201 protein-coding genes, 10 tRNA genes, 3 rRNA genes, 1 pseudogene and 2 riboswitches (1 of these 217 cut by a window edge) are annotated in these 230686 nt (G+C 43.6%); of the genes and pseudogenes, 141 read left to right on the forward strand and 74 right to left on the reverse strand.

Features of this window, described 5'->3' with window-relative positions; translation table 11 throughout:
- The 5 genes from dnaA to OCU90_RS00025 all read left to right on the forward strand — a co-directional run bounded on the left by dnaA (position 1) and on the right by OCU90_RS00025 (position 7140).
- Positions 1–1422 (forward strand): chromosomal replication initiator protein DnaA, encoded by a 1422-nt coding sequence (dnaA, locus tag OCU90_RS00005; RefSeq protein WP_017087260.1) that lies wholly within the window; start codon positions 1–3, stop codon positions 1420–1422.
- Between the two features lie 81 nt (positions 1423–1503).
- A complete protein-coding gene (gene dnaN / locus OCU90_RS00010; protein WP_017073815.1) occupies positions 1504–2604 on the forward strand; it encodes a DNA polymerase III subunit beta in 1101 nt (366 codons plus the stop codon).
- 81 nt (positions 2605–2685) lie between these two features.
- On the forward strand, positions 2686–3765 hold the full coding sequence (gene recF / locus OCU90_RS00015) for a DNA replication/repair protein RecF (protein WP_017080844.1): 1080 nt from the start codon (positions 2686–2688) through the stop codon (positions 3763–3765).
- 17 nt (positions 3766–3782) lie between these two features.
- The gene (gene gyrB, locus OCU90_RS00020; protein WP_004736684.1) at positions 3783–6200 is read left to right on the forward strand and encodes a DNA topoisomerase (ATP-hydrolyzing) subunit B; all 2418 of its coding nucleotides are present in this window, start codon (positions 3783–3785) and stop codon (positions 6198–6200) included.
- Between the two features lie 505 nt (positions 6201–6705).
- Entirely contained in the window at positions 6706–7140 is a 435-nt protein-coding gene (locus tag OCU90_RS00025) for an Hsp20 family protein (RefSeq protein WP_004736683.1), read from the forward strand.
- A 118-nt stretch (positions 7141–7258) separates the two neighbouring features.
- Here OCU90_RS00025 and OCU90_RS00030 read toward each other — a convergent pair whose 3' ends face one another.
- The 4 genes from OCU90_RS00030 to glyQ all read right to left on the reverse strand — a co-directional run bounded on the left by OCU90_RS00030 (position 7259) and on the right by glyQ (position 14053).
- Positions 7259–8509, reverse strand: a complete 1251-nt coding sequence (locus OCU90_RS00030; protein ID WP_017087261.1) for a valine--pyruvate transaminase — start codon at positions 8507–8509, stop codon at positions 7259–7261.
- 255 nt (positions 8510–8764) lie between these two features.
- Positions 8765–10852, reverse strand: a complete 2088-nt coding sequence (locus OCU90_RS00035) for an alpha-amylase (protein WP_061025204.1) — start codon at positions 10850–10852, stop codon at positions 8765–8767.
- 202 nt (positions 10853–11054) lie between these two features.
- Positions 11055–13136 (reverse strand): glycine--tRNA ligase subunit beta, encoded by a 2082-nt coding sequence (gene glyS, locus OCU90_RS00040; RefSeq protein ID WP_017087263.1) that lies wholly within the window; start codon positions 13134–13136, stop codon positions 11055–11057.
- 2 nt (positions 13137–13138) lie between these two features.
- The gene (gene glyQ, locus OCU90_RS00045; protein WP_009848159.1) at positions 13139–14053 is read right to left on the reverse strand and encodes a glycine--tRNA ligase subunit alpha; all 915 of its coding nucleotides are present in this window, start codon (positions 14051–14053) and stop codon (positions 13139–13141) included.
- Between the two features lie 210 nt (positions 14054–14263).
- Positions 14264–14439: riboswitch (yybP-ykoY riboswitch) on the forward strand.
- A gap of 34 nt (positions 14440–14473) precedes the next feature.
- Between glyQ and OCU90_RS00050 the strand changes: the two genes are divergently transcribed.
- A complete protein-coding gene (locus OCU90_RS00050; RefSeq protein WP_017077289.1) occupies positions 14474–15028 on the forward strand; it encodes a TMEM165/GDT1 family protein in 555 nt (184 codons plus the stop codon).
- A 151-nt stretch (positions 15029–15179) separates the two neighbouring features.
- Positions 15180–15434, forward strand: a complete 255-nt coding sequence (locus tag OCU90_RS00055; RefSeq protein ID WP_004736676.1) for a hypothetical protein — start codon at positions 15180–15182, stop codon at positions 15432–15434.
- Between the two features lie 83 nt (positions 15435–15517).
- On the opposite strand, the gene tusA is transcribed toward OCU90_RS00055, so the two are convergent.
- Positions 15518–15769: a sulfurtransferase TusA gene (tusA, locus tag OCU90_RS00060; protein ID WP_004736675.1), complete on the reverse strand. Its 252-nt coding sequence runs from the start codon at positions 15767–15769 to the stop codon at positions 15518–15520.
- A 149-nt stretch (positions 15770–15918) separates the two neighbouring features.
- On the opposite strand from tusA, the gene OCU90_RS00065 reads away from it, so the two are divergent.
- Both OCU90_RS00065 and OCU90_RS00070 read left to right on the forward strand, forming a co-directional pair.
- Positions 15919–16104: a hypothetical protein gene (locus tag OCU90_RS00065; protein WP_004736674.1), complete on the forward strand. Its 186-nt coding sequence runs from the start codon at positions 15919–15921 to the stop codon at positions 16102–16104.
- 156 nt (positions 16105–16260) lie between these two features.
- On the forward strand, positions 16261–17202 hold the full coding sequence (locus tag OCU90_RS00070; protein ID WP_061025202.1) for a LysR family transcriptional regulator: 942 nt from the start codon (positions 16261–16263) through the stop codon (positions 17200–17202).
- Between the two features lie 136 nt (positions 17203–17338).
- Here the strand turns inward: OCU90_RS00070 and acuI are convergent, their stop codons facing one another.
- From acuI to fadB, 3 genes are all read right to left on the reverse strand, one after another.
- On the reverse strand, positions 17339–18319 hold the full coding sequence (gene acuI, locus OCU90_RS00075; RefSeq protein WP_061025200.1) for an acrylyl-CoA reductase (NADPH): 981 nt from the start codon (positions 18317–18319) through the stop codon (positions 17339–17341).
- Between the two features lie 243 nt (positions 18320–18562).
- Positions 18563–19726 (reverse strand): acetyl-CoA C-acyltransferase FadA, encoded by a 1164-nt coding sequence (fadA, locus tag OCU90_RS00080; protein ID WP_061025197.1) that lies wholly within the window; start codon positions 19724–19726, stop codon positions 18563–18565.
- A 26-nt stretch (positions 19727–19752) separates the two neighbouring features.
- Positions 19753–21924 (reverse strand): fatty acid oxidation complex subunit alpha FadB, encoded by a 2172-nt coding sequence (gene fadB / locus OCU90_RS00085; RefSeq protein ID WP_061025195.1) that lies wholly within the window; start codon positions 21922–21924, stop codon positions 19753–19755.
- A gap of 227 nt (positions 21925–22151) precedes the next feature.
- Between fadB and OCU90_RS00090 the strand changes: the two genes are divergently transcribed.
- The 11 genes from OCU90_RS00090 to OCU90_RS00140 all read left to right on the forward strand — a co-directional run bounded on the left by OCU90_RS00090 (position 22152) and on the right by OCU90_RS00140 (position 30956).
- Entirely contained in the window at positions 22152–22775 is a 624-nt protein-coding gene (locus OCU90_RS00090) for a YigZ family protein (RefSeq protein ID WP_004736669.1), read from the forward strand.
- A 34-nt stretch (positions 22776–22809) separates the two neighbouring features.
- Positions 22810–24267 (forward strand): TrkH family potassium uptake protein, encoded by a 1458-nt coding sequence (locus tag OCU90_RS00095; RefSeq protein ID WP_017077285.1) that lies wholly within the window; start codon positions 22810–22812, stop codon positions 24265–24267.
- Positions 24268–24277: 10 nt separating this feature from the next.
- Complete coding sequence (gene hemG / locus OCU90_RS00100; protein ID WP_004736667.1) at positions 24278–24805, forward strand: menaquinone-dependent protoporphyrinogen IX dehydrogenase; 528 nt, start codon at positions 24278–24280, stop codon at positions 24803–24805.
- 527 nt (positions 24806–25332) lie between these two features.
- Positions 25333–26887, forward strand: a 16S ribosomal RNA gene (locus tag OCU90_RS00105).
- Positions 26888–27011: 124 nt separating this feature from the next.
- Positions 27012–27087: transfer RNA gene (locus OCU90_RS00110), tRNA-Glu, on the forward strand.
- A 2-nt stretch (positions 27088–27089) separates the two neighbouring features.
- Positions 27090–27165 (forward strand) — tRNA-Lys (locus OCU90_RS00115).
- Positions 27166–27190: 25 nt separating this feature from the next.
- Positions 27191–27266, forward strand: a tRNA-Ala gene (locus OCU90_RS00120).
- Between the two features lie 32 nt (positions 27267–27298).
- Positions 27299–27374: transfer RNA gene (locus OCU90_RS00125), tRNA-Val, on the forward strand.
- 315 nt (positions 27375–27689) lie between these two features.
- Positions 27690–30583: ribosomal RNA gene (locus tag OCU90_RS00130) — 23S ribosomal RNA — on the forward strand.
- Between the two features lie 95 nt (positions 30584–30678).
- Positions 30679–30794, forward strand: a 5S ribosomal RNA gene (rrf, locus tag OCU90_RS00135).
- The 16S, 23S and 5S rRNA genes sit together here with 5 tRNA genes alongside, the layout of an rRNA operon.
- Positions 30795–30865: 71 nt before the next feature.
- Positions 30866–30956: transfer RNA gene (locus OCU90_RS00140), tRNA-Ser, on the forward strand.
- A gap of 125 nt (positions 30957–31081) precedes the next feature.
- On the opposite strand, the gene ilvY is transcribed toward OCU90_RS00140, so the two are convergent.
- Complete coding sequence (ilvY, locus tag OCU90_RS00145) at positions 31082–31972, reverse strand: HTH-type transcriptional activator IlvY (protein ID WP_061023635.1); 891 nt, start codon at positions 31970–31972, stop codon at positions 31082–31084.
- Between the two features lie 146 nt (positions 31973–32118).
- On the opposite strand from ilvY, the gene ilvC reads away from it, so the two are divergent.
- Entirely contained in the window at positions 32119–33603 is a 1485-nt protein-coding gene (gene ilvC / locus OCU90_RS00150) for a ketol-acid reductoisomerase (RefSeq protein WP_004735786.1), read from the forward strand.
- A 274-nt stretch (positions 33604–33877) separates the two neighbouring features.
- On the opposite strand, the gene ubiK is transcribed toward ilvC, so the two are convergent.
- The 4 genes from ubiK to OCU90_RS00170 all read right to left on the reverse strand — a co-directional run bounded on the left by ubiK (position 33878) and on the right by OCU90_RS00170 (position 39089).
- Positions 33878–34129 (reverse strand): ubiquinone biosynthesis accessory factor UbiK, encoded by a 252-nt coding sequence (ubiK, locus tag OCU90_RS00155; protein ID WP_004735787.1) that lies wholly within the window; start codon positions 34127–34129, stop codon positions 33878–33880.
- Between the two features lie 119 nt (positions 34130–34248).
- Positions 34249–37371 carry a multidrug efflux RND transporter permease subunit gene (locus tag OCU90_RS00160; protein WP_004735788.1) on the reverse strand — a complete coding sequence of 1041 codons (3123 nt, stop codon included), beginning with the start codon at positions 37369–37371 and terminating at the stop codon, positions 34249–34251.
- A gap of 11 nt (positions 37372–37382) precedes the next feature.
- Complete coding sequence (locus tag OCU90_RS00165) at positions 37383–38489, reverse strand: efflux RND transporter periplasmic adaptor subunit (protein ID WP_004735789.1); 1107 nt, start codon at positions 38487–38489, stop codon at positions 37383–37385.
- Between the two features lie 18 nt (positions 38490–38507).
- The gene (locus tag OCU90_RS00170) at positions 38508–39089 is read right to left on the reverse strand and encodes a TetR/AcrR family transcriptional regulator (RefSeq protein WP_198137852.1); all 582 of its coding nucleotides are present in this window, start codon (positions 39087–39089) and stop codon (positions 38508–38510) included.
- A 180-nt stretch (positions 39090–39269) separates the two neighbouring features.
- On the opposite strand from OCU90_RS00170, the gene rep reads away from it, so the two are divergent.
- Positions 39270–41288 carry a DNA helicase Rep gene (rep, locus tag OCU90_RS00175; RefSeq protein WP_017077816.1) on the forward strand — a complete coding sequence of 673 codons (2019 nt, stop codon included), beginning with the start codon at positions 39270–39272 and terminating at the stop codon, positions 41286–41288.
- Between the two features lie 95 nt (positions 41289–41383).
- On the opposite strand, the gene OCU90_RS00180 is transcribed toward rep, so the two are convergent.
- Complete coding sequence (locus OCU90_RS00180; protein WP_004735792.1) at positions 41384–41797, reverse strand: c-type cytochrome; 414 nt, start codon at positions 41795–41797, stop codon at positions 41384–41386.
- A gap of 296 nt (positions 41798–42093) precedes the next feature.
- On the opposite strand from OCU90_RS00180, the gene OCU90_RS00185 reads away from it, so the two are divergent.
- From OCU90_RS00185 to OCU90_RS00235, 11 genes are all read left to right on the forward strand, one after another.
- Positions 42094–42170, forward strand: a tRNA-Arg gene (locus tag OCU90_RS00185).
- A gap of 49 nt (positions 42171–42219) precedes the next feature.
- Positions 42220–42295, forward strand: a tRNA-His gene (locus tag OCU90_RS00190).
- 77 nt (positions 42296–42372) lie between these two features.
- Positions 42373–42449, forward strand: a tRNA-Pro gene (locus tag OCU90_RS00195).
- A gap of 44 nt (positions 42450–42493) precedes the next feature.
- Positions 42494–42569, forward strand: a tRNA-His gene (locus OCU90_RS00200).
- Positions 42570–42624: 55 nt separating this feature from the next.
- Positions 42625–42701 (forward strand) — tRNA-Pro (locus OCU90_RS00205).
- A 1140-nt stretch (positions 42702–43841) separates the two neighbouring features.
- On the forward strand, positions 43842–45569 hold the full coding sequence (locus tag OCU90_RS00210) for a dipeptide ABC transporter ATP-binding protein (RefSeq protein WP_004735537.1): 1728 nt from the start codon (positions 43842–43844) through the stop codon (positions 45567–45569).
- A gap of 94 nt (positions 45570–45663) precedes the next feature.
- Positions 45664–47217 carry an ABC transporter substrate-binding protein gene (locus tag OCU90_RS00215; protein ID WP_004735538.1) on the forward strand — a complete coding sequence of 518 codons (1554 nt, stop codon included), beginning with the start codon at positions 45664–45666 and terminating at the stop codon, positions 47215–47217.
- Between the two features lie 180 nt (positions 47218–47397).
- Positions 47398–48375, forward strand: coding sequence for an ABC transporter permease (locus OCU90_RS00220; protein WP_004735540.1), 978 nt, complete (start codon positions 47398–47400; stop codon positions 48373–48375).
- 2 nt (positions 48376–48377) lie between these two features.
- On the forward strand, positions 48378–49316 hold the full coding sequence (locus OCU90_RS00225; RefSeq protein ID WP_004735541.1) for an ABC transporter permease: 939 nt from the start codon (positions 48378–48380) through the stop codon (positions 49314–49316).
- A 187-nt stretch (positions 49317–49503) separates the two neighbouring features.
- A complete protein-coding gene (locus OCU90_RS00230; protein ID WP_061023639.1) occupies positions 49504–50460 on the forward strand; it encodes an SPOR domain-containing protein in 957 nt (318 codons plus the stop codon).
- Positions 50461–50667: 207 nt separating this feature from the next.
- The gene (locus OCU90_RS00235) at positions 50668–51909 is read left to right on the forward strand and encodes an NADH:ubiquinone reductase (Na(+)-transporting) subunit B (RefSeq protein ID WP_061023641.1); all 1242 of its coding nucleotides are present in this window, start codon (positions 50668–50670) and stop codon (positions 51907–51909) included.
- Positions 51910–52001: 92 nt separating this feature from the next.
- Here the strand turns inward: OCU90_RS00235 and OCU90_RS00240 are convergent, their stop codons facing one another.
- From OCU90_RS00240 to OCU90_RS00250, 3 genes are all read right to left on the reverse strand, one after another.
- On the reverse strand, positions 52002–52253 hold the full coding sequence (locus tag OCU90_RS00240) for a DUF6482 family protein (protein WP_017091425.1): 252 nt from the start codon (positions 52251–52253) through the stop codon (positions 52002–52004).
- 132 nt (positions 52254–52385) lie between these two features.
- Entirely contained in the window at positions 52386–53741 is a 1356-nt protein-coding gene (gorA, locus tag OCU90_RS00245) for a glutathione-disulfide reductase (RefSeq protein WP_061023643.1), read from the reverse strand.
- A 188-nt stretch (positions 53742–53929) separates the two neighbouring features.
- The gene (locus OCU90_RS00250; RefSeq protein WP_029224298.1) at positions 53930–54769 is read right to left on the reverse strand and encodes a 23S rRNA (adenine(2030)-N(6))-methyltransferase RlmJ; all 840 of its coding nucleotides are present in this window, start codon (positions 54767–54769) and stop codon (positions 53930–53932) included.
- A 279-nt stretch (positions 54770–55048) separates the two neighbouring features.
- Between OCU90_RS00250 and prlC the strand changes: the two genes are divergently transcribed.
- On the forward strand, positions 55049–57091 hold the full coding sequence (gene prlC, locus OCU90_RS00255) for an oligopeptidase A (protein WP_054542082.1): 2043 nt from the start codon (positions 55049–55051) through the stop codon (positions 57089–57091).
- 150 nt (positions 57092–57241) lie between these two features.
- On the opposite strand, the gene asnC is transcribed toward prlC, so the two are convergent.
- Positions 57242–57706, reverse strand: coding sequence for a transcriptional regulator AsnC (gene asnC / locus OCU90_RS00260; RefSeq protein ID WP_004735550.1), 465 nt, complete (start codon positions 57704–57706; stop codon positions 57242–57244).
- A gap of 126 nt (positions 57707–57832) precedes the next feature.
- Here asnC and OCU90_RS00265 point away from each other — a divergent pair, with 126 nt between their 5' ends.
- The 3 genes from OCU90_RS00265 to OCU90_RS00275 all read left to right on the forward strand — a co-directional run bounded on the left by OCU90_RS00265 (position 57833) and on the right by OCU90_RS00275 (position 62608).
- Positions 57833–60955 (forward strand): EAL domain-containing protein, encoded by a 3123-nt coding sequence (locus tag OCU90_RS00265; RefSeq protein WP_061023645.1) that lies wholly within the window; start codon positions 57833–57835, stop codon positions 60953–60955.
- Between the two features lie 156 nt (positions 60956–61111).
- On the forward strand, positions 61112–61891 hold the full coding sequence (locus OCU90_RS00270; RefSeq protein ID WP_017081709.1) for a class I SAM-dependent methyltransferase: 780 nt from the start codon (positions 61112–61114) through the stop codon (positions 61889–61891).
- 141 nt (positions 61892–62032) lie between these two features.
- Positions 62033–62608 (forward strand): hypothetical protein, encoded by a 576-nt coding sequence (locus OCU90_RS00275; protein WP_061023648.1) that lies wholly within the window; start codon positions 62033–62035, stop codon positions 62606–62608.
- Positions 62609–62755: 147 nt separating this feature from the next.
- Here the strand turns inward: OCU90_RS00275 and OCU90_RS00280 are convergent, their stop codons facing one another.
- Positions 62756–63634 carry a carboxylate/amino acid/amine transporter gene (locus OCU90_RS00280; RefSeq protein ID WP_004735554.1) on the reverse strand — a complete coding sequence of 293 codons (879 nt, stop codon included), beginning with the start codon at positions 63632–63634 and terminating at the stop codon, positions 62756–62758.
- A 52-nt stretch (positions 63635–63686) separates the two neighbouring features.
- Positions 63687–64121 carry a universal stress protein UspA gene (gene uspA / locus OCU90_RS00285; RefSeq protein WP_004735555.1) on the reverse strand — a complete coding sequence of 145 codons (435 nt, stop codon included), beginning with the start codon at positions 64119–64121 and terminating at the stop codon, positions 63687–63689.
- Between the two features lie 189 nt (positions 64122–64310).
- On the opposite strand from uspA, the gene ftnA reads away from it, so the two are divergent.
- From ftnA to OCU90_RS00300, 3 genes are all read left to right on the forward strand, one after another.
- Positions 64311–64838 (forward strand): non-heme ferritin, encoded by a 528-nt coding sequence (gene ftnA, locus OCU90_RS00290; RefSeq protein ID WP_004735556.1) that lies wholly within the window; start codon positions 64311–64313, stop codon positions 64836–64838.
- A gap of 68 nt (positions 64839–64906) precedes the next feature.
- Positions 64907–65230 (forward strand): universal stress protein UspB, encoded by a 324-nt coding sequence (gene uspB, locus OCU90_RS00295; RefSeq protein ID WP_004735557.1) that lies wholly within the window; start codon positions 64907–64909, stop codon positions 65228–65230.
- Between the two features lie 250 nt (positions 65231–65480).
- Positions 65481–66674, forward strand: a complete 1194-nt coding sequence (locus OCU90_RS00300; protein ID WP_054548006.1) for a BaiN/RdsA family NAD(P)/FAD-dependent oxidoreductase — start codon at positions 65481–65483, stop codon at positions 66672–66674.
- Positions 66675–66826: 152 nt separating this feature from the next.
- On the opposite strand, the gene OCU90_RS00305 is transcribed toward OCU90_RS00300, so the two are convergent.
- Complete coding sequence (locus OCU90_RS00305; RefSeq protein ID WP_017086337.1) at positions 66827–67720, reverse strand: DMT family transporter; 894 nt, start codon at positions 67718–67720, stop codon at positions 66827–66829.
- A 138-nt stretch (positions 67721–67858) separates the two neighbouring features.
- On the opposite strand from OCU90_RS00305, the gene rmuC reads away from it, so the two are divergent.
- From rmuC to tatC, 7 genes are all read left to right on the forward strand, one after another.
- Positions 67859–69391, forward strand: a complete 1533-nt coding sequence (gene rmuC, locus OCU90_RS00310) for a DNA recombination protein RmuC (RefSeq protein WP_004735561.1) — start codon at positions 67859–67861, stop codon at positions 69389–69391.
- A 65-nt stretch (positions 69392–69456) separates the two neighbouring features.
- On the forward strand, positions 69457–70236 hold the full coding sequence (ubiE, locus tag OCU90_RS00315; RefSeq protein WP_026012235.1) for a bifunctional demethylmenaquinone methyltransferase/2-methoxy-6-polyprenyl-1,4-benzoquinol methylase UbiE: 780 nt from the start codon (positions 69457–69459) through the stop codon (positions 70234–70236).
- 97 nt (positions 70237–70333) lie between these two features.
- A complete protein-coding gene (locus OCU90_RS00320) occupies positions 70334–70939 on the forward strand; it encodes a ubiquinone biosynthesis accessory factor UbiJ (protein WP_061023650.1) in 606 nt (201 codons plus the stop codon).
- The gene (ubiB, locus tag OCU90_RS00325) at positions 70936–72570 is read left to right on the forward strand and encodes a ubiquinone biosynthesis regulatory protein kinase UbiB (RefSeq protein WP_017079346.1); all 1635 of its coding nucleotides are present in this window, start codon (positions 70936–70938) and stop codon (positions 72568–72570) included. The genes OCU90_RS00320 and ubiB overlap by 4 nt, the downstream gene beginning before the upstream one ends.
- A 54-nt stretch (positions 72571–72624) precedes the next feature.
- A complete protein-coding gene (tatA, locus tag OCU90_RS00330) occupies positions 72625–72879 on the forward strand; it encodes a Sec-independent protein translocase subunit TatA (RefSeq protein ID WP_004735565.1) in 255 nt (84 codons plus the stop codon).
- Positions 72880–72882: 3 nt separating this feature from the next.
- Positions 72883–73290 carry a Sec-independent protein translocase protein TatB gene (gene tatB / locus OCU90_RS00335; protein ID WP_017091435.1) on the forward strand — a complete coding sequence of 136 codons (408 nt, stop codon included), beginning with the start codon at positions 72883–72885 and terminating at the stop codon, positions 73288–73290.
- 142 nt (positions 73291–73432) lie between these two features.
- Entirely contained in the window at positions 73433–74188 is a 756-nt protein-coding gene (gene tatC, locus OCU90_RS00340) for a twin-arginine translocase subunit TatC (protein ID WP_004735567.1), read from the forward strand.
- Positions 74189–74537: 349 nt separating this feature from the next.
- Here tatC and OCU90_RS00345 read toward each other — a convergent pair whose 3' ends face one another.
- Positions 74538–75299: a TatD family hydrolase gene (locus OCU90_RS00345; protein ID WP_061023651.1), complete on the reverse strand. Its 762-nt coding sequence runs from the start codon at positions 75297–75299 to the stop codon at positions 74538–74540.
- Between the two features lie 207 nt (positions 75300–75506).
- Between OCU90_RS00345 and hemB the strand changes: the two genes are divergently transcribed.
- The 4 genes from hemB to OCU90_RS26195 all read left to right on the forward strand — a co-directional run bounded on the left by hemB (position 75507) and on the right by OCU90_RS26195 (position 80796).
- A complete protein-coding gene (hemB, locus tag OCU90_RS00350) occupies positions 75507–76550 on the forward strand; it encodes a porphobilinogen synthase (RefSeq protein WP_017081703.1) in 1044 nt (347 codons plus the stop codon).
- A 78-nt stretch (positions 76551–76628) separates the two neighbouring features.
- Entirely contained in the window at positions 76629–77063 is a 435-nt protein-coding gene (locus tag OCU90_RS00355) for a GNAT family N-acetyltransferase (RefSeq protein WP_061023652.1), read from the forward strand.
- A 678-nt stretch (positions 77064–77741) separates the two neighbouring features.
- Complete coding sequence (polA, locus tag OCU90_RS00360; RefSeq protein ID WP_061023654.1) at positions 77742–80555, forward strand: DNA polymerase I; 2814 nt, start codon at positions 77742–77744, stop codon at positions 80553–80555.
- A 193-nt stretch (positions 80556–80748) separates the two neighbouring features.
- Positions 80749–80796, forward strand: a complete 48-nt coding sequence (locus OCU90_RS26195) for a hypothetical protein (RefSeq protein WP_438356636.1) — start codon at positions 80749–80751, stop codon at positions 80794–80796.
- Positions 80797–81062: 266 nt separating this feature from the next.
- Here OCU90_RS26195 and OCU90_RS00365 read toward each other — a convergent pair whose 3' ends face one another.
- Entirely contained in the window at positions 81063–81662 is a 600-nt protein-coding gene (locus tag OCU90_RS00365) for a hypothetical protein (RefSeq protein ID WP_017081700.1), read from the reverse strand.
- 218 nt (positions 81663–81880) lie between these two features.
- Positions 81881–82540 carry a ribosome biogenesis GTP-binding protein YihA/YsxC gene (gene yihA, locus OCU90_RS00370; RefSeq protein ID WP_004735573.1) on the reverse strand — a complete coding sequence of 220 codons (660 nt, stop codon included), beginning with the start codon at positions 82538–82540 and terminating at the stop codon, positions 81881–81883.
- 148 nt (positions 82541–82688) lie between these two features.
- Between yihA and OCU90_RS00375 the strand changes: the two genes are divergently transcribed.
- From OCU90_RS00375 to hemN, 5 genes are all read left to right on the forward strand, one after another.
- Positions 82689–83306 (forward strand): c-type cytochrome, encoded by a 618-nt coding sequence (locus tag OCU90_RS00375; RefSeq protein WP_004735574.1) that lies wholly within the window; start codon positions 82689–82691, stop codon positions 83304–83306.
- 557 nt (positions 83307–83863) lie between these two features.
- Positions 83864–84502: a class I SAM-dependent methyltransferase gene (locus OCU90_RS00380; protein ID WP_004735576.1), complete on the forward strand. Its 639-nt coding sequence runs from the start codon at positions 83864–83866 to the stop codon at positions 84500–84502.
- Positions 84502–85059 carry a Der GTPase-activating protein YihI gene (yihI, locus tag OCU90_RS00385; protein ID WP_004735577.1) on the forward strand — a complete coding sequence of 186 codons (558 nt, stop codon included), beginning with the start codon at positions 84502–84504 and terminating at the stop codon, positions 85057–85059. The genes OCU90_RS00380 and yihI overlap by 1 nt, the downstream gene beginning before the upstream one ends.
- 6 nt (positions 85060–85065) lie before the next feature.
- Entirely contained in the window at positions 85066–85554 is a 489-nt protein-coding gene (locus OCU90_RS00390) for a DUF2489 domain-containing protein (RefSeq protein WP_061023656.1), read from the forward strand.
- A 346-nt stretch (positions 85555–85900) separates the two neighbouring features.
- Positions 85901–87292, forward strand: a complete 1392-nt coding sequence (gene hemN / locus OCU90_RS00395; RefSeq protein ID WP_061023658.1) for an oxygen-independent coproporphyrinogen III oxidase — start codon at positions 85901–85903, stop codon at positions 87290–87292.
- Positions 87293–87383: 91 nt separating this feature from the next.
- On the opposite strand, the gene gepA is transcribed toward hemN, so the two are convergent.
- The 5 genes from gepA to glnA all read right to left on the reverse strand — a co-directional run bounded on the left by gepA (position 87384) and on the right by glnA (position 95249).
- On the reverse strand, positions 87384–90002 hold the full coding sequence (gene gepA, locus OCU90_RS00400) for a phosphodiesterase GepA (protein ID WP_061023659.1): 2619 nt from the start codon (positions 90000–90002) through the stop codon (positions 87384–87386).
- 107 nt (positions 90003–90109) lie between these two features.
- Positions 90110–91513: a nitrogen regulation protein NR(I) gene (gene glnG, locus OCU90_RS00405; RefSeq protein WP_017081697.1), complete on the reverse strand. Its 1404-nt coding sequence runs from the start codon at positions 91511–91513 to the stop codon at positions 90110–90112.
- A 122-nt stretch (positions 91514–91635) separates the two neighbouring features.
- Entirely contained in the window at positions 91636–92712 is a 1077-nt protein-coding gene (glnL, locus tag OCU90_RS00410) for a nitrogen regulation protein NR(II) (protein WP_061023661.1), read from the reverse strand.
- A gap of 168 nt (positions 92713–92880) precedes the next feature.
- Positions 92881–93450, reverse strand: a complete 570-nt coding sequence (locus OCU90_RS00415) for a DUF4124 domain-containing protein (protein WP_061023663.1) — start codon at positions 93448–93450, stop codon at positions 92881–92883.
- 389 nt (positions 93451–93839) lie between these two features.
- Positions 93840–95249, reverse strand: coding sequence for a glutamate--ammonia ligase (glnA, locus tag OCU90_RS00420; RefSeq protein WP_004735585.1), 1410 nt, complete (start codon positions 95247–95249; stop codon positions 93840–93842).
- A gap of 564 nt (positions 95250–95813) precedes the next feature.
- On the opposite strand from glnA, the gene typA reads away from it, so the two are divergent.
- Positions 95814–97646: a translational GTPase TypA gene (gene typA / locus OCU90_RS00425; RefSeq protein ID WP_004735586.1), complete on the forward strand. Its 1833-nt coding sequence runs from the start codon at positions 95814–95816 to the stop codon at positions 97644–97646.
- Between the two features lie 203 nt (positions 97647–97849).
- On the opposite strand, the gene OCU90_RS00430 is transcribed toward typA, so the two are convergent.
- Complete coding sequence (locus tag OCU90_RS00430; protein WP_061023665.1) at positions 97850–98380, reverse strand: AAA family ATPase; 531 nt, start codon at positions 98378–98380, stop codon at positions 97850–97852.
- A gap of 20 nt (positions 98381–98400) precedes the next feature.
- A complete protein-coding gene (locus OCU90_RS00435) occupies positions 98401–99042 on the reverse strand; it encodes a DUF2959 domain-containing protein (RefSeq protein ID WP_017079335.1) in 642 nt (213 codons plus the stop codon).
- A gap of 205 nt (positions 99043–99247) precedes the next feature.
- On the opposite strand from OCU90_RS00435, the gene OCU90_RS00440 reads away from it, so the two are divergent.
- The 3 genes from OCU90_RS00440 to OCU90_RS00450 are packed head-to-tail and all read left to right on the forward strand — an operon-like array spanning position 99248 to position 101547.
- Positions 99248–100189 carry a virulence factor BrkB family protein gene (locus tag OCU90_RS00440; RefSeq protein ID WP_017086963.1) on the forward strand — a complete coding sequence of 314 codons (942 nt, stop codon included), beginning with the start codon at positions 99248–99250 and terminating at the stop codon, positions 100187–100189.
- Positions 100161–100595, forward strand: coding sequence for a D-aminoacyl-tRNA deacylase (gene dtd, locus OCU90_RS00445; protein ID WP_061023667.1), 435 nt, complete (start codon positions 100161–100163; stop codon positions 100593–100595). The genes OCU90_RS00440 and dtd overlap by 29 nt, the downstream gene beginning before the upstream one ends.
- Before the next feature lie 16 nt (positions 100596–100611).
- On the forward strand, positions 100612–101547 hold the full coding sequence (locus OCU90_RS00450) for a bifunctional GNAT family N-acetyltransferase/hotdog fold thioesterase (RefSeq protein WP_061023670.1): 936 nt from the start codon (positions 100612–100614) through the stop codon (positions 101545–101547).
- Positions 101548–101617: 70 nt separating this feature from the next.
- Here OCU90_RS00450 and OCU90_RS00455 read toward each other — a convergent pair whose 3' ends face one another.
- The 4 genes from OCU90_RS00455 to hslR all read right to left on the reverse strand — a co-directional run bounded on the left by OCU90_RS00455 (position 101618) and on the right by hslR (position 107003).
- Entirely contained in the window at positions 101618–103588 is a 1971-nt protein-coding gene (locus OCU90_RS00455) for an AsmA family protein (protein WP_061023672.1), read from the reverse strand.
- 153 nt (positions 103589–103741) lie between these two features.
- Positions 103742–105367, reverse strand: coding sequence for a phosphoenolpyruvate carboxykinase (ATP) (pckA, locus tag OCU90_RS00460; RefSeq protein WP_061023676.1), 1626 nt, complete (start codon positions 105365–105367; stop codon positions 103742–103744).
- Positions 105368–105704: 337 nt separating this feature from the next.
- On the reverse strand, positions 105705–106598 hold the full coding sequence (gene hslO, locus OCU90_RS00465; RefSeq protein ID WP_017090219.1) for an Hsp33 family molecular chaperone HslO: 894 nt from the start codon (positions 106596–106598) through the stop codon (positions 105705–105707).
- An 18-nt stretch (positions 106599–106616) separates the two neighbouring features.
- Positions 106617–107003, reverse strand: coding sequence for a ribosome-associated heat shock protein Hsp15 (gene hslR, locus OCU90_RS00470; protein WP_004735595.1), 387 nt, complete (start codon positions 107001–107003; stop codon positions 106617–106619).
- Positions 107004–107320: 317 nt separating this feature from the next.
- On the opposite strand from hslR, the gene gspC reads away from it, so the two are divergent.
- The 12 genes from gspC (at position 107321) to OCU90_RS00530 (ending at position 118880) form a co-directional block, all read left to right on the forward strand.
- The gene (gene gspC, locus OCU90_RS00475; protein WP_054542067.1) at positions 107321–108217 is read left to right on the forward strand and encodes a type II secretion system protein GspC; all 897 of its coding nucleotides are present in this window, start codon (positions 107321–107323) and stop codon (positions 108215–108217) included.
- 41 nt (positions 108218–108258) lie between these two features.
- Positions 108259–110283, forward strand: a complete 2025-nt coding sequence (gene gspD / locus OCU90_RS00480) for a type II secretion system secretin GspD (RefSeq protein ID WP_061023678.1) — start codon at positions 108259–108261, stop codon at positions 110281–110283.
- Complete coding sequence (gene gspE / locus OCU90_RS00485) at positions 110283–111785, forward strand: type II secretion system ATPase GspE (RefSeq protein WP_017070112.1); 1503 nt, start codon at positions 110283–110285, stop codon at positions 111783–111785. The genes gspD and gspE overlap by 1 nt, the downstream gene beginning before the upstream one ends.
- A gap of 1 nt (position 111786) precedes the next feature.
- A complete protein-coding gene (gspF, locus tag OCU90_RS00490; protein WP_061023680.1) occupies positions 111787–113007 on the forward strand; it encodes a type II secretion system inner membrane protein GspF in 1221 nt (406 codons plus the stop codon).
- Between the two features lie 88 nt (positions 113008–113095).
- Positions 113096–113539: a type II secretion system major pseudopilin GspG gene (gene gspG / locus OCU90_RS00495; protein WP_004735601.1), complete on the forward strand. Its 444-nt coding sequence runs from the start codon at positions 113096–113098 to the stop codon at positions 113537–113539.
- A gap of 96 nt (positions 113540–113635) precedes the next feature.
- Positions 113636–114229 carry a type II secretion system minor pseudopilin GspH gene (gspH, locus tag OCU90_RS00500; RefSeq protein ID WP_061023683.1) on the forward strand — a complete coding sequence of 198 codons (594 nt, stop codon included), beginning with the start codon at positions 113636–113638 and terminating at the stop codon, positions 114227–114229.
- Entirely contained in the window at positions 114216–114605 is a 390-nt protein-coding gene (gene gspI, locus OCU90_RS00505; protein ID WP_017107888.1) for a type II secretion system minor pseudopilin GspI, read from the forward strand. Before gspH ends, gspI begins: the two co-directional genes overlap by 14 nt.
- Positions 114592–115359, forward strand: a complete 768-nt coding sequence (gspJ, locus tag OCU90_RS00510) for a type II secretion system minor pseudopilin GspJ (protein WP_061023684.1) — start codon at positions 114592–114594, stop codon at positions 115357–115359. Before gspI ends, gspJ begins: the two co-directional genes overlap by 14 nt.
- Positions 115343–116392 (forward strand): type II secretion system minor pseudopilin GspK, encoded by a 1050-nt coding sequence (gene gspK, locus OCU90_RS00515; RefSeq protein ID WP_061023687.1) that lies wholly within the window; start codon positions 115343–115345, stop codon positions 116390–116392. Before gspJ ends, gspK begins: the two co-directional genes overlap by 17 nt.
- Positions 116361–117590, forward strand: coding sequence for a type II secretion system protein GspL (gspL, locus tag OCU90_RS00520; RefSeq protein ID WP_061023689.1), 1230 nt, complete (start codon positions 116361–116363; stop codon positions 117588–117590). Before gspK ends, gspL begins: the two co-directional genes overlap by 32 nt.
- A gap of 20 nt (positions 117591–117610) precedes the next feature.
- A complete protein-coding gene (locus OCU90_RS00525; RefSeq protein WP_017086954.1) occupies positions 117611–118099 on the forward strand; it encodes a type II secretion system protein M in 489 nt (162 codons plus the stop codon).
- A gap of 1 nt (position 118100) precedes the next feature.
- Positions 118101–118880, forward strand: coding sequence for a type II secretion system protein N (locus OCU90_RS00530; RefSeq protein WP_061023691.1), 780 nt, complete (start codon positions 118101–118103; stop codon positions 118878–118880).
- 144 nt (positions 118881–119024) lie between these two features.
- Here OCU90_RS00530 and cysQ read toward each other — a convergent pair whose 3' ends face one another.
- The 4 genes from cysQ to OCU90_RS26075 form a co-directional block, all read right to left on the reverse strand.
- Positions 119025–119852 carry a 3'(2'),5'-bisphosphate nucleotidase CysQ gene (gene cysQ / locus OCU90_RS00535; RefSeq protein WP_017109205.1) on the reverse strand — a complete coding sequence of 276 codons (828 nt, stop codon included), beginning with the start codon at positions 119850–119852 and terminating at the stop codon, positions 119025–119027.
- A 36-nt stretch (positions 119853–119888) separates the two neighbouring features.
- Entirely contained in the window at positions 119889–120440 is a 552-nt protein-coding gene (gene nudE, locus OCU90_RS00540) for an ADP compounds hydrolase NudE (protein WP_017109204.1), read from the reverse strand.
- Between the two features lie 314 nt (positions 120441–120754).
- Positions 120755–121339, reverse strand: a complete 585-nt coding sequence (nfuA, locus tag OCU90_RS00545) for a Fe-S biogenesis protein NfuA (RefSeq protein WP_009848013.1) — start codon at positions 121337–121339, stop codon at positions 120755–120757.
- A 109-nt stretch (positions 121340–121448) separates the two neighbouring features.
- Positions 121449–122162: a ComF family protein gene (locus OCU90_RS26075; protein ID WP_169798675.1), complete on the reverse strand. Its 714-nt coding sequence runs from the start codon at positions 122160–122162 to the stop codon at positions 121449–121451.
- 93 nt (positions 122163–122255) lie between these two features.
- On the opposite strand from OCU90_RS26075, the gene bioH reads away from it, so the two are divergent.
- Together bioH and OCU90_RS00560 are read left to right on the forward strand one after the other, a co-directional pair.
- Positions 122256–123032 (forward strand): pimeloyl-ACP methyl ester esterase BioH, encoded by a 777-nt coding sequence (gene bioH / locus OCU90_RS00555; protein ID WP_061023693.1) that lies wholly within the window; start codon positions 122256–122258, stop codon positions 123030–123032.
- Positions 123033–123207: 175 nt separating this feature from the next.
- The gene (locus OCU90_RS00560) at positions 123208–123681 is read left to right on the forward strand and encodes a hypothetical protein (protein WP_017107878.1); all 474 of its coding nucleotides are present in this window, start codon (positions 123208–123210) and stop codon (positions 123679–123681) included.
- A gap of 262 nt (positions 123682–123943) precedes the next feature.
- Here the strand turns inward: OCU90_RS00560 and OCU90_RS00565 are convergent, their stop codons facing one another.
- The gene (locus tag OCU90_RS00565; RefSeq protein ID WP_061023695.1) at positions 123944–126274 is read right to left on the reverse strand and encodes a Tex family protein; all 2331 of its coding nucleotides are present in this window, start codon (positions 126272–126274) and stop codon (positions 123944–123946) included.
- Between the two features lie 690 nt (positions 126275–126964).
- The gene (gene greB / locus OCU90_RS00570; protein ID WP_017079316.1) at positions 126965–127447 is read right to left on the reverse strand and encodes a transcription elongation factor GreB; all 483 of its coding nucleotides are present in this window, start codon (positions 127445–127447) and stop codon (positions 126965–126967) included.
- 178 nt (positions 127448–127625) lie between these two features.
- Between greB and ompR the strand changes: the two genes are divergently transcribed.
- Together ompR and envZ are read left to right on the forward strand one after the other, a co-directional pair.
- On the forward strand, positions 127626–128345 hold the full coding sequence (gene ompR / locus OCU90_RS00575; RefSeq protein ID WP_004735642.1) for an osmolarity response regulator transcription factor OmpR: 720 nt from the start codon (positions 127626–127628) through the stop codon (positions 128343–128345).
- A gap of 153 nt (positions 128346–128498) precedes the next feature.
- Positions 128499–129794, forward strand: coding sequence for a two-component system sensor histidine kinase EnvZ (envZ, locus tag OCU90_RS00580; RefSeq protein ID WP_017080818.1), 1296 nt, complete (start codon positions 128499–128501; stop codon positions 129792–129794).
- A 275-nt stretch (positions 129795–130069) separates the two neighbouring features.
- On the opposite strand, the gene recG is transcribed toward envZ, so the two are convergent.
- From recG to gmk, 4 genes are all read right to left on the reverse strand, one after another.
- On the reverse strand, positions 130070–132148 hold the full coding sequence (gene recG / locus OCU90_RS00585) for an ATP-dependent DNA helicase RecG (protein ID WP_029405087.1): 2079 nt from the start codon (positions 132146–132148) through the stop codon (positions 130070–130072).
- 287 nt (positions 132149–132435) lie between these two features.
- Positions 132436–134562, reverse strand: coding sequence for a bifunctional GTP diphosphokinase/guanosine-3',5'-bis pyrophosphate 3'-pyrophosphohydrolase (gene spoT, locus OCU90_RS00590; RefSeq protein ID WP_004735646.1), 2127 nt, complete (start codon positions 134560–134562; stop codon positions 132436–132438).
- A 45-nt stretch (positions 134563–134607) separates the two neighbouring features.
- Positions 134608–134880 carry a DNA-directed RNA polymerase subunit omega gene (gene rpoZ, locus OCU90_RS00595; protein WP_004735648.1) on the reverse strand — a complete coding sequence of 91 codons (273 nt, stop codon included), beginning with the start codon at positions 134878–134880 and terminating at the stop codon, positions 134608–134610.
- Positions 134881–135172: 292 nt separating this feature from the next.
- A complete protein-coding gene (gmk, locus tag OCU90_RS00600) occupies positions 135173–135796 on the reverse strand; it encodes a guanylate kinase (RefSeq protein ID WP_004735650.1) in 624 nt (207 codons plus the stop codon).
- Between the two features lie 323 nt (positions 135797–136119).
- Positions 136120–136219: riboswitch (purine riboswitch) on the forward strand.
- Positions 136220–136277: 58 nt separating this feature from the next.
- Between gmk and OCU90_RS00605 the strand changes: the two genes are divergently transcribed.
- The 4 genes from OCU90_RS00605 (at position 136278) to cspE (ending at position 139837) form a co-directional block, all read left to right on the forward strand.
- A complete protein-coding gene (locus OCU90_RS00605) occupies positions 136278–137648 on the forward strand; it encodes an NCS2 family permease (protein WP_017086947.1) in 1371 nt (456 codons plus the stop codon).
- Positions 137649–137882: 234 nt separating this feature from the next.
- Positions 137883–138308 carry a phosphate-starvation-inducible protein PsiE gene (locus OCU90_RS00610; protein WP_017079068.1) on the forward strand — a complete coding sequence of 142 codons (426 nt, stop codon included), beginning with the start codon at positions 137883–137885 and terminating at the stop codon, positions 138306–138308.
- A 213-nt stretch (positions 138309–138521) separates the two neighbouring features.
- Positions 138522–139154, forward strand: coding sequence for an alternative oxidase (locus OCU90_RS00615; protein ID WP_061023696.1), 633 nt, complete (start codon positions 138522–138524; stop codon positions 139152–139154).
- Positions 139155–139624: 470 nt separating this feature from the next.
- A complete protein-coding gene (gene cspE / locus OCU90_RS00620) occupies positions 139625–139837 on the forward strand; it encodes a transcription antiterminator/RNA stability regulator CspE (RefSeq protein WP_004735656.1) in 213 nt (70 codons plus the stop codon).
- Between the two features lie 330 nt (positions 139838–140167).
- Here the strand turns inward: cspE and OCU90_RS00625 are convergent, their stop codons facing one another.
- A complete protein-coding gene (locus tag OCU90_RS00625; RefSeq protein WP_061023698.1) occupies positions 140168–141034 on the reverse strand; it encodes a YicC/YloC family endoribonuclease in 867 nt (288 codons plus the stop codon).
- A 283-nt stretch (positions 141035–141317) separates the two neighbouring features.
- Between OCU90_RS00625 and rph the strand changes: the two genes are divergently transcribed.
- Together rph and pyrE are read left to right on the forward strand one after the other, a co-directional pair.
- A complete protein-coding gene (gene rph, locus OCU90_RS00630; protein WP_004735726.1) occupies positions 141318–142034 on the forward strand; it encodes a ribonuclease PH in 717 nt (238 codons plus the stop codon).
- 215 nt (positions 142035–142249) lie between these two features.
- On the forward strand, positions 142250–142891 hold the full coding sequence (pyrE, locus tag OCU90_RS00635; protein ID WP_004735727.1) for an orotate phosphoribosyltransferase: 642 nt from the start codon (positions 142250–142252) through the stop codon (positions 142889–142891).
- Positions 142892–143021: 130 nt separating this feature from the next.
- Here the strand turns inward: pyrE and lpxL are convergent, their stop codons facing one another.
- The 3 genes from lpxL to coaBC form a co-directional block, all read right to left on the reverse strand.
- A complete protein-coding gene (gene lpxL / locus OCU90_RS00640) occupies positions 143022–144002 on the reverse strand; it encodes an LpxL/LpxP family Kdo(2)-lipid IV(A) lauroyl/palmitoleoyl acyltransferase (RefSeq protein ID WP_029405243.1) in 981 nt (326 codons plus the stop codon).
- A 39-nt stretch (positions 144003–144041) separates the two neighbouring features.
- Positions 144042–144632, reverse strand: a complete 591-nt coding sequence (gene slmA / locus OCU90_RS00645; RefSeq protein WP_016768952.1) for a nucleoid occlusion factor SlmA — start codon at positions 144630–144632, stop codon at positions 144042–144044.
- A gap of 139 nt (positions 144633–144771) precedes the next feature.
- A complete protein-coding gene (gene coaBC, locus OCU90_RS00650; protein ID WP_061023700.1) occupies positions 144772–146013 on the reverse strand; it encodes a bifunctional phosphopantothenoylcysteine decarboxylase/phosphopantothenate--cysteine ligase CoaBC in 1242 nt (413 codons plus the stop codon).
- 223 nt (positions 146014–146236) lie between these two features.
- Here coaBC and radC point away from each other — a divergent pair, with 223 nt between their 5' ends.
- The 6 genes from radC to OCU90_RS00680 all read left to right on the forward strand — a co-directional run bounded on the left by radC (position 146237) and on the right by OCU90_RS00680 (position 150425).
- On the forward strand, positions 146237–146911 hold the full coding sequence (gene radC, locus OCU90_RS00655; protein ID WP_026012282.1) for a RadC family protein: 675 nt from the start codon (positions 146237–146239) through the stop codon (positions 146909–146911).
- A 292-nt stretch (positions 146912–147203) separates the two neighbouring features.
- On the forward strand, positions 147204–147440 hold the full coding sequence (gene rpmB, locus OCU90_RS00660; RefSeq protein WP_004728407.1) for a 50S ribosomal protein L28: 237 nt from the start codon (positions 147204–147206) through the stop codon (positions 147438–147440).
- Positions 147441–147453: 13 nt separating this feature from the next.
- The gene (gene rpmG / locus OCU90_RS00665) at positions 147454–147621 is read left to right on the forward strand and encodes a 50S ribosomal protein L33 (protein ID WP_002535344.1); all 168 of its coding nucleotides are present in this window, start codon (positions 147454–147456) and stop codon (positions 147619–147621) included.
- Positions 147622–147968: 347 nt separating this feature from the next.
- Positions 147969–148517, forward strand: coding sequence for a hypothetical protein (locus OCU90_RS00670; protein ID WP_054542806.1), 549 nt, complete (start codon positions 147969–147971; stop codon positions 148515–148517).
- 2 nt (positions 148518–148519) lie between these two features.
- On the forward strand, positions 148520–149329 hold the full coding sequence (gene mutM, locus OCU90_RS00675) for a bifunctional DNA-formamidopyrimidine glycosylase/DNA-(apurinic or apyrimidinic site) lyase (protein ID WP_054542805.1): 810 nt from the start codon (positions 148520–148522) through the stop codon (positions 149327–149329).
- 91 nt (positions 149330–149420) lie between these two features.
- A complete protein-coding gene (locus OCU90_RS00680) occupies positions 149421–150425 on the forward strand; it encodes an NAD-dependent epimerase (RefSeq protein ID WP_017081673.1) in 1005 nt (334 codons plus the stop codon).
- Between the two features lie 77 nt (positions 150426–150502).
- On the opposite strand, the gene OCU90_RS00685 is transcribed toward OCU90_RS00680, so the two are convergent.
- The 3 genes from OCU90_RS00685 to OCU90_RS00695 form a co-directional block, all read right to left on the reverse strand.
- A complete protein-coding gene (locus OCU90_RS00685; RefSeq protein ID WP_061023701.1) occupies positions 150503–151261 on the reverse strand; it encodes a glycosyltransferase family 25 protein in 759 nt (252 codons plus the stop codon).
- 354 nt (positions 151262–151615) lie between these two features.
- Positions 151616–152098, reverse strand: coding sequence for a pantetheine-phosphate adenylyltransferase (coaD, locus tag OCU90_RS00690; RefSeq protein ID WP_017081671.1), 483 nt, complete (start codon positions 152096–152098; stop codon positions 151616–151618).
- Position 152099: 1 nt separating this feature from the next.
- Positions 152100–153164 (reverse strand): glycosyltransferase family 9 protein, encoded by a 1065-nt coding sequence (locus tag OCU90_RS00695; RefSeq protein ID WP_061023704.1) that lies wholly within the window; start codon positions 153162–153164, stop codon positions 152100–152102.
- A gap of 96 nt (positions 153165–153260) precedes the next feature.
- Between OCU90_RS00695 and OCU90_RS00700 the strand changes: the two genes are divergently transcribed.
- Positions 153261–153974, forward strand: a complete 714-nt coding sequence (locus OCU90_RS00700; protein ID WP_061023705.1) for a 3-deoxy-D-manno-octulosonic acid kinase — start codon at positions 153261–153263, stop codon at positions 153972–153974.
- Positions 153975–154014: 40 nt separating this feature from the next.
- Here OCU90_RS00700 and waaA read toward each other — a convergent pair whose 3' ends face one another.
- Entirely contained in the window at positions 154015–155277 is a 1263-nt protein-coding gene (gene waaA, locus OCU90_RS00705; protein WP_061023708.1) for a lipid IV(A) 3-deoxy-D-manno-octulosonic acid transferase, read from the reverse strand.
- 132 nt (positions 155278–155409) lie between these two features.
- On the opposite strand from waaA, the gene OCU90_RS00710 reads away from it, so the two are divergent.
- Genes OCU90_RS00710 through OCU90_RS00720 form a run of 3 tightly spaced genes read left to right on the forward strand, consistent with a single transcriptional unit; the run spans position 155410 to position 158332 of the window.
- On the forward strand, positions 155410–156441 hold the full coding sequence (locus tag OCU90_RS00710; protein WP_061023712.1) for a UDP-N-acetylglucosamine 2-epimerase: 1032 nt from the start codon (positions 155410–155412) through the stop codon (positions 156439–156441).
- A gap of 9 nt (positions 156442–156450) precedes the next feature.
- Positions 156451–157242, forward strand: a complete 792-nt coding sequence (locus OCU90_RS00715; protein WP_061023714.1) for a glycosyltransferase family 2 protein — start codon at positions 156451–156453, stop codon at positions 157240–157242.
- A gap of 10 nt (positions 157243–157252) precedes the next feature.
- A complete protein-coding gene (locus OCU90_RS00720; RefSeq protein ID WP_061023715.1) occupies positions 157253–158332 on the forward strand; it encodes a glycosyltransferase family 4 protein in 1080 nt (359 codons plus the stop codon).
- Positions 158333–158352: 20 nt separating this feature from the next.
- Here OCU90_RS00720 and OCU90_RS00725 read toward each other — a convergent pair whose 3' ends face one another.
- The 12 genes from OCU90_RS00725 to rfaD form a co-directional block, all read right to left on the reverse strand.
- The gene (locus tag OCU90_RS00725) at positions 158353–159045 is read right to left on the reverse strand and encodes an acylneuraminate cytidylyltransferase family protein (protein ID WP_016791483.1); all 693 of its coding nucleotides are present in this window, start codon (positions 159043–159045) and stop codon (positions 158353–158355) included.
- On the reverse strand, positions 159045–160106 hold the full coding sequence (locus OCU90_RS00730; protein ID WP_061023717.1) for a nucleotidyltransferase family protein: 1062 nt from the start codon (positions 160104–160106) through the stop codon (positions 159045–159047). Before OCU90_RS00730 ends, OCU90_RS00725 begins: the two co-directional genes overlap by 1 nt.
- Entirely contained in the window at positions 160099–160758 is a 660-nt protein-coding gene (locus tag OCU90_RS00735) for an acetyltransferase (protein ID WP_061023719.1), read from the reverse strand. Before OCU90_RS00735 ends, OCU90_RS00730 begins: the two co-directional genes overlap by 8 nt.
- Positions 160751–161824, reverse strand: coding sequence for an N-acetylneuraminate synthase (neuB, locus tag OCU90_RS00740; protein ID WP_061023720.1), 1074 nt, complete (start codon positions 161822–161824; stop codon positions 160751–160753). The genes OCU90_RS00735 and neuB overlap by 8 nt, the downstream gene beginning before the upstream one ends.
- Before the next feature lie 39 nt (positions 161825–161863).
- On the reverse strand, positions 161864–163036 hold the full coding sequence (neuC, locus tag OCU90_RS00745) for a UDP-N-acetylglucosamine 2-epimerase (protein ID WP_061023722.1): 1173 nt from the start codon (positions 163034–163036) through the stop codon (positions 161864–161866).
- A 16-nt stretch (positions 163037–163052) separates the two neighbouring features.
- Positions 163053–164204 (reverse strand): LegC family aminotransferase, encoded by a 1152-nt coding sequence (locus tag OCU90_RS00750; protein ID WP_061023724.1) that lies wholly within the window; start codon positions 164202–164204, stop codon positions 163053–163055.
- Between the two features lie 12 nt (positions 164205–164216).
- On the reverse strand, positions 164217–165407 hold the full coding sequence (locus OCU90_RS00755; RefSeq protein ID WP_061023726.1) for a UDP-N-acetylglucosamine 4,6-dehydratase: 1191 nt from the start codon (positions 165405–165407) through the stop codon (positions 164217–164219).
- 47 nt (positions 165408–165454) lie between these two features.
- Positions 165455–166555, reverse strand: a complete 1101-nt coding sequence (locus OCU90_RS00760) for a glycosyltransferase family 52 (protein WP_061023728.1) — start codon at positions 166553–166555, stop codon at positions 165455–165457.
- Between the two features lie 61 nt (positions 166556–166616).
- Positions 166617–167369 carry a glycosyltransferase family 25 protein gene (locus OCU90_RS00765; protein ID WP_061023730.1) on the reverse strand — a complete coding sequence of 251 codons (753 nt, stop codon included), beginning with the start codon at positions 167367–167369 and terminating at the stop codon, positions 166617–166619.
- Complete coding sequence (locus OCU90_RS00770) at positions 167362–168561, reverse strand: O-antigen ligase family protein (RefSeq protein ID WP_061023732.1); 1200 nt, start codon at positions 168559–168561, stop codon at positions 167362–167364. The genes OCU90_RS00765 and OCU90_RS00770 overlap by 8 nt, the downstream gene beginning before the upstream one ends.
- Position 168562: 1 nt before the next feature.
- Positions 168563–169516 carry a lauroyl-Kdo(2)-lipid IV(A) myristoyltransferase gene (gene lpxM / locus OCU90_RS00775; protein ID WP_061023734.1) on the reverse strand — a complete coding sequence of 318 codons (954 nt, stop codon included), beginning with the start codon at positions 169514–169516 and terminating at the stop codon, positions 168563–168565.
- A 140-nt stretch (positions 169517–169656) separates the two neighbouring features.
- Entirely contained in the window at positions 169657–170598 is a 942-nt protein-coding gene (gene rfaD, locus OCU90_RS00780; protein ID WP_061023736.1) for an ADP-glyceromanno-heptose 6-epimerase, read from the reverse strand.
- 151 nt (positions 170599–170749) lie between these two features.
- On the opposite strand from rfaD, the gene OCU90_RS00785 reads away from it, so the two are divergent.
- Positions 170750–171913, forward strand: a complete 1164-nt coding sequence (locus OCU90_RS00785; protein WP_061023738.1) for a nucleotide sugar dehydrogenase — start codon at positions 170750–170752, stop codon at positions 171911–171913.
- Positions 171914–172038: 125 nt separating this feature from the next.
- Positions 172039–172674, forward strand: a complete 636-nt coding sequence (locus tag OCU90_RS00790; protein ID WP_061023740.1) for a TetR/AcrR family transcriptional regulator — start codon at positions 172039–172041, stop codon at positions 172672–172674.
- Positions 172675–172989: 315 nt separating this feature from the next.
- Here OCU90_RS00790 and OCU90_RS00795 read toward each other — a convergent pair whose 3' ends face one another.
- The 5 genes from OCU90_RS00795 to OCU90_RS00815 all read right to left on the reverse strand — a co-directional run bounded on the left by OCU90_RS00795 (position 172990) and on the right by OCU90_RS00815 (position 177562).
- Positions 172990–174141 (reverse strand): murein hydrolase activator EnvC family protein, encoded by a 1152-nt coding sequence (locus tag OCU90_RS00795; RefSeq protein WP_061023742.1) that lies wholly within the window; start codon positions 174139–174141, stop codon positions 172990–172992.
- A 104-nt stretch (positions 174142–174245) separates the two neighbouring features.
- Entirely contained in the window at positions 174246–175067 is an 822-nt protein-coding gene (gene cysE / locus OCU90_RS00800; protein ID WP_009847961.1) for a serine O-acetyltransferase, read from the reverse strand.
- A gap of 198 nt (positions 175068–175265) precedes the next feature.
- Positions 175266–176312, reverse strand: coding sequence for an NAD(P)H-dependent glycerol-3-phosphate dehydrogenase (gene gpsA, locus OCU90_RS00805; RefSeq protein WP_061023744.1), 1047 nt, complete (start codon positions 176310–176312; stop codon positions 175266–175268).
- A 248-nt stretch (positions 176313–176560) separates the two neighbouring features.
- Positions 176561–177028 (reverse strand): protein-export chaperone SecB, encoded by a 468-nt coding sequence (gene secB, locus OCU90_RS00810; protein ID WP_061023745.1) that lies wholly within the window; start codon positions 177026–177028, stop codon positions 176561–176563.
- 99 nt (positions 177029–177127) lie between these two features.
- Positions 177128–177562 carry a rhodanese-like domain-containing protein gene (locus OCU90_RS00815; protein ID WP_012603060.1) on the reverse strand — a complete coding sequence of 145 codons (435 nt, stop codon included), beginning with the start codon at positions 177560–177562 and terminating at the stop codon, positions 177128–177130.
- Between the two features lie 283 nt (positions 177563–177845).
- Here OCU90_RS00815 and rfbB (OCU90_RS00820) point away from each other — a divergent pair, with 283 nt between their 5' ends.
- The 33 genes from rfbB (OCU90_RS00820) (at position 177846) to OCU90_RS00980 (ending at position 212271) form a co-directional block, all read left to right on the forward strand.
- Complete coding sequence (gene rfbB / locus OCU90_RS00820) at positions 177846–178943, forward strand: dTDP-glucose 4,6-dehydratase (RefSeq protein WP_061023747.1); 1098 nt, start codon at positions 177846–177848, stop codon at positions 178941–178943.
- Positions 178943–179830: a glucose-1-phosphate thymidylyltransferase RfbA gene (gene rfbA, locus OCU90_RS00825; RefSeq protein WP_061023749.1), complete on the forward strand. Its 888-nt coding sequence runs from the start codon at positions 178943–178945 to the stop codon at positions 179828–179830. Before rfbB (OCU90_RS00820) ends, rfbA (OCU90_RS00825) begins: the two co-directional genes overlap by 1 nt.
- Positions 179830–180711 carry a dTDP-4-dehydrorhamnose reductase gene (rfbD, locus tag OCU90_RS00830; protein ID WP_061023751.1) on the forward strand — a complete coding sequence of 294 codons (882 nt, stop codon included), beginning with the start codon at positions 179830–179832 and terminating at the stop codon, positions 180709–180711. Before rfbA (OCU90_RS00825) ends, rfbD (OCU90_RS00830) begins: the two co-directional genes overlap by 1 nt.
- A 4-nt stretch (positions 180712–180715) precedes the next feature.
- Positions 180716–181255, forward strand: a complete 540-nt coding sequence (rfbC, locus tag OCU90_RS00835; protein WP_061023752.1) for a dTDP-4-dehydrorhamnose 3,5-epimerase — start codon at positions 180716–180718, stop codon at positions 181253–181255.
- The gene (locus tag OCU90_RS00840) at positions 181252–182682 is read left to right on the forward strand and encodes a lipopolysaccharide biosynthesis protein (RefSeq protein WP_240513393.1); all 1431 of its coding nucleotides are present in this window, start codon (positions 181252–181254) and stop codon (positions 182680–182682) included. The genes rfbC and OCU90_RS00840 overlap by 4 nt, the downstream gene beginning before the upstream one ends.
- 36 nt (positions 182683–182718) lie before the next feature.
- Positions 182719–183798 (forward strand): DegT/DnrJ/EryC1/StrS aminotransferase family protein, encoded by a 1080-nt coding sequence (locus OCU90_RS00845; protein WP_061023754.1) that lies wholly within the window; start codon positions 182719–182721, stop codon positions 183796–183798.
- Entirely contained in the window at positions 183795–184427 is a 633-nt protein-coding gene (locus tag OCU90_RS00850) for an acetyltransferase (RefSeq protein ID WP_061023756.1), read from the forward strand. The genes OCU90_RS00845 and OCU90_RS00850 overlap by 4 nt, the downstream gene beginning before the upstream one ends.
- 150 nt (positions 184428–184577) lie before the next feature.
- Positions 184578–185558, forward strand: coding sequence for a glycosyltransferase (locus OCU90_RS00855; RefSeq protein ID WP_061023759.1), 981 nt, complete (start codon positions 184578–184580; stop codon positions 185556–185558).
- 122 nt (positions 185559–185680) lie between these two features.
- Positions 185681–186598: a glycosyltransferase gene (locus OCU90_RS00860; protein ID WP_061023761.1), complete on the forward strand. Its 918-nt coding sequence runs from the start codon at positions 185681–185683 to the stop codon at positions 186596–186598.
- Between the two features lie 611 nt (positions 186599–187209).
- Positions 187210–187965, forward strand: coding sequence for a hypothetical protein (locus OCU90_RS00865; RefSeq protein WP_143700559.1), 756 nt, complete (start codon positions 187210–187212; stop codon positions 187963–187965).
- Between the two features lie 100 nt (positions 187966–188065).
- Positions 188066–188830 carry a hypothetical protein gene (locus OCU90_RS00870; protein ID WP_061023765.1) on the forward strand — a complete coding sequence of 255 codons (765 nt, stop codon included), beginning with the start codon at positions 188066–188068 and terminating at the stop codon, positions 188828–188830.
- Complete coding sequence (locus tag OCU90_RS00875; protein ID WP_099426144.1) at positions 188824–189813, forward strand: glycosyltransferase; 990 nt, start codon at positions 188824–188826, stop codon at positions 189811–189813. Before OCU90_RS00870 ends, OCU90_RS00875 begins: the two co-directional genes overlap by 7 nt.
- Positions 189814–189845: 32 nt before the next feature.
- Positions 189846–190883 carry a polysaccharide biosynthesis protein gene (locus OCU90_RS00880; protein ID WP_061023883.1) on the forward strand — a complete coding sequence of 346 codons (1038 nt, stop codon included), beginning with the start codon at positions 189846–189848 and terminating at the stop codon, positions 190881–190883.
- A complete protein-coding gene (wbjC, locus tag OCU90_RS00885) occupies positions 190883–191986 on the forward strand; it encodes a UDP-2-acetamido-2,6-beta-L-arabino-hexul-4-ose reductase (RefSeq protein ID WP_061023769.1) in 1104 nt (367 codons plus the stop codon). Before OCU90_RS00880 ends, wbjC begins: the two co-directional genes overlap by 1 nt.
- 9 nt (positions 191987–191995) lie before the next feature.
- On the forward strand, positions 191996–193126 hold the full coding sequence (gene wecB / locus OCU90_RS00890; protein ID WP_061023771.1) for a non-hydrolyzing UDP-N-acetylglucosamine 2-epimerase: 1131 nt from the start codon (positions 191996–191998) through the stop codon (positions 193124–193126).
- A 49-nt stretch (positions 193127–193175) separates the two neighbouring features.
- Positions 193176–194384: a glycosyltransferase family 4 protein gene (locus tag OCU90_RS00895; RefSeq protein ID WP_061023774.1), complete on the forward strand. Its 1209-nt coding sequence runs from the start codon at positions 193176–193178 to the stop codon at positions 194382–194384.
- The gene (locus OCU90_RS00900; protein WP_061023775.1) at positions 194381–194980 is read left to right on the forward strand and encodes a sugar transferase; all 600 of its coding nucleotides are present in this window, start codon (positions 194381–194383) and stop codon (positions 194978–194980) included. The genes OCU90_RS00895 and OCU90_RS00900 overlap by 4 nt, the downstream gene beginning before the upstream one ends.
- Positions 194964–195605, forward strand: coding sequence for an acetyltransferase (locus tag OCU90_RS00905; RefSeq protein WP_061023778.1), 642 nt, complete (start codon positions 194964–194966; stop codon positions 195603–195605). The genes OCU90_RS00900 and OCU90_RS00905 overlap by 17 nt, the downstream gene beginning before the upstream one ends.
- Positions 195606–195607: 2 nt before the next feature.
- Positions 195608–196693 carry a 3-oxoacyl-[acyl-carrier-protein] synthase III C-terminal domain-containing protein gene (locus OCU90_RS00910; RefSeq protein ID WP_061023780.1) on the forward strand — a complete coding sequence of 362 codons (1086 nt, stop codon included), beginning with the start codon at positions 195608–195610 and terminating at the stop codon, positions 196691–196693.
- Entirely contained in the window at positions 196690–196920 is a 231-nt protein-coding gene (locus OCU90_RS00915) for a hypothetical protein (protein ID WP_061023782.1), read from the forward strand. Before OCU90_RS00910 ends, OCU90_RS00915 begins: the two co-directional genes overlap by 4 nt.
- A 5-nt stretch (positions 196921–196925) precedes the next feature.
- A complete protein-coding gene (locus OCU90_RS00920) occupies positions 196926–197678 on the forward strand; it encodes an SDR family NAD(P)-dependent oxidoreductase (RefSeq protein WP_061023784.1) in 753 nt (250 codons plus the stop codon).
- Complete coding sequence (locus tag OCU90_RS00925; RefSeq protein WP_061023786.1) at positions 197675–197968, forward strand: hypothetical protein; 294 nt, start codon at positions 197675–197677, stop codon at positions 197966–197968. Before OCU90_RS00920 ends, OCU90_RS00925 begins: the two co-directional genes overlap by 4 nt.
- 2 nt (positions 197969–197970) lie before the next feature.
- Complete coding sequence (locus OCU90_RS00930; RefSeq protein ID WP_061023788.1) at positions 197971–198675, forward strand: SDR family NAD(P)-dependent oxidoreductase; 705 nt, start codon at positions 197971–197973, stop codon at positions 198673–198675.
- A complete protein-coding gene (locus tag OCU90_RS00935) occupies positions 198675–200024 on the forward strand; it encodes an ANL family adenylate-forming protein (protein ID WP_061023790.1) in 1350 nt (449 codons plus the stop codon). The genes OCU90_RS00930 and OCU90_RS00935 overlap by 1 nt, the downstream gene beginning before the upstream one ends.
- Positions 200017–201192 (forward strand): DegT/DnrJ/EryC1/StrS family aminotransferase, encoded by a 1176-nt coding sequence (locus tag OCU90_RS00940; protein ID WP_061023794.1) that lies wholly within the window; start codon positions 200017–200019, stop codon positions 201190–201192. The genes OCU90_RS00935 and OCU90_RS00940 overlap by 8 nt, the downstream gene beginning before the upstream one ends.
- Positions 201193–201280: 88 nt before the next feature.
- Positions 201281–203188: a polysaccharide biosynthesis protein gene (locus OCU90_RS00945; RefSeq protein ID WP_061023796.1), complete on the forward strand. Its 1908-nt coding sequence runs from the start codon at positions 201281–201283 to the stop codon at positions 203186–203188.
- A gap of 156 nt (positions 203189–203344) precedes the next feature.
- Positions 203345–203584 (forward strand): hypothetical protein, encoded by a 240-nt coding sequence (locus OCU90_RS00950; protein ID WP_017629890.1) that lies wholly within the window; start codon positions 203345–203347, stop codon positions 203582–203584.
- A 139-nt stretch (positions 203585–203723) separates the two neighbouring features.
- Positions 203724–204428, forward strand: coding sequence for a YjbF family lipoprotein (locus OCU90_RS00955; RefSeq protein WP_061023799.1), 705 nt, complete (start codon positions 203724–203726; stop codon positions 204426–204428).
- Between the two features lie 21 nt (positions 204429–204449).
- Positions 204450–205409 carry a capsule biosynthesis GfcC family protein gene (locus OCU90_RS00960; RefSeq protein WP_061023801.1) on the forward strand — a complete coding sequence of 320 codons (960 nt, stop codon included), beginning with the start codon at positions 204450–204452 and terminating at the stop codon, positions 205407–205409.
- Positions 205409–207706 carry a YjbH domain-containing protein gene (locus OCU90_RS00965; RefSeq protein WP_061023803.1) on the forward strand — a complete coding sequence of 766 codons (2298 nt, stop codon included), beginning with the start codon at positions 205409–205411 and terminating at the stop codon, positions 207704–207706. The genes OCU90_RS00960 and OCU90_RS00965 overlap by 1 nt, the downstream gene beginning before the upstream one ends.
- Positions 207707–208215: 509 nt before the next feature.
- The gene (locus OCU90_RS00970; RefSeq protein WP_061023886.1) at positions 208216–209349 is read left to right on the forward strand and encodes a polysaccharide export protein; all 1134 of its coding nucleotides are present in this window, start codon (positions 208216–208218) and stop codon (positions 209347–209349) included.
- Positions 209350–209520: 171 nt separating this feature from the next.
- The gene (locus OCU90_RS00975) at positions 209521–209961 is read left to right on the forward strand and encodes a low molecular weight protein-tyrosine-phosphatase (RefSeq protein WP_061023805.1); all 441 of its coding nucleotides are present in this window, start codon (positions 209521–209523) and stop codon (positions 209959–209961) included.
- A 138-nt stretch (positions 209962–210099) separates the two neighbouring features.
- Positions 210100–212271 carry a polysaccharide biosynthesis tyrosine autokinase gene (locus tag OCU90_RS00980; protein ID WP_099426143.1) on the forward strand — a complete coding sequence of 724 codons (2172 nt, stop codon included), beginning with the start codon at positions 210100–210102 and terminating at the stop codon, positions 212269–212271.
- A gap of 115 nt (positions 212272–212386) precedes the next feature.
- On the opposite strand, the pseudogene OCU90_RS00985 reads toward OCU90_RS00980, so the two are convergent.
- The 4 genes and pseudogenes from OCU90_RS00985 to OCU90_RS01000 all read right to left on the reverse strand — a co-directional run bounded on the left by OCU90_RS00985 (position 212387) and on the right by OCU90_RS01000 (position 215457).
- A pseudogene (locus tag OCU90_RS00985) lies at positions 212387–213558 on the reverse strand (IS3 family transposase).
- Between the two features lie 404 nt (positions 213559–213962).
- Positions 213963–214298 carry a hypothetical protein gene (locus OCU90_RS00990; RefSeq protein ID WP_029224976.1) on the reverse strand — a complete coding sequence of 112 codons (336 nt, stop codon included), beginning with the start codon at positions 214296–214298 and terminating at the stop codon, positions 213963–213965.
- A gap of 161 nt (positions 214299–214459) precedes the next feature.
- Positions 214460–215032, reverse strand: coding sequence for an N-acetylmuramoyl-L-alanine amidase (locus tag OCU90_RS00995; RefSeq protein WP_061023809.1), 573 nt, complete (start codon positions 215030–215032; stop codon positions 214460–214462).
- On the reverse strand, positions 214984–215457 hold the full coding sequence (locus tag OCU90_RS01000; RefSeq protein ID WP_061023811.1) for a hypothetical protein: 474 nt from the start codon (positions 215455–215457) through the stop codon (positions 214984–214986). The genes OCU90_RS00995 and OCU90_RS01000 overlap by 49 nt, the downstream gene beginning before the upstream one ends.
- A 286-nt stretch (positions 215458–215743) precedes the next feature.
- Between OCU90_RS01000 and OCU90_RS01005 the strand changes: the two genes are divergently transcribed.
- The 14 genes from OCU90_RS01005 to OCU90_RS01070 form a co-directional block, all read left to right on the forward strand.
- The gene (locus OCU90_RS01005; protein ID WP_061023814.1) at positions 215744–216916 is read left to right on the forward strand and encodes a helix-turn-helix domain-containing protein; all 1173 of its coding nucleotides are present in this window, start codon (positions 215744–215746) and stop codon (positions 216914–216916) included.
- A gap of 150 nt (positions 216917–217066) precedes the next feature.
- On the forward strand, positions 217067–217387 hold the full coding sequence (locus tag OCU90_RS01010; RefSeq protein WP_061023816.1) for a hypothetical protein: 321 nt from the start codon (positions 217067–217069) through the stop codon (positions 217385–217387).
- Between the two features lie 374 nt (positions 217388–217761).
- A complete protein-coding gene (gene wecB / locus OCU90_RS01015) occupies positions 217762–218886 on the forward strand; it encodes a non-hydrolyzing UDP-N-acetylglucosamine 2-epimerase (RefSeq protein WP_061023818.1) in 1125 nt (374 codons plus the stop codon).
- Between the two features lie 17 nt (positions 218887–218903).
- A complete protein-coding gene (wecC, locus tag OCU90_RS01020) occupies positions 218904–220166 on the forward strand; it encodes a UDP-N-acetyl-D-mannosamine dehydrogenase (RefSeq protein ID WP_061023820.1) in 1263 nt (420 codons plus the stop codon).
- Entirely contained in the window at positions 220166–221263 is a 1098-nt protein-coding gene (rfbB, locus tag OCU90_RS01025; protein WP_061023821.1) for a dTDP-glucose 4,6-dehydratase, read from the forward strand. Before wecC ends, rfbB (OCU90_RS01025) begins: the two co-directional genes overlap by 1 nt.
- Positions 221263–222141, forward strand: coding sequence for a glucose-1-phosphate thymidylyltransferase RfbA (gene rfbA / locus OCU90_RS01030; protein WP_061023823.1), 879 nt, complete (start codon positions 221263–221265; stop codon positions 222139–222141). The genes rfbB (OCU90_RS01025) and rfbA (OCU90_RS01030) overlap by 1 nt, the downstream gene beginning before the upstream one ends.
- 16 nt (positions 222142–222157) lie before the next feature.
- Positions 222158–223045, forward strand: coding sequence for a dTDP-4-dehydrorhamnose reductase (rfbD, locus tag OCU90_RS01035; protein WP_061023888.1), 888 nt, complete (start codon positions 222158–222160; stop codon positions 223043–223045).
- A 388-nt stretch (positions 223046–223433) separates the two neighbouring features.
- A complete protein-coding gene (locus tag OCU90_RS01040; protein ID WP_061023825.1) occupies positions 223434–224354 on the forward strand; it encodes a WxcM-like domain-containing protein in 921 nt (306 codons plus the stop codon).
- Entirely contained in the window at positions 224351–225454 is a 1104-nt protein-coding gene (locus tag OCU90_RS01045) for a DegT/DnrJ/EryC1/StrS family aminotransferase (protein WP_061023826.1), read from the forward strand. Before OCU90_RS01040 ends, OCU90_RS01045 begins: the two co-directional genes overlap by 4 nt.
- 24 nt (positions 225455–225478) lie before the next feature.
- Positions 225479–226984, forward strand: coding sequence for an O-antigen translocase (locus OCU90_RS01050; RefSeq protein ID WP_099426142.1), 1506 nt, complete (start codon positions 225479–225481; stop codon positions 226982–226984).
- Positions 226981–228189: a glycosyltransferase family protein gene (locus tag OCU90_RS01055; RefSeq protein WP_061023830.1), complete on the forward strand. Its 1209-nt coding sequence runs from the start codon at positions 226981–226983 to the stop codon at positions 228187–228189. Before OCU90_RS01050 ends, OCU90_RS01055 begins: the two co-directional genes overlap by 4 nt.
- A gap of 87 nt (positions 228190–228276) precedes the next feature.
- Positions 228277–229068, forward strand: coding sequence for a glycosyltransferase family 2 protein (locus OCU90_RS01060; protein WP_061023832.1), 792 nt, complete (start codon positions 228277–228279; stop codon positions 229066–229068).
- Positions 229069–229210: 142 nt separating this feature from the next.
- The gene (locus OCU90_RS01065; RefSeq protein ID WP_061023834.1) at positions 229211–230191 is read left to right on the forward strand and encodes an acyltransferase family protein; all 981 of its coding nucleotides are present in this window, start codon (positions 229211–229213) and stop codon (positions 230189–230191) included.
- A 375-nt stretch (positions 230192–230566) separates the two neighbouring features.
- Positions 230567–230686 carry the beginning of a glycosyltransferase gene (locus OCU90_RS01070; protein WP_061023835.1) on the forward strand. It continues 1146 nt past the right edge of the window, so 120 of the gene's 1266 nt are visible here — the first part of the coding sequence; the start codon lies at positions 230567–230569; the stop codon falls past the right edge of the window.

Raw genomic sequence — 230686 nt, forward strand, 5'->3', positions numbered from 1 at the left:
GTGTCATCTTCGCTTTGGTTGCAATGCTTGCAACAGCTTCAAGAAGAGTTACCAGCTACAGAATTCAGTATGTGGGTACGTCCGTTACAAGCGGAGCTCAATGGTAATACTCTAACTCTATTTGCACCAAACCGATTTGTACTCGATTGGGTGCGCGATAAGTACCTAAATAGCATTAACCGTTTGCTACAAGAATATTGTGGTAATGATATCCCACATCTTCATTTTGAGATTGGAAGTAAACGAGTCATTGCTCCAAGGTCTGAGGTTATCGCCCCTGCTCGTACACGTACCGCTGCTGATGTAGCCGCTGAGTCGTCTGCACCTGCGCAGCTACAAGCACGTAAACCAGTACACAATATCTGGCGTGATGAAGAACCTGTAGCGGTTGATCTTAATCACCGTTCAAACGTGAACCCAAAACATAAGTTCAATAACTTTGTTGAAGGTAAGTCGAACCAACTGGGTTTGGCTGCGGCACGTCAGGTTTCTGATAACCCAGGAACCGCTTACAACCCGTTGTTTTTGTATGGTGGTACTGGTTTAGGTAAAACGCACTTGTTGCATGCGGTGGGTAACGCCATTGTTGATAATAAGCCGAATGCTAAAGTGGTTTACATGCACTCAGAGCGCTTTGTTCAAGACATGGTGAAAGCGCTCCAAAACAATGCGATTGAAGAATTTAAGCGCTACTACCGTAGTGTTGATGCATTGCTTATCGATGATATCCAATTCTTTGCTAATAAAGAGCGCTCTCAAGAAGAGTTCTTCCATACCTTTAATGCACTGCTTGAAGGCAATCAACAGATCATCCTAACGTCTGACCGTTATCCAAAAGAGATCAACGGGGTAGAGGATCGTCTTAAATCCCGCTTCGGTTGGGGTTTGACGGTTGCGATTGAGCCACCTGAGCTTGAGACTCGTGTGGCGATCTTGATGAAGAAAGCAGAAGACCACCAAATTCATCTTGCGGATGAAGTGGCGTTCTTTATTGCGAAGCGTTTACGCTCTAACGTTCGTGAGCTAGAAGGCGCATTGAACCGTGTTATTGCGAATGCAAACTTTACTGGCCGTCCGATCACGATCGATTTCGTGCGTGAAGCACTGCGTGACTTACTTGCCCTGCAAGAAAAACTGGTCACCATTGATAACATTCAAAAGACAGTCGCTGAATACTACAAAATCAAAGTCGCTGATCTATTATCTAAACGTCGTTCTCGTTCTGTTGCTCGTCCGCGCCAATTGGCGATGGCACTGGCTAAAGAGCTGACTAACCACAGCTTGCCTGAGATTGGCGATGCATTCGGTGGCCGTGACCACACGACCGTGCTGCACGCTTGTCGTAAGATTGCTCAGCTGCGTGAAGAGAGCCACGACATTAAAGAAGATTATTCGAACTTGATTCGTACCCTTTCTTCTTAATACACAGTATTCTTAACCTTAATAAGCAGAATCTTGGCCACGTACTATTACGCAGTGCCATTTAGACCGTAAGAGCAAGATATGAAATTTACCATTGAACGTAGTCACCTGATAAAGCCATTACAACAAGTATCTGGCGCACTCGGTGGCAGGCCAACGCTTCCAATTCTAGGAAACCTACTGATTAAAGTAGAAGATAACGTGTTGTCGATGACAGCGACGGATCTAGAAGTTGAATTGATCAGCCGTGTAACGCTTGAAGGTGATTTCGAAGCGGGCAGTATTACCGTACCTTCACGTAAGTTCCTAGATATCTGTCGCGGTTTGCCAGATAGCTCAGTGATCACTGTGGTATTGGATGGTGACCGTGTTCAGGTTCGTTCTGGTCGTAGCCGTTTCTCATTGGCAACATTACCTGCGGCAGATTTTCCAAATATTGAAGATTGGAGCAGTGAAGTTGAAGTGTCAGTGACACAAGCTGAATTGCGCGGTCTTATCGAGAAAACACAATTCTCAATGGCGAACCAAGACGTTCGTTACTACCTCAACGGTATGTTGTTTGAGATTGAAGGTTCTATCTTACGTAGTGTTGCAACTGATGGTCACCGTATGGCGGTATCTCAAGCGCAACTGGGTGCTGATTTTGCTCAGAAGCAGATCATTGTTCCTCGTAAAGGTGTGCAAGAGTTAGTGAAGCTACTGGATGCTCCTGAACAGCCAGTAACGCTGCAGATTGGTAACTCTAACGTGCGTGCTGAAGTGAACAACTATGTATTCACTTCTAAGCTTGTTGATGGTCGTTTCCCGGATTATCGCCGCGTAATGCCACAAAATACCACTAAGACATTAGAAGCTGGCTGCGATGAGTTACGTTCAGCGTTTTCTCGTGCTGCGATTCTGTCGAATGAAAAATTCCGTGGTGTTCGCGTTAATCTTGTCGATACCGAGATGCGTATTACAGCGAACAACCCAGAACAAGAAGAAGCGGAAGAAGTACTAGACGTCACCTTCGACGGTGACGCACTAGAGATTGGCTTTAACGTAAGCTACGTATTGGATGTATTGAACACACTGCGTTGTGAGCAGGTTCGAATCTCAATGTCAGACGCGAATGCGAGTGCCTTGATTGAAAACGCACAAGATGACAGCGCGATGTACGTTGTTATGCCGATTCGTTTGTAACTGTGTTTATTTATACATTATGTTTGCTTATCAACAACGTTTGTCTATCGAGCCGTGATTGAAGATTAATATGAAGACGTTATGCCTTTATCGCGCTTAATCGTAAAGCAGTTTAGAAATATTGAAGCCTGTGACATTCAACCGTCATCAGGCTTTAACTTTCTTATAGGGGCTAACGGAAGCGGCAAAACCAGTGTCCTTGAAGCGGTGTATCTGCTCGGACATGGTCGCTCATTCAAAAGCTCCTTAACCGGTCGTATCATTCAAAATGAGTGTAGCGAACTGTTTGTCCATGGCCGTTTTATGACCTCGGATCAATTTGAGCTGCCAATTGGCATTAATAAGCAGCGCGATGGCACCACAGAGGTTAAAATAAGCGGTCAAACTGGGCAAAAATTGGCTCAGTTAGCTCAAGTCTTACCTTTGCAGTTGATTCACCCCGAAGGGTTTGATTTACTAACCGATGGACCTAAGCATCGCCGCGCATTCATTGATTGGGGAGTCTTCCACAGTGAGTCGGGTTTTTATGATGCTTGGGGCAGGGTAAAGCGCCTCAATAAACAGCGTAATGCATTATTGAAAACGGCGACGAACTATCGAGAACTGAGCTATTGGGATCAAGAATTAGCCCGTTTAGCTGAAAGCATCAGCCAGTGGCGTGCCACGTACGTTGAACAGCTTAAAGAAGTCGCCGAAGAAATCTGTGCAACCTTCTTACCTGAGTTTGAGATAAAGATTAACTACTATCGAGGCTGGGATAAAGACACCCCATACGCCGAGATATTAGAAAAGAATTTTGAAAGGGATCAGCAGCTTGGTTACACCTTTAGTGGACCAAACAAAGCGGATCTAAAGATAAAAGTGAACGGCACTCCAGTGGAAGATGTCTTGTCACGAGGTCAGTTGAAGTTGATGGTGTGCGCGCTACGAGTAGCACAAGGGCAACACCTCACTCAAATGACAGGTAAGCAGTGCATCTACTTGATAGATGACTTTGCTTCCGAATTAGATAGCCAACGCCGAGCTCGTCTTGCTGAGTGTTTAAAGGCGACCCAGGCTCAAGTTTTTGTAAGCTCTATTACCGCTGATCAGATTGCAGATATGCATGACGAAAATAGCAGGATGTTTCATGTGGAACATGGCAAAATAGAGCAAGGATAATTAGTCAGAGAGTAACTATGTCAGATAATTACGATTCATCGAGTATTAAAGTACTGAAGGGTCTGGATGCGGTACGTAAGCGTCCTGGAATGTACATTGGCGACACGGATGATGGTACCGGTCTGCACCACATGGTTTTTGAGGTGGTAGATAACTCTATTGATGAAGCACTCGCTGGTCACTGTAATGACATCATCGTAACTATCCATGAAGATAGTTCTGTGTCAGTAAGCGATGACGGCCGTGGTATTCCAACTGAATTGCACCCAGAAGAAAAAGTATCAGCAGCAGAAGTAATCATGACGGTTCTTCACGCTGGTGGTAAGTTCGATGATAACTCGTACAAAGTATCTGGTGGTCTGCACGGTGTTGGTGTTTCAGTAGTTAACGCACTTTCTAAGCAAGTTACTCTTACTATCCATCGCGGTGGCAAAATCCACACTCAAACATACTGCCACGGTGAGCCTCAAGCGCCACTAGCGGTTGTGGGTGACACGGACAAAACAGGTACAGAGATTCGTTTCTGGCCGAGTGAAGAAACCTTCAATAACATCGAGTTCCATTACGATATTTTAGCTAAGCGTCTACGCGAGCTATCATTCTTGAACTCAGGTGTATCAATTAAGCTAATCGATAAGCGCGAAGAAGACAAAATGGATCACTTCGAATACGAAGGCGGTATCCAAGCGTTTGTTGAGCACTTAAACACCAACAAAACACCGATTATTCAGAAAATATTCCATTTCGATCATGAGCGTGAAGACGGTATTACCGTTGAAGTTGCTATGCAATGGAATGACGGTTACCAAGAAAATATTTATTGCTTCACCAACAACATCCCTCAACGTGATGGTGGTGCTCACTTAGCGGGTTTCCGTGGTGCACTAACTCGTACATTGAACAGCTTCATGGACAAAGAAGGCTTCTCGAAGAAAGCGAAGACTTCAACATCAGGTGATGATGCCCGTGAAGGTTTGACAGCGATTGTTTCGGTGAAAGTGCCAGATCCTAAATTCTCAAGCCAAACTAAAGACAAGCTGGTTTCTTCAGAAGTGAAGTCTGCCGTTGAGTCTACGATGGGTGAGAAACTGTCTGAGTTCCTAATTGAGAACCCAGGTGAAGCGAAAATCGTTTGTTCTAAAATTATCGATGCAGCACGTGCTCGTGATGCGGCGCGTAAAGCTCGTGAGATGACACGTCGTAAAGGCGCATTAGATTTAGCGGGTCTTCCAGGTAAACTAGCTGACTGTCAGGAAAAAGATCCTGCACTGTCTGAACTATATATTGTGGAAGGAGACTCTGCTGGCGGATCAGCTAAGCAGGGGCGTAACCGTAAGAACCAAGCAATCCTACCGCTTAAAGGTAAAATCCTTAACGTAGAGAAAGCACGTTTCGATAAAATGCTGTCTTCTCAAGAAGTCGCAACGCTAATCACAGCACTTGGTTGTGGTATTGGCCGTGACGAATACAACCCAGATAAACTGCGTTACCACAACATCATCATCATGACCGATGCCGATGTCGATGGTTCTCACATCCGCACTCTGCTACTGACGTTCTTCTACCGTCAAATGCCTGAACTGATTGAACGTGGTTACATCTACATTGCTCAGCCACCGCTTTACAAAGTGAAGAAGGGTAAGCAAGAGCAGTACATCAAAGATGAAGATGCGATGAACCAGTATCAAGTATCTTTGGCTTTAGATAATGCAGAATTGCACGTAAACCCTGAAGCACCTGCGTTTACTGGTGAAGGCTTAGAGAAGCTTGTTCATCAATATAATGCGGGTATTAAGCTGGTTGATCGTATGAGCCGTCGTTACCCACGAGCACTGATTCACGAACTGATTTATGTACCTCGCCTAACCGCTGAGCAGTGTCATGATGAAGCGGCAGTTGAAGCTTGGGGTAAGCAGCTTGTAGAGCAGCTAAACGGCAAAGAAGCGGGTGCGAGCCAATATTCTCTTGAAGTTGAAAAACACGAAGAGCTAGGTTTAAGCGTTCCTAAGATTGTAGTGCGTACACACGGTGTTACTCACGAACATGTACTCAGCATTGACCTTATCAACTCGAAAGAGTTTGGTAAGCTAGCAGACCTTTCTGAAGCGCTTGACGGCTTGATTGAAGAAGGCGCTTACATCAAGCGTGGTGAGCGTACTCAAGCGGTTTCTAGCTTTGTTGAAGCTCTGAACTGGTTAGTGAAAGAGTCTCGTCGTGGCCTGAGCCTACAACGATACAAAGGTCTAGGTGAGATGAACCCTGATCAGCTTTGGGAAACAACGATGGATCCTGAAACTCGTCGTATGATGCAAGTAACGATTGAAGATGCTGTTGGTGCTGACCTGTTGTTTACAACGTTGATGGGCGACCAAGTAGAACCGCGTCGTAACTTCATCGAAGAGAATGCATTGAAAGTAGCAAACCTAGACGTTTAGTATCTTTGATACTTCGCTCTTTCGCTTAATTTCTGTGTCAGAGGTGCTCACATACATTCGTATGCTCCGCGCCTCTTCCTTGAACTAAAACGAAATAGCTTCGTCTCAAAAAACTCAATATCTTATTGAAAAGACTGTCAGAAATGACGGTCTTTTTTTGTTTTTAAGTGATTGAAAAATATTGGATTGGAAAAATAATTGAAAATAATCCCTTGAAACTATTTTGCTCAATCCACATATCTAGTTGTGAAGAGGATGACTGTCTTGCTCTACAAGAGAAGAAACAGAACCTTCATAATCGTTGCTAGAGTATCGCTCAATAGAGGATAACTTTGGCAGCACACAATTTAAAAATTGATTCATTGTCATGTCCCAGCGTTGTCGCCAAACGAGGTGAAACCCGAGGAATGCGAACTGAATCCCTTAGCTGTTTACTGAATCACTCACAGGTTCGATCTCAGTAAAAATCACAGCTAAGACTATTGCTTACTAAAAGGATAGCATTATGAGAACTGTAGATTTCACTCCACTTTACCGCAACGCAATCGGCTTCGATCGTCTATTCAATATGATGGAAGCGAACACATCAAAAAATGCTTCTGGCGGTTACCCTCCGTATAACATCGAGCAAAAAGACGAGAATAACTACCGTATTACTATGGCAGTCGCTGGTTTTGCAGATGACCAATTAGATCTTACTCAAAAAGAGAACATGCTAATTGTGAAAGGTGAGCGTAAAGCAGAAGCCGAGAAAACCTTCGTATATCAAGGTATTGCAGAGCGCGATTTCGAACGTAAATTCCAACTGGCTGACTACGTAAAAGTGGTGGGCGCAAGCATGGAAAATGGTCTTCTTCACATCGACCTAGAACGCGAAATCCCAGAAGCGATGCAACCGCGTAAGATTGCTATTAATGGTAATAGTCTTCTAGAAGGTTAAGCGTTATTAGCTCATTTGAGCTAATAAATATCGGGAAGTAAAAGTGAAAGAGCACCAGTACCTTGAAGAAGGTCGGTGCTCTTTTTGTATTTAGGTTACAGTAACCTAAAAGGTTTTATTACTGTTCTGAGTAAGCCTTTTTCACTTCTTCAGCAATGATTGAAATGCCTTTCTGCATCGCCTCATCATCTTGCACGTAGTTCATGCGTAGACATTGATGGGCATGATCCCACTCGTCTTCTTGGCCGATAAAGAAATATTCACCCGGAACAATCAATACGCCACGAGCTTTGAGGCGGTCGTACAGCTCCATGGTGGTAATCGGCAGTTCATCAAACCATAGCCATAAGAAAATCGCGCCTTCAGGCTTGTGGATACGGAAGCGAGGGTCATCGATCGCTTCTTGTAAAAGCTCAACTGCACGTAGAGATTTATCTTTATAGAAAGGTTTGATCACCTCACTACTCAAGCGCAGTAAATCGCCTTTTTCAATCATGTGGTTAGCAATCGCAGGACCAACACTATTGGGTGCTAGGCTGATGATGCCATTCATGTTGGTCAGAGCTTGTGTTACTTCTTCGCTCGCAATCACGATACCGCAACGCACACCAGGCAAACCAAGCTTAGATAAGCTCATGCACAGAATGGTATTTTCATTCCAGAACGGCTCGACATCTTCAAAGATGATGTTTGGAAACGGCAGGCCGTAAGCATTATCGATCAGTAGCGGAATGTTGTTTTCACGCGCCAGTTTATCTAGTTTACGTACTTCTTCGTCGGTCAGCACGTTACCGGTTGGGTTGGTTGGGCGAGAGGCACAGATAGCGGCAACCGAGTCATCAACCTTGAGCTTTTCAAAATCAACGTGGTATTTAAACTGGCGGTTTTCTAGCAGTTCGATCTCTGGGTGGTAAGAGATAAAAATATCGTCATCAATGCCAGCATCGCCGTAGCCGATGTATTCAGGCGCGATCGGTAACAATATTTTCTTGTGTGATCCGTCTGGCTGTTGGCCTGCTAAAAGATTGAATAGGTAAAAGAAGCCACTTTGACTGCCGTTGGTCAGGCTGATGTTCTTCTCGCTAATGTCCCAACCATAAGTTTCTTTCAGCATTGCCGCTAACGACTTAATGAAGCTGTCTTTGCCTTGCGGACCATCGTAGTTGGCGAGGGCGGCGATGAGTTCTCCACTGGCGAGCATGTCGGCACTGGCTTGGTTAAAGTAATCGAGCATGGCTGGGATAGCGGCTGGGTTGCCACCTCCGAGCATGATTGCACCAGGAGTGCGCAGGCCATCATTCAAATCATCCATTAAACGAGTGATTCCAGAGTATCGATTAAATTTTTCACCAAACTTAGAGAACTGCATTACTTATTTTACCTAATTCATTGTGATTGCTTGTTATGTGTCATTAAGGCAGACCTTATGTCTACCATCAGTGTGTTCCTTGAACATACCGCAATGTTTTTGCGACGCATAGCGCCAAATGCTCTAACGTGAAAAAAACTTCTATAAAGTTTAACTAATGAGTGTCTGCTTTCTTATTGAACGAGTGTTTCGTGATCAAAAAAGGAGAAGCCTAAGCTTCTCCTTTTAATTTGTGCGGGTTATTTCAATCAGCGTTTACTTCGAGCCGGTATAAACGACTAATACCTTGTCATCTTGGTATTGGCGTTCGAACGCATAGTAGCCCTTGCTGTTACGAATGATGTGCTTACCTTGGGCTACCGCTGGGTGGCGTTGGCGGAATTGGCCAAGCGCTTGCCAGTGTTCCAGCAACTCTGCCCGTTCACCTGTGATTTGATCCCAAGGCATGTCAGAGCGAGTGCCTTGCATTGGGTCGGAGCCTGTTGGGCCGAAATTACGAGCGATTTCATCGCCGTAATAGATCTGCACCGCACCGGGAGCCAGCATCAACGCGTTGGCAGCTTTGGTTTGTTTTGCAAAGTCACTGCCATGTTGTGTCCAGAATAACGAGGTGTCGTGAGATGAAAGGTAACTCAACACGTTGAACTCGCTGTCACTGTTGATCTTGTCTGCGTAGCGCAGGTAGTCAGCATCGAGATCGGATAGACACTTAAGTGCTTTGGGTGCGATATCACTCTGGAATTCAAAGTTGATGATCGAATCAAACCCGTTAGCGAAATAGTCTGATTTCACCACGCTGTGTGCCCATACTTCACCCGTCATCCAGAATGGTAGGTCATCCAACGCTTTGTCTGGGTTGTTTTGCTTCCATTCTGCAAGCGCTTGGTTAGTGCTCTCTTTAAGCTCTGCCCACGCATCTAACTCAACGTGCTTGGCGGTATCGACCCTAAAACCATCAACGCCATATTCACGTACCCAGTCAGACAACCAAGTGATGAGGTGTTCACGAGGAGTTTGGAGTTCATCTGTAGCGCTGGTGGACTTGTTGCGATAGAAGTTCGGTAGCCCAGTTGTCTCTGTCGATTCTGTTTTGAAATCGGGTAGGTGTGCCAAAGACATGGTGAGGTTGTTGTAACCCGGAGAGTCATAAGCACCAATGTCGCTGCGTAACCAAGCTTTACCCCACCATTTCTCCCACGCTTCTTTGTCACTGTAAGATATGTAGTTATTGAAGTAGTGCCAGTTCTGGCCTGCTTCTGGTTGCCAATCTGTCCAGTTTTCGCCAAGGGTTTGTTTAGCTTGTTCATCCGTGAGGTTGAGCTTACCAAAATCAAACTCTTGCATGTCGGCAAGTGTCGCATAACCGGTGTGGTTCATTACCACATCCCAAACAACGCGAATGCCTTTGCTGTGCGCGGTATCGATGAAGGTTTTCAGCTCGTCTTCGGTGCCCATGTTGTCATCGAGCTTGGTCCAATCTTGATGGTAGTAGCCGTGGTAGCCGTAGTGTTTGAAGTCACCGCGATCACCGCCGCCAACCCAGCCATGGATCTGCTCTAGTGGAGAGGTAATCCAGATGGCATTGGCACCGAGTGATTCTATGTAGTCGAGTTTTTCGGTTAACCCGGCTAAGTCACCACCGTGGAAGGTGGCTATTTCATCTTGTCCATCTTGGCTACGATTGTAACTGTTGTCGTTATCAGGGTTGCCATTGTGGAAGCGGTCGGTCATCACGAAGTAAACCGTGGCGTTGTCCCAACTAAAATCGGCTTTGGTTTCTGGTTCTACTTTCTCGAGTAGCAGAACGCCTTGGCTATTTTCTGCTGGCTGCATGGTGACGCTGCCATTGGTAACTGTGACTTGTGTACCTGAAAGAGCATCTCTTACTAGAGTACCTTCATCAAAGGTTTGAGTAACATCGATGGTGGTTGGCTGGTCACTAAGTACTGGGCAGGCAAAGCTTTGAACTTGTTGTTGCTTTGGCTTTATCTGTACCGTGAGTTCATTGGTCTGTGGGTTGAGCGTAAACTGGTAGGTGTTAGCGCGAAAGACCTTGATGGCGATTTCAGAATTCTCGGCACAGTCGTCTAGACGAAGGGGTTTATTGAATTTGATGCGACTCTCTTCAGCCAAAGCATAGTTAGTACCACAGGTCTTTTGAGCGTCGCTGATAGAGAAGGTATAGCTACCTTTGGCGAGTTCCTGTTCTGCAATTACGGTGCCTTTACCTGATGATTCAAATACGACAGTGTCGTTATCAATTGTCAGTAATAGGTTATTGTCACTGGTTTGGCTGCATGCGCTGAGTGCGAGCATTGAAAGCGCGAGTACTGTCTTTTTCATTGTTCCCTTCCCCTGAATAAACAGGTTATTTATAGCAAACAATGCCCTCTACAGTCTGAGTGCTGTTTCATTCAGTTAATCAATAATACCTCTACAAACAAATGCTTGGTTCACAAAAACAAAAAGGGAAGCTTTCGCTTCCCTTTGGGTGTTTACCGTTAGTTACTCAGAGTATGATTTAGAGCAACTGTTTCACTCGTGCTTATTTTTGCAGTAGAGAGATGTCAGCAATCTGTAGGAACAGGTTACGTAGGTTGTTCAGTAGCGTTAGACGGTTTTTCTTAAGCGCTTCGTCATCAGCCATAACCATCACGTTATCGAAGAATGCATCAACGGGTTCACGTAGATCAGCAAGCTTGCTTAGGGCTTCTTGGTAGTTGCCTGTCGCGAATGCTGGTTCTAGTGCTTCCGTCATTACTTCAACGTTTTCAGCCAGCGCTTTCTCTGCGTCTTCTTGAAGAAGCGCTAGATCGATTTCAGCGGGTAGATCGCCATCGAATTTCGCGAGGATGTTACCTACACGCTTGTTCGCTGCTGCTAGCGCTTCTGCTGCTTCCAGTTCACGGAAGTGAGAAACCGCTTTAACACGTTGGTCAAAGTCAGCTGGCTTGGTTGGACGACGTGCTAGTACCGCTTGGATGATATCAACACTGAAACCAGCATCTTGGTACCATGCGCGGAAACGACCTAACATGAAGTCGATAACGTCAGCTTCTACGTTTTCGTTAGTTAGCTTGTCGCCTAGTAATTCTTTCGCTTTACCGATTAGATCGGTTAGGTCTAGGTTGTAGCCGTTTTCAACGATGATACGTAGCACACCTAGTGATGCACGACGTAGAGCGAATGGGTCAGAACCTTTTGGAGCTTGGCCAATACCGAAGATACCTACGATAGTGTCTAGCTTGTCTGCCATTGCTACTGCTGATGAAATACCAGTGCTTGGCAATGTGTCACCCGCGAAACGAGGCATGTACTGCTCGTAAAGTGCTAGTGCTACTTGCTCGTCTTCACCATCGTGCGTTGCGTAGTGCATACCCATCACACCTTGAGTATCCGTAAATTCGAATACCATAGATGTCATTAGGTCACACTTAGCCAGTAGGCCTGCACGCTTAGACTTTTCAACGTCAGCATCGATTTGCTCAGCAATGTAGCCAGCAAGTTCTGTGATGCGGTCTGTTTTGTCTTTGATCGTACCCAGTTGCTTCTGGAAGATAGCTTGGTCTAGTTCAGCAAGACGGTCGATCAGCGGACGCTTACGGTCTGTGTTGAAGAAGAACTCAGCATCAGCAAGACGTGGACGTACAACCTTCTCGTTACCTTCGATTACGTGACGAGGCTCTTTAGACTCGATGTTCGAAACGAAGATGAAGTTTGGTAGAAGGCTTCTTTCAGCGTCACCAATCTCATGCGAATAAACAGGGAAGTACTTCTGGTCGCCTTTCATGGTGTAAACCAAGGCTTCAGAAGGCACTTTTAGGAACTCTTGCTCAAACTTAGCAGTAAGCACCACTGGCCATTCAACCAAAGAGGTAACTTCTTCAACAAGGTCATCTTCTAGGTCAGCAATACCGCCAACCGCGTCTGCTGCTTTTTTAGCATCAGCAAGGATGATCGCTTTACGCGCATCGTAATCTGCCATTACTTTACCGCGCTCTTCTAAGATCGCAGGGTATTGGTCAGCAGAATCGATTGTGAACTCTTGTTCGCCCATGAAACGGTGGCCACGGATAGTACGAGCAGAAGCTACGCCTAGGATTTTGCCTTCAACAAGCTCATCACCTAGTAGTACTGTCAGTGTTTTCACTGGACGGATAAATTGAATGTCTGAGTTACCCCAGCGCATTGCTTTAGGAATTGGTAGGCCAGCGAGAGCTTTCGCAGCGATGTCCATGACCAATTCTTGAACTGGTTTGCCAGCCACTTCTTGTTTGAAAAGAAGCCACTCGCCTTTGTCTGTTTTCAGACGGTCAGCTTGCTCAACAGTAATACCGTTACCACGCGCCCAACCTTGTGCAGCTTTCGTCGCGTTGCCTTCAGCATCGAATGCCACAGAAATTGCAGGACCGCGCTTCTCAACGACTTTGTCTGCTTGGCCTTCAGCCAGTGCCGTTACTTTAAGTGCTAGACGACGAGGTGCTGCGTACCACTTGATGCCTTCGTGAGAAAGCTCAGCCGTTTTAAGACCTGCTTCAAAGTTAGAAGCAAAGGCTTCAGCTAGAGAACGAAGTGCCGTTGGTGGAAGCTCTTCCGTACCCAGTTCAATTAGAAAATTCTTCGCCATGATTATTTATCCTTCTTACACATTGGGAAGCCAAGCGCTTCACGTGACGCGTAGTACGCTTCTGCAACAGCTTTAGTCAGGTTGCGGATACGAAGGATGTAACGTTGACGCTCTGTTACAGAGATAGCTTTACGCGCATCAAGGATGTTGAATGCGTGACCTGCTTTTAGAATGCGCTCGTAAGCTGGAAGCGGCAGTGGCTTCTCAAGCTCAAGTAGCTCTTTACACTCTTTTTCGCACTGGTCGAAGAAAGTGAATAGGAAATCTACGTCTGCGTGCTCGAAGTTGTACGTTGATTGCTCAACTTCGTTTTGGTGGAAGATGTCACCGTAAGTCACGTTAGAACCGTCTGGTGCTACGTTCCATACAAGGTCGTAAACAGAGTCTACTTCTTGGATGTACATTGCTAGACGCTCGATACCGTAAGTGATCTCACCCGTTACAGGCTTACACTCAAGACCGCCAACTTGTTGGAAGTAAGTGAATTGAGTCACTTCCATACCGTTTAGCCATACTTCCCAACCAAGACCCCATGCGCCTAGCGTTGGGTTTTCCCAGTTGTCTTCTACGAAGCGAATATCGTGAACAAGTGGATCGACACCAAGAACTTCAAGCGAGCCTAAGTACAACTCCTGGATGTTATCTGGAGAAGGTTTTAGAGCTACTTGGAATTGATAGTAGTGCTGCAGGCGGTTCGGGTTTTCACCGTAACGACCATCGGTCGGACGACGAGAAGGTTGAACGTATGCCGTAGACATTGGCTCTGGGCCAAGTGCACGTAGACATGTCATTGGGTGAGAGGTGCCAGCACCTACTTCCATATCTAGTGGTTGAACAATGGTACAACCGTTTTGTGCCCAGTAATCCTGCAGCGCGAGGATCATTCCCTGGAAGGTTTTGATATCGTATTTTTGCATAGTCAGGTTCGCGCGATTCTTTTAAATGAATGAGAAAAATAACCTCTGAGTATACCGAGATATTGGTAAAGCGAGTAGGGGTAATCTTGTTTAATTAGTGGTCTAAAATGTCGTTTAGTGGATTTTTTTGCCTTTAATGTTTGTTTTTCGGCACAAGTGGATATTTTGATAACTTTGACACTTGTGTTTGAAAGCGTGGGTGATTAAAATCTCGCGGTCTTTGGGGAGTAGCTTACTTATTCATATCCTATTGAATGAGTTCGTCCGTCAACATAATTGATGCAAAATCATCATGGCGTTCGAGGCAACCACCACCTTGGTGGCGCTTAGCAAGACCTTAGACAAGCATCGTGAACCGGGATGGGGCGCGAGGTTTGTCTTTGGTTAAATATAATAATCTCCGTCCCAAATGAGCATGTCGTGAGCGTTTTAGCAATTTCAATTACAACTGTCGCCTTAGCCGAGATCGGTGATAAGACTCAGTTGCTATCCCTTTTATTAGCCAGTCGATATCGCAAGCCGATACCTATTATCGCGGCTATCTTTTTTGCCACCATTGCCAATCATGCTCTTGCTGCATGGCTCGGTGTCGTTATCGCAGATTACTTATCTCCTGAAATCTTAAAATGGGTGCTGGTGGTCAGTTTCATTGCGATGGCGGGCTGGATTCTGATTCCGGATAAGTTGGATGACGATGAGCAGATCTCGAATCGAGGCCCATTTGTCGCCAGCTTTATCGCTTTCTTTATTGCTGAGATTGGCGATAAGACTCAGATTGCGACCTCCATTCTAGGGGCTCAATATTCTGATGCATTAACGTGGGTGATTCTGGGTACTACCATTGGTATGTTGCTGGCGAATGTGCCAGTGGTGATCATTGGTAAGTTATCGGCAGATAAGATGCCTCTTGATCTGATTCGCAAGATCACCGCCTTGTTATTCGTGGGTTTGGCTATCGCAGCGGCTTTCTATTAAGCGGTGGTATTGAGTCTTATTATACTCAACCAGTAGAGTAATGTGTTGTAGGTCATACTCTTACAGTATTGTCGGGTTTATCGAGCGAATGGACATATAACTGTCATACTTGTCATGATATTTTAATCTTGTGAGTTAAGAACACGAGGGCATGATTATGTTGACGCGTTATATGGGTATTACTCCACAAAGCCAAAGTTATCTATTTACCTTTGGTCTTGCACTTACACTATTAGGCATGGTGTTGACGGACATGTGGCTACCAATGGTGGCTGGTTCGATGATCATGACTGGGCTTGCGGTAGAGGCCTGGATTCGAGTGGCGCATATTATTCCTATGCGCAAAGATATCCGAGAAATTCAGCATCAGCTTGAGCATCTGCAAAATAAATCTAGAAACGAATAAACAAAAAGCCGCTCGTACTCTGAGTTCTGTTGAAGAACATAAGGTACGAGCGGCTTTTTTGATGCTTGATACTCGGTGGGGCGTTATGCCTCCAATCCCTTTCTGATCAAATACTGGTAAGGCAACGTTTCTGTCGCTTGACCTACCAACTGGTGATCCATGAATCGACAAAAGCTCGGGATATCTCGAGTTGTCGAAGGATCGTCAGCTTTTACCAGTAACACATCGCCATCCTGCATGTTTCTAATTGTCTTCCTGACCATCATTACTGGTTCCGGGCAACGTAGGCCTTCAGCTTCTAAAGTATGGGTTGCCAGTTCAGGTTTGAATGTCATGGTTTGTATCTCTATTTCTATCTAACGAGTGAATAATACGTCTGCAGAAAAAATATGCAATAAGTGCTTGGCAAACAGAATCATTTCCTATAACTTAGTTAACAAGTTGATAACAACTTGAAACAAAGGCAACTAGCTAAGGAGTGGCGATGTTGACAGGATTAGATAGATTAACAATTTATTCAGTTCTCTGTTTTATTTCTTTCTGTGCGTTAGTTTTACGCTCATCGACAGAGACCTCACTGATGCCTATCTTTGGCATAGTAGCAACGATTATTGGTATTTGGGTAGAGATGCGCCGTTGGCAAGGTATAGCCGAAGAGCAAGAGCACTAACCCGAATACAACAAGCAAATTCCGATACGACAACATTCCGACACTATCCCCAGATTTTCTTGGGCTTCCCCGCATAATTGCGGGATTTTTTTTATCTAAAGCATGCTATAAACAACTTAGTAACTAATGACAGTTGTATACAACTAGGTAAGTGGCGTGGAATTAGAAGACATCTATCGTAGAGACCTAAATTTATTGGTCGCCTTAAAAGTATTGATTGAAGAGGGCAGTGTTAGCCAGGCTGCGCTTCGCCTTAACTTAAGTCAATCGGCAACCAGTCGAGTGTTAGGGCGCTTAAGAGAACTACTTAACGATCCGCTGTTTACACGCCAAGGTCAGCACCTTATCCCCACCAAAAAAGCACTCGAGATCAGCCAGCGTATTGATCAGCCTTTAGAGTCATTCCGCCAACTGCTGAGCCCGAGTGATTTCGATCCTTACTATTGCAGTGAACGCTTTCTGATTGCGACTACTGACTACGCGATGCAAACCATCTTGCCTTATGCATTACCTAAGATTTATGAACAAGCGCCGAACATATCTTTGGAGTTTGCACCGCTGCAGCATGAGCATTTGTTTAAACAGCTGAGTACCGAACGTGTTGATATGGCGATCTGTCGTCCGAGTGGCAGCATTGCACCACTTCATCAAGAGGTCTTGGGGCCGGTCGGTGTGTCGTGTCTGTTATCTAAAAACCACCCATTGGCGGATCAGTCTTTAAGCCTTGAAGACTATGTATCACTCCCGCACGCGATGATTGCGATCAGTGATGGTGTTAAGGCTTTATTAGACAACGCATTAGCCAATCAACAGCCTCGTAAAATGGTGTTGCGTGCTTATCACCTTGAAGCTGCATTAGCGATTGTCGATAGAATGCCGTTGGTGATCACTGTACCAGCCGATCTGGCTTATTTAGTGGCAGATCGCTATGACTTGGTTGTTAAGCCATTACCATTTGAGTTTATGCCGTTTGATTACTCACTGATCTGGCACTCGCGCTGCGATTCTTCTGCTTCACAACAATGGTTAAGAAGAGTGGTAAAAGAAGAGTGTGGTGAGCTGATTCAAAAACGGATTGCGGATGTAGGTTTGGGTTAACTGAGGTCTTAGCTTTGGTTCACTTGATTCTAATGACAAAAATGCAAAAGGGCTGATAAAAATCAGCCCTTTGTTGTTTTAGGTTATCCAAGCCTAAAGTTGTTGCTTAAGGTTTGATAACTTTATGTTTGAGAGTCTATAGTTTAATGACTACACGACCAGTGATTTGACCGTTAGTGATGTCTTCTGCAGCTTGAATTGCGCCATCTAAAGACACTTCTTTGGTTGCTTGAGCGTAGAAAGATTCTGGTAGTAGCTCAGCCAGTTGTTCCCACGCTTTAATACGTTTCTCTCGAGGGCACATTACAGAATCAACACCCTGTAGACGAACATTACGCAGAATGAATGGCATTACTGTGGTTGGTAAGTCAAAACCGCCTGCTAGACCACACATTGCAACCGCGCCGTTGTAATCAATTTGTGCCAATACTTTCGCAAGTACTTTGCTGCCTACCGTATCGATAGCACCAGCCCACAGTTGTTTTTCTAGTGGCTTAGCTGGTTCTTCAAGTTCAGCACGCTCTACAATGCGTGTCGCACCTAGTGATTTAAGTAGTTCACCGTTTGCAGAAGCACGACCAGTAACCGCAGCCACTTTGTAACCCAGTTGGTTAAGTAGCGTAATAGACACGCTGCCTACACCGCCACTTGCTCCAGTGACTAGGATCTCACCGTCTTCTGGTTTTATGCCTGCATCCACGATAGCTTGCACACAAAGCATTGCTGTGAAACCTGCTGTACCGATCGCCATGACTTTCTTAGCGTCTAGACCCGCTGGCATTGGCACTAACCAATCACCGTTTAGGCTCGCTTTTTCAGCCATGCCACCCCAATGACCTTCACCAACACCCCAACCCGTTAGAACAACTTCGTCACCCGCTTTGTAGCGTGGGTCATCAGATTGTGAAACCACACCTGAAAGGTCGATACCAGGCACCATAGGGAAGTTACGAACAATGCGCCCTTTACCTGTAATCGCCAAACCATCTTTGTAGTTCAAAGAAGAGTAGCTCACATCAACCTTCACGTTACCTTCTGGTAATTGAGACTCATCAATTTGAGAAACTGATGCGATAGTTTTTTTGTCTTCTTGGTTTAGTACAAGTGCTTTAAACATGATCTGCTCCGTAGGAGGAATATTAGGAAACTGAAGTAACTTTAGTTGAATCATCCGAGAAAAAATAATGAAACATCAACATTGAATCTATGCGTTTTGTGCATAGATGTCAGTGTTGGTTTTTCTCTCGCTGAGTTCGCTGAACGCAATTGATGCATTGTTGGATACCAAGTAATAAAAAGTGCAGCTATATAAATATAGCTGCACAAAAGATTACCCTACAAGTATTACAACTAACGACCGCTATGGGCGTTCAAATACCGTTGCAATACCTTGGCCTAAACCAATACACATGGTCGCTAAGCCGTATTTCACGTCTTGTGCTTCCATCAGGTTGATTAGGGTGGTCGAGATACGAGAGCCAGAACAACCCAGTGGGTGACCGAGTGCAATCGCACCACCGTTAAGGTTTACTTTCTCGTCAACTACATCCAGTAGACCTAGATCTTTAGCACATGGAAGAGATTGAGCAGCGAACGCTTCGTTAAGCTCAATTACACCCATATCTTCAATGTTCAGACCTGCACGTTTTAACGCTTTTTGAGTCGCCGGTACTGGGCCGTAACCCATGATTGAAGGATCACAACCTGCGATAGCCATTGACTTCACGCGAGCGCGAATCTTAAGGCCAAGTGCGTTGGCTTTCTCTTCGCTCATGATAAGCATTGCCGATGCACCATCAGACAGTGCTGATGAAGTACCTGCTGTTACCGTACCGTTTGCTGGGTCAAATACCGGGCGAAGCTGAGATAAGCCTTCAACCGTAGTTTCTGGGCGAATGACTTCATCGTAATCCAGAGTGAACAGTGAACCGTCTGCTGCGTGAGCTTCTGTTGGCAGGATTTCGTTTTTGAAACGACCTTCAACTGTTGCTGCTTGAGCTCGAGCATGTGAGCGTGCTGCGAATGCGTCTTGGTCTTCACGGCTAATACCGTGCATTTTACCTAGCATCTCAGCCGTTAGGCCCATCATACCGGCAGCTTTCGCTACGTGTTTAGACATGCCTGGGTGAAAATCAACACCATGGTTCATTGGTACATGACCCATGTGTTCGACACCACCTATCAGGCAAATTTCAGCATCGCCAACCATGATAGAGCGGGTTGCATCATGCAGAGCTTGCATAGATGAGCCACATAAACGGTTGACCGTTACCGCACCAATCTCAATCGGTAGACCAGCAAGCAAAGCAGCGTTACGTGCAACGTTGAAGCCTTGCTCTAGCGTTTGTTGTACACAACCCCAGTAAATGTCTTCAATCTCGACAGGGTTTACTTCTGGGTTGCGCTCTAAAATGCCTTTCATCAAATGAGCAGACAGATCTTCAGCACGAGTGTGACGGAAAGCTCCACCTTTGGAACGTCCCATTGGGGTACGAAGGCAATCAACAACAACTACATTATTCATTTTGCTATTCCTTTTCCAAATGTGGGTTACAGAGAACTGGCTTGTTGGCCGTCGTAAAAGCTTTCGCCTTTCGCTGCCATATCAAGCAATAGTTGAGGAACTTGGTACATTGCACCTAAGTCTTGGTAGCCTTTCGCCATTTCAACGAAGTTACCAATGCCCACACTGTCTAAGTAGCGGAATACGCCGCCTCTGAATGGAGGGAAGCCTAAACCGTAAACCAGTGCCATATCCGCTTCTTGCGGTGTCGCGATAATGCCTTCTTCTAGACAAAGCACCACTTCGTTGATCATAGGAATCATCACACGTTGGATAATGGTCTGGTCATCAAAGTCTTGTGGCTGTTGGCATACGTCAGCCAGAATAGGAAGAATGTCTTCAGAGAAGGTCTTCTTAGGGCGACCGCGCTTGTCTACGCTGTATGTGTAGAAACCGCTGCCGTTCTTCTGGCCGTATTTTTCAGCGACATAAAGCGCGTCAATCGCATCACGTTCTTCTTTACCCATACGCTCAGGGAAACCTTGCGCCATCACAGCTTGTGCGTGGTGTGCTGTATCTAGGCCCACAACGTCTAATAGGTACGCAGGGCCCATTGGCCAACCGAACTTGCGCTCCATGACTTTATCGATCTTAGTGAAGTCAGCACCGTCGCGTAGCAACATGCTGAAACCGCCAAAGTAAGGGAAAAGTACGCGGTTTACGAAGAAACCAGGGCAGTCATTAACAACGATAGGGGATTTGCCCATTTTCGCTGCGTAAGCAACCACGCGATTAATAGTTTCTTCTGAAGTATGCTCACCACGGATGATCTCAACCAAAGGCATGCGGTGCACTGGGTTAAAGAAGTGCATGCCACAGAAGTTTTCTGGGCGCTTCAAAGATTTCGCTAACAGGTTGATTGGAATCGTTGAGGTGTTTGATGTAAGAACCGTGTCTTCACCAACCAAACCTTCCACTTCGCTCAAAACTGCCGCTTTTACTTTAGGGTTTTCTACAACCGCTTCCACAATCACATCTGATTGCTCAACACCTGCATAATGTAGACTTGGAGTAATAGAAGACAGAATACCTGCCATCTTGAACCCATCTAGGCGACCGCGTGATAAGCGTTTATTCAACAGCTTAGAAGCTTCGTTCATACCAAGATCAAGAGACGCTTGTGCGATGTCTTTCATCATCACTGGCACGCCTTTCAATGCTGACTGGTAAGCAATACCGCCACCCATGATGCCAGCGCCAAGTACTGCTGCGCGTTCAGTTGCTTTATTCGCAGACTTACCAGCTTGTTTTGCTAAGCCTTTAATGTATTGGTCATTCAAGAATAAACCGACAAGGGCTTTCGCTTCTTCAGATTTTGCTAGCTTAACGAAATGTTTGCGTTCGATGTCTAACGCCGCATCGCGATCGCTGCGCGCTGCTTCTTCAATTGCAATCACAGAAGTAATCGGAGCTGGGTAGTGAGGCCCTGCTTTTTGAGCCACTAAGCCCTTAGCCATAGTAAAGCTCATCATCGCTTCTAGTTTGCTTAGTGAAAGCGCTGACGTTTTTTGTTTGCGGCGTAGCTGCCAATCAAGTTTCTCATTGGCTGCCAAAGAAACAGTGTTGATCGCTGACTCTAGCAGCTGGTCTGTTTCTACAATCGCATCTAACAAGCCAACTTTAAGCGCTTCATCTGCACGGCATGCTTTGCCTTGAGTGATAATTTCCATCGCGCTGTCAGCACCGATAACACGAGGTAGGCGCACACAACCACCAAAACCAGGCATGATGCCAAGTTTGGTTTCTGGTAGACCTATGCTGGTGGTCTTGTCACCGATACGGAAATCGGTAGCGAGTACACATTCACAGCCGCCGCCAAGGGCATGGCCACGCATCATTGAAAGAGTTGGGACAGGAAGGTCTTCGAGCTTGCTGAAGATTGAATTAGCGAATCTTAACCATTCATCAAGTTCTGCTTCTGGCTTAGCAAATAGGCCAAGAAATTCAGTGATGTCTGCGCCCACAATGAACGCGTCTTTGTTTGAAGTTAAGATTAAACCACGTAATCCTGCGTGAGCATTAAGAGCATCTAACGCTTTATCTAGTGATTCTAAAGTTGCAAGGTCGAGTTTGTTTACAGATGCCGGTGCACAGAAGTTTAATTCCGCAATACCATCTTGTAATTCCTTTACCTGTAGGGTGTTAGCTTGGTAAATCATTGTCTATCTCCATGACATACAATCCACGATTGTTTGAGAGAATCTTGTTATCTTTCTATTATTGTAGAGCACCTGGTAAGACCAGTTATTCTAGTCTGTACCTCTGCTTGATTAATTTCAATACATTTTTTAAACAATTGTTTAACATTGTGCGACAGCACAGATCCTCTAACCCTTATTATTCACGCGTGATACACTTCGCCGCTCTTAATAATTAAGTTAACGATATGAATGAACAGCCCTATTTAATACCGTCAGCGTCGGCTTTATTTGAAGAAGAGATAAAAAAGAGCGTTTTTATTACTCATCTTGCTCATACTCCAAGTGTAGAAGCTGCTAAGCAGTTCGTTGAACAGGTAAAAAAAGAGCATTCTTCAGCGCGACATAACTGTTGGGGCTTTGCTGCAGGGCGACCTGAAGATTCGATGAAGTGGGGCTTTAGTGATGATGGCGAACCCTCGGGTACTGCTGGAAAGCCTATCTTGGCGCAACTGTCTGGTTCAGGTGTTGGCGAGTTAACGGCTGTAGTCACTCGCTATTCAGGCGGAATCAAGCTCGGTACTGGTGGTTTAGTTAAGGCTTATGGTGGTGGAGTACAACAAGCTCTCAAGCTGCTTCAAACTATCGAGAAAAAAATAACCACAAAATTACGGCTAGAGTTAGACTATGGCTTTGTGCCGATTGCACAATCCATCATGGCTCAGCATCAGGCTGTTGAAGTCCAAGCGGATTATGGTGTTCAAGTTGAGCTTATTATTGAAATAGAGCTCCTTCAGGTAGATTCGTTTACCCAAACCATGATCAATAAAAGCGGTGCTAAGGCACTGGTAACGAAAGTCAAAGACAACTAGGAAGTGTGAAGCATTTCGCTTCGTTCAATAGCTCATGCAATTTCGCTCAATTATTCGAATCGTCGGATTATTATTAGCACTTTTTAGTGTATCAATGCTCGCACCTGCGCTCGTCGCTCTGATCTATCGAGATGGTGCGGGTGTGCCATTTGTGACGACCTTTTTTGTTCTCTTATTCTGTGGAGCAACCTGCTGGTTTCCAAACCGACGTTATAAGCATGAATTGAAAGCGCGTGATGGCTTCTTGATTGTTGTTTTATTCTGGACGGTAATCGGTAGTGCTGGTGCGCTGCCGTTTTTGATCGCCGATAACCCCAATGTGTCGGTAACCGATGCTTTCTTCGAATCCTTCTCTGCATTAACAACCACGGGCGCGACCGTTATTGTCGGCCTCGATGATCTGCCTAAGGCGATTCTGTTTTACCGCCAATTCCTGCAATGGTTTGGTGGTATGGGCATCATCGTATTAGCGGTAGCCATCCTTCCGGTTCTCGGCATCGGTGGTATGCAGTTATATCGTGCAGAAATCCCGGGCCCTGTAAAAGATAGTAAGATGACTCCGCGTATTGCTGAAACGGCAAAAGCGCTTTGGTACATCTATCTGAGTCTAACGATTGCTTGTGCGGTGGCGTTTTGGCTTGCAGGCATGAGCTTCTTTGATGCTATCAGTCATAGTTTCTCTACTATTGCGATTGGTGGCTTCTCGACTCACGATGCGAGTATGGGCTATTTCAACAGTCCGGCTATCAACATGATTACGGTCGTGTTCCTTCTTATCTCTGCGTGTAACTATTCGCTTCACTTTGCTGCATTTGCTTCTGGTGGTGTGCATCCTAAGTATTATTGGAAAGATCCTGAATTCCGCGCCTTTATCTTTATTCAAGCAGTCTTGTTCTTAGTTTGTTTCTTATTACTGCTTAATCACCACTCTTATGACTCGTATTACGATGCTTTTGATCAAGCGTTGTTCCAAACGGTGTCTATATCTACGACAGCAGGCTTCACCACCACAGGTTTCTCTGAGTGGCCGTTATTCTTACCTGTGCTGCTTCTGTTCTCTTCTTTTATAGGGGGCTGTGCAGGTTCAACGGGCGGTGGTATGAAAGTCATTCGAATCTTATTGCTTACTCTACAAGGTGCTCGTGAAATGAAGCGTCTTGTTCACCCGCGTGCTGTCTATACCATCAAGGTTGGCGGTTCTGCGTTACCACAACGTGTTGTTGATGCGGTTTGGGGCTTCTTCTCTGCATACGCATTGGTTTTTGTGGTTTGTATGTTGGCTCTTATTGCTACTGGGATGGATGAGCTGAGTGCTTTCTCTGCCGTAGCGGCAACGTTGAATAACCTTGGCCCGGGCTTAGGTGAAGTGGCAATGCACTTTGGCGATGTGAATGATAAGGCCAAATGGGTGTTGATCGTATCTATGTTGTTTGGTCGTTTAGAGATATTCACCTTATTAATTTTATTGACCCCTACGTTTTGGCGTAGCTAAGGACAACATTGTGGCAAAAGCTCTATTTTTGTATTCAAGCCGTGAAGGGCAAACCAAGAAGATCTTGAACTATATAAAAGAAGAAATGAATGAGTTCGAATGTGAGCTTCAAGATCTGCACACTATTAGTAATGTCGACTTTGCTCAATACGACAGAGTGCTGATTGGTGCATCTATTCGTTACGGCCACCTTAATAAGAAGCTATATAAGTTCATTGATGCCAACCTTGCTCAGTTGCAATCAAATAAGGTTGCCTTCTTCTGCGTTAACTTAACGGCTCGTAAAGAAGACCAAGGTAAAGACACCCCTGAAGGTAGTGCCTATATTAAGAAGTTTCTTCTTAAGTCACCATGGCAGCCGACTCTAATCGGTGTATTCGCGGGTGCTCTCTATTACCCTCGTTATAACTGGTTCGATAAAACCATGATTCGCTTCATTATGAATATGACAGGCGGAGAAACGGACACAACCAAGGAAGTTGAGTATACGAACTGGGAAAAAGTCTCTTTATTCTCTAAGAAATTGCAAGAGATGTAAGAGAAAAGCCTACTTTTGAGGCGTTTTGTGCTCTTTTTAATCGAACGAATAAAAAAACGAGAAAAACTTCAAAAAGGGCTTGCCAGTGTGATCGAAATCTCTATAATGCGACCTCGTTGAAACGGGAAGGCTTCGTAAGAAACCAAAACGAATCAGCAGGTCAAATTAGCCAAGCTAAGCGCTTGAAAAAAGTTTTGAAAATAGTGGTTGACACTAAAACTTAAATCGCTAAAATGGCCGTCCGATTTGAGCGAACCTCAAAAAGGAAAAGCTCTTTAACAATTTAAACCTATCAATCTGTGTGGGCACTCGTTGATGAATATCAAAACGTCATTCTTAGGAATGGCAGTTACTTCGGTAACAAACTTGATTTCAATGAACTGAGTGACCAATACAAAATTAAGTTTACTTAATTTTGGCACAGTCAATTCATTACCATTCTGTTGGAATGGTAATAGCTTTAAAATTACACTCTTTATTTATAAAGAATAGTTTTGAAGTCAGTATTCGTTGAGTCACAAAATCTTAAATTGAAGAGTTTGATCATGGCTCAGATTGAACGCTGGCGGCAGGCCTAACACATGCAAGTCGAGCGGAAACGACACTAACAATCCTTCGGGTGCGTTAATGGGCGTCGAGCGGCGGACGGGTGAGTAATGCCTAGGAAATTGCCTTGATGTGGGGGATAACCATTGGAAACGATGGCTAATACCGCATAATGCCTACGGGCCAAAGAGGGGGACCTTCGGGCCTCTCGCGTCAAGATATGCCTAGGTGGGATTAGCTAGTTGGTGAGGTAATGGCTCACCAAGGCGACGATCCCTAGCTGGTCTGAGAGGATGATCAGCCACACTGGAACTGAGACACGGTCCAGACTCCTACGGGAGGCAGCAGTGGGGAATATTGCACAATGGGCGAAAGCCTGATGCAGCCATGCCGCGTGTATGAAGAAGGCCTTCGGGTTGTAAAGTACTTTCAGTTGTGAGGAAGGGGGTAACGTTAATAGCGTTATCTCTTGACGTTAGCAACAGAAGAAGCACCGGCTAACTCCGTGCCAGCAGCCGCGGTAATACGGAGGGTGCGAGCGTTAATCGGAATTACTGGGCGTAAAGCGCATGCAGGTGGTTCATTAAGTCAGATGTGAAAGCCCGGGGCTCAACCTCGGAACTGCATTTGAAACTGGTGAACTAGAGTGCTGTAGAGGGGGGTAGAATTTCAGGTGTAGCGGTGAAATGCGTAGAGATCTGAAGGAATACCAGTGGCGAAGGCGGCCCCCTGGACAGACACTGACACTCAGATGCGAAAGCGTGGGGAGCAAACAGGATTAGATACCCTGGTAGTCCACGCCGTAAACGATGTCTACTTGGAGGTTGTGGCCTTGAGCCGTGGCTTTCGGAGCTAACGCGTTAAGTAGACCGCCTGGGGAGTACGGTCGCAAGATTAAAACTCAAATGAATTGACGGGGGCCCGCACAAGCGGTGGAGCATGTGGTTTAATTCGATGCAACGCGAAGAACCTTACCTACTCTTGACATCCAGAGAAGCCAGCGGAGACGCAGGTGTGCCTTCGGGAACTCTGAGACAGGTGCTGCATGGCTGTCGTCAGCTCGTGTTGTGAAATGTTGGGTTAAGTCCCGCAACGAGCGCAACCCTTATCCTTGTTTGCCAGCGAGTAATGTCGGGAACTCCAGGGAGACTGCCGGTGATAAACCGGAGGAAGGTGGGGACGACGTCAAGTCATCATGGCCCTTACGAGTAGGGCTACACACGTGCTACAATGGCGCATACAGAGGGCAGCAAGCTAGCGATAGTGAGCGAATCCCAAAAAGTGCGTCGTAGTCCGGATTGGAGTCTGCAACTCGACTCCATGAAGTCGGAATCGCTAGTAATCGTGAATCAGAATGTCACGGTGAATACGTTCCCGGGCCTTGTACACACCGCCCGTCACACCATGGGAGTGGGCTGCAAAAGAAGTGGGTAGTTTAACCTTTCGGGGAGGACGCTCACCACTTTGTGGTTCATGACTGGGGTGAAGTCGTAACAAGGTAGCCCTAGGGGAACCTGGGGCTGGATCACCTCCTTATACGAAGATAGTCACGATGAGTGTCCACACAGATTGATTAGGTTTAGAAAAGAAAAGAGTAGAAGAACTCCCAAGGTTCTTTGAAGTTTGTTTCTGCTTTTTAAAGTAGAGATGAATTAGCAGTGTCCCGTTCGTCTAGAGGCCTAGGACACCGCCCTTTCACGGCGGTAACAGGGGTTCGACTCCCCTACGGGATACCATTGGGTCGTTAGCTCAGTTGGTAGAGCAGTTGACTTTTAATCAATTGGTCGCAGGTTCGAATCCTGCACGACCCACCATTTCCTCCCAAGGAAATAAAAATATGGGGCTATAGCTCAGCTGGGAGAGCGCCTGCCTTGCACGCAGGAGGTCTGCGGTTCGATCCCGCATAGCTCCACCATTCTTTCTCCATGAAGGAATTAAAACTATCATGGGCGATTAGCTCAGTTGGGAGAGCACCTGCCTTACAAGCAGGGGGTCACTGGTTCGAGCCCGGTATCGCCCACCATCTTTAAGCATTCTCGTAAGAGAGTATTTAAAAATGGTTTTGAAAGTTTAAAACTTAAAAAACTCTTGCTCTTTAACAATTTGGAAAGCTGACTGATTGATTTACTTACGAGTAATTCAATCAAATTTAAAAGTTCTCAATGTTTATCTTTCATTAGATAAACACAACAAACACATTCAAGTGTCTTGTATTCGAATCAATGTTTACATTGATTCACAATTGAGTCCGGCAAACAGTTATCAAGAATTAACCCTTCTTGATGACAACCAAAAACCTTGGTTAGTTGCCATACGCTAAGACCCTTTCGGGTTGTATGGTTAAGTGACTAAGCGTACACGGTGGATGCCTTGGCAGTCAGAGGCGATGAAAGGCGTAATAACTTGCGATAAGCCCAGATTAGGTAGTAATAACCTTTTGAGTCTGGGATTCCTGAATGGGGAAACCCACTTACATAAGTAAGTATCCTGTTGTGAATACATAGCAACAGGAGGCAAACCGGGGGAACTGAAACATCTAAGTACCCCGAGGAAGAGAAATCAACCGAGATTCCGAAAGTAGCGGCGAGCGAAATTGGATTAGCCCTTAAGCTTTTAATGATGCAGGTGAAGAGTCTGGAAAGTCTCGCAATAAAGGGTGATAGCCCCGTAACCGACACATCATAATCAGTGAAAACGAGTAGGGCGGGACACGTGATATCCTGTCTGAATATGGGGGGACCATCCTCCAAGGCTAAATACTACTGACTGACCGATAGTGAACCAGTACCGTGAGGGAAAGGCGAAAAGAACCCCTGTGAGGGGAGTGAAATAGAACCTGAAACCGTGTACGTACAAGCAGTAGGAGCACCTTCGTGGTGTGACTGCGTACCTTTTGTATAATGGGTCAGCGACTTAATTTTAGTAGCAAGGTTAACCGTTTAGGGGAGCCGTAGGGAAACCGAGTCTTAACTGGGCGTACAGTTGCTAGGATTAGACCCGAAACCAGGTGATCTAGCCATGGGCAGGTTGAAGGTTGAGTAACATCAACTGGAGGACCGAACCGACTAATGTTGAAAAATTAGCGGATGACTTGTGGCTAGGGGTGAAAGGCCAATCAAACCTGGAGATAGCTGGTTCTCCCCGAAAGCTATTTAGGTAGCGCCTCGGACGAATACTACTGGGGGTAGAGCACTGTTAAGGCTAGGGGGTCATCCCGACTTACCAACCCTTTGCAAACTCCGAATACCAGTAAGTACTATCCGGGAGACACACGGCGGGTGCTAACGTCCGTCGTGGAGAGGGAAACAACCCAGACCGCCAGCTAAGGTCCCAAAGTATAGCTAAGTGGGAAACGATGTGGGAAGGCTCAGACAGCCAGGATGTTGGCTTAGAAGCAGCCATCATTTAAAGAAAGCGTAATAGCTCACTGGTCGAGTCGGCCTGCGCGGAAGATGTAACGGGGCTAAGCTATACACCGAAGCTGCGGCTACGTACCTTAGGGTATGTGGGGTAGGGGAGCGTTCTGTAAGCCGTTGAAGGTGGTCTGTAAGGGCTGCTGGAGGTATCAGAAGTGCGAATGCTGACATGAGTAACGATAAAGGGAGTGAAAAACTCCCTCGCCGGAAGACCAAGGGTTCCTGTCCAACGTTAATCGGGGCAGGGTAAGTCGACTCCTAAGGCGAGGCCGAAAGGCGTAGTCGATGGGAAACGGGTTAATATTCCCGTACTTCTTACAATTGCGATGGGGGGACGGAGAAGGCTAGGTGGGCCTGGCGACGGTTGTCCAGGTTCAAGTATGTAGGCGGAAAGTTTAGGTAAATCCGGACTTTCATTAACGCTGAGATACGATGTCGAGCTACTACGGTAGTGAAGTCATTGATGCCATGCTTCCAGGAAAAGCCTCTAAGCTTCAGATTGTAAGGAATCGTACCCCAAACCGACACAGGTGGTCGGGTAGAGAATACCAAGGCGCTTGAGAGAACTCGGGTGAAGGAACTAGGCAAAATGGTACCGTAACTTCGGGAGAAGGTACGCTCTTATCAGTGAAGTCCCTTGCGGATGGAGCAGACGAGAGTCGCAGATACCAGGTGGCTGCAACTGTTTATTAAAAACACAGCACTGTGCAAAATCGTAAGATGACGTATACGGTGTGACGCCTGCCCGGTGCCGGAAGGTTAATTGATGGGGTTAGACTTCGGTCGAAGCTCTTGATCGAAGCCCCGGTAAACGGCGGCCGTAACTATAACGGTCCTAAGGTAGCGAAATTCCTTGTCGGGTAAGTTCCGACCTGCACGAATGGCGTAATGATGGCCACGCTGTCTCCACCCGAGACTCAGTGAAATTGAAATCGCTGTGAAGATGCAGTGTACCCGCGGCTAGACGGAAAGACCCCGTGAACCTTTACTACAGCTTGGCACTGAACATTGAACCTACATGTGTAGGATAGGTGGGAGACTATGAAATTGCGTCGCTAGATGTGATGGAGTCGTCCTTGAAATACCACCCTTGTAGTTTTGATGTTCTAACGTTGGTCCCTGAATCGGGATTACGGACAGTGCCTGGTGGGTAGTTTGACTGGGGCGGTCTCCTCCCAAAGAGTAACGGAGGAGCACGAAGGTGGGCTAAACACGGTTGGACATCGTGTGGTTAGTGCAATGGCATAAGCCCGCTTGACTGCGAGAATGACAATTCGAGCAGGTGCGAAAGCAGGTCATAGTGATCCGGTGGTTCTGAATGGAAGGGCCATCGCTCAACGGATAAAAGGTACTCCGGGGATAACAGGCTGATACCGCCCAAGAGTTCATATCGACGGCGGTGTTTGGCACCTCGATGTCGGCTCATCACATCCTGGGGCTGAAGTCGGTCCCAAGGGTATGGCTGTTCGCCATTTAAAGTGGTACGCGAGCTGGGTTTAGAACGTCGTGAGACAGTTCGGTCCCTATCTGCCGTGGGCGTTGGAAAATTGAAAGGGGCTGCTCCTAGTACGAGAGGACCGGAGTGGACGAACCTCTGGTGTTCGGGTTGTCATGCCAATGGCATTGCCCGGTAGCTAAGTTCGGAATCGATAACCGCTGAAAGCATCTAAGCGGGAAGCGAGCCTTGAGATGAGTTTTCCCTGGCACTATAAGTGTCCTAAAGGGTTGTCGTAGACTACGACGTTGATAGGCAGGGTGTGTAAGTGCTGCGAGGCATTGAGCTAACCTGTACTAATTGCCCGTGAGGCTTAACCATACAACACCCAAGGGGTTTTGTGGACTCAAAGACAGACCTTGAATGAGTTTGAAGAGAAATAACTTTTAGATAAGCTTTCCGAATTTTAAAATTTGCTTGGCGACCATAGCATTGTGGACCCACCTGATTCCATGCCGAACTCAGAAGTGAAACACAATAGCGCCGATGGTAGTGTGGGGTTTCCCCATGTGAGAGTAGGACATCGCCAGGCTTTAAATATCGTTACTTGCATTAGCAATTAACAACATCATTAGTGTACTAATCTATTGATGACAATTTGTTGGAGGGATGGCTGAGTGGTCGAAAGCACCGGTCTTGAAAACCGGCAACCGTTAATAGCGGTTCTAGGGTTCAAATCCCTATCCCTCCACCACCATTGAAAAGCCCGCTGAGAAATCAGCGGGCTTTTTTCATATTTGTCGTTTAGAAAAACAAAAAAGAGCACTAACGTGCTCTTTATCTGTGACTCCACACTTGCTTGTTATCACTTATAGATAACTAGTCTTTAAGGTATTTACCTTCAGCTACCTGCCAAAATGCTCTAATTAACGGATTTTCTAACTGCGATCGCTTACAGCACACTCCCAATTCAAACGGCTTGATTGGCTCTATTTTTAAGCGGTCGACTTTATCTCTCACAGGGCTGTTGTTGATTACAACGTCTGGCGCGATACCAACCCCACAACCAAGAGCAACCATACTTACGATCGCTTCATGACCTGATACCTGAGCGTAAATGTTGGGCTTTATCTTCATCTTTTTGAACCACGCGTTCGCACGCTCTCGTGCAGTACCTGCTTCTGGAATAATAAAAGGCACTTCATTCCAGTTTGGTTTATCTGATTGCAGCTGCTGGCTAAAACTACTCACACCGGATGGGATGATGACTGACAGTGGTATATCGCTGATGGTTTCGAACTCTAATCTTGAGGGAAGAATGTCTGGCTTCGCTGAGATAGCAATATCTGCTTCATCATTTAAAATCTTGTCGATGGATTGAGCCGGATCGCCTGTAGAGAGCTTAAATTCAATGTACGGATGAATAGCTCTGAATTCGGTTATGAGCTCAGGTAGGTGGCTGTAACTAGCCGTTACCGAGCAAAATATGCGAATTTCACCTTTAAGTTCTTGCTCACCACCTTTCAGGTGAAGATTGTATTGCTGCCACTCTCCAACGATGCTTAATGCTACTGGCAATAGGTGCTTTCCTGCTGGAGTGAGATCAACACTGCGGTTATCTCTAATAAGCAATTCTTGCCCCGTTTCTTCTTCAAGCTTTTGTACCTGACGACTAAGTGCTGAAGGACTGACGTGCATAGCAGCAGCGGTTTTGCTGAAACTCTTGCTATCACATAAATGTATAAATAATTGTAGAGATTTTATGTTCATGTTTTGTGATCGTTTCCATGTTGCATTTATTGCAATAACTAATTGTGAATATATCACTTTCAGCAACGGAGTGTCTGTTTTAGTATGAAGTCATTCGATAGAGAGATATCGACCTTACGGACTTATTTTTAAAGGAGTGCCCTAGAATGGCTAACTATTTCAATACATTAAACCTTCGTGAACAACTAGACCAATTAGGTCGTTGCCGTTTCATGGATCGTGAAGAATTCACGACAGAAGCTGAATATCTTGAAGGTAAGAAAATCGTAATTGTTGGTTGTGGTGCTCAAGGCCTAAACCAAGGTCTGAACATGCGTGATTCTGGCTTAGACGTATCTTACGCTCTACGCCAAGCGGCAATTGATGAAAAGCGTCAATCATTCAAAAACGCTGATGAAAACGGCTTTGTTGTGGGTAGCTACGAAACGCTAATCCCTCAAGCAGATCTAGTTATCAACCTTACTCCAGACAAGCAACATACAAACGTTGTTGAAACAGTAATGCCTCTAATGAAGCAAGGCGCTGCTCTTGGTTACTCTCACGGCTTTAACGTTGTTGAAGAAGGCATGCAATTACGTGCTGACCTTACTGTAGTAATGGTTGCACCTAAGTGTCCAGGTTCTGAAGTTCGCGAAGAGTACAAGCGTGGCTTCGGTGTTCCAACTCTGATCGCTGTTCACCCAGAAAATGACCCTAAAGGCGAAGGCTGGGATATCGCTAAAGCTTGGGCTGCAGGTACTGGTGGTCACCGTGCAGGTTGCCTAGAGTCTTCTTTCGTAGCTGAAGTTAAATCTGACCTTATGGGTGAGCAAACTATCCTATGTGGCATGCTACAAGCGGGTTCTATCGTATCTTACGAGAAGATGATTGCTGATGGCATTGAACCAGGCTATGCAGGCAAGCTTCTACAATACGGTTGGGAAACGATTACTGAAGCACTTAAGTTCGGTGGCGTAACTCACATGATGGATCGTCTATCTAACCCAGCTAAAGTTAAAGCGTTTGAGCTTTCTGAAGAGCTTAAAGACCTAATGCGTCCACTTTACAATAAGCACATGGATGACATCATCTCTGGTCACTTCTCTAGCACTATGATGGCTGACTGGGCGAACGATGACGTGAACCTACTAGGCTGGCGTGAAGAGACAGGTGCAACTGCATTTGAAAACTACCCAACTTCTGACGTAGAAATCTCAGAGCAAGAGTACTTCGATAACGGTATCTTAATGGTTGCTATGGTTCGTGCCGGTGTTGAGCTAGCATTCGAAGCTATGACTGCATCTGGTATCATCGATGAGTCTGCTTACTACGAATCTCTACATGAGCTTCCACTAATCGCAAACACAGTTGCTCGTAAGCGTCTTTACGAAATGAACGTTGTAATCTCAGATACTGCTGAGTACGGTAACTACCTATTCGCTAACGTAGCAACACCGTTACTACGTGAGAAGTTCATGCCTTCAGTAGCAACTGACGTAATCGGCCGCGGTCTAGGTGAAACATCTAACCAAGTTGATAACGCTAAGCTAATTGAAGTAAACGAAGCTATCCGTAACCACCCTGTAGAGTACATTGGTGAAGAGCTACGTAGCTACATGAGCGACATGAAGCGCATCGCTGTAGGCGGTTAATTAGTAGCTTAGATACTGATAAATTTGCAGAAAAAGCGAAGCAGTATCACTAACTCCTTACAGGTTGGAGTTATAAATAAGCAACACAACATCTAATAAAAAGGCTTGGTCGCCGTTGACCAAGCCTTTTTGCTTTTAGTAACAAAATCTTAAAAATCAATCAAATGAACATTGTTTGATCAGTCTTCGTCGACTTTCAGTTCTTGATTGATCTTCAGAAATACAAAAGGGTTGGTGCTTTCACACCAACCCTTTCAGTTTTCTTGCTTTACGCTTACTTGTCGGCAATCTTTGCTTCTAAGTCCGTTAGCTTTTGTTCCATTTCAGTCAGCTTTTGGCGAGTGCGCAGTAGTACTTGTGTTTGAACATCAAATTCTTCACGGCTTACAACGTCTAGCTTGTTCAGTTGGCCTTGGATAACCTGACGAACTTTTTGATCTACGTCTGAACCAAGCTCTTTTACTGGTTGAGGCATAGAATCGTGGATCTGCTTAGCAATCTGCTCTAGTTTTTTTGGATCAAACATATCAATTAAAACTCCTGAATATTTATCACTATTCTATTTAATCACACTTGATATGTCGCCTATGGCGTACAAAAAAAGGCCACCGAAGTAGCCTTTTTATTGTTAATACGACTTAGCGATTACTTATTATCAGCTAATTCTCTGTGCGCCGCTTTTGCTTCATCGACGCGAGCTAGCTTTTCTAGGTCTTTGTCTTCAACAAATACAGGTAGAGGTTTGTGTTTTTCAGCCAAGTAGCTGTAAATCACTGGCAGTACAAACAGAGTGAAGATAGTACCAATCGCTAGACCTGCAACGATTACGATACCAATACTGAAACGCTGAGCCGCACCCGCACCACTTGCGTACATCAGTGGGATTAGACCCGCGATCATCGCAGCCGTTGTCATCAGGATTGGACGAAGACGAACCTTCGCCGCTTCCATTACCGCTTCAATACGAGTCTTGTGATTGTGTAGCTGTTCTTCTTTCGCTACCTCACAGATCAAGATACCGTGCTTGGTAATCAGGCCGACCAAGGTGATCAAACCAACTTGCGAGTAGATGTTCATCGTTGCCGCACCCCAAGCCAGAGCTATTAGGGCACCACAAATCGCCAGTGGTACAGATACCATGATAACCAGTGGATCTTTTAGAGATTCAAACTGAATCGCCAATACCAAGAAGATGATAGCCAACGCTAAACCAAAGGTCGCGTAAAGTGCGCTACCTTCTGTTACGTATTGGCGTGCTTCACCCATGTAGTCATGGTTATAGCCACTTGGAAGCTTATTGGCAGCTGTGTCTTCAAACCACGCAATTGCATCACCCATTGCAGCGCCTGGAGCCGGTACCGCACCAATCGTAGCCGAGTTCAATTGGTTGAAGTGAGGAAGAGAGCGAGGCTCAGCCACAACATCAATCGTGATTAAACTGCCTAGAGGAATTGCTTTACCATCTGCGCCACGAACATAGTAGTTGTTCATCGATTCAGGGTTTAGACGGAACTTACGTTCAACTTGAGGGATAACCTCGTAAGAACGACCATTCAAGTCGATACGGTTTACGTAACCATCAGACATCATAGTACCTAGAGTGATACCGATATCTTGCATCGTCACGCCGTAAGCCCCCGCTTTGTCTTTGTCGATATGGATCTTCATGGTTGCTGAGTCGTAATTCAAATCAAGATCTGAATAAACGAACAGCGGGTTTGTCGATACTTCGGCTAAGATCTCTGTCGTAATTTGGAATAGGCTCTCGAAGCTGTTCGGTGTTGTAATAACAAACTGAACAGGAAGGCCTGAACCTGCACCTGGAAGTTCTGGCATTTGGAAGGCTGTTACGGCCATACCAGGAACATCTTTCACCAAGTTACCAACACGGTTTGCTACTTCAGACTGGCTTGCTTCACGCTCACTCCATGGAACCATTGATGCGATACCAAAAGCTTGGTTTGCATTAGGAACACCTGTAAACACCTGCGCATACGCTACTTCTGGCTGATCAGACAGAAGGCTGTTTACGTCATTCATGGTGTTTTGCATGTAGTCCAAGTTCGCATTCGAAGGTGCTGTACCCATAAGCATTATTACACCTTTATCTTCTGAAGGTGCTAACTCACTAGGGATGAACTTGAATAACAGTGGCAAACTTGCAAATACGATGATAGCGAAGCCAATGAAGACTGGGCGATGCTGCATTACCGCGCCAAGCATACGCTCGTAGCGATTGGTCATGCCGTCTAGTACGCTATGTACTTTCTGCTCAAACTTGCTTGGCTCGGCGTGAGCTTTGAGCATTTTTGAACACATCATTGGCGATAACGTTAACGCCACAATACCCGATACAAAAACAGCACCAGCAAGGGTTAGTGCAAACTCTTTAAACAACGAGCCTGTGATACCACCCATCATTGCGATAGGAGCATATACTGCACCTAGCGTTAATGTCATTGCGATAACGGGTACTGCAATTTCACGAGTACCGATGATGGCAGCTCGGAAAGGAGACTCCCCTAATTTTATATGCCGGTCGACGTTTTCCAATACAACGATGGCATCATCAACTACTAAGCCGATAGCCAGTACCATTGCCAGTAGCGTCATTAGGTTCCAAGAGAAGCCCATCGCCTGCATTACCATAGCCACACCAATTAGAGACAGTGGGATAGTAACGATCGGGATAAGAACCGCACGGAATGAACCTAAGAACAAAGTAATTACGACGAGTACAATTAATGCCGCTTCAAGAATGGTTTTAATAACCTCTTGAATGGATTCATTAATCGCAATAGTCGAGTCATACATGATATTCATCGAGATGTTACTTGGAAGGTTCTTCTCTAATTGAGGTAGAAGCTCAAGGACATCAGCGGCAATGTTGATAGGGTTCGCACTTGGTGCCGCGTTAATTGCTGCAACAACCGCTTCCTTACCGTTTGCACTCGCTCGGTAAATATCGTGGCTTTTTTCTAAAGAAACCTTAGCGATGTCAGACAGGCGAATAATTTCACCCTCACCACTTTTAACGACTAAGTTCTCTAGCTCTTCAGTGTTTGATACTTGCGTATCGGCACTGCCGTTATAAAGAACGAATTCGCCAGTAGCTTGACCTGTCGCTGATTGGTAGTTGTTGGCATCCAATACCGACATAACATCAGTAGCGGTGAGGTTAACAGCTGCCATTTTTGACGGATCTAGCCATACGCGCAGTGCGTATTTCATACCACCATATAGGTCGACTTTAGATACACCATTTACCGTAAATAGCTGCGGGTTGATTACACGCTCTAGATAATCGGTAATTTGGCTTGATACGAGCTCATCACTGGTAAAACCAATATAAAGTACCGCGGTCGTTGAACCGGTAGACATAGTTACGGTTGGATCTTCGGCTTCTTTAGGGAGCTGAGACCGTACCGAGTTTGTCTTGGCCAGTATGTCTGACAACGCCGCATTCGGGTCGGTGTTCAACTTCATGTTTACGGTAATCGTAGAACTACCAAGTACAGAAGAAGAAGTCATATAGTCGATATTATCCGCTTGAGCCACAGCTTGTTCGAGGGGCTGGGTGATAAAGCCTTGGATAAGATCGGCACTTGCACCGTAGTAACTCGTGGTTACGGTTACGACGGTATTCGTCATTTCAGGGTATTCACGCACCTGCATTTTGAAGATTGCTTGTAAGCCAAGCAGAGCAATCAAAAAGCTGATGGATACCGCTAGAACTGGACGTTTAATAAAAACATCAGTAAAGCGCATTGTGCCTCCAGTTACAGCTTAGGTGTTTCAGATGGTGGAGTGATTGCATCACTTTCAACAACCTTAACTTTGGCACCGTTACTTAGACGTACTTGGCCAGAAGTTACAACCGTATCGCCGGCTTTAACGCCTTCAAGGATGTGTGCAATCTCAGCGGTACGCTCACCTACTTTTACAACATGTTGAGCAACACGTTGAACGCCGTCTTCTTCCGTCAGGATGTAAACATTGTCACCATATAGAGTGAAAGTAATCGCTGTTTGAGGCAACGTTACTTGGTTCTCTAGCTTAGGCAGAATGATGTTAGCACGCGCAAACATGCCGCTACGAAGCTTGCCATCATTGTTTGGAATGTCTGCTTGAACTTGAATAAGACCACTTTGGATACTTACTGCGGGTTCAATGGCACTGATAGAGCCTTCAAACGGTTTCTCTGGGTAAGCATCAACAAAGATGTCGATAGCCTGACCAACATTGATACGAGAGATATCTGTTTGAGATACAGTAAAGCGTAGGCGCATCACGCTGGTATCTTCTAAACGAACGATATCTGTACCTGATTGCAGGTATTGACCTAGGTACACGTTACGAATACCCACTTTGCCATCGAAAGGAGCACGAATTTCACGGCGTTCGATAGATGCTTTTAGGCTTTCAATATCAGCAGATAGAGAGTAGTAGTTTGCTTCTGCTTCATCGTATGCTTCTTTTGAAATAGAACCTTTCTTATACAGGCCTTGGTAGCGTTTGTATTTTGCTTTTGCCGCAGGCAGGCGAGCTTCAGAACTCTTTAGATTTGCCTTTTCTACGCCAGAATCAAGACGAACAAGAAGTTGGTCATTTTTAACATCAGTACCAGAACCAAAAGAGATTTGGTCAATAACACCGCTGGTTTCATTCGCTAGCGTGACACCTTGGTTAGGTTCGATGAAGCCGATAGCTTCAATTACTGGAACCCAGTCGATCGGCTGAACTTCAGTAACCGTTACTGGAAACTCTGGTTCAGGGCGGTTGGCCATATACTCAGCAATTTTTTGTTGTTTGAACATGTTGAACCCAATAACGCTGCCGAAAAGAAGTACAGCGATGAGTAACATGAAGAAAGTCCACTTTTTCATTATGGTCAAAACTCCGATCTAGTGTTTAATTATTGCATCCCAACTGGCTTCTATTGCAGATTCTAGTTCTGCCTCGTCGAGTTGGTAAAATCCTAAAGAATGCTTTCGCGCTAGAGATACACTAGCCGCTAAGCTCAAGCCGCTTAATACTTCATTATCAAGTGGTTTAAACAGTCCTTGCTCTTTACCCTCATTAAATAGCAGCTCAACTTGGGCAAACATTTTACGTTCTAGTTCCCTGAAGTTTAGGCTATTTGTGATGGGCAGTGAGTCATATTGAACCCGATTTTTTATCGCGGCTAAGTTCGTTCCCGCTAAGTTCCATATGTTCAACCACATAGTACGGTAGCGTTGCTTAATTGGATCCGAATCATCAACCCCTTCTTGAACAGCATCTGCTACTCGTTGAGTCACGAGCACTCGAACATCATCTATCAAGTGGTCTTTATCATCGAAGTAGCGGTAGATAGTGCCTGCAGCAACTCCCGCCTCTTTGGCTAATTTTTGCATTGAAAGGCCTTGAAAACCGACCTCCGCAATGAGCTTTTCAGCGGCAGAAAGTATTTGTTGGCGTTTATCCTGAGGTGCATGAGTTGTCATTATTCCATCACCAGTGAATGAACGTTCATTCATTATAGCCCAAGAACCATACACATGTGCAACAAAGTTTTACACAAGTCGCGTAAAAATCTTGTATAAGAGAACGTAGCATTCGTGGTGTTGCAGCATTATTATAGGCGCGCAATTGAATTCGCCCCTCTAGACCAAATTGAGAATCAAATGAGACTGAACCCAAGACAAGATGAAGCCGTGAAGTATGTTTCTGGTCCCTGCTTAGTATTAGCGGGCGCTGGATCGGGTAAAACACGTGTTATCACCAACAAGATTGCTTACTTGGTTCAAGAGTGTGGCTACAAGGCTCGTAATATTGCAGCGGTAACCTTTACCAATAAAGCGGCACGCGAGATGAAAGAGCGTGTGGGTCAAACTCTGGGTAAAGGTGAATCTAAAGGTCTGATCGTTTCAACGTTCCATACCATGGGTTTAACTATCATTCGCCGAGAATACAAAGCGCTGGGTCTGAAAGCAGGCTTCTCGTTATTTGATGACCAAGACCAGTTAGCTCTACTTAAAGAACTAACCGAAACACAGATCGATGGTGATAAGGATCTGCTGCGTTCTTTGATGAGTACCATCTCAAATTGGAAGAATGACATGCTGACGCCAGATCAGGCGAAAGCAAGAGCTCAAGGCGAACAAGAACAGTTGTTTGCATTCTGTTTTGAGATGTATCAGAAGCAGATGAAGGCCTATAACGCACTCGATTTTGATGATCTGATTGCGATGCCAGTATTGCTACTGAAAACCAATCAAGAAGTGCGTGAACGCTGGCAGTCTCGTATTCGTTATTTGCTGGTCGATGAATATCAAGATACCAACACTAGCCAATATGAGTTGGTTCGTTTACTGGTGGGTGAACGTGGTCGTTTGACGGTCGTAGGTGATGATGACCAATCTATTTACTCATGGCGTGGCGCAAAACCACAAAACTTGGTTTTGTTAGGTGAGGATTACCCGAACCTACGCTTGATCAAACTAGAGCAAAACTACCGCTCGACCAGTCGAATTTTGCGAGCAGCGAACATCTTGATCGCCAACAATCCGCACGTCTATGAGAAGTCACTGTTCTCTGAGATCCCAGATGGTGAAAAGCTCAAGGTATTAAATGCTAAGAATGAAGAGCATGAAGCAGAGCGTATTACCGGTGAGATCATCGCCCACAAGTTTTTGAATCGCACAGAATACAAAGATTACGCAGTGCTTTACCGCGGTAACCACCAATCTCGCTTGATTGAAAAAGCCTTGATGCAGAACCGTGTGCCTTACAAAATCTCAGGCGGTACATCCTTTTTCGCCAGAGCAGAAATTAAAGACATCATGGCTTACCTACGTGTGTTGGTGAATCCTGATGATGACAACGCCTTTTTGCGTATTGTAAACACACCACGTCGTGAGATCGGCCCAGTTACGCTTGAAAAATTAGGCAGCTACGCCAACATGCGCGGTAAAAGCCTGTTTGAAGCCAGCTTCGAAATGGGCTTAGAGCAAACGCTGACGGGCCGGGGTTTGGAAAACCTGCGTCGTTTCAGCGATTGGATTGTTCGTATCTCGGATAATGCAGAGCGTGGTAATACAGTTGAGGCGGTTCGCTCTTTGGTTCGTGACATTAATTACGAAGACTGGCTCTACGAAACCTCTCCAAGCCCTAAAGCCGCTGAAATGCGAATGAAGAACGTGTCTGATCTCTATAGCTGGATTGTGGCCGACCTCGAAGGTGACAACTATGATAAAGAAGAGAAGACGCTACGAGAGGTTGTTCAACGTTTAACTTTACGCGATATGATGGAGCGCGGGGAAGATAATGACGATGCAGACCAAGTTCAACTAATGACATTGCACGCTTCGAAAGGCCTAGAGTTTCCGTATGTATTCTTGATGGGGGCTGAAGAGGGCATCTTGCCACACCAAACCAGTGTTGATGAAGGTAATGTAGAAGAAGAGCGTCGTCTTATGTATGTAGGGATTACGCGAGCGCAGAAAGAGCTGACTTTTACTAAGTGTCGAGAACGTCGTCAGTATGGTGAATTGATTAAGCCAACACAAAGCCGCTTCCTTGACGAGTTGCCGCATGAGGATGTGGAGTGGGAAAGCGTTAAGAAACCACAATCCGCTGAAGAAAGAATGGAAAAAGGACAGGCACACATTGCTAATATTCGTGCGATGTTCAACAAAAAGTAGCGTCTGGTTCTGAAAGCATTAAATAGAGATAAATAAAAAGGTGACCATAGGGTCACCTTTTTTGAATTGGGTATTTTTAATTACAGAACGGTAAATTACAGACCAGCAATCATGTGCTCGATAGCATCTTTGATTTCGTCGTCTGAACAGTCCATACATGAACCTTTCGCTGGCATTGCATTAAAGCCGTTGATTGCGTGGTTAGCGAGGATATCGCGACCTTGAGCAATACGAGGTCCCCAATCACCAGCATCACCTGTTTTAGGTGCGCCACTTACGCCAGATGCGTGACAAGCGATACAAAAGGTACCGTAAACTGTTGCGCCATCACGAGGGCCTGTTGGTTCTGCGACTACTGGTTCGCTGCCGACTAGGTAAACTTGACCAACTGGTTTGATGCGTTCAGCAATTGCATCTTGCTCTGCTTCGCTAAGGCCTGAAGCCATTGCGCCAGTTGAAAAGGTTAAAACTGCGATGACAACGCTTAAAATTCGACGAGACATATCCATTAAACTCACTTTACATTCCCAAGGTAAGTACGTGCTTACCAATTTATAGTGTTGGAGGGTGTTTTGGCTTCACCAGCAAAGAGCAACTGTTAAACCAATGTAAATAATGGGTGATTATATCCCGATAAGTTGTTGCAATAAACAACAACTTATAAGCTGTGGCGGGTTGTAGTACTCAAATAAGGGGTTTATCACATATTAACTGTCGAAAAAGAGACCAAACAGAAAAAAAAGTTAAAAAAGTACTAGACGGCATTGGGTGATATACGTATTATTCCACTCCGCCGACAGGGCATGCGCCTGTAGCTCAGCTGGATAGAGCGTTGGCCTCCGGAGCCAAAGGCCGAAGGTTCGAATCCTTTCAGGCGCGCCATCCGGTCTCTTACTTCGGTAAGTGAGAAATTGGCAAAAAAGAAATAATGGTGGCTATAGCTCAGTTGGTAGAGCCCTGGATTGTGATTCCGGTGGTCGCGAGTTCGAATCTCGTTAGCCACCCCATTCTTTCTTTACAAAATATCGGTAGCTTCGGCTTCCAGTGTTGATTCATTATTCCCAAGAGTCGATACAAAATTAGTCGGTGAATAGCGCAGCTTGGTAGCGCATCTGGTTTGGGACCAGAGGGTCGGGGGTTCGAATCCCTCTTCACCGACCACTATTTCAATAATCGCTTTTAAGTGGTTATATAAAAAATTAGTGGTGGCTATAGCTCAGTTGGTAGAGCCCTGGATTGTGATTCCGGTGGTCGCGAGTTCGAATCTCGTTAGCCACCCCATTAATTTTGGTAGCTTCTTTGAAGTTCCCAGTTTGAGAAATCAAACGAAACGTCTCGGTGAATAGCGCAGCTTGGTAGCGCATCTGGTTTGGGACCAGAGGGTCGGGGGTTCGAATCCCTCTTCACCGACCACCTTAAGAAGCCTCGTCAGAAATGACGGGGCTTTTTTACGTCTGGAATTTAGATAGTTGGAACCAGAAGGTCGTGGGTTTGTTGCCTGCAAGCTGATGGATCGCCAGTCCGCAGGGAGCCCTGCCGCGCCTCTCTTAACCGACTATATTAAGAAGCCGAAGCCTCAGTCGAAAGACTGGGGCTTTTTACGTTTGGAGTTTAGGTGGTTTGGGTTCAGAGAGCTGCGACTTGAATCGCCAGCTCGGCGGTTCGTCAAGCCACAGGAAGCGCTTCCGTGCCGAATCTCTCTTTATTTACCACAATAGAGGCTTCAGTCGAAAGGTTGAGATTTTTGACATCTGTCGTTGAAGTTATTCTTGATTTTGAATACTGATACCCTAAATATTTCAACGTCTTGCTTGATGTGGCCTTCGTAAAATCCATCCTTTGTATCAGGAGAACTCGTACCTTTTTCTAGATTATCGCGCCTTTCTAGAGGTGTCGGCTTTATTAAACGAGCTGATCGATATCTAATTTTATATAAAATTCACCGCCAATCATTCGACAAATTAATAGGTTTGGTCTAAAGATTTCTATGAAAAGTGAAATTTGACGCTAAATATGTTCTCTAAGGCCTGTATTTAACAGTTTTCTTTACATCAAGTCGCTCAAAATCGTCTCCATTTTAGTAAGTCTTTCGTTTCACTGGTTGGTATTCGTTGAAATGATGTTAGGGGTAATATATATGGTTAATACGCTTCTATCTGGTTGTTTTGTTTGCTTAAATGACGAAAATTAGCGTTTGTTTCTATAGTGTTAATTGTTTTTTGGAATAATTATTTGTTTTTAGTGACTGGTAGTGAGATCTGCTTTTAACCATAGTTTTAACTCTACAAGTAAGTGGTAGTAAGGGATTTGTGAGTATTTATTATCGACAATAGAATGTTGATTTTTATTACTATATGCTCTCTGGGTGAATAGTTATGTGGTGCTTTTGCTTGTTAAGCGTTTAATGTCGACTTTTTATCCTATTTTTGTTGCTTTTCTGTGAATTATTTGCCAAATTGTCAACCGTATAAAATATCAGAACAATATTCTGGTAAGAATGGATTCAATTTTGCAGACAGGGCAGAGAGCTGCCAAAGCAGTAGAGGTCTGGTAATGTCACTTTTAGAAGTAAAAAATCTTCGTATCGAATACCCATCTCGTCATGGAGTTCACGCAGCAGTTAAATCGCTTTCGTTCAACATTGAACGTGGTGAGATTGTTGGCGTTGTAGGGGAGTCTGGTGCCGGTAAATCAACAGTAGGCAATGCTGTGATCGATCTACTGAGCCCTCCTGGTCGCATTGCTAGCGGCGAGGTATTTTTGGATGGCGAAAAAGTCTCTGGCCTATCTCCTGAACAGATGCGTTCTGTTCGCGGCTCAAAGATTGGTTTTATCTTCCAAGACCCAATGACTTCTCTTAACCCTCTATTCACAGTAGAGCAGCAGTTAAAAGAAACGATTCATGCCAACATGAAGGTTTCGGATCAAGAAGCTTACCAACGCTCATTAGACTTGATGAATCAAGTTGGTATTCCGCAACCAGAAAACCGTTTAAAGCAGTACCCACACCAATTCTCTGGCGGTATGCGTCAGCGTGTTGTTATCGCGATCGCATTGGCAGGTGAGCCTGACTTAATCATCGCAGATGAACCAACAACCGCACTGGATGTGTCTATCCAAGACCAGATTTTGGGTTTAATTCGCGACCTATGTATTAAGAAGAACGTAGGTTGTATGTTGGTCACGCACGACATGGGTGTCGTATCTAACGTTACCGATCGCGTAGCGGTTATGTATCGTGGTGATTTAGTTGAGTTTGGCCCGACGGCGAAAGTCCTTGGTACTCCTGAACACCCTTACACGCACAGTCTTATCTCAGCGGTTCCGCGTTCAGATCGTAAACTCGATCGTTTCCCTCTTGTGAGTTACATCGAAGAAGCGCACGAGATGGAACCACTTGATGTGAAAAACCACTGGTTAGGTCAAAGCCAAGATCACCGTGATTACACTGGCCCGTTGTTGAATGTTGAAAACGTCAACTTACGCTTTACCACCAAGGATTCTTTCTTTGAGAGTCGTCGTGAGTACGTTCAGGCGTCAAACAATGTGAGCTTTGAAGTACACGAAGGTGAAACTTTTGGTCTTGTGGGTGAATCTGGTTCGGGTAAGTCAACGATTGCTCGTGTGATTGCTGGCTTGTACGCACCTAACTCAGGCAAAGTGACCTTTGAAGGTATTGACCTTACTGGGCTTAAGTCTGAGAAAGAGCGTCGCCCAATGCGTCGCCAAATGCAAATGGTGTTCCAAAACCCATACACATCAATGAACCCTCGAATGAAGATCTTCGACATCATTGCTGAACCTATCCGATTCCATAAGCTTACGCGCAACGAGAATGAAACTCGTCAGATCGTTCACGACCTGCTAGAGCACGTTGGTTTAGGCAAGATGGCTGGAGTTAAATACCCACACGAATTCTCAGGTGGCCAACGTCAGCGTATTTCTATCGCTCGCGCCTTGGCAACTCGCCCACGTCTTCTGATTTGTGATGAACCTACGTCGGCGTTGGATGTGTCGGTACAGGCTCAGATTCTTAATCTATTAAAAGACTTACAAGACGAGCTCAACCTAACCATGCTGTTCATCAGTCACGATTTACCGGTTATTCGTCAAATGTGTGATCGTGTTGGTGTGATGCAAATGGGAGAACTATTGGAAGTAGCGCCAACAGAGCAGTTGTTCCAATCGCCTCAGCATGAATACAGCAAACACCTAATTTCTTTAATGCCTGAATTCACGGGTTTAAGAGAAGAAAAAGCAGTGGCAAAAGCCGCGATATAAAAATCAGCAGGCTGGAGTTTGGCTTGCTAAAAACAATAAACAGACGCAAATACAACAACTAGGGATCTGGATTCCCGCATGAAGGAGTTATGCAATGAAAACCATGAAAAGCAAATTAGCAGTAGCTTTAATGGCAGCTGGCCTAAGCTTTAGTGCAGCAGCAGCAGATATTACCGTTGGCTACGCAGCTGACCCAGTATCACTTGACCCGCACGAGCAGCTGTCTGGTGGCACACTGCAAATGTCTCACATGGTGTTTGACCCTCTAGTACGTTTCACTCAAGAGATGGATTTTGAAGGCCGCCTAGCATCTAGCTGGGAGCGTGTTGATGATACGACTTTCCGTTTTAACCTACGTAAAGGTGTGAAATTCCACTCTGGTAACGAACTGACTGCTGATGATGTTGTGTGGACTTTTGAACGTCTACAAGCTTCTCCAGACTTTAAGTCTATCTTCACGCCATACGAAAAAATGGTAAAAGTGGATGACTACACAGTTGAGCTAATATCAAAAGCGGCTTACCCACTAGTACTACAAACAGCAACTTACATCTTCCCAATGGACAGCAAGTTCTACTCTGGTCAAACAGCGGAAGGTAATGATAAATCTGAGCTAGTTAAGCACGGTAACTCGTTCGCTTCGACTAACGTTTCAGGTACTGGCCCATTCATCGTAACTCAACGTGAGCAAGGCGTTAAAGTAACGTTCGAACGTTTCAACGATTACTGGGACACAGAAACTGAAGGTAACGTAGACAAGCTAACACTTGTGCCAATCAAAGAAGATGCAACGCGTGTAGCAGCACTTCTTTCTGGTGACGTGGATATGATTCACCCTGTAGCACCAAACGATCACAAGCGTGTTAAAAACGCTAAGAACATCGATCTAGTAACGCTACCTGGTACTCGTATTATTACGTTCCAAATGAACCAAAACAGCAACGAAGCACTGAAAGATGTGCGCGTTCGTCAAGCAATCGTTCATGCGATTAACAATGAAGGTATTGTTAAGAAAATCATGAAAGGTTTCGCGACAGCTGCTGGTCAGCAAAGCCCAACAGGCTACGCGGGTCACAACGAAGATCTAGTTCCTCGTTACGATCTGAAAAAAGCGAAAGAGCTGATGAAAGAAGCGGGCTACGAAGATGGCTTTACACTAACTATGGCAGCGCCTAACAACCGTTACGTGAACGATGCAAAAGTAGCGCAAGCGTCTGCGGCAATGCTGTCTAAGATTGGTATCAAAGTTGATCTTAAGACGATGCCTAAAGCACAGTACTGGCCTGAGTTTGACCTATGTTCAGCAGACATGATGATGATCGGCTGGCACTCAGATACAGAAGATTCAGCTAACTTCAACGAGTTCCTAACAATGACTCGTAACGAAGAGACTGGCCGTGGTCAATACAACTGTTCTGGTTACTCAAACCCAGAAATGGATGCGATTGTAGAAGCTTCTAACACTGAAACTGACCCTGTTAAGCGTTCTAAGATGCTGAAAGGCGTTGAAGCAACACTTTACAACGACGCAGTATTCGTACCTCTACACTGGCAAAGTGAAGCGTGGGGCGCGAAATCTAACGTAGGTGCAGCAGACGTAGTAAACCCAATGGTTATGCCTTACTTCGGCGACCTAGTTGTAAAATAATCTAGCTTGCTAGAATCGAGAGCCTGAAGCTTTCAGGCTCTCAATATTATTAAGATATAGATTTAAGTTTCGGTATTTGGTCTTCCTTCAGTCTGGCTAAATACCTTTTTTAAGACTGAATTTTTTGTTGTCTAGTCGCGGATTTCGATTAGACAGTCATGGATAGATAAGGGGCAAGGAATGGTTACGTTTCTGGTCAAGCGCCTGTTTCAGGCACTGATAGTGATGTTTGTGATCAGTTTGGTGGCGTTTGCCATTCAGGATAACCTGGGCGACCCGTTACGTGAGTTAGTCGGTCAATCTGTTTCAGAGGCGGAGCGTCAAGCGCTACGCGATGAACTCGGCTTAAATGATCCCTTCGTTACAAAATATACTCGCTTTATAGGCGCAGCCCTACAAGGTGATCTTGGTACTTCATATTTCTTTAAACGCCCTGCTGTGGACGTAATTTTAGACAAATTGGTCGCGACGCTTGAACTTGTGTTCGGTGCTTCTCTGATTATTGTTTGTCTGTCGATTCCATTAGGCGTTTATTCTGCAATACACCCAAAAAGTTTCTTCACTAAATTGGTCATGGCGGGCAGTAGTATCGGCATCTCGGTACCTGTTTTCTTAACTGCAATCATGCTGATGTATGTGTTCTCTATTGAGCTAGGTTGGCTACCGTCATTTGGACGTGGTGATACTGCAAACTGGTTTGGTTGGGAGTCTGGCTTCTTAACGCTCGATGGCCTTGCACACTTAGTACTGCCGAGCATTGCACTGGCATCTATCATGCTGCCTTTGTTTATTCGTCTAGTTCGTTCTGAAATGCTAGAGGTTCTAAGTTCTGAATACATTAAGTTTGGTAAAGCGAAAGGCTTAGCGCTAAACAAAATCTATTACCAACACGCATTGAAAAACACCATGCTACCGGTTCTTACTGTTGGTGGTGTTCAGATTGGTACTATGGTGGCATACACCATTCTTACTGAAACGGTTTTCCAGTGGCCCGGTACAGGTTTCTTATTTTTAGAAGCGATCAACCGTGTAGATACACCACTGATTACCGCATACGTTATTTTTGTTGGTCTTATTTTCGTAGTGACTAACACGATTGTTGATTTGCTTTACGGTGTTATCAACCCAACCGTTAACATCACAGGGAAAGGAGCATAATCATGGAACAGACATCGACAGTGCCGTCTCGCTGGGAACGTTTTAAGCAATCAGACATTGTGTATTACTTCTTACGCGACAAAGTGGCAATGGTGAGTTTCGCCATTTTCTCAATCTTTTTAGTGATGGCATTAGCAGCACCTATTCTAGCGCCAACAGACCCGTACGACGTGACATCGATTGATATCATGGATTCAGAGCTTCCACCATCATGGATGGAAGATGGCGAAGAACGTTTCTTGCTCGGAACGGATGAGCAAGGCCGTGATATTTTATCTACTATGCTTTACGGTTCGCGTCTGTCATTGACGATCGGTTTCCTAGCGGTAGGCCTTCAGCTGACTCTAGGTATCATCATTGGTCTGTCTGCGGGTTACTTCGGTGGCCGTATTGATAGCTTCTTGATGCGTTTTGCCGATGTTCAGCTTTCGTTCTCAACCATGATGGTTGCGATCATTGTCTCGGCCATCTTTAAGGCTAGCTTCGGCAGTGACTTCTATGCGCAATATGCCGTTGTTATGCTGGTGGTGATCATCGGTATTGCTGAATGGCCGCAGTATGCTCGTACGATTCGTGCATCGGTATTGGCAGAGAAGAAGAAAGAATACGTAGAAGCGGCGCGTGTGATGGGCTTTAGAGCGCCTCGCATCATGTTCCGTCATATTCTGCCTAACTGTTTATCTCCAATTTTGGTTATCTCTACGGTACAGGTGGCAAATGCCATCATGTCAGAAGCGGCACTTTCTTTCCTAGGTTTAGGTCTTCCGGTAGACCAACCATCACTGGGTGCTCTGATCAGTACAGGTTTTAACTACATTTTCTCAGGAGCATGGTGGATCACAGCATTCCCAGGTGTGCTTTTGGTAACATTGGTTCTAGTTATTAACCTATTAGGCGACTGGTTACGTGACGTGTTTAACCCTAAAATTTATAAAGGGTGATAGCTCTGATTGATTTTTAGATAAAAAAGTCACTAAATTAAGAGCCGTAAGCAATTACGGCTCTTTTTTTGCTTAATGGATCTGGAACTTAGTATCATTGATAGTGTCAATAATACTTAAAATGGAATTCATGTTTTATCGACATAGATTCGGTAATAATTAGCCCGTGAGGGTTTAAGTGGTGGTTATGAAATTGACAATGAATGCTGTATGTCGTGCTGTGACGAGAAATTATCGTATGGGGCTTATCGCTGCATCCCTTTTGGTCTCGAGCCAAGTGAGTGCAGAGTCGGTTCTATGTGATGCAACTCAGGCAAGCACTAACCAATTACCACAGCTAGAGCAATCATGTCCGATCGGCAAGGGTGTTTGGGGGAGTAAGGCGCCTAAACGTCATTCAGATAACGAGCTGTTTTGGGTTCAATGTGGTCTGCTGAATAAGCCTTTGTCACTGAACCGAGCAAAGCCCCTATATGAGAAGATCTCGACCAACGTTTGGATGAAGCCTGAAGGTGGAGACTATCGTTGCTTAATCGGACCTTATTCTACCTTCTCTGATGCGAGAAAAGACCTAGCTCAGGTGCGCAAGGTTCCCGGTTATGGTGAAGCCTTTATTCGCATGGTCGATAAGTCGAAAACCTCATCACAGCCTATCGTTGCAAAACCGGCAGAGTCAAAAGCTGTAAAGCCTAAGGCCCCTGTAAAACCAAAACCAGCTCCGAAACCTGTGGCTGCGAAGCAAGCGGCAGCGGTAACGAGTGCTGCAGCTATTCAGGCGCTACCAAGCGGTAACGCGAATTCAGACAACGATTTGGAAATCGAAATCCGTGTGACAGCCAATGTTGCGGGTAGCCAATATGCGATTCCTTACCTTCTAGACCATCAGCAGCAGTTCTATATGGAGCAAGGTAAGCCTTGGAGCCGCCTAGATTTCGATAGCGCTGAGTTGGTGTGTAATCAGGTCAACATGAAACTGATGACGGAAAAGCAATGGCAGAGCATCTTGAGCTCAAAAGTTATGGAAAAACAGAACTGGCCAATGCATCTCCCTTATTGGGGCGCAGATAAGAAAGGTCTGTTTACCAACGGAAACGTAAACCAATTGAAAGGTTCTTCATTGCTTAATGTGATGTGTGTGAAATAACGAAGACCCGTTGTAATACCAAATAAGCCTCAGCCATTGCTGGGGCTTTGTTGTTTATACACCTTCTACACCTTCCTTTTTCAACATCGGTTCGACTTCTGGACACTCTTTCTTTATACGAATTTGACTAAAAATCGCTAGAAATTGTTCAAATAAGGCAGTTGATGCGTAGAAAACCATAACTCAAGCAATAAGGTGATTGAGATTATGAGTTTAAAAAAACGATTAGAAGACGTGGCTCCACGCTTCGAAGCTGGAGGGAAGTACGAAAAGCTTTACCCTGTGTATGAGGCTTTTGCGACCATATTTTATACGCCCGGCAACGTAAACCGAGGCCAGACCCATGTTAGAGACAGTATCGATCTCAAACGAATCATGATCCTGGTGTGGCTAGCGACCTTTCCCGCGATGTTTTGGGGGATGTATAACGTCGGACACCAAAGCTTCCTCGCATTAACGTCCAGTTATCAACTTAACGAACTTACCTCTGTTATTGAAAGCAGCTGGCGCTTGTCTTGGGCATTTGGTGATGCGCAGTCATTGATGGCAAGTGGCTGGGCAAACCAGATGTTGCTTGGTGCACTCTATTTTCTACCCGTTTATGCCACGGTGTTTGTTGTGGGTGGTTTCTGGGAGGTCTTGTTTGCAGTCGTTCGCAAGCACGAAGTTAATGAAGGCTTCTTTGTCAGCTCGGTGCTGTTTGCACTAATCCTCCCGCCAACCATTCCGCTCTGGCAAGCCGCATTAGGTATCACTTTTGGTATCGTTGTCGCCAAAGAGCTGTTCGGTGGTACAGGACGAAACTTCCTTAATCCTGCACTAGCAGGCCGCGCGTTTCTCTACTTCGCTTATCCAGCCAACATGTCGGGTGGACTTGTGTGGGTTGCCGCTGACGGCTATTCAGGCGCGACACCACTGAGTCAATGGTATGAGGGTGGCAGTACTTCGCTTATCAATAATATGACTGGCGAGGCGATCACCTGGATGGATGCGTTTGTCGGTAATATACCGGGCTCGATGGGTGAGGTTTCTTCATTGCTTATCATGTTGACGGGTCTGATTCTGATTGCCATGAAGATAGCCTCTTGGCGTATTGTTGCGGGTGTGATTATTGGCCTTGTGGCGACCTCTAGTTTGATGAATTGGATCGGATCCGAAACCAACTCGATGTTTTCTATGCCGTTCTACTGGCACTTTGTGTTGGGTGGCGTTGCCTTTGGTACTTTCTTTATGGCGACCGACCCAGTTTCCGCCGCTTTTACCAATCAGAGTAAATGGGCTTACGGGGTTCTTATCGGTGTGATGACGGTTGGTATTCGCGTGCTCAACCCTGCTTATCCAGAGGGCATCATGCTGGCTATCTTATTCGCCAACCTCTTCGCTCCACTGTTCGATTTTATTGTGAAAGAGCAAAACATCAAACGCAGACAGAAGCGGACATTGCGTTGATTTAAGTAAATAAGAGGGAAAGTTACGCCCATAAGAAAGGCTTACATTGATGTAAGCCTTTTAATATTTATCGCGATTGATTTGAAGTTCATTTAACTCCACTTCAAATCAATCTCGAACGGTTGGGTGTGGCCACAATGCTCTCCACACATTTCGTCGTAGGCACTGTTGTGAACCAGCATTGCCGACGCCACGCCTTGGTCGCTAAAGTGGTCGCGTGCTTGGTTAACACTCAAAAACTTCATTGGGTGCTGGTGGTCGTCTTTGATTAACTGTTTTTGCTCACCAATGATTTGGTAAGCCAAGTAGATCCCGCCTTCAAATGATTCAATTAGTAGATTCATCACAAACTCCATTGCTGTTCTAGATAGGTCAGTACCTGTGTTACGTGGAGTTGGGAAGTAAGGTTCAAGAGGGGGCATAAAAAAAGCAGGCACAAGGCCTGCTTTTTAAGAGTTATCAACAAAAGGCGTTGATTATCTCATGGTAACAAACTCTTCTGAGCCAGTTGGGTGAATCGCCACAACAGAGTCGAAATCTGCTTTGGTTGCGCCCATCTTCATTGCAACGCCGAAGCCTTGAATCATTTCATCAACAGTGAAACCGATGCCGTGTAGGCCAACTACAGTCTCTTCTTCGCCAGCACATACTAGCTTCATCTTACAAGGTTGACGGTGCTGAGTGACTGCTGTGTACATTGCAGTAAAACCAGACGTGTATACCTTGATGTTGTCTTTGCCGTATTGCTCTTCAGCTTCTTGAGTCGTTAGACCAATTGTGCCGATAGGTGGGTGGCTGAATACAACAGTAGGAACGAGCGTGTAGTCCATCTTCGCGTTTGATTGACCGTTGAATAGGCGCTCAGAAAGCTGACGACCGGCTTTAACAGCAACAGGTGTTAGTTCGATGCCACCTTCCATGATGTCGCCAACACAGTAGATGCCAGGAACGTTGGTTGCTTGGAACTCATCTACTTTGATGTAGCCACGGTCGTTTGTTGCAACGCCAGTTGATGCTAGGTTGATAGCGTCAGTTGCTGGGTGGCGGCCGATAGCCCAAATTAGGTGGTCAACGTTTTGAGTGTTGCCGTTCTCTAGGTGCAGAGTCAGCGTGCCATCTGCTTCTTTCACTACTTCTTTAGGAACAGAGTGCGTGTGAAGTGTTGGACCTTCCGCTTCCATTACTTCAACCAGTGTTTCAACAATCATTGGGTCGAAGCTGCGAAGTGGTGACTCTTTACGACAGAACAAGTGTGTCTCTGTGCCAAGTGCACTTAGTACGCCTGCGATTTCTACTGCGATGTAGCCTGCGCCGATTACAGCAACACGCTTAGGTTGCTCCATCAGGTCGAAGAAACCGTTTGAGTCGATACCGTGCTCTGCGCCAGGGATGTTTGGAATGGTTGGACGACCACCCACTGCGATCAGGATGTGATCCGCTGTGTAGTGTTCACCGTTAACTTCAACGGTTTTTTCATCTACAAACTTAGCAAAACCTTTGATTACGTTTATTTTGTTGTTACCAAGAACGCGATCGTAAGATTGGTGGATACGACCAATGTACGCTTGACGGTTTTCAACCAGTTTGCCCCAGTTGAAGCCTTTTACGTCAACGTCGAAGCCGTAGTCTTTTGAATATAGGTTGATTGCTTCAGCAACTTGAGCACCGTGCCACATAACCTTTTTAGGAACACAACCAACGTTTACACAAGTACCACCAAGGTCTTGAGCTTCGATAAGTGCAACTTTTGCACCGTGCATTGCTGCGCGGTTAGCTGATGCGATGCCGCCTGAACCGCCGCCGATACAGATGTAATCAAAATGAGTCGCCATTACTTTCTCCATTTATTGAAGGTTGTGGGTACAGTGAGCGCACTGAACACCTACGTCCTATAGATTCTTAAATTGTCTAATTATTATATTGAGGGCAGATCGGTTGAACTCAATCTCCCTGTTTAAAATTTATTCGTGTACGTCACAGTCTGCTGAGTATTCGTCAGACGATGACGTTAAGTTCGAGATTACTCGGGTACGATCCACTCTACTTTGAAGTGACCGGTCGCCGGCGCAATTGCTTCCTTCAAGAATGGAAGAATTTCGTTCATTTGGCTTTCTAGCTTCCAAGGTGGGTTGATAACAATCATGCCTGATGCTGTCATGCCACGCTCGTTGGTGTCTGGTGATACGCCAAGTTCGATTTGTAGAATCTTGTTGATGCCTAAGCCTTCAAGGCCTTCGATCATGTCTTCGATATCACAGCGATTTACCACTGGGTACCAAATTGCGTAGATACCGGTTGCCCAGCGCTTATGGCTTTGAGCAATCGCAGTCACAACATCACGATACTCTTTTGCCAGCTCGTAAGGTGGGTCGATAAGAACCAAACCACGACGTTCTTTAGGTGGCAGACTGCCTTTTAGGCGTTGGAAGCCATCTTCTTTGTAGATAGATACCTGACGATCGCGGTGGAACTCTTGCTCAAGCAGAGGGTGATCGGCTGGGTGAAGTTCGGTTAATACCATGCGGTCTTGATCACGCAGGTGTGCACGTGCAACACGTGGTGAACCTGGGTAGAAACGCAGTTTTTCGCCATTGTTGAGTGCAGAGATAGACTCAAGGTAGCTTTGAATGTCTTCAGGAAGTTCTGTTTGTGCCCAGACGCGTGCAATACCTTGTTTGTATTCGCCCGTTTTTTCAGACCATTCATGCGTTAAGTCGTAACGACCTACACCAGAGTGAGTGTCATGGTAAACAAAAGGCTTATCCTTTTGTTTCAAAGAATTAAGAATAAGGCTCTGTACGATATGCTTTACTACGTCGGCATGGTTGCCCGCGTGGAAGCTGTGGCGATAACTTAACAAATTAAACTCTCGTAACACTCTCGAATTAGAGTGTGGTTAGTGTAGGTGGGGTTAGTTTGACTATTATAACCCCCAATGGACCATAAATTCTCGAACAATTCAGGAACAGTCGCTAGCAATATGCAGTTAGTTATTGGTTCTACTATTGAAATTTGCCTTGTTGGGCACTATCTAATAACTATTCGCAGGTGATTTTTTAGGGCGCCCCTGAGCCTGATGACTGTAAGACGACCTCATTACAAAAAAGACGAAAGTCTCTAAAGCCAAAGGAATGTTTATATGTCTAATCCGCTATTAACCTTCACGGACTTACCTCCGTTTTCACAGATCAAACCTGAGCACGTTAAGCCAGCGGTTGAGCAAGTGATTGAAGAGTGTCGCAACAAGATAGAACAAGTACTTGAAGGTAATACTTCACCAAGCTGGGACAACCTCGTTGCTCCAATTGATGAAGTGGATGATCGTTTAGGCCGTATTTGGTCACCTGTAAGCCATATGAATTCTGTGATGAACAGCGACGAACTGCGTGACGCTTATGAGAGCTGCCTGCCTGTACTTTCTGAGTACGGCACGTGGGTCGGCCAACACAAAGGTTTGTTCGAAGCGTATAAAGCGATCAAGGCGAGCGAAGCATTCTCGGCATTAAACCAAGCTCAACAAAAAACCATCACTGACGCACTGCGTGATTTTGAATTATCAGGCATTGGCTTACCAGCGGACGAACAGCATCGCTACGGTGAGATCAGCAAGCGCCAGTCTGAGCTAGGTTCTCAATTCTCAAATAACGTGCTTGATGCAACCATGGGTTGGAGCAAGCAGATCACAGACGTCGCTGAACTGGCCGGTATGCCTGAATCAGCACTGGCGGCAGCACAAGCCGCGGCAGAAGCTAAAGAGCAGGAAGGTTACCTACTGACTCTAGATATCCCATCATACCTACCGGTGATGACGTACTGTGATAACCAAGAACTACGTAAAGAGCTGTACGAAGCTTACGTAACTCGTGCTTCAGATCGCGGTCCAAATGCTGGCAAGTGGGACAACACTGAGATCATCACAGAGCAACTTAAGCTGCGTCACGAGATCGCACGCATGCTTGGCTTTAGCACTTACAGCGAAAAATCTTTGTCGACTAAGATGGCAGAAACGCCAGACCAAGTACTTGGTTTCCTTAACGACCTAGCAGTAAAAGCCAAACCACAAGGTGAGCGTGAAGTAGAAGAGCTACGTCAGTTTGCTGAGAAAGAGTTTGGCGTCTCTGAGCTAAACCTGTGGGACATCGCTTACTACAGCGAGAAACAAAAACAGAACTTGTTCGAGATCTCTGATGAAGAGCTTCGTCCATACTTCCCTGAGTCGAACGCGGTTTCTGGTTTGTTCGAAGTACTAAACCGTGTGTTTGGTATGTCGGTAACAGAGCGTGAAGGCGTGGATACATGGCATGATTCAGTGCGCTTCTTCGACATCTTTGATGCGACAGGCACATTGCGCGGTAGCTTCTACCTAGATCTATACGCACGCGAACACAAACGTGGTGGCGCTTGGATGGACGACTGTCGCGGTCGTCGCATTACTCAATCTGGTGATCTACAAACGCCTGTTGCTTACCTAACATGTAACTTCAACAAGCCAGTCGGTGATAAGCCTGCGCTATTTACTCACGATGAAGTGGTTACCTTATTCCACGAATTCGGCCACGGTATTCACCATATGTTAACGCAAGTTGATGCGGGTGCTGTGTCAGGAATCAATGGCGTGCCTTGGGACGCGGTTGAATTGCCAAGTCAGTTCCTAGAGAACTGGTGTTGGGAAGAGGAGGCGCTGTCGTTCATCTCTGGTCACTTCGAAACCGGTGAAGCGTTACCGAAAGAGATGCTAGAGAAGATGCTAGCGGCGAAGAACTTCCAGTCAGCGATGTTTATCCTGCGTCAGCTAGAGCTTGGCCTGTTCGATTTCACGCTACACACTGAATACGATCCAGAAGTCGGTGCTCGCGTACTAGAAACACTAGCCGACGTGAAGTCTAAGGTATCGGTACTGCCAAGTCTTGATTGGAACCGCTTCTCGCACAGCTTTGGTCACATCTTTGCTGGTGGCTACAGTGCAGGTTACTACAGCTACCTGTGGGCAGAAGTATTGTCTGCAGATGCGTTCTCTGCATTTGAAGAAGAGGGTATCTTCAATACTGAAACCGGTAATCGCTTCTTGAACAACATTCTTGAGATGGGGGGCAGTGAAGAGCCAATGGAGCTGTTCAAACGCTTCCGTGGTCGTGAGCCTCAAATCGACGCAATGCTGCGTCATGCGGGTATTCAAGCTTAGGTTTGTGATTACCTTATTGCTAGCTGCATAGCTTATATTAGGTAACAGAGCTTAGATTCGAGACGACATAAGCTAGATAGATTAAAGGCTGAACATTGCGTTCAGCCTTTTCTTTTTGGGACACCCCAAAGAATCTAGTTCGTATGTGAGCTAGGGATTCACATTGCGATTGATAGGGTTTTGCAATGAAATCAATGTCTCTGTCGATTGAACCTCGTCGATCGCCTGCAATTTATCAATCAGCACGAACTGCAATTCTTCTATCGATTTACACATCAGCTTTACAAAAATATTGTAAGCACCGGTGGTGTAGTACGCCTCGACCACTTCATCTAAAGCATTTAGCTTCGCAATGGCCGAGTGGTAGTCGCGGGCTGCGTTAAGGTTAATACCAATAAAGCAGCACACGTCGTAACCTAGCTTTTTGGTGTTTACCACAACTTCTGTTCGCTCAATAATGTCTGCTGATCTCATCTTTTCGATGCGAACGTGAATCGTCGCAGGGCTGACATCGAACTGCTTTGCCATTTCAGCATAAGGAGTACGTGCATCTTCCATCAAAGTTTTGAGAATGGCACGGTCTAGATCATCTAGACGAGCTGTAGTTGTGGACATGCATAATCCTTAGATTGAATGAAAAACATACCGGCTTGAGTACACATCATAGCCAAGGGTGATAATATTAGCAGTAACTATAGGGTTAGGGTGAATTCAGTGCGATTTTCGTTATTTTTTATTGTGATGTGTTGGAGTGTTTTTGCTTCAGCTCAGGCAAAAGATGTGTTGGTTATTCACTCTTATCATCAAGGCTTTTTTTGGACGGATGATTTCCATAAAGGGCTGGCTGAAGAACTCGATCGAGATGGGTTGTCTTACCGGGTTGTTTATCTCGATACCAAGCGAACTCAAAACGCTGAATACTTAGAGCGAATTTATCAGCTATACCGCACCAAGCTGTCGCATGAAGAGTTTGCCGCTGTAGTCGTCAGTGATAATAACGCCCTCAATCTGATGAAACGCTTAGCGCCCGAACTCAATGGCACGCCCGTTATTTTTGGTGGCATCAACAATTTCTCTCCGCAAATGATTGAAGGCTTGCACGCAACTGGTATCACTGAAGATATTGATATGGCGAGCAATATTGAGCTGATCAATCGACTTCAATCGACGGTTAAAAAAGTTTACGTGGTTACCGATCACTCGGTAACGGGTGAAGCTATTCGCGCCCAAGTGGAACTATTCCTACAAAAACGTCCAGAGTTCTCTGGGCTGGTGGAGCAATATACGCCTGATTCTTATCAAGAACTGATGACGTTCGCGCAACGCGCTGATCTAACCAAAAGCTTGTTGTTCTGGGCCTACTACCGCGACATCAATGGTCGTGTCAGTAGCAAAGAAGACTGGCGTCAGCTCAACAAAAAAACTCAGATGCCATTGTATATCGTGCATGATTTAGGACTTGGGTTTGGTGCGATTGGTGGCGTGATCCACAGTGGAGAAACGCAAGGACGAGACACTGGGCGAGTGCTACTGAATGTGCTCGCTAATCCGGATAAACCGCTGCCCCAAGTGGTTGCTGGCGCGCCAGAAATCAAACTTGATTACCAACAAATATCACGATGGGATTTGGGCGCAGAGAATGAAGCGGCGGTGACTTTTCTCAACAAGCCTAAGTCATTTTTAGTGCGCTACCGAGATGAAATTCGCACCATAGGTTTGCTGTTTTTGGTGATGTCGTGTGTCATCGCAACCTTGGTGTATTACCTCAATCGCCTTAAGAAAAGTGAGCGTACCAGCCGACAAAGCCAACTGTTATTGGAGTCGATATTCGACCAAAGCCTGCAGTTCATGGGGATCATTGATAAGGGCGGTGTATTACTGTCGAGTAACAGTAAGTTACATGAGCTGCTTTATAACCAAGGCTATAAATTGGGAACACCTCTTCAAAGCCTCCAACACTGGGAAGACTCAGCAAGGCAAGAACTGAAGGAATACTTTATCTCGAGCGATGAACACCAGATTTTGCGATTTGAAGCTGAGGTGTGGTGTCGTGATCGTGGTGCGATGGTGTTGGATATCTCTTTAAAGCCTATGCCGGGCAGTGAAGAGGATGATGTTCAGTTCTTATTTGAAGCTCGTGATGTTACCTCGGGTAAGCTCGCGGAGAATAAGTTGTTCCAGCGTGAAGCGAATCTCAAGCTGTATTACGACAAACAACCCGTGATGATGATTACGCTCGATGGCAATAATCGCATTCAACAAGTGAACCAGTTTGCTGAGCAGTTACTAGGCTACCCGCTAGACCAGCTACTAGGTCATCGTCCTAGAGAGTTCTATGTCGATGGAAACTCAATGATCCCGCGTCATATCTTATTGCAACCACAGCATAAGATTCGTGGCGTATGGCGTCGTGATATTGAATATCGCCATGCTAATGGCAGCACCATCTGGATTCGTGAAAATATTCGCCCGCTGGTTGAGTCTGATCAGCTGTTGATTGTTGGAGAAGACATTACCGAAACTCGTGAGCTGTCGGAAAAGCTAGAATATCAAGCTCGTTATGACTTGCTGACGGACACGTTTAACCGTAACCACTTTGAACAAGAGCTGCAAAAGGCGCTCAAAGAGGTTGAGAGCCACATGCGAACTCACGCTATGTTGTTCTTGGATTTAGACCAACTCAAGGTCTTGAACGATACGGCGGGGCATGAAGCGGGTGATGCCGCAATCATGTTTAGTGCCAAGCTGCTGGAAGAGGTACTGCCATACAATGCCGTGTTAGCGCGAATGGGTGGTGACGAATTTGCAGTATTAATGAAAGACTGTACTGAGCGAGATGCGGTGAATGTGTGTCGCAGTATTATCTCGACGATGAGTGAGAACCCATTCTTGTGGGGTGATATTCGCCTTAATCTTACCAGCTCTATTGGTATCCGATTGATTGACCATACTGCGGCCTCACCACAGATGGTACATGCTCAGGCCGATGCTGCTTGCCATGCTGCTAAAGAGGAAGGGCGTAACCGTTACAACCTTTACCATCAAGATGATGAAGACTTGCGTCGTCGTCACCTAGAGATGGAATGCGTGAATCTAGTGCATGAGGCTTTGGCTAACGATCGCTTGGAGTTGTTTGCTCAGCGCATTCTTGGCCTAGATAAAAACAGCGAGAAAATGCACTTCGAAATCTTGGTTCGTATCAAGAATATCCAAGGTGAATACATCTCCCCGGGGATCTTCATGCCAGCCTCAGAGCGCTATAACATAGCGCACTTGATTGACCGCCGAGTCGTGAGCCAAACGCTCGCTTGGTTGGAACATCGACCAAAGGTGATAGATGAACTTGGAATGTGCTCTATCAATTTGTCTGGTCACTCTATGGGTAATCGAGAATTTGTCGAATTCTTGATTGAGAGCTTGAGAGACTCGTCGATACCGTGCCATAAAATCTGTTTAGAGATCACCGAAACGGCTGCGATGAGTAACATGAAGCAGGCGATCAAGTTCTTTACTCGAATCAAAGAGCTTGGTTGTATGATTGCACTGGATGACTTTGGCTCTGGATTATCGTCGTTTGGTTACTTAAAGAAACTGCCGGTCGACATCGTGAAGATCGATGGCTTGTTTGTGCGTGATATTGCTGTCAACGAGATGGACCATGTGATGGTTCGCTCGATCAATGATTTAGCTAAGCAGATGGGTAAACACACGGTGGCTGAGTTTGTTGAAAATACCCAGATAATCGACAAGCTGATCGAACTTGGTGTGAACTACGCACAGGGTTACATCATAGGCCGACCTAAACCACTTGCTGAGCTCATTGAAGAGTTACAAAAAGAGCGAACGTTAGAGTACTTGGATTAATTGAACCAAGCTGCACGATGAGTATTCTTTAGCACTAGCAGCGCTAATCGCTTTCAGAGCTACTAATAGTTTGCACCGCTAATATGTATTGTTGAGGCAATCAGGTAAACTGGTTGCCTCTTTTGTTTTGAATACTACTGTCTGTTGGAGACGACCTTGCAACTACAACTGATTTGCGAAGATGCTACCCAAATCGATCATCTAAATGACTTAGCGACCCGTTGGAATTTATCTCATGATGAAAACAGCGATTTTGCTTTGGTACTGACTTGCGAGCGACTTGAGCTACGTAAAGTCGATGAACCGAAGCTTGGCGCTATCTTTGTTGATTTAGTCGGAGGGGCAGTTGGTCACAGACGCAAGTTTGGCGGTGGTAAAGGTCAGGCAATTGCTAAAGCGGCAGGTTTAAACAAAGGTGCAACGCCAACTATCCTCGATGGTACCGCTGGTTTAGGACGTGATGCGTTTGTGCTGGCTTCGTTGGGCTGTAAAGTTCAGATGGTAGAGCGACATCCAGTTGTGGCTGCATTATTGGATGACGGTCTGCAGCGAGCTCAACAAGACCCTGACATCGGTGGTTGGGTAACTGAACGTATGAAGTTGATTCACGCTTCAAGTCACGATGCGTTAGATAAACTCAGCAACGATCCTAATTTCGAACAGCCTGATGTGGTGTACCTAGACCCAATGTACCCGCATCCTGAGAACAAGAAGAAATCGGCGTTGGTTAAGAAAGAGATGCGTGTATTCCAATCATTGGTGGGTGCCGATATGGATGCTGATGCTTTATTGCAACCAGCCCTTAAGCTCGCATCTAAGCGAGTTGTGGTCAAAAGGCCGGATTACGCGGCGTGGTTAGACGAGCAAAAACCGAGCATGGCGATCGAAACCAAAAAGAACCGTTTTGATGTGTATGTGAAAGCATCAATGACCTAGTTAAGACATCAATAACTTAGAGACACGCTAAGAAAATTTTCCGTCATAAATACGATAAATCACTATTTAACACTTGCGATAGTCGCGTTACGGATGTATATCTAACTAAGAATCATTATTATTCTTAGCTGGAGTTGTAGCATGGTTAAACGCTTTTGTAAGTTAAACCGTCGAGATATCACCGAGCACTTGGGAGAAATCCACAGTTTGGTGACTGAACCAAAGTTCGTGTGCCGCTCTTGTGCGCGCTCATCGTCGGATCAAGCGAACCTATGCAAACCAACAGCCATCCCACCGATTGATTGTCAGAATAAACCCGCTGAAGAAAAAGTTGCGTGTGGTCTACTTGCTGAAACATTGCCAACTCCAGAAGTTTCTCTTATCGAGGTAATGGACAGCGTTGAGCCAACGGTACAAATCTTTGATCCTGCTATCGTAGAAAAAGCGGATAAAGTTGCGTTGAAAAAAGCCAAGCTGAAAAAATTGATGGCGAAGGCGAGCGGCGATGAGAAAGCTGAACTCAAACAAGCGAAGAAAGCGGCGAAGAAACAAGAGAAGTACAACAAAAAGCTCGCGAAGATGATTAAGAAGCAGCAAAAGCTGTTTAAGAAAAGCCAAAAACTGGAAAGTGACCTGGAACGCATCAACCTACAACTTGATGACGTTGCCTTCACTGAAAGTAAGACTCAGGTGGTGAGCCACAATCACATCCACTGAAGTTAATTCGAAGAGCTTATTGCTACACAGATGATTTAAAAAGAGCGACCTACGGTCGCTCTTTTGCTTTCTGGGTATTATTTTAAATAAGAATCTTGCTAGTCAAACAAAGCTTATTAGCTAAATACAGCTTGTTAGCTCAACGCGCTAGGCATTGCTAGCATCTCTCGCTACGCGCTTCTTCACCCACGTCTCATTGACGAACAAAGAGAACAAGATAACGGCACCACCAATAGACAATCGAACCAAATCGACATCTCTGTTCCAAATCAGGATGTTCACCACAAGGCCAGCTGGAACTAAGACATTGTTCATCACAGCCAGTGCGCCAGCATTGACCATGCACGCGCCTTTATTCCACATAAAGTAACCCAGCCCCGAAGCAATCAAGCCAAGGTAGATAAGGATTCCCCATTGAAGAGTGGTGGTTGGCAGCTTCTCTGGATTGCCCAGTAGCATGAAAGCAACGGAAGCGACGCATAACGCCCCCAAGTAGAAGTAACCAAATACGGTTCGCTGAGGTAATTCAGTCGATTCCTTCTCCATCACCACCTTGTAACTCACCTGACCGATAGCAAAGCACAGGTTCGCGCCTTGCACGACGAGGAAGCCAACTAAAAAGTTCTCATTGATGCCCGCAAATTTAATGAATACCGCGCCCAATACCGCAATTGCCGCAGTCACTAAGTACCACGGAGAGAATTGCCCTTTGAGGAAATCATAAATAAGCGTGACGTAAATTGGGGTAAAAACGGTAAACAAAAGGACTTCAGGAACGGATAGCAGCAAGAAAGACTGATAGTAGAAGCAGTACATTAAGCCAAGCTGGATGCCACCAATGGCCATCAATTTAGCGATCAGTTTACGCGAGACGCCACGGAACTTAAGGAAAGGAAGAAACACGATACCTGCAAGGGCAACACGCATAAGTACAGAGAACCAAGCATCAACCTGACCAGCAAGGTAAACGCCGATCAGGCTAAAGGAGAAGGCCCATAGGAGGGTAACACCAGCTAAATAGCTCATAGTAAAACTTCGTTAATAAGATATGAGCTGTATGTTACCTAACCTTAATTCATTAGTCTTCTGAATCTCTTAGAGGCACGACCAGCATATCAACCGGAGAGGCGTTGATCAGTTGTCGTGTTGAAGAAAGTAGCTTGCTCCAGAAATCTTGATGGTGACCACAAACCACTAAATCAACATTGAACTCGTTGATGGTGTCACACAGCTCATGACTCAAATCGCCACTGCCTACTAAGGTATGGGTGATTGGGTATTGAGCATGCTCAGCAAAATTTTGCAGCTGAACTCGAGATGCTTCCATCGCGTTATGTTGGGTTTCTGCCATGTTGATATCAATCAGGCCGGTATACAGCTCTGCGTAGTTAATATCGATATGGATAAAAGAGACTTTGGCTTCCAATGGCTTAGCCAATGCTACCGCTTTATCCACAATTAATTTGCTGTCTTCTGATAAATCGACCGCGACCAAAATATGTTTGTAACTCATATCGCTACCTCCTTTATTCATTGTCTGATTTAAGATTAGCACTATGCGATGGCTTTTTTTGCTGAAGTGATCTCATATCCACTGTCTTGCGTAATGACAGCTCGAAATATTGGTTAACTAATGGCCTGCGAGATATTCATTAAATAGTGATATAGTAGAGAAAATTGAGGATGTAATTAGGAGTCTTAAATGCTGTCAAAAACTATGGTTGAGCAACTGAATGATCAAATTAACCTAGAATTTTTCTCATCCAATCTATACTTACAAATGAGTGCTTGGTGTGAAGACAAAGGATTTGAAGGTGCAGCAGAGTTTCTGCGTGTTCATGCAGTAGAAGAAATGGAACATATGCAGCGTCTTTTCACTTACGTAAGTGAAACAGGTGCAATGCCAATTCTAGGTGCGATTGAAGCGCCAAAACATGAATTTGATAGCCTTGGTGCAGTGTTCCGTGAAACTTATGAACACGAGCAGATGATTACTCAAAAGATCAACAAACTGGCTCACGTTGCTTTCAGCACACAAGATTACTCAACCTTTAACTTCCTGCAATGGTACGTTGCAGAGCAACACGAAGAAGAGAAGTTGTTTAAAGGTGTATTGGATAAGCTAGAGCTTGTTGGTGAAGACGGTAAAGCACTGTTCTTTATTGATAAAGACCTAGCGCAATTGGCAAAAGATGGTTCATCTTCAATTATGGAAGCTCCTGCCGTTTAGGTAGTACGGGAAAGACACTGATTATCTTTTTCTTTTGAGTTTTCTTATGAAGATGTAGGGAGGAAAGGATGATCAGCGGCGACACTATTCTATTTGCACTAATGGTTGTGACTTGCGTGAACTGGGCGCGATATTTTACTGCGCTAAGAACACTCATTTATATAATGCGAGAAGCACATCCTCTACTTTATCAACAAGTAGACGGAGGTGGATTCTTCACAACTCATGGCAATATGACCAAACAGGTTCGCTTGTTTAGTTACATCAAAAGCAAAGAGTATCACCATCACCACGACGAAGTGTTTATGTCGAAGTGTGATCGCGTAAGACAGTTGTTTATACTTTCTTCCGCTCTGCTGGGTGTAACGTTGCTTTCTTCTTTCATCGTCTAAGTTATTTAGTACGTGTGAAGTAGAGTTTAGGTTTTGGTGTAAAGCTTCGGTTGTTGGTTCGCTAAGCCAAGTAGTGTTTTTGCTGCTGTCTGCAAATTGTACAATTGAACATCAATTGCAAAGTTTAAAATTGCCGCTAGAATAGCGAGCAATTAGTAAGGATGTGCTGTTTATGCACATCCTTTTTTATTGATGGCATTTCGAGAACAGGGCGTACTCGAGGTGTAAAAGTGAAGAAAGCAGAACCCCAATGAGTGAAAAGTTTGATGTAATCGTAATTGGTGCGGGCGCCGCGGGCTTAATGTGTGCTGCGGAAGCGGGTAAACGTGGCCGACGAGTGCTGGTGGTTGATCATGCAAAGAAACCAGGCAGAAAAATTTTAATCTCAGGTGGCGGCCGTTGTAACTTCACTAACTATGATGTTTCAGCCAACAACTTCCTATGTAACAACCCTCACTTCGTGAAGTCAGCCTTATCTCAATACACCAACTGGGATTTTATCTCGATGGTGAGCAAGTACGGTATTGAGTTCGAAGAGCGAGACCACGGTCAATTGTTCTGTGTGAATGACCATACTGCAAAAGACATCGTGAGCATGTTGCTTGAAGAGTGTAAGCAGGCGAAAGTTGAACAGCGCTACCGTTGTGATGTTCACTCAATCGAAAAAACAGACGCTGGCTTTAAGATGCACCTTAATACCGACGAAGTTGAGTGTGACTCACTTGTCGTGGCGACGGGCGGTTTATCGATGCCGAAACTAGGCGCGACGCCATTTGGCTATAAGATTGCTGAGCAGTTTGGTTTGTCTGTGATGCCGACTACTGCGGGTTTGGTGCCATTTACTCTGCATAAAGAAGACAAAGAAGCCTTTGCTGAGCTTTCAGGAATCGCGATTCCTGCCGAGATCACCGCGCAAGACGGCACCTTATTCAAAGAAGCGTTGCTGTTTACTCACCGCGGCCTATCTGGGCCTTCGGTATTGCAAATTTCTTCCTTCTGGAAAGCGGGTCAATCGGTTTCGATTAATCTAGTACCAGAAGTGGACGTTGCTGAACTACTTGAAAACTCTCGTGAGAAACACCCAAATCAGAGCCTGAAAAACACCTTGGCGAAAGCATTACCAAAGCGTTTTGTGGAAGTGTTGATTGACCGCAAAGAGCTGGAAGACAAGCCGCTCAAACAGTTCAACGAAAAGCAGCTGAATGACATTGTAGAGCATCTAGAGAACTGGAAAATTGCGCCAAACGGCACGGAAGGTTACCGAACGGCCGAAGTGACTCTAGGCGGTGTAGACACCAATCACCTATCTTCAAAAACGATGGAATGTAAGACGGTCTCTGGCCTTTACTTCATCGGTGAAGTCATGGACGTAACAGGTTGGTTAGGAGGCTATAACTTCCAATGGTGCTGGAGCTCAGGCTTCGCAGCAGGCCAGTGGGTTTAAGCTTTGAGCTTATCCATTAGATTTTAAATTACATAAAAATGGCGAGTCATATAACTCGCCATTTTTGTATCTATAAGCGGTAATCCAGCTCTAGATTCGAATTTATCGATAGCTTTTCGTGCTCAATCGAGTCTTTTAGCTCATTTACTCAGTCACGCAGGTTTGTTTTTTGAAAACTTGACCTGTTGAATCACCAAGCCGGCAATGATCAGTACCAAGCCAAACAGGGTCGCTGGGTGAATCTCTTCGCCGATAATCGTGGAAAGTAGCATCAACGAGATAAACGGTGAGGCAAAAATCAGGTTGCTGATACGCGCTGTGTTGTTGGTCAGCTTCAGTGCTGATAGCCATAAGACAAAGGTAATGCCCATCTCGAACAGGCCAACATAAGTCACGGCCATCCAACCTTTCGCTGTGATTTGACTAAAGCTCTCGCCTTCGTAAATGGTTAAACCGATCGCGAAGGGCAGTGCCACTAAGAACCCAAGCAGTACGCCAATCACAGGGTCAGCCTTGTTTTTGGTGTTTAGAATCCAGTATCCCGCCCAAAGCAAGGTTGAAAGTAGCGCCAGAGCCACACCGAGTGGACTATCGAACTGCATTCCTAGCACATCGCCTTTGGTGGCAATGACCACCACACCCGCATAACTGAAGGTACAAGCAATCCAATCTTGCTTACGAATCTTTTGTCCCAGAAAAACCGCCGCCATCAAGGTTAGCGTAATTGCCCAACTGTAGTTGATGGCCTGCGCTTGAGATGCTGGCAATAGGTCGTATGCTTTGAATAGAATCAGGTAGTAGGCCAGTGGATTGACCAAGCCGAGCAGTAGGTAATACCAAGGGTTTGAAAGAAACGTAGTACTCAGCTGAGAAAGCTTGCCTTGAAAGGCGCAGATGGCGATCAGTGCCATTGATGACACTATGCTGGCAATGGTCAGCATTTGAATCGGCGAAAACTCAGCAAGGGTCAGCTTAAAAGCAGTAGCAACTGTTGACCACAGTAATACCGCGGAAAGGCCAAAGCCCAAGGCACGACGTTCGTTCATAGCAACTCATTCTAATTTGATGGGACAGAATACGGAGCGCCTAGTCTATCTGTCGAAATTTAATACGGCAAACTGGACATTTATCCAGTATCAAAATACCATTTAATGAGTTACTTCCAATTAGGCTAAATCATTATCATGCAATGGATTATCGAACATCAAGCACCGCTTATTGCTGCTATTTCTGGCGCGCTCGTCAGCGGCGGTGTGGTGGGTTGGTGGATCAAACAGAAGTTCTCTTTTCAACAGCGACTTCTTGAACAGCAGCTAGAGTCCGACCGTTTGCTGCATGAGTCTCAACAATCTCAGCTCAAGTCCTCGCTCGCAGAGGCGCAACAAGAGCTTAATGAGTTGGATGATGACCGAGACAAAGCGGCATTCGAGCTCAAGCAAGCCCATGGCAAGGTGATGGCCGCGATGGAAAAGCTGCGCTACTTTGAGGCGGTCAAGCAAGAGCGCCAACAGTATGCCGATGATATCAATGTTCTTAAGGAGCATAAGTCTGAGTTAGAGGCTGAGCTTAGAGAGCAAGAGGCAAGACATGACCAAGAAAACCTCGCCAACAGTGAAAAGCTGCAACTGCTAGAACAAGCAGAATCTCGACTTAAGCAGCAGTTTGAACTGTTAGCGAATCAACTGTTTGAGAGTAAAACCGCTAAGGTCGATCAACAAAACAAGCAAAGCTTAGAGGGTTTGTTGTCGCCGCTGAAAGAGCAACTAGAAGGCTTCAAGAAACAAGTGAACGACAGCTTTAGCCAAGAAGCCAAAGAGCGTCACACCTTAGTACATGAGCTTAAAAACCTGCAACGTCTTAATGAGAGCATGACACGTGAAGCGGTTAATCTGACCCAAGCACTAAAGGGCGATAATAAACAGCAGGGTAACTGGGGCGAAGTGGTACTGGCACGGGTGCTGGCAGAATCAGGGCTGCGCGAAGGTCATGAATATCAAACTCAAGTGAACTTGCAAAACGATGCGGGCAAGCGTTACCAGCCAGATGTGATTGTGCATCTGCCACAAGACAAGCAAGTGGTGGTGGATTCAAAAATGGCTTTGGTGGCGTTTGAGCGTTACTTCAATGCTGAAACTGATCAACAACGTGATGCTGCATTACGTGATCACTTGGCTTCATTGCGCGCGCACATTAAAGGCTTGAGCCAGAAGGATTATCATCAACTCAAAGGCATACAGAGCCTTGATTATGTGTTGATGTTTATTCCGGTAGAACCTGCGTTTCAGGTGGCGATTCAAGCCGACCCTAGCTTAGTTAAAGATGCGATGGAGCAAAACATTATCTTGGTTAGCCCAACCACCTTGCTGGTGGCACTGCGTACCATTGATAACTTGTGGCGCAACGATAGACAGAATCAGAACGCGCAAGTTATCGCGGAACGTGCGAGCAAGCTTTACGACAAATTACGCCTGTTCGTTGATGATATGGAAGGTCTCGGCAGTTCATTAGATAGAGCCAACCAAAGCTACCAAGGGGCGATGAATAAGCTGGTGACTGGGCGTGGCAACGTGATTCGTCAGGCAGAAAGCTTCAAGCAACTCGGTGTTGAGGTGAAGAAACCGATTTCGGTAGGCTTGGCTGAAATGGCGCAAAATGAGGCTTTTTCAGAAAATGTCTCTTTAGTAGAAAGACAACCTACTGAGGATAAAGTAAACTAATCGGCCGCAGCGCCTCTAAATAGAGAGTGTACTGTCGATGAGAACTTACCATGGTAGATAACAGCATTATGGACACAAGCGTGCAGACAAATTCAGCAGTAGAGTCAGAAACCACACACTTTGGTTTCGAAACAGTCGCAAAAGACGAAAAAGTCGCGAAAGTAGCAGAGGTATTTCACTCTGTAGCCGCTAAATACGACATCATGAATGACTTAATGTCGGGTGGTGTTCACCGCTTGTGGAAGCGATTCACGATTGATTGCAGTGGCGTTCGCCCTGGTCAACGCATCCTAGATCTTGGTGGTGGTACTGGCGACCTGACTGCGAAATTCTCGCGTATCGTTGGTGAAAAAGGCCACGTGGTTCTTGCTGATATCAACAACTCAATGCTGAATGTTGGCCGCGATAAACTGCGTGATAGCGGTATTGTTGGCAACGTACATTACGTTCAAGCCAATGCTGAAGAGCTGCCTTTCCCAGATAACTACTTCGATTGCATTACCATCAGCTTCTGTCTGCGTAATGTTACCGACAAAGACCAAGCGCTGCGTTCAATGTACCGTGTGCTGAAGCCGGGCGGTCGTCTGTTGGTTCTTGAGTTTTCTAAGCCAGTACTTGAGCCTCTTTCAAAGGTTTACGATGCCTACTCTTTCCACCTGTTGCCAAAAATGGGTGAGCTGATTGCCAACGACGCAGACAGCTATCGTTACCTAGCAGAATCTATCCGCATGCACCCTAACCAAGAAACTTTGGAAGGCATGATGCAAGAAGCGGGTTTTGAAAATACGAAATACTTCAACCTAACGGGCGGCATTGTTGCGCTGCACCGTGGTTACAAGTTCTAGTCGAACTTGGTAGCAGGCTCGTAGGGCGTGCTAAAGATAAGAATAAAGACAGAACGGATAGGTTAACGCTTATCCGTTTTCAAAGGTAAGGACAGTCATGCCATTTGATCCATTGGTAACCGCGGTTATTGAAACCTCTTTAAATACTTTCGTGAACGATGATCCAGCCTTGGTTCGTCGTTTGTCTCGTTTAAAGGGGCAGATCATTCAAGTCAATTTGAAAGAGTTGAATAAAACACTCACTTTCGTTTTTAGCCAACAAATCGATGTGTTGTCTGAATTCGAAGGGCAACCTGATTGCTACCTATCTTTGAACCTATCGGTACTGCCTGAACTGCGTGAGCAATCGAACATCACCAAGCTGATCAAGCAAGATAAGCTGATCTTAGAGGGTGACATTCAACTCGCACAAAAATTTGCTCAGCTGATGACAGACTGCAAGCCGGACTTAGAAGAGTGGCTATCGCGCGTAACGGGCGATGTGGTTGCGCATACCGTGGTACAAGGCGTTAAAAACGTCGGTGGTTTTGTGGCGAAGCAAGCAACTAAGCATCAAAACCATGTTGCTCAGGTTCTGACAGAAGAGTGGAAGATTGCACCGGCTCCGTTAGAAGTGGTGCATTTTTGCGATCAGGTTGATGACGTAAAAAGCTCGGTAGCTCGCCTTGAAGCTAAGTTGAACGCTCTGTTGGAGAAAATATGACCCCAACAGAACTGAAACGTCTTTATCATATTATCAAGGTACAGTTAGAGTACGGCCTTGATGAATTGATGCCTGAGCACCATTTGACTAAAGCTCCTTTACTGGCGCGAAAGTCACTGTTTTGGCTTAAGAACAAGCATCAAGATAAAGAGTTGGGTCATCGCTTACGCCTTGCGCTGCAAGAACTTGGGCCAGTGTGGATCAAGTTTGGTCAAATGATGTCGACACGTCGTGATCTGTTCCCTCCTCATATCGCTGATCAATTGGCGTTATTGCAAGACCAAGTCGCTCCATTTGATGGCGCATTGGCCAAGCAAGATATGGAAAAGGCACTGGGTGGCAGTTTAGATAACTGGTTTACCGACTTTGATATCGAGCCATTGGCCTCTGCTTCTATCGCTCAGGTGCATACGGCAAAGCTTAAAGAGAGCGGCCGCGAGATTGTTCTGAAGGTAATTCGCCCTGATATTCGCCCGGTGATTGATGCAGATCTAAAACTGATGCACCGAATGGCGCGTATAGTCGCTAAGTCGCTTCCTGAAGCACGTCGTTTGAAACCGGTTGAGGTCGTTCACGAGTACGAAAAAACGTTAATTGATGAACTGGACCTGCGCCGAGAGGCAGCCAATGCCATTCAGCTGCGACGTAATTTTGAAGGCAGCGAAGAGCTGTATGTCCCAGAGGTTATCCCTGATTTAAGCAGTGAAACCCTGATGGTGTCAGAGCGAATCTATGGTATTCAGGTTTCCGATATTGAAACTCTAAACGCCAACGGCACTAACATGAAATTGTTGGCAGAACGTGGCGTGACGGTATTCTTCACTCAAGTATTCCGAGACAGCTTTTTCCATGCCGACATGCACCCGGGTAACGTATTCGTTAATCCAGAAAATCCGGATAACCCTCAGTGGATTGGTTTGGATTGTGGCATTGTTGGCACGCTCAACAGTGAAGATAAGCGTTATTTAGCAGAGAACCTGCTGGCCTTCTTCAATCGAGATTACCGTAAGGTCGCAGAGCTGCACGTGGATTCGGGTTGGGTTCCACACGACACCAACGTCAACGATTTCGAGTTCGCGATTCGCATGGTGTGTGAGCCAATTTTTGCAAAACCACTTGGCGAGATCTCATTTGGCCATGTGTTGCTAAACTTATTTAATACAGCAAGACGTTTCAACATGGAGGTTCAACCTCAGTTGGTGCTTCTTCAGAAGACCTTGTTGTATGTCGAAGGCCTAGGCCGTCAGCTGTATCCGCAACTTGATTTGTGGGCAACGGCGAAGCCTTTCCTTGAAACCTGGATGATGAATCAGGTGGGGCCGCAAGCTGTGATTAACGCAGTAAAAGAGCGTGCGCCATTCTGGGCAGAAAAACTGCCAGAGCTGCCAGAGCTACTTTATGACAGCTTGCGCCAAGGTAAAGCGATGAACCACAGAATGGATCAGCTTTATCAAGGTTACCGAGATAGTAAGCGTCAGCAAGCAACAGGAAAGTTTTTGTTTGGCGTTGGAGCTACTTTAGTCGTATGCTCCGCAATATTAGTTTCAAGCCCTTATGAGCAGCTATCTATGGGCTGTGGCATCGCAGGTGTCACATTTTGGCTGCTAAGTTGGCGAGCTTACCGTCGTTAGACAGTAGACTCCCTTAATATTTTTTATGTGTAGACAGACCCGAGGACAATGACAATGGGTGGTATCAGTATTTGGCAACTTCTAATCATTGCTGTGATTGTAATTTTACTTTTCGGAACGAAGAAACTGCGCGGCATGGGCGGTGACTTAGGTTCAGCGGTGAAAGGCTTCAAAAAAGCAATGAGCGATGAAGATAAGCCTGCAGATAAGAAAGACGCAGACTTTGAACCAAAGAACATTGAACAGCAGAAGAAAGAAGCTAGCGCTGAAACGACTGCTGAAACAAAGAAAGACAAAGAGCAGGCGTAAATCGTGTTTGATATCGGTTTTTGGGAACTGGTATTAATATCTGTCGTTGGGTTAGTCGTTTTAGGACCTGAGCGTTTACCTGTGGCGATTCGCAGTATTTCCAAGTTTGTTGGACAAGCGAAAAGCATGGCAAACAGTGTGAAAGATGAACTTTCTCACGAGCTTAAGGTGCAAGAGCTGCAAGAAAACCTACGCAAGGCGGAAAAAATGGGTATGGAAGATTTATCTCCAGACCTAAAAGCATCAGTTGATGAACTTAAGCAGGCCGCTGCTCAAGTTCAACGCCCGTATGCCAAGCCTGAGTCTGATAAGCCGAGTGAGACTGAACCTAGTGTCACGGAAACTGTGGAATCTGAAACTATTCAGATCAACAGTGAAGCTTCAGCACCGTCAGATAAGAAAGCCGAATAGTCTCGCAAGGAGGAGTCGCCAGATACTTATGTAGTTATTTAAGTAGACAGCTATTTAAGTAAATAACTATTCAAGTGGATACCAATTCAACTGGATAGATACACGCGGCTCCTTTTCGATCTTCCTGTTTAAGAGGTTTGACATGTCTTCGACTGAGCAGACACAGCCTTTAATTAGCCATCTTCTAGAACTGCGTAATCGCCTATTGCGCGCGATTGTTGCTGTTCTGGTGGTGTTTGTTGGGCTAATTTATTTCGCTAATGATATTTATGAGTTCGTCTCTGCACCTTTGGTAGATCGCTTACCTGAAGGCGCGACGATGATCGCAACTGATGTAGCGTCACCATTTTTCACACCCTTAAAACTGACCTTGATCGCGTCTATATTCCTCGCGGTTCCGTTTATTTTGTATCAGGTGTGGGCTTTTGTCGCTCCGGGCTTATACAAGCATGAGAAGCGCTTGATCATGCCGTTATTGGCTTCAAGCTCATTGCTGTTTTACTGTGGTGTGGCGTTCGCTTACTTCATTGTATTCCCGCTGGTATTTGGCTTTTTTACCGCCATATCATTAGGGGGAGTAGAGTTCGCAACCGACATATCGAGTTACCTTGATTTTGTACTCGCGCTGTTCTTTGCCTTTGGTATCGCTTTTGAAGTGCCAGTCGCCATTATCTTGCTATGTTGGACGGGTGCAACGACACCTAAAGAACTGGCAGAGAAGCGTCCTTACATTGTTGTAGGCGCGTTTATTGTCGGCATGATGCTAACGCCGCCTGATATGATTTCGCAGACACTGTTGGCGATTCCAATGTGTATTCTGTTTGAGATTGGTCTGTTCTTCGCGCGTTTCTATGTGCGTAAACCAGATGCGGATGAAGAGGAAGAAGCGGAGTCTTAATTCGCAGATGCCATGTTTGCAGATGCTATAAAAGCCGTAGTCATTACGGATGAGCATGATCGTTAGAGTTCTTCAGTAAAAATCACATAATAAAAAAGCGGCCCTAGGCCGCTTTTTTATTATGTCTGTTTATCGAATCTTTAACTGATAACCACAGTTCTGACATATATAGAGCTCTTTGATGCCCCAAATTTTATGCCATAGAGTTCGATGTTGACGTTGTAAGTGTTGTGAGTGATCACACATAATCAACTACCTCCATATGCAGGCGGTTGATAGTATACATATCACCTAGTTTTCTCAAATGAATTGAGGATAAATCCGTAATATTTACTTATTAATAGATTTGTCATAGATTAAACAATGATTTAGCATTGATGGTGGTTATATTTTCGACTTCTTCAAGGGTAATTCCGCGTAATTCAGCGATGCGTTTTGCCACCAGTTCGGTGTACGCGGGCTCGTTGCGTTTACCGCGATTCGGTGTTGGTGCTAAGTATGGGCAATCTGTCTCTAGGATGACGTAATTCATATCAAGATGTGGAATCACCTTATCCATCCCCGAGTTCTTAAAGGTCGATACGCCGCCTAAACCTAAATGAAAGCCTAGCTCGTTGATCGCTTGAGCTTCCTCTAAGCTACTGCCAAAACAGTGGAATACCCCGCGTAAGCTGCCATCTTGTTCTTTACGAAGTAGGTTAAGTGTCTCTTCAATGGAATCACGAGTGTGGATCACCACAGGTAGATCAAGCTCTTTTGCCCACTGCAGTTGAGTCACAAACGCCATCTCTTGTTCAGCCTTGAAGGTTTTATCCCAGTACAAGTCGATACCAATCTCACCCACCGCGATAAAGTCATGTTTATCAAACCAAGCTCGAATGGTTTTGAGGGTTTGCTCGATATTCGCATCCACATAACAAGGGTGTAAGCCCATCATTGAACGACACACCTCAGGAAACTGAGCTTCCGTCGCGAGCATTGGCTCGATAGATTCTAAATCGATGTTCGGCAGCAGAATGGTATCAATACCTTGAGCAAGCGCGCGTTGCACGACTTGTTCGCGGTCTTCATCGAATTCGCTCGCGTAAATATGGGCATGGGTGTCGATCATTGTTGTGTCCTGAAAGCGGTCTTTTCTGAGTTGTCATGAGTATACGGCAGTGTGAGGAGAAGGTCATTTTTTGCCATTTATCCCTGTTTTTGAGTGGGTTTTATATTTTACTGTTAGCGTCCTGAGCCATCAGTGATATGCTTTTGCCTGTATTTAGCACTTTCATATCTGAGCATTTTGGTGCTTAGACTAGGCAAGGAGAATCTAGTGTCTGTTTCAATTCAAGGTCAATTCCCAGGTCGTCGTATGCGCCGTATGCGTAAGCACGACTTTAGCCGTCGCCTAATGGCAGAAAATCAATTGTCTGTGGATGATCTCATCTACCCAATGTTTATTCTTATGGGTAAAGAGCGTCGTGAACCTGTCGAGTCAATGCCAGGTGTTGAACGCCTGTCTATCGATCTTATGCTTGAGGAAGCGGATTACCTGTCAAAATTGGGTGTTCCTGCGATTGCTCTGTTTCCGGTAGTGAACCAAGATGCTAAAAGTTTATGCGCGGCTGAAGCTCATAACTCAGAAGGTTTGGTACAACGAGCAGTACGCTTACTCAAAGAGCACGTGCCAAATATGGGTGTGATTACTGACGTAGCACTGGATCCGTTCACTACTCATGGTCAAGACGGCATCATCGATGAAGATGGTTACGTGATGAATGACGAGACGACTGAAGTCTTAATCAAGCAGGCACTATCACACGCTGAAGCGGGTGCTGATGTGGTTGCACCGTCAGACATGATGGATGGCCGTATTGGTAAAATCCGTGAAGCGTTAGAAGAAGCTGGCTACATTCATACTCAAATCATGGCGTACTCTGCAAAATATGCATCGTGCTACTACGGCCCATTCCGTGATGCAGTTGGCAGTGCTTCGAACCTGAAAGGTGGTAACAAGAAGAACTACCAGATGGATCCAGCCAACAGCGATGAAGCAATTCATGAAGTCGCGATGGATCTTAATGAAGGTGCGGACATGGTGATGGTGAAACCAGGCATGCCTTACCTTGATATTGTTCGTCGTGTTAAGCACGAACTGCAAGCGCCTACGTTTGCTTACCAAGTATCTGGTGAATACGCGATGCACAAAGCGGCGATTCAAAACGGCTGGCTGAAAGAGCGCGAAACCGTAATGGAATCACTGTTGTGCTTTAAGCGTGCTGGCGCTGATGGCGTCCTGACGTATTTCGCTAAAGATGTCGCAGAGTGGCTTGCTGAAGATAACGCACAAGCTGCTGAGCACTTGCAAGGCAGGTAAGTACGATCAAGCAAACCATATGATCACCAAAGGGTTGGCCGTTGTGCCAGCCCTTTTGTTTTATGAGGATGAAACAAGATGTCTGTCATTGTGCGTGAAGGCTCATTAGAAGAGGTTGTTTCTGTTGTTGAACAGATTACCGAGTTCGCCAAAAAAGAGAGTGTAGCGTCTTTATCGGAGCGATTAGCGGGTAAAACAAGCCTGCTCCTCGTTGCTGAAGAGGCGGGTGTGTTACTGGGTTTTAAGATCGGTTATGAATTGGATGAAAACACGTTCTATAGCTGGTTTGGTGGCGTATCACCGCTCGCGAGGAACAAAGGCGTTGCACAGGCGCAATTAGACGCTCAAGAACAGTGGGCGCAAGAGCAGGGCTACAAGCAGTTAAAGGTTAAGTCTCGTAACCAGTTCCCTGCAATGTTGCGCCTGTTATTGAGAAACGGTTACCTAATCGAAAAATTTGAAGAAAAAGAAGACATTAATGCCCATAGAATTCATTTTTTGAAGCAAATTTGAGCACTGCGGTTAACGGTTTATAAATTAAATGAGATTTATTATCATTTAAGTGTTGACTATTAAATGAGAATCATTATTATTAACTTCGTCTTAGGGAATGAGGAAATGTTCACAAGGATGTTAAGTACTCAAGTATTTACTTGGTTACCCAACAGAATTCTCGCGAACTTGTACTAAGTTCTTTTTGACACGACATTGCTCACATTGCTTCCAGTGTAATTTATAGCTTTTAGGTAAAGCTGTGGTATTCAATTTGAATGGCTTTACCGGTTTTTGCTAGGCGACATCTTCGGGTGTCGCTTTTTTTATACCTCCATTTCAACAAGATGCATATTTAGTGGCACGTTTTTTTATGAATAAAACGCCATCAGCATTCTTTTCCACAATGCAAGATCGAGAAAAGATCGTTGATCATATGTTCGATCTGTAATTTTATCGTTTATTTTCAGTGGTTTATTTGCGTTTTTTCGGTGGTTTACCTTAGTTCTCAACAGGGTGGGTAAATAATATAAACAGAGTTATCCACAGAACGCTTGTGTCTAAGAACAAAAAATAACAACAAATCGATTATTACGAACACAACCGAGTGAACGGATACAGATCGACAACGTAGAATCCAACCAACAGACGTGGCATTCTTAACAGATAATTTCTGTACTTACTGGATTCACAAACATTATGGCTCGTATTCCTGATAATCCATTGATTCTGATCGATGGCTCTTCTTACCTATATCGCGCGTTCCATGCTTACCCTGGCACCATGAGCAATGGTGATATCCCAACGAATGCTGTTTATGGTGTGGTTAACATGCTACGCAGCATGATGCGTCAATTTGCTTCTGATCGTATTGCGGTTATTTTTGATGCGAAAGGGAAAACGTTCCGTGATGATATGTACCCAGAGTACAAAGCAAACCGCCCACCTATGCCTGACGATCTTCGTTGCCAGATAGAACCATTGCACAATGTGATTCGTGCGATGGGTTTACCACTTATCTCTATTCCCGGCGTTGAAGCAGATGACGTGATTGGTACGTTGGCTTCTCAAGCTTCTGCGATGGGTATGCCTGTGCTTATTAGTACCGGTGATAAAGATATGGCGCAGCTGGTCGATGACAACGTTACCCTAATCAACACCATGACCAACGTGGTGATGGATCGTGAAGGTGTTATTGAGAAGTTTGGTATTCCGCCTGAGCTTATTATCGATTATCTCGCGCTGATGGGCGATAAAGTAGATAACATTCCGGGCATTCCAGGTGTTGGCGATAAGACTGCGACGGCATTGCTGCAAGGTATCGGTAGTATCGAAAAGTTGTATCAAAATCTTGATGATATTGCGGCGCTTGGTTTCCGTGGTTCGAAAACCATGGCTAAGAAGCTGGCTGATAATAAAGACAATGCTGATATGTCTTACCAGCTTGCGACAATTAAGTTAGATGTTGAACTTGAAGAGACACCAGAGTCACTCGTCAAAGCACAGCCAAATATCGACGAGCTGATCAAACTATACGGCCAACTGGTTTTCAAATCTTGGTTGAACGAGCTGCTTGAAGGTGGTAGTGGTGTGGTTGAGGCGGATGAAAGATCTGCAGCAACGGGAGCTGGTTCAGTACGCAGCAGCGCTTCTGCAACAACGTCTACCGTGGAGATGAATACGTCTGCCGTGACGATTGATCGCAGCAACTACGAAACGATTCTAGATGAAGCGTCATTCAATGTTTGGCTAGAAAAGCTTAAAGCAGCTGAATTGTTTGCTTTCGATACTGAAACAGACAGCTTAGATTACATGGTCGCGAACCTCGTTGGCTTGTCATTCGCAACCGAAGAAGGCGTTGCCGCTTACGTGCCGGTTGCTCATGATTACCTAGATGCACCGCAGCAGCTGGACCGTGATTGGGTACTTGAACAGCTTAAGCCGATTCTTGAAGATGATGTTCAAGCAAAAGTGGGTCAAAACCTGAAGTATGATATGAGTGTGCTAGCGCGCTACGGTATCGAGATGAAGGGCATCAAACACGACACTATGTTGGCTTCTTACGTTTTCAATAGCGTAGGTGGCAAGCACGATATGGACAGCCTAGCGCTACGCTTCCTACAGCATAGCTGCATCTCATTTGAGCAAATCGCAGGTAAAGGTAAGAAACAACTTACTTTCAACCAGATTGAGCTGGGTGAAGCGTCTCCATACGCTGCAGAAGATGCTGACGTGACACTACGTCTGCATAACCGCCTGATGGAAAACATCGAGCAAGATGAAAAGCTTAAAACCATCTATGAAGAAATCGAAGTACCACTGATTCCTGTGATGTCTCGCATTGAGCGTACTGGCGTATTCATCGATGACATGCTGCTAGGGGCTCAATCACAAGAGATTGCGGTTCGTCTGGATGAGTTAGAGCAGAAAGCTTACGAGATTGCAGAGCAAGAGTTCAACATGAACTCGCCAAAACAGCTGCAAGCGATCCTGTTTGAAAAAATGGGTCTACCGGTTATCAAGAAAACGCCATCAGGTGCGCCTTCAACTAACGAAGAAGTGTTGCAAGAGCTGGCCCTTGATTACCCGTTGCCTAAGCTGATCATTGAGTATCGTGGTCTTGCGAAGCTTAAGTCGACGTACACAGATAAACTACCGAAGATGATCAACGCTGAAACGGGTCGCGTTCATACTTCTTACCACCAAGCGGTAACGGCAACCGGTCGTTTGTCTTCGACGGATCCAAACCTACAAAATATCCCAATTCGTAATGAAGAGGGTCGTCGTATTCGCCAAGCATTCGTTGCACAACATGGTTGGAAGATCCTAGCGGTCGATTACTCTCAAATTGAATTGCGTATCATGGCGCACCTATCGGGTGATAAAGCGCTGCTGGAAGCGTTCCAACAAGGCAAAGATATTCACGCGGCAACGGCTGCTGAGATTATCGGCGTGGCTATTGATCAAGTTACCACTGAACAGCGTCGTCGTGCTAAAGCCGTTAACTTCGGCCTTATTTACGGCATGAGTGCCTTTGGCTTGGCTAAGCAACTGGGTATTCCTCGTGGTGAAGCACAGCACTACATGGACACTTACTTTGAACGCTACCCTGGTGTAATGCAGTACATGGAAGACACACGCAGCGCGGCTTCAGAGCAAGGCTTCGTTGAAACCATTTACGGTCGTCGTTTGCACCTGCCTGAAATTCAATCTCGTAATGGCATGCGTCGTAAAGCCGCTGAGCGTGCGGCGATCAATGCGCCAATGCAAGGTACGGCGGCAGACATTATCAAGAAAGCGATGTTGTTAGTGGATGAATGGATTCAAGCGGAAGGCGATGGTCGTGTGAAGCTATTGATGCAAGTACACGATGAATTGGTATTTGAAGTTCAAGAGTCAGCTTTAGCCGAAATTGAAAGTAAAGTACAACAATTGATGGAGTCAGCCGCTGATCTAGAAGTACCGTTAGTCGCGGAAGCAGGCCACGGTGACAACTGGGATCAAGCCCACTAATCAGTTTTTGACCTTATTGAGTGAATTAGTATGAGCCAGTGCACAAACACTGGCTTTTTTTTGTCTCGAATAAAGTTGAGCCGTAAGAAGAGTTTAGGTGTTTTAATAAAACATTCATGAAAAAAAACTACAAAAATTGTTTTCATTTCTGAGCAATTGTTGTACATTAAATCTTGTAGGGTACAGAGGTAAGATGTTCTATCTTTCAGACCTTTTGTTTCACGTTATTGGATTAGGCTGATTCAGCCGCCCCAGTCAGTATTTGACTGGGGCGTTTTTTCTTGTGCGAAAGAAAAATATTTCTAACCTACTATTACTCCCGCAACCCCGCCCTTTTTAGTGTCTTTTCTTACGCTTTCTCAAGCACAGTGATAAACACCTGATTTGCCTTAGATCTGGAACTCGATCAGCATTTGGTAATTTAAATCCGTCTCTAATTTAATTGTTTTATCATTTAAAATAACTTTTATTTTACAAGTTGCCGATAAAGGATTGATCGCTTACACCTTATTTATCAGTGTATTGAGTGGGTGAATGCTCAATGTAATCCATGATTTCTTGTTGTTTCTCAGTACTGTATTTCAGCGCTTCGGCGGTGATTTGGATGGATTGCGCCATAGAAGAGATATTGTTGGTCGCTTTCACCAAGGTTTGCTGCATGGGTTTTAGGATGAGTAGGTAGATAGCAGTCAAAGCGATAACAATGACAGCGATAACGGCTGCTAACGCAATGATGATCTTGGTCTGAATATCATCCAACAGCATTTGACTGGTCTTTTTAAAGGCGAGTCGAGATTGGTCTAAGGCTTGTGGGAGTTGATTGAGTGATGTTTTGGTAGAGCTCGCAAGCTTGTTGATGCTTTCAACGGTTTGGTTCAGAGCTTGTTGTTGGTCTTCACTAAGGTTGGGGTTGTTGACGATCGCCTGCAAAGATTGCGATATCACCTCAAGAGACTCACTCGCATCTTGAGCGTATTTTTCCATACCATCTAAGTCTAAGGTCATATCAACATTGATCAGTGGGGCTTGTTCTTGTTCTGCTTCAGAGGCGAACCCTGTCAATGAGACCAGCATTAGTGCAATGATGGCCAACGGTGTTTTCCACATGAGTATTCCTTTCTCATTGTTCTGTTTATTTAGATGTGTCTTTTAGTATGGTTCACTTCTCTCGTTTCTAACTGATTAATCTTGTCTTTAATTCTCAAGACTTAGGTTTAACTCACTAATTTTTGAGCAAAAAAATACCCCACCTATATAAGGAAGGGTATTGATAAGGCTAAATCACGTGTTGTCAGTGCTCTAACCTATAGCGATAAGTAGAGGAATTACTCTGAGTCGTTGTGCTCTTCGTCCGCTAGCTCATCAATGATCTGATCAGCAAACACTGGGGCAAACCACTCATCCATCTTGGCACGCAGTTGATCAACGCCGATACCCTTCATTGAAGAGAAGACATCAACCGCAACATCACCACCGAAAGATTTCGCATCATTACGGATTTTCAGTAGCTGTGCTTTACGCGCACCACTTTTCAGTTTGTCTGCTTTTGTTAACAAAACTTGTACTGGGATGCGGCTATCGATAGCCCAGTAGATCATTTGTTGGTCAAGGTCTTTCATTGGGTGACGGATATCCATCAATACCACTAAACCTTTCAGGCTTTCACGTCGTTGTAGGTATTCGCCTAGCGACTTCTGCCATTTTTTCTTCATCTCAAGCGGGACTTGAGCAAAGCCATATCCTGGTAAATCGACGATATGACAACCGTCCGTTACCTTAAATAGGTTAATTAGCTGAGTTCGACCGGGTGTTTTACTGGTTTTCGCCAAGCCTTTTTGGTTTGTAACGCGATTTAGCGCGCTAGATTTACCAGCATTGGAGCGTCCTGCAAACGCAATTTCGATCCCTTCGTCTTCTGGTAAATGACGAATATCAGGTGCACTGGTAATGAAATGCGTGTTTTGATAATGAATTTTTACGCTCACTGTTAACTCCATCTCGACTTTGTGTAGTCGATTGATTACTTTTTTGTGAATTTGTGTAAAATAACCGTGCTCGGCATAAGGTCGCCTATTGTACCATGAGTGGCAACATAGAGTGGTACTGGAAGCTTGATAATTATAATGGAATGTCATGAAGAAATTAGCGCTAATTTTGAGTCTTTTAGCCAGCTGCTCAGTATGGGCTCAAGGTAGTATTGAAGCTGGTAAAGCCAAATCACAAACATGTGTTGCCTGCCACGGTGCTGACGGCAACAGTCTGATCACTCAGTACCCTAAGCTGGCTGGTCAACATGAGAAGTACCTAGAGAAGCAGTTAAAAGAGCTTAAGCTCGGTATGACTAGTGGTGGTAAGCAAGGTCGTAATGAACCTGTAATGGGTGCAATGGCGATGTCTTTATCTGAAGAAGATATGGCTGACCTAGCGGCGTACTACGCATCGCTACCTATCTCTAGTAACTCTACTCCTGAGAACGTAGTAGATGAAGGTAAGGTTCTTTACACCGCGGGTAACGCAGAACGCGGCGTAACGGCGTGTATTGCTTGTCACGGTCCACGTGGTAACGGTACCGAACTTTCTGGTTTCCCTAAGATTTCAGGCCAGCACGCAGATTACATCAAGGCTCAACTTGAGAAATTCCGCGATGGTAGCCGTAATAACGACATGAATGCGATGATGCGTGATGTAGCTAAAAAGTTAACAGACGCAGATATTGATACCTTATCGAAGTACGTTGGTGGTTTACACTAATATGTCGGTTTCTTGCTCTTAGCCAGAGTAAAGAAATGTACGCTCGAGCGAGATTGAAGAGACGCCCCGATCAGTAATGGTCGGGGCGTTTTCTTTTGTATTGGTTTTATTAATATGTTTGTTGCTGATGTCTGATTTATCAATGTGTGATCGATTTGTGTACAAAAGTGTGAGCTTGAACTCTTGTAGTCTTTTTGTAACACGGTAAAGTAACGGCCATCAGCTAGGAGCTGACTTAGATACGGATGGTCATCTAGTCTAACGGTATAGACAGAAACGGATCAGGCTAGGACAGCCCAGCAACAAGGTGTTAGAAAAGGATAGCCAAAACTCATCAGGACGATGAACAACAAACAAATTTGGCATGGAAAGCACCAATAACAAATGGAGATTTGTGTACCAAGTTGAGTATGCAAATTTTGGCCGATATAGGCAGATTTAGAGAGCGATAGGTTTTCCTATCGCTTTTTTTATTGATTTGATGAAAAAACACCCAATACCTCTCCACTATAAACTCAGTTTCTGGTATGTTTCGCATCCCTGTTTAAGGATGTGCTATGTATACTTGCCCCTTATGCCATCACCAAGGCGTGAATCACTATTTTGAAGACAAACGCAGAGCCTATCTGCAATGTCAGCAATGTGAACTGGTATTTGTTAAACCTGAACAAAGGTTAGAAGCAAAAGAAGAGAAAGCACACTATGATCTCCATGAGAACGATCCTAGTGATGCAGGCTATCGCCGTTTTCTATCTCGCATCGCGGATCCACTAACAGACAAAATTTCATCTAACTCACACGGGTTGGATTTTGGTTGTGGCCCAGGCCCTACGCTATCTATTATGTTAGAAGAAGCCGGACACACCATGGAGTTGTACGATATCTATTACCACCCAGAAGCTTCTGTGTTGGAAAAAACGTATGACTTTATGACTGCCACGGAGGTGATAGAGCATCTTTATCACCCAGACAAAGTGTGGCAGCAATGGTTGAATTTAGTTAAACCCAAGGGCTGGATTGGTCTTATGACTAAACTAGTAATAGACGTAGACGCGTTTGCTGGTTGGCACTACAAGAATGACCCGACACATGTCGTCTTCTTTAGTCGTCAAACATTCCAGTTTTTGGCAGAGCGGGATAAGCTCGAACTAGAATTTTTTGGAAATGATGTAATTTTACTGAGGAAAGTGCAGTAATGGGTCGTAGTAAGAAATCAAGAAAACCGGGAGCACTTGGCGCTCCGGAACCTATGGTTACTCGTAACCGTAGTGAATCTGATGTTGAAGGTCGTGAACGTAAGCGTGTTAAAAAGCGTAAAGGCCTTAAGTCGGGCAGCCGTCACTCAGATGGTAGCGAAGCAAAACAGCGTAAAGCTGCACTAGCTCGCGACCCTCGTTTAGGCAGCAAGAAAAAAATCCCGCTGATTGTTGAACCAGCGAAGAAGTCGACGAAACAAGAGCGCAAGCTATCTAACGAACAAGAGTTAGAGATGCTTGAGAATGATGCTCAATTGAACACATTGCTAGATCGTATCGAAAATGGTGAAAACCTAGGTGCTGGTCTGCAGAAGTTTGTTGATGAGAAACTTGATCGTATCGAACACCTAATGGGCCGCTTAGGTCTGCTAGAGCCAGAAGACGATGAAGAAGAGATCTTCGAAGAAGCACCGGTTGCATCTAAGAAGAAAGCAAGCTCTGACGAAGACTTGCTATCTCAATTCGAAGATTTCGACTTAGACAGCTTTAAAGGTTAATAGCCAATGAACGTAACCTTATTAGCAATTGCTGGTGGAATTATCATTCTCGGCTTGGGCTCTTACGCAGGTTACCTTCTACTTCAAGTGAAGAAGCAGACGGAGTTGCAAAAGCAGCATCGAGCACTTGCCATTGAAAAACGTAACGCGACGATTTACGAAAACGTAAATACTTTGTGCTTAGCGGGTATTCAAGGCCAGTGTGACTTACCTGAGATTAGTATCCGAGTGTGTATCATTATGGATAACGTTCAGGGTGATGAGCGTGTCGATTTTGATTCTGAGTATCCTGCTCTTTCTGAGCTGTACCATATCGTAAAAGATATGGCTCGCGGAGACGGAAGGCAGGAACTGACGAAGAAAGAGCGCATGCAGCAGAATCTCACACGCCATAAGGCGGAGACTCGCTTGAATGATGCGGTCATTGAAGATTTGAAAAGGTTGCAGGAGAAGGTTAAGCCTCTCAATAACCAAATCAACATTCAGATGATCTAGTCACTAAGACTTTTAAATATAGAGGCTTGTTTAACATTCAGTTTTAAGACGCGCTGCTTTTAATACCTATGCATTTAAGACTTTTTGTCCTAAATGCATCTTGTTTTTAAGTCGCCTTGTCTTTTAATAGACGATGTTAAATGAGCCTTCTTACCTTTTGCGTCTCGTTAATCCCGACGCTTTGTTAGTGATCAAGCTAGCAGTTCTGAGTTTTTGTCTGAAAAATTGATTTTGTCTTGGAACGACCTTACTGGTCGTGTGGCAAAATAACCCGTCTATATTTTAATGTATGTAAAATGATTTGAGAGACCTTAGGTTCTCGCGGATCTAAATTGGAATTACCGCTATGTCGAGCAAGCCAGTAACAACGAATCAGCAAATCGTTTGGGATCAAGAGATCTTAAACAAGTACAACTATTCGGGACCTCGTTACACTTCATATCCAACAGCGTTGGAGTTTCATGAAGCGTTTACCGTCGCTGATTACGACATGGCGTGTACTCAGTACCCTGAGCGTCCACTCTCTCTTTACGTGCATATCCCGTTCTGTCATAAGCTTTGTTACTACTGTGGTTGTAATAAAGTCATTACTCGTCACTCGCATAAAGCGGATGAGTACTTAGATGTGATTGAACATGAAATCCGCCAGCGCGCCTCTTTGTTGAATGGCCGTGAAGTGACGCAATTGCACTTCGGTGGTGGTACGCCAACGTTCTTGACCAAAACACAAATTACTCGCTTGATGATGATTCTGCGTGAGGAATTTAACTTCACAGCTGACGCTGAAATCAGTATTGAAGTTGACCCGCGTGAGATTGAGCTAGACGTACTTGACCACCTGCGTAACGAAGGCTTCAACCGCCTGAGCATTGGTGTGCAAGACTTCAATAAAGAAGTGCAGAAACTGGTTAACCGTGAGCAAGATGAAGAGTTCATCATTGCGATGGTTAAACGTGCGAAAGAGCTAGGCTTCCGTTCAACCAACCTTGATTTGATCTATGGCTTACCAAAGCAGACTCAAGCTTTGTTCGCGGAAACATTGAAGCAAGTGTTAGAAATGAAACCGGGTCGTTTATCGGTATTTAACTACGCACACATGCCGCAACTGTTTGCCGCGCAGCGTAAGATTAAAGATGAAGACTTACCTGAACCAAAAGAGAAAATGGCAATCCTCCAAGATACCATTGAGACTTTAACGGGCGCGGGCTACCAGTTTATTGGTATGGATCACTTTGCTCTGCCTGAAGACGAGCTTGCAGTAGCACAGCGTGAAGGTATTCTGCATCGTAACTTCCAAGGCTACACGACCCAAGGTGAAGCTGACCTAATTGGTTTCGGTGTTTCTGCTATCTCAATGGTCGGTGATGCTTACGCTCAAAACCAGAAAGAGCTGAAGAAGTACTACGCTCAAGTGAATGACCTGCGCCACGCGCTTTGGAAAGGTGTTGCTCTAGACAGTGATGACCTTCTACGTCGTGAAGTGATCAAACAGCTTATCTGTAACTTTAAGCTTGATAAAACCATGATCGAATCTGAGTTCTTGGTTAACTTTAATCGTTACTTCAAAGAAGATTTAGGGCTACTGCAAACCTTCATCAACGATGAGTTGGTTGAAGTCGACGACAAAGAAATCCGCGTGACTTTGCGTGGCCGTTTGCTGATTCGTAACATCTGTATGTGTTTCGATAAATACCTACGTGCTAAGGCTCGCCAACAGCAGTTCTCTCGTGTGATTTAATCGTTCGATTGAGAATAAAAACATAAAAAATGCCAGCATCATGCTGGCATTTTTGTATCTGTGTCTTGCTAACGGAAGACTTTCTACCTGACTAGGTGACACCCTTTTTGGTGCTTTGTTTACTTTTGGTCATTTGTTTGGCTTCGTTATTCGGTTGAGCGTTGGTATTCTTTTGAACATTGATGAGATCGGTTGGCCACTGATCAAACGGAACTGGACGACTGTATAAGAACCCTTGAGCCAGTGGGCATTTTAGTTGCTTGAGGAGTTCTGCCTGTTGCTGTTTTTCAACGCCTTCTGCCACTAAGCTCACTTTGAAACCTTTGGTGATGTTAACGATGGCCGCGACGATCGAGCTGTCTAGGTTCTCTTTTTCGAGCTTGCTGACGAAGCTACGATCGATCTTTAAGCAATCAAATGGCAGTTTGTGTAAATAAGCCAGTGACGAATAGCCGGTACCAAAGTCATCAATTGCAATCGAGATGCCTAATGCTTTTAGCGTCAGCATGTTATCGATGATGGCTGGGTCATTGTCGACGATGCGTGACTCAGTGATCTCAAGTGTTAGGTTGCTTGCTGGTAGCTTGGTGTCACGTAGCGTGCCTTTTACTTGTTCAACAAAGCCACTTTCACTCAGTTGATCGACCGACAGGTTGACGTGAATAGAGAAGTCCTTGCTCCATTTTCCTGACTCAATCGCGATGGCAGTATCGCGACACGACTTATGTAGAATTTGCTTGCCGATATCGTAAATCAGCCCGCTCTCTTCAGCGAGAGGGATGAATTCAAGTGGTGAAATTACGCCTTCATCGGCTATCCAGCGTGCTAGAGCTTCAGCCCCAATGGTCGATCCGGATTCTAGATCAATAATAGGTTGATAGAAGGGTTCGAACTGTTGAAGTTCAATCGCTCGGTTCATCCGCGCCAGCATCTTAGTGCGATGTCTTGATGCTTTACCCATCTCAGGGCTGTAAATGCTGACACTAGCTTTGTCTTGTTTTGCGTTGCTCAAAGCAATGCTACTACTACGCAGCAATAGCGCAATGTCGTGGACGTTAGATACACCGACGACGCCCATCGATACCTTAATGACGACACTTTCTGATTCCATTGAAAATGGGGAAGCAAAGGTTTGAAGCAAGCGATTCGTCAGTAGTTGAGCTTCCTCGCTTTGGATGACGTTCGGGGCGTAAATGGCGAATTCATCACCACCAGTGCGAGCTAATAGGTACTCGGATGGCAATGTGCCTCTTAAACGAGCGGCCGCAATGATAAGCAATTGGTCACCATTGTAATGACCAAGGCTGTCATTGATGTCTCGGAAGCGATCAATACCCACTAAATAAAGTGTGCCTTTTTCGTTTGCAGGGTTTTTCTTGGCAGCGTCGATAAAGCCTTCGCGGCTGTATAGTTTGGTTAATGAGTCATAGGTAAGCTGAGACTGCAATGCTTGAAAGGAAGCCTTTAAGTTGTTGGCCATTTCATTGAATGACTCCACCAACATGCTGGTTTCATAGATATGCCCTGTCTTTGGCATGCTCGTGTCCCAATCGCCTTTAGCAAGACGCTTTGCCGCATCCGCTGTTGAGGTGATGGGTTGGGTTACGCGATTAAAGGCAATTAACCCAGCAATGACACCAATGCAACTCAGCGCTAGCCCGAGCAACCAACTGTTTCTTTGGTTTTCAGGTAATTCACCGAGTAGGTTGCTTTCAGGGATCGACATACCAATAAACCAAGTGATGCCGTGCTCATCTTCATAAGGGGTGATCTGGTTGAAGTATCGTTCGTTGTCTAGGCGAAAGCTAAAGCGCTGCACGCCCAAATTATCGATTAGGTGAAATTGGTCTACGTAGCTCGCACTTTCACGTATTACCGGGTTAGCACTCTCTGATGCCAGTAAGCGTTGGCCCTTATTGGTTTTCCCTGTTCCCCAAGAGACCACGCTACCTCCGCCCGAGTGAGCGACCAAGCGTTGCTGCTTATCAATGATATAAACAGAGGCATCCGTTTTATCTTTGAGTTCTTTGAGAAACGCATTGAAGGTATTGATCTTAATGTCGCTAACGACGACGGCTTTGAATTCGTTGTCATCATAGATAGGGGCGAGGGCAGATAAGGTGATCTCTTGGCGTTCATCTGCATTGGCATAAATTGGCGACCATACAGCCTTTTTTTGCGTCGCAACGGGTGTGTACCAAGGGCGGACTCTCGGGTCATAACCTGAAATTACCGATCGAATGTCTTCGCTGATCTTGCTGCCACGGTAAATGACCAGCTGATCGTTAGTACGCTCGTCTTGTACCATCAAGGTATAGCCGTTGTTAGCTTCTTTACGAAAACCGACATAGTTACCATCTTCAGAACCAAAGCCGATCACATCGAGTTGAGGTATAGCAGTGAAATGGTCTGAAAACGTATAAAGAATGTAGTCTTGGACCTTGCTAAGATTTCCCGCTTGGTAAAGGTGGTGGTAGCCGATGTTATGGCTGAGCGAGAGGTTCGCGTGAAATGGCTTTTCTAAAAAGTTGGACAGGCTTTGATGAACATGGTCGGTAAGTGATGTTAGTTGGCGTGCACTAACATCACTCACCATCTCTTTGTAGCTTTGCTTTTGAGTGAAAACCATTACGCTCATAGTGAACAGAAAAATCATCACGAATGGCAGAACCACAGCAGTTCTCAAGGTAATTTGTGTTTTCAAAGACATCTTTAGCTACAACTTAGTGAATGGCATACCTTAATTGTACCGACACTATTCAAACCAAGCGACCCTTTTTTGGTTAAAAAAGTAGCTGCATCGAGAATCATATCAGGTCAGTACAGTTCTTTTAGTTTACGAGTTAGAGTGTTTCTTCCCCAACCTAAAACCTTGGCTGCATCCTGTTTATGACCATTGGTATGGTTGAGTGCAGCCTCTAGCAGTATACGTTCAAACTCTGGCAGCGCATAAGTTAGTAGCTCTTTTTCTCCTGAGTCAAGCGCACACTTTGCCCAATTAGCGAGCAGTTGTTGCCAGTTGTCTCCAGTCCCTGAGGTCGTTACCACTTTTTCTTCCAACAGTTCTGGAGGCAAGTCTGAAGGGAGTATTTCACTGCCGCTCGCCATGACTGTGAGCCAACGACAGATGTTCTCAAGCTGACGTACGTTACCCGGCCAATTTAGCTGATTGAGCTTCATGATGGTCTCAGAGTGCAGTGTCTTCACTTCTACACCAAGCTCTTCTGCGGCGGATGCTAGGAAGTGGTGAGTCAGCTTTTCAATGTCCTGTTTACGTTCGCGCAGTGCCGGAATATGGATTCGGATAACGTTCAGTCGATGGAAAAGGTCTTCACGGAAACCACCGTCATGCACCAAGCGCTCAAGATCTTGGTGGGTTGCTGCAACGATACGAACATCAACTTTAACCGCAGAATGCCCACCGACGCGATAAAATTGGCCATCAGAAAGCACGCGCAGTAGTCGAGTCTGAATATCGAGTGGCATATCGCCTATTTCATCAAGAAACAGAGTACCGCCGTTGGCTTGTTCGAATCGTCCTTGGCGAACACTGTTAGCGCCAGTAAAGGCGCCTTTCTCGTGGCCAAACAGCTCTGATTCGATCAAGTCTTTAGGGATTGCCGCCATGTTTAACGCAATGAATGGCTTTTTAGCTCTTGGGCTGTGACGATGCAGCGCGTGCGCGACTAATTCTTTACCAGTCCCCGATTCACCATTAATAAGAACCGAAATGGATGAACGAGACAAACGGCCAATAGCTCGGAAAACTTCCTGCATTGCCGGTGCTTCACCGATGATTTCTGGTGCGTTGGTCTCTTCGGCTACTTCGCTGGCTTGTTCTCGTTTTTGCTCTTGGCTGTGTGCGATGGCTCGCTCTACTAGAGTCAGTGTCTCATCAATATCAAACGGCTTAGGCAGATACTCAAAAGCCCCTTTTTGATAAGCGTTCACCGCTGCATCGAGGTCTGAGTGCGCGGTCATAATGATCACTGGCAGGTCGGGAGAGCGCTGGTGAACTTGGTGTAACAGCTCAATCCCGTCAATGCCAGGCATGCGAATGTCGGACACCAAAACGTCTGGTGTCTCGCGCTCAAGAGCAAGCAATACGCTCTCAGCATCAGCAAATGTTTCGCACTTTATATCCGCAGATGAAAGTGTTTTCTCTACGACCCAGCGTATAGAACTGTCGTCATCAACGACCCAAACGTATCCCTTACTCATAATTCAATTCCTTTGCAGCCAAATCTATTGTGATAATCATTGTTGTTTTTATGATGTCTTTAATCTTTGTGTTACCGAGTTAAGCCTTTCGTCTCGCTGTCCAATCGCGAGGTTCTGTTGACCTAAATGGGTAGGTAAATCGTGAATGTGGTGTTACCCGGCCAGCTCTCAACATCAATTTTTCCATTGTGCTGATCGATCAGGTTTTGAGAAATCGATAGTCCCAGCCCTGTGCCACCCTCTCGTCCGCTGACCATCGGGTAAAACAGCGTGTCTTTTAAATCATCGGGGATGCCGGGGCCGTTATCGCTGATCTCAATGCGCGCTGCGAGTTTGTGTCGCTGCCCATGAATATTGGCTTGATGCACCGTTCTGGTGCGAATGGTGATTCTCCCTGATTCTTGGGCCTTTAAAATCTGCGCCGCGTTGCTCACGATATTGAGCATCGCTTGTTCAACTTGTGCTGAATCCATCAGAATGTCCGGTAAGCTCGGGTCGTAATCTCGTTCGATGGCGAGCGTTGAACCCGACTCGAGTTCTACGAGCTGCCTGACTTTCTCAAGTATCTGGTGTAGGTTCTCTTCTGACTTGGTCCCCGGTTTTTGAGGACCAAGCAGGCGATCGACTAACGCTCTTAGGCGGTCGGCTTGCTCAATAATGATCTGTGTATATTCATTAAGAGACTGATCAGGAAGCATTTTCCCAAGTAACTGCGCCGCACCTCTTAAGCCACCGAGTGGGTTCTTAATCTCATGTGCTAACCCGCGCACCAACAGCTTAGCTGCTTGTTGTTGTGCGTGTTGGTTGAGCTCTTGGCTGAGGCGTCTTTGCTGGTCTATCTTGCGCATCTCAACCAATAACAGTGTTTCTCGTTGCCAAGAGATTGGGCTAACCGTGACTTCAAGCATCAGTGGGCGGTTATCAACAACGAAGGTAACGTCACTGTCGGTAATGCTCTGGCCACTCTGTAGCGGTTGCGTCAGAAGCGCCAAATCCAGTGAGGCGTGTTGAATAAGTTGGCTCAGTGGATGATCGACGATGCGTCGCGCGCTTTGTGAAAAGAGTTGTTCAGCCGCCGGGTTGGCGTATCGGACATACAGTTGCTCATCGAGCATCAATGTTGAGGTCACCATATTGTCGAGAATGGCGCTGGAAAGATGATGTGTATCTATGCTGTCGCTTTTGGCTGATCGATTCACTATTTCGTCCTTGAACTGGTGTTTTTCTCACTGCACCAAATTGGTGCGTAGCTAAGTTCAAGTATGGCGCATATCAACCAGAAGCTAAAGATAATTCATTAGAGTCGCTGAAAGCTGCTTCGATTAGGTGAAAAGTAGAGGTAATTCAGTCTCTTTTAACACATTGGCCTACTTGAGCGTCGCTCGATGTAAATACACGGTGACTGGACTAGTAGATGCAATAAGCTTGCCGCTTCTATGTGCTTGAATTGCAATGGTGTGAGTACCTCGATCGATACCTTTCAGTTCCCAATTCGGTTGGGTTTGTGGGGCGCCGTAGCGACGACCATCGAGCATCAATTGCAACTGTTCTCCAATACCAAGTTTGCGGCTAAGTTCTATTTGAACAGGGATTAAGCCGCGGTTGCTACGGATAGTTTGGTCATGAACGGGAGTCAGCATGGTGAGGGCTAGTTGAGCTGGCGCCTCACGTTTCGTGCTTTCTGTTTTCTCTTGAGCCTGAGCTGGCGTTGCTGTTTTAGTTGTAGATGAAGCTGCAGCATCAACGGGAGTCGAGGCTTCAAATTTAGGAGCCGGCGCTGATGCTTGCACATCCGGTAGGTGAAGAGATTTGGCATCTTGGTCGGTAGGGGTATCACTAAAGTGGAGAACACCATCCTCATCCACCCAGGTATACACCGTTTGAGCAGAGCACGAGAGCGCGACTGTTAACCCGATCAGGAACAGTATATTTTTCATATCTTTAGCCTCTTTTCACCACTAGGTGATTTCACGTTTGGCGTTGGTTTTGTTATTGATTTTATTGTATTTATAGCAGCAGCCTCTGAGGGCTTTTGTTTAATACCAATCACAGTAAGTTGATGTTCACAAATAGCGCAGGAAAAAGGCTTGAGAACGAGACAGGATTTTTCGATAAGTAGTTATTCTACAATCAAAAATTCTAACGACGTTATCGAGTGTTTTAACAAGCTAGGGTGAGCAGTTATTTACTACGATTGGTATCGAATATGGTACGAGGAAGCTGGGAGAGGGAGTATATAAAAAAGGCCCGCCTGCGAGGCGAGCCTAATATTTAGTCAGCGATTCTTACAAGGTTGCAGTAAGAAATGGCTTATCTCTACAGGAGATTAAACTGAGTAGTACAGTTCAAACTCAAGTGGGTGTGTTGCCATGTTCACGCGTTGTACGTCGTCAGATTTCAGTGTGATGTAAGAATCAATGAAATCGTCAGAGAATACGCCGCCAGCTGTTAGGAACTCACGATCGTCGTCTAGTGCTTTAAGCGCTACTTCTAGAGATTCAGCAACGGTTGGGATTTCAGCCGCTTCTTCTGCTGGAAGGTCGTATAGATCTTTATCCATAGCTTCGCCTGGGTGGATCTTGTTCTTGATACCGTCAAGGCCAGCCATCAGCATTGCTGAGTAACATAGGTATGGGTTCGCTGCTGGGTCACCAAAACGTAGCTCGATACGACGTGCTTTCGGGCTTGGTACTACTGGGATACGGATAGAAGCAGAACGGTTACGTGCTGAGTAAGCAAGCATTACCGGAGCTTCAAAACCAGGTACAAGACGCTTGTACGAGTTAGTTGACGGGTTAGCAAATGCGTTGATTGCACGAGCGTGCTTGATTACACCACCGATGTAGTAAAGCGCCATTTCAGATAGGCCGCCGTACTTATCACCAGCAAACAGGTTAACGCCGTCTTTTGCTAGAGATTGGTGAACGTGCATACCAGAACCGTTGTCACCAACTAGTGGCTTAGGCATGAATGTCGCTGTTTTACCAAATGCGTGAGCAACGTTGTGTACAACGTACTTGTAGATTTGAGTCTCATCCGCTTTTGTTGTTAGCGTGTTGAAGCGAGTTGCGATTTCGTTTTGACCCGCAGTTGCTACTTCGTGGTGGTGAGCTTCAACTACTAGGCCCATCTCTTCCATTACTAGACACATTGCTGAACGGATGTCTTGAGATGAATCTACAGGAGCTACTGGGAAGTAACCGCCTTTAACGCCAGGACGGTGACCTTTGTTACCGCCTTCGATGTCAGAACCTGTGTTCCAAGCTGCTTCTACATCATCAATCTTGAAGAAAGAACCAGACATGTCGTTTGAGAACTTAACGTCATCGAATAGGAAAAATTCTGGCTCTGGACCAACTAGAACTGTGTCTGCGATACCCGTAGAACGTAGGTATTCTTCAGAACGCTTAGCGATAGAGCGTGGGTCACGGTCGTAGCCTTGCATTGTTGCAGGCTCAAGGATGTCACAACGGATGTTTAGCGTTGCATCTTCTGTGAATGGGTCCAGTACAGCTGAAGCTGCGTCTGGCATCATTACCATGTCAGATTCGTTAATGCCTTTCCAACCAGCTACTGAAGAGCCGTCAAACATTTTACCTTCTTCGAAGAAGTCTGCATCAACTTGGTGAGAAGGAATAGAGATGTGCTGCTCTTTACCTTTTGTATCAGTAAAACGTAAGTCGATAAATTTAACTTCGTTCTCTTGGATCAGGGATAGTACATTTTCTACTGACATCTTGGATAACCTCCAGTGTTATTAATTCGGTATTAGCTCGATTCGGTTGAAACTAGCATTGATTAATGTCTATAAGTGCATTAATCGATGCTGATTTATCTATAGCCAAAAACGTGCCAAAAAAATTATTCCATTAATTTCAATGATTTACTTGTTTTCTTGTTTCGTTAACTTTGGTTTTTGCACCAAAATGATCTTCTAATGCACCTTGTTGGTGCAACTGCTTGTCTGTGCACCAATATGAAACATAAGCGAGCACCATTCAGCAATGAATTGCCTAAGTTGTCAATCCACTTTTGTTATTTTGCCGGAGATTTGGCTGTCTATCTTGCGGCTGATGCTTTTTTAGAATCCTACGAATTAGGCTGTTAGATACTGTACTGAATCAAAGTTAAGCGGATATGAATCGCTAATAAAGAAAAAAGCCTTGGTTGAGATCACATATTTCTGGGTTTTTGTCTAAAATCTGGTATATTATTGACCGTTTTTTAAATCAAGCTAGCGGTTATTATCCAAACTTTTGAGATAATTGACGGCTACCTTTTATGAGTGAATCGAGAATCCATGTCTACTCCACAGATTGATAAGTTAAGAAATATCGCGATCATCGCGCACGTTGACCACGGTAAAACGACTTTGGTTGATAAACTACTACAACAGTCAGGCACTCTTGAGTCTCGTGGTGAAGCTGAAGAGCGTGTCATGGATTCGAATGACATCGAAAAAGAGCGTGGCATTACAATCCTTGCTAAGAACACAGCAATTGACTGGAATGATTACCGTATCAACATCGTAGATACCCCTGGACACGCGGACTTCGGTGGTGAAGTTGAACGTATCATGTCTATGGTTGATTCAGTTCTTCTGATCGTTGATGCAGTTGATGGCCCAATGCCTCAAACTCGTTTCGTAACGCAAAAAGCTTTCGCACACGGCCTTAAGCCAATCGTTGTTATCAACAAGATTGACCGTCCTGGTGCTCGTCCTGATTGGGTTATGGACCAAGTATTTGACTTGTTCGACAACCTAGGCGCGACTGATGAGCAACTAGACTTTACTGTTGTTTACGCTTCAGCTCTAAACGGTTGGGCAACAATGGAAGAAGGCGAAGTTGGCACAGACATGGAACCATTGTTCCAAGCTGTTGTTGATACAGTAGAAGCACCTGCAGTTGACCTTGAAGGTCCACTTCAAATGCAAATTTCGCAACTTGATTACAGCTCTTACGTAGGTGTTATCGGTGTTGCTCGTGTTACTCGTGGTTCTGTTAAGCCAAACCAACAAGTAACTATCGTGAATGCTGAAGGCAAAAAACGTAACGGTAAAGTAGGTACTGTACTTGGTTACCTAGGTCTTGAGCGTCACGAAGTAGAACAAGCTAACGCTGGCGACATCATTGCAATCACAGGTCTTGGTGAACTGAAAATTTCAGACACTATCTGTGACGTAAACAATGTTGAAGCAATGGAACCACTGTCTGTTGATGAACCAACAGTAACAATGACTTTCCAAGTAAACACTTCTCCGTTCGCGGGTAAAGAAGGTAAGTTTGTAACTTCACGTAACATCCTTGAGCGTCTTGAAAAAGAATTGGTTCATAACGTTGCACTACGTGTTGAAGAAACTGAAAGTCCAGACCGTTTCCGCGTATCAGGCCGTGGTGAGCTTCACCTTTCTATCCTGATCGAAAACATGCGTCGTGAAGGTTTCGAGCTAGCAGTATCTCGTCCAGAAGTAATCATCAAAGAAGAAGATGGTCAGAAAATGGAACCGTTCGAAACGGTTACTATCGATGTAGTTGAAGAGCACCAAGGTGCGATCATGGAAAGCATCGGTCTACGTAAGGGTGAGCTAACAGATATGGCACCAGATGGTAAAGGCCGTGTTCGCATGGACTTCATGATGCCTTCTCGTGGTCTTATCGGTTTCCAAACTGAATTCCTTACAATGACGTCTGGTTCTGGTCTTATTTACCACTCGTTCGATCACTACGGTCCTTACAAAGGCGGTATCATTGGTCAGCGTAACAACGGTGTTCTAATTTCGAACGCAACGGGTAAAGCACTGACTTACGCATTGTTCTTCCTTCAAGCTCGTGGTCGTCTATTCACAGAGCACGCTGATGAAGTTTATGAAGGTCAAGTAATCGGTATTCACAACCGTTCAAACGACCTGACAGTAAACTGTCTGAAAGGTAAGCAACTAACGAACGTTCGTGCATCTGGTACTGATGAAGCACAAGTTCTTTCTCCACCGATCAAGCACACTCTAGAGCAAGCTCTTGAGTTTATCGATGAAGATGAACTAGTAGAAGTAACGCCACTAAACGTACGTATCCGTAAGAAACTTCTTACTGAAAACGACCGTAAGCGTGCAGCACGTCCAGCTAAGGCTTAATTGCCAGCTGACTAGCTTCTAGCTATCAAGCAATACGTTTTAGAATAAGTAAGAAAGCCCCGAGTAGCCTAGCTGCTCGGGGCTTTTGTTTTATGTGGTGTTGGAGTAGATACGAGTAAACGAGATGTGAGATACGAAGAGCGTGTTTCATCTCTATTCATCGAGTCGTCATTCTCAAGAGGGAGGAGCGATCGAGTGGGGATCTAGCTTTTGATACCAAGGTGGCTTTTAACAAATAGAGCCCGCTCTTCGACTGACATAAATGGCACCTCGATAATCTCATACCCAAGCTCTTGATAGACTCTGACTAACGCGTGGTGAATCTCTAATGCCTCTTCAAACGGATAAGGCCTCACATCATCTTGTACGTAAATCGATGCCTCAGGGCGACAGAACAAGGCTTGTGAGTGATAGCCTTGGCTAGCTTCTCGGTAGACTTCGTCAATCTTAAGGTTCGCCTGAGTTAAGTAACCGCAGATATCTGGAATGGCGCGATCGAGAAACGCAACCGGATGCTGGTTGGCCTGTTCCTTTTGCTCATTCATGACAGTGAGACACAGGCGAGCAAAGCCCGGTAGGTCGAACCAAGGTAAGATACCGTTCTCAAGTTGGCTCTGCTGTTCTATTAACTGGCGAGAGGACTCAGCGAAGGTTGGGTAACCCATGTCACCCAAGGCATTAATCAGTGTTGTCTTCCCGGCTCCGGGGCCGCCAGTAATAATGATAGGTTGCATCGTGTTCTTTATCTGTAGCGCTACTTCTGGTTCAGTTGAGCTAGGAACTTATCCGATTCTGCTATTGCAGCATTCATCTGTTCTATCGCGTAGGCGATGTCTTTTTCTAAGCTCATAAATTCGCCCTGCAACGAACCGACAGCACTCGCATTGAGGTTATGCTTTAGATAAAGCGTATTGTCGCGAAGGGTGTTGAGTACCGGGTCCATTTTCTTCTCAGCGCGTTTCATTGCTGAAAGCATGGTCTTGTAAGACGATTGGGTTTCTCGCAGTTTTTGTTCACTCGAACGGCGCAGTGAAGCACTGGTGTAGAGGTCTAATTCGCTCTGCCACTCTGCAAACAGCGCATCTGACACGTCTTCAATCGCAGCAATGCGATCACTGACATTTTGTGCGGCTTTCTCGCTGTCTTGGTATTTATCGTTGATTTGGTTGTACATGTCTTCAAGGTCGCCGCCACTGAAATTCGTCAGGCTACTCAAGGCTTCAAGTGCGCTAGTAAACTCTTCCTGAGCATCCTGCTGCGACTCTTTAGCGTCTTCCACTCTATCGACCATAATGTCACGCTTGTGGTAACCCACTTGCTCCATGGCGGAGTAATAAGCTGATTGGCATCCAGTAAGAGTAAAAATAGAGAGGACTATAACTATTAAATAAGGCATCCTAGTTTCCTATAGTTAAATAATATCAATCGTAGTAAATAACTGCTCAACCTAGCTTGTTAAAATGCTCGATAACAGCGTTAGAATTTTTGATTGTAGAATAACTACTTATCAAAAAAAGCTGCCTTGTTCTCAAGCCTTTTTCCTACGCTATTTTTGAACCCTTACTTACCGTGATTAATACAACGGAATATTAATTAGGACTATGAACGAGTTACCAGGGAGTTACAAGTTGAAGATAAAAAACGCAGTCACAGGGAGCATTCAGTTTTCCCGCTATCTTTTGGCGCGAATGACGCACGATAGGGTCAATGTGAATGCGGGTTACTTGGCGTACATTACTTTGCTCTCGATCGTACCGATGTTGACGGTTTTGCTCTCTATCTTATCGTCATTTTCAGTCTTTGCTGATGTTGGCCTAGTGATTCAAAACTTCGTTATTACCAATTTTGTTCCAGCATCTGGAGATGCGGTGCATGGTGCTCTACTCGAGTTCGTTGCCAATACCGGTAAAATGACAGCGGTGGGCAGTGTATTCTTATTCATTGCGGCATTGATGTTGATCTCCAACATCGATAAGAACCTTAACTACATCTGGCGAGTAACAGAAAAGCGTCGGGCTGTGTTGTCCTTTTCAATGTATTGGATGGTGCTAACGCTTGGACCTATTTTGATTGGGGCGAGCATTGCTGCAACGTCGTATGTGACATCATTGAACTTGTTACAAAACGAAGTCGTGTCGAGTGCCTTTAATACCGTGATTCGCAAGCTCCCTTTGATTACCTCATTCTTTGCGTTTTTCGGTCTGTATCTGTTGGTTCCCAACAAAAAGATACACTTTTCTCATGCGGCAGCGGGCTCTCTGGTTGCGGCTCTGTTGTTCGAACTCAGTAAGAAAGGCTTCGCGGCTTATATTACTCAATTCCCTTCTTACCAATTGATTTATGGCGCATTAGCGGCGATTCCTATTCTTTTTGTCTGGGTGTATTTGTGCTGGTTGATTGTGTTGGTGGGTGCTGAGGTGACGGCCGCGTTGGGCGAGCAGGAACAGTGGAGTGACTCTCAAGAAATGGTACACTCGTCGGATAAAGAAAAAATCACAGAGCAAGGAAACAACAGTGATAGCACTGATCCAGAGAGTAAGTGAAGCTGCCGTCCGTGTTGATGGCGAAGTAGTGGGTGAGATTGAGCAAGGCTTATTGGTTCTGTTAGGCGTAGAAAAAGGTGATGACGAAGCCAAAGCCAAACGTTTGATGGAACGAGTGACCACTTATCGTGTCTTTGGAGATGAAGACGATAAAATGAATCTCAATGTAAAGCAGGTAGAAGGTAAGGTATTAGTGGTTTCTCAATTCACTCTGCCAGCTGATACCAAAAAAGGCACACGAGCAGGATTTTCTCGTGGTGCTCACCCAGAAGATGCAGAGCGTCTTTACAACTATTTCTCTGACCAGTGTGAATCAGTGTTGCTAACGGAACGTGGCCGATTCGCAGCCGACATGAAAGTGTCTTTGGTTAATGATGGCCCAGTAACATTCTGGCTGCAGGTTTAGGCTTAAAGGAATAAGCATGTTTAAACTCATAACACCGACCACCGAAAATCAATTGAACAAGTATTACCATTTTCGCTGGCAGATGCTCCGTGAACCTTGGCGAATGCCGGTAGGTTCAGAGCGCGATGAATACGATGCCATGAGTCACCATCGCATGATTGTCGATGGTCGAGGTCGCCCGATGGCGATTGGTCGTCTCTATATCACCCCAGATCTAGAGGGGCAGATTCGCTATATGGCGGTGAAGAAATCTCGCCAAAGTAAAGGCATGGGCTCACTCATCTTGGTTGCGCTAGAGTCACTGGCACGTCAAGAAGGGGCGAAGCGTTTGGTGTGTAATGCACGTGAAGATGCGATCTCATTCTATGAGAAGAATGAGTTTGAACGTCGTGGTGAAATTAATGACCAGCGTGGCCCTGTGCGTCACCAACAGATGGTGAAACCTCTTGATCCAATGGCTGATGTACTGCGCAAACCAGAATGGTGTAATGAGCTTCAGCAGCGTTGGGAAAATCAGATCCCGATCAGTGACAAAATGGGCATCAAGATCAACCAATACACGGGTTATCAGTTTGAGTGTAGCGCTCAGTTGAATCCCAACCTTAACCCTCATAACACCATGTTTGCTGGCTCAGCTTTTACCTTGGCGACTCTAACGGGTTGGGGAATGACTTGGTTACTGATGAAAGAACGTGGGCTGACCGGTGATATCGTACTGGCAGACAGTAATATTCGTTATCGTCACCCAGTCGAGCAAAACCCAGTCGCATCTACGTCATTGGATGGGATCAGTGGCGATTTAGATCGCCTCGCGTCTGGCAGAAAAGCTCGCATCATCATTCATGTGACCATTAACAGTGGCGATGTGGAAGCGGTTGAGTTTACGGGAACCTATATGCTGATCCCTGACTACAAAAAGCGATTATCAACAGACTCCAACGTAAGCTTATAGCTGACACTGGCTAACAGATACAGATACAGATACAGATACAGATACAGATAAAGATTAAAGATACAAGGCGCTACTCCTGTGGAGTGGCGCTTTTTTGTTGGCAGTCGTTAATCTCGGAATACTCAGCTTGGGTGAGCTTTCCTGAGATTTGATGGCATGGGTCCGATAACGAAATGGATAGAGTGTGTTTGCTAGTTTCTAGCAAATCGAGCTCTCCAGAGACCTCACCGTTGAGCGTTTGAACTCTTTGTGTACCTTGCTCTGCTGAGGATGCACCAATAATGTGCATTGGTTCGAGAGTGAAGCGACCACGGTCAAAATTCGCATTAAGCTCTGGGATTTCAAACACGTTATCAGTCGATGTTTCAGAAAGCTTATCGTTAAAGGTCATCACACCTTGGCGAACACTGCCAGTGAGTTGCCCAGTGGTTGAGTAACCGAGCATCAAAGAATCGCCATACAAGCCTGCGGCTTGAAGTTCAAACTCACCATAGCCGGTTGCATCGAGCGGTAATTCGAGTTGCTGCAGCATGGGTGCTATGGGTAATCCATCGGCAGAGATATCTAAGCTCCATGGCTTACTGATTTGGTTGAAGTCGAGTGTTGCGTTGGCTTCAATATAGCCGTGCTTTAGTGGCATAAACAGGCGTGTCAGCGTCCATTTCCCTTGTTCGCTATTCATTTCAACCACGGGCTGAACACTGACAATATTTTGATAGCTTGCATCGTTGGCGCTAACCATCAACTTGCCTTGCCACAGTCCTAACTTTCTCTGTTGCAGCAGTTGAACCTGATGTCCTTCGACATGCAGCCCTGAGACCTGCCAGTAAGGTTTTTTTGCGAGTTGGATAAGTTGGCTACGTTCTATATTAAGTCGGTCAATAGAGGCTTGCTGAAGCTGTGTCAGCCAAGGCAATAGGCGAGCGGATGGTAGAACTTTATCTTGGCTTTCCGTAATCCACTTTATGCCTTGCAGGTCGAGCTGCGCTAATTGAATGCTACTAGGGGTTACTTCGCCATTAAGTTGAATACTGCCTTGTAAGAATTGAGTATAGAAGTCTTCAATCAGAATCTGGTTCGGATCTAAATTGAGCTTGATACTTGGCTCTATGAACATGTCATCATCAATGGTCACTCCCTCTGCTTGCAGAGAGAAAATGGCTTTCTGTTGCTTCCACAGCTCAAAAGGCAGTTGGATATTTTCTAGTGAGGCATCAAAAGCTGCGAGGTGACCATCTTGCCATTCCACGTCGCTGCGCAGAATATCTAAGCTATTGATGTGATTGATCTGAATACCGGCTACATCCCACTCTTTGCTTAGTAGGCTTTGGGCCTGTTTCTGATTGAGTCGTAAGCCATCAACGGTCACATTCACCAATGACCAATCTTGCTGATACTGCTCTGCTTGTCCTGAAATCTTGGCACCGCGCCAGTCAAATGAAGCGCCATAAATCGTGCTATCGCTAGGTTTTAAGTCTAGGTCAAACAACAGGTTATCAAAGGCTTCTCCTTGCCAATACAGCTGCGTGGCTGAGAGTTGGATTTTGCCATAAGGCAGCAATGTGTTGTTGTCATCCCACGTTGGATCGGAGATCTGGAGGTCGATGCCTCGCGCATTAAAGTCTGGGGTCGAAAAGTCGAGATTATTGATGGCTAGCTGGTGGAGCTTGATGTTTGGTTGGGTGAATAACGGCGTGAATGCCTCTAGATCGCTTATTTCCAACTGTAGGCCACTGATCAAGACGGAGTCCAAGACCAGTTTAGCTTCTGTAATCGAGCTGGGACTGAACCAAAGATCGATCTTGTCGATATAGAGAGGTTTTTGTTTATCAGGTTGGCTTTGGGTAATGCCCATCAAGGTGATGTGATAAGGCGCCTGATACTCAACGTCTTCAATGAGTACAGGTTGTTCAAGCGTATGCTTGATAAAAAAGTTAGCAACATCCGATCGGTATTGAGTTTGTAGGCTTAATAACAACGCTGCGATAGTCGCAACGATGATGGCCACCACAATGCCAATCACCATGAATACCTTTTTCATTCCCTGAAAGCCTTAAATTTCAATAGTCTCAAAACAGAGTGGAACAAAAAGGGGCAAGCAGCAACAAAAAAGCCCCTCAAAAGAGGGGCTTGCTACAAAAATATCATTTTAAATTGGGCGTTCGCTTTTGGCTAAGCCCGAGCAGATGTTGGGTTAGTCTAGTTGAGGACCTGCCGCAACCAGTGACTTACCTTCAGCATTGTCTGTGTACTTATCAAAGTTGTTGATGAAGCGCTCTGCTAGATCTTTCGCTTTGCTTTCCCATTGTAGTGGGTCAGTGTAAGTATCACGTGGGTCAAGAATTGCTGGGTCAACATCGTGCAACGCTAGCGGTACTTCTAGGTTAAACATAGGGATAACCTTAGTTTCAGCTTGGTCGATTGAGCCATCTAGGATAGCGTCGATGATGCCACGAGTATCTTGGATTGAGATACGTTTGCCTGTGCCATTCCAACCTGTGTTCACTAGGTAAGCTTCAGCGCCAGCCGCTTCCATACGCTTCACAAGCACTTCAGCGTACTGAGTTGGGTGAAGAGTTAAGAATGCCGCACCAAATGCCGCAGAGAACGTTGGTGTTGGTTCAGTAATACCGCGCTCTGTACCTGCTAGCTTAGCTGTGAAGCCAGATAGGAAGTGGTACTTAGTTTGCTCCGGAGTTAGCTTAGATACTGGTGGTAGCACACCAAACGCATCCGCTGTTAGGAAGATAACTTTTTGAGCGTGACCTGCTTTTGATACTGGCTTAACAATGTTGTCAATGTGGTGAATCGGGTAAGAAACACGAGTGTTCTCTGTTTTTGAACCGTCATCGAAATCGATAGAACCATCACTACGAACCGTTACGTTTTCTAGCAGAGCATCGCGACGGATTGCATTGTAGATTTCTGGTTCTGCTTCTTTAGATAGACGAATCGTCTTCGCGTAACAACCACCTTCGAAGTTGAAGATACCATCGTCATCCCAACCGTGCTCATCATCACCGATTAGCTCACGCTTAGGATCGGTTGATAGGGTTGTTTTACCGGTACCTGATAGGCCGAAGAATACAGCTACGTCGCCTTCTTCGCCAACGTTTGCACTACAGTGCATTGAAGCAATGCCTTGCAGAGGAAGCAGGTAGTTCATCATTGCGAACATGCCTTTCTTCATCTCACCGCCGTACCAGGTACCACCGATGATTTGAACGCGCTCTGTTAGGTTGAAAGCAACGAAGTTTTCAGAGTTTAGACCCTGCTTTTCCCAGTTAGGGTTCGTTGTTTTAGCACCGTTCATTACCACGAAATCAGGTTCGAACGTTGCTAGCTCTTCGTCAGTTGGACGAATGAACATGTTCTTAACGAAGTGCGCTTGCCACGCTACTTCAGTGATAATACGCACACTTAGACGCGTATCTGGGTTAGCACCACAATAACCGTCGATGACAAACAGGCGCTTGCCAGATAGCTGAGTTGTCACAAGCTCTTTCAGCTCACTCCATACTTCAGTTGTAATCGGTTTGTTGTCATTTTTGCCTTGATCTGACCACCACATGGTATCGCGCGTAGTGTCATCTTTAACAATGTACTTATCTTTTGGTGAGCGGCCAGTAAAGATACCAGTGTCAACCGCAACAGAGCCTAGTTCCGTTACTACGCCTTTTTCGTAGCCTTCCAAACCTGGCAGTGTTTCTTCAACGAATAACTGCTCGTAGCTAGGATTACGAAGAACTTCAGTAACGCCAGTCAGTCCGTGCTTAGTTAGATCAATTTGTGCAGCCTTAGTATGTTCCATAACGGTCATAGGTGCTCCTTGTAGGATATTTTGTAGGGATTTTGTATTAATTTTTTATTGTTATCTGCTCACCATGCTAGCAACGAGGCTCGGGGGAAACAGGGATACAGCTCAAAAAATATCCATATTAACCGTGAGGTTTTAAGCGTCTCGTCACATATTGGCCCGACTAGTCTATCCTGTACGCAAACCTTTGCGCTAGGGGCGAGAACATTATTAATTAATTAAAATTAAGCGGTGATTTTATTACGAGATGTTACGGGCTTTGCGCTATTTTGATCACAAAAAAGGCCAGCTTAGTGCTGACCTTTTTGGGGTAAATTACGTGTTTTTGGTACGCTGTAAATTAATGAACCGTATTGTCGCCTTTATCTGCTGCTTCTGCGTACAGTGCATCAACGTCGCCCTTATCGAACGAGTAGTTTGTGCCACAGTAATCACAGTGAAGAGCAACACTACCTTCCGTACTCAGGATGTCGTAGATCTCCTCTTGAGCAACGGTAATGATAGCGGCACCACTGCGTTCACGAGAACAACCACAGAAGAACTCAACCGGTTGAGGGGTAAATACCTGAACCTTCTCTTGGTTATATAGGCGGTATAACAAATCATTCGCTTCTAGAGAGAATAGTTCTTCGTTTTTAACCGTGTCAGTTAACTGCTCTAGGTGCTCGAAGTCATCTGGCGTACCAGTGCCGTCTGGCATAACCTGCAGCAACATACCCGCAGCGTGTGCTTTGCCTTCATGTTCACCCGTACGTAGCCATAGACGAGTCTTTAGCTGTTCTGAGTTAGCAAAGTAACCTTCAAGAACGTCAGCAAGTGTTTCGCCTTCAAGACCAACGATACCTTGGTAACGCTCACCTTTTTTAGGATCGATAGTGATCACTAGGTGGCCTTTACCTATAAGGTCGTGCAGGCCAGCGTCGTCAGCAATATCACCGTCAAAGCGCGCAACACCACGAATCTTCTGATCGTTATCGCCATTAATAACAGCGAGAGATACTGGACCATCACCTTGCAGTTGCATCGTGATAGAACCTTCAAACTTTAGAGTCGCCGTTAGCAGCGTCGTTGAAACCAGTAGCTCACCCAACAGCTTTTGTACTGGCGCTGGGTATTCCTTGCTAGAAATAATCTGTTGGTATGCTTCGTCCATCTGTACCAATTCACCACGTACTGATAGGTCTTCAAATAGGTAGCGATTTAAAACATTACTTGTAGACATTGGGTCTGCCATTTGGCTATTCCTTCTAGCTTATTGAGTCTTGAACTTAATGATGTCACGACGTTGCTTTTTATCTGGGCGACGTTCTGGTGCTGGACTATGAGCATTCAGTTTGCGTTGTTGTGCAAACTCTTCTCTTTTTGCCAAGCTTTCGGTGGTTTCTTCATAGAGGGTTTGAGCGACTGGCGCCCCGCCACGGTGTGCGGATATTTTCTCTATGGTGACCGTCTTTTCTTCATTCCCTTGGCGCAGGGTAATCACTGCCCCAAGTTCTACGATTTTGCTGGGTTTGCTGCGCTGACCATTATAGTGGACTTTGCCACCATCGACCATGTTGCGAGCAATTGAACGAGTTTTATAAAAGCGTGCTGCCCACAACCATTTATCGAGTCTGACAGCTTCATTAGTCGTTTTCATATAGGACAGTGCCTTTTCAGTTAGAAATGAATGCGGTTTAACTGTTATTCACAGTATGCAACTTATTTTATTTGATGACGCTTATCACATTTAGTAGAAGCTTATGTGGAGGCGATTGGCTTTTTTTTCAAGGAAGATTACAAAATAGCTCAGGTAATGCCGATTTATAGATTTGCTATGATATAGTTCAGGATCTTATGCTTTTAATAAGCAGGAACAGAATTTATGAACAAAAAAGCTGATAGTTTAGTAGGTTACAGCTTTATTCGTTATAGAAAGGGTTAGGGAACGTGAACTTTTTAGAGCTCAAACTTCGCATGGATAACTCTCCGGTGCTGAGCCGATTTTTAGAGAATGGATTTTTACTCCAGCAGAAACTGAGCCTTGTTCTTTGTTGTGTGTTGATCGCAGCTTCCGCATGGATTTTAGGACAGCTTGCATGGTTTATTGAACCTGCTGAGCAAACCGTGGTGCCATGGGCAGCAACGGCTTCCTCGTCTTCAACGCCTCAATCGACTCTTGATATCTCTTCTTTGCAGCAGAGCAATATGTTTGGTGCTTATAACCCAACCACGCCTGCTGTGGTTGAACAGCAAGTTATCCAAGATGCGCCAAAGACGCGACTGAACCTCGTTTTAGTGGGTGCAGTAGCCAGTTCTAATCCAAAACTGAGCTTGGCTGTGATTGCCAATCGCGGCACACAAGCGACTTACGGAATTAACGAAGAGATTGAAGGCACTAGAGCTAAGCTCAAGGCCGTATTAGTCGATCGTGTGATCATCGATAACTCTGGGCGAGACGAAACCCTGATGCTTGAAGGTATTGAGTACAAGCGTTTGTCTGTATCAGAGCCTGCGCCACCTCGTACCTCTTCTTCTGTGCGTGGCAACAACCCCGCTTCTGCAGAAGAGAAGCTTGATGAAATTAAAGCGAAGATAATGAAAGATCCTCAACAAATCTTCCAATATGTTCGACTGTCTCAGGTGAAACGCGACGATAAAGTGATTGGTTATCGTGTGAGCCCTGGCAAAGATTCAGAACTTTTTAACTCTGTTGGGCTCCAAAACGGAGATATTGCCACTCAGTTAAATGGACAAGACCTGACAGACCCTGCTGCTATGGGCAACATATTCCGTTCTATCTCAGAGCTGACAGAGCTAAACCTCGTCGTCGAGAGAGATGGTCAACAACATGAAGTGTTTATTGAATTTTAAAACTTTGCGTCTAACGAAGGACGAAAGTGTAGGAGAAGTACGTGAAGCATTGGTTTAAGAAAAGTGCATGGTTATTGGCAGGAAGCTTAATCTGCACACCCGCAGCCATCGCGAGTGATTTTAGTGCCAGCTTTAAAGGCACTGATATTCAAGAGTTTATTAATATTGTTGGTCGTAACCTAGAGAAGACGATCATCGTTGACCCTTCGGTGCGCGGAAAAATCGATGTACGCAGCTACGACGTACTCAATGAAGAGCAATATTACAGCTTCTTCCTAAACGTATTGGAAGTGTATGGCTACGCGGTTGTCGAAATGGACTCAGGTGTTCTTAAGATCATCAAGGCCAAAGATTCGAAAACATCGGCAATTCCAGTCGTTGGAGACAGTGACACGATCAAAGGCGACAATGTGGTGACACGTGTTGTGACGGTTCGTAATGTCTCGGTGCGTGAACTTTCTCCTCTGCTTCGTCAACTAAACGACAATGCAGGCGCGGGTAACGTTGTGCACTACGACCCAGCTAACATCATCCTTATTACAGGCCGAGCGGCGGTAGTAAACCGTTTAGCTGAAATCATCAAGCGCGTTGACCAAGCAGGTGATAAAGAGATTGAAGTCGTTGAGCTAAAGAATGCTTCTGCGGCAGAAATGGTACGTATCGTTGATGCGTTAAGCAAAACCACAGATGCTAAAAATACACCTGCCTTCCTACAACCTAAATTAGTTGCTGATGAGCGTACTAATGCGATTCTTATCTCAGGTGACCCTAAGGTACGTAGCCGTTTAAGAAGGCTGATTGAACAGCTTGATGTTGAAATGGCAACCAAGGGCAATAACCAAGTTATTTACCTTAAATACGCAAAAGCAGAAGATTTAGTTGATGTGCTGAAAGGCGTGTCGGATAACCTACAATCAGAGAAGCAAACTTCAACTAAAGGCAGTTCATCGCAGCGCAATCAAGTGATGATCTCAGCTCACAGTGATACCAACTCTTTAGTGATTACCGCACAGCCAGACATCATGAATGCGCTTCAAGATGTGATCGCACAGTTGGATATTCGTCGTGCTCAAGTATTGATTGAAGCCCTAATTGTCGAGATGGCAGAAGGTGACGGTATTAACCTTGGTGTGCAATGGGGTAACCTTGATACTGGTGCGGTGATTCAGTATGGTAACACTGGTGCGTCAATCGGTGGCGTAATGGTTGGTTTAGAAGAAGCGAAAGACACTGAAACGACCACCGCGGTTTATGACTCTGATGGTAATTTCCAACGTAATGAGACGACCACCGAAAAGGGTGACTACTCAACGTTAGCTTCTGCTCTTTCTGGTGTTAATGGCGCGGCAATGAGCGTGGTAATGGGCGACTGGACCGCCTTGATCAGTGCAGTAGCGACCGATTCAAATTCAAATATCCTATCTTCTCCAAGTATCACCGTGATGGATAACGGCGAAGCGTCGTTCATTGTGGGCGAAGAGGTGCCTGTTTTAACTGGCTCGACCGCAGGTTCAAGTAACGACAACCCATTCCAAACGGTTGAACGTAAAGAAGTGGGTATCAAGCTAAAAGTGGTGCCGCAAATCAATGAAGGTGATTCGGTTCAACTGCAAATAGAACAAGAAGTATCGAACGTATTAGGTGCAAACGGCGCGGTTGATGTTCGTTTTGCTAAGCGTCAGTTAAATACGTCAGTGATTGTTCAAGATGGTCAAATGCTGGTGCTTGGTGGTTTGATTGATGAACGCGCATTGGAAAGTGAATCGAAGGTGCCGTTCTTGGGTGATATCCCAGTGCTTGGACACCTGTTCAAATCAACCAGTACTCAGGTTGAGAAAAAGAACCTAATGGTCTTCATCAAACCAACCATTATTCGTGATGGTATGACAGCCGATGGTATCACCCAGCGTAAATACAACTTCATCCGTGCTGAGCAGTTGTATAAGGCTGAGCAAGGACTGAAATTAATGGCAGACGATAACATCCCTGTATTGCCTAAATTTGGTGCCGACATGAATCACCCGGCTGAAATTCAAGCCTTCATCGATCAAATGGAACAAGAATAATGGCTGAATTGGTAGGGGCGGCACGTACTTATCAGCGCTTGCCGTTTAGCTTTGCGAATCGCTATAAGATGGTGTTGGAGTATCAACATCCAGAGCGCGCACCGATACTTTATTATGTTGAGCCACTGAAATCGGCGGCGATCATTGAAGTGAGTCGAGTGGTGAAAAATGGTTTTACGCCACAAGCGATTACTCTCGATGAGTTTGATAAAAAACTGACCGATGCTTATCAGCGTGACTCGTCAGAAGCTCGTCAGCTCATGGAAGACATTGGTGCTGATAGTGATGATTTTTTCTCACTAGCGGAAGAGCTGCCTCAAGACGAAGACTTACTTGAATCAGAAGACGACGCGCCAATTATCAAGTTAATCAATGCGATGCTGGGTGAGGCGATCAAAGAGGGTGCTTCGGATATACACATCGAAACCTTTGAAAAGTCACTTTGTATCCGTTTCCGTGTTGATGGTGTGCTGCGTGATGTTTTAGCGCCAAGCCGTAAACTGGCTCCGTTATTGGTTTCGCGTGTCAAGGTTATGGCTAAATTGGACATTGCGGAAAAACGCGTGCCACAAGATGGTCGTATCTCTCTGCGTATCGGTGGCCGAGCGGTTGATGTTCGTGTTTCAACCATGCCTTCTTCGCACGGTGAGCGTGTGGTAATGCGTCTGTTGGACAAAAACGCCACTCGTCTAGACTTGCACAGTTTAGGTATGACAGCAGAAAACCATGAAAACTTCCGTAAGCTGATTCAGCGCCCACACGGCATTATCTTGGTGACCGGCCCGACAGGTTCAGGTAAATCGACGACCCTGTACGCAGGCCTGCAAGAACTCAACAGCAATGAACGAAACATTTTAACCGTTGAAGACCCGATCGAATTTGATATCGATGGCATTGGTCAAACACAAGTGAACCCTAAGGTTGATATGACCTTTGCGCGTGGTTTACGTGCCATTCTTCGTCAAGATCCTGATGTGGTTATGATTGGTGAGATCCGTGATTTGGAAACCGCAGAGATCGCTGTCCAAGCCTCTTTGACAGGTCACTTAGTTATGTCGACTCTGCATACCAATACTGCAGTCGGTGCGATTACACGTCTGCGTGATATGGGCATTGAACCTTTCTTGATCTCTTCTTCACTGCTGGGTGTTTTGGCTCAGCGCCTGGTTCGTACTTTATGTAACGAATGTAAAGAACCTTATGAAGCCGATAAAGAGCAGAAGAAACTGTTTGGGTTGAAGAAGAAAGAAAGCCTGACGCTTTACCATGCCAAAGGTTGTGAAGAGTGTGGCCACAAGGGTTATCGAGGTCGTACGGGTATTCATGAGCTGCTGATGATTGATGACTCAGTACAAGAGCTGATTCACAGTGAAGCGGGTGAGCAGGCGATTGAGAAGGCAATTCGTGGCACAACCCCAAGTATTCGCGATGATGGCTTGAGCAAAGTTCTGAAAGGGGTAACGTCCCTAGAAGAAGTGATGCGCGTGACCAAGGAAGTCTAGTATGGCGGCATTTGAATACAAAGCATTGGATGCCAAAGGCAAAAGTAAAAAAGGCTCGATTGAAGCAGATAATGCTCGTCAGGCTCGCCAAAGAATAAAAGAACTTGGCTTGATGCCAGTTGAGATGACCGAGGCTAAAGCAAAGACAGCAAAAGGTGCTCAACCATCGACCAGCTTTAAACGCGGTATTAGTACACCTGATTTGGCTTTAATTACTCGTCAGATATCAACGCTCGTTCAATCTGGTATGCCGCTAGAAGAGTGTTTGAAGGCTGTAGCCGAGCAATCTGAAAAGCCACGTATTCGAACGATGTTGTTGGCAGTTCGCTCTAAGGTGACGGAAGGTTATTCGTTAGCGGACAGTCTGTCTGATTTCCCTCACATCTTCGATGAGCTATTTAGAGCCATGGTCGCAGCTGGTGAGAAATCTGGCCACTTAGATGCGGTATTGGAACGACTGGCTGACTACGCTGAGAATCGTCAGAAAATGCGCTCTAAGCTGCTGCAAGCGATGATCTACCCAATCGTGCTGGTGGTGTTTGCGGTGACGATTGTGTCGTTCCTACTGGCTACGGTAGTGCCTAAGATCGTTGAGCCTATTATCCAAATGGGACAAGAGCTTCCTCAATCGACACAATTTTTATTAGCATCGAGTGAATTTATTCAGAATTGGGGTATCCAATTACTGTTGTTGACCCTTGGTGTGATTGTTGTTGTGAAGACCGCGCTGAAAAAGCCGGGCGTTCGTATGAGTTGGGATCGCAAACTATTGAGTATCCCGCTTATCGGCAAGATAGCGAAAGGGATCAATACCTCTCGTTTTGCACGCACACTTTCTATCTGTACATCGAGTGCGATTCCAATCCTCGAAGGGATGAAGGTCGCGGTTGATGTCATGTCGAATCACCATGTGAAACAGCAAGTATTACAGGCTTCAGACAGTGTTCGAGAAGGCGCGAGCCTACGTAAAGCGTTGGATCAAACCAAACTTTTTCCACCGATGATGCTGCATATGATCGCCAGTGGTGAGCAGAGTGGTCAGTTGGAACAGATGCTGACAAGAGCGGCAGACAACCAAGACCAAAGCTTTGAGTCGACGGTTAATATCGCCCTAGGTATTTTTACCCCAGCCCTTATCGCGTTGATGGCAGGCTTAGTGCTGTTTATCGTGATGGCGACGCTGATGCCAATGCTTGAAATGAACAATTTAATGAGTGGTTAACGTACTGCTCATCAGACGTTAGTTTTTGGATTATCGAGAAGAAGGACATCATTTCCCTTAACTCGCTATCTGTAATTTGGAGAAAATAATGAAAAATAAAATGAAAAAACAGTCAGGCTTTACTCTATTGGAAGTCATGGTTGTTGTCGTTATCCTTGGTGTTTTAGCAAGCTTTGTTGTACCTAACCTTTTGGGCAACAAAGAGAAAGCGGATCAACAAAAAGCCATTACTGATATCGTGGCGCTAGAAAACGCGTTAGATATGTATAAGTTGGATAACAGCGTTTACCCAACAACGGATCAAGGCCTTGACGGGTTGGTGACAAAGCCAAGCAGCCCAGAGCCTCGTAACTACCGTGACGGCGGCTACATCAAGCGTCTACCAAACGACCCTTGGGGCAATGAGTACCAATACCTAAGCCCTGGTGACAACGGTACGATTGATATCTTCACTCTTGGCGCTGATGGTCAAGAAGGCGGTGAAGGTATCGCTGCGGATATCGGTAACTGGAACATGCAGGATTTCCAATAAGCTTCGGCTTGTTGCTTGATTCGTTCCTGTTGGTTGATAAGTTATTGAGCTTGATACGTTATTGATGGTAGGACGTAAACAGATGGAGTCTACAAGGTGAAAACTAAGCAAACACAGCCAGGTTTCACCTTGATTGAGATTCTCTTGGTGTTGGTACTACTGTCACTAACGGCGGTCGCGGTGATTTCGACCATTCCTACCAACAGCAAAGATGTTGCCAAAAAATACGCTCAAAGCTTTTATCAGCGAATTCAGCTACTCAATGAAGAGGCTATTTTGAGTGGTTTAGATTTTGGTGTTCGTGTTGATGAAAAGAAATCGACTTACGTTTTGATGACTTTGAAGTCTGATGGTTGGCAAGAAACTGAGTTCGAAAAGATCCCCTCTTCAACTGAATTACCAGAAGACCTCGCACTGACACTGACACTCGGTGGCGGCGCGTGGGAAGACGACGATCGCCTTTTTAATCCGGGAAGCTTATTTGATGAAGATATGTTTGCGGATCTGGAAGAGGAAAAGAAGCCAAAGCCACCACAGATCTACATCTTGTCGAGTGCTGAAACGACACCGTTTACGCTTTCTTTCTACCCAAACACCGGTGATACCGTGCAAGATGGCTGGCGTATTCGAGTGTTAGATAATGGTGTGATTCGATTGCTAGAGCCGGGAGAAGAAGATGAAGAGGAATAACCGTTCTCGTTCTCGTGGTATGCCTCTTGGTTCTCGAGGAATGACTCTGCTTGAAGTATTGGTTGCGCTCGCTATCTTCGCTACGGCGGCGATCAGTGTGATTCGTGCCGTCACCCAGCACATCAATACGCTCAGCTATCTAGAAGAAAAAACTTTCGCGGCGATGGTCGTTGATAATCAAATGGCCTTAGTGATGCTGCATCCTGAGAAGCTTAAAAAAGCGCAGGGCACGCAAGAGTTAGCGGGAAGAGAGTGGTTCTGGAAGGTGACTCCCATCGATACCAGCGATAATTTATTAAAGGCGTTTGATGTGAGTGCGGCAACCAGCAAGAAAGCGTCTCCAGTCGTTACGGTGCGAAGTTATGTGGTTAACTAAGAGCGTGTGGTCAACTAAGACCATGTCGCTAAATAAAAGCATGTCGGCAAATAAGCCTACGCCGCGTAAACAAGGTCTTTCTTCCAAAGGTAAAGGCTTTACCCTAATTGAAGTTTTGGTCTCGATCGCTATCTTTGCCACGTTAAGTATGGCGGCTTATCAGGTAGTGAATCAGGTTCAGCGCAGCAACGAGCTCTCAATTGAGCGCAGTGCTCGTTTAAATCAACTGCAACGTAGCTTAGTCATTTTAGATAATGATTTTCGCCAGATGGCGGTACGAAAATTTCGTACCAATGGTGAAGAAGCATCATCTAAGCTGATCTTAATGAAAGAGTATTTACTGGACTCCGACAGTGTTGGCATCATGTTTACTCGCCTAGGTTGGCACAACCCGCAGCAGCAGTTTCCTCGCGGAGAAGTAACGAAAGTTGGCTACCGCATCAAAGAAGAAACACTTGAGCGTGTATGGTGGCGTTACCCAGATACGCCTGCAGGCCAAGAAGGTGTGATTACTCCTCTGCTTGATGATGTCGAAAGCTTTGAAATCGAGTTTTATGACGGGAGTCGCTGGGGTAAAGAGTGGCAAACCGATAAGTCCCTGCCGAAAGCGGTGAGGCTCAAGCTGACACTGAAAGACTATGGTGAGATAGAACGTGTTTATCTCACTCCAGGTGGCACCCTAGATCAGGCCGATGATGCTTCAAGTAATGACTCTTCAGGCAGTAGTGAGGGGAATAATGACTCATCGAACTAATAAGCGTATAGCGACAAGGTCAGCCTTGGGACGTAAACAACGTGGTGTCGCGCTGATCATTATTTTGATGCTATTGGCGATCATGGCCACTATTGCTGGCAGCATGTCTGAACGTCTGTTTACTCAATTCAAGCGTGTTGGTAATCAATTGAATTACCAGCAAGCTTACTGGTACAGCATTGGTGTGGAAGCGCTTGTGCAAGACGGCATTAGGCAAAGCTACAAAGACAGTGATACCGTAAACTTAAGCCAGCCGTGGGCGTTAGAAGAGCAAGTGTACCCACTCGATTATGGCCAAGTTAAGGGTCGAATCGTTGACGCTCAGGCGTGTTTTAATCTTAATGCCTTGGCTGGGGTTACGACGACTTCAAGTAACCAGACACCTTATTTAATCACGGTTTGGCAAACCTTGTTGGAAAACCAAGACGTTGAGCCTTATCAGGCTGAGGTTATCGCAAATTCCAGCTGGGAGTTTGTTGATGGTGATACCCGAACCACCTCTTCGTCTGGCGTAGAAGACAGCACCTATGAAGCGATGAAGCCATCTTATCTGGCGGCGAATGGTTTAATGGCAGATGAATCCGAGTTACGAGCGGTTTATCAGGTCACTGGTGAGGTGATGAATAAGGTTCGTCCATTTGTTTGCGCTTTACCCACCGATGATTTCCGATTGAATGTTAATACACTCTCGGAAAAACAGGCGCCTTTATTAGAAGCGATGTTTGCTCCAGGCTTAAGTGAATCGGATGCCAAACAGCTGATAGACAAGCGCCCGTTTGATGGTTGGGATACGGTCGACGCATTTATGGCCGAACCTGCCATTGTTGGCGTGAGTGCCGAAGTCAGCAAGAAAGCGAAAGCATATTTAACTGTAGATAGCGCCTATTTTGAGCTAGATGCAGAGGTATTAGTTGAGCAGTCACGTGTACGTATACGGACGCTTTTCTATAGTAGTAATCGAGAAACAGTGACGGTAGTACGCCGTCGTTTTGGAGGAATCAGTGAGCGAGTTTCTGACCGTTCGACTGAGTAGCGAACCACAAAGCCCTGTGCAGTGGTTAGTTTGGTCGACAAGCCAACAAGAAGTGATAGCAAGTGGCGAACTGTCTAGCTGGGAACAGCTTGACGAGTTAACGCCTTACGCTGAAAAGCGCAGCTGTATCGCTTTATTGCCGGGAAATGAATGCTTAATTAAGCGTGTTGAGATCCCGAAAGGTGCTGCTCGCCAGTTCGACTCTATGTTGCCGTTTTTGTTAGAAGACGAAGTGGCACAAGATATCGAAGACTTACATCTGACTATTTTAGATAAAGACGCGAGTCACGCTACCGTGTGTGGTGTGGATCGTGAATGGCTAAAACACGCTTTAGAGCTGTTTCGCGAAGCCAATATTATCTTCCGTAAGGTGCTGCCAGATACACTAGCCGTGCCTTTTGAAGAACAAGGCATCAGTGCGTTGCAGATAGACCAGCATTGGTTATTGCGCCAAGGTAACTATCAAGCGGTATCGATTAGCGAAGCATGGTTACCTATGTTCCTGCAAAGTGACTGGGTTGTTGCTGGTGAGGAAGAGCAAGCGACGACAATTTTCAGCTACACCGCGATGCCGAGCGACGACGTTCAACAACAAAGTGGTGTGGAGTGGCAAGCTAAGCCTGCTGAATTGGTGATGTCTTTATTGAGTCAGCAAGCGATCACAAGCAGCGTGAATTTACTGACTGGCACCTTTAAAACCAAATCTTCATTCAGTAAATATTGGCGTGTTTGGCAGAAAGTGGCGATTGCTGCTTGTTTGCTGGTGGCCGTGATTGTGACTCAACAAGTATTGAAGGTTCAGCAGTATGAAGCGCAAGCCGAAGCTTACAGAGCCGAGAGTGAACGTATTTTTAGAGCTGTGCTGCCAGGTAAACAACGAATTCCGACAATAAGCTACCTTAAGCGTCAGATGAATGATGAAGCTAAGAAATACGGTGGTTCAGGCGAGGGTGAATCCCTACTCGGTTGGCTAGCATTGTTGCCTGAAACCTTAGGACAAGTGAAGTCGATCGAAGTTGAAAGCATTCGTTATGATGGTAACCGTTCTGAGGTTCGACTTCAGGCGAAAAGCTCTGACTTCCAACACTTTGAGACCGCAAGGGTGAAACTCGAAGAGAAGTTTGTCGTTGAGCAAGGGCCATTGAACCGTAATGGCGATGCCGTATTTGGCAGTTTTACTCTTAAACCCCATCAATAACCTGCGTAAGGAGATCAGTGATGAGAAATATGATTGAACCACTCCAAGCGTGGTGGACTTCAATAAGTCAAAGAGAGCAACGATTAGTTGTTGGTTGCTCAGTTTTATTGGTGTTGGGGGTCGTTTATTGGGGGTTATTACAGCCACTCAGTCAGCGAGCTGAACTTGCACAAAGTCGTATTCAAAGTGAGAAGCAGCTTCTTGCTTGGGTAACGGACAAAGCGAATCAAGTCGTTGAACTACGAGGCAGCGGTGGCATCAGTGCCAGCCAGCCTTTAAACCAATCTGTGCCTGCTTCTATGCGTCGGTTTAACATCGAGCTGATACGCGTACAACCACGTGGTGAGATGCTGCAAGTGTGGATTAAGCCTGTACCATTTAATAAGTTCGTTGACTGGCTGACATACCTGAAAGAAAAGCAGGGTGTTGAGGTTGAGTTTATGGATATTGATCGTTCTGATAGCCCTGGGGTTATTGAGATCAACCGACTACAGTTTAAACGAGGTTAATGTGAAACGCGGTTTATCTTTCAAATATGGCCTGTTATTCAGCGTCATTTTTATCGTTTTTTTCTCAGTAAGCTTGTTGCTGCATTTGCCTGCCGCTTTTGCTCTCAAGCATGCGCCCGCTGTGCGTGGTTTAAGCATTGAAGGCGTTGAGGGCACCGTTTGGCAAGGTCGCGCTAACAATATTGCGTGGCAGTGTGTCAATTACGGCTCAGTGCAGTGGGACTTCCAGTTCTCTAAACTATTCCAAGCCAAAGCCGAGCTTGCGGTTCGCTTTGGTCGTAACAGCGATATGAACTTATCCGGTAAAGGTCGTGTTGGATATAGCATGAGCGGTGCTTACGCGGAAAACTTAGTCGCATCCATGCCAGCAAGAAACGTGATGAAATATGCGCCGGCTATCCCAGTGCCAGTGTCTATTGCCGGACAAGTTGAACTGACGATCAAACATGCGGTTCATGTTCAGCCTTGGTGCCAATCTGGTGAAGGTACGCTTGCTTGGTCTGGTGCAGCAGTCGACTCGCCAGTGGGTTCATTAGACCTCGGCCCTGTGATTGCGGATATTACCTGTGAAGACAACACCATTGCAGCTAAAGGCATCCAGAAGAGTGAGCAAGTGGACAGTGAGTTCTCTGCGAGCGTAACGCCAAATCAAAGCTACACCTCGGCGGCATGGTTTAAGCCAGGCGCAGAATTCCCATCAGCGATGCAGAGCCAGCTTAAGTGGTTGGGCAACCCTGACAGCCAAGGTAAATATCAGTTTACTTACCAAGGTCGTTTTTAACTCGGTATCGACTTCTGAGCTAGCATCCGCTGGTTATCAAATAACGAGATATAAAAAATGGGCACCTCAATGAGGTGCCCATTTTGTTTGAATGCTTAACTGCTTAACTGCTTAATTGGTTAACCACGATCAAAGCCGTCGAGTTTAGTCTTTACCTTGTAAGATTTCTGCCCAAGGTAAGTCCGCATCGCCAAGCACAATGAAGTTTGGATTCTCTAGAGTATCCCTTTCATTGTAAGAGAGCGGCTCTAATTGAGTGCTTAGGATTCGGCCTCCGGCTTCTTCAACAATGCACTGGGTTGCGGCTGTATCCCACTCTCCGGTTGGTCCAATACGTAGATAACAATCCACAGCACCTTCTGCGACTAAACATGCTTTAAGCGCTGCTGAGCCAAGAGGAACCAAGTCGTAGTTCCAAGCAGAGCTCATACGACTAGTGATGCGGTTGATGTCTTGACGGCGACTGATCGCCATCGCGATGGATTGGTTTGGCAGTTCATGGCGGTGTGTCTTAATCTTCACACTGTCATTAAGATCTGGGATCTTCCAAGCGCCTTTGCCACTGTAAGCGTAATAGCTCACACCTGAAACGGGGGCGTACACGACGCCCATTACCGGCTTGTTATGCTCAATTAAGGCAATAATTGTCGCGAAATCACCACTTCTTGCAATGAACTCCTGCGTACCATCCAGCGGGTCAACCAACCAGTAGCGATCCCATTGAGATCGTTGCTCTAGGCTGATGTCGGCGTCTTCTTCGGATAATACGGGAATATCAGGCGTCAATTCACTGAGTTTTTTTAATATCAGCTTATGTGCTGCAAGGTCGGCACTGGTGACCGGAGTGTCATCACTCTTGGTGAACTCTTCGTAATCTTTTTTCTCATAGATCTCTAAGATGAGCTGTCCAGCCGATCGTGCGATCTCAATGACTGGAGGGAGGAGGTGAGACAAATCTTTTGTTATCGGCATAAATATTCTCTTACTCTTCGAGCGAGCCTGAATGTTCTAATTATTGTTTAATACACGAAGGGCTAATAGTAGAGCTGTAATACTGCGAGCCTCACAGAAGTCGAGATGCGTTAACAGTTCTTCGGCTTGAGCAAGTGGCCAGCGGACAATGTCTAGTGGCTCTGGCTCATCACCTTCTAGCTTCTCTGGATAGAGTTCTTCTGCGATAAACAGCGTCATTTTGCTAGAGAAATAAGAAGGGGCGAGAATCACTTCTTTTAAAGGCGTGAGTTTATTAGCGCCAAAGCCAATCTCTTCTTTTAGTTCACGAACCGCGGCTTCATTTGGTTGTTCGCCGGGATCAATCAGTCCTTTTGGGAAGCCGAGTTCATAGCGTTCAGTACCCGCAGCGTATTCACGCACCAACAGAATATCGCCGTGTTCAGTAATCGGAACCATCATTACTGCGTTGCGACCGCTGGGCTTCATGCGTTCGTAGGTACGCTCTACACCGTTGGAAAAGCGTAAATCGAGAGACTCGATAGAGAATAGTTTTGATTGAGCGACAGTTTGTTGAGCCAAAATTTCTGGCTTGGTCCTTTTTGTCATTGCGCTCGCTCCTTAGCTCATTGGAATTCTTTCTTATAAAGTCATTCTAATATAGGGGAAATAGAGTTGAGTTCCTAGATCCTAGTTTTCATATCCTGAAATTATTGAATCAGGAACCGATTGCGATCACTTGAATACCTTACTCCAAATGGTAACCCGCCCGTCATTATTGGCATTGAACGAGAAATAGACGGTTCAAAAGTACTCTGCTGTTTTAAACACAAAAAAAGGTTGATGCTTGCGCATCAACCTTTTTATTGAATCTTTAACTTTCTACTGGCTAAGACTGTATGAGTGCTTAGTCGTAAAAGAGCTTAGTAGTAAGAGTGCTCACCGCGATCGTGTTCAGTTGCATCACGAACGGCAGTCAATTCACCTTCGAATTGTTGAAGAAGTTCTTTCTCGATGCCTTCTTTAAGCGTTACATCAACCATAGAACAACCGTTACAACCGCCGCCAAATGCAACGATAGCAGCACCTTCTTCAGTTATCTCTACTAGGCTAACGTGACCACCGTGGCCAGCAAGCTGTGGGTTCACTTGTGTTTGGATTGCATACTCAACACGTTCGATCAACGTTGCATCGTCTGATACTTTACGCATCTTCGCGTTTGGTGCTTTAAGTGTAAGTTGAGAGCCCATTTTGTCTGTAACGAAGTCAATTTCAGCTTCATCTAGGAATGGTAGGCTTAGCTCATCTACGTACGCAGAGAAAGCTTCAAAAGAAAGCTTTGTGTCAGACGCTTCGATAGCATCTGTTGGGCAGTAAGAAACACCACACTCAGCGTTTTGCGTACCTGGGTTTACCACGAACACACGAATGTTTGTACCTTCAGGCTGCTGTGACAGCAGATTGGCAAAATGAGTTTGAGCGGTTTCTGTAATAGTAATATTTGACACGACGAATACCTGAGTAGATTTGTAGGTTATTAGCGCCATTCTACTCCTGTCAGATTTGTAATTCAGCCCTTTTTTGTTGGATTGCTGTACAAGTAGCGATTCACAGCTTTTATCCAGAGGGCTCAGGAGTGCGGCAGATGCAGTAAATATCAATCCTTTTCACGCCTACTTCAAGTAGTAATTGGCATAATTGATACACAGTACTGCCGGTGGTTACAACATCATCAATTATCGCGACGTGAGAAGGGACAGTTCCTTGAAAGTCTTGTTTTCGAAGCGTAAAAGCACTCTTTAGATTGTGTAATCGTGCGGATTTAGTTAGCCCTTGCTGAGAAGCGGTTGAGCGAATTCGACGGAACAGCACCTCATCTTTAACACCAAGTTCTTGAGCTGTGTAATTAGCAAGCAGCTGACTTTGATTAAAGCCACGATGAATATATCGACGCCAATGCAGAGGTACGCTGGTGATCAGCGGAGCAGGGTGCTCGATACGTGAAGCCAATAACTTTGACAGATCGCGTGCAAACCAAAACTTATCGGCGTACTTCATTTGTTGAATGTAACGTGCTGTTGGAAAGGTGTAGTCCCCAACGCAATAGAGACGATGCCAAGGTGGAGGTTGAGATAAGCATTGACCACACTGTTCGACGATCGTCAGTGTTTTCAAGCCACATCGTTGGCAGCGAGGAACTGACTCAAAGAGATTAAGACAAGAATCACACCATCGAGGGTGAGCATCGCTGTGCGACTTATCTAGCTTGCACAGATGGCATTGAGGTGTGACCAGACGTGGTGTGTGTTTTTGTAGCCAATCAGATAACATAGCTCGTGATGCTTTTGGGTTATGGTGTTCCTTTTACTCACCATACTGAAAAGCACAGATAATCGCCGATGAAAAAAGTAGGGAATATTGAGAATGAGTGACGCGTTGTATTGGCATGTTTCTGGGCAAGGGCCTGATTTAGTTCTGGTTCACGGTTGGGGTATGAATGGTGCCGTATGGCAGCAAACGGTTACTGCTTTAGAAGCTGACTTCCGAGTGCATGTTGTTGACCTTCCTGGGTATGGACACAGCGCGCACTGCCACGCTCAAGATCTTGAAGAGATTGCTCAACAACTATTGGCCGACGCTCCCAAGCAAGCGATTTGGGTTGGTTGGTCACTCGGTGGGTTGGTCGCGACGCACATGGCTCTCCATCACTCAGATTATGTAAGCAAATTGGTGACTGTCGCCAGTTCTCCTAAATTCGCCGCCGCAAAAGAACCGGTTTTATGGCGAGGCATCCAGCCAAACGTATTAAGCGCATTCACCGAGCAGCTGGTTGAAGACTTCCAAACCACCATCGAACGCTTTATGGCACTGCAGGCCATGGGTAGCCCTTCAGCAAGACAAGATGTCAAACAACTCAAGCAAGCGGTGTTGTCGCGCCCATTACCAAATCCTGATTCATTATTGGCTGGTTTAAAGATGCTGTCTGATGTCGACCTCCGTGAACAACTGCCACAGATCTCTGTGCCTATGCTGCGTTTATACGGTCGATTAGATGGGCTTGTGCCAATCAAGGTTGCAAAATATTTGGACAAAGCCATACCTCATACCGAGCAATACATCTTCACGCAGTCTTCACACGCGCCTTTTATGACTGAAGCGGATGCCTTTTGCAGTGAACTGGTCAGCTTCGCCCAAAAATAATCGCTAAATTTATCGCTGGCTTGGTCGATATATAACCTAACCAAAGCGTTGCATGATACTCAGACCTCACTCTCTCCTGAGCTGATTGCGGTAAGTTTTGGGCTATGCCTGTTATGTAACTCAGCACAGCAGTGTTATGGCAATAGTGATGGGCGATTCTTGAGGAGAGTTCGCGATGATTGTGTCACCTGCAACTGCAGTAAGTGTGCCACTGATCGCCCCATCCGTTAATGTGCAAACAGAGCAAGTTGCGCGTGATAATAGAGTTCGAGAGCCTGTCGCTCCCGCAGTAGCATTGGCAAAAACCAATGCAGAACGAAAGGTAAAACCGGACGATAAACGAAGGCAGCAGTCGGCTTGGGATCCTTCAGACCATCCTGGTTATGAAATGGATAATGAGTCAGAAGCCAATTCGATTAGCCATGAAGAGCCTCAAGATCCTTTTGATAGGTTATTCAGCTTGTTGGCACTGAAGACATACAGTGCTGACCAAGGAAAAGGCTATACCATGCGTTTCCGCCTGCCAAAGCATGTTTTAGATGCGGCGATCCAGGAGGGACAGATGGAGAAACGACGTAAGGTCATAAAATACCATTATGGTCATGCTGTTGCGCCTCATGCTCCATCAGAAATGCTGATTGTGTTGTAATTATACTCTTCATACTTGAAGCCGCAGCGTTGTTAACTGCGTAAGTTCACCCTAATTACATAGAACCCCTATGCTCATAGGGATGAACTTACTTGTTGCCTAGCTGCAACCCCAATTATTTCGAGTATAAAATACGTAGAATACAGCTCAGCTTCGATGTCTTTTTTGAACACATAATAAAAACCTGCATACCCTAAGGGATGCAGGTTTTCTGTTTTTACAGGCTATTTATTTCACGACACGCAGTCGTTTCATTGACCTATTATTTCTTCGCTTTAGCAAAGGCAGCGGCAAAAGCACCACCCATCGCCGCGTTTTGTTGCGGTTCTTCACGGCGGCGTTGTCCACCTTGCGAATTTTGATTCGGGCGGTTTTGCGTGCGAGGTGCACTTGAACGTTGTGCGCGGTTGTCTTGGCCGGGTTCATCTTTCATACGCATGCTTAGCGCAATACGTTTGCGTTGAACATCCACTTCCATCACCTTCACTTTGACGATTTCCCCCGTTTTCACGACTTCATGAGGATCAGAGACAAAACGATCGGTTAGCGCTGATATATGCACTAAACCGTCTTGGTGAACACCAATGTCAACGAAGGCGCCAAAGTTAGCTACGTTTGAAACCACACCTTCTAAGATCATGCCGGGTTCTAGGTCAGACATGCTATTTACGCCATCGGCGAAGGTTGCTGTCTTGAATTCAGGACGGGGATCTCGACCCGGCTTATCCAGCTCTTTAATGATGTCGGTTACCGTAGGTACACCGAAGTTCTCATTGGTGTAATCAACCGCATGTAAACCACGTAAGAAGTCTGTATTACCTACCAGAGACTTGATGTCTTTGTGGTTTTTCTCGGCGATGGCTTTCACCAATGGGTAAGCTTCTGGGTGAACCGAAGATGCGTCTAGTGGATTCTTACCATCCATGATTCTTAGGAAACCCGCACACTGTTCAAACGCTTTTGGCCCTAAACGAGCGACTTTTTTGAGTGTTGTACGCGCTTCGAAGCGACCGTTTTCATCACGGAAGTCCACGATGTTCTGGGCGATGGTGTTAGAAAGGCCAGCAACACGAGTTAACAGTGCGGCAGAAGCCGTATTCACATCAACACCAACCGCGTTTACACAGTCTTCGACAATCGCATCTAGGCGCTTAGCGAGCATAGTTTGGCTCACGTCGTGTTGGTATTGGCCCACACCGATCGATTTAGGGTCAATTTTCACTAGCTCTGCCAGTGGATCTTGCAGACGACGAGCAATAGACACTGCACCACGAATCGATACATCCATGTTCGGGAATTCTTTCGCCGCTAACTCAGACGCGGAATAAACTGATGCACCCGCTTCGCTGACAATAATCTTTTGTGCTGTTAGGTTGCCGCGTTTAATCACATCAGCAACAAAGCTGTCTGTTTCGCGTGAAGCCGTACCATTACCAATCGCAATCAAATCAACATTGTATTGGCGAACCATCTGCTCAACCACGTGTGCAGATTTGTCGTATTGCTTCTGTGGTGGGTGAGGGTAAATGGTCTCTGTTGCCAGAACCTTACCGGTTGAATCTACAATGGCGATTTTTGAACCGGTACGTAAACCTGGGTCCAAGCCTAAGGTTGCTCGAGGGCCAGCAGGCGCCGCCATCAACAAGTCTTTAAGGTTGGTTGCGAACACTTCAATCGCTTCGATTTCACCGCGTTCTTTCATCGCGCCCATTAGCTCAGTTTCCATGTGCATAGAAACCTTGATACGCCACGCCCAGCTAATCACTTGCTTACGCCATGCATCTGCAGGTGCGCTGCTCAGGGTAATACCGTAGTGATCAGAGATGATGTTCTCGCAGTAAGAACCACGTACACCTTCTTCTTGCTCAGGGTCAGCATTCATTGCCAGCGTTAGGAAGCCTTCATTTCGGCCTCGCAACATCGCAAGCGCACGGTGTGAAGGTACTTTATTGAGTGTTTCGTTGTGTTCGAAGTAATCTTTGAATTTCTCGCCAGCTTGTTCTTTGCCCGTCACGACACGTGAAACGAGTTCTGAGTTACGCGTGAGATGTTGGCGAATCTTTTCAAGTAGATTTGCGTCTTCTGCAATACGCTCCATCACGATAGCACGTGCACCATCTAGCGCGGCTTTAGTATCAACAATGCCTTTATCGCTGCTGATGAAGTTAGCGGCTTCGGTTTCAGGATCGTGTTGTGGTTCATTCCAAAGTGTATCGGCGAGTGGCTCTAAGCCTGCTTCAATCGCGATTTGACCTTTGGTACGACGCTTTGGTTTGTATGGCAGGTATAAATCTTCTAGGCGCGTCTTGCTGTCGGCTTGAGTGATGTCACGCTCCAGTTCTGGCGTGAGCTTGCCTTGGTCTTGAATAGACTTCAGGATCGTTTGGCGGCGATCGTCTAGTTCGCGAAGATAAGAAAGGCGGCTATCAAGGTTACGTAGCTGGGTATCGTCTAAGCCACCCGTGACTTCTTTACGGTAGCGGGCAATAAAGGGAACAGTGTTACCGTCGTCAATTAGGTTGACTGCGGCGGTGACTTGCTCTGAACGAACATTCAGTTCTTCAGCAATCAGTCGACAGATAGCTTGGCTCATCCGATGAATCTCTTATTTAATATCATGACAAATACATGGGGGTGAGCGTACGCTTTTTCTAGCTTTGGCTGTGTAATTATCGTGTCAGAAGTCGAATTTCCGTTTGTGATATCCGCTTTGTGCGAGATCTCTCACACGTGATGTAAGCCTAAGTCACCTTAAACCTGTCAATATGTCTTAATTTAACTGTAAGTTGTTGATTTTTAATCACGTGGTGTTTTAGGGCGTATTTCTCACTCGAAATGTTTTTTGGGACTATCTAGGAAACTCGCCCAAATACCGTAATATTTAACTTGTCGACAGGGAGTTGGCAGGAACAGGAAAAAGCCTAATGGACTAGGTATCTTCAGGATGAAGATTTGATTACTTAGGATGAGTGGTCAGCAAGGAAGTAATAATCTCTGGATGAGATTCGCCAGTCAGGATGACAGGCTAGAATGGACACCGCTAGGATGGCGATGAACAAAAAGGAAATTGGTTAAAGGATTTAGCCACTATCAAGGACAGATGCAGGGAGCACCTTATCTCGAAGAGATAAACAGTAGCCGGATTGCTGCGATAGAGACTTAACCCCGCCAGGCGCAAGCCTAGCGGGGTTTTCTTTTATCTGGAGTTTGGGTTTGTCTGCTCGACCTGTGATGGCCGGTTAATCACGCTAAGCCATAAGCCATAAGCCATAAGCCATAAGCTTTATGCGTCGTCTGCGTAGCGAATCGAGTTAATGAACCACTCTTTATCGCCTTCCGGTGTGGTTACCGTAAACTCATCATCCACTTCCTTCTTCAGCAGAGCTCTAGCCATTGGCGAGTCGATAGAGATATAACCTTTCGCATCGCCGTAGATCTCTTCAGGGCCGACAATACGAAACTTCTTCATTTCCCCATCATCATTCTCAATCTCGACCCAAGCACCGAAAAATACCTTACCTTCTTGTTGCGGTGAGTAGTCCACGATCGTGACATCAGGCAGGAACTTGCGTAAGAAACGCACTCGGCGATCAATCTGACGAAGCAAACGCTTATTGAACGTGTAGTCTGCGTTTTCTGAACGATCTCCAAGGCTTGCTGCCCAAGTGACTATCTTAGTGATTTCTGGACGCTTCTCGTGCCATAAGTGGTCATGTTCTGCTTTGAGCTTGTTATAACCTTCTCGGGTGATCAGTTTGGTTTTCATAAATCTGACTTAATGAAATGATGTTCTAAGATAGAATATATAGAAAGGCAACATACGTTAACAATTATTTAGGCGACTTTTTCTCCAATAATGTTACATTTTTAATGTCTTATACCAATATACAATTTACCAAGAATGCTTAACCTTAGGTTTGAGCTTTAATAGGTGGAACCATTACATGCAAGAAAACTACAAAATTTTAGTGGTCGATGACGATGCTCGTCTACGTGCATTACTAGAACGCTATCTGTCAGAGCAAGGCTTTCAAGTGCGTAGCGTGGCAAACAGTGAGCAGATGGACCGCCTGTTAACCCGTGAAAATTTTCACTTGATGGTATTGGATTTAATGTTGCCGGGCGAAGATGGTCTATCGATCTGTCGTCGTCTACGAAACGCAAACAACTCGCTGCCTATCCTTATGTTGACGGCAAAGGGTGATGAAGTGGATCGCATTGTGGGCTTGGAAGTGGGTGCTGATGATTACCTGCCAAAACCATTTAACCCGCGTGAACTGCTTGCTCGTATCAAAGCGGTAATGCGCCGCCAAGTGATTGAAGCTCCGGGAGCGCCAAGTACGGAAGAATCTGTGGTTGCCTTTGGTGAGTTCCGCTTGAACCTAGGTACACGTGAAATGTTCCGTGGTGAAGAGCCAATGCCTCTGACCTCAGGTGAATTTGCGGTACTTAAGTCATTGGTGACGAATGCTCGTGAGCCAATGTCTCGCGATAAGCTGATGAACATGGCTCGTGGCCGTGAATATTCAGCGATGGAGCGTTCTATCGATGTTCAGATTTCACGTCTGCGTCGTCTAGTTGAAGAAGATCCAAGTAAACCTCGTTACATCCAAACGGTATGGGGCTTGGGTTATGTATTCGTTCCAGATGGCAAAGCTGTGTAATCCAGCTTTATAAGCTCTATAGCTGCTTTACCGATTCTGTGAATCTTACGGGTCATCTCATTAATATGTGATGGCCCGTTTTGTATTCAGCACAAGGGTTTACAGCTATAGTTCCCACTATATCCCTTTATCATCCCTCACTTTAGGTCTTCTATGCGCATACGTAGCTCCTTTACTCAGTCGATAGTGCTCTTTTTAACCTTGTTGGTTGCTAGCCAAATCTTTTCTTATTACGCGGTGTTTAACTATGCATTGATGCCGAGTTTGCAGCAGTTTAATAAGATTCTGGCTCACGAGCTAAACCTCGTCTTGGATCAAGGCAGTGATATCGAGATTGATGCGCCACTGCGTCAACGTGTGCTTGAGCAGCTCGGAGTGACGGTTCACGCCAAGGACAGCGAAGCTGCGGGTGAGTATTACCATGCAGTAGCAATCGATCTGATGAGTGAGGAGATGACCAAAGAGTTGGGCTCTGAAACCGAAGTACGGCTGATTCTAGGCAAAGAGAGCTACGTGTTGTGGATGGACATCGCGCAGCTGCCTAACTCCTTGATTCGTATTCCTCTGTCTGAGCTGCAAGAAGAAGACTTTGCGCCTCTGTTCCGTAACAGCCTGATCATGGCGATGTTGATTGTCGCAGGTGGCTGGCTGTTCATTCGCTTGCAAAACCGGCCTTTGATAGCGCTAGAGAAAGCCGCCCAAGGTGTGGGGCGTGGCGATATTCCACCACCATTGCCAGTGCAAGGTGCGCAAGAGATCCGCTCGGTAACTCGAGCCTTTAATCAGATGTCGAAAGGTATCCAAGAACTCGAAGAAGATCGCGCTTTGTTGATGGCAGGTATCAGTCATGATTTACGTACTCCGTTAACGCGTATTCGCTTAGCGACCGAGATGATGTCGCCAGAAGATAGCTATTTAGCGGAAGGGATCATCAGTGATACCGAAGAGTGTAATGAGATCATCAGCCAGTTTATGGATTACCTAAAGCCCGTTGATCGAGATTCATTCCAAGAGGTATTTGTCGATGATATTGCCCGAGAAGTTTCTAGCTCAGAAGGTGGCTACGAGGTACAAATTGAAACCGATATTCCAGAATCGATGAAGCCTGCGCTAGGTAACCCGATCGCGATGAAGCGTGCCGTGAGTAACTTGGTGGTGAATGCGCTGCGCTATGGCAATGGTTGGGTCAAGGTATCGACTGGCATGACGGCTGATAATAAATTGGCTTGGGTGACCGTTGAAGATAATGGCCCTGGGATCCCGCAAGACCAAGTCGGTAAATTGTTTGAACCGTTCACGCGTGGTGACACCGCTCGTGGCAGTGAAGGTACCGGTTTAGGCTTGGCGATTGTGAAACGTATTGTCAGTCAGCACCAAGGCGCGGTAGTGGTTAATAATCGTAGTGAAGGTGGCTTAAAAGCGCAGATCAGTTTCCCTGTGAAGCCCTAGTTATCATCGGTCCGTGTGATGACGATAAGTTCGGTTCGGGGAACTGTTAAGAGATCCCCGACTCGGTCATTCTTCCCTCTCGGGGATGACAAATTGCTAACCATGGACTTTGATGATGAAAGTTTACTTTGATCGTCATTCCCTATCGTGAGGAACGAGCGAATAGGGAATCTCGCTCTTGCTTGATGAAAGTAACGCACACTAAAAAGGCTTCCTTGAGGAAGCCTTATTTACGTTTGAATGTGGTCTCAGTGTTAACTATGCCTTAATGTTAACTACGCCTTAGAGTAAACATCGCGTTCACCCAACCAACGGTTAATGATCGCCTTGGCATTGTCTGGGTAGCTATCGTGAATATGACGAGCAATACGCTGCACTTCTGGGATTAAACGTTGGTCACGAATTAGATCGGCGATCTTGAAATCAGCCAAGCCAGTTTGTTTGGTACCGAGCAATTCACCGGGGCCACGGATTTCTAAGTCGCGCTGTGCAATCACAAAGCCATCGTTACTTTCACGTAGCACACCTAAGCGTTTCTGAGCGGTTTTAGACAGCGGTGAGTGATACAACAATACACAATGACTTGCGACCGAACCTCGGCCAACACGGCCCCGCAGTTGGTGCAGTTGCGCTAGGCCAAGACGTTCTGGGTTCTCGATGATCATTAAGCTCGAATTCGGTACATCCACACCGACTTCAATCACGGTTGTCGCAACCAATAGATGCAGCTTGTTCTCTTTGAACTCTCGCATCACCGCCTGTTTCTCGGCGGGTTTCATACGGCCATGGACTAAACCAATTTTTACGTCAGGCAGTTTGCGTTGTAGCTCTTCTGCGGTATCAGCTGCAGCTTGAGCTTCCAGTACTTCCGATTCATCAATCAGCGTACACACCCAGTAGGCTTGTTTGCCTTCATTGAGACACGCATTTTTCACACGTTCAACAATGTCATCGCGCTTGGTATCAGGAATCGCTACGGTTTGAATTGGTGTTCGTCCCGGTGGCAGTTCATCAATAATCGAAGTTTCGAGGTCGGCATAGGCCGTCATTGCTAACGTTCGTGGGATTGGGGTGGCGGTCATGACCAACTGATGGGGGTAGTAGCCTTGCTTTGCGCCTTTCTCACGCAGTTCTAATCGCTGGTGGACGCCAAATCGGTGTTGCTCATCAATGATCACTAAGCCAAGGTTTTTGAACTCGACATGTTCTTGGAATAGCGCATGAGTACCGACCACCATTTGCGCTTCGCCGCTGGCAATACGTGTTAGTTCAGTTTCACGAGCCTTACCTTTGAGTTTACCTGCCAGCCAACCGACTTGAATGCCCATCGCCTCAAACCAGTTAGCAAAGTTAATCGCGTGCTGTTCTGCCAATAGCTCGGTTGGTGCCATCAGTGCCACTTGCTGACCATGTTCGAGTGCGCGAACGGCTGCCAGTGCGGCGACTAAGGTTTTACCTGAACCTACATCACCCTGTACTAAACGCATCATAGGGTGTGGCTTTTCAAGGTCGGCTTCGATCTCTTTAGTCACCCTTACTTGAGCATTGGTTGGTGAAAACGGAAGTTGAGCTAACAACTTATCTTTGAGGGTGTTTACTGGAGGGAAAGGCATCGCTTTGTCTTGCTGCCCTTTACTACGAACAGACAGCATCGATAGGTTTTGAGCCAGTAGCTCTTCCATAATCAGGCGTAGCTGCGCAGGGTGTTTACCTTCATCAAACAGCTCTAGGTCAATGCCCGGCGGAGGCCTGTGAATGGTATGCAGTGCTTGCGCGAGTGTTATTTGGTGGTCGTATAAACCGGATGGGAGAAGCTCGTTAACTGCGGCCTTGTCGATTAACTCTAAAGCTTGATCGGTAAGATTACGCAGCGTGACTTGTCTTAGCCCTTCGGTGGTTGGGTACACCGGAGTCAGATTGGCTTCAACGTCTGGCTGTTGCCTCGGCGCAAAGAATTTGTAGTCAGGGTGGACGATCTCAAGCCCCATATTACCGCGCTTGATCTCACCATAAGCATGCACTTGTTTGCCTTCAGCAAAGTTATTCTTCATGCCTGCAGTGAAGTTGAAAAAACGTAGGGTGATGGTGCCATTACCATCACTGATCTTTACTGCGAGCATCTTACGTTTACCGAAAATGGTATCGACGTGCATTACCTTGCCTTGCACTGCTGCCCATAAACCAGCATGCAGTTTTACGATGGGATAGATACGCGTTCGATCTTCATAGCGCAAAGGCAGGTGAAATAGCAGGTCTTGTACATTGTTAAGCCCAACCTTCTCTAGTTTCTCTGCGACTTTAGCGCCGACTCCAGATAAAGAGTTGAGAGGGATAGCAGATAAAAGCTGTGACATAACAAGGCTCATAAACGTAAGAGAGATAATCTATTCAAGCATTTTACTGGATTTTTGTACAGGGTAAAGCTTAGAAGCAGATGAGGGATGAGAGTGAACGAGATACGAAAAGATTAGAGCAGGTTCGGGATACGAGTAAACGGGGTACTAAAGGGGGACACAGAAAACAGGGCAGTACAAAAAATTAAAGCAGACTCGAAATACGAAGAGTTGAGGTGGTGAAAAGCTTTTGCTCTTCGCATCTCGAGACTCGTATCTCTCATCTGCTTTATTTATCTGCTTTTAGATCAGTTCTTACGACGTTTTACTTTCAGCGCGTGTGGCATCACACGTAGCTTTTTCATAATACTTGCAAGATGAACACGATCTTTGGTCGTCAGCAAGATAGTCACTGTGTACAGGCGTCCATCACGTTCTTCGGTTGAAATACCGTGAATGTTTGAGCCCGTTTTCGAGATAACGTTCGTTAACTCTGCCAGTGCACCTTGGTGGTTCTGGATGTCGATCTGAAGTTCAGCTGTGAACTCTTGATCGTAATCGTCAGACCATTCTACCGCCATGTATTTGTCTGGTTCTTTTTGGTAGCCACGAACGTTTGGACACGTTTCGCGGTGAACCACAAGGCCACGACCTGGAGATACATGAGCAATGATGTGATCGCCTGGGATCGGGTGACAACAATTTGCAAAAGTCAGTAGTAGACCTTCAGCTCCGCGGATAGCTAGTTTCTTCCTAGGCGCATCGCTGTTGTTTTTCACTTCAGTCAGTTCGTCAGCATCACCCAGTAGGCGACGAGCAATGACGATACTCATCAGCTCGCCAAGACCAATCGATGCTAGCAAGTCTTCAACACTTTCTAGGCGTAAGTCAGACAATACATGCTCGAGGTTCTCTTGGCCGATATCGGCAATAGAGTGCTCACCAAGTGCGTGATTCAGTAGACGACGGCCTAGGGTAATCGACTCTTCACGGCGCATTGTCTTCAGAACCTGACGGATCTTAGTACGAGCGCGTGAGGTCACCACGTAGTTGAGCCATGCAGCATTCGGACGTGCGCCCGGAGCACTGATGATCTCAATGGTTTGACCATTCTTCAGCGATTTACTGAGTGGGTAAGGGTTCATGTCGACACGAGCACCTACACACATGTTGCCCACATCGGTATGTACCGCGTAAGCAAAATCGACCGCTGTTGCACCCGCAGGAAGTTCGACGATGCGACCTTTCGGCGTGAACACGAAGATCTCATCTGGGAACAGATCAGATTTAACGTTTTCAATGAATTCGAATGAGTTACCTGCGCTTTGTTGCAGTTCAAGTAAGCTCTGCATCCAACGCTGTGCTTTAACCTGTGCAGTTGTCCCATTGCTACTGCGTGAGCCACTGCCTTTGTAAGACCAGTGCGCCGCGACGCCTTTATCGGCCATTTGCTCCATATCTTCGGTACGGATCTGAACCTCTACAGGTACCCCGTGAGGGCCGATCATTGACGTATGAAGAGATTGGTAGCCGTTGGCTTTTGGTACCGCAATGTAATCTTTCATGCGGCCCGGACGTGGCTTGTACAAGCTGTGAGCCTGGCCAAGTGCGCGATAACAAGTGTCTGGGGTGTCAACCACTACGCGGAAAGCGTAGATGTCCATAATGGTGTGAAAGCGCTGTTCTTTGGTTTTCATCTTGTTATAGATGGAGAACAAGTTCTTTTCACGACCTACGACGCGAGCAGACAAACCGACTTCTTCAAGACGGCCTTCAATTTCGCTATGGATACGTTGGATCATTTCCTTACGGTTACCACGCGCAGCTTTCACTACATTTCTGAGTACGCGATAACGGTTAGGGTAGAGGGCTTCGAAGCCCAACTCTTCTAGTTCGGTCTTGATGTTATGAATACCAAGACGGTGAGCTAGCGGAGAATAGATCTCTAAAGTTTCACGAGCAATACGACGCTTTTTGTCAGGACGAAGTGCCCCAAGCGTGCGCATGTTGTGAGTACGGTCAGCTAATTTGATCAAGATAACGCGGATGTCTTGCACCATGGCGAGAACCATCTTACGGAAGTTCTCTGCTTGCGCTTCTTTGCGATCACGAAATTTAAGCTTATCCAGCTTAGATACACCATCAACCAGTTCAGCAACGGTATTGCCGAATTGAGCTTCTAGCTCCTCTTTTGTAACTTCAGTATCTTCAATTACATCGTGGAGTAGTGCGGCTTGCAGAGTTTCGATATCCAGACGCATTTCTGCCAGGATTCTTGAAACAGCAACAGGATGGATTATGTATGGTTCACCCGTTGAACGGGTTTGCCCTTCATGGGCATTTCTCGCTACCACATAAGATTGACGCAGAGCCTCAATTTGAGGCTCTGTTAGGTATTCTTGGGCAACGTCTTTGAGGCTATCGAATAGATACAAATTAAAGGCCCGGAAGGTTAATTAGTTCGAATGACGTTGATTCTATCAGCGAGTGTGAGCGATGCTGCTTACTGCTGCAAGTTCAGCCGCTTCTTGCTCTTGTTGCTCTTGACGCTCACGAGCATCTAGTACGTCTTTAGTGATAAGACCTTCTTCGATTTCGCGAAGAGCGATAACCGTCGGCTTATCGTTTTCTTCAGGCACTAGTGAATCTTTGCCGCCAGTTTGCATTTGACGTGCGCGGCGAGCCGAAATAAGAACTAGGTCGAAACGGTTGCCAACTTTTTCAACAGCGTCTTGAACAGTTACGCGTGCCATGAGGACTCCAAATAGTAATTAACTAATAAATTTTATATGACGAGAAAGTATACAAGTTTAACTAGAGACTTTCTAGCTCACCGTATACTTATCTCAATGGAAAATCCAGTTATACCCATCACAGTAAATAAGTGATCATAAAAAGCGCCGGAAAAAGGCTTGAGAACAAGGCAGCTCTAATCGACAAAGAGTTTCGATAAGTAGTGACCCTACAATCAAAAATTATAACGACGTTATCAGGCTTTTTAGCAAGCTAGAATGACCAGTTGTTTACTACGATTGGTATCAGAGATTATTCCGCTAGTAGTGCTGTAAGCATGCCGCTGTATTTAGCTGCTTGCTTATCTTCTTTTAAGCGCTCCGCACGAATGATTGCTCTGAAGTCCATTAAGGCTGCATCAAAGTCATCATTCACGATCACATAATCGTATTCTGCATAGTGAGAAATCTCAGATTTTGCTTCGCTCATGCGTTTCGCAATAACTTCGTCGCTATCTTGACCGCGAACATTTAAACGACGCTCTAGCTCACCATTTGATGGTGGAAGAATGAAGACACTCTTCGCTTGAGGCATTTGTTCACGGATCTGACGAGCACCTTGCCAGTCGATATCTAGGAATACATCGATACCGCGGTTTAGGTTTTCTTCAATCCAAACACGTGAAGTGCCGTAGTAGTTGCCGAATACTTCAGCGTACTCTAGGAACTCACCTTTCTTAATCAGGTCTTCAAAGTGATGTTTCTCTACGAAGTGGTAGTGAACACCATTCTCTTCACCAGGGCGCATACCGCGAGTGGTGTGTGAAACAGATACCTTCATTGCGTAGGTTGGATTGGTTTCCAGCATTGCTGAGATCAAGCTCGATTTACCTGCGCCACTAGGTGCAGATACGATGTAAAGAGTACCTATGCCCATCTGTATATTTCCACTGTTGGTTGGATTGAGTGAAGGCGATAAACCGACACTATAAAAGATAGCACTGACCTAATTTTTGTTCCGGTGGTTGCGTCTATAAAGGAATAACTAGTAAAACTAATAGGTGCAACTGGTGAAAATTAGGTCAGAAAAATGGAGGCGAAGAGTAGCATATTTAGATGATTGAGAACAACTGGCTTGATCGTTATTTATCAGCGAATGATCTTTTCAAGGATCTTTGTATAACTGCAATGGCTCGTCATCTTCACTTTTTTATGTGATCTGGACAAAATTTGTTGAAGTTTTAATCTCAATCCTTACAATCCGCGCAAACGATTAAATGCTGTATATATCTAGTGATATGGACTAGATGTTTCTACTACCGAGCCTACCTTGGTGACTACAGTTTTTAGTGTAGAGACCCCTCTATTCTCACAGCATTTGAATCTCAAATTTCTTAATTTATTACATAGGTTTTGTTGTGAATACCGACTCCACCCTGAAAGCCCAGAAAACGTCTGGCTCGCTTGACACCCTGTTCAAACTCTCAGAGAGAAAGACCACGATCAGCACTGAGCTGTACGCAGGTTTTATTACCTTCCTAGCGATGAGTTATATCTTGGCGGTTAACCCAGCAATTCTGGGGGGCATCCCGGGGATGGACAAAGGGGCTGTCTTTACGGCTACGGCTCTTTCTGCTGCTATCGCAACGCTTATCATGGGTATTTGGGGTAACTACCCAGTCATGCTGGCTCCGGGCATGAGTATGAACGGATTCTTCAAAGGCCTATTGTTAAGTGGTTCAGTTGCAGTACTTTGGAATGAAGCGCTATTTGGTATCTTCCTATCCGGTATCCTTTATCTCGCTTTCTCGTTGACCAATATCCGTAAGTCGATGATTGAATCAATTCCTGAAGATTTGAAGCTAGCGATTACCGTATCTCTCGGCTTATTCATTGCTTTCTTAGGCCTTAAGAATGCAGGCATCATTGTTTCTAACCCGTTTGTACTGGTTGGCTTAGGTGACATCTCAGATCCGAAAGTGATCATCGCTTACGTGAGTATCTTCATCGCATTGGGTTGTATGGTTCGTGACATTAAACTAGCAACCTTCATCTCGTTCGTTTCTGCTATCGCGCTGACCATTCTTGCTGATGTATTCATGGGCACATCAAACGCACCAATCCCAGACCAATTTTTTTCTATGCCACCAAGCATGGCGGGCAGCTTTGGCGCTATCTTTGATTTCTCAGCTTTTACGCCTGAGAAAATGTTCGATTTGTTGTTCATCGTACTTATCTTCCTGATTGTCGATTTCTTTGATGGCTTGAGCACGATTGTGGGTGTTGGCCGCGATGCAGGTATCATCGACAAAGACGGTAAGGTGCCAAACGCGAAATCGGCGCTAGTGGCAGATGCGGGCGGTACGGTGATTGGTTCGATTCTTGGTACCACATCGATCACTGCGTTCTCTGAATCGGGTATTGCTTCTTCTCAAGGTGCGAAAACAGGTTTAGCGGCAGTCATGGTGGCTGGCCTATTCCTAATCTCGTTATTCCTATACCCGATCTTCTCTATCTTCTCAGCGGCAATGGTCGCGCCTGCGATGGTAGTGGTAGGCATCTACATGGTGGGTCGTCTTGGTCAGATTAACTGGGAAAAGAAAGAGTCACGCATTGCAGCCTTCTTTACCATCATGTTCACCGTTCTAAGCTTCTCTCCAGCAAACGGTATGGCGATGGGCTTCATCAGCTACGCATTCACAATGGTTGTGGCAGGTAAGCGCAAAGAAGTACACCCGCTTATCTACGGCCTGTGTGTGGTGTTCTTAACTTACCTAATACTGCTATAAGCCTAATGGCGAAATAACGTTTGTTAAGTAGCAGTCGTTAAGTAAAAGACAAACAGATGGCTCTGCAGTAAATGCGGGGCCATTTTTGTATCTGTTGTTTCTTACCTTTGCTTTTTATTGTTGGTTACCGATGAATTGATGGTGTTATCCCCAAGTCGATGCTTTGACAGTACGCGACTTATATTGATGCATGCTATTGTAGAGACTGGATTAATTATTTTTTGAAGAGTGACTATGCCTTCTAACTTACCTAAATCTTTTAGTAAGCCGTTTTTAAAAGTATTCCACATTATGGAAGCGGTATTGCTGGTGGCGATCACATTGGCGACCTTGTTTGCGATGGTCGAAGAGTTCATGCATGTCTTCGCTGAACGCCGAGTGCAATTGACCGACATTCTGCTGATGTTTATCTATTTAGAAGTGTTGGCAATGGTTCAGCAGTTTGTGATGAACGGTAAGATCCCAGTGCGATACCCCATCTACATCGCGATGATGGCAATTGCTCGTTACATCACTTTGGGTATGAAAGAACTCGATGCGGTATTGATCGTTTGGTTATCTTTAGCGGCATTTATCTTGGCCGCAGCAACACTCTTGATTCGTGTTGGGCACCATTATTGGCCATATGTCGATCTAAGAACCAAGCAACCGGATGAGTAAATCAATCAGGTTATAAGCTAATAAGAGCCCAGCCATGTTGCTGGGTTTTTTTATTGCTCTTAATGTGTCCAAAAGACACAAGGGTGTCTCTTTTATTACGTTATTTTATTTGTCAATATGACTCTAATTGTTGTTTTTTCCTTGCTGTATAAGGCTTTGTGTCTTGGCATGAATGTTGATTAGTAAGTATTAGACTCATATAAGGAACACGCTATGCATTTTGAAAGCACTCATTATAAACCTGAAATCTTCTCCGAAAAGGTTGCACTTCTTGTTACTCGACTTCTCAAAAAGACACTTAACTTGTTTTATGGAAAACACTTAGCCAAACGAGCCATGTTGTTGGAAACCATAGCGGCGGTGCCGGGCATGGTGGCGGGAGTGTTCGACCACCTCAAAGCTCTGCGCCGCATGAAAGACGATGGTGGTTGGATCAAAGAGCTACTGGACGAAGCGGATAATGAACGGATGCATTTGATGATTTTCCTCACCGTTACCAACCCGTCCATTATAGAACGCATTTTAGTGATGCTATTACAGTTCATCTTTCTACTCATCTATGGCGTGATCTACTTAGTCTCATCTAAAACCGCGCATAGGATCGTTGGGTATTTTGAAGAGGAAGCTTGTAATAGTTACTCCGAATATATCTCGAAAATTCAAGATGGCACGTTGCCCAATCATCCCGCTCCTGAAATTGCGATTAAATATTATCACTTACCCGAGAATGCTACGTTTTTGGATGTGCTTTTCTGCATAAGGGAAGATGAAGCTAAACATAGAGATAAGAATCACGACATTGCCGATCTCTATAAAACCCAAGACTTACCCGATCATCAGTGCTAATCATCAAAAAGACATAATTATGACAAATAAAGCTCAACAACCAGAAAATAAGGTCGTCTTAATTACTGGTTCAAACCTGGGATGGGGTTGAGCTTTTCTATGCATACTAGGAATACGGACTTACCTGAGGGGGAGTGCTTAGAGAGTCGTACTATGAGTAAATTTCTTAAGATCAAAGCGTTATAAATGAGCTTAATGGCGTAGTAGGGCTGTAATTTAAGCCAACCGAACAAAAAAACATCAATTATTTTCAAATAAAGCTTTACAACCCGACCCAGATCACCAAGAATGGCCTCGCTCTGTTTTCAGAGTTATTAAATGAAACATCAGTTGTAAAGTAAAACCCTTAGTATTGCTTCATTGTTATTCTCAGTGTTTCCCTTGGCTTCATAGATACATTAAATAATTCAAGCTTTCAGCGCATCGCACTTTTGGCGATTAATTTTTTATTTTTATATAAGGGACACATCATGTCTAACAAAACAAACGGCGTAGTAAAATGGTTTAACGAAGAGAAAGGTTTCGGTTTCCTAACTCAAGACAACGGCGGCGCTGACGTATTCGTTCACTTCCGTGCTATCGCTTCTGAAGGTTTCAAGACTCTTAAAGAAGGCCAACAAGTGTCTTTCGAAGTAGAGCAAGGCCAAAAAGGTCTTCAAGCTGCAAACGTTGTAGCTCTATAAGATTTTAAGTCGGCGCAAGTTGCATTAGCAACTTGCGTCACTTTCTCTCTTAAATCTTTCCCCTCTAGTTCCACCTGTAATACCCCCCTCAAAATATTCTAAAATCCTTTGCTACATCCGCTTCTCTGTTCTATCTATAGCTGTATCTATCTCTTGCTCCAAACAAATCTCCTGTGTAACAACCTGCTCAACTTACTCATCCTGATTGTCATTATTGTATCCATAAAAAAAGCCCCTAAAACTAGGAGCTTATCTTGATCTAATCAACACTGTTAGTTAATCAACGCTGATTCAGCTAATGGCTATTCACAGCGTGTTACTGACAAACTGTTATTCAATGTTCTGGATCTGCTCACGCATCTGTTCGATAAGAACCTTAAGCTCTACGCCTGATGCTGTGATGTCTGTGCTGATAGACTTAGACGCTAGCGTGTTTGATTCACGGTTAAACTCTTGCATCATGAAGTCAAGCTTACGGCCACAAGCGCCACCCTTCTTCAAGACGACATTTGCTTCTTTCACGTGAGAGTCTAGACGGTCTAGCTCTTCTGCTACGTCTGACTTCTGCGCAAGTAGGATAAGTTCTTGCTCAACACGAGAACCTTCAAGTTCAATTTTAGCATCTTCAAATTTGGTAAGAAGGCGCTCACGTTGCCATTCTAGGATCTCAGGCATGCGTGCACGAACTTTCACGACTTCTTCAGTGATTGCATCTAGGCGCTGAACGATTAGCGCTTTCATGTTTTCGCCTTCGCGAGCACGAGCGTCAATGAATTCTGCGATGGCATCGTTGAATGCTTCTAGCAGGTCTTTGTTGATGGCATCCATGTCTTGCTCTGGCGTTTCCATCACACCAGGCCAATTCATGACTTGGAATGGGTTCAAACGGCTGTCTTCGCCAGTCATCGTCATTACTTGGTTCGCCGCATTGATTACTTGCTGAGCCAAACCTTCGTTAATGCTTAGCTCGCCCTTTGCAGCAGGGTTTGCTTCAAAACGTAGGTTACATTCAACCTTGCCGCGAGCTAGACGCTTACGGAAACGCTCACGCAAGATCGGCTCTAAACCACGGAACTGTTCAGGCATACGGAAGTAAGTTTTAAGGTAGCGTTGGTTTACACTACGGATTTCCCATACTGCTGTACCCCAATCGCCTTTTACTTCTTTGCGTGCGTACGCGGTCATACTATAAATCATCGAATTTTCCTGTCTTTTATCATTCTGAAAATAACGCGCACGCATAGTATCACGATACGGGGTGCACCCGAAGCCTGTCGCTTTTCCGCGATAAATAGCCTTTCACGGTAGGTATCTTTGAGTCGTAAGTCGCTTTAAGTCGTAAGCCGCTTTGAATGGTAAATAGATTTGAAAGATAAACTGCTATATAATCTTGCCCCAATCAAAACTGTCTCACCCCTTTCTTAGGTGATGCACTCTTTCGATAGTAAATCACTTCAGACTGTTAATAAGGTAGATACCAATGCGTCCAAATGACCGCGCTGTAGATCAAATTCGTCCAATTAAAATTACTCGTAACTACACGGCTTATGCTGAAGGTTCTGTATTAGTTGAGTTCGGCAACACTAAAGTTCTATGTAATGCGACGGTAGAAGAAAACGTACCGCGTTGGTTAAAAGGCCAAGGAAAGGGTTGGGTAACGGCTGAATACGGCATGCTGCCACGTGCAACGCACACTCGTAACCGTCGTGAAGCGGCGAGCGGCAAGCAAGGTGGTCGTACGATGGAAATCCAACGTCTGATCGCGCGTAGCCTACGTGCTGTTGTTGACCTGAAAGTAATGGGTGAAATCATGATCACTGTCGATTGTGATGTTATCCAAGCAGACGGCGGTACTCGTACTGCTTCTATCTCAGGTGCAAGCGTTGCAATGGCTGATGCTATCAACAGCCTACTAGCAAGCGGCAAACTGAAAAAGAACCCAATGAAAGGCCACGTAGCGGCAGTTTCAGTGGGCATCGTTGGTGCACAAGCACTGTGTGACCTTGAGTACGTTGAAGACTCAGCCGCTGATACCGACATGAACGTTGTAATGACGGAAGACGGTAAGATGATTGAGATTCAAGGCACCGCAGAAGGCGAACCGTTCAGCCACGAAGAGCTGATGCAGCTTTTAGCCCTGGCGAATAAGGGCATTACCGATATCGTCGAAGCGCAGAAAGCTGCGTTGGCCGACTAGTTTCTAGATAGCTCCCACATTGGGGGCTATTTTTTTATCTTCTTCGTATTCGCGCCCTCCGCGTTGTTAACTGCGCTTACTCACCCGAATGACTTACTACTCGTAAGCTCACGGGTTTCGCAAGCTTGTTGCCTAGCGGAAAACACGACTACTTAGAAGATACTAAGAAGAGTTTAAGTTAATTAAGTTTTATTGGATAAACGTAGAGGAAAAACATGAAAGCATATCAACGTGAATTTATTGAATTTGCACTAGAGAAAGAAGTACTTAAGTTTGGTGAGTTTACTTTAAAGTCTGGCCGTAAGAGCCCTTACTTCTTCAATGCTGGATTGTTTAATACAGGTCGTGACCTAGCACGCTTAGGTCGCTTCTACGCAGCAGCATTGGCAGATTCAGGCATTGAGTTCGACGTACTATTTGGCCCTGCGTACAAAGGTATCCCAATTGCAACGACAACAGCGGTTGCACTCGCTGATCACCACGATGTGGACACGCCTTACTGCTTCAACCGTAAAGAAGCGAAGAACCACGGTGAAGGTGGCAACCTAGTGGGTAGCGAACTTGAAGGTCGCATCATGCTAGTGGATGACGTGATCACTGCTGGTACTGCGATCCGTGAGTCGATGGAAATCATCCAAGCAAACGGTGCTGACTTAGCGGGTGTGCTTGTTGCTATCGACCGTCAAGAGAAAGGCAAAGGCGAATTGTCTGCGATTCAAGAAGTAGAGCGTGACTTCGGTTGTGCAATTATCTCAATCGTTAGTCTGACTGATTTGGTGACTTTCCTTGAAGAGAAAGGCACCGACGCAGCACATCTTGAATCTGTAAAAGCGTACCGCGCTCAATATGGTATCTAATTCGTAAACTGAAGAAGTTGAACCTGATGGTTTAGCGCTCTAGGTTAAGAATCGAAAAAGTAAAAAGGCCCGAGAGAGATAACTCTTTCGGGCCTTTTTACTTTTCTATTGAGATGAGCTGCTTTCTTATCTATTTATAACGAATACCGCGCTCAATTTCTGGATCTTCCATGGTTTTGAAACGTTTGTGCAGCCACATCCATTGCTCTGGAGCTCGTAAGATAATTTTCTCAAGATAGCGGTTTAGATAAGCGGCCGCGGCTTTTTCATCTTTGCGTGGATAGTCATCTTCGATTGACTCATCCGCCATGATTTCATACTTACCATCGGCATTTCTAAAACCAGACCCCGGAACAAGTGCACATCGGCTAGTGTAAGCCAGAATACTGGTGCCTGTTGTGGTACACGCATCTTCTACTGCGAAGAAAGGCACAAACACAGACTTGTTACGGCCATAGTCATGATCCGGCAGATAGAAAAGGATCTCACCCTGACGCAGGATTCGAATCATACGCTTCACGTCTTTACGGTGGATAAGACGGTTGCCGTTCTGAGTACGACCACGGTATTGAATGAATTCGTAAGCTGGGTTGTTGTGCGGGCGATAAACACCTAAACCAGAAATACCAAGAACGGCCATTGCTCTCGCAGTGATCTCTAGGTTCAAGGCATGTACACAGCACAACAAAACACCTTTACCGTTGGCTTTGTGTGTACGCAGCGTTTGGGTATCTTTATCCACAAGGATTCTTTTGAAACGCCACGTTGGCCAGAACCAGGTAATGCCGGTTTCGATCAGTGCCATACCAGTATTCTTAAAGTTCTCACTGACCATGGCAGCGACTTCATCAGCAGGCTTGTCTGGGAAGGCGAGTTCCAAGTTACGTGTTGCGACCGCTACGCGCTTTTTACCATAGCGAGCCCCAAGAGAGCCCAATGAACGACCTAGCAGTAATAATATACGGTAAGGGAGAACATTAACGATAAGCGCCAATAGCCCAAAACCGAACCACACTCCCCAGTATTTAGGGTGGAGTAGTGCCAGAGTAAAAGGTGGCTTAGTAATAACGTGTTGTGCCGTACTGTTTGTCGGAGAAGTTTTCGTCGTCATAACCATCACTTAAGATTTGATTGCTACTTAATTTGATTGCTACTTAATCTGAGCGCTCAGCAGTGCCCAATAAGCATCAAAGTTTTCTGTTGGTTGATATTTGAAGTCAGAACGTACAAATCGATTCAAGCTGCCTTCAACCTGACCGAGCAGTTGAGCTGCTAAGATCTTCTCATCAACAGGGAACGATTTCCCTTCACGAAGCTTCCTTTCACGCAAGATCTGGCGAAGTTGAGTCTCAATACGCTCAAAAAGCTGATTGATGCGTTCACGCAGGCGTTCATTCTCAAACATTAGGGCATGGCCCGACAAAATACGAGTCAACCCCGGGTTGCGCTCAGAAAAGACCAAGATAAGCTGCATGACTAAGCGAATACGCTCAAGTGTATCTTTCTCTTCATCTAGAATACGGTTGATTCGAGACATCAACGCTTCTTCAATGAACTCGATCAGGCCTTCAAACATGCGAGCTTTGCTTGGGAAGTGGCGGTAGAGCGCAGCTTCAGATACGCCGACTTGCTTGGCCAATTTTACCGTTGTGATACGAGAAGCACCTTCGGTCGATTCCAACATTTGTGCGAGAGCTTGTAGGATTTCTTCACGACGGTTTGATTTTCGAGTACCAGCCATCTATTTACTTCCTTTCCTAAAGATGAGGATTGAGTGAAGCAGGATTATAAACACCATTCAATTCTGTTTCCTAGTTTTGTGAGCCCTAGGTCAACAGAATCGAGAGGTGTCAGCAGATTGTCAGAGCAAATTTGTGCGTTTATGCACCAATAAGCTGTTGGATCTGATCGAGGATCTGGAAACCAAGTGTGTCTTTGCTATCCAGTGGCAGAGATTTATCACCGTCTTTCCAATAAAGGTGCAATTCATTACTGCTGCTATTGAAGCCTTGCCCTTCGACAGAGACATCATTAGCACAAATCATATCGAGGTTCTTTCTTTCCAGTTTGCCGCGCGCGTACTTCTCAACATCTTGAGTTTCTGCAGCGAAGCCAACAGTAAATGGGCGACCTTCGGACATTGAGGCTACAGAAGCGACAATGTCTGGGTTCTTAACCATTTGAATGGTCATGTCGTCTTTACCATCGACCTTTTTAAGCTTTTGGTCTGCAATGGTCTCAGGGCGGTAATCGGCCACCGCGGCGCAGCTGATGAAAATATCGTGTTGAGCTGCGTTGGCAGTAACGGCATCAAACATCTGTTGTGCGCTGTCGATATCAATGCGATTGACCTTGTTTGGCGTCGCAAGTGAAACAGGGCCACTGATTAGAGTCACTGTTGCACCTTGTTTAGCGGCCGCTTCAGCCAGTGCATAGCCCATCTTGCCTGAGCTATGGTTGGTAATGTAACGCACCGGGTCGATGGCTTCACGAGTTGGACCCGCCGTAATTAACACCGAACGGCCAGCAAGCGGCTTAGGTTGGAAGAAGTCTTCACAACGGTGCACGAGCTGCATTGGTTCTAGCATACGACCCATGCCGACATCACCACACGCTTGTTCGCCTGCGGCAGGGCCCCAGATTTCACAGCCACGACGTTTTAGCGTCGCGATGTTCTCTTGAGTCGCCGGGTGGCTGTACATCTGTTGGTTCATTGCCGGAGATACCGCAACTGGCGCATCGGTTGCTAAAAGCAGTGTGGTCAGCAGGTCGTTGCCCATACCTGCCGTCATGCGAGCAATAAGATCTGCGGTTGCTGGCGCTAGTAATACCAAGTCAGCCCATTTTGCGAGCTCGATATGCCCCATGGAAGCCTCAGCAGCAGGATCAAGCAAACTATCAGATACTGGCCTTCCAGAGACGGCTTGCATGGTGAGAGGAGTGATGAACTCCTTGGCTGCATTCGTCATCACGACTTGTACTTGCGCCCCACGTTCAATTAAGCGTCGAGTCAGTTCGGCACATTTATACGCAGCGATACCACCACTAATGCCAAGTAGGATTTTTTTTCCAGCTAGGCCTTGTAGGTCAGCGTTATCCAGTTGATTAACCAATGTTTGCATGATTCTGTTCCTTAATTTCTCTGGGACTTACGATATCAGAACAAAGGATTAGTGCCTAGAAGCAGAATTCGAACAGATTTGATGCTCATCAAATTGGTGTTATCAAACTTATCAATTACACGGTTTTGCTAGCGACTCGTTTCCTTTTCTCTTTATCAAAGGATCTCTGGTTGCAAGCTCATTAAGCTGATGGATCGTATTCATGACCCTAAATAGCCTTTATATGCCTATAAGTAAGATGCCTGTTGAGTCGATGCCAAGAGAAAAGTTACTGAGTCGAGGGCCAGATTCTTTAAGTGATGCGGAGTTGTTAGCGATATTTCTTCGAACGGGTACACAAGGAATGAATGTTTTAGAGCTTTCTGACAAGTTGATCAAAGATTTTGGTTCACTGCGCCAACTTTTTTCTGCAACCGAGACTGAGTTTTGTGCTCATAAAGGGATGGGGCAGGCGAAATATGTCCAGTTGCAGGCTGTTTTAGAGATGACGCAACGTTATTTGGCAGAGACTTTATCTCGAGGGGATGCACTCACTAGCCCAAGCCATACCAAGTTGTATCTTTCGAGTATATTGCGCGATCGCCAGCGAGAAGCCTTCTATATCTTGTTCCTAGATAATCAAAACAGGGTAATAAAGGATGAAGTGATGTTTGAAGGAACCATCGATGCCGCATCAGTTTACCCTAGAGAAGTAGTGAAACGGGCACTTCATCATAATGCAGCTGCATTAATCCTAGCGCACAACCATCCTTCTGGTGTCGCGGAGCCAAGCCAAGCAGATAGGCGAATTACACGCAGATTAACCGACGCATTGGCGCTGGTGGACATCCGAATTCTCGACCATTTTGTGGTTGGAGATGGCGAAGTTATCTCTTTTGCAGAACGCGGATGGATTTGAATCACATTTTAGGTTGTTAGTTGCGTTAAATCTGCTATCATTCCGCCCACATTTTAGAACCTTAAATCAGCTCTGATTACTCAAATAGCTGCCCTGTTCAAAAAAAGATCACGAAATCCTTAAAAAGGATCTGTTCGGGTCTTGAGCAATGCATGTCAAGTTAGTATAATACGCGACCTTTGATAGCCTTGAATGGATTTTCCATTATGGTTTTTACCTCTATTTTCAGAATTGATAGAGAGGTTCGGCCACCAAGGTTGATATCGAGCTGAAACGATTTGGAGAGACATTCATGTCCCGAGTATGTCAAGTAACTGGTAAGCGTCCAGTAACGGGTAATAACCGTTCACACGCACGCAATGCTACCAAGCGTCGTTTTCTGCCGAACCTACAAACTCACCGTTTCTGGGTAGAGAGCGAAAAACGTTTTGTTAAACTACGTCTAACTGCTAAAGGCATGCGTATTATTGATAAGAAAGGCATCGATGCTGTTCTTGTTGATATCCGTGCACGTGGCGAAAACGTTTAAGAGGAATTAAGCAATGGCTAAAGGCATTCGTGAGAAAATCCGTCTAGTATCTTCTGCTGGAACTGGTCACTTCTACACAACTGACAAGAACAAGCGTAACATGCCAGGCAAATTTGAGATCAAAAAGTTTGATCCAGTAGTTCGCCAGCACGTTATGTACAAAGAAGCTAAAATCAAGTAATTGATAGCCCCTTTGTCTCTTCTTTTATAGAAGAATAAATTAAAAACCCAGCTTATAGCTGGGTTTTTTTATGCCCAAAATTTGGGAAGCCCCATTGTTTTGAGAGGTCTAAGGTTTTTTGAGAAGCTTAAGCTTTTTCGAGAAGACTAAGTGTTTTTGATAGACGTAAGTTTCATTGGCTCAATTTGGCACCTACCGCACAGACGTTACACTTGCCGATGGGCTTATGTGATAGAAAATAGCGCAACATAGAAAGTATCGCCTTTTTCACGATATACTGAACACTCAATAGGTTAGATGAGCAGAATCAGATGAGATATCGTGGACGCCGATGGAACAACATACTCATGTTCAGTGTGATTGCTTTTATTGGGGTGTTAAACCTTCCAACATTGATCAAAGCTTATTTGATCGAGCCCGAACCTGAAGTTACGGTCAGCAGCCCTTATCCTTCTCTTTTAAATCCAGCAGCTGAGCTTCAAGCTTTGCACTTTGCTAATTGGTCAGTTGTGCTAGAAGACGATCATTGGGTTTATCAATTTAAAGAGACAACACTTCCTCAAACTACCAGTGCACAAGAGTTGTCGCAGCGATGGAAAGAGCTTGTGGGTACCGAAGTCGATTCTCAAACCTATACCGACCTCTCACCACAACTGAATACCCCGCACACCATCGAGGTGTGGTATCAAGATCAAGAAGAACCACAACGTATTACCTATTATCAACTGCCTCAGTTCTGGCTGCTAAAAAACTGGAATGATCAGTGGTTGGCGGTGTCTATTGAAGAGAGCTACTTGTTTCCAAGTTTTGGCTCAGACCAGTCCTTTAAATCAGACCAGTCATTTAAGTCAGACAAGCTATCTATATCAGAAAAATCACCTAAATCGGACGACTAACTATGCCTGAATTACCCGAAGTTGAAGTAAGCCGAATGGGGATCTCGCCTCATTTAGTCGGTGAGAAAATTAAAACTCTGACTTTTCGTACACCTAAATTGCGTTGGGATATCCCTCAAGAACTTAAGCGATTAGAAGGGCAGGTGATTCGCTCTATTTCACGCCGAGCTAAGTACCTATTGATAGAAACTGATACCGGAACAGCCATTGTTCACCTTGGGATGTCTGGCTCACTGCGCGTGTTAGATGCCGATTTTCCAGCGGCCAAGCACGATCACGTGGATCTTAAGTTAACCAATGGCAAGATATTGCGTTACAACGATCCGCGTCGCTTTGGTGCGTGGTTATGGTCGGCGCCTGATGAAATACATACAGTATTACTGGGTTCTGGTCCTGAGCCACTAACTGACGACTTCAACGCAGATTACATTGCTGAAAAAGCAGAAAAGCGTAAAGTTGCCGTCAAACAGTTCATTATGGACAACAAAGTGGTGGTCGGCGTGGGAAATATCTACGCCAATGAAGCGCTGTTTTCTTCACGAATCCATCCTTTGCGGCCAGCAAGCAAAGTGACAAAAGAAGAATGGGCCTTGTTAACCAAAGAGATCAAACAAGTACTCGCTACCGCCATCAAACAAGGCGGTACTACACTCAAAGATTTCGCACAAGCGGATGGCAAGCCGGGGTATTTTGCTCAAGAGCTGCAAGTTTATGGAAAAGCGGGTGCAGAGTGCCCGAGTTGTGGTGAGAAACTTGAAGAGCAAAAAATCGGACAGAGGAATACGTTTTTTTGCTCTCAATGTCAGGTATAGAAAAACTGAACCTATGTTCACTTTTTTAAGCTAGTAGATATGCGGTCTAGTAGCTACAATTGCAATAATTATACGAATTGAGAATAGTAGAATGAAATATTTAGTAACTGGCGTTGCTGGCTTTATTGGCTCTGCAGTTTCAGAGCGACTATGTGCGGCAGGACATGAAGTTATCGGTATTGATAACTTAAATGACTACTACGAAGTCTCTTTAAAACATGATCGCCTAAAGCGCATTGAGCATGAAAGCCTGACCTTTATCGAGCTTGATCTTGCTGATAGGGAAGGCATGGCGAAGCTGTTTGCTGAGCAAAAGTTTGACCGTGTGATTCATTTAGCAGCGCAAGCTGGTGTTCGTTACTCAATTGATAATCCAATGGCGTATGCTGATAGCAACCTTGTCGGTCATTTAGCTATTTTGGAAGGTTGTCGTCACAACAAGGTTGAACACCTCGTTTATGCTTCATCGAGCTCCGTTTATGGCTTGAATCAAAAAATGCCATTCCATACGGCAGACAGTGTTGATCACCCGATCTCACTGTACGCCGCGACTAAAAAGTCGAATGAGCTAATGGCGCATACCTATTCTCATTTATACGACGTACCGACAACCGGCCTACGTTTCTTTACCGTTTACGGCCCTTGGAGCCGCCCTGATATGGCGATGTTCAAGTTTGCGAATCTAATCGTGGCGGGTAAAGAGATCGATATCTATAACAATGGCGATATGATGCGCGACTTCACTTATATCGATGATATTGTTGAAGGTATTATTCGTGTACAAGATCGTATTCCAGCCAAGCAACTAGATTGGACCGTTGAGCAAGGCTCACCAGCAACCAGTTCTGCTCCGTATCGCGTATTTAATATCGGCCATGGTAGCCCCGTTAAATTGATGGATTACATAGAAGCATTAGAAGGTGCTCTAGGTGTTGAAGCGAAAAAGAACTTCATGCCAATGCAGCCAGGTGATGTGTACGCGACTTACGCGGATACGGAAGATCTGTTTGAAGCGGTTGGCTACAAGCCTCAAGTTAAGATCCAAGAAGGAGCGAAAGCTTTCGCGGATTGGTATAAAGCCTATTACTCGCTTTAAAAAAGTCACGGTTTTATCAAAAATAGCGCTCAATGAGCGCTATTTTTAATTTTGGAGAGCGTTAATGTTTAGCTTCGCTATCTATATAATTTTGGCCTGTGCTTTTTATCTAAGATAGAGAGGTGGTAAAAATTAGTTATTAGGTTGAGCATCATGTTTTTTATTTTGTTAGTAGATTTCATAAAGGCCACCGAATAGTCTTTTTTACCTTTATGTTTACGACAACCAATAATTGACGGCTGTTTACTACGTTGTAATCCTGCAGAAGAAACACCAAACATGGGATGTTTATGAACCCAAGTATTCCGTAAGAATACATCGACTGGATAATTGAAAGTTGAACTTTGTTCGATGAAAGCTTGTGCCGCTTTGGGAGATATAGCGTAACAGGCGGTTCCTTGAGGTACTTTCAAATACTTTACAAGGTGTTGGATATCGTGCCTATCAACTGAGTAATGTAATTTGTTCTTACTGTCTTGTAAGCGAATAAAGCCACACTGCTCAATATGCTGCTCGGCGATAGTCAGAGTATTACGAAATATGTTGATATCAATATCGGCATGATCTTCGAAGACTAAAATGGGTTCATTGAGCTCTATACATTTTTGCCAAATAAGGTAGTGGCTTGCATAACATCCAATCTCTCCAATTGCATGCGGCCTACCCATATTGTGTAAAAAAGCTCTATCATGAATTCTTTTTAGTAGAGGATGCTCATCGGTTCGCGCATCTACTCCAATAAAAAACTCAAAATCAACCTGAACATCCTTAAGGGCATCTGCTGTTGATTTTTGCCTACAATGGTTCTCTTTTAAGGTAATACAGTATGATTTCATAGAGCTATATTGATGTGTTTATTTATAGTGAACTATGTTATCACTCACCTGGCTTTTTGTAATGATTGTTCACTTGGTTAGCAGTTATGGTTGTGACGGGCTTCAAGAATGTTGAGGCAACATGAATTATGCCTTGTTGTTGGCTATGCAATATCAGAGAGGTCATGGGTGGGGCGTATTAATTTATCGGTACTAATAACTTGAATTCGTATAAATAGGTCTCTTTGAAATGTGACTTCCTAATCGCATTGAGAATACAAATCTGATCTTTATCTAACCTACTACTCGATCTAAACATTAATGCATTAACAAAAATAGCGCCAATGAGCGCTATTTTTTTGGGAGAAGGGGTCGTTATTTGGTTGTTTTTAGCTTTATCTCGGCTGCCACCTTTTGTGGCACAAACTGACTAATGTCCCCACCATGAATGGCCACTTCTCGAACTATTGTCGAAGAGAGGAATGCATACTCCTCTGAAGGCGTTAAAAATACACTTTCAAGTCCTGGAAGTAGCTTTCTGTACATGCTGGTGAGTCCAAACTCGTACTCAAAATCCATGGTTGTTCTTAGGCCACGCACCAACACATTTGCTTGCTGCTGTTTAGCAAAATCGACCAGTAACCCCGAAAATCCTTCAACAGAAACGTTAGGTAAGTGAGACACCGCATCACGTAACAACTCTACTCGTTCATCTAATTCAAACATGGTTTTTTTACTTGGGCTCGCTGCTACCCCAACGGTGATATGGTCAAACATACTCGCGGCACGAACAATAATATCAAGGTGGCCATTGGTTACAGGATCAAAAGTGCCAGGGTAGATAACGTGTGTGGTCATATTAGCTGTCCTTGCTTGGTGTTTTTATGGAAGTTAAGGCTTTGTCGAGTGTCTGCTTTACCATGTCGAGCGTGATGTCTTTCATTAAATCATCGCCTTTAGCACGGGTTCCCCATGGAAGGTCTGCGACTGGTTTACCTTGTTGTGCTTCTACATGCTGTTGATAAACGCTCACCACGATATCAAGGTCATTGTAAGGTCCTGTTCTACGAGGATCGCTGTGTGCATACAAGCCGATTACAGGCGTTGACTGTGTCGTTGCCAAGTGGGCTGGACCAGTATCAGGTGCCAATACCACCGTTGCATGTTTCAGTACGGCAGTCAGTTGCTTCAAGTTCGTTTTGCCAATCAAGTTGGTTACTGGCGATTGGCATAATTTTTCGATGTCGTTACCTAGGTTAACTTCTCTTGGTGCCGGAGAACCACATAACACCACTTGCATGCCTTGTTCGACAGCATAGTCAGCAATAGCTGCGTACCGCTCTGTTAGCCAGTTGCGAGAATCTTTGCTAGCAGCAGGGGAGATAACCAAGGTCGGTTTGTCTGCCATGGTGCTGATTGCTAATTGTTCATCTTTAGGTGTTAAAGGGATATTCCATTGAGGCTTATCGAAGGGTACACCAATGTAGCGAGCAAATTCGGCAAAGTTATCCAATACATGAAACTTGTCTGAAATAGGTAGATGGCGATTAGTAAAGAGTGATTGCATTTCACGAGTACGGTTTTTTCCAAATCCCACTTTGCACTTCGCCTTTATCCCCCATGATAGTACGCTGGCTCTGAGTGCGGCTTGCATATGCAGAAGAGCATCAAATTTACGATCAGATAGCTGGTGCCATAATTCACGCATTCCTTTGAAGCCTTGTTTCTTATCGAAAACAATAACCTCAATGCCGGGTAGATCGCCGATCAGCATGGCTTCTATTTTACCTGTGATCCAAGTGATTTTCGTTTCAGGCCACTGCTTCTGGATGGCTTGAACCACAGAAATAGCATGACAAACATCACCAATCGCGGAGAGGCGAAGTATGCAAAGAGATTGAGGTGCAGTTGAGAACAGTGACATAAAGTGCCCGAAAAAAGTGAATAATATCAGAATTATGCAGATACTCGCATTAGTTGTAAAATAGCAATGACGAAAAGCGACCCAAAGGCCTCATAGATGGAAACGATTAGCACCAAGAACCAAACAATTTGGTACGACCCTGAACTTTTGGCTCAGGTACCAGAGGACGATATCGCTCAGATCTTTGAGGCTGAATATTGGCAGCAACAAGATGCCATTTCAGGCAGTGCTCAAGGACGCGGTACCACATGGTTCATTCAGCTTGATGGAATACAGGCTGCACTGCGCCATTATCGCCGTGGCGGGTTGTTTGGGAAGCTAGTCGAAGACCAATATCGTTTCTCTGATTGGGAAAGTACGCGCTGCGCGATGGAGCTTAATGTTCTTAATGTATTAGCTAATGCAGGTGTGAATGTACCCAAGCCTATTGCCGCTCGGGCGACGAAAAGCGGACTACTTTATCGAGCGGACTTAATGTCTGAACGAATTCCCAATGCCAAGGATCTGGTTGATGTATTGGTCAATGGTCCGATAGATGCGGATGTTTATCGTCGAATTGGCCAAGAGGTACGCAAGATGCATGATGCTGGGGTTAATCATACCGATCTCAACATTCATAATATCTTACTTGATGACTCGCAAAGGGTGTGGATTATTGACTTTGATAAGTGTGGTCAGCAAGCGGGTGATGACTGGAAAGAAGGCAACTTAAATCGCTTAAAGCGCTCGTTTTTAAAAGAAGTGAACAAGCGCCAGATTCAATGGCAAGATTCGGATTGGGAACTGTTATTGCAAGGCTACCAAGGTTAATAGTTATTCGTTAAGAATGGCGAACAGCCAAAAATGTTAGCTAATTAATAATGTGTCCCAAGGTTTTATTCAACGCCCCTCGGTTCTGTTCAACTACTTGATAAGCCGCTAAGCCTTTATCTTTACGTAATTTAGTTTGGGTGAACAGCTCTCTGAGTTGGCTTGCAATGTCACTGCTATCTTGACAAATAACCACGGCATTGGCTTCCAGCAGTTTGTCAGTGATCTCGCTGAAGTTAAAGTAGCTCGGACCATTGAGTAAAGGTAACTGCAGTGCCGCAGGCTCTAGAAGATTGTGGCCACCCACCTTATCGCCCACAAGGCTTCCTCCCATAAAGCACACATCAGACCCGCCGAGTAATACCAACATTTCTCCCATCGTATCCGCAATATACACTTCAACATCAGAGGTGATTGGTTGCTGACTCGTTCGAGTGATAGTCTTGAAGCCGTGCTCTTGAGCTAGCTCAGAGACTTGGTTAAATCTCTCTGGGTGACGAGGCACAATCATCAGCAAGGTATTAGGATTGTCTTTAAGGAGCTGTTTATGAGCGTCTAAGATAATTTCATCTTCGCCTTGATGAGTGCTGGCAGCTATCCATACACTGCGTTCAAAGCCAATTTGTTCACGTAACACTTTGCCTTTTGATGCTTGTTCAGCTGAGACTTCAATATCAAACTTGATCGACCCAGTCACATGCACAGATGTTTTATCTAACCCTAATCGTATAAAACGCTCAGCATCACTTGGGTATTGGCAAAGTACTTGAGATAGGTTTTTTGCTAGAAGGTTAAACACAGGTTGGAATTTGGCGTAGCGTTGGCACGAGCGTTCGGATAGACGAGCGTTAAGTACTGAAATAGGAACCCCAGCTTTCGCGACGCAGTGCAGCGTGTTTGGCCATAACTCGGTTTCCATGATTAACATCTGTTTAGGCTGAACAGTCTTCAAAAAACCTCGAACACACCAAGGAAAATCAATCGGCATGTAGCGATGCTCGACTAAATCACCGAGTTTTTCTATCTGCTCTGCACCCGTGCTGGTTGTCGTGGTAACGATGATGGCTTGGTTTGGATTGCGTCGCTTCAGTTGCTTGATGATCGGTACGGCGGCAATCGATTCACCAACCGATACTGCGTGAATCCAGATAGGATTCTTACCTTGAGTTTGCGGTGTGATCCCGAAATGTTCTTTCCAACGCTGACCAAAACTTGGCTTTCCGGGTTTGCTCTTATAAAGCCCATACAGCAGTAGCGGAGAAGCTAATGACAATATGAGAGTATAGATAAGTCGTATAAGCATAAGAACAGTGACACCAGAAGGTAAAATCAATATTCAGAAGAGTATTTTCTTCAATCTCGAAAGTAAAGAGCGTTATAATTAAATGCTTAGTTGCGCTTTCAAACGGACATGGTGAATTTTATCTCATCGCTTATGCAAACCGATCAAACCTATCGTTTCTTGCTCTACGTCGAGCAAAATTATTCATTTGCTATTCTTCGCCCATTCTATGATTACGCGAAGCAACTCGGCCATGAGGTTAAGTGGTTGCTTGTTGGTGAAGACGCTTCTGAACATCTTTTACTGGATCAAGAGCAGAGCGTTTCTTTGACAGAAGCTATTGCCTTTAATCCTTCTGCTGTTCTAGTTCCTGGTGATCGTGTTCCTGCGTTTATTCCAGGATTGAAGGTGCAAGTATTTCATGGCTTGAACGAGAGCAAACGAGGGAACTTATACCCTGAGCGTGGTCTATTTGATTTGTATTGCACTGAAGGCCATGAAAGAACAAGTTCGCTTGAGCCGTTAGCCAAGCAACGCGGCTATTTTCAAGTAAAAGAGACCGGGTGGCTGAAGCTCGATAGCTTGTTTAATTATCAAACTAGTGAGAACCGTCATGAGAGACCTCAAATTCTGTTTGCCTCGACGTTTTCGCCAAGCTTATCGTGTGCAGAGTTTGTTTATGAGGAGCTTAAACGCCTAAGCCAACTGAGCCAGTGGCAATGGTTGGTGACTCTTCACCCTAAAATGAATCAAGAGACACGAGCCAAATATCAGGCACTGGAAGGGGATAACCTTCTCTTTTTCGATAATGATCGAGTGATTGAAATGCAGCATCGCGCCGATGTCATGGTGTGTGATAACTCATCGATATTTCAGGAATTCTTGTTGCTCAATAAGCCTGTTGTCACGGTAAATAATCGAGACCCTCAAGCAAGCTTTATTAATATTACTCAAGCCGAGCAATTAGAGTCAGCAATTAAGCAAGCGATGCTAGCTGATGAAGCTAGAGATAACGCTATCGCTCATTACGGTCCGTCAATTACTCCATATCTAGATGGGCAATCCTCAGTGAGAGTTCTGAGTGCTATTACTGATGTGCTAGAAAGCGGCTGGCAAGATAACAAGCCAAAAAATTGGATTCGTAACTTTAAGATCCGTAAATCATTAAACTATTGGAAATTCTAGGGCTGAATAATGAGAAAACATACCCTGTCTGTCATTGTTATTACCAAGAATGAAGAAGACCGAATTGAAACTTGCCTTAAATCTGTCGTCGACATTGCCGATGAGCTGATTGTTTTAGACAGCGGCTCAACGGATGCAACGGTAGAGATATGCCAAAAATACACAGATAACGTGACCATCACAGACTGGCCGGGCTTTGGTAAACAAAAGCAACGAGCTTTAGATAAAGCTACATGTGATTGGGTGTTATCAATCGATGCTGATGAAGCGTTAGATGAAGAGATGAGTAAGGCTCTTGTTGAATTATTAAAACAAGATCAAATCAAACATACTGCTTATAAACTTCCTTGGGGAGTGACCCTTTATGGCACAACACTTAAGTATGGTCGCAGTGCTCGTGCGGTATTGAGGTTATTTCAGAGAGAAGGCTCTCGTTATACGCTTGATGAAGTTCATGAGACGGTCGTTCCGGAGCAAGGCTCTACAGGGATATTGAAGGGGTTTCTTCTTCATTACACCCATCGTGACTATGGCCACGGCCTAGATAAAGCAGCGCAGTACGCCTGGCTCGGCTCGCAAAAGTACCATCGTAAAGGCAAGAAATCACACGGCTTATTTTTGGCCTTGTTACGAGCGGCATGGACATTCTTCCTTGTTTATATTATTCGCCGCGGCTTTATGGATGGTAGTGTCGGCTTCATTATGGCGATGACCTACGCTCAAGTGAATTTCAATAAATACGTCGGTTTGTGGATTCTTGAAAATCGTTCAGAAGCCAGCTCAAAAGACCAAACCAAATAGGAACTGAGAGATGAAGATTTTAGTTTGTGCATCTTACTTACATGCATGGAACAGTTTACGCCCTGAAGCCGCGATCTTTATTGAGCTTGCGCGTCAAGGTCACCAAGTCACTATTATGACCCAAGGTGAGTCTGAGCATGTCTCAAAGTTAGAAGAGTGCGGCATTCGAGTCGTTGATGGTTATCCAAAGCGTAAAATTTGTTTTGATACCATTAAAAAGATTCGCCACGAGCTGAAAACGCATGATTACGACATCTGCTATGCTTTTAACTCAAAGACGATACCTAATGCGGCGTTTGCGTGTATTGGTTTCAACGTTAAATTAGTCGTTTATCGAGGCACTACTGGCGGGTTATATCGACATGACCCTAGTGCTTATTTAACTCAACTTCACCCTCGTGTAGACGGCATTGTCTGTGTTTCAGAAGCGGTGCGACAAGATGTGGTAAAACGAGTTTGGAAGAACAAAGATAACGTTGTTACCATCTACAAAGGGCATGAATTGGATTGGTATAAAGTACCACCAACCGAGCGTTCTGAGTTTGGTTTGAATGAAGATGATGTCGTCGCGATTACTGCAGCGCACGTAAGGCCAAGTAAGGGCATCTCTGTCTTACTTGAGGCGACCAAATACATTACTGCACCGAACTTCCATTTGATCTTAGCGGGCAGCGGCTACGAGCCTCATTTTGATGAGATGAAAGCGAGCCCTATGAGTGAGCGCATTCACTACATTGGTCATCGTACTGATATCCCTTCAATCATGTGTATGGCTGACTTTCAAGTTCAGCCATCGATTAGCGGAGAAGGACTACCACGCACGATTGTCGAAGCGATGGCAAATGGCACAACCTCAGTAGTGACAACTACCGGTGGCGCTCCTGAACTCGTTGTAGATGGCGAGACTGGTTATATTGTCCCGACTGGTGACGCCAAGGCGTTAGGGGAGGCTATGGATAAGCTTGCACAAGATAAGGCAAAGTGCACAACAATGAGTGAAGCAGCTAAGAAGCGCCTAGATGAAAGCTTTAGTTCACGAGTGACAGTGAAGAAGCATTTGGAATTTTTTGAGAAGTTGCTTAAGCAGTAATATAAAGTGAAGAGGGCTGTTTAGCCCTTTTTGTTCATAAAAAACTCGGCAAGTTCAAAATCTAATTGTTGGTCAATATCAAAAGAAACTCGATTTTCCATCACGTAGGCAAAGGATTTTTCCGTGTATTTAATTTCACCATACTCCATAAGCTTTCGAGCATCGAAGATATAAATAGCCCCATTGAATCGGTAAAAATCACCGCAATCTTGAGAGCGCTTTAATGCTTCAGGGCGAATAAAGTCTCCCATTGTGCCATCTTCTGGAAGCGTGTTAGCCCAAAGCGGTGGGTGTTCACATGGTGTAACGGAAACAACGGAGAAAGCCTGTTTTTCAATGAACAGATCCAATGCTTCATCGATATGTTGAGCCGTTCGCAATGGAGATGTTGGTTGAAGCAGTACAATTATATCTACGTCACGTCCAAATTTTTCTAACGTATAAGTTAGAACACTCTCTGTCGTTGCTGTATCCGATGCTAAGTGGTCTGGTCTTAGTTCTGGAACATCGACACCAAATAGGGAGGAGGCATCCGCTATCTCCTGATCATCTGTGCTAACGAATACTTGATCAACATACTTACTCTTTTTGGCTGCATCAATTGACCACCCAATTAATGGTTTTCCAGCTAAAGGCAGCACGTTCTTTCTTGGTAGTCGTTTGCTGCCACCGCGGGCAGGTATAATCGCCAATACTCTTTTAGTGTCAATCATTAGAACATCTCTAAGCTATGGATATCAGCCTGCGCTCGATTGAAATCGTCCATGCGGCCAATATCTAACCAATACTCGTGGATTGGAAACATCAATACATTGTTGCGTTTATTCATATGTTGCTCTAACAACGTAGGCATATCTATATGGTAATTTTTTGGCACAGAATCAATGACTTGAGGTGAAACTACATAAATGCCAGCATTCACGAAAAAACGTTGTATTGGTTTTTCGACCATACTCGTTATTTTGTTTCCTTCTCCATTTATCACACCGTAAGGGATTTGATAGTCGTATTCACGGACACACATCGTTGCATCAGCATTATTGTCTATATGAAATTCTAACAAGCGTTGAAAATCTACCTTTGTTAGAACATCTCCATTAATCATAATGAGAGGTAAATCTTTAGGTAGGTCGTCAGGTAATAAGCCTAATGCGCCACCTGTTCCTAGCGGTTCATTCTCATGGACGTAGGTGATGTTAATGCCTAAATCACTACCATCGCCAAAGTGGTTTTGAATTTGTTCGGGCATATAATGCGTAGAGATATAAAAGTTAACGAAACCCGCTTTAGTAAAGCTTCGTATCACCGTTTCAAGAATTGGTTTATCACCGATCTTTAGCATCGGTTTGGGGCAGCTATCTGTCAGAGGCTTCAAACGGGTACCAAAACCTCCAGCCATAATAAAGACTGGGTTTTGATAACTTGGTTTGTTTACTAGAGCGCGGTGAAGAGTTTCGAGGCCAACTAATTTCCCGTCATCAACGATAGGAATGAACAAGATATCGAGCTTATTCATTTCCTCAATTAGGTGATCTCTTGAATTTAGTGATGTTGCTGTTACTGGTGACGAGTTCATTACATCAGATACAGGAGTGTTAAGGCCTTTGCCCGATAACAGCCCTCGACGAATATCCCCATCTGTGACTACACCTAACAAGGTGTGCAAGCCATCAACGACCAATGCTCCACGGAGTGCTTCTGAATCTATAATTTGTAACGCATCTTTAAGTGTTGCTGACGGTGACAAGATGGCTTTTTTCCAACTATTAATCATTTCCAACCCACTTAGTTTCCTGATTTAGTTTAGCGAAAGTAATTGTGTGCGAGTCAACGTCTTTAACAATGGTGCTGCCCGCCCCTACAATACAGCCTTTACCCAACTCAATACCCTGAATTACTGTCGACCCGGCTCCAACATATACATTGTCATGGGTTTTAACGTGTCCACAAAGTGTTGCTCGAGGAGCAATATGATTGTGCTGACCAATAATACAATCATGCTCAACGAGAGCTGCTGTATTAATGATGCTATGGGCTCCTATCTCAACACCAGTCTGCACTACGGCTTGAGTTAGAATTTGAGAGCCTTCAGCTAGAGAAACAAAACTTGATACATGAGCTGTTGGCGCAATAACGGTCTCAAATCGATAACCCAATTGGCTAAAATAGATTCCAACTTTCTCTCGCAATGAAGACTTAGGCATCATGCCAATACCATTTACCAACAGAACATCACTTGGTGAGAACTCCGTTATATCAGCGTCTTCTAAGAGTTGAGTAAGTCCCACAAAAACATCACGTTGAGTTATGTCATCTGGGCTAATAACTGCAACAATCTCTCGTCCTTTCTCCAACAAAATATCGGTTAACACGCTAGCATGCCCACCGCCACCAATCATTACAATGGGAAGTTCAAGGTTACTCAACGATTAGATCCCCTGCTTGATATGGCTTACTTGCTGTTTTTCCCAAAAGCTCCCACAACTTATAAGGAGACATACCTGAGCCCGGGCGCTTTATCACTAAATTTTCCATGTTAAAGGTTTCCCCAACAGAGATTGGTTTTGCTGCGACTAAGCTTTTACGAGCTACGGTCTTGTTTTTAACCTCAGAAACAGTGGGGCTCTTAACATTAGTCCCAAGCGCGACTTCAACCTGGCGAATAGCATCGATCATAGCTTTGAGTTCATCTGGTTCCAAAGAAGCTTTGTGGTCTGGCCCTTCCATGGTTTTATCAAGGGTAAAATGTTTTTCGATTAATACTGCCCCACGCGCTACAGCAGCGATTGGAATAGTTATTCCCTCACTGTGATCTGAATAGCCTGACGCTAAATCAAATGCTAGGCCTAGTGTGTCCATTGCTTTCAGATTAATTTCTTCCATTGGCGCTGGATATTCAGTTGTACAATGTAAGATAGTCACTTTTTCTTTAAGCAACCTCTGCCCTTCATTCGAGGCATAAGCTTGTTGGAAAGCCAGAATACTGGGTTGTTTGTCATCGTCAGTAAGATAACCGAATGCTATAACCCCAAGTACTGACTCAACTTCTGCCAATGTAGCCATACCTGTAGAAACAATAAGATCACAACCAGTACGTGCATGCTCTAAAACAAGAGGCGCGTTTGTGATCTCACCTGAGGGGATCTTTAATCGCTTAAGACCGAGTTCGTTCACCAAAAAATCTAAGCTTTCAGAATCAAAAGCAGTAGAGAGGAATTCAATCCCAAGTTTATTGCAGTGGGCAACCAGTTGATGGTGTACTTCATACGATAATTCTAGGCGACTTAACATGGCCAACTGAGATTCTTGCTTTTGTGTGTTCGCTACTTGATAGTCAGCTTGCTTTGCCGACTCTGTGACCAAGTTCTTCGCTTTAAAGGTTTGAAACTTAACAATGTCAGCACCTGCTTGATAAGCAGCTTCCACTAATTCAAAGGCGAGCTTATCATTCCCATTATGGTTAACACCTGCTTCAGCAATTATTAATGTCATAGAGTCTCTTTTTGTATTTGTTCTCGGTCTATAAAGGAATTATACATTATCTAGTGTGAGGTCATGGAACGCTTTGCTGCGTTCAAAACGCAAGGATTTAAGCATTTCTATAACCTGACCACTCGTGTTACCTTGCCCATAAGGATTGATGATCGTTTCACCATCTAGCTTGTAATTTCGCTTCACAGCATCACTAATTGCCTCTGTGATAGATGCCAAACTGGGTTCGCAATTCAGCACACTTTTGGCCGCTAGGCGCCCTTTTTGTCTTGAACCAATATTGACCGTTGGAACATCAAAAGCCGGAACTTCAATAATACCACTCGACGAGTTTCCAATGACTGCAGCAGCGTGCTTGACTGAACTTAAATAGCGTATTTGCCCGAGAGAGGGGATTGCCAGCACGCGGCTTGGTTGTTTCGCTGCATAAGCCTCTAACATCGGAATGATTCGACGCCCGCCATCATCCGCATTAGGATAAGTCAGTATAATTTGGTGATTCGGGTATTCATCTAGTGCGTCTAACAGAGCTTGAAAGCTATCCTCTGGGGATTCATCTCCGAGAGTGACAGGATGGTAGGTGACTACAAAATAAGGACCTGTAAGATCAAAGTTCAGTGATTCACTCAACTCTGAAATCGTCATAAAAGAGCCTCTATTCAAGTGATCTAAGCCAATCGCACCAACGTTTTTTACTCGTTCTGGCGATTCACCTAATTGAATGACTCGATTTCGATATTCGTCTGTTGACGTGCCATGCAGGTAGCTCAATTTGGTAATAGCATGACGGATCGCATCATCGTAAGCGCCTTCGGTTATTTCCCCACCATGCAAATGGATAATTGGAATACGGAGTATCATGGCAGTTTGCGCTGCAGTTAGAGCTTCAAAACGATCTCCAAGAATGACAAGAACATCGGGTGCTAATCGTGACAATGCATCAGCAAAACCTAGAACGCCCAACCCCATACTTTTTGCCGTTCCTACCGGCGAGTCAGAAGAGAGCAAAATCTCTATTTTCTCGTCGATCAGGAAGCCATCTTTTTCTATTTGCTTATAAGTATCACCAAATTCTGGAGATAGGTGCATACCAGAAACGAGCAACTGTAATGTTAGAGCTGGGTCGCTTTGTATGTCTTTTAAAAGCCAAAAGAGCAGACCATACTCCGCTCTGGTACCTGTAAAGACCGCGACCTTTTTATGTGTCTGCATCGTGTATTAAACCTACTTAGCTTTTAATTTCCACTGGTGTACTTGGAAGGTTAATTAAGTGCGCTTCGATAAATTCAGAGTAAGTTAGATCACCGCGCATTGCATTTTCAAACATTGGTAACCTGTGCATGAGCTGCCAAATTGGGCGAGTCATCACACCTGCACTATTTGTGCCCGCAAGGATCTCTTCTCTACTTTTTTTATCTGGGCAAATAATGGCATTCAACCAGTAGTTGGATTTAGCGTACTTGGGTTCGACAACAAACTTAATGTCAGTCCCTTCAAACAGACTTATGTATTGATTAGCAAGACTGCGTTTTTGAATAAGGTATTGCTCAATCACTTCCATCTGTGCACAACCAAGCGCTGCATTCAGATTTGGCATGCGGTAGTTAAAACCTGGCTCATCATGGAAAAATTCATAAGGATGAGGCACTTTCGCTGTCGTAGTGACATGCTTGGTTCGTGCTCCTAGCTCCTTGATTTTACATAAGACCATACCGCCACCACCAGTGGTAATGATTTTGTTGCCATTGAAGCTGACTGCACTAACATCACCAATAGTACCGGTGTGCTTACCTTTATAGAAAGAACCTAGGCTTTCTGCTGCATCTTCTACTAGAACAAGATTCCATTTCAGGCAAACTGCAACCAGCTCATCAAGCTCGACAGGGTGACCAAAGGTATGCATAGGGACAACCGCTTTAATTCGTTTGCCTGTATTCTTGTGAATACACCCCGTCTTGGTTACTTCAGCATACTCACTTAAGAATGCATCTACAGCTTTAGGGCATAGGCCTAAGCTCACAGGAGAAACATCCACAAAAATAGGCTCGGCACCCATATGATAAAGAGCGTTACAAGTTGCAACGAAAGTCAGAGCTTGTGTAATAACAAGGTCTCCTCGTTGAACATCAGCCATGTACAAGGCCGCATGTAATGCTGCAGTACCATTGACTGTCGCTACCGCTTTAGCCGCACCTGTATACGCTTCAATCTTTCGCTCAAAGTCATCAACAAATTTACCAACGCTAGAAACAAAAGTACTTTCAATCGTTTCCATAACATAGGCTTTTTCGTTGCCATTAAACGTTGGTGCGTGCAACGGAATGAATTCATTAGTTCTATAAGTATCTCTAACAAATTCAACAATAGATGTCGCTTTCATTACTTACTCCGCTTACATCTTACTATCGAGGTATTTACCCGTTTCTTTGTGCCCGAAATCAGGGATCATGGTAAAGAATAGTTTTACAATTTGATCCTTAGTCCAAGCTTTCTTGCCTTTCATCGCTAAAATGCTGTCTTCGAATAAGGTTAGTAATTCTTGGTCATAAAGTGGGTCGTTTTTAATGATTCCAAGATTTGAAAATCGAGACATGTCCAACTCTTCTTTATCCGTGAAAAACTCTTCAAAGTCTTTCTCACCCGTTGTATCGCTAGCAGTGAACAAACATGGCCACTTTCCTTGTTCAGGAAGTGTATGAGCCAATTGTCGAGCTTCTTCTTCTGTTTCACACAAGTGAGTCTCATAGCCAAGTTGCTCTAAATATTTCACGGCAATATCAGCAAACGAAATAAGATGAAGTGCTTCACTCAACTTAGGAAAGAAAATGTCACGATTTTCACCAAAGATACAAGACATTAGACATAGCTCACCTGACTCTTGAGGTGTCACGAAGTAACGCTTGATATCGTTTGGAGCCACGATAGGTTGTCGTTTTTGAATACGCTGATTGAAACCATGCAACAATGAACCATCTGAGAACGCAACATTGGCAAAGCGCGCTGTTGAGATAGCCATTTGTTCACTTTTACGCATTAGGAACATCTCCATGATACGCTTTGATGCGCCCATCATATTGACTGGGTTTGCCGCTTTATCAGTAGAAACACAGAAGTACTTTTTAGCACCAGCATCAATAGACTGTTGAATGGTTTTATCCGTATTAAATACGTTTACATCGATCATTCGCATCAATGTATAGGGATCTTTCTCGCTTCTAACATGCTTAAGTGCTGATAGGTTCAACACATAATCAAACTTGCCGTCTGCTTTGATGAACGCGTCATACTCTAGAGAACCAATATCTAAGGCAAATGTTTGGAAATCACCATCGATGTACCCAAATGAGCTACGAATATCTCGAACCAGCTCTACCATATTGTTTTCACTAATATCAATAACATGCAGCTTTTTAGGGTTACGTTTGAAAATTTCTTTGGTTACCGCTTGGCCGATGGAGCCTGCTCCACCTAAAACAAGAAAACTAGATTTGGATATTATGTCTGCTAGTTCATTTTGATGCTGTTTTATATCAGAATTGAACAGCATCTCCGTACGACCGATTAGTGATAAGGCATTAGTCATAGAGTTACTCTTTATGTTGAACTGAATTGGATAATCAATTTAGGTGATTATAATTCAATTTTTTGTAAAACTTGCTTAATCCTGAGATCTAATTCTGCAGGGTTTTGCTCAAAGCTCGCAATAGTATTGATTGTTTCGGCTATTTCATCTTGTTTCAATATCTGAAAAACGTCACAGTACTCTTCCAATCCCATACCGACCGATGAAAATAACGACACAATTCCCATTTTCTTATTAGACAACATCAGGAATAGCTCAACCGGAAGCTTAGGTGGTAATTGTTCAACGCCCTTAAAGAGTTTATTGTAATCGTCTTTTGGTTCTGAAGGGTGGAGCTTTAAAACAACATTATAGCCGGCATTGATTGCCTGTTTGTAAATGTCTTGATAGACCTTTTTGACAAAGTTGATATCTTTGAATCGTAGAGCGTTTTCTTTAGATGTCGGCTGAGTAGCAAGAATGATCGTTCTTTTTTCATTTGTGTAATTATCGACTTGGAATAGTTCTGATACTACCTCAACTGCGTGTCCTGATTTTGATAGAGTAAGTTTTTTTACTTTGTCTTTTACTTTTGAGGGTGATCTCTCAGGTGAAAGAAGGTGGATTTCTAGACACTCTTTTTTTTCGCCCATGATCATTGTCTTTGAAGGGTAGCCCTTAAATCGTCTAAATATTTTTTTTACTGGATTATGAATAGGAATTTCAATGTAGTTCCTCATTCCATCTTCAATCATTTTATAGGTTGGAACCAGCAACCTAAATAGTCTAGACATCTTATTGTCATCATTGAAAACAAAAAGTTCATAGCTACCTAAATCTGGGAGTATGTTTTTATAATTATTAATATAGGACGTCAAAGAGTTCTTTAAAACACTAGGGATGCGTAATCCGAGCATAGAGGATTTTATTATAAACTTACCAATTAGACCCTTTCGCTTTATTTCGGATGTTAGTTCATCTCTACTAACCAATATAATGTTAATGTTACTTGGTAGGTTAGATGTGTTTATAAGTGTAGAGGGAATGTTTTGGTAGTCATTAAACAATACAATGGTTGAGTTTTTATTTGATTTAACAGCATGAAAAACACTTAGCATGACATGCCTTACCGTAGAGCAAATATAAAGATTTGAATTTCCATCTATCATGATTTACCTCGATAAGACTGTGCTAATTTGTCCGTATAAGAGCACTTTAACCACGTAAAGTTCATTGTTTTTTAATGCTAATTTTGAATTTTATGTTATGTAGGTGACGTTGGATAGTCTCGTTTAAATTGAACCATTCACGCTTACATTTCTTGAATAAACTTCTGGTGCTTGTGCGTTTTTCATATCCGATATCAGAATCAAACTTTGGGTCATTCGTTAAACAGGGTACTGCAGTGCCGTAACACTCGACTTCGTTTTGCCAGAATCGATCCATATAAATATCGACAGCCATATACCATTCTTTTGAGTGTTTAAGGAATTTTTTCGCTCCTGAAGGCCTTAAGAAATAGGCTGTTGCACTCATATGCCCTTTAGTGAACTTATGAATACTGGTAGATTTAGCTCCGAACACTTCGTAAGAATCATATTTACGACGCTTATTTCTAAATAATCGAATGCACTCTACAGATTCTGGTATAGCTCGGATATCTTGAATAAAATTAATAAATGCCTCTTTAAATAAAAGAGCGTCATCTTCAATTACGATTATTGGCTGATTGAGTTCAACACACTTTTCCCATAATAAAAAATGGCTTGCATAGCACCCTAGTTGTCCTGCACTCAGTGTCTTTGCTCTGTATGTTTGACTTAAGTCATCACTGTAACGACTGATTAACGTGTGAGGAGGTGATGTTCTGCCATCCACGGCAGAAAATAGCTCAAAAGGAAGGGATAACTCATCTAATTGACGACTAATGTTCTCTTTTCTCTCTGTGGAAGATTCTAAATTTATGACAAAGATTTTAGTCATTGGAAACTCTCTTACATCTTGAGCAAATAGGAAACAATAGTAACAAGAATAGTATTAAAGGTTGTGGGTGATTGAGCGGTACATCAGACAGTGATGCTATGAATATCACAGATACAATACTAATAACTAGCATTTCTTTACGTGTTGATAGTTTATGACTAATTATCAACGGATATATCATTAGTGCAATTAACATAATTAATCCAACAATCCCTGATTTTATCAATTTGTCTAAAAATTGGTTGTGATAGTGTGTTGGGTTAAATTCATATAACGAGGAAGATATTTTTCCATCATCATATAGTTGTTTTATTTCTAATTGATGCTTATCACCACTACCTAGTATGATATTGTTTTTTATTAAGCTTGGAGCTGCTAACCACATTTGAAATCTTAATCCTATGGAGTTATTTAACTCACCAGATTCTATTTGATGTATCTCTGATTGCGTTTTTTTTATCGTTAACTCTATGTTGTCTTTTAGTAATGTTAAAGACCCAATAGATACTATTAATATAGGAATAATTAGATTGGTTATTGTTTTTTTCGTGAGATTTTTATGTGCTATATGGCGTAAAGATACTAAAATTATAGAAAAAACAAGAGCTAACCACACTCCTCTTGACTCGCTTGTTATTAAAGGGTAAATAATAAGTAGTAAAGGTAGTGTGCATATCCATTTTTCTTTAACATCAGAACTTGACAACATTAATGAGTATGCTGTGGAACCAATTATTGCACATATAGTCGCGTATGGGATTGGGTTTATATATCCAGAAAATCTACTGTAACCTAAAATTTGATGGTAATAAAAACTATTAAAAAATAGCACTAAGCTGCCTGTGAATAATAATGAAATTAGCAGTTTGTTTTTTATTTCTTTCAGAGGAAAAAAAGCTAGAAATATAGATGTAACGATTAACGCCCTCATTTCTCTAGAGCTTGCACCGTGAGTGTAATAACTGAAAATACTATATAATGTTACTAATATAACAATAATTAGATATGGATTACACAAGCGATCTTTTAGGTTGACATTGTTGATTTTAGAAAAGAACAAGCCAGCCAAAGAACCAACGACTAAAAATATAGCCATTTTCTTATCACCATTCGGAATGATTAGCATGCCCGAAAAAGCAAAAAGGTAAGGAGCAAGTATAAGGGTTTTAAGAATGTTTTTATATAAATTCATATTATGAGTACGGGTTTACATTACTGTCTGGACGAGTCTTAAGTAATCTTAAGATCCACATATATTGTTCTGGGTTCTTACTCACGTAATCTTCAATGCATTGATTCATCATACGTGCATCCTCCTCTTCGCTTCCTGTTGGGAAAGGTAGAGCAGGGTAGAAGTCCAGGGTATATTGGCCTGTACTGCTATCGTATTGAGCAAACAAGGGCACAATTTTAGCTTTACTTAGTTTTGATAGGCGACCAAGGCCTGAGATAGTTGCTTTTTGAGTCGCGAAGAAGTCAACGAAGACACTGTGCTCACGACCAAGATCTTCATCAGGGAGATAATAACCAAGGTACCCATCACGTACTGACTTGATGAAAGGTTTGATACCACCACTGCGATCATAAACACGACCGCCGTATTGCACGCGCTGTCGGTGCATTAGCCAGTCACTGAGTTTGTTTTTTTGTGCTTTCGCCATCGCAGACACAGGTAAATTTCGTGAAGCTAATAATACCGCTGGGATATCGATAGCCCATGTGTGTGGCACCAGTAAGATCACATTCTCGCCACTGTCCGTAATATCGGTTAGGTTGCTTAGGCTGTTTATCGAAGTGTTGTTCTCTAGCCAAGTTTTGCTCTTTAGTGTTAAAGAAGCAAACCCCATCAAAAACGAGATGGATGTAACGTATGACTGATAGAGAGTTTCTTCACGCTGTTCTACAGATTGCTCAGGAAAGCACATCTCAAGGTTTACGCGAGCTCGGCGGTTAGCCTTATTCTTGATTTTTACAGCTTGCTTAGCCATAAACTTAGCTAATGCTAAACGAATGCTATTAGGTAAGAAGCAGACTAAAGACGATAACAGAACAGCAATCCAAGTGCCCCAGTATTTAGGTGCTAGAAATCCCCATTCAAACTCAGGATTGTAAGCTTTTGGATCAAAATCATTACGTTGTGTGGTCATTCGTTCACTATATTATTTAAATCAGAGAGTTAACTTTATATCGGTCACTCGGGGAATGATTATGTTTACTAGATTATCCAATGATGCATCCCAAAAAGCAGGATGCACCATTAGTCTTAATCTGAAATATAAAGCTACAGCTATGCGTTTACGATCTTCATGTACTCAGCGACGCCATCTGCCACTGTTTTAAACTCGATGTCGCAACCGGTATTGCGAAGCTTAGTTAAGTCAGCTTGTGTGAACTCTTGGTAAGCGCCTTTCAAATGCTCAGGGAAAGGAATCGTTTCAATCTCGCCTTTACCATGGTGCTTGATTACTGCTTTTGCGATTTCTTCAAAAGACTCTGCGTTGCCTGTACCTAGGTTGAAAATACCTGAAACACCGTTTTCTAAGAACCACAGGTTTACCGCTGCGACATCACCCACATACACAAAATCACGCTTGAAGGTTTCGCTACCTGCGAACAACTTCGGGCTTTCACCAGCATTCATTTGGTTGTTTAGGTGGAAAGCGACAGAGGCCATGCTGCCTTTGTGTTGCTCGCGTGGACCATAAACATTGAAGTAACGGAAACCAACGATTTGTGGAAGCGTTTCGTTATGCGCTACGGCATCCGCGGTTAGGCGACGAACATAGTTATCAAACTGCTGTTTAGAGTAACCGTAGACATTCAATGCACCTTCGTACTCTCTCTCCTCGATAAAAGTATCGGTTTCGCCATAAGTGGCAGCAGAAGAGGCATATAAGAAGGGAATTTCACGCTCCACACAGTAATGAAGTAGCTCTTTTGAGTACTCATAGTTATTGAGCATCATGTATTTGCCATCCCACTCAGTGGTCGCAGAGCATGCACCTTCATGGAAAACCGCTTCAATATGACCGAAATCATCACCAGCCATAACCTGAGTTAGAAAGTCATCACGATCCATGTAATCAGTGATGTCTAGGTCTACAAGGTTCTTAAATTTCTTACCATCTTTTAAGTTGTCGACGACCAGAATATCGTTGTGGCCCGCTTCATTTAGCGCCTTAACAATATTGCTGCCAATCATGCCAGCACCACCCGTTACGATAATCATAATTTCTAACTCTTTTGAATACAGAACTGTCACGAGTATAGCAAGGAATGGAGAAAGCGGGCTAGTGGAATAATTCCCCAACCAGAGTATGATAAGGCAAGCTAAGTTATAAATTATGTTGAGTTAATTACTCAAAACTATAGGTATTATCATGAAGATTGCAGTAGCCGGTACTGGGTATGTGGGTCTATCAAACGCAATGCTGTTAGCACAACATCATGAAGTAGTCGCGGTAGATATCATCGATGAAAAAGTGACAATGCTGAATAATAAGCAGTCGCCGATTGTAGATAATGAGATTGAGCACTTTCTATCAAATAAGACGCTGAACTTCAGGGCGACAACAGATAAAGCGGCTTACAAAGATGCTGAGTTTGTCATCATTGCTACTCCAACCGATTATGATCCAAAAAATAATTATTTTGATACCAGCTCTGTAGAATCGGTCATTAAAGACGTCATGGATATCAATCCCAATGCCGTCATGGTGATCAAATCAACGGTACCTGTTGGTTATACTGAGCGCGTTAAGCAAGATTTAAACTGTGAAAACATTATGTTCTCGCCAGAATTTTTACGTGAAGGCAAAGCCCTGTACGACAACCTGCACCCATCACGCATTATTGTTGGTGAGTGTTCTGAGCGAGCGAAAGTGTTTGCTAATCTTCTTGTTGAAGGCGCAGAAAAAGAGAATATCGACGTACTGTTTACTCACTCCACAGAAGCGGAAGCAGTAAAGCTCTTTTCAAATACCTACTTGGCGATGCGTGTTTCTTATTTCAATGAGCTTGATTCTTACGCCGAAGCGCATGGTTTGGATTCTCGTCAGATCATCGAAGGTGTGGGCTTAGATCCTCGAATTGGCAACCATTACAACAACCCTTCATTTGGTTACGGTGGTTACTGCTTACCGAAAGACACCAAGCAGTTGTTGGCGAATTACCAAGATGTACCAAACAACATTGTGGGCGCTATTGTTGACGCTAACCGCACTCGTAAAGACTTTATTGCGGAGTCCATTATTAAGCGCTCGCCTAAAATTGTAGGTATCTATCGCTTGATCATGAAGGCCGGCTCGGACAACTTCCGTGCGTCGTCGATTCAAGGCATCATGAAGCGTTTGAAAGCTAAAGGTATAGAAGTGGTCGTGTTCGAACCTGTGTTGGAAGAAGAGCATTTCTTTAACTCGAAGGTTTATTCTGATCTGGAAGAATTTAAAGCCGTATCGGATGTGATTGTATCCAACAGAATGGTCGATGAAATATCAGACGTTGCAGATAAGGTGTACACACGAGACCTCTTTGGCAGTGATTGATCAAAGGTATTATGGATTGAAGGTGAATTTTAGCGCTTGCTAATTCGACCAGATGTTATCAGCTCGATCTATCCGCTTAGTGGCGATATACTGGACCACTAAACGGATAGGGATACTAATAACTAATGAAAACACGTGACAAGATTGTTTACGCTGCTCTAGAGCTTTTTAATGAGCACGGTGAGCGTAGTATTACGACCAATCATATTGCTGAGCATATCGAGATTAGCCCTGGTAACCTCTACTACCACTTCCGTAACAAACAAGAGATTGTACGTGACATTTTTACGCTCTATTCAACAGAGTTGCTTGAAAGGTTCACACCGATTCAAGGGCAACAAGAAAGCCTGACGCTACTAAAGCGCTATTTAGATTCTATCTTCACGTTGATGTGGAAGTACCGATTCTTCTATGCGAACCTACCTGAAATATTGTCACGTGATGAAAAACTCCACCTTGATTACATGGCCGTGCAAGAAAAGCTGCAAACGAATCTTGTGGATATTATGAGAGCCTTCGTTGAGTTGAACTTGCTCAAAGCAACGGATACGGAAATGAAGTCGATGGTAACGTCGCTTCACTTGATCGCATCGGGTTGGTTAGCTTATCAATCTGCGATGTCTCCAAAAGCCCAAATTACAGAGCAAGTTGTACATCAAGGAATGCTACAGATGATCGCGACCGTTAAACCGATTGCGACAGCTCAAGGCTTTGAGCAGCTGACACTATTGGAAGACGGTGTAAGGGCGTTGAACAGCTAACGCCAGATGCGGGTAATCGAGATACGAGTAACGAAAAGCAGGGTAGAGCGACGACTAGGCTAGCGTTTTTCATGTAACATTTTACTCTAACCCGGCGTCTCTTTAAGCTCTTCGCATCTCGGCTACTCGCATCCCGCATCTGCTTTAAGCTCTTCGTGTCTCGGTTACTCGCATCCCGCATCTGCTTTAAGCTCTTTGTATCTCGGTTACTCGCATCCCGCAACTGCTTTAAGCTCTTCGCATCTCGGTTGCTCGCATCCCGCATCTGCTTTTAAGCTCTTCGCATCTCGGTTACTCGAATCCCGTATCTGCCCTTTATCGAACCAGCCAACTTTTTGGGTTCTGAGCTTGGCTGTTTCTTCGAATTTCAAAATACAGTGATGGGCGCGTTTGGCCGCCAGTGTCACCAGCAAGTGCAATCGCTTCACCCGCTTTAACCTTGTCACCTTCTTTCTTCAGTAGTGCTTGGTTAAAGCCATAGAGCGTCATATCGCCTTTGCCATGGTCAAGCAGCACAACTAAACCATAACCACGCAAGTACTCAGCAAAAACCACCGTGCCTGAATAAACAGATTTAACTTGCTGGCCGTACTTAGCTTTGATCACCATGCCTTTCCAGTTAATTTGACCTGTTTGGCGTGAGCCGTAGTTATGCAGAACTTTATCTTTGATCGGCCAAGGTAGCTTGCCTTTACGTTTGGCTAACCCATCCATAGGGACTGCATTACGTCTTTCTCTAGCCGCTTTCTCTGCTTTCGCTATTTCAGCTTTTAGGCGAGTTTCATTGCGCTGAAGCTCCGCCAAGTAATTCTTGTCACCCGAGATGTTTTTCTTGATACTGCCAACCGTTTTCTTACGCTGCGTTTGAGTCTGAGATAACTTGTCGCGCTTGGTGGTTTGCTGTTTTAACAGTGATGCTATCTGTGCTTGCTCAAGTTGACGCTGTTTATGGCTTTCTTCTAATTCGAGTTGCGTCTGTTCAATCGTTTTGATTGTTGCGGAGCGCGCTTTGGCAAGGTGTTGGTAGTAGTGACTGATGCGATCTTCTTCCACACCCGTGTTGAGGATGTGAGAAGACGCTTTAGCTCGACTTGTCATGTAGTAAGTCTGAATCAGTTGTTCTAACTTGTCGGTATGAACTTTTTTCTGAGCAGTAAGCGCTTTAATCTTGGTGTCTAAGTTGGCAATATTTGCATTGGCCGTATTGAGTTGCTTTTTACTGTCTAGAATCGATTTTTCAAGCGAAGCGATGGATAGCTCTTGTTTTTTGAGGTTTGCTTGTAGGCTATCGAGTTTTTTCTGCTGTGAGGAAAGGTTTTTTTGTTGGCGAGATATTTCACTCGATACGCCTTTCAGTTCCCCCTGAGAGGCGGCAAATGACGATGTGGATAAAAGAGCAGCGCAAAGGCTGGTAGATATCAGAAGAGTCCGGCTAATGGCTCGAATTTGTTTCATCATTATCGTCATTTAGTTGTATTCATCTGCTCTTGATTTTTCGAATTTCGCTGAATCGAATCCACATCTGCTTTTAAGCTCTTCGTATCTCGGTTACTCGCATCCCGTATCTGCTCTTAAATCCCATCACCATGGATGAAGTTCTGAGAGCGACCGTTGAACCCTTGGTCCATATCCAAAGAGGGTTTGTCTGTTTTCGGTTTACCGACAATTTTTGCAGGAACCCCAGCGACTGTTGTATGAGGTGGTACGGCTTGTAGAACCACAGAGCAAGAACCAATCTTCGCGCCTTCACCCACTTCAATGTTGCCAAGTATTTTAGCGCCGGCACCAATCATTACGCCTTCGCGGATTTTAGGGTGACGATCGCCACCTTCTTTACCCGTACCACCAAGGGTTACGTCTTGAAGGATAGATACATCATTTTCGACGACGGCAGTTTCACCAATCACAATGCCTGTCGCGTGGTCGAGCATGATCGCTTTACCGATACGAGCTGCTGGGTGAATATCCACTTGGCAAGCAACAGAGATTTGGTTTTGTAGGTAAGTGGCAAGTGCGATACGGCCTTGCTTCCACAACCAGTTAGCCACTCGGTAACCTTGCAGAGCGTGGTAGCCTTTCAGATAAAGCAGAGGCATCGAGTACATCTCTACTGCAGGATCTCGATTTACCGTTGCGCAGATATCACAAGCGGCAGCATCAATTATCGATTGGTCCTGCTTGAATGCTTGTTCAACCACTTCACGTACTGCCATTGCTGGCATTGACGCTGTCTTAAGCTTGTTTGCTAGGATATAGCTAAGGGCTGCGCCTAAACTTTCATGGTTGATGATCGTGGCATGATAAAAACTCGCAAGCATAGGTTCTTGCTCCGACTGCTGTCGAGCTTCTTTCACAATGCATTGCCAAACTTTTTGTTGTTCACAGTGTTTCATTTTATCATCCATTATTTTTTAAGGGGCAAATACGAGTGAGCTTAGAAGAACAGATTAGCGTAGCGAGATGCGAGTAACGAAAAGTATTTTCGTCGAACTTTGAATGTGCTCTTCATCTTTTCGTATCTCGTTTACCCGAATCTCGTATCCGCTCTTATTCTCTTCGTTACCCGTTTACTCGCATCTCGTTACTGCTTTTTACCTTTCTGACTTCTTGTCTCGTGCAAGTAGATCTTGTGCTGCTAAGTGTGCATCTTTCCCTTGATACAACACTTGATAAATTTGTTCAACAATTGGCATCTCAACGCCCATGCGTTCTGATAATAACCAAACTTCTTTGGTGTTGCGATAACCTTCAACGACTTGGCCAATTTCTTCTTGTGCGGTATCGACATCTTTGCCTGCGCCAAGTGCCAGACCAAAGCGACGGTTACGTGATTGGTTATCAGTACAGGTTAGTACTAGGTCGCCTAATCCAGCCATGCCCATGAAGGTTTCAGGTTGCGCGCCAAGAGCTGCACCTAATCGGCTCATCTCAGCTAAGCCGCGAGTGATAAGTGCGGTACGCGCATTGGCACCAAAGCCAATACCATCCGACATGCCTGCGCCAATTGCGATAACATTCTTCACTGCGCCGCCAAGCTGCATACCAATGAAATCTGAGTTTGCATACACGCGGAATGTTTTGCCGCAGTGGATTTTTTCTTGAAGCTCTTCTAGGAAAACTCCATCAGGTGAAGCGACAGAGATAGCCGTTGGCATGCCCATCGCTAACTCTTTGGCGAAGGTAGGCCCTGATAGAACCGCTAACGAGTAGCCATCACCCAGCACATCGTGCGCGACATCTTTAAGTAGGCGGCCTGTTTCTGGCTCTAGGCCTTTGGTCGCCCAACAGATACGAGAGTTCTCTGTTAAGTGAGGCTTAAGGCTATTTAAAACGAGACCAAACACGTGGCTTGGGACGACAAGCAAAAGGTCTCGGCTTGAAGTCACGGCTTTTTCTAAGTCAGACTCAATGATCAGACTTTCTGGGAATTCTATATTTGGTAGAAACTCATTGTTCGCACGCTCTGATTCAAGGCGATTCATATGAACAGGATCATGTCCCCAAAGAACAACATTGGCACCGTTACGCGCTAGAGAGATCGCTAAAGATGTCCCATAAGAACCTGCGCCTATCACTGTCATCGCAATGTCTTTACCGTAAGCGGCTTTCGCGTGAGTCGGGCGAGTTGTTTCTGTCATGCTTCCACCTAAAAATAATGAGGGAAATCGAAGAGTTCTTGAGATGTTTTCTAAAGTAAGAAGAAAAATCTCTCTATCAAAGTACAGTGTAAATAAAAAATGCACATCGCAGAAGCTGCGATGTGCATTTAAAAGCTAACTATTTAACGAAAACTAGCTATCTAATAAAAGCCCAGCTTCTTAAAAATAAGCGATTTGAGCATTAGTCAGAGTAGTTCTATTTCGAAAAGTAAGCTCTACTTGAAAACCTAAGCTTGCTCGCCTTCAGTTTGCTGAGCTTGGTTTTGTAGGTAGTTCATGAACAAAGCATCAAAGTTTACTGGTGCAAGGTTCAGTTGTGGGAACGTACCTTTAACTACTAGGCTAGAAATCGTTTCACGAGCGTATGGGAATAGGATGTTCGGGCAGAATGCACCTAAGCAATGAGCCAGTTGGCCAGCTTCCATTTCGCTTGCAGAGAAGATGCCGCCTTGTTGAACTTCACAAAGGAATGCAGTGTCTTCTGCGTTCTTAACCGTAACTGTTAGACGTAGGATGACTTCGTAAACGCCTTCGCCAAGTTCACGGCTTTGAGTGTCTAGGTCCAGTTTTACATCTGGGTTCCACTCTTTTTGAAACATGTCTGGAGAGTTTGGCGCTTCGAAAGATACGTCTTTTAGGAAGATACGTTGGATTGCGAAGTTTTGTTGTGCGTCTTGTTGTGCTGCTTCAGCCATTTTCTTGTCCTTAAAAATTTTAAATTAGACTCTGTTCATTATATTTATCGAACAAAGCCTGAAAGTTAGTTTATCGGTCAGCCGCTTCTTGCCTTTAACCTATTTCTTACCTTTAACCAAAGGAAGGTTAGCTTCGCTCCAAGCCACTAAGCCGCTTTTCAGTACGCTTACGTTTTCGAAACCTGCTTTAACCAGCAAGTTCGCGCTTTCTTGAGCGGTTTGACCTGTCTTGCATACTACGATGATTGGGTCTGCTTTGTGGCTTTCAAGGCTACCAAAGCTATTTGCTTTGATGTCTGACGGCAAAATGTGAACTGCGTCCGTAATATGGCCCTTTTTGAACTCATCTTTAGTACGAATATCAACCACAATGCCGTTTTCACGGTTAATCATGTGTGTGGTTTGCGCTGCCGTGATCTCTTTGTAGGCTGCGTTTGATGTCTTGATAACGTTCGCAATGATGGCAACAACCAAGCCGATCCATACGATGGCTAAAATCATATTCTCTTGAACAAATGGAACTAACTCTTGCATATCTTGAACTCTTATTCGTTATTGGGCGAAAAACTATAGGTCAGGAGTATAGCGAGTTTTGGGGTTTGGTGTACATAGAGTTAGCTTACCCGCGCACATAACTGGATTTTTTTTTGATTATATCCATTGATACATAGATAATAGAGAAATTTAAATTTTAAATTTTAAATTTTAAATGCGTAGTGTGGTTTTCGCTTTGTTACCAAAGGGCGGTAGCATGCCTAATGGATATTGCTCGTGCGTGTTAGGTTTTTGGTTTTCAAACTTTATTTTAGGAGTTTTTGTGAAGATATTAGTCACCGGTGGCGCTGGTTTTATCGGCTCAGCAGTTATACGTCATATTATAAATAATACATCTGACAGCGTAATAAACGTTGATAAGCTGACTTACGCAGGTAATTTAGAATCTCTTATCGAAGTGGATTCGAGCGAACGTTACGCATTTGAGCAAGTGGATATTTGCAATCGTTCAGAGCTTGACCGAGTGTTCGCTGAGCATAAACCGGATGCAGTGATGCACCTAGCGGCTGAATCGCATGTTGACCGTTCAATCACTGGCCCTGCCGCATTTATTGAAACAAATATAGTTGGAACATATACGTTACTAGAATCGACTCGCGAATACTGGAATTCGCTTGAAGACCTTGCAAAAGCAGAGTTTCGTTTTCATCATATCTCTACTGATGAAGTGTATGGTGATCTTCCACATCCAGACGAAGTTCCAGAAGGGACTGAGCTGCCAATGTTTTTAGAGACAACCTCGTATGAGCCATCTAGCCCATACTCGGCGTCAAAAGCATCGAGCGATCACCTTGTGCGAGCCTGGTTACGCACTTACGGGCTTCCAACGATCGTAACCAATTGTTCGAACAACTATGGTCCTTACCATTTTCCTGAAAAATTGATCCCACTGGTTATCCTCAACGCGCTTGAAGGCAAAGATTTACCTATTTACGGTAAAGGTGACCAAATTCGTGATTGGCTATTTGTCGAAGACCATGCACGAGCACTCTACAAAGTCGTGACGGAAGGTAAAGTGGGCGAGACTTACAATATTGGTGGTCACAACGAGAAGAAAAATCTCGAAGTCGTAAATACAATTTGTGACATCTTAGATACATTAGTACCGAAAGAGTCAGCGTATGCAGAGCAGATCACCTATGTTCAAGACCGTCCTGGTCACGATCGCCGCTACGCGATTGACTCAAGTAAAATGCAACGTGAACTAAATTGGACGCCAGAAGAGACGTTTGAAACAGGTCTTCGTAAAACCGTGCAATGGTATTTAGATAATTCTACGTGGTGTCGAAATGTACAAGATGGCAGCTACCAACGTGAGCGTTTGGGTGTAGAAACAGCTGAATCAAAAGGAAGTAAATAATGAAAGGTATTGTTCTAGCTGGAGGTTCTGGCACTCGTCTATACCCGTTGACTCGCGGCGTATCAAAACAACTATTACCAATCTATGACAAGCCAATGGTGTTCTACCCAATATCGACATTAATGCTCGCTGGCATTAAAGATATCTTGATTATCACGACTCCAGAAGATAATGAGGGCTTTCAGCGCTTACTCGGTGATGGTTCTGATTTTGGTATTAATCTTGAGTACGCGATTCAGCCAAGCCCAGATGGCTTAGCACAAGCGTTTATTATCGGTGAAGAGTTCATTGGTGATGACAGCGTATGTTTAGTGCTTGGTGATAATATTTTTTACGGTCAGGCGTTCTCAAGAACATTACAGAACGCGGCTTCAAGAGAATCTGGCGCTACTGTTTTCGGTTATCAAGTCAAAGACCCAGAGCGTTTTGGTGTGGTTGAATTTGATTCAGAAATGAAGGCGGTCTCGATTGAAGAAAAGCCGGAAGTGCCAAAATCGAATTATGCGGTAACAGGCTTGTATTTCTACGATAATCGTGTGGTTGAAATGGCAAAGCAAGTGAAGCCGTCTCATCGTGGTGAGCTCGAAATCACTACACTGAACGAAATGTATCTAAATGACGGCTCGCTCAATGTGGAATTATTAGGTCGTGGTTTTGCGTGGCTAGACACTGGTACGCATGAGAGTCTTCATGAGGCTTCTTCTTTCGTTCAAACTATTGAGAATGTACAAGGGTTAAAAGTGGCTTGCCTAGAAGAAATTTCATGGCGTAACGGTTGGTTGAATGATGAACAAGTTCTTAAGTTTGCTAAACCAATGATGAAAAATGAATATGGTCAGTATTTAACTCGTTTGGTTAATGAAACAAAGAAAAAGGTTGAGGCTTAATGCGTGTATTAATTACTGGTTGTCATGGCCAAGTTGGTTCTTGCCTCACTGAACAGTTAACCAACAACGAAAATACGAAAGTACTAGCACTTGATAGGGAGCACCTTGATATTACGAATCAAGATGTTGTCAATGCGATTGTTTCTGAATTTCAACCAACCATCATTATCAATGCGGCTGCTCATACTGCCGTTGATAAGGCTGAAGAGGAAGTCGACCTTTCTTACGCGATAAACCGTGATGGTCCCAAATACCTCGCACAAGCAGCGCAGAGCGTTGGTGCTGCAATGCTGCATATCTCGACCGATTATGTCTTTGAAGGCAATAAAGTGGGCGAGTATGTGGAAACGGATGCTACTAATCCACAAGGTGCTTACGGTGAAAGCAAGTTAGCGGGTGAGATAGCGGTCGCTGAAGCATGTGAAAAACACATTACCCTTCGTACTGCATGGGTGTTTGGTGAAAGTGGAAATAACTTCGTGAAAACTATTCTGCGTTTAGGTGAGAACAGAGACGCATTAAGTATTGTTGGTGACCAGTTTGGCGGGCCGACTTATGCCGGTGATATCGCCAATACATTAATCCAAATAGCAAAGCGAATTAATCAAGGTGATGCTGTTGAGTACGGTGTTTACCATTACTCGGGTTTACCTCACGTCAGTTGGTTTGACTTTGCTGATGCCATTTTTGATGTTGCGGTTGAACAAGGCGTTCTTGAGAAAAAACCGAGATTAACGAGTATCACCACTAACCAATACCCAACACCAGCTAAGCGTCCAAGCAATTCTCGTTTAAGTACTGAAAAAATCAAGCTAGGTTTCTCGGTTAAAGCGAGCGATTGGAAGGCCGCGTTAAACAATATTCAAGCGTATACGGAATAATAAAATGAAAGTAATCGATACTCGTATTCCTGATGTGAAAATTATAGAACCAAGTGTGTTTGGTGATGAGCGCGGTTTCTTTATGGAAACCTGGAATCAAAAGAAATTTGAAGAGCTAGTAGCAGGTAAACCTACCCAATTTGTTCAAGACAACCACTCAAAGTCTAAGAAGGGTATTTTGCGTGGTTTGCACTATCAAACAGAAAACACTCAAGGCAAGCTTGTTCGAGTAGTTTCAGGTGAAGTGTTTGATGTAGCCGTTGATATTCGAAAAGGCTCGCCAACTTTTGGCCAATGGGCAGGTGAATATTTATCAGCTGAAAACAAGCGACAGTTATGGGTGCCGGAAGGGTTTGCTCATGGTTTCTATGTGACGAGTGAAGAGGCAGAATTTGTGTATAAATGTACAAACTACTATCACCCTCAGTCAGAAATAAGCATTGCGTGGAATGATCTTACTATTGGTATCGAGTGGCCAATAGATAGCGTACCGCTTTTATCGATTAAAGACCAAAATGCTTTGCAACTTAATGACATTTTATGACAATGGTCGACAAAGATAAAATTAAAAGTGGTTTCATTTGGAGTGCGCTAGATAGCTTTGGTGCACAGCTTATAGGTTTAGCTATTAGCTTAACCTTAGCTAAGCTCCTGGGTCCGAGTGCGTTCGGGTTAGTCGCAATATTGACAATATTCATAGCTATTGCAAATGTATTTGTGAATGCTGGGTTTAGTCAGGCGCTAATTCGAAAGCTAGATAGAAGTGAAGTTGACTTTTCTACAACTTTTTATTTTAGTTTAGCCGTTTCAATTATATGTTATATATCACTATATTGCTTGGCCCCTTATATTTCTGATTTTTACCAGGAGCCTCAATTAACATCGCTAACTCGTTTTATCGCCTTTGTTATTATAATTAACGCTTTTTCTGTAATTCCAAAAGTGAAGTTGAGTGTTGATTTGAATTTCAAAACACAAGCAAAATGTAGCCTAGCTTCACTTTTAGTTAGTGGATCATTAGCTTTATATTTAGCACTAAATGGTTATGGTGTTTGGGCATTAGTAGCACAGCAAATAACCCTAGCCTTGGTTAATGTGCTAATGTTAAGTTATATTGATCCTTGGTGGCCAAAACATCAATTCTCTATAGAATCTTTTAAAGAATTATTCGGGTTTGGCTCTAAGCTTCTTTTGTCTGGGTTACTAGACACTATATACACTAATATATACGGCCTTATCATAGGTAAATATTTCAGTTCCGCACAACTTGGAATATTTAATCAGGCAGATAAGCTTTCAAGTGTACCAGCAATGACACTTACAGGAATTATTCAAAAAGTAACTTTTCCACTTTTAAGTAGCATGCAGCATGACATTGAAAAATTAGAACGGTCATATTTATTGATACTGCAGTTTTCTGCTTTTATAATATTCCCTTTTATGTTTGGGATTAGTATTATTGCAACACCTTTAATTGATGTTATTTTAGGTGAAAGCTGGAAAGCCAGCGCTGAATATATTAGCATTATTAGCGTAGCATTTTCACTTTATCCTATTCATGCGATAAACTTGAATATGCTTCAAGTGAAAGGCCGATCGGATCTTTTCCTAAAGTTAGAAGTCATTAAGAAAATTATGATGACTATTATGTTGATTGTGACAGTACCTATTAGTATAAAAGCAATGTGTGTTGGAATGGTTGTTACATCATTCTTATCTTTGTTAATTAATACGTATTATACAGGCAAGTTATCGACATTAACTGCTTATAAACAGTTAATATCTTTACTCCCTATAGGTCTTATTACCGTATTGTCTGCCTTTATTGGGTTTGTTTTTGGTAATAATGTGGATAACAATATATTTAAAATAATCACAATGTTAGGTGTAGCATCAATTAGTTATATAATAATGATGGTTATTTTACAACGTCCTTTGCTAATTGATCTAAAAAATACATTAAAGGTTTAGTCAATATAACCTAAACCTTTCCTGGAGTTATAATAAATGATCGCGTTAAATAGTCCTATAAAACCTAATTTGAAAAAGCTCTACAAATTACTTGAGCAAGTAAACAGTAATGGTTGGTTTACTAATTTTGGACCAATGCACAAAGAGCTAACCGGTAAATTAGAAGATTACTTGGGTGTAAAGAACCTTCTCTTAACTAATAATGGTACATCGGCACTTCAAGTGGCGAGTCGAGCTATGGGAAGTAAATCTTTAATTGCAACTCCGTTTAGTTTTGTCGCAACAGTGAGCGCATTTGATTGGCAGAAAGACGAATTAGCTTTTACTGACATAGATCCAAACAGCTTGAATTTGAGTCCTCAAGCAGTAGAAGCTGCTTACCGCTTAGGATGTAAAGCAGATACTTTAGTTGCGACTCACGTCTATGGTAATCCATGTGATGTAGATTCGATAGATCAATTAAGCACACAGCATAAATTTAAGGTTATTTATGATGCAGCCCATGCCTTTGGTGTAAATGTCAACGATCGTTCAGTATTAAGCTTTGGTGATGCAAGCACGTTAAGCTTCCATGCCACTAAAGTTTTTCACACGGTTGAAGGCGGAGCTATTGTCTTTAGAGATCGGGACCATTTTGAAAGAGCTGAAGATATTATTAACTTTGGAATCAGGCCAGGATATGGTGTTGTTGATGTAGGTATCAATGCCAAACTCAATGAATACCAAGCCGCGGTCGGCCTTGTTAATCTTGAAAGTATGGATGATATTTTAAACCATAGAGCTGAGCTATTTTACCAGTATCGTCAAGGTTTAAAAGAGTTGGTGGAACTACCACTTTGGCACCCTGAAGCGAATGCTAATGGTGCTTACATGCCTATCTTATTAGAGAGTGAAGCTCAAATGAAGTCTGTATCATCTATGCTCGCTCATAATGATATTCAATCAAGGCACTATTTTGCTCCTAGCTTGGACACAGTATTCACTGATAAGCACAACTACGGTACAACAAACAGTCGGAGTGCCTCAGAGCGTATATTATGTTTGCCTATGCACGCACATTTAAGTGTAAGTGATGTTAATACAGTGTTGGAAAAAATTAAGAAGGGAATTTTGTGAATCTATATTTAGTTGGAGCCGGTGGCTTTGCGCGAGAAATTTACAGTTACCTAGGAGAGTCTGACTTTAAATATGAAGGTTATGTGCTTCGAGGCCTACTTAGTGATTATAAAGGCGATTTGGATAATTACCCTGAAATAAAACACAGAATTGTCGGTGATAGAGAATGTCCAGCAATAACTCAAGATGATGCAGTAATCATTGCTGTTGCTTCGCCGGAGCAAAAAAATAAGCTGTATGAGTTTTATATTAATAAAGGCATTAATATTTTGAGCTTTATTCATCAGACTGCAGTTATTGGCTTTAACGTCAAAATTGGAGAAGGAACAGTAATTTGTCCGAATACAACCTTGACTACTGATATAACACTTGGGAAGTGCGTTACTGTGAATGTAAACTCAACTGTTGGCCATGATGCCACAATTGGAGATTACTCGACATTGAGTGGTCATTGCGATGTCACAGGATTTGCAAAATTAGGTAAGAGAGTTTTTATGGGGTCAAGCGCAGTTATCATTCCAAAGGTCAGTGTAGGAGACGGTGCTATCATCGGTGCAGGTAGTGTTATTGTTTCAAGAGTCAAGTCAAGCGTTACGATGTTTGGAAATCCAGCGAAGAGACTTAAATAAAAATAGAATCGCCAGAGTCTTAAATTAAAGGTATTCTATGTATATAATATTGTTTTACTTTAAAAATACATGAAATTTGAATAATTATTCTTTCATTTGGTATATGTTAATAAGTTTAATCAATATCAATATCAATATCAGGATAGATTAATGTTTACAAAACTAATATCACCTCCAACAGAACAAGAAATTACTAAATATTGGAAATATAAAGATAGGGTTCATGTAACGATAGTTTGTATTACTTTCAACCAAGAAGCATATATAGAAGATACGATAAATGGATTTTTGTCTCAAGAAACAGAATATAAGTTTGAAATAGTTATTCATGATGATGCGTCGACTGACAAGACTAAAGAAATACTCCAAAATTATAAGAATAAATATCCATCAATTATCAGGCTTATTTTACAAGATGAAAATCAATATTCAAAAAACTGTCAAAAACCATTTAGTAATGCATTAGGGGTTGCGGAAGGCGTATATATATCTATATGCGAAGGTGACGATTTTTGGATTGATAAATTAAAATTAGACAAGCAAGTAAAATATCTAATTTCCCATGATAATGTTTCAATGGTTCATACAAATGTATATGATTTAGATCAAGGTTCAAATAAGGTTATCCTTAGTCAAGTTCCGATAGAGAGTAATAACACTAAAAGCTTGTTTGTACAGAATCGCATTCGAACTCTGACGACGATGTTTCGAAAAACTGACTGTGACAGTTTCTTCTTAGAGCACGGTAGTGAATCTGAAAATTGGTTGTTAGGTGATTGGCCATTATGGATTTACCTTTCAATGAAAGGAGAGGTTATGTTGCTTGAAGATGTTACCGCTGTTTATAGAATATTATCAGAGTCCGCATCCAATACTAAGAGTGAAGCCAAATATAATTTGTTTAGATTATCTACCTTAAATATGAGGATTTATATGGCTCATCACTCTAATGTGACTTCAGAAGCATTAAGTTCGATAGGAAACTCGTCAATTGCAAATTATTTACTTAATGGAACCGAACTCATTGACAATGCTTTTAAATTTGCTTCTTTGAAGTATAAATTTCTATTTATACTTAATGTACTAATTCCATTGAAAAAAATTCATGATTTTAGAAGTCGTTGGTTGTAGACAGAAACTATTAGTGAAATATTTTTAATCAGTAATTATTTTTATTCCAGTTAAAATTCGCTAGGATAAAGCATTTAGTTTGTCGAATTTATAAAAATCAATGAAGATTTTAAGGGTTTATTTTGGATTATGATGTAATCTTAGCATCTTATAATGGAAGTCAATACATTAAAGATCAAATTCTTAGCATACTAGGGCAAACAATTAGGCCCCAAGCTATATATATTAGAGATGATTGTTCTTCAGATAATACGATTGAGATAGTAAAAGATCTAGCCAAAGATTTTGATAATATCTTCGTAGTAGATGATGATTTAGGTAATCTTGGGTATGTGAAAAATTTCGAAGTATTAGTTCAATCTGTAAGGTCAAAATATTTTTTCTTTTCAGACCAAGATGATATTTGGTTGGAAAGTAAAGCTGAAAAAATGCTGAAAAATATAATTGATAAAAATAAATTTAGTTGTTTTAGTAATGCTTATGTAACAGATAGTCAGCTAAATATAAAGGGACGCAAACTAGACGACTCCGTATATGATAAGTTGCATGAAAAAAACATAATATTAGCAGATAACTTTGTAACAGGTGCTACCTTACTTTGTGAAACTGATTTTGTCACTTCATTACTTCCTTTCCCTGTAGGTATCCCTCATGATTTTTGGATTGCAGCAAACTCGGAGATTAGAGGAGAACTTTGTTACGTAAAAGATGAGTTAATATATTACCGTCAGCACGATAGTAATCTTATTGGTTCTGATGTCGGAGAAGGTTATATTGCTAGGTTCCTACAGTCTCTCACTAATAATAATGTTAAGCAAAGAAGAGCTGCAGTTGTAGAGAAGTTTAGATTGTTGAACGAAATTAGTAGTAGATATGCCAATATTGCTATATCAAAAGATGTAGTTACATTAATAAAAAAACGTTATTATTGTTATTCTAATGAAGTAAATTTTCGAACCCTCTTAAAGTTATCTAAAGTGATGGGGATTAAAAACTTTATCTACCTGTTATACGATGTCTTAAAATTGAATAGTAAATAATATATTAGTATGATTTCTATGGACAAATCTTCACTTCTCAAAAATAGTTTAACTAATAACTCTCTTCGCTGGAATTATTTAAGGTGAAAGTTTTGAATGTGTTTTTTTTAAAAAGAACAATGAATTTTATATTTAGTTTTCTTTTATTTTTACTTACGGTCTTTTATTTGATCCCCTCTCGGATATTTGATATTCCAATGCTATATCTTATCAATATCCCACTATCTTTAATTTTCATTTCTAAATGTTTGTTCGGATTTAGGATAGATAAGTTTAGTCTATATTTTGTACTGTATCTTATCTTTTTACTATTTATCACTCTAGGGGTATCCTATTATCACTCTGGCTCTGACTTATATGTGATAAAAGTTGTAATTATATCTATCATGTTATTTCTCTCATCGAGAACTATTATTGATTTGTATCGTCGATTATATTTGGATGATTGGCAGTATTTAATTTTACGAAATATCATATTAGCTGTTTTTCTTAATATTATCCTTTCAATATTTATCATTTATAATAAAGATTTTGGTTTGGTTTTTTATAATGTATTTAGTCTATCAGAAACCGCTAGGATATACTTCGAATTGGGAAGGCGAATCAGTGGAATGTTTGAGAGTGGATTTTCAGTATTGTCCGTTTTCTATGGTTTTGCAGTATTCATAGCCTTTCTTTTCATGTCTAACTATCGTTTTAATAATATAAAAAAAATATATTTATATTTATTTTCTGCACTTAGTGCACTTGCAGCCGTATACTCTGGAAGGACAGGGATGATATTAATCCTTTTTATTTGTTTTTTATCGTTAATTTCCCCAGTTCATATTTTTAAAATCAATAAATCGATCCTTTATCGTGTGTTACTTCTTGTGTTATGCTTTCTCATATTTACTTTTTTTGTTTACACCGAAAAGGTAATGCATTTTTATATGTGGGCTTTTTCTTTATTTTTTGAAAACTCAGGTCAAATATCTGGTGATACCATTAGTTATATCATAAATAATATGCTGATTATTCCTGAGAATTTAATTATAGGTGATGGTAACTTCGGCAGGAGCAATGGTATTCCTTATATCGATAGTGATCTTGGAGTTATACTATTAACTAATTTTGGTGGGTTATTTTATACTTTATTATTTGTTGGTAGTTTTTTTATAATATCCTTCCTCCTCTCCAGTTGTACAAATAGCTCAGTATTTAAGCCTTTTGTGGTTGTGTGTTTTTTTATGTTGCCATTTCTAAACCTTAAAGATGTCTACATTCTAGGTTCTTCTGGAGTCACGCAATTAATTTATTTAGTGTTATCAGCCCACTTTTTAAGTTGTTTAACAAATAGAGGGAATACTAACTACAAGGTAGAGTAAATCTTACTGATTATAAATGTAAGTCTTGAGGATTTACTTTTTTGCTTATTATTTTTTATTGCTTGTAAGCAGTTAGAATAACATTATTCGGAATATTAGTATGAATAAAGAACTGATCTTTTTTACCGTTGTTTATAATCCTGATGACAATGTGTATGTTAATATAAAAAATGCTATCGACGAAGGTCTTGATGTTTTTGTTTATTTGAACCATGCCAGTGAAGATGATATTATCTTACTTAATAAAATGGATGTTAATATCCTTGGGGACAACATTAATGCAGGTCTCGGTGTTGCATTCAATGACCTAGAAACTGTGATTGCTGAAAATGGAGGTGGTGATTTTATTTACTTTGATCAAGACACTATTGTTGAGAGAGAAACGTTAAGCGATATAATCGTGAGATATAAAAGCGATCTGGAAGATAATGGTGGTTACTCTATATTTTACACTAGCGAGGATATTAGAAAGTTTAGAGCTGGTTTTTTTCCAAGTAGTGGTTGTTTATTTAGAATAGATGAAAAATCACTAAAGCATAATCGAAGTTATCATGTTGAATGTGTCGATTATGAATATTGTTGCCAGACTGTTATTGATGGTGGGAATATTAAGCCTATTAAAGTCAATGGGATAGATCATGATTCATTACAAGATAGTACTAAAAAGAAGATTTTCGGAAAAAAAATCATATTCAGGGTTTACCCCAGTGTTAGGGTAAAGGATTTTAATTACTCTCACGTTAGACTAATTGTTTTTTCGATACTAAACCTTCGGTTTAAGCTAGCCTTATTTCTTGTCAAATCGTTGTTTGCCTTTAATATAGGCAATATAAAAAATAGAATTTTGGATTTCATATCATGTTAGTTTCAGTTGTAATTTTATCATATAATCGTCCCCAACAAGTCAGGAGAATTCTAGAGAATTTTATTGGAATTAATAGTCCGGAATTCTGTATAATTATTAAGGATGATGTCTCACCGTTAATAAACGATATAAAAGATATTTGTTCTGAATTTCAAGATGTATTATCAATCCCTCTTAGTCTTCATGAAAATGAGAGGAATATGGGTTATGATTCTAATCTTATGGATTCATTCTACATCACAAAATCTCAATATGTTTACTTATTGAGTGATGACGACTTTATTGTAGGGGACAAATTTTTAGATGTTATTTCTGAGTTAAAGATAAGTAATAAGCCTTTTTATATTAGCTCGTATGTTGAATCGGGTGAAATGAATCGGGTTGTCGACTCAAAGTGTGATCTTTTAGAACTTCCTACTGCTCAATTGATTTATAACTCAATACTTTTTTCTGGTTTGATTTTTGATAGAGAAAAAGTCTGTTCATTGAATCTGGACAAGAGGTTCCTATCATCATGTATTTATACACAAGTTTACCTAACCGTAGCGCTTAATCATGAGTTTTCAGATTACAAATATATCAACAGTGGAGCTTTAGTATTAGGAGGAGATGGTGAGAATTACTTTGGAAAAAATGAAGCTGCTAAAAATAAGTCAGCACTTCAAGATAGAGCTTCGATCTTATCCAACTTAAGGTATCAAGTGTTTCTTAGGAAAGTTATACTCAACCTTTCTTCTATATACTCTGAAGATATACTAGAGTCTTTTAATAAAGAATATAACAAGAGATTGATTAGCTATGCTCTGAGGTGTAAAAGTAATAGCAGAGAGGCATATAGAGAATTTAGTTTATTGTTAAAAGAGTTAGGTATTCCTTATAGCTTATTTACGGGGTTCTTTTTGTCGTTGGTCAACTTTTTACCTCAAGGTTTGTGTGAGTATTTTTATAAACTAGGTATCAGAGTTCTTAAAAAATCCGGTTGATTTAATTTTAGGTAAGAAAAAGCATGTTAAACATTTTTAGCAAGAAAGTATTATTGATTACAGGTGGGACTGGTTCTTTTGGTAATGCAGTCCTAGACCGTTTTTTGGAAACGGATATTAAAGAAATTCGCATTTTCTCTCGCGATGAGAAAAAACAAGATGACATGCGTAAGAAGTACAATTCGCCTAAGCTAAAGTTTTATATCGGTGATGTGCGAGATTATAACTCTATTCTGTCTGCGACTCGCGGTGTTGACTTTGTTTATCATGCCGCAGCACTTAAGCAAGTTCCTTCTTGCGAATTCCATCCGATGGAAGCTGTTAAGACCAATGTGTTGGGAACAGAGAATGTCCTAGAAGCTTGTATCGCAAACGAAGTGGCTAGAGTTGTCTGTCTAAGTACAGATAAAGCGGTCTACCCAATTAATGCGATGGGTATCTCCAAAGCGATGATGGAAAAAGTTATTGTTGCAAAATCGCGTAATGTTGATCCTACTAAAACGGTAATATCAGCTACTCGTTATGGCAATGTTATGGCATCTCGTGGTTCGGTAATTCCGTTGTTTTTGCGTCAAATTATAAATGGCGATGCAATTACAATTACAGATCCGAATATGACACGCTTTATGATGACATTGAATGATGCTGTCGATCTTGTATTGCATGCATTTATACATGGTATTAATGGCGACATTTTTGTGCAAAAAGCACCCGCAGCGACTATTGATGTTTTAGTGCAGGCTTTAAAAACCATCACGTCTAAACCCGAACATGAAGTCAATGTGATAGGTACTCGTCATGGCGAAAAATTGTATGAAGCATTATGTAGTCGTGAAGAGATGTTTGTTGCTGAAGACCAAGGTGGTTATTATCGAGTCCCCTCAGACAACAGAGATTTAAATTATTCACAATACGTTGAAGAAGGTGAACAAGATTTAAGTGTTATTGAAGATTACAACTCTCATAATACCGAACGTTTAGATGTAGCTGGTATGGTTAAGCTACTTCATAAGTTGGATTTTATTGCTGATATCGAAGCTGGTAGTCTTAATGTACCTGAAGGTGTGTAATGAGAATTTTAGTTACAGGCGCAAAAGGCTTTATTGGTAAGAACCTGTGTTTTCAATTAGAAGAGCAAGGTTTTACAGATATTGTTAAAATTGACCGAGCCCATTCACTTCAAGATTTAGATAACGCATTAGAAACAGCAGATTTCATTTATCATTTAGCCGGTGTCAATCGGCCGGAAAATGATGATGAATTCAAACAAGGCAATGCTGACCTAACTTCGCATATCGTAACCAAGCTAAACGAGCTCAACAAAGCTACTCCTATTCTTCTTACTTCTTCTATACAAGCTGAACAATCGAACCCATACGGTGCTAGCAAGGCTCAGGCAGAAGATGTTGTAAAGGAATACGGCTTTCAGTCTCAAGCAAAAGTCTATATCTATCGTTTGCCAAATGTCTTTGGTAAGTGGTGTCGACCAAATTACAATTCAATGGTTGCTACTTTTTGCCATAATGTGGCTAATGATTTACCTTTGACAATCAACGACCCTACAGCAAAAGTCAATCTAGTTTATATAGATACAGTTTGTGAACATTTTATTCATCATTTAAACCATGATGAGGAATCTGGCGAGCAGTCAATTAAGCCAATCTATCCTACGACTGTTGGTGAGGTTGCTAACGCACTTGAGGCATTTAAAGCAAGTAAATCATCTTTAATAACGGAAAACGTAGGCTCGGGCTTCTTACGAGCACTTTATTCGACTTACATTAGTTATTATTCTCCAGAACACTTCTCGTACACAGTGCCAGCTTACACTGATCCTCGTGGTTCTTTTTGTGAACTGTTAAAAACTAAGGATGCGGGGCAGTTTTCTTTCTTTACTGCTCATCCAGGTATCACTCGTGGTGGGCATTATCATCATTCAAAAAATGAAAAATTCTTAGTTATTAAAGGGCGAGCAAAATTCCGGTTTGAACATATCTCAACAGGTGAGTGTTACGAATTAGATGTTACTGGTGATGATTACCAAGTTGTCGAAACGGTTCCCGGGTGGACACATGACGTGACCAATATAGGTGACGTAGAACTAATCGTAATGCTATGGGCCAATGAAATCTTTGACCGAGAAAAGCCAGACACGTTTGCAAAGCCACTGTAGGAATTTAAAATGAAAAAATTAAAAGTAATGTCGGTGGTCGGAACTCGACCTGAAATCATTCGTTTATCTAGAGTGTTATCAAAATTGGATGAGCACTGTGAACATGTTCTTGTCCATACAGGTCAAAATTATGATTTTGAGTTAAACGAAGTGTTCTTTAATGACTTAGGGGTGCGTAAACCTGATTATTTCTTAAATGCTGCGGGTAAAAATGCTGCAGAAACTATCGGGCAAGTTATCATTAAAGTCGATCAAGCATTAGAAGAGATCCAGCCAGATGCAATGCTAGTATTGGGTGATACCAATTCTTGTTTATCTGCAATACCAGCGAAACGTCGTAAAGTTCCCATTTTTCATATGGAAGCGGGTAATCGCTGCTTTGATCAACGTGTACCAGAAGAAACGAATCGACGTATTGTTGATCATACCGCAGATATAAACCTAACTTACAGCTCGATTGCGCGAGATTACTTACTTGCGGAAGGTCTACCAGCTGATCGTGTGATCAAAACAGGCAGTCCAATGTTTGAGGTATTAAATCACTATATGCCTCAGATCGAAAGCTCTGATGTGCTAGCTCGTTTAAAACTTGAAAAAGGGCAGTTTTTTGTGGTGAGTGCTCACCGTGAAGAAAATGTAGATTCTCCGAAACAGCTAGCGAAGCTTGCCGAAACGCTAAATACTGTTGCAGAGCATTATGATTTACCAGTGATAGTTTCAACACACCCTCGAACTCGTAACCGCATTGAAGCTCAAGGCATTAAATTTCATCATAACATTCAATTACTCAAGCCATTGGGCTTCCATGACTACAACCACCTTCAGAAGAATGCCAAAGTGGTTCTTTCAGACAGTGGTACGATTAATGAAGAATCCTCTATCATGAACTTCCCTGCACTAAACTTGCGTGAAGCACATGAGCGCCCAGAGGGAATGGAAGAAGCTTCAGTCATGATGGTAGGTCTAGGTGTAAACCGTGTAATGCAGGCTCTACAAGTATTAGATACTCAACCAAGTGGCAATGAGCGTCTATTACGTCCCGTATACGATTACAGCATGCCGAATGTGTCTGACAAGATGGTCAGAATCATTCACTCGTATACTGATTACGTTAAGCGAGTTGTTTGGAAAGAGTATTAATTGAATTGACTCGTGAGGTTAACTCACGAGTTACAAGATAGAGTCATATATGAAAATTCTTTTGTTAACTCAATGGTTTGATCCAGAACCTACCTTTAAAGGTCTTCTTTTTGCTCAAGCTCTCCGTGATGAGGGGCATGAGGTTGAAGTTCTTACTGGCTTTCCGAATTATCCTGGCGGTAAAGTTTACGATGGCTATAAAATTAACTTTTACCAAAAAGAGGTTATGGATGGGATAACTATCCATCGAGCACCTTTGTATCCAAGCCACGATGGCTCTGCAGCTAAACGAATTTTAAATTATATGTCATTCGCGATTAGTACTTTTCTTGTAGGACTGATAAAAACTAGAAATATAGATGTTATTTATAGTTATCACCCTCCTTTGACAACATCATTGTCAGCTTGTTTGTTAGGGTTTTGTAAGAGGGTACCTTTTGTTGTTGATGTACAAGACTTATGGCCTGATACATTATCTGCAACTGGGATGATTAATAACAAGAGAGTTCTTAATATAGTCGGAAAAACTTGTGACTTCGTATATAAAAGAGCATCTAAAGTTGTCGTTTTATCACCTGGATTCAAAAAAAGAATAGTATCAAGAGGTGTACCTGTCGAAAAAATCGAAGTTATTTATAATTGGTGTAATGAACCTGCTTTAAATAAGTTTGAACAGGCAGACATTAAACTACCAGAAGATGGAAATTTAAACCTATTGTTTGCTGGCAACCTTGGTTTTGCTCAAGGGCTTCCTTCTATTATTCAGGCGGCAGAGATATTGGACCACCAAAATATTAACGTGAATATTGTATTTCTCGGTGACGGGGTCGCTAAACAGGCGGCAATCGAGACTGTTGAAGATCTAAAATTAAGCAACGTATATTTTTTGCCAAGAGTTTCTATGCAACAAGTTGGGTCATTACTTTCTAGTGCGGATATGCTTCTTGTTCATTTAAATAAAAATGAATTATTCGAGATTACAGTGCCATCAAGAACTCAAGCAAACATGGCAATGGGTAAGCCAATCGTTATGGGCGTTTCCGGTGATGCTTCCGACTTGATAACTAAAGCAGGAGCAGGAGTCACGTGTCAACCAGATAACCCAGAATCATTGGCTGATGCTATATCACACCTATGTTGTTTGTCAGATACAGAGCGGTTGCAACTTGGGAATGCAGGAAAAGATTACTATGAGCAGCATTTGTCACTTAAACAGGGTGTTTCTAAGTTTATTTCAATTTTTGAGGAAGTTCGATGAAAAGGTTGTTTGATTTTTGTGCTTCACTTACCGCGCTTGTTATCTTCTCTCCCATCATAGCTTTGGTTGCATGGAAGATTAGAAAAAATCTAGGCTCACCTGTTCTTTTTAAACAAACACGCCCAGGGTTGCAGGGTAAGTCTTTTCAGATGGTTAAATTTCGCTCAATGAAAGATGCCGTAGATTCGCAAGGTAATGTTCTCCCGGATTCGGAACGACTAACTCCGTTTGGTGAAAAACTACGGTCCTCAAGCTTGGATGAATTACCCGGCTTATGGAATGTGGTTAAGGGTGAAATGAGTCTAGTGGGGCCAAGGCCTCTTTTGATGCAGTACTTACCATTGTATAATGCTCGCCAAGCTAAACGGCATAATGTTCGACCTGGGATCACTGGTTGGGCTCAAGTTAATGGTCGCAACGCGATTAGTTGGGAACAGAAGTTTGAGTATGATGTTTGGTATGTTATGAACCAATCTTTTTTTCTTGATATTAAAATATTATTTTTGACTGTTAAAAAAGTGTTTATTCGAGAAGGTATCAACCAGGATGGTGAGGCTACCATGGAGGCTTTTAAGGGAAATGAACGAGACGAATGACTTGGTACAGAAAGTTGTTGTTGTTGGGGCTGGTGGATTAGGGCGAGAGCTTTATTCTTATTTACGATTAGAACCCACAAAATATGATGTTATTGGTTTTATTGATGATAACATCAACGCACTTGATGGCTACAAATATCCTGTTGGAGTAATAGGCAAAATTTCAACATATAAGCGAGAAAAAGGAGTGAAGTTGTTAAATGCGATTATGTCACCTGTGACAAAAGAAAAAATCGTAACTCAACTTAAAAGTCGAAATCATACCTTCATCTCGTATGTATCCCCTGAAAGTATAATTGGATGTAATGTTACTCTTGGTGAAGGGTGCATTATCACCCCTAGTTGTATAGTTACGGCTGATGTATCTATAGGAGACTTTTTTTTTATGAATACGGGATCCACACTGGGGCATGATGTTAGTATTGAAGGTTTCGTTTCTATAAATGGAAAAGTGGAAATTTGCGGCAATGTGTCGATTGGTAGCTTTTGCTTGATCGGCGGTAGAGCTATTATATTACCAGGAAAGAAAATTGTTGCGGGAACTATAGTTGGTGCTGGAAGTGTGGTCGTTGGTAACATTCGTAAGCCTATGACAGTATTTGGTAATCCGGCTAAAAGGGTATAATCATGGCAAATTCAAAGTTTAACAATGGAAAAATAACTGGTGTAGTTACCGTTGTACCACAAGATGTGCGTTGTATTGATGACGAAGTACACTTGTACGGTGGTAATGAAAAGCAAATCGCTCGAATTAAACGAGCAATTGGTCTGGATAAACGCCATGTGACAGATGAATCAATAACGACACTTGACCTTTGCGTCGACGCTGCTGAAAAGCTCATTAGTGGCATTGACATCGATAAGAAAGATATTGATGGTTTAATTTTTGTAACACAAACGCCTGACTATCTGCAACCCTCAAATGCTGCAATAGCTCATGGGGTTTTAGGGTTATCAACTGACGCGGCTTCATTTGATATCGGATTAGGTTGCTCTGGATATGTTTATGGTTTGTGGATGGCGCATATGATGGTTGCGTCACAAACATGTAAAAGAGTCTTACTTTTGGCTGGCGATACGTTAAGTAAGTGCGTAAACCCAAGGGACCGAGCAACTGCCCCACTGTTTGGAGATGCTGGTACTGCAACTTTGATCGAATATACCGAAGCAGATGTTGAAAGCTATTTTAGTTTACATACAAATGGTGCTGGATATCAGCATATATTACAACCAGCAGGTGGCTTTCGAAAACCAAGTTCACTTGAAACCGCCGTTGAAAAAATTGATGAAGAAGGTAATTATCGCTCTGAAAATGATTTAGCAATGAATGGTGGGGAGGTGTTTAATTTCTCTATTAAAACAGAACCACCTGCAATAAAAGAAATATTAGAATTTGCTAGACAAGACATAAACGATGTGGATTACGTTGTATTCCATCAAGCTAATAAATATATCATTACTAACATTGCAAAGCGTTTAAAATTGCCAATGGACAAGGTTCCTTGTGAGACCGTAAGTAAGTATGGCAATCAAAGTAGTGCATCGATTCCATGTACAATCAATGATGCAATTGGACGGAATTTAAGCATAAGTGATAAACGCTTGATTCTTTCAGGGTTTGGTGTCGGCTTATCATGGGCAAGTGCAATAGTAAATTTATCGGGCATATATAGCCCGCCAGTTTTAATATATCAACCAAAGGAAATAAAATGAACAAGCAACAGTTTCTTGAAGAGCTAACAGATATAATGCAGCTAGACGACACAATAGCTGAAGCTGCTGTGTTGGCAGAACTCCCTGAGTGGGATTCAATGGCATATTTGGGAGTCATTTCATTTTTTGATATGGAGTTTTCAATTGATGTATCTGTCGAAGATTTAAAGAAAATTGAAACCGTTGAACAACTCATTAAATCTTATGGACAAAAAATTGAGGCTTAAATGACATGGGAAAGCTCTATTTAGTTACTGGAGTTAGTTCTGGTATAGGCTTTGCCACAGCTGAGTTGTTGTTAGCGAATAATCATAGTGTTGTTGGCGTTTCTCGCAAGTGCTCTGATAAAGTAAAAAGCTTGCAAGAATCTTATCCAGAAAAATTTGTTTTTGAAGCAAAGGATTTGACGGTAGATTTGGATAAATTACCTCGTTGGGTTTTGAACTTGAGTAAAGCTCATGGTCGTTTTTCTGGCTTCGTACATGCAGCGGGTGTATTACAAGTTTTACCTTTGCGATTTGTAACGCACCAAAAAATGCTAGAGGTATTTACGTTAAATCTATTTTCTGCCTTAGAAATAGCTAAAGGAATTACAGATAAGAGAGCTTGTACTGAAGGCGATAAATCGGTGGTGTTTATATCTTCAATTGCAGCGACAACAGGATCAACTGGAATTGTCAATTACAGCTCATCAAAAGCGGCCCTAAATGGAGCGATGAGATCCTTAGCAAAAGAAGTATCACCTGAGAGGGTTCGAGTTAACTCGATCATCTGTGGGACAGTTAAGACGGAGCTAATTGACGCTCATTCTGATGTGTACACTGATGAGTATTTAGAAAGAATGGAAGGCACGTATCCTCTCGGGCTTGGCAAAGCAACTGATGTTGCAAATGGAGTTGTTTTTTTATTATCAGATAATTCAAAATGGATAACTGGTACTGAGTTAGTTATCGATGGTGGAATGAGTTTAGGGGTACATGAATGAATAAGGTTACAGAACTTGTATTAGATACGGTTAAAGAAGTTGGTGAAGATCAAGACATTGGTGCTTTAATTGAAGCAACAGAAGAGACGCGTTTGTTTGGTGAAAACCTTGATAGTATGGGAGTTGTATTTCTAGTTACTGATCTAGAAGCTGCAATATCTGATGAGTTTGATGTTGACTTGACACTTGCGGATGAAAGAGCTATGAGTCAAAAAACATCACCTTTTCGAACAGTAAAGACTTTATCTAAATATGTTGAATTGTTAATTGCTGAACATCAGGAAGATTAGTTATGAGATCGCAAAATTATATTATTACAGGTACTCGTAAAGGCTTAGGTAAAGAGTTGGCCGAGTACTATTTAAATCAAGGGCACAAGGTTGCTGGTTGTAGTCGAGGAAAATCAAGCATAAGTCATGAAAACTACCTGCACTTTGAACTTGATGTTGCTGATGAAAAAGCAGTAATAAAAATGATTAGGCGAGTTAAAAAAGATTTCGGCTCTATTGATGTATTGTTGAATAATGCAGGTATCGCGGCAATGAACCACTTGCTAACATCCCCATACAACAACGCTAAAAATGTATTTTCAACAAATTTCTTTGGCACCTTTTTGTTAACGCGAGAGGTGTCAAAAGTAATGATGAGACTTAAAAGAGGGTCAATTGTTAATTATACGACAGTTGCAGTTCCTTTAGATTTAGCGGGTGAGGCCGTATATGCTGCCAGCAAAGCTGCAGTTGAAAGCTTTACGCGAACTTCTGCAAAAGAGCTCGGTGAGTTTGGTATTCGAGTAAATGCTGTTGGCCCGACACCTGTTTACACTGACTTGGTTAGGAATATACCGAAAAATAAACTTGATGAGCTTCTTGAACAGCAAATTATTCATCGTTTTGGTGAAACAGAAGATGTAAGAAATGTTATAGACTTTTTTAATAAAGAAGAAAGTAACTTTATTACAGGTCAAATTATTTATCTTGGTGGAGTAATGAAATAATGTCTTGGATGATCGAACACTTAGCTGCGCTTAATACCAAATATGCGATTGTAGATAGCTACGGTGAGTTCTCATACGCTGAGCTGTCAAAGCAGACTGAGACATTTTATCAGGAAATATGTAGTGACATTGAGCCTGGCCAAGTAGTTGTTTTGTTGTCAGATTATAACTACTACTCTATAGCATTACTATTAGCGCTCTTAAAGCATAAGGCAATTATTGTCCCGATTGTTTCAAATAATGAGGATGAGATTGCTGCTCGTATCAAAGTGGCAAATTGCGACTGGTTGTTACATTTAAACAAAGATAAGTATCAGTTAAGTAAGCCTGAAGCTAGCTTGGAAAAACACCAGCTTGTTGTTGATCTAATTGAGAAAATGCATTCTGGACTAATTCTATTTAGTAGTGGTAGTACTGGTGAGCCTAAAGCAATGATCCATGACTTTGATCATTTGGTTAATAGTTTTCAAGGTAAAAAAAACAAGAATTTGAATATGCTGGTCTTCTTGATGTTTGACCACATTGGCGGCTTAAATACTTTATTAAATACACTAGCCATGGGGGCTAGAGTCGTACTTCCTGCGAATCGTAACCCTGACTATATTGGCAGTTTGATCGAAAAATATAAAGTAAATGTATTACCTTCAACACCGACTTTTTTAAATATGCTTTTAATGGCTAAAGCCAATGAAAAGTATAACCTTAAAAGTTTAAAAATGGTTACATATGGCACTGAAACAATGCCTGAAAGTGTTCTCCTTAAGTTAAAAGAAGCGTTTCCTCGTGCTCGTTTGATGCAAACCTTTGGTACTAGTGAAACTGGTATAGCACAAACAACTAGTAAGTCATCAGATAGTTTAGAGATGAAACTTGATGATCCAAACACTGAATACAAAATAGTAAATAGTGAGTTGTGGTTGAGAAGTAAAACACAAGTTTTAGGGTATCTTAATGCTGATATGAGCAGTTTCACTGAAGATGGGTGGTTCCAAACCGGTGATTTAGTTGAACAGTCTGAAGGCGGTTACATAAAAATTGTTGGTCGCAGCAAAGAAGTGATAAATGTAGGTGGCGAAAAAGTATTACCAAATGAAGTTGAGTCAGTCATCCTTGAACTAGATATCGTAGATGATTGTATGGTGTATAGCGAAAAAAATGCAATTACAGGTCAGATGGTTGCAGTGCAACTAGTGCTGCATGAAAATGTAAGTGAGAAGGATGCAAAAAAACTTATCCGAAACCACTGCAGAGCAAGGCTTGATAAATACAAAGTTCCCGCTCGCTTCAAGTTTTCAGAGAAAACGAATTTTGGCGATAGGTTTAAAAAATTAAGGCTTAAAAATGCTTAATACCAAATTTTCTCCATGGCCTTCGTTTACTCAACAGGAAGCGGATGCCGTAAGCCAAGTTGTACTTTCAAATAAAGTAAACTATTGGACTGGTAGTGAATGTCGCGAATTCGAAAAAGAGTTTGCTGCATGGGTCGATTGTGATTACGCAGTTGCTCTTGCCAATGGCACATTAGCTTTAGATGTTGCACTAAAAGCGTTGGGTGTAACTACTGGGGACGAGGTGATTACGACTCCTCGTACTTTTTTAGCTTCTGCATCCTCAATCGTGACAGCTGGCGCATCACCAGTATTTGCCGATGTAGATCTAAATAGTCAAGCGATCACCGCAGAATCAATTGAAGCGGTACTTACTGAAGAAACTAAAGCAGTGATAGTGGTTCACCTTGCTGGTATGCCAGCTGAAATGGATGCCATCATGGCGTTATCGGCTAAGCATGGATTTTATGTCATCGAGGATTGTGCTCAGGCACATGGTGCGAAATATAAAGGGCGTAGCGTAGGGACTATTGGTCATATTGGTGCTTGGTCATTCTGCCAAGATAAAATTATGACTACGGGTGGTGAAGGTGGCATGGTAACGACTAACAATAAGGAACTGTGGTCGTTTATGTGGTCTTACAAAGATCATGGTAAAAACTATGATTCGATTTATAACAAAGAACACCCCCCGGGCTTTCGTTGGTTACATGATAGTTTTGGAACCAATTGGCGCATGACTGAGATGCAAGCCGTCATTGGGCGTATTCAGCTGACTTACATGCAAGATTGGACAAAAAAACGCCAAGCCAATGGTAAAGCTATTGATGACGCGGTTTCAGACTTGATTGTTGTTCGTCGTGTTATCGTGCCAGAATACAGTGAACACGCTGAATATAAGCATTATTTGTTTATCGAGCCAGAACATTTAGCCGAAGGTTGGACTCGTGATAAGATCGTCGATGCGATTAATGCGCAAGGTGTACCTGCTTTTCAGGGGAGTTGCTCTGAGGTGTATTTAGAAAAAGCATTTGACAACACGTTGTTGCGCCCCACCACTCGACTTAGTAGTGCGGTTGAATTAGGCGAGACCAGTTTAATGTTTTTGGTTCATCCAACTTTAACTCAGTTAGAAGTTAATGAAACTTGTCGCGTGTTACGTAAAGTTCTTTTTGAAGCTCAGAATTGAATTGATACATAAATATTTAGACTCAGACTAAGATTTTTTATTAAAACGTCAGTACAATGCTGACGTTTTGTTTTTATAAGTGGTTAATATGGCTAGGCTTAATTATATTTGGAATCTTTCTCGTTTCAATAAGCGAATGATTAGTATTTTTATTGATACACTCTTTGTTGTAGCGTCGTTTTATGCAGCATATTGGACTCGAATTGGTCATATTAAGCCTTTAAATGATGTTCTTAATCAATATGTCTTAATTGGTACGTTGCTAATCACATTGCTTACATTTAGTAAGTTAGGCTTGTATCGCGCCGTTCTGCGTTATCTTACTTTCCATGCATTAGCTGTCGTTAGTATTGGTACTTTAGTTTCCGCGACAACAGTAGCATTTCTTGCATTTTATTTGGATGCATCTGTACCTCGCTCTGTTCCCATCATTTATGGAACTTTCCTTTGTCTACTTTGCGGTGGTTCCCGACTAATTGTGCGTGTACTAGTTGCACAAGCTAATAGTAAAGGCCGTAAAAAAGTCTTAATTTATGGAGCAGGGTCTGCAGGGCGCCAGCTAGCATTAGCATTAAGAACGTCTGAAACTCATAAGGTCGTCGGCTTCATTGATGAAGACAAAACATTAGAGAACACGATCATTATGGGGCTGCGTGTTTTCGATATTAGTGAATCTGAGCCTGTACTTAACAAACATAGTGTAGAGCAGATATTGCTTGCTATTCCTAGTGCTTCTCGGTCAAGGCGCAAGCAGATCTTAGACTCGTTGTTTCATCTACCAGCTGAAGTTCTTACCGTTCCTGATATGAAAGATATTGTCGAAGGTAACGCGAGTATTGATGAGTTAAAAGACGTACCAATCGAAGATCTATTAGGTCGAGACCCCGTAGCACCTCAACAGTCATTAATGGAAGCCAATATCAAAGGAAAAGTGGTAATGGTTACAGGGGCTGGAGGGTCGATTGGTTCAGAGCTTTGTCGTCAGATAATCAAGCAAAAGCCAACTACCTTATTGTTGTTTGAGTTATCTGAGTTTGGTTTATACCAAATTGACCGTGAACTATCGCTATTGGTGGAAGAACTTAGCCTCGATGTGGATATCATTCCACTACTTGGTTCTGTGCAGCGTGTTAATCGTTTAGCTACTGTGATGAAAAGCTTTAATGTTCAAACGGTGTATCATGCCGCGGCTTATAAACATGTCCCTTTAGTCGAGTATAATGTGGTCGAGGGTGTGCGTAATAACGTCTTCGGTACTTACTATACAGCTAAGGCTGCTATTGAAGCGAATGTTGAATCGTTTGTTCTTATCTCAACAGATAAAGCTGTTAGGCCCACAAATGTTATGGGGACAACTAAACGTGTGGCTGAACTCGGACTTCAAGCTTTAGCCCAACAAGAAAAAACTAAACAGAACGGAACGCGTTTTTGTATGGTGCGCTTTGGTAATGTTTTAGGGTCTTCTGGTTCTGTAATTCCTTTATTTAAAAGACAGATTACTCAAGGCGGGCCGATTACTGTTACCCACCCAGATATAATCCGTTACTTCATGACTATTCCCGAAGCAGCCCAGCTAGTGATACAAGCTGGGGCCATGGGCAAAGGTGGTGACGTATTTGTACTTGACATGGGGGAGCCTGTTAAAATCACCGATTTAGCTACAAACCTTGTTAACTTATCTGGATTAGAAGTTAAAGATGCTCAACATCCTTACGGGGATATTGAAATATTATTCTCTGGTTTGCGACCTGGTGAAAAGTTGTATGAAGAGCTATTAATTGGCGACAACGTCGCTCAAACAGCCCACGAGCGGATAATGACTGCCAATGAGTCATTTTTACCGATTGATGAATATAAACAATTGATGGATGATTTAGATGCAGCGTGTCATAACTTTGAGCATGAAAAAATTCGTCAGCTTTTATTGAGTTCTCCAGCAGAGTTTTCCCCTACTGATGGTATCGGTGACCTAGTTTGGTTGCGTAACAATAAGTAATCCCAATACAATTTATAAGGTATTGCTTATGATTTACTTATTTACTTGATTGTGGTTATTATCTATCATGATCAATCAGTTGTTTAAGCTGAGCAACTGATTGAGGGTATAAAACTTACCCTCTACATATAAACGTTTATATTAATGGAAATCATTATGAAAAAGATGGCTCTAGCAGCTGCATTAGCAGTTAGCTTCTCAGGTGCTGCATTTGCAGCTGAAGAAACAGCAGCAGCTGGTTCAAGTACTGGCACAGCTGCAGGCACTGGTGCATCTGCAGCAGCAGCTGGCACAGCAACAACAGTTGCAGTAGCGACAGCAGCAGTAGCAGCAGCGGCAGCAGTAGCGGTTGCTTCTAACGAAAGCGGTGCAACGACTACAACAACTACTCGATAATTTTTGAGTAATACATGTTTTAGTTAATGTATGTTTAAAACCATTTTATGTGAAAGCATAAAGTGGTTTTTTTATATCTAATTGATTAATTTTCCATATTGGACATCAGCAACCAGATTGCTAGGAAGCAGAACTCGTCATGCTTAAACCTCTAATCATATCTCTTGGTCTTTTTCTTGCTGGTTGTTCTCAGCAGTTTCAAGACGTTAACTCTACTTTTGATGAAGCCTTTTTTGGAAGCTCTGATGTTGAGCTATCAAAGGGATACATTCAAACCTTACCTTATTCCAGCATTTATGCAGAAGTGAATGATCAAGGTAAAATCTTCATGGTCTTAGCGTACGTTGGTGAAAACCCGCAAACGGGCGCAGAGCAGTTAAAGTGGATGTCTTCTGACAAAGCGATGATCGTCACTGAAAATGGACGTGTCGTACAAACACTATTGCTTCCTTACGAAAACCTTTCTGGTTTGGCATTCCAACCATTAAATACGTTCTCTTCTGGAAACAACTCGTCAGCCGATTCTTCTTCTGCGTTTGATGTGTCTGCCAACCCCGGAGCTCAAAAATGGCAAGCGGTGTACGACTGGCAACCTAATTATCGATTCGACTATAAAGCGAACATCACCCGAACGTATGCGGGAAATGAAACGATCGAAACACCGTTAGCGTCTATCGATACTAAGAAGTTCCAAGAAAAAATTAACTTCCCAATGTTAGAGCAAGACATCACCAACGAATATTGGGTCGACAGTAAAGGCAAAGTGGTCAAAACCATACAGTATTTAGGCCCTGATATGACAAGGCTTGAGTTAACCGTCCTTAAGCATTATCAAAGTAATTAACGAACAGGGTAATGAACTAAAATGATGAATTATATGAGTCACGCATCAAAAATGACGGGACGTCGGTTGCCATTGGTGAGAACTTTATTAACGGTGAGAGCTCTGTTAATGATGAGAAACTTGTTAGCTTTGAGCGTGCTGTTCTCTCTGTGTACTGTTAGCTACGCTTCTGCCGCATCTAACGTTGTTACGCCTTCGGTTAAGACAACAATTGAGCTTCCTCTTCAAGGTGTGACGCTTGAGTATAAAGCTAACGTTAGATTGCTTCAGGTGTTAGACGACGCTAACGCTAGCTCTAAAGAAAATGCTAGCGGCAGTATTGGTTACTTCCCCCTTTCGGCTCAACTGTTTGATAAAACCAATACTCAAGCTAATGAATCTAATAAAGCTACTGAAGTTAACCAAGCGACTGAAGCTAACAAAACTATCGAAGCCAAAAAGCGCAATGTATTTAACCAACTTGATGCTTTCTTGGTAGAAGAACCAGAAGCAAAACTGGTAAAGCAACAGTTAGCCTCTTTCCAATACCTCAATCGAGTTTTTATTGAGTTAGACCGCAATGTGGTTATCTCTCAATCAGATAAGAATCCACTGCTTGTTTCAAGTTCCCATACTAACAAGCCGTCAGCCAGTCAAGCTCAAGCCTTTTCTCTGTACTTACCACAACGACCAACATCTATTCAGTTGATGGGGGCAATGAAAGAGTCGGTAACAATGAATCTGATTGAGCATGGCACGTTGAATGATTATCTCGATGCATTGCCGAACGGCTTTATTGGTGAATCCGCAGATAAAAGCGTGGCGTATGTTGTTCAGCCAGATGGCGTGGTACAAACCATTCAATACGCTTACTGGAACGAACAGCCGGTTTACCTAGCACCAGGTGCCATCGTATTTATGGCGTTTTACTCTTTGCCATCAGAATACTCAACGTTGAACCAAGATATCGTCGATTTGCTACGTCATAAGGTTGGCCTGTAATGCTGAAACAGAAATCATTCCCTCTATCGGCAGTGTGCACAGCGGTTACCTGTGCTTTGTTAATGACCAGTAGTACCTTTGTATTTGCAGACACGGTTCGTGGTGAAAGGCTTAACGCAGAAACAACCATTGATTCCTCTTCGATCAGAGCAGAGAAATCATCATTTGACGACACAGAGTACAGAACATCACAAATGAACTTTGGTGGTGTTGGCTTGATGCAAATGCCAACAGGCCGAATGGCAACAGAAGGCGAGTTTAATTTTAGTGCTTCGTTTAACAATGAATACCATTTTTATAACGTGAGCCTACAGGTGATGCCTTGGCTTGAAACCACCATTCGTTACACACAAGTACAAGATCTGCTTTATAGCGGAGGCGCGGACCAAGATTGTTCTCAAAACTCATTCAGTGGCTGTACTAAATACACCGATAAAGGCATCGACTTTAAACTGCGTTTAATCGAAGAAGGGTACTACTTACCGGAAGTGTCGGTAGGCGTGCGTGACTTCGGTGGTACCGGTCTGTTTGATGGCGAATTTGTCGCGGCAACTAAACGCTTTGGCCCTGTTGATTTTACCTTGGGCATGGCTTGGGGATACATGGGCACCAGTGGCAACTTCACCAACCCATTGTGTAAAGCCAGTGACAAGTATTGTGAACGCCCGTCTGATTTTAAAGGCAATGGCGGCAGTGTTGACTTTGAACGCTGGTTTAAAGGTGATGCGGCGATTTATGGCGGCTTTGAATACCAAACCCCGTATAAGCCGCTAACCTTGAAGCTTGAATACGATGGCAATGATTACTCTCAAGACTTCCCGGTTGTGCGCGGTGGTGTCGACATGACACAACACACGCCATGGAACGTCGGCGCTGTGTACCGTTTCACTGATTGGGGTTCGGCTAAAGTGAGCTATGAGCGAGGTGATACGCTAACCCTTGGTTTCGATCTCTCTACCAACTTCAATGAAATGTATTCTGTGTGGCGAGATACCGAAACAGCAGAATTGCGCCCAAGCGATGTCGAGACGGTTGACGATATTGACATGGCGGCCCTTGCAGAAGAACTTGAAACCGTCGCGGGCTATGAACAAGCACAAATCTTGGTCGACGATAACAGTATTGTGCTAAAGGGCACTCAGGTTAAATACCGAGACAGAGACATCGCCCTTGAACGCGGTGCGACCGTGATTGCCAATGCGGTACCGAGTTACATCGATACCTATAAAATCATCGAAAACGATAAATCATTGGAACTCACCGAGACAACGGTAGATGCACAAGCATTCAAAGCGGCGGCGAACAATCATTACCTTAATGCTCAAACCAGTGACGCAACAAACACTCACGACCTAGAGCGTAAGAAATCCGTGATTTATCACGATGGGCGAGAGCGATTCGATGTGTCGATTTCACCAAACCTCGCTCAATCGTTTGGTTCGGCTGAAAACTTCTACTTGTACAGTTTGGGCTTATACACCAACGCTTCGTTCTGGGCGTTAAACAATGTCGAACTGTCGGGCTCGCTTTACGTCAACTTAATTGATAACTACGACAAGTTTAATTACGAAATTCCATCAGACGGCACCGACCAAACGCCAAGAGTAAGAACATTGTTCCGCTCTTATGTTGACGATCCGGTTCGTTTAGATCGTTTACAACTGACTTGGTTTGAAGACTACGACAGCGGTGTCTACACCCAAGCTTACGGTGGTTACCTAGAGAGCATGTTTGCTGGCGTAGGTGGCGAAATCCTGTATCGACCATTCAACCAAAACTGGGCGATTGGCGCAGATATGACGGCGATCAGCCAGCGAGATCCTGAGAGTTGGTTCGGCACGTTTGATGAAGAGATCCAAATCAACCCAGACGACAGCAGCCGAACGTATAAAGTGATCGATAAAGGCACGACTGGTTTCATTACCGGTTACTACACACCACAATGGGACTTCTTGAGCGATACCTTACTGAAAGTCGGCGTGGGTAAATTCCTAGCGGGTGATATCGGTACTCGTGTCGATTTCTCTAAGCAGTTCAAGAGCGGCGTGATTGCCGGTGCGTTTGTCAGCTTAACCGACATGACAACTGAAGAGTACGGTGAAGGCAGCTACACCAAAGGCTTCTATGTATCGATTCCGTTTGATCTCGTTACCGTGAAACCAAGCTCAAGCCGCGCTGGCTTTACCTGGTTACCGATCACGCGTGATGGCGGACAAGTGCTGAATAAGCAATACAACTTGTTCGATCAAACCGATGCGCGCTCACCTTGGTTCCAAAGACCAAGTAGCGTTAAATAGATCGAAAGCAGATGCGGGTAACGAGTAGGCGGGATACGAAGAGCAGGGGAAAAGCAGTATCGAATAATCGAGATTTGAACCTGCTCTTATCTCTTCGTTTACTCGTATCTCGCTACTCTCATCTGCTTATTAGCTTTTCGCATCTCGTTTACTCGCATCCCGCATCTGCTCTTTAACCATTCAACTAGGTTGATAATAAACACAGATTGTGGATAATGCTTACGCAATAAAATAACCGCGTGAAAGTACGCTCTTTGACACGGTTTACGACAAAAAACTTCTATCTCAATTCCAAATAGATAGAGGCACATTAACTACGCAGTGTGATGTCGCGGAATATCAAAGGGCGGTAGCGTTCCTATCTTTGATATTAAGATGGAAGCGAGGTCACGGTAATGGTTCTCCTTAACTCTCTTAAATACTGCGTAGCTGATAAAATTGTTTGTTCTAACTTCTTTGGGTGTCCTTTGGGATATCACGACACATTCCGTTTCTATGACTTGGTTAACATGAAGATTAATAAAAATCGTCTCCTTTTAGCGCTCCTTCCTGCATTGCTTGCAGGGTGTACTACTCCAGGAACTCACCTTTCTACTGGCAACAAGAATGTGATTCAGCCTTCAGAGGAACAGCAAGAATCTGATATCTCTGATGTGGTTAACCTTTACCCACTGACAGCGCAATCAGTATCGAGTTACCGAAATGAATCTTTATCGGTTTCCCAAGCCAACCCGACGCTAGATGTTGATATTGCAAAATACGAATACCAAGTGGGCGTCGGTGATATCTTAAACATCACCATTTGGGATCACCCAGAACTGACGATTCCGGCGGGCTCTTACCGTAGTAGTACCGAAGCGGGTAACTGGGTTCATGCTGACGGCACCATCTTTTACCCGTACATTGGTACCGTCGAAGTGGCCGGCAAAACCGTTCGCGAAGTGCGTACTGATATTGCAAATCGCTTAGCTAAATACATCGAAAGCCCTCAAGTTGATGTGAACGTAGCGGCTTTCCGATCTAAGAAAACCTACATTACTGGTGAAGTGTCTAGCCCTGGGCAGCAGCCAATCACTAATATCCCACTAACATTACTGGATGCTGTGAACCGTTCTGGCGGTTTGTCTGAAGATGCTGATTGGCGTAATGTTTCATTAACCCGCAATGGCGTGGAAGAGAACCTTTCTCTCTACGGTTTAATGCAACGTGGTGACCTAACGCAAAACCGCTTACTGCAAGCGGGTGATATTGTTCACGTACCTCGTAACGATAATCAGAAAGTATTCGTGATGGGTGAGGTGAACGATCCTCAACTACTCAAAATTGATCGCGTTGGGATGAGCCTAACCGAAGCACTCAGTAATGTCGGTGGTATCAACCAGCTGACTGCTGATGCAACCGGTGTGTTTGTGATCCGAACTTCAGATGATAAATCAGAACGCATGGCGGACATCTACCAACTGAATATGGAAGACGCATCAGCTTTAGTCATTGGTACCGAGTTTGATTTAAAGCCTTATGATATTGTTTACGTAACGGCAGCACCAATCAGCCGCTGGAACCGTGTCATTGGTCAGCTTGTACCGACCATTTCAGGCTTCAACAACCTAACCGAAGGTATGTTGCGCGTCCGTAATTGGTAATAACTGAATATTAATCATCAGGTTGCACTTAACGTGTAACCTGATTTTTTATGCTTATAAATACATTACAGTTTGCCGGTAAACTCAGTTTAAAAGCTTGTTTCGTTTATTAAATCATTTAGCTTATAGCTACGTTCAGCTTGATAAGCCCATTACAATTAGAAGTCAGTTATGTTTAATAAAATTTTAGTGGTCTGTGTAGGTAACATTTGTCGTTCCCCGACGGGAGAGCGCGTTCTTCAAAAATTGCTACCGAACAAAGAGGTAGCCTCTGCTGGCATCGCTGCTGAAAAAAGTCGTTTAATCGGCAAGCCTGCAGACGATACTGCAATCTTAATTGCCGCTGAAAATGGGGTCGATGTTGAAAACCATCAGTCTCAGCAAGTGACGCCACAGCTTTGTGCTCAGTATGACTTGATCTTGGTGATGGAGAAGGGCCATTTAGAAGCGCTGACTCAAATATCGCCAGAGGCGCGTGGTAAAACCATGCTATTTGGTCAGTGGATTGGCCAAAAAGACATTCCTGACCCTTACCGTCAAAGCCGTGAAGCCTTTGAACACGCTTATAAGCTGATTGACGAAGCCGCACAAGCGTGGGCAAAAAAACTGTAGGTTTAAAAATACAGCTTTTTAAATGTCATGCTCTACACGTAGGTGTGGCTAAACCACCAACAGAATCATATAGAAGAGAAGTACGCGGAGCGTATATATCGTCTCTTAAATAGCAATAATTTAGGAAGTAGCAAACAAATGACAACACAACCCTCTCAGCAATCGCATACAGATAACTCTGATGAGATAGATTTAGGAAAACTGCTTGGCATTCTGCTGGACGCTAAATGGCTAATCATGCTGACCACATTCGTTTTTGCTGTGTTTGGTATTGCGTTTGCTCTACTTTCAACGCCGATATACAAAGCCGATGCACTGATCCAAATTGAAGAGAAGAGCTCTGGCGGCATTTCTTCAATGGTCGGTGACATGGGCGAGTTGTTCTCTCAGGAATCTTCTGCCACGACAGAAGTGGAGATCATCAAATCTCGTATGATCTTGGGTGAAACGGTGGATAAGTTTAACTTAACTACTGTGACCTCACCTAACTATGCACCTATCGTAGGTAAAGGGTTTGCTCGCTTAACCGGCGACATCAACCACATCGCAGTGAGTCGTTTTACCTTGCCAAGCTATGCGAGCGATTACGCACACACTATTCAGATCGTTGATGCCGAACAGGGTACTTACCAATTGGTTCGTGACGATGAGCGCGTTATCTTAAAAGGCAAAGTGGGTGAGCTAGCCACCGCCGACGACTACAGCTTGTTCGTGGCAGGTTTCGAATCTCATAACGGTTTTGAATTCTCGATTGGCCAACGTAGCCGATTACAAGCGATCGAATGGTTGAAATCTTCTTTGTCTTTGGCTGAGCAAGGAAAGCAAACCGGTATTCTGAAGTTAAGTTTTGAAGGCGAAAACAAACAGCAGATTTCTGAGCTCCTTAACCACATAAGCCAGATCTACTTCTTACAAAATGTGAAGCGTAATTCAGCAGAAGCAGAGAAGAGCCTAGAGTTCTTAGAAAGCCACCTTCCGGGCATTAAATCTGAGCTAACTGGCTATGAAGACGTACTGAACAATTACCGTCAAAAGAACGAATCGATCGACTTAGGCTTAGAAGCACAATCAACCTTGAAGGTAATGGTAGCGCTTGAAGCGCAATTAAATGAACTGACGTTTAAAGAGAGTGAAATCAGCCAACGTTTCACTAAAGATCACCCAGCATACAAAGCCCTGCTTGATAAACGTAAAACGTTATTGGGAGAGAAAGATCGCTTAAACAAGCAAGTGCAAAAGCTGCCAAAAACACAGCGTGAAGTACTGCGTATGACACGTGACGTTGAAGTAAACCAACAGATCTACATCCAGTTATTAAACAAGGTTCAAGAGCTAAGCATCATTAAAGCGGGTACCGTTGGTAATGTTCGTATCTTAGATGACGCGCAGGCTTATTCTGGTGCCGTTAAACCGAAGAAGCCGCTGATTGTTGTATTAGCAACGTTGCTGGGTGGCATGTTAAGTGTCGCATTTGTATTGGTGAAAGCGGCGTTTCACCGTGGTGTTGAAAGCCCTGACCAAATTGAACAAATCGGCCTTCCGGTATACGCAGCGGTACCAAAATCAGATTTACAAATTGAGCTAACCAACCGCTTTAAATCGAAGAAACAACAAACCAAGGGCACTCAAGCACTGCTTGCTGAATCGAACCCTGCGGATCTTTCGGTTGAAGCACTGCGCGGCCTTCGTACCAGCTTGCACTTTGCGATGCTCGAAGCGAAAAATAACGTTTTGATGATCTCTGGCCCTGCACCGGGTATCGGTAAATCATTCATCTCGAACAACTTTGCTGCAGTAGCCGCAAAAACGGGTCAAAAGGTATTGTTGATTGATGCCGATATGCGTAAAGGTTACCTACAACAAAGCTTTGGTGTGAAATGGGACAATGGCCTTTCTGATGTATTGAGCAGCAAGCAAGAGTTTGCTCAATCCATTAAACCAACCCCAGTTGAAAACTTAGATATTCTTACTCGTGGCCAAGTGCCACCCAACCCATCAGAGTTGCTGATGCACCCACGCTTTGCAGAGCTAATGGAGTGGGCATCAAAAGAGTATGACTTGGTGATTGTTGATACCCCGCCAGTACTGGCGGTAACCGACCCAAGCATTGTCGGTGCCTTCGCTGGCACCACCTTGATGGTCGCGCGCTACGGTCAAAACACCATTAAAGAGATCGATGTGGCTCGTAACCGTTTTGAACAATCCGGTATCGAAGTGAAAGGCGTTATCTTCAACGCCATCGAGAAGAAAGCTTCAAGCTCATACGGCTACGGTTACTACAACTACACGTATTCGAGCGACAAGAAGTAAAGAAAGCTGTAACGAGATGCGAGTAACCGGGTAACGAAGAGCTGAAAGGCAGATACGAGATGAGAGTGGCGAGATACGAAAAGTGATATGGCCCCTAAAAAGTAGACACAGGGGTTTAGTTGATTAGTTCAAAGTCCATGGGACTCATTCCACCTAGAGTCCCATGTCTTCTTACTGGATTATAATAGGTATCGATATAAATTCGACTCTGCATCGTCATTTCTTGTCGTGAAAGCTGATCTAAGTTGTTCATCCACTCTGTCTTATATTGCGCAAAGAAGCTTTCGGAACAAGCGTTGTCCCAACAGTTTCCTTTTCTCGACATGCTGACTTTAATCTTTCGTTTACGGTGCCAACGGATCGTCTCCAACGCTCGATACTGTATACCTTGATCGGAGTGAAACAAAAGCTCGTGACCTAAGGGCTGCCTTTGTTCCCAAGCCTTATTCAGGCTTCTTAGCACTAACTTTGCGTTATTAATGCGACTTGTCGATCAACCAATCACTTTGCGTGAAAACAAATCTAAGACGACGCACAGGTATTGCCAACCATCAGTACAGCGCACCTGAGTTATATCTGACACCCAAACTCGATCGGGTTTATCCACCTTAAATTGACGGGCAAGAATGTTATAGGCAGGTATAAGCGTATTTTGTCTTGGCGCTCGTCCATATCGCTTCTTGCTCGCGCAAGAGCTATAGCCCATATTCTGCAGAAGCCTCTGTACTCGCTTTTTATTACAAATAAAGCCGTTAGCGATTGCTGCTTCCCAAAGCTTTCGATAGCCTGGAATACAATACTGAGCTTTGCTTTCTCTCCTCAAGTAGTGACTTAAAGACTCATTGTCTGTCTCTCGCTTCGATGGTTTCCTTGTTAGCCACTTGTAATAACCCGCTTTAGAAACGCCCAACCATTGGCATAGTCGTATGACAGGAAGCTTCACACTGGCCTTCTTAAGGATATACTCGAACCTTATTCTTTTTGGCTGTCGAAGAAAGCCTTCGCTTCCTTTAAGAAATCATTCTCCACCTCTGCCATCTCAAGCTTCTTTTTCAATTGACGGATCTCTTCCTCCAGTTGTGCAACGGATTTTTCGGGGCCGTGGTTAGGTATTGGGAGGGAGTTAGTCTTTTTCGATGTCATTTGGCATCTCCATTTAGAAAGTAGCACCGGCGATATTCCTAAGGATAGTGCTACTGACTTAACGGTATCAGAAGAATCGAGAGATCGCTGAACAGCTTCTCGTTTAAATTCGTCTGTATATTGTCTTTGTGATTTTACTTTCATGACACTCAATGCTCTGTATTAAGTGTCTACTTTTATGGGGTCACATCAAAAGCGCCACTCGAATCCGCTCTTCATCTCTTCATCTCTTCGTTACTCGTTTACCCGCTACCCGCATCTATTCTTTTAAGCTCTTCGCATCCCGTTTACTTGTATCTTATCTCTTCACCTAATAGTAAAAAATAACGGCGTCATTCCCTACAGCGAGGCACGAGCGTGATAGGGAATCTCTTTTCGTCGTGGGTTCCAAACATGTAAATTGAGCGTGACATTGAGATTCCAGATATTTCGTCCCTCAATTCTGGAATGACGGAGTCTAATAGGGGGGCGAGTTCAGAAGTTATCCAATATCCATCTCTGTTTTCCGCTTTTCGCATCCCGTTTACCCGTTACTCGCATCTGCACTTCTACTTCTTTATAACTCCCCCCGTTAAATACAAACCAATCGCCGCTAACACTGGATAACCAAACGCTTCATTCGTCATTTCCCCCAACGGTTTCCAATCGTAACCGTGCATACAGCCCAGAATCACCATCACATGCAGTGCTACATAAGGGATGGTGAACAACAACACAATGTAGCGTTGTACCAACTTAAAAGGTTCATACGCTTTAAGCAGTGCCAGCTTGTGCTTCGCTTTTTCTTCATCAGTAAAAAACATCGCATCTCCTGTGTTGGTGAGTGCATCTAACCCCTTGCTAATAGAAGACTGGCTCCCGAATATTCTTCCGAACAATGTCATACTGCTCCTTGTTTGATTGATGGTTATATACCGCCTTTCTTGTCACTCCCGCTCTTAAGCCTTTCGAATCTCGCTACCCGTCACTCGCATCCGCTCTTCCTGCTTTTCGCATCTCGCTTACTCGAATCCCGCATCCCGCATCCCGCATCCCGCATCTGCTCTTAAGCTCTTAAAGCCATAACCGGACACGCCTTATTCACGCCCCAATCTTTATGCCCTTTAACATTCTCATCTGAAATCAAGAACTGCTCTTGCAGTGCAGCCGTCAAACCAAACAGCGCCTTACGCTGCGCAAGTGTGAAGCTGTCTTCTGGTTGCAGCTCAGCATTACAGCCACCGACCAAACAAATCCCAATATTGCCCTTGTTGTGTCCTTTCACATGCGCGCCGGTTTGCGATAGCGGCCTGCCAAGTTCGACGTCCCCATTGCGACGAATAACAAAGTGGTACCCCACATCGCGCCAGCCTTTCTTTTTATGCCATCGGCGAATCTCGGCTACGTCTACATCTTGCCTTGGTGGCGTGGCGCTGCAATGCACCGTAATAAATGAGAATGCCGGGCAATGAGGCAAACGGAGTAAAACCGAAACCAGACTGAAGGAATAGGGCGCGAGTGAAAAACAAGGCTCTAACGAAGGGCTTCGCTCTTCCGTGTCAGCCAGTTCTTGTGAATCAGCAGACGCTTTTAACGGCTGGTGTGGAACTCGATCAGTTGCTGGTGGAGTGTTTGACAAAATAAATCCTCGTGTTGTTGTAAATAGGCGATTAAAGACGTTGATAACGATTCTTTTAAATTAGGGTGCAGTGCGATGTGTTGTCGCAAACTGGTGGCTACGGTTTTGGCATAATCAGAGTGGTGGTTTACATAACGTAAATACATCACGTAATAACCCAGTGGTTGCCTGCGCCGTGTTCGGCTGATCATCCAACAAATATCCTCATAGCTGGGGGCGTCACCGCATTCATCCTCATTAAAATAATAACCTTCCATTTGGCTTTCTTTATAACCGCCGGCTTCATAGCTCAGTACTTGGCCAAACCCATCACTATCACTAAAAAATAACGGCTGGCGCGACTGAATTAGGGTGTTAGCACGGCACTCGATGCTCGCCATTCCGGGTTGGTACGCTGAAATAAAAAGAGAAACTATCGCCTTCATTAAGCACCTTATTGTTGCATGGGGAGGGCAATGTACTTCAACATTCTTGATTGGGGTTGGCGGGAATAGCGCGGAAACGGCGGAACACAAAAAAGTGAGAGGTGCTTCGAAAAGTTATTGCTCAATAAGGTTGATGTTGCATATCTATCCGAGGTGATTAACCAAACATCTTTTCTTACAACTTATCGCATAGGCCTTTCGCCCCTAAAGCGCCAAAAAGTGTTGTTAATGCCCTTTATATCAATGGATTTCTGTACGAATGATCATTTAACAAGGAGCGTTAACCATGTGTGTTTCTCTTATTCTTTCTTTTACCCCATTAAAAACCAGCTCGCCTATCAGCAAGTTGGTGTTATTAAAATTGGCCGATAACGCAGATGCGCGCGGCGTGTGTTTTCCTTCCCTAAATTACTTAGCGCAATATTGCGAAGTGTCGGTAAGAACCGTGAAACGACACGTTAACGAGCTCGAAAAACAAGGCTTTGTGAAGCGGATAAAGCGGTTTGATGATTCAGGGCGCCAGCGCAGCAATATATATCAGCTGCGCCTACCCAACGACAGCCACATTCAGCAGGCCGATTTAGACCAAGCAGCCAGAGCTCTAGACGTAAATGATCAAACCGACCTAGATAACGGCAATGTAGAACAAACAAGCTTACCGCCAGCCTCGCCAGAAAATGCACAGAAGACAGAGCGAGCAGAGAAAACAGATCATTCAGACACCCACCAGGGTGACTCAAGATCCAACACGGAGAGTGATCATCCTGCACACATAATCTTTCATAAAGAACATAAAACAGAGTTGAGTTTGAAAAACGGCATCTTGGATGACACCGATGTGCTTGATCCCCTAAGCGGTTCTGAAGAACATGAGATCTCGACACCTCAAGCCAACGCCACCAAACCAATAAGCCAAAAGAGTGAAGCTGTAATTCACCTGCTCACCAAAGAGGGCAGCGCGCCGATTTATCATGAGTTCACCACCATATTAGAACGCACCTACCCAAAGTTAGATGTGCTGCAAGAACTGCATGCCATGCAAGCGTGGCTGTACATCAACCCGGATAAGCGCAAGCCCTTCGAGCACATAGGCCACTTTGTGAATGGCTGGCTAAGAAGAAGCGCCCAAGCCAAAGCGAAGCGAGACTCATCGCCACTCTTTAAGCAAACAAGAGCGGCTAAACAAGCAAAAACGGTTAAGCAAACAAAAGCGGTGAAACCCTCAAAGAAAGCTCAATCGATAAAAGCCGTAGGAGCAATAAAAGTAGATGCGCCTACAGCTGCTTCAAACCAAGCGCAGCCTATCAAAAGCAATCAAGCCGAAAGCAAATCTCAAAACCCCACGCCCGTATCTCAAGCCCTCGCGGACTACAAAGCCAAAAGCACCACCAACCCGTTCGAAGCGCGCATCAAGGCCCTAGTTCAAGCTAAATCGCCCGGCACGGATTCTAAGCAGTGACCATTCGATTACTCACAGGCGAAGCGCTTGTTCGCACAGCCCAAAGCTATTGAAAACAAAGAGCTTAGGAAAACCAAAGGCTAGGGCAGACCAAACGCGAATACGGACAAAAAACGTCAAGATACAAAAGTAGAATTAGGGAGAGGGCAAATGGACTATATCAGCCTAAAAAAACTGACAACGGAAGAAAAAGCAACCATTTTAGAGAAAGAAATAGCGCGAGTAGAAGGGCGCATTGGCGAGTTCTTGAAACTGCTTGTTACCCATTACCCACAAGGGCTAACACGTACTGAGATTAAAGCGTTATTGGAGGTAAACAACAACCCAAGCTTCGTGTCGCTATACCGAAACGGCAATATTTTCATTGATATAGAAAAGCGCTATTGCGATGCAGCACAAGAAAACCGCTACCACATCGGCACTCAATACCTGCAAGACGTACAATGCTTCCGGTGGCTGAATGCGTGGTGAGTTGTTTGTCATGCCAGAGTCAATTTCAAACTGGTTAATATGCACTTACTTTGCTAGAATGCTCCGCATATTTAAAACCGTATGAAAACCGCATAAAGCGTACAAATTGTAATTATTGCCTTTAGGAGCCAAACCTAAGGGCGGTAGCGTACCCAAATTCGGATGGATGGCAAGCAGGAAAGGTTTGATTAGCCGTTTTTTGGCCTATTGGGGCGGTTTAAGAAAGTAAGCAAAATCTAGGTTTTATAAGGGATTGTCGAAAATAGATTGTCTCAAAATGAATAAAAAGTGTCTCAATGGCTTAACATTGCTGAGGTAATAATTCATAAAAAATCACTTCTTTAATTTCACCTGTCGGTTGGAAACTTCATAAAATGACTAAGAAAAAAATTCTTACGGTTTTTGGCACGCGTCCAGAAGCCATCAAAATGGCGCCTCTTGTCCATGCTCTAGCAGCTGATGAGCGCTTTGAAGCCAAGTGCTGTGTGACTGCTCAGCACCGTGAAATGCTTGACCAAGTATTAGAGCTATTTGAAATCACGCCAGACTACGATTTGAACTTAATGAAAGCCGGTCAAACGCTGAATGAAGTGACGGCGCGTATTTTGTTAGAGCTTAAACCAGTGCTAGAAGAGTTCAAACCTGATGTGGTTTTAGTGCACGGTGATACGGCAACGACGTTCGCGGCAAGCTTAGCGGCTTACTATGAGCAAATCGCAGTTGGTCATGTTGAAGCCGGCCTTCGTACGGGCAATATTTACTCTCCGTGGCCAGAAGAAGGTAACCGTCGTCTAACTGGCACGCTAACCAAATATCACTTTGCACCAACGCCAACGTCAAAAGAAAATCTGCTCAAAGAGAACTTTAATCCAGAAAATATTTCAGTAACGGGTAATACCGTCATTGATGCATTACTGATGGTTAAAGACAAGATTGATTCTGATAAAGATTTGAATGCAACGCTTTCTGCTCAGTTCCCGTTCTTAGACGCAAACAAAAAACTGATCCTGGTGACGGGCCATCGCCGTGAAAGCTTTGGTGGTGGTTTCGAGCGTATTTGTGAATCGCTAGCTATCACTGCAAAAGCACATCCAGATACGCAAATTCTTTATCCGATGCATCTAAATCCAAATGTGCGTGAACCAGTCAATCGTATTCTTGCTGACATTGACAATATTCATCTTATTGAGCCTCAGCAATACCTGCCATTTATCTACTTAATGAGTCGCGCGCACATTATCTTGACTGACTCTGGTGGTATTCAAGAAGAAGCGCCCTCTTTAGGCAAACCTGTATTAGTTATGCGAGATACAACCGAGCGACCAGAAGCCATTGAAGCGGGGACGGTTAAGTTAGTTGGAACTGACGTAAATACGATCACAACGAACTTACATACATTACTGATCGATAAATCTGCATATCAAGCGATGAGTTTTGCTCATAACCCTTACGGTGATGGCAAAGCGTGCCAAAGAATTTTAAACGAATTAGAAAGTTAAGAATTGGAATATAAATTATGTCATTTGAAACAATTTCAGTAGTAGGACTTGGTTACATTGGTTTGCCGACTGCTGCTATGTTTGCATCACGTAAGAAAAAAGTGATTGGTGTCGATGTCAATCAACATGCGGTTGATACCATCAATCGAGGTGAAATTCATATTGTAGAACCTGATCTCGATATGTTAGTAAGTGCTGCTGTACAGCAAGGCTTTTTAAAAGCCGTAACCACTCCAGAGTCTGCGGATGCTTTTTTGATCGCAGTACCGACACCATTTCTTCCTATCGAAAATGATGGTGATATTCCAAAACCTGACTTGCGCTATATTGAAGCAGCATCAAAAGCAATTGCGCCAGTACTCAAGAAAGGTGACTTAGTTATACTAGAGTCTACTTCACCAGTCGGTGCTACTGAGCAAATGGCTGAATGGTTAAGTGAAGCGCGTTCAGATTTAACGTTTCCTCAAACACACGGTGAAAGTGCAGATGTTAATGTTGCACATTGCCCAGAGCGCGTTTTACCAGGCTATGTTGTTACAGAGCTTGTACAAAATGACCGCGTAATTGGTGGTATGAGTAAGCGCTGCTCAGAACGCAGTGTTGAACTGTATAAAACCTTTGTGATGGGTGATTGTGTAATTACCAATGCACGCACTGCAGAAATGGCGAAGTTAACGGAAAACAGTTGCCGTGATGTACAGATTGCATTTGCTAATGAATTGTCGATGATTTGTGATGAGTTAGATATCGATGTATGGGAATTGATTTCTTTAGCAAACCGACACCCTCGTATTAATATTCTACAACCTGGACCTGGAGTTGGTGGGCATTGTATCGCAGTAGATCCTTGGTTTATTGTTTCAAAAACACCAGAGTTAGCTAAGTTAATAAAAACTGCGCGTGATGTTAATGATAAAAAGCCTGAATGGGTAATTGATAAAGTAAAAATTGCATTAGTTGAATTTTTACAAGCGAACCCATCTAAAACCGCAAAAGATGTCACTATTGCTTGTTATGGTTTAGCGTTTAAACCAGATATTGATGATTTGCGTGAAAGCCCAGCGTTAGATATTACTAAATCAATAGCAGCATTTCATACTGGGCAAGTACTGGCGATTGAACCAAATATTGAGTCAATTGAGTATGAAAATATCAAATTAGTGACTATTGATGAATCGTTATCAAAAACTGATATTCATGTGATGCTTGTAGATCATAAGCAGTTTAAGAAGATTAGGTTAAATGATTTTTTTGTGATTGACACGAAGGGTATCTGGTAATGAAAGTTTTAGTAACTGGCGGTGCTGGTTTTATCGGCTCTGCTGTTATCCGTCACATCATAAATAATACTTCTGACAGCGTGGTTAACGTTGATAAACTGACTTATGCAGGTAACTTAGAGTCTCTTGGTGAGGTGGATTCATCTGAACGTTATGCCTTTGAGCAAGTCGATATCTGTAATCGTACAGAATTAGATCGAGTGTTTAAAGAGCACAAACCAGATGCGGTCATGCACTTGGCGGCGGAGTCGCATGTAGATCGATCTATCACTGGACCTGCCGCGTTCATTGAAACGAATATTGTCGGCACTTATACGCTATTAGAAGCGACTCGTGAGTATTGGAATGCGCTTGAAGAAAGCGCGAAGGAAGAGTTTCGTTTTCACCATATCTCTACTGATGAAGTATATGGTGATCTCCCACATCCAGATGAAGCTCCAGAAGGCACAGCGCTGCCAATGTTCTTGGAGACTACATCGTATGAACCATCAAGCCCATACTCGGCGTCGAAAGCGTCGAGCGATCACCTCGTGCGAGCTTGGTTACGCACTTATGGCCTGCCAACAATAGTTACCAACTGTTCAAATAACTATGGTCCATACCATTTCCCAGAAAAACTGATCCCACTGGTTGTCCTTAATGCGCTTGAAGGCAAAGACCTGCCTATCTACGGAAAAGGTGATCAAATTCGTGATTGGCTATTTGTCGAAGACCATGCACGAGCGCTCTACAAAGTGGTGACTGAAGGTAAAGTGGGCGAGACCTACAATATCGGTGGACACAACGAGAAGAAAAACCTCGAAGTCGTGAACACGATTTGTAACATCCTAGATACGTTAGTACCGAAAGAGTCAGCGTATGCAGAGCAGATCACGTACGTTCAAGATCGTCCTGGTCACGACCGCCGTTACGCGATTGATTCGAGCAAAATGCAGCGTGAGCTAGACTGGACGCCCGAAGAGATATTTGAAACAGGTCTTCGTAAAACGGTGCAATGGTATTTAGATAACTCGGCATGGTGCCAAAACGTACAAGATGGTAGTTACCAACGTGAGCGTTTAGGTGTAGAAAAACTAGAATCAAAGGTTAAGAAATAATGAAAGGGATTGTATTAGCTGGAGGCTCAGGTACACGTTTATACCCATTAACTCGAGGTACATCTAAACAGATGTTACCAATCTACGATAAACCGATGATCTACTACCCAATATCGACACTAATGTTGGCGGGTATACGCAATATTTTAATTATTACCACTTCTGAAGATCAAGCTGGTTTTAAGCGTCTTTTAGGTGACGGTTCAGATTATGGCATTAACTTAGAATATAAAATACAACCAAGCCCTGATGGCTTAGCACAAGCGTTTATTATTGGTGAAGAGTTTATTGGGCAAGATGATGTCTGTTTAGTGCTGGGTGATAATATTTATTATGGTAAACATTTTAGTGAACAACTGCTTAATGCGAAGAATAAAGCGCAAGAAGGGTTAGCCACGGTATTTGGTTATCAGGTTAAAGATCCAGAGCGATTTGGTGTGGTTGAGTTTGATGAAAACTTTAAAGCTATTTCAATCGAAGAAAAACCCACTAAGCCTAAATCGAATTATGCTGTAACCGGGCTCTACTTCTACGATAATCGCGTAGTCGAATGGGCCAAGCAAGTTAAACCATCACATCGTGGCGAACTAGAAATTACTACGTTGAATGAGATGTACCTGCATGATGGGAGCTTAAACGTAGAGCTTTTGGGACGTGGTTTTGCTTGGTTAGACACCGGTACCCATCAAAGTCTGCACGAAGCATCTAGCTTCGTACAAACCATCGAAAATGTGCAAGGGCTTAAAGTGGCATGTCTAGAAGAAATTGCATGGCGTAATGGCTGGTTAAGCCATGACGAGTTATTAACTATTGCAAAGCCTATGCTTAAAAATGAATACGGTCAGTACCTAAATCGAATCGTTAATGAAAGTATTTAGGACTAAAGTGACTCCTATGAATACTAAAGTGAAAAAAATTGTGGTTACCGGCAGTAATGGTCAGGTAGGCTTTTTATTAAGCCAAAAGTTAGAGGAGAGTAATGAATTTGAGCTATATAGTTTTAACCGTGGCTCTCTAGATATAACTTCTGAACAAGCAGTTGCTAAAGCGTGTGAGAGTATCAAACCCGACATCATCATTAACTGTGCTGCTCACACTGGGGTAGATAAAGCAGAAACGGATATTGAAAATAGTTTTGCTATTAACGAAATTGGGTCTAGATACCTAGCCGAACAAGCGCTAAAACATGATGCACTGCTAATTCATATTTCAACTGACTATGTATTTGATGGATTAAAGCAAACACCTTACATTGAAACTGATATACCAAATCCACAATGTGTATATGGTAAAAGTAAGCTTGCAGGTGAATTAGTAATTAAAGGTTCTGGTTGTAAGCACGTTATATTACGTACAGCATGGGTATTTGGCGAGCATGGAAATAATTTTGTAAAAACCATGCTTAAACTTGGTAAGGAAAGAGAAGAGTTAGGCATTATTGGTGATCAGTTTGGAGGTCCAACCTACGCAGGAGACATCGTCAATGCTGTAATTACTATTGCTAATAAATATAGTTCAGTAGAACAGTCGGGTATTTATCACTTTTCAGGTTTACCCCATGTCAGTTGGTACGGGTTTGCAAAGCAAATATTTTTTATTGCTGAGCAGAAAGGTATAAAATTAACTGTAATTAACCTCAAAAAGATTACTGGCACACAATACCCTCTTCCGGCTCCAAGGCCTGTAAGTTCATGTTTAAATTGCAAAAAAATTGAAGATGCTTTTGCTATTACGCCTAGTAATTGGAGTATCAGGTTAGATCAAATAAAAGAATATGAGTAAATATGAATCTAATTACTACCAAAGTGCTAGATGTCAAAAATTTAGTGCTAAAAGTATTTGGTAATGAATATATCTTTGCTATGCAAATGTAGAATCAATAAAAGTTTGAATGATTAGTGATTTTAAAAAACCGACGCTAATTTAACAACATAACCACTCCAAGTCTAATAAATGCATTTACGTGGTTTATATTACTAAACCAAAAAGCTTTCAGATAGGTTCCATGTAATAAGTGACTAAGATAGATACACTAACTATTTTTACCCATAATCAGTACAATCAATAAGTGGGGTTATAAATGTTTCTTTATTGATTGAACTTTAGATAATGTCACACAGTTACTTCCAGAAATACACATTACATCCTATCTCACTAATAGAGATTTAAAATGAATATACATAAATTATCTGATGTACAAACGGATAAAGTAGGCATTGGAACGAGTATCTGGCAATACGTTGTTGTCTTACCAAATGCATCTATTGGCTCTAATGTGAATATCTGTAGTCATTGTTTTATTGAAAATGATGTAAAGATTGGAGATAGAGTTACTATCAAAGCTGGGGTTCAGCTTTGGGATGGGATTTCAATCGAAAATGATGTTTTTATAGGACCTAATGTAACCTTTACTAATGATAAATACCCTAGAAGCAAAGAGTATCCGGAAGACTTTCTTCGTACCATTATTAAATCAAAAGCTTCGATCGGAGCAAATGCAACTATTTTACCAGGGATTATAGTTGGTCAAAATGCAATGGTTGCTGCTGGTGCAGTGGTTACTCGAAATGTTCCGGACAACGCAATTGTAAAAGGAAATCCAGCCGTAATAACCTCGTATCTAAATACAGAGAAGCAAAAACTCAGCCCTACAATAGTAAACTGGGAGGGCACTGGAAAAACCTCTGTTAATGGTGTTACAACCCACACGTTTCCATTAATCTCTGATTTGAGAGGTAATCTATCAGTAGGAGAATTCGATAAGGAAATTCCATTTGATGTAAAGAGATATTTTACAGTATTTGGAGTGCCTAATAAGGAAGTACGTGGAGAGCATGCTCATAAGGAGTGCCATCAATTTTTAATTTGTTTAAATGGAAGTTGTAACGTATTAGTTGATGATGGGACTAATCGAGAAGAGTTTATTCTAGATAAACCCAATAAAGGGCTTTATTTACCACCTATGACTTGGGGTGTTCAGTATCAATATACAAATGATGCCGTACTTATGGTTTTTGCCTCTCACTATTATGATTCGAAAGATTATATACGTGAATATTCAGATTTTAAAAAAATGAGTGTTAAGAAATGATTCCTTTCTTGGATTTAAAAGAAATAAATAAACAATACGAAGCTGAATTAAAAGAAGCGTGCTCAAGAGTTATTGACTCTGGTTGGTACATAATGGGCAACGAACTTAAATCATTTGAACAGAAATTTGCAGCGTATTGTGGTAGCCAACATTCAATAGGAGTTGCAAACGGCTTAGATGCTTTAATGTTAACTCTACGTGCTTGGAAAGAAATGGGTAAGATTTATGACGGTGATGAAGTTATTGTTCCTGCAAACACCTATATAGCTTCAATACTAGCCATATCAGAAAATAATTTAACCCCAGTACTTGTAGAGCCCAACCCCCAAACTTTTAACTTAACTGCAGATGGGATCGAGCCTCACATTACAGATAAGACTAAAGTGATATTGCCAGTGCATTTATATGGTCAAATTTCACCAATGGTTGAAATTATGGCTCTGGCAGAAAAGTATAACTTGTTAGTGTTAGAAGATTGTGCACAGGCACATGGCGCAAAGGTAAATGGAAAAAAAGCTGGTTCTTGGGGGGATGCAGGTGCTTTTAGTTTTTACCCGGGCAAGAATTTAGGTGCATTAGGTGATGCAGGTGCAATAACAACCGATGATAGTGAACTCAAAGACACATTAGACGCACTCCGTAATTACGGTTCACATGAAAAATACAAAAATAGGTACAAAGGCGTAAATAGCCGGTTAGACGAAATCCAAGCAGCAATGCTTAACGTTAAACTAAAACACCTAGATACAGAAATCAAGATTAGACAATCTGTTGCTCATGAATATTTATCTGAAATAAATAACCCTGCAATTACCTTGCCTAGCGTAACCAACGAGGAAGGTCATGTTTGGCACTTATTTGTTCTAAAAACAAATAAACGTGAAAAACTTTCAGAATACCTATCAGATAACGGGGTACAGACACTAATTCATTATCCAACCCCTCCACATTTACAAGCAGCATATTCTGGTTTTTTTAATAAGGACTTACCTATTACTGTAGAAATACATAATGAAGTGATAAGTTTACCAATAAGTTCAGTGATGGACATGAAAAATGTAAGAAAGATTATTGATATTATTAACAATTTTCATTTTTGATTTTTAAAAAGGATAGGGTTGCAAGTGTCTGATGAAAAAAATGCCTACACAAGAATAGTTAAATCTTCCTCAATTATTGGCGGTGCACAAGGCATTAATATGCTAATTGGGATTGTCCGTGTAAAGTTTGTAGCATTGCTAATTGGACCTGTAGGACTTGGATTGTTAGCAACATATCAATCAATAACCAATATGATTGCAACTATAGCAGGACTTGGTCTTCAATCGAGTGCTGTAAGGGATATTGCACAAGCTGTAGAAAGAGGTGATTCCCAACAAATTGGTCGAACAGTACTAACTCTTAGAAGGTTATGCTGGCTAACTGGTCTAACTGGCCCTTTTATAGTATTTTTACTTTCACCATGGTTAAGTCAAATTACGTTTAACAACTCGGATCAAGCTAGTAATATTACTCTTGTTAGTCTCGTTATTTTATTTTCTAACTTAAAGGGTGGGCAAATAGCAATAATTCAGGGTATGCGAAAAATTAATGATTTGGCAAAGCTAAATATAATTGGTGCTATATCAGGTACCGTAATAAGCATTATGCTATATTGGCTATATGGACTAGATGGTATTATTCCGGCTTTAGTTTTATTAAGTATATGCGAATTAATTGCAGCTTTGTGGTTTGTGAAAAAAATTGATATCGCCGTAGTTAAACTAACGTGGAAGGATACATTCATAGAAGCTGGCGGTATGGTGAAAATGGGGCTAGCATTTATGTGGAATGGCTTACTAATAGCCATAGTCGCCTATTTAACAAGAGTAATTATATCAGAAGAATTAGATATGATTTCCGTAGGTATTTACACAGCAGCATTTGCTTTATCAGGTATGATAGTTAATTTTATCCTGGGTGCAATGGGAGCAGACTATTATCCAAGCCTAATCGCAATAAATGATAATAAAAAGAAAATGTGCGACTTAGTAAATAAACAAACAGAAGTTGGATTATTGCTTTCATTACCTGGTTTGTTAATCACAATTTCGTTCTCTCCTTGGATTGTGAATTTATTTTATTCTTCAGAGTTTACAGCTGCAGCTGAATTATTGAGATGGTTTGCTATTGGGTGCATAGGTAGGGTTATTTCATGGCCGATGGGATTCATTATATTAGCTAAAGGAAGATCAAAAACATTTATAGCGACGGAAACAGTAATAAATATAATTCATGTTGTTTTAATTATTTATCTATTGGATAACCTTGGACTTGAAGGAGTAGCAATAGCATACCCATTACTATACAGTATTTATACTTTAATGATATTGTGTGTATCAAAATATTTAATTGATTTTAGATGGTCAGTGAGTGTTGTTAGGATATTATGCTTATTTATGACCTCCACTTTAATTGTTATTTATGTCTCATTGAATTATTCAGTTTTAGTTTCGTCTTTAGTTGGAGGGTTTGTTTCTGGTCTGATGACCGTATACTCTCTAAGAGAATTGTCGAATAAACTACCAGATACACATAAACTGACAAAATTTTTGAGATATGTAACCTTAGCTAAATTGGAGATAAAATGAGCAAACCAAAAATATTATTTATTCAAGATGATGCTGAGGTTTTAGGTGGAACAAAAACATTAATTTCAAGATTGGCTAAACAGCTAATAGAACAAGATTTCGAAGTTTCAATATTATTTAAATCATCTGATGCAAATACTAGCGTCCTTAGTATATTCCCTAAAGGCTGTAAGCTAAAATTTATTAGCGTAGAAGCCCAGAGAAAAGTTCTTTATCCATATAATATAAAGGAACACATACCAAAATTAGATTCCGAATATCATGCAATTATATCATTATCATTTGATGGATATTATTTTAGCAAAGTGCTAGGTCAATTCTATAATATAAAAGGTCCCAAATATTGGTATGTAGTTAATCCAGAAGTATATATAGATGATCCATTAACGACAAAAGCAAAAAGAATGCTAATGAAAGGGGACAATGAGAATAATTTTATTTTTATGAATAAAGAGTGTTCATATCAGTTCTCTGATGTTTTTGAACACAAGATTGTGCCTCTTCCTGTGAGCATGAGAAAAGAAACCAATCCTAATAATCATTCTTATACAATAGTTTCTATAGGTCGTATTTGTTCTCTGATGAAAACATACAATTGGTCTCTGATTCCAGTAATAATTAAATTGAAAGAAAAATTCCCAAATTTAGTTTGGTATATTTATGGAGATGGTGGAAGTGAAGATGTTGAAGATTTAAAAAAGACGATAATGAGTAACGACTGTGGTGGCTTTATAAAATATATGGGAAAAGTTGAATACAATGATATGGAAAGAGTACTCGATGGTAAGAGTATGTTTATTGGTATGGGGACATCAGCTGTAGAGGCTGCTTCTACAGGTATTCCCACTATAGTTCCTATCGCATTTGAAAAAAAACCAGTTAGTTATGGTTTTCTTCATGAACTTCCTGCTGGTAATGTTGGTGAAAAGTCATTAGGTCTAAAAGTGCAAAATATCAGTTCATTGATTAATAAGGTATTTGAATTTAATGAAAATGAATTTATTCTCTTGTCAGAGAAAACAAAGAAATCAGCGTTACAGTTTAAAGATGATGTTGTTTTTAATAAATTTTTATTAGCAATTAGTGATGGGAGTGCTGATAAACCATCAAGTCAAATTGATAAGTTTGAACATTATTTATTATTTTTAATGGCTCGAGTATTTAGAGTAACTAAACGCTTAGTTATTAGAAAGATCAGAGATTAATAGTTAGAAGCTAGCGACTTTCGAAATGAAAATAAAGTTAAAAAATAGACTGCAAAGTTTTTAATTGAATTGAAAGATAGAGATAAAATGACTGATATAATTTTTAGTATAATTATTCCGGTATACAATGATGAAAAAACAATAGTTAATGCCATAACATCAGTTTTAAATCAAAACTTTCAAGGTGGCTTAGAAATCATCATTGTTAATGATGGCTCTACCGATAGTACACACTGCCTAGTTGATGATTTAATAGAAAAAAAACCCCTTAAACCTATAAGATATTACAGGACTGAGAATTATGGTGTGTCGCATGCAAGAAATATTGGAATATCCAATAGCATTGGAAAGTTTTTGGTGTTTCTAGATTCTGATGATCTAATGCATGTGAATAAGTTGCAAGTTACAAGTGATATAATAAAATTTAATAAAAATGTTGATGTAATTGGGCATGACTACAGCATTTCTGATGGTGAATGTATTACAAGTAGTAAAAAATATTTTATTTCATCATATTTAAAATTTGTTCCTAAGCATAAGGTCCTTATTAAAAATTTCGCAGCAACTTCAAGTTGGACTGTAAGGAACACTAATACTATTATGTTTGATGAAAAGCTTAGGTATGCAGAAGACCATGACTATATTTTACGATCTGCATTTAATGGTATGAAATTATTTTATTATTCAGATAAATTAATTTCCCTAGACCGTGAAATTATGTCTGAGGGTGGGCTCAGTTCTAATCATTTATTAATGAGGGCTGGTGAAATAAAAATGTACTTGAAACTTTATAAAGTTAATCCATATTTAACTTTATTAACTCCATTTCTAGTTCTTTATTCAATATCGAAACATTTAGTTAAGTTTTTGTTTCGGTAGTGCTATCCTTAATATGGTATCTAGATAAATTTTTAAATCAACGACGTTGAAGTATTTCTATTTTCATTATTTACAGTGCCTGCCGTTTGTTGTAAGTTTGGTGAATAATAAAGTTACTCTCTTTAATTTTATAAGATGATTGATGATGTTTCTATTTGTAAGGCGTTCTAGTAGTGATAATAATTTTGATATAATTAGAATTGCTTTAGCTTTAATTGTTTTATTTTACCATGCAGGTGTATTGAGTGGACATACGTACTTTAGTATGTTTCCTGGTTCATTTGCCGTTCAAGCATTTTTTATCGTCAGTGGTTATTTAATTACCAGAAGTTATATAGTTAATAATGATATTAAAAAATATGTTAAATCACGTCTATTAAGGGTGTGTCCATTATATTTTTTTGTAATATTACTGTCATTTTTACTAGGATTATTAGTTTCTGATTTAAGTTTTTATAATTACGTCAATAACGGTGGGTTTGATTATTTAATATACAACTTATTGTTTCTTAATTTTTTAAAGCCAAGTTTGCCTGGAGTTTTTGATGAGAGTATTATAAATGGTTCTCTCTGGACCTTAAAAATTGAGGTGCTATTTTATTTAACTGTCCCATTTCTATTCGGATTCTTAAATCGTTGGTTTCAAAGACCTAAAGTTATTTTATTAATTGGTATTACTTCTATTATCTCTTATTATTTAATTGGTTTTTTTATTAGTAAATATTCTTTACCACCTTCTCTCAACAATCAGTTACCATCTCTTATGTCATATTTCATGGTTGGAGCTATGTTTAATTATGTGGTGTTAATTAATAGAATAAGGCTATTACTGGTACCATCATTATTGCTATTATTATTAGGTTTTAACCCTATTACTCAACCAATTTTAGTTGGTTTAGTAATATATATCCTAGCTTTTAATGTCCCAATATTTAAGATATCAAAAAGAGTTGGAGACATTTCGTACGGCATCTACTTGTGGCACTTTCCTGTAATTCAAGCTCTTATATTTTATGGTTTTTATGATAATGTATATTTTGGTGTCCTCTTGTCTTTATGCTTGGTGTTGCTGTTATCTTATTTAAGCTGGCACGTTATTGAAAAAAGGGTACTTAATCGGTAAATAGCCAACAACCATGTCCAAGTATTTAGTTTCTTAGCGCTAATATCAATATAACTTCACTAAGTCGAATTATGAAATAGCATTTAAATTTCAACTTTTCCCTATAAAAGTCTGATCCCGTATAAATTATCTGATATTATTTTCATTCTTAATTTTTGGCAATGTAAATGAAAAGGATTACCTTATATGATGAGGCGCTGCTAGATTAAATAGAAGTGACTTTAGCTTTCGAATTTATTTTTCTTTATGATAGTTGTTGGTGGGGGGGGGGTAATTAGGTGCAACTTCAAAAGTTTTTATTTATTATAAGATGACCTGTGGGTTCTATAATTATTTTCGGGACTTTCATTACAATTTAATTACTTTAGGTAAGATATGAAAAAAGTTTTAATATTAACCTACGAGATGTTGCCGTATTCAAGCACATTTGGTGGATGCCAGAGAATGTACTTTCTTGCTGAAAATCTTACTTCTCAAGGAGTTTCAGTTTCGGTA

Origin of the sequence: Vibrio splendidus, assembly GCF_024347615.1 — a bacterium.
GTDB classification, from domain to species: Bacteria; Pseudomonadota; Gammaproteobacteria; order Enterobacterales; family Vibrionaceae; genus Vibrio; species Vibrio splendidus.

What these genes read in the sequence shown, in the direction of transcription:
- cysQ (WP_017109205.1), bottom strand. Translation starts at nt 119,852, where the DNA reads ATGCCGATAACAAAAGATTTGTCTCACCTCCTCCCTCCAGTCATTGAG.
- OCU90_RS00940 (WP_061023794.1), top strand. Translation starts at nt 200,017, where the DNA reads ATGCTTAATACCAAATTTTCTCCATGGCCTTCGTTTACTCAACAGGAA.
- OCU90_RS00965 (WP_061023803.1), top strand. Translation starts at nt 205,409, where the DNA reads ATGCTGAAACAGAAATCATTCCCTCTATCGGCAGTGTGCACAGCGGTT.
- OCU90_RS00680 (WP_017081673.1), top strand. Translation starts at nt 149,421, where the DNA reads ATGAAATATTTAGTAACTGGCGTTGCTGGCTTTATTGGCTCTGCAGTT.
- OCU90_RS00770 (WP_061023732.1), bottom strand. Translation starts at nt 168,561, where the DNA reads ATGAATTTATATAAAAACATTCTTAAAACCCTTATACTTGCTCCTTAC.
- OCU90_RS00165 (WP_004735789.1), bottom strand. Translation starts at nt 38,489, where the DNA reads ATGAAAAAGTGGACTTTCTTCATGTTACTCATCGCTGTACTTCTTTTC.
- OCU90_RS00065 (WP_004736674.1), top strand. Translation starts at nt 15,919, where the DNA reads ATGTTGACAGGATTAGATAGATTAACAATTTATTCAGTTCTCTGTTTT.
- OCU90_RS00525 (WP_017086954.1), top strand. Translation starts at nt 117,611, where the DNA reads ATGAGAAATATGATTGAACCACTCCAAGCGTGGTGGACTTCAATAAGT.
- neuC (WP_061023722.1), bottom strand. Translation starts at nt 163,036, where the DNA reads ATGCAGACACATAAAAAGGTCGCGGTCTTTACAGGTACCAGAGCGGAG.
- OCU90_RS00615 (WP_061023696.1), top strand. Translation starts at nt 138,522, where the DNA reads ATGCATTTTGAAAGCACTCATTATAAACCTGAAATCTTCTCCGAAAAG.
- OCU90_RS00030 (WP_017087261.1), bottom strand. Translation starts at nt 8,509, where the DNA reads ATGCAGTTCTCTAAGTTTGGTGAAAAATTTAATCGATACTCTGGAATC.
- OCU90_RS00240 (WP_017091425.1), bottom strand. Translation starts at nt 52,253, where the DNA reads ATGAATCTACTAATTGAATCATTTGAAGGCGGGATCTACTTGGCTTAC.
- OCU90_RS00765 (WP_061023730.1), bottom strand. Translation starts at nt 167,369, where the DNA reads ATGACTAAAATCTTTGTCATAAATTTAGAATCTTCCACAGAGAGAAAA.
- OCU90_RS00895 (WP_061023774.1), top strand. Translation starts at nt 193,176, where the DNA reads ATGAAAATTCTTTTGTTAACTCAATGGTTTGATCCAGAACCTACCTTT.
- tatC (WP_004735567.1), top strand. Translation starts at nt 73,433, where the DNA reads ATGTCTTCGACTGAGCAGACACAGCCTTTAATTAGCCATCTTCTAGAA.
- OCU90_RS00365 (WP_017081700.1), bottom strand. Translation starts at nt 81,662, where the DNA reads ATGTGGAAAACACCGTTGGCCATCATTGCACTAATGCTGGTCTCATTG.
- OCU90_RS00230 (WP_061023639.1), top strand. Translation starts at nt 49,504, where the DNA reads ATGAAATTGACAATGAATGCTGTATGTCGTGCTGTGACGAGAAATTAT.
- OCU90_RS01045 (WP_061023826.1), top strand. Translation starts at nt 224,351, where the DNA reads ATGATTCCTTTCTTGGATTTAAAAGAAATAAATAAACAATACGAAGCT.
- glnA (WP_004735585.1), bottom strand. Translation starts at nt 95,249, where the DNA reads ATGTCAGTAGAAAATGTACTATCCCTGATCCAAGAGAACGAAGTTAAA.
- OCU90_RS00560 (WP_017107878.1), top strand. Translation starts at nt 123,208, where the DNA reads ATGATTGTGTCACCTGCAACTGCAGTAAGTGTGCCACTGATCGCCCCA.
- recF (WP_017080844.1), top strand. Translation starts at nt 2,686, where the DNA reads ATGCCTTTATCGCGCTTAATCGTAAAGCAGTTTAGAAATATTGAAGCC.
- waaA (WP_061023708.1), bottom strand. Translation starts at nt 155,277, where the DNA reads ATGCTTATACGACTTATCTATACTCTCATATTGTCATTAGCTTCTCCG.
- gspI (WP_017107888.1), top strand. Translation starts at nt 114,216, where the DNA reads ATGAAGAGGAATAACCGTTCTCGTTCTCGTGGTATGCCTCTTGGTTCT.
- OCU90_RS00610 (WP_017079068.1), top strand. Translation starts at nt 137,883, where the DNA reads ATGCCTTCTAACTTACCTAAATCTTTTAGTAAGCCGTTTTTAAAAGTA.
- OCU90_RS00945 (WP_061023796.1), top strand. Translation starts at nt 201,281, where the DNA reads ATGGCTAGGCTTAATTATATTTGGAATCTTTCTCGTTTCAATAAGCGA.
- rfbA (WP_061023749.1), top strand. Translation starts at nt 178,943, where the DNA reads ATGAAAGGTATTGTTCTAGCTGGAGGTTCTGGCACTCGTCTATACCCG.
- OCU90_RS00280 (WP_004735554.1), bottom strand. Translation starts at nt 63,634, where the DNA reads ATGAGCTATTTAGCTGGTGTTACCCTCCTATGGGCCTTCTCCTTTAGC.
- OCU90_RS00920 (WP_061023784.1), top strand. Translation starts at nt 196,926, where the DNA reads ATGGGAAAGCTCTATTTAGTTACTGGAGTTAGTTCTGGTATAGGCTTT.
- bioH (WP_061023693.1), top strand. Translation starts at nt 122,256, where the DNA reads ATGAGTGACGCGTTGTATTGGCATGTTTCTGGGCAAGGGCCTGATTTA.
- OCU90_RS00790 (WP_061023740.1), top strand. Translation starts at nt 172,039, where the DNA reads ATGAAAACACGTGACAAGATTGTTTACGCTGCTCTAGAGCTTTTTAAT.
- pckA (WP_061023676.1), bottom strand. Translation starts at nt 105,367, where the DNA reads ATGACCGTTATGGAACATACTAAGGCTGCACAAATTGATCTAACTAAG.
- OCU90_RS00300 (WP_054548006.1), top strand. Translation starts at nt 65,481, where the DNA reads ATGAGTGAAAAGTTTGATGTAATCGTAATTGGTGCGGGCGCCGCGGGC.
- OCU90_RS00170 (WP_198137852.1), bottom strand. Translation starts at nt 39,089, where the DNA reads ATGACAACTCATGCACCTCAGGATAAACGCCAACAAATACTTTCTGCC.
- rfbA (WP_061023823.1), top strand. Translation starts at nt 221,263, where the DNA reads ATGAAAGGGATTGTATTAGCTGGAGGCTCAGGTACACGTTTATACCCA.
- OCU90_RS00970 (WP_061023886.1), top strand. Translation starts at nt 208,216, where the DNA reads ATGAAGATTAATAAAAATCGTCTCCTTTTAGCGCTCCTTCCTGCATTG.
- OCU90_RS00865 (WP_143700559.1), top strand. Translation starts at nt 187,210, where the DNA reads ATGTTTGAGAGTGGATTTTCAGTATTGTCCGTTTTCTATGGTTTTGCA.
- OCU90_RS00785 (WP_061023738.1), top strand. Translation starts at nt 170,750, where the DNA reads ATGAAGATTGCAGTAGCCGGTACTGGGTATGTGGGTCTATCAAACGCA.
- gspC (WP_054542067.1), top strand. Translation starts at nt 107,321, where the DNA reads ATGGATAACTCTCCGGTGCTGAGCCGATTTTTAGAGAATGGATTTTTA.
- OCU90_RS00215 (WP_004735538.1), top strand. Translation starts at nt 45,664, where the DNA reads ATGAAAACCATGAAAAGCAAATTAGCAGTAGCTTTAATGGCAGCTGGC.
- greB (WP_017079316.1), bottom strand. Translation starts at nt 127,447, where the DNA reads ATGAAAACCAAACTGATCACCCGAGAAGGTTATAACAAGCTCAAAGCA.
- uspB (WP_004735557.1), top strand. Translation starts at nt 64,907, where the DNA reads ATGATCAGCGGCGACACTATTCTATTTGCACTAATGGTTGTGACTTGC.
- OCU90_RS00935 (WP_061023790.1), top strand. Translation starts at nt 198,675, where the DNA reads ATGTCTTGGATGATCGAACACTTAGCTGCGCTTAATACCAAATATGCG.
- OCU90_RS00930 (WP_061023788.1), top strand. Translation starts at nt 197,971, where the DNA reads ATGAGATCGCAAAATTATATTATTACAGGTACTCGTAAAGGCTTAGGT.
- OCU90_RS00210 (WP_004735537.1), top strand. Translation starts at nt 43,842, where the DNA reads ATGTCACTTTTAGAAGTAAAAAATCTTCGTATCGAATACCCATCTCGT.
- OCU90_RS00760 (WP_061023728.1), bottom strand. Translation starts at nt 166,555, where the DNA reads ATGATAGATGGAAATTCAAATCTTTATATTTGCTCTACGGTAAGGCAT.
- fadA (WP_061025197.1), bottom strand. Translation starts at nt 19,726, where the DNA reads ATGAATAATGTAGTTGTTGTTGATTGCCTTCGTACCCCAATGGGACGT.
- OCU90_RS00375 (WP_004735574.1), top strand. Translation starts at nt 82,689, where the DNA reads ATGAAGAAATTAGCGCTAATTTTGAGTCTTTTAGCCAGCTGCTCAGTA.
- hslO (WP_017090219.1), bottom strand. Translation starts at nt 106,598, where the DNA reads ATGGCAGACCCAATGTCTACAAGTAATGTTTTAAATCGCTACCTATTT.
- OCU90_RS00870 (WP_061023765.1), top strand. Translation starts at nt 188,066, where the DNA reads ATGAATAAAGAACTGATCTTTTTTACCGTTGTTTATAATCCTGATGAC.
- gpsA (WP_061023744.1), bottom strand. Translation starts at nt 176,312, where the DNA reads ATGACAGAAACAACTCGCCCGACTCACGCGAAAGCCGCTTACGGTAAA.
- wecB (WP_061023818.1), top strand. Translation starts at nt 217,762, where the DNA reads ATGACTAAGAAAAAAATTCTTACGGTTTTTGGCACGCGTCCAGAAGCC.
- OCU90_RS00915 (WP_061023782.1), top strand. Translation starts at nt 196,690, where the DNA reads ATGAACAAGCAACAGTTTCTTGAAGAGCTAACAGATATAATGCAGCTA.
- cspE (WP_004735656.1), top strand. Translation starts at nt 139,625, where the DNA reads ATGTCTAACAAAACAAACGGCGTAGTAAAATGGTTTAACGAAGAGAAA.
- ubiB (WP_017079346.1), top strand. Translation starts at nt 70,936, where the DNA reads ATGACCCCAACAGAACTGAAACGTCTTTATCATATTATCAAGGTACAG.
- OCU90_RS00980 (WP_099426143.1), top strand. Translation starts at nt 210,100, where the DNA reads ATGACAACACAACCCTCTCAGCAATCGCATACAGATAACTCTGATGAG.
- OCU90_RS00695 (WP_061023704.1), bottom strand. Translation starts at nt 153,164, where the DNA reads ATGTCACTGTTCTCAACTGCACCTCAATCTCTTTGCATACTTCGCCTC.
- OCU90_RS00455 (WP_061023672.1), bottom strand. Translation starts at nt 103,588, where the DNA reads ATGAAAAAGGTATTCATGGTGATTGGCATTGTGGTGGCCATCATCGTT.
- OCU90_RS00815 (WP_012603060.1), bottom strand. Translation starts at nt 177,562, where the DNA reads ATGCAAGAGTTAGTTCCATTTGTTCAAGAGAATATGATTTTAGCCATC.
- OCU90_RS00700 (WP_061023705.1), top strand. Translation starts at nt 153,261, where the DNA reads ATGGAAACGATTAGCACCAAGAACCAAACAATTTGGTACGACCCTGAA.
- OCU90_RS00685 (WP_061023701.1), bottom strand. Translation starts at nt 151,261, where the DNA reads ATGAAATCATACTGTATTACCTTAAAAGAGAACCATTGTAGGCAAAAA.
- OCU90_RS00715 (WP_061023714.1), top strand. Translation starts at nt 156,451, where the DNA reads ATGAGAAAACATACCCTGTCTGTCATTGTTATTACCAAGAATGAAGAA.
- OCU90_RS00275 (WP_061023648.1), top strand. Translation starts at nt 62,033, where the DNA reads ATGGTTAAACGCTTTTGTAAGTTAAACCGTCGAGATATCACCGAGCAC.
- OCU90_RS00975 (WP_061023805.1), top strand. Translation starts at nt 209,521, where the DNA reads ATGTTTAATAAAATTTTAGTGGTCTGTGTAGGTAACATTTGTCGTTCC.
- OCU90_RS00435 (WP_017079335.1), bottom strand. Translation starts at nt 99,042, where the DNA reads ATGCCTTATTTAATAGTTATAGTCCTCTCTATTTTTACTCTTACTGGA.
- wbjC (WP_061023769.1), top strand. Translation starts at nt 190,883, where the DNA reads ATGAGAATTTTAGTTACAGGCGCAAAAGGCTTTATTGGTAAGAACCTG.
- OCU90_RS00440 (WP_017086963.1), top strand. Translation starts at nt 99,248, where the DNA reads ATGAACGAGTTACCAGGGAGTTACAAGTTGAAGATAAAAAACGCAGTC.
- OCU90_RS00875 (WP_099426144.1), top strand. Translation starts at nt 188,824, where the DNA reads ATGTTAGTTTCAGTTGTAATTTTATCATATAATCGTCCCCAACAAGTC.
- OCU90_RS00235 (WP_061023641.1), top strand. Translation starts at nt 50,668, where the DNA reads ATGAGTTTAAAAAAACGATTAGAAGACGTGGCTCCACGCTTCGAAGCT.
- rep (WP_017077816.1), top strand. Translation starts at nt 39,270, where the DNA reads ATGAGACTGAACCCAAGACAAGATGAAGCCGTGAAGTATGTTTCTGGT.
- envZ (WP_017080818.1), top strand. Translation starts at nt 128,499, where the DNA reads ATGCGCATACGTAGCTCCTTTACTCAGTCGATAGTGCTCTTTTTAACC.
- gyrB (WP_004736684.1), top strand. Translation starts at nt 3,783, where the DNA reads ATGTCAGATAATTACGATTCATCGAGTATTAAAGTACTGAAGGGTCTG.
- OCU90_RS00710 (WP_061023712.1), top strand. Translation starts at nt 155,410, where the DNA reads ATGCAAACCGATCAAACCTATCGTTTCTTGCTCTACGTCGAGCAAAAT.
- cysE (WP_009847961.1), bottom strand. Translation starts at nt 175,067, where the DNA reads ATGAAACACTGTGAACAACAAAAAGTTTGGCAATGCATTGTGAAAGAA.
- OCU90_RS00925 (WP_061023786.1), top strand. Translation starts at nt 197,675, where the DNA reads ATGAATAAGGTTACAGAACTTGTATTAGATACGGTTAAAGAAGTTGGT.
- rfbD (WP_061023751.1), top strand. Translation starts at nt 179,830, where the DNA reads ATGCGTGTATTAATTACTGGTTGTCATGGCCAAGTTGGTTCTTGCCTC.
- gmk (WP_004735650.1), bottom strand. Translation starts at nt 135,796, where the DNA reads ATGGGCATAGGTACTCTTTACATCGTATCTGCACCTAGTGGCGCAGGT.
- slmA (WP_016768952.1), bottom strand. Translation starts at nt 144,632, where the DNA reads ATGGCTGGTACTCGAAAATCAAACCGTCGTGAAGAAATCCTACAAGCT.
- OCU90_RS01040 (WP_061023825.1), top strand. Translation starts at nt 223,434, where the DNA reads ATGAATATACATAAATTATCTGATGTACAAACGGATAAAGTAGGCATT.
- OCU90_RS00955 (WP_061023799.1), top strand. Translation starts at nt 203,724, where the DNA reads ATGCTTAAACCTCTAATCATATCTCTTGGTCTTTTTCTTGCTGGTTGT.
- OCU90_RS01005 (WP_061023814.1), top strand. Translation starts at nt 215,744, where the DNA reads ATGTGTGTTTCTCTTATTCTTTCTTTTACCCCATTAAAAACCAGCTCG.
- OCU90_RS00355 (WP_061023652.1), top strand. Translation starts at nt 76,629, where the DNA reads ATGTCTGTCATTGTGCGTGAAGGCTCATTAGAAGAGGTTGTTTCTGTT.
- gspK (WP_061023687.1), top strand. Translation starts at nt 115,343, where the DNA reads ATGACTCATCGAACTAATAAGCGTATAGCGACAAGGTCAGCCTTGGGA.
- lpxM (WP_061023734.1), bottom strand. Translation starts at nt 169,516, where the DNA reads ATGACCACACAACGTAATGATTTTGATCCAAAAGCTTACAATCCTGAG.
- OCU90_RS00225 (WP_004735541.1), top strand. Translation starts at nt 48,378, where the DNA reads ATGGAACAGACATCGACAGTGCCGTCTCGCTGGGAACGTTTTAAGCAA.
- rfbB (WP_061023821.1), top strand. Translation starts at nt 220,166, where the DNA reads ATGAAAGTTTTAGTAACTGGCGGTGCTGGTTTTATCGGCTCTGCTGTT.
- polA (WP_061023654.1), top strand. Translation starts at nt 77,742, where the DNA reads ATGGCTCGTATTCCTGATAATCCATTGATTCTGATCGATGGCTCTTCT.
- OCU90_RS00090 (WP_004736669.1), top strand. Translation starts at nt 22,152, where the DNA reads ATGAATGAACAGCCCTATTTAATACCGTCAGCGTCGGCTTTATTTGAA.
- rmuC (WP_004735561.1), top strand. Translation starts at nt 67,859, where the DNA reads ATGCAATGGATTATCGAACATCAAGCACCGCTTATTGCTGCTATTTCT.
- gepA (WP_061023659.1), bottom strand. Translation starts at nt 90,002, where the DNA reads ATGTCTTTGAAAACACAAATTACCTTGAGAACTGCTGTGGTTCTGCCA.
- OCU90_RS00320 (WP_061023650.1), top strand. Translation starts at nt 70,334, where the DNA reads ATGCCATTTGATCCATTGGTAACCGCGGTTATTGAAACCTCTTTAAAT.
- hemN (WP_061023658.1), top strand. Translation starts at nt 85,901, where the DNA reads ATGTCGAGCAAGCCAGTAACAACGAATCAGCAAATCGTTTGGGATCAA.
- yihI (WP_004735577.1), top strand. Translation starts at nt 84,502, where the DNA reads ATGGGTCGTAGTAAGAAATCAAGAAAACCGGGAGCACTTGGCGCTCCG.
- OCU90_RS00025 (WP_004736683.1), top strand. Translation starts at nt 6,706, where the DNA reads ATGAGAACTGTAGATTTCACTCCACTTTACCGCAACGCAATCGGCTTC.
- rpoZ (WP_004735648.1), bottom strand. Translation starts at nt 134,880, where the DNA reads ATGGCACGCGTAACTGTTCAAGACGCTGTTGAAAAAGTTGGCAACCGT.
- lpxL (WP_029405243.1), bottom strand. Translation starts at nt 144,002, where the DNA reads ATGACGACGAAAACTTCTCCGACAAACAGTACGGCACAACACGTTATT.
- ftnA (WP_004735556.1), top strand. Translation starts at nt 64,311, where the DNA reads ATGCTGTCAAAAACTATGGTTGAGCAACTGAATGATCAAATTAACCTA.
- OCU90_RS00845 (WP_061023754.1), top strand. Translation starts at nt 182,719, where the DNA reads ATGATCGCGTTAAATAGTCCTATAAAACCTAATTTGAAAAAGCTCTAC.
- OCU90_RS00380 (WP_004735576.1), top strand. Translation starts at nt 83,864, where the DNA reads ATGTATACTTGCCCCTTATGCCATCACCAAGGCGTGAATCACTATTTT.
- OCU90_RS00725 (WP_016791483.1), bottom strand. Translation starts at nt 159,045, where the DNA reads ATGATTGACACTAAAAGAGTATTGGCGATTATACCTGCCCGCGGTGGC.
- ilvY (WP_061023635.1), bottom strand. Translation starts at nt 31,972, where the DNA reads ATGAACATAAAATCTCTACAATTATTTATACATTTATGTGATAGCAAG.
- dnaN (WP_017073815.1), top strand. Translation starts at nt 1,504, where the DNA reads ATGAAATTTACCATTGAACGTAGTCACCTGATAAAGCCATTACAACAA.
- tusA (WP_004736675.1), bottom strand. Translation starts at nt 15,769, where the DNA reads ATGACATTCAAACCTGAACTGGCAACCCATACTTTAGAAGCTGAAGGC.
- OCU90_RS01065 (WP_061023834.1), top strand. Translation starts at nt 229,211, where the DNA reads ATGATGTTTCTATTTGTAAGGCGTTCTAGTAGTGATAATAATTTTGAT.
- OCU90_RS01010 (WP_061023816.1), top strand. Translation starts at nt 217,067, where the DNA reads ATGGACTATATCAGCCTAAAAAAACTGACAACGGAAGAAAAAGCAACC.
- rfaD (WP_061023736.1), bottom strand. Translation starts at nt 170,598, where the DNA reads ATGATTATCGTAACGGGTGGTGCTGGCATGATTGGCAGCAATATTGTT.
- OCU90_RS00390 (WP_061023656.1), top strand. Translation starts at nt 85,066, where the DNA reads ATGAACGTAACCTTATTAGCAATTGCTGGTGGAATTATCATTCTCGGC.
- OCU90_RS00840 (WP_240513393.1), top strand. Translation starts at nt 181,252, where the DNA reads ATGACAATGGTCGACAAAGATAAAATTAAAAGTGGTTTCATTTGGAGT.
- OCU90_RS00795 (WP_061023742.1), bottom strand. Translation starts at nt 174,141, where the DNA reads ATGACGATAATGATGAAACAAATTCGAGCCATTAGCCGGACTCTTCTG.
- nudE (WP_017109204.1), bottom strand. Translation starts at nt 120,440, where the DNA reads ATGACAAAAAGGACCAAGCCAGAAATTTTGGCTCAACAAACTGTCGCT.
- uspA (WP_004735555.1), bottom strand. Translation starts at nt 64,121, where the DNA reads ATGAGTTACAAACATATTTTGGTCGCGGTCGATTTATCAGAAGACAGC.
- OCU90_RS00220 (WP_004735540.1), top strand. Translation starts at nt 47,398, where the DNA reads ATGGTTACGTTTCTGGTCAAGCGCCTGTTTCAGGCACTGATAGTGATG.
- typA (WP_004735586.1), top strand. Translation starts at nt 95,814, where the DNA reads ATGTCTACTCCACAGATTGATAAGTTAAGAAATATCGCGATCATCGCG.
- OCU90_RS01060 (WP_061023832.1), top strand. Translation starts at nt 228,277, where the DNA reads ATGACTGATATAATTTTTAGTATAATTATTCCGGTATACAATGATGAA.
- coaD (WP_017081671.1), bottom strand. Translation starts at nt 152,098, where the DNA reads ATGACCACACACGTTATCTACCCTGGCACTTTTGATCCTGTAACCAAT.
- OCU90_RS00730 (WP_061023717.1), bottom strand. Translation starts at nt 160,106, where the DNA reads ATGATTAATAGTTGGAAAAAAGCCATCTTGTCACCGTCAGCAACACTT.
- rfbD (WP_061023888.1), top strand. Translation starts at nt 222,158, where the DNA reads ATGAATACTAAAGTGAAAAAAATTGTGGTTACCGGCAGTAATGGTCAG.
- glnG (WP_017081697.1), bottom strand. Translation starts at nt 91,513, where the DNA reads ATGAGTAAGGGATACGTTTGGGTCGTTGATGACGACAGTTCTATACGC.
- OCU90_RS00430 (WP_061023665.1), bottom strand. Translation starts at nt 98,380, where the DNA reads ATGCAACCTATCATTATTACTGGCGGCCCCGGAGCCGGGAAGACAACA.
- OCU90_RS00670 (WP_054542806.1), top strand. Translation starts at nt 147,969, where the DNA reads ATGTTCAGTGTGATTGCTTTTATTGGGGTGTTAAACCTTCCAACATTG.
- OCU90_RS00855 (WP_061023759.1), top strand. Translation starts at nt 184,578, where the DNA reads ATGTTTACAAAACTAATATCACCTCCAACAGAACAAGAAATTACTAAA.
- secB (WP_061023745.1), bottom strand. Translation starts at nt 177,028, where the DNA reads ATGGCTGAAGCAGCACAACAAGACGCACAACAAAACTTCGCAATCCAA.
- ubiK (WP_004735787.1), bottom strand. Translation starts at nt 34,129, where the DNA reads ATGTTTGATCCAAAAAAACTAGAGCAGATTGCTAAGCAGATCCACGAT.
- OCU90_RS00990 (WP_029224976.1), bottom strand. Translation starts at nt 214,298, where the DNA reads ATGACATTGTTCGGAAGAATATTCGGGAGCCAGTCTTCTATTAGCAAG.
- radC (WP_026012282.1), top strand. Translation starts at nt 146,237, where the DNA reads ATGCCTATAAGTAAGATGCCTGTTGAGTCGATGCCAAGAGAAAAGTTA.
- OCU90_RS00565 (WP_061023695.1), bottom strand. Translation starts at nt 126,274, where the DNA reads ATGAGCCAAGCTATCTGTCGACTGATTGCTGAAGAACTGAATGTTCGT.
- glyS (WP_017087263.1), bottom strand. Translation starts at nt 13,136, where the DNA reads ATGGCGAAGAATTTTCTAATTGAACTGGGTACGGAAGAGCTTCCACCA.
- OCU90_RS01000 (WP_061023811.1), bottom strand. Translation starts at nt 215,457, where the DNA reads ATGAAGGCGATAGTTTCTCTTTTTATTTCAGCGTACCAACCCGGAATG.
- coaBC (WP_061023700.1), bottom strand. Translation starts at nt 146,013, where the DNA reads ATGCAAACATTGGTTAATCAACTGGATAACGCTGACCTACAAGGCCTA.
- rph (WP_004735726.1), top strand. Translation starts at nt 141,318, where the DNA reads ATGCGTCCAAATGACCGCGCTGTAGATCAAATTCGTCCAATTAAAATT.
- OCU90_RS00415 (WP_061023663.1), bottom strand. Translation starts at nt 93,450, where the DNA reads ATGAAAAATATACTGTTCCTGATCGGGTTAACAGTCGCGCTCTCGTGC.
- wecC (WP_061023820.1), top strand. Translation starts at nt 218,904, where the DNA reads ATGTCATTTGAAACAATTTCAGTAGTAGGACTTGGTTACATTGGTTTG.
- OCU90_RS00900 (WP_061023775.1), top strand. Translation starts at nt 194,381, where the DNA reads ATGAAAAGGTTGTTTGATTTTTGTGCTTCACTTACCGCGCTTGTTATC.
- rfbC (WP_061023752.1), top strand. Translation starts at nt 180,716, where the DNA reads ATGAAAGTAATCGATACTCGTATTCCTGATGTGAAAATTATAGAACCA.
- recG (WP_029405087.1), bottom strand. Translation starts at nt 132,148, where the DNA reads ATGTCACAGCTTTTATCTGCTATCCCTCTCAACTCTTTATCTGGAGTC.
- neuB (WP_061023720.1), bottom strand. Translation starts at nt 161,824, where the DNA reads ATGACATTAATAATTGCTGAAGCAGGTGTTAACCATAATGGGAATGAT.
- OCU90_RS00750 (WP_061023724.1), bottom strand. Translation starts at nt 164,204, where the DNA reads ATGAAAGCGACATCTATTGTTGAATTTGTTAGAGATACTTATAGAACT.
- gorA (WP_061023643.1), bottom strand. Translation starts at nt 53,741, where the DNA reads ATGGCGACTCATTTTGATTACATCTGTATCGGCGGCGGTTCAGGCGGC.
- OCU90_RS00960 (WP_061023801.1), top strand. Translation starts at nt 204,450, where the DNA reads ATGATGAATTATATGAGTCACGCATCAAAAATGACGGGACGTCGGTTG.
- OCU90_RS00755 (WP_061023726.1), bottom strand. Translation starts at nt 165,407, where the DNA reads ATGACTAATGCCTTATCACTAATCGGTCGTACGGAGATGCTGTTCAAT.
- gspF (WP_061023680.1), top strand. Translation starts at nt 111,787, where the DNA reads ATGGCGGCATTTGAATACAAAGCATTGGATGCCAAAGGCAAAAGTAAA.
- OCU90_RS00345 (WP_061023651.1), bottom strand. Translation starts at nt 75,299, where the DNA reads ATGATCGACACCCATGCCCATATTTACGCGAGCGAATTCGATGAAGAC.
- fadB (WP_061025195.1), bottom strand. Translation starts at nt 21,924, where the DNA reads ATGATTTACCAAGCTAACACCCTACAGGTAAAGGAATTACAAGATGGT.
- glyQ (WP_009848159.1), bottom strand. Translation starts at nt 14,053, where the DNA reads ATGCAAAAATACGATATCAAAACCTTCCAGGGAATGATCCTCGCGCTG.
- OCU90_RS00180 (WP_004735792.1), bottom strand. Translation starts at nt 41,797, where the DNA reads ATGGATATGTCTCGTCGAATTTTAAGCGTTGTCATCGCAGTTTTAACC.
- gspG (WP_004735601.1), top strand. Translation starts at nt 113,096, where the DNA reads ATGAAAAATAAAATGAAAAAACAGTCAGGCTTTACTCTATTGGAAGTC.
- OCU90_RS00910 (WP_061023780.1), top strand. Translation starts at nt 195,608, where the DNA reads ATGGCAAATTCAAAGTTTAACAATGGAAAAATAACTGGTGTAGTTACC.
- ompR (WP_004735642.1), top strand. Translation starts at nt 127,626, where the DNA reads ATGCAAGAAAACTACAAAATTTTAGTGGTCGATGACGATGCTCGTCTA.
- acuI (WP_061025200.1), bottom strand. Translation starts at nt 18,319, where the DNA reads ATGTTTAAAGCACTTGTACTAAACCAAGAAGACAAAAAAACTATCGCA.
- rpmB (WP_004728407.1), top strand. Translation starts at nt 147,204, where the DNA reads ATGTCCCGAGTATGTCAAGTAACTGGTAAGCGTCCAGTAACGGGTAAT.
- OCU90_RS00720 (WP_061023715.1), top strand. Translation starts at nt 157,253, where the DNA reads ATGAAGATTTTAGTTTGTGCATCTTACTTACATGCATGGAACAGTTTA.
- OCU90_RS26075 (WP_169798675.1), bottom strand. Translation starts at nt 122,162, where the DNA reads ATGTTATCTGATTGGCTACAAAAACACACACCACGTCTGGTCACACCT.
- gspE (WP_017070112.1), top strand. Translation starts at nt 110,283, where the DNA reads ATGGCTGAATTGGTAGGGGCGGCACGTACTTATCAGCGCTTGCCGTTT.
- asnC (WP_004735550.1), bottom strand. Translation starts at nt 57,706, where the DNA reads ATGTCCACAACTACAGCTCGTCTAGATGATCTAGACCGTGCCATTCTC.
- tatA (WP_004735565.1), top strand. Translation starts at nt 72,625, where the DNA reads ATGGGTGGTATCAGTATTTGGCAACTTCTAATCATTGCTGTGATTGTA.
- hslR (WP_004735595.1), bottom strand. Translation starts at nt 107,003, where the DNA reads ATGAAAACGACTAATGAAGCTGTCAGACTCGATAAATGGTTGTGGGCA.
- OCU90_RS00035 (WP_061025204.1), bottom strand. Translation starts at nt 10,852, where the DNA reads ATGAAAAAGACAGTACTCGCGCTTTCAATGCTCGCACTCAGCGCATGC.
- mutM (WP_054542805.1), top strand. Translation starts at nt 148,520, where the DNA reads ATGCCTGAATTACCCGAAGTTGAAGTAAGCCGAATGGGGATCTCGCCT.
- OCU90_RS00450 (WP_061023670.1), top strand. Translation starts at nt 100,612, where the DNA reads ATGTTTAAACTCATAACACCGACCACCGAAAATCAATTGAACAAGTAT.
- OCU90_RS00950 (WP_017629890.1), top strand. Translation starts at nt 203,345, where the DNA reads ATGAAAAAGATGGCTCTAGCAGCTGCATTAGCAGTTAGCTTCTCAGGT.
- OCU90_RS00265 (WP_061023645.1), top strand. Translation starts at nt 57,833, where the DNA reads ATGTGTTGGAGTGTTTTTGCTTCAGCTCAGGCAAAAGATGTGTTGGTT.
- OCU90_RS00055 (WP_004736676.1), top strand. Translation starts at nt 15,180, where the DNA reads ATGATTATGTTGACGCGTTATATGGGTATTACTCCACAAAGCCAAAGT.
- rpmG (WP_002535344.1), top strand. Translation starts at nt 147,454, where the DNA reads ATGGCTAAAGGCATTCGTGAGAAAATCCGTCTAGTATCTTCTGCTGGA.
- OCU90_RS01055 (WP_061023830.1), top strand. Translation starts at nt 226,981, where the DNA reads ATGAGCAAACCAAAAATATTATTTATTCAAGATGATGCTGAGGTTTTA.
- OCU90_RS00905 (WP_061023778.1), top strand. Translation starts at nt 194,964, where the DNA reads ATGAACGAGACGAATGACTTGGTACAGAAAGTTGTTGTTGTTGGGGCT.
- OCU90_RS00305 (WP_017086337.1), bottom strand. Translation starts at nt 67,720, where the DNA reads ATGAACGAACGTCGTGCCTTGGGCTTTGGCCTTTCCGCGGTATTACTG.
- wecB (WP_061023771.1), top strand. Translation starts at nt 191,996, where the DNA reads ATGAAAAAATTAAAAGTAATGTCGGTGGTCGGAACTCGACCTGAAATC.
- pyrE (WP_004735727.1), top strand. Translation starts at nt 142,250, where the DNA reads ATGAAAGCATATCAACGTGAATTTATTGAATTTGCACTAGAGAAAGAA.
- OCU90_RS00625 (WP_061023698.1), bottom strand. Translation starts at nt 141,034, where the DNA reads ATGATTTATAGTATGACCGCGTACGCACGCAAAGAAGTAAAAGGCGAT.
- OCU90_RS00160 (WP_004735788.1), bottom strand. Translation starts at nt 37,371, where the DNA reads ATGCGCTTTACTGATGTTTTTATTAAACGTCCAGTTCTAGCGGTATCC.
- prlC (WP_054542082.1), top strand. Translation starts at nt 55,049, where the DNA reads ATGTCTAATCCGCTATTAACCTTCACGGACTTACCTCCGTTTTCACAG.
- OCU90_RS00095 (WP_017077285.1), top strand. Translation starts at nt 22,810, where the DNA reads ATGCAATTTCGCTCAATTATTCGAATCGTCGGATTATTATTAGCACTT.
- ilvC (WP_004735786.1), top strand. Translation starts at nt 32,119, where the DNA reads ATGGCTAACTATTTCAATACATTAAACCTTCGTGAACAACTAGACCAA.
- gspJ (WP_061023684.1), top strand. Translation starts at nt 114,592, where the DNA reads ATGTGGTTAACTAAGAGCGTGTGGTCAACTAAGACCATGTCGCTAAAT.